This is a genomic window from Bacteroidia bacterium (assembly GCA_033391075.1).
Classification (GTDB): domain Bacteria; phylum Bacteroidota; class Bacteroidia; order J057; family J057; genus JAWPMV01.
Genome location: JAWPMV010000001.1, coordinates 4,900,319 through 5,131,004 on the forward strand (window position 1 = coordinate 4,900,319; position 230,686 = coordinate 5,131,004).

Below are 230,686 nucleotides of genomic sequence, written 5' to 3' on the forward strand. Positions count from 1 at the left end.
ATCCCCGGCCCAGAGTGTCATAATTCCATTATCATTTTTTCTGGCAAGCCCCCCCAGAGAATATACATCTGTAGTGGGTAAGGTAAAATCGATAGAAGTGGCGGTGGATAGATTGACAGGGCTGGCTGTCATTACACCGAGATGGTTGTAGTGTTTGATACTGATATAATAGGACTCTGCATTCAGGTTATTGAAACTGATTTGCAGCTTACCGGTTTCGTCTATCATGTCTCCATCCCTTTGTACCAAAACCGCTTTTTCACTTATGATAATTGTTGGATCGTCCTTATCTCTCAATTCGACTTTCATCCAATCTACCACAGCATCTTCATTGGTAGGCACTAAAACATCAGCATCTACTTCTGTCCCGAGTCCATAGGGATCAAGATTCCCCAGGAGTCCATCAGTTCGATAGAAATCATCCATCGAACCTGCCCCTGCATCATAAGGCCCTTCAAGGATAGATTTGAGGCTGAACTGAATCTGTCTTTGATTGAAGATGCTATCACTATAGGCGAATGCATCTTCTCCGACTTCTATACCCATAAATCTTCCCGGGATATCATCAAGAGAGGGATGAATTCCTCCCCAAATACGACTCAGGCTACATTCGTCTGAAGCATCTCTATAAGTCGCCCATTGAAGTCGGATATCCATACTAGGTCCGTCCTCGAAAACGAGAAATTCATTTTGCTCACAAAGAAATTCGCCCATTCCTCCCGGAAAATATTCATCTCCGGTCATGAAGGTCATCACTTCTGCTGCTGCCCGAGAATAGGTACTATGACCTGAAACATATCCTGCAAAAGGGGGCGTAACGAAGGTAGGTCTTTGATAGGGCATCCAGTTTTCGGCCAGTATCCAATCGACTCCTGCCACATCTGAATCCGGATTAAGGATTACGTCTGGTCCTCTCCATCCATATATTTTTACTTTACCGACATGCTCATTGGCAGGTCCGGCTAAAGGATCGCCGATTTCCACCATTTCAATCAAGCCCGGATAAAGGGGAATGCCGCCCGGATCATAATTTGGTCCAGATGGATTGCTGCTTTGACCTCTTCTGGCCATATAGCGTAAAGCAGAAACCGGTCGTATATAATCGTACCAGCCCTTCACACTCCATGCAGTTATGGCAGCATCATGCATGGTCCCTCCCAGGGTGAAGTAGGTTTTGATGTCCCATTCCAAATCGGAAAGCACTTCGCCTTGTCCCCTCCACTTTTTTACCAAATCCGGATGATCACTTACATAATTGAGTATTGTAAACCAATGTCCGGGAGGAGTTTCACTATCAGGTCCATCTGCCCAGAATTCGGCCAGTACCCGTGCATAATCTCCTCGGGGAACCATTTGGCTCACATATGGAGCTCCGGTTCTAGGATTTATTGTTCTTCCATTTCCAATAACTCCCCCATCGTTAAAATCATAGAAGCCACTATGCCCGGCGAAATCTGTCGGCATGTCAGCTACCGCAATGTTGCCGATAGCAGCGGGTGAAATGTCCCACATGACTCCATCTGTTGGGTCCAGGTGAGAACTCCAGGCAGCCACCATACTAAAAGCCTCCTTATAGATATCTGAGTCAGGCGTAATACTTAGCGTATCCAATTGAGGTGGCGTACCGGGATCATGGAATACCTTATAGGCATTTCCATCCCGGGAATAATCTGTACGATCTTTTCCTTCCAAAGCGAAAGCAGAAACATCTCCCCATTCGGGACTCAAAAAGTCTGGGATCTTCCCCGAAGTAACATTGCCCGACTGGTCGATAAAGACATCAAAGGCGATCGGTTGCCATCGGTTAGGATGGCTTAAATTTGGATTACCGGGCTCCTCTATTTCTATAAATTGATTGACGGGCTGGTAATGGGTATTTGCATAATCATTTACTTCATTTGAAGCATCCTGTAAGCCAAAAGCAATCACGCGATCGGCTATGTAGTTACCGAGTTCGGCAGGTCCTCCTGCAACATAATCCGTGGAAGTATTTGAGGGATCATATCCCAAATCTCTCATCACCAGATCCGCCAGATAGAGGGAATGGTTTTTTCCGGGCGAATTTTGAAAGCGATGATTGATGATTCTAAAGGCGGCATAACTCATGGCCTCTTCCTGCGCTGCTACTGTATCTGCTACCGCAGACATTCCACTGAAAGCAATACTGAATCCGTCTACGGTATTCCCCAGAAAGTATTGCAGAGATGAGGTATCTAAAACTGCCCAGGCATCATACATAGCAGCAGTGATGTGGTGTAGGTTTCGGGCGTGAACAGTAGGTCTGGCAAAGTCCTTACGGATGCTTTCCAGTAAAACTTCATTCCATTTTCTAGCTACTGTATTTCCCGGGACACAAATCTCTTCCCCTATTCTTGCTGCTCCCTTTTCCTCTAAATTTCCATCAATCAAATCATCCAGGCCATCCTGATCTCCATCTGTCCCTCCGTCCGTATCAAGAGGATCAATTTTCCCATCTCCATTCGTATCAAAATACCCGAAAGTTGTCGAGGACAAATCAAAGGGACCAGTGCCATCGTTTGCCGCATTGCTACTTTCCAAATCTGCATAATCCGGAAGATTATCTGAATCTGAATTAGTAGGATTTATTAAGCTTGCCTGATCATTCAAATCATCTATAAAAGCATCTCCATCAGCGTCCGTACCTCCAGCTTCTGTTACATCCCATACTCCATCATTATCGGTATCCAGGTCCAGGTGGTTTTGAATTCCATCTCCATCGACGTCCAGGATTGGATCAATTTCAAGGCTCAAGGCATACATAGCTCCTAAACAATCCGCAAGATCATCCACAGCATTACTGCTCGTACCCTGGATTTTGATGCCTGGAACTCCTGACCCAATATCAATGATTGTAATTTCTTCTGATACTTCGGGGGAAACAGCAATCATAGAAAGGAAACATTGCTGCCCCGTAGTCAGGGAGGGACTTGTATATTCGCTATTATTAAAATTGAGGATAAAATTCTCATTTGCGCCATTCAGGTCTCCATCTGCGATTACATCTTTTACCTTGATCTTCTGACCAATCGACAAACCATAAGTAGACAGATCTACCAATTGGGTGGAGGTTCCTCCATCATCCGGAATTTGAAAGGCAGCCAAATCCAACTTAAAAGCTCCCACTTTCAATTCTACTGAATCCGGGATTCCATCATTATCATCATCATAATCCAGGTTGGGAAATTCATCCACATTTTCCGCTATACGAACTACAATAGAATCCGTATGTGCATCTGAATTATTGTCTGTTACCGTCAAAATTACCGTATAGGTTCCGGTAGTGGTATAGGTATGCGAAGGAGTCGCTCCGCTTCCGGAATTTCCATCCCCGTAGGTCCAGCTATAGCCAAGTCCTGTTCCCAAGGGGTCCCTCGAAGTACTTCCATCAAAGTTTATCGTAGCGGGTGCAGGATAAGCTTCTGTACGATCTGCGAGGGGAATGGCTTTCAATACATTTTCTTCCAGGATCTTATGAAACTGGTCAATTGCCAGATTCTCTAATTTATCGACAATCCCACTTGGCCACCGAACAATCACGGAATCCAGATCCGTACTACTTCCGATCCCAAAATGCTGACTAAAAGTATTCATTACCCCATAGCCTTCTCCGGAACGTACTTCTCGTATCTGCTTTCCCCAGGGGCCATATATTTCTATCCTCGCACCGATCCCATTGATATTGCTCTGCCTTCCCTCCAGGTCGATAACTATGAAATGATTGCTGTTTCCATTATTTAAAAACATATCATCATCCACCGAACCCAGGGAATTGAATCCAGACCCATGACTGGCATAGATATCCAGAAAACCATCATGGTTAAGGTCTCCCACTGCGAAAGAGTGAATATCATTTGCTCCAAAAGGATTTAGGGCAAGTGAAAAGGTTCCATCTCCATCATTATAAAACAGATAATGCTCTTCTCCCGAATACAAAAGATCCACATAGCCATCATTATTGAAGTCTCTGAAGAAGGCCTGAATTCCTGTGAGAGAAGCTGCTGCATTGAGGGTGGGTAGAATCCCACTGCCAGCCGTATTGTCGGTGAAGGATCCATCGCCATTGTTAAGAAAGATCTGGCAATCAGCTCCGTGATTATTGACAAAAGCATCCATATCGCCATCATTGTCAATATCTGCAAAATCGGTGGTCCAGGTTTGGGCACCTATTTGTAAACCGGCGGATAAAGCGACATCCGTAAAAACATTATTGCCATCGTTTTGCAGGAGTTTATTTATTCTCCTCAAATCCGAGGAACTTGACACTCCCTGGCGGCATTTGGAAAGGTACATATCCAGGTCTCCATCATTATCATAGTCGGTCCAAATGGAAGCATAATTACCGCTATTATCACTGGGAGGAGAAGTAGTTTCAATCAGGGAATTGTTCATGCTAAATGATCCGTTCCCATTATTCTCATACTTTCGGCTATCTGCCTCATCATGACAGGCAAAAATATCCACCCAGCCATCATTGTTGATATCGACAAAATTGCTACCCTGTACAAAGATGTTTGAATTGGAAAGTATGGAGGTTGTAAACTGACCCAGATTATTCCCCTTGACCAGTTTGATATTATTGTAGGCTCCTCCAGCTATCAGGTCATTGATCCCATTGTGATCGACGTCTGCTACGCAAAGTGCCCATTCTGTACCATTGTTTAGTTGCCCATAATTCTGGGTGGTAAAACTTTGACCGGCGGCATTCTGAAAAGAGATTTTTAAGCTGAGGCGATCATCCAGGTGAATGATATCGTCCTTGCCATCTCCATTCATATCTGCGATTCCCATAGGAGCTCCGCTAAAGATTCCACTGGGAATCAGATTGCTACTATTGCTAAATGAAACCGGCGTATTCTGCGCATTTATGCTTTCATTCGGAAATAAAAAAAGGATAGAAAGGAATACTAGAGAAAAAAGAGAATGGGTAGAATTAGTGAACATGTACGTCAGTGTTGAAGAACGACCGAATGAAAAAGATTAAACCCATTGGGGATAGGTAGCTTCAAATTTGCACCTATACCACCAAGCCCATAAACTATCCCATACAATTCCCGATATTTTTGTCGAAAACTTCGGTTCCAAGCATACAAAACTAATTTCAACTTTTCGTAATTATGGAGTTCTCTGCCTGAACTGTGATCATTAATCACTCAAAGGTTGAAAGCTTGAAATAATGGCATAAATGAATTTCATTTTTCAGAAATATTCTACTCAAAACAGCATGCTTCCTAAGGCTGTAAGAATTTTGGGCTTTTGGCTAAAATTCCCGAATCTCTGTTCATGAATCCCTTTTATTTATTCGACCTAAAATGAAAAGGCCACCTTTACAGGCGGCCTTCTACGTTTGGCGTGTGTCAGTGATTGATTATCGAATCAGTAGTTTTTCGATTTTGCTGAATCCGGCACTCTGTACCTTGACAGAATATAAGCCAGCACTCAATTTGGCCATATCCAGTTCAATACTTCCCTGGACTTCATCTTTATCAAATGACTGGGCAAGTACCTTACGGCCCATTTTATCAAAGATGGATATATCTACTTTGCTTTTGAGCTCTACTCCCAGAATATCTATCAGAAGGGTCTCCTGATCGAGGGGATTAGGGTAAAGAACTAAAGCTGGATTTGCATAGGGATCGAGTTCTGCTGTAACCTTATCAGAATAGCTGAACTGTCCATCGTAATCTATCTGCTTGAGTCGATAGGTATAGGTGATTCCGGCTTTCACATCTTTATCTACAAAGCGATAGATATGCCCTTGATCCGTATCTCCTAATCCATCTGTCCAGCCGATTTTTTCGAAGCTTTGAGATTGCTCTGAAAATCTTTCTACTTCGAAGCCCTGATTGTTTTGTTCTAATGCGGTCTCCCAATTCAGTTGGATATCCTGATTGAAACTTTTTGCATTAAAGCTGAGCATTTCTACAGGGAAAATACCTGGAGGCAAATCAAAGGCTTCCGTTCCATCAGAGCGACTGGCACTACTTCCTTGAGAGGCACTAAATCCGAGCCCTCTTCTTGCAAAAGTTTGCCAAATGAGGGCTTCATTGGCTCCACCATAATTGGCTTGATCTGCGGCAAGAATTGCATCTCTCATATCAACAAATCCCGGTGAACAAGGCTGAAGCTTCAAACCGTCGATCACCAATTGGATGGCTATATTATTTCCACCAGTACCTGAGTAAAGGTCCGTATCATACCCATGTTGATCGATAAGATTCCAATAGAGATCATAAAGCATAACTGCGAATACAGATCCTACTCCATGCGGAACTGAAAGACCGGGATCGGCAATATCTCCATAGGTATGAGGATTAACAGCCATATCCGTAGAATAGGGATAGGTTCTGATACCGTCTCCCGTTACAGGTTCTTCCAGGGCATAGGTACCAATTCCTCTTGCAGTTGCATTTGTATGGGAAGGAAGATGTGTCAAAACAATTCCAAACCAATCGGACCATCCTTCTCCTGCCTGCTCATCATTTTGTAAACAAGAACTATTTCCTGCACCACCGGTCAGTCGGATAGAAATACCATGTCCGTATTCATGGGCAATGATTCCATTATCAAAATCTCCATCAATAAAGTCGCCGGCCGGTTTCATTGTAGCATTTACCGTATTTCCATTATTGATCTCTGTTTTCATCAAGTCTCCATCTGCCTCACTTACCATTACAGCAGGTATGCTTACGAAGAATAATCCCAAAATTCCGGTATTTGGAGAACTAGGAGCCCCTGCGCCATCTTTGATAATAATGACTCCAGCTGCACCTTCATCCTGAGCGTTTATGACCTGGGTATAAAAAGAACAGCTCCCACTTTCGTCGATCAATACAATCTTTCCATTCATGGCTCCCCCATTCACAGCTGTCCCACAAAGCTCTGTAGGATTTGCACTTCCGTCATCGGCAAGTATTACCTCTTCGGTAATATTATAAAGGCCAGGAGCATTTACATCTGGTACACTGGCATAGGTAGCTGCAATTCCAACAGGACTATTAACTATAACTTCTCCGGCATCAGAATCTCCCCATAGAAACATTTGCATTCTTCCACTTCCTCCATCAGTCGGGGTCGCAAAGTTTGCATTATTCAGACCGCCCCCGTCCTGGGCATCTGCCAATACCTGGTCGCCATCAGCTCCTCCATTTCCATAGTTGTTTTCCTGAAAATTTCCACTCGCCTCATCAAATCCATATTGGTAGAAAACATCATGTATGATATTATTCCAGTAAAAGAGGTTAGTGATAACGGCACTTTCATTCGGAACCGGGCTATTTGCAGTTATGTCCTGGTTAAAGTCGAGGTTAAAATCAAAATCAAGGCTGGCACCTCCATCAGGTCTGTCGCCACCAGAGTTGTTCGCATCTCTATCCTCCTGGGCATATACATTGTTCCCTTGAGTAGTAGTATATTCTGCTCCATCAGCTCCATCCGTATCATGCCAGCCAAAAGGAGAAGCTGTGGCATCTGCAGGATTTACTTCCAGGCTTCTGCTTCCGTGATTCGGGCTTTCAATTCCCAGTGGATACACCCGATAAGAATCAGGAGCGTTTATTTTTTCGACTTTTACAGGAGCGGCATGCATGAGAGACTGTGCCCCCAGATCAAGGCTATGCTTGATATTTGATTGGACTTCAGCGTCAAAGCTACAGTGCAATACCTGATCCCGACTTCCTAAAATTGTTCCATTCTCAGCATCTACCTGAATGGCCCACCATTTACTGGCATCTTTCAAATAGATTTGAACATTCCATGCAAGTCTTGTAGCCCCATTACTATTTACATACATCTGTTTCGCGCTGATCGGCTCAAGGGCTATTTCCCCTTGATCAAACAAACTCTCCAGGCCGGGAGCTGTAGAGGCAGAAATGAGTTGAGGATCACCCAGAGGAATTTCAAATTGAATAGCAGCATTGCTTACAGCTTGAGAAGCGCCTATCTGGTCATTGCCACTAAGCACGTCCTTGAGATTCGGAACAAAGCTGCTCCCCATACTCAGGACGTTTCCATGTTCATAAATATTGATATTGAGAATAGCGGCTTCGACATCTATTCCCTGGTAGGTTTGTTTCCAGTAGATGTGATGCAGGCCCGAACGTTCAGAATATAAATGATTTTGGAGTTGCCAGTCATCAAGATCGGAAGCTTGCAAACCTAGTTTATCAAGGTTCTCTCGAATATAGGCTTCTGCTTGTTCTTCTATGTTTTGAGCTGAAAGTTGGTTAAGAGTAGAAAGAGTAAGGAATAAAAGTAGAGTAGGAAAAAGCGTTAAATATTTTCTCATAAAGGGAGTATAATGTCCTCAGTCAAAGAAGCAGGTAAAAAAGTATGAGAAAGGAAGGTGTATTTGGGGTTGGCTTGTCAAATATAAGAAAGAATTATCTCCAAATAAAGGAAAATACACAAATCGGAATAAATATCAGCCTGAATGGTTTTAAGGAGACCTTTTCTTTTTCGGCTTCCACAAATAAATGATGAGCCCTAATCTCATTTGAAACTGGCTCCGCTTTTGGGTAAGGGTGCTACTAATTTCGGGATTTACTCCTTCTGTTGGCAGGGAACGAAATTGGGATAGTCGTAGGAGATCAAGCTGAAGATTCAGGCTTATTCTTCCGTCTTTGCTCTTAAATTTTGCGAGTAGGTCTTTATGGAAATTTTTCTCTTCGGTCGAACTGGGTGTATGCACACTATCTATATCCGTGCTCGTTTTCACCCATCCATTGAATTTCAATTTCTGAGCGTGTAATGCATGAGGTATACATAAAATCCCTCCTAACAGGAAAGCAAGGATGATAAATGATTTCATAGTTTTCGTTTAGGCCTAAGCCCTATCCATCCAGGGACCCTGGATTGCAAGCGTTAATCCGACATGCTGAATATTCACAAAGAGAGTCGAGCCATCTGGAGAAAAGGTTGCACCTGCAAATTCGGAGGGATAGCCCACATTTTCTGCAATCACATAGAAATGCCCATCTGGGGTAATGCCAATCACACGTGGATTTTCTTTATCCTCACAGACTACAAGATCTCCTTTTGGAGACATAGTCAGGTTGTCGCAATTTTCTACCAGGCGGGTATTGTTAGGTTCTACAAATAGCTCGAGCACTCCCGGCTCTGCCAATTCGCGGGAATCCCCTTCATATCTACTCGGGATATACCTCCAGATTTGGCCGGTTTTGTCTTTCCCACCAGATGTACAGGCAAAAAAGCATTCACCTTCTCCAAACCAAACACCTTCTCCCCTGGCAAAACGGGCAGCACCTGCTTCATAGGCCCGGTATCGAAGATCATCATAAGGAGAATCAATTCCGTCTACATCTATCCACTCTACTGCATACTTTACTCCCGGATCAATTTTAGGAGCATCCATTCCTTCCCAGTTTCGCGTATCGCAACTTTCATATTCTCTGAGCTTCATGGCTTGCAGCTTGCCTCCATTATGAAGCTTTCCTTCCTGAGCGGGAAGAAAACGATAAAAGACCCCATCATTACGGTCTTCGGTTTGGTACACGATACTTGTACGGGGATCTACCCCTACTGCTTCATGCTGAAAACGTCCCATATCCTTGAGGGGGATAGGATCAGCTAAAGCAATATCCGCAGTTGCAGGAACCTCAAAGGGATATCCATGATCTTTCTCCAGTCTCATTCCTGCTCTGTCTACCGTTTCTTCACAAGAAATCCAGGTATTCCAGGGCGTAGGTCCTCCGGCACAATTACGGGTAGTTCCTGCCAGAGATAGAAACTGCTTTTCTATTTTATTCTCTTTGGTATTGTAAACGAAAGTGGTTGTTCCTCCCAAACAGGGAAGTTCCCTTCGGCCCATATCATACATCTCGTTTTTTGCCAATTTAGAGAGGAGTTTATATCCTTCTCCAAATGGTCCCAACTCCCTCATTTCCGGGCTAACTTCATGATTCCGTACGACAATAGTGCTCCCTTTAGGACCCATAAAAGTAGCCATGCCATCCGGCTTACCCGGTAGCAAGAAACCATCATCCATGACCATGCCTTGTTCACTGATGATTTTATAGCTAAACCTTTTGGGGAGATTCATGATCCCATCCCTGTCATTGTGCAGGGGACCATAGCCTCTTTTTCTAAAAGGTTCGGGAGTAGAAATTGCCATATTGGTATTACAGGCAAAACTTTGTAAACCGGAAAAACCCAGACTTACGAGTCCTGCATACCTTAGAAATTGCCTCCGGGATAACTGATCTTTTTTCATTGTCTCTTAAGGGTATATACGAAAAAACTGCTAAAGAGATGAGTTGCGGGCAATCTCTTCCACTTTCCTCCAAACTCTGAATACGTTTTTATAACAAATCTTCTTTATATCTTCTTCAGAATAGCCTCTATTCAGGAGCTCTGCAATCAGATTGGGGTAATCTGAAACATCCTTTAATCCTAAAGGCAAACTATCACCTACGCCATCAAAATCAGATCCGAATCCTACATGATCCACTCCTACGAGTTTGATAACATGCTCGACATGATCTGCGGCGACTTTTACATCTGAATATATAGAACCATTTTCCTCGAAATACTGTTTACCAAAATCTTCCTGCTCCTCTTCGGTCATATCTCTTCCCAGGCTTTCCTGATGTGCTGATAAAGCGGCTCTCATGTCAGTAGATCTTTTACGAGAAACACTGTCAAGGAAGGTAGATCCAAAATTGATCTGAATAACTCCCCCATTCTTAGCCAAAGCCTTGATCATATCATCACTCATGTTACGCTCAAAGCCGGGCGTATAATATCTGCAGGAAGAATGAGAAGCGATAGCGGGAGCTTTGGTCAACTTCATTACGTCATAAAAAGCGCTATCAGATACATGGGAAATATCTACCATGATGCCAACGCGATTCATTTCTTTTACAACCTCTTCTCCAAAAGGACTCAATCCATTCCAGGTGCGGGTAGTATCATAAGAAGAATCACTGATTCTATTTACCAATGAATGGGTAAGGGTAATATAGCGGATGCCTCTTTCATAGAAATATTCGACATTCTCGATATCATCTTCAATGGGTGATCCATTTTCCATTCCCATTGGAAGAGAAATTTTTCCTGCTTTGAAATTGGCTTCAACTTCATCAGCAGTTTTTGCCAAGGCATATTGATCCGGATATCGTTCGACAATCTCTTCGACCATATCGATTAGGCTATCGGCTTCGGCTTTGCTTCTACCCGATTCCTCCTGATAACGGGAAGGAACATATATAGACATAAAAGGAGCATCTAAGCCCCCTTCTTTCGAACGTACATAATCGAAATCTCCTCCCTCTGTTCTTTTTGAAACATCCAGAAATTCTTTTTCCAATCTAAAATTCCTCACACGCATCCGATAAGGAAGGTCCACATGTCCATCTGTAAGGATAGTAGACTGAGCCAGCTTGAGGGCTCGCTCTTCCAGATTGGGAGTTTCTGTTGAAGGATTTTCGCAGGAAATAATAAGCAGGCTTAAAAAGCCAAGGAGAATGAAGCGTAGATTAGACATGTTTTAGCTGTATTGTAATCAGGCTTAAAATTACAGTTTATGCAGGAGAATTCCAGATGCTCGGACTATCTTAGGATGAAACCATCGCCCAATGGGTCTCTGGGATCGATCAAGAACTCATGTTTTCCTGTGATAAATGCCCGGCCTTCCACTTGAGGAATGATTGCAGTAAAGCCCCCAAAGCTGGTCTCTTCAATAACCGATCCCCAGAATTGAGTACCCAGGATACTTTCTATCAACATTTGATCACCGAGTCCTGCTTCTCCTCTTGCATGATGAATGGCCATTCTCCCACTCACGCCTGTACCTGTAGGACTGCGGTCAACTTCCCCCTCTGCAAAAACGCAGACATTTCGGCTATCGGCCATACTATCCTCATTCGGCTCACCTATGAAGATGGTACCATATAAAAAACTCAGATCCTCTTCAAAAGGATGCTTGATCAAATCAGAGCTTTCCATTACTGCTCGTTTGATTTGCATGCCTTTATCAATCAAATCTCTGAAATCTTTTCCACTCAGACCTACTCCGGCATCTTCTGCTTTTACATAGGCATAGAAAGCACCCCCAAAAGCGAGGTCATAGCGAATCTTTCCCATACCTGCTACTTCTACTTCCTGATCAAGTGCTACAACAAAGGAGGGCACATTTTGAAAATAAGCACTTTGGATTTCCCCAAACTTTACCCGGACAAAGGCTTTTACCAAACCTGCTGGCGTATCAATCGTTACGGGATTGTCTCCTTCTTCTTTTTTGATCAGGCCTGTTTCTGCGGCCAGGGTAGCCAGTGCAATAATCGCATGACCACACATTGTACTATAGCCTTCATTGTGGAGGAAAAAGGTCCCAAAGTCAGCCTCGGGGCTCACAGGAGGCGTAAGAATCGCTCCATACATATCTGCATGACCGCGGGGTTCCCACATAAGGGCCTTACGCAGCATATCCCAATTATCTCTGACAAAAGCACGGTATTCCAGGATATTCCCTCCTTTTAGTTCAGGAAAGCCAGACATAATAACACGGAGGGGTTCTCCCTCGGTATGCATATCCAGTGTAGTGATCTTTCTCCAGGATTCAGGGGCATTAAAGAGAGGGAATTGCATAAAAACTTAGATGAATTGGGATTGAATTTTCGGCAATTTAAGCTAAAAATTATATCAGAACCCACTTAGTCTCTGGCATTTATTAAAAGCCAGCTTTCCTTTTTTAAAATAAATGGCCAACTTCGCGCCCTGACATTACAGGTGACAGAATGTCATTTGGTCATGTCAAATCCCGCGAATGCGTCAATTCTGTCAGAATATCTATGATTGGCACATTTTTCGAAAAACGTTCTCAACGTAAGAATTGATAAAAAGTTTCAAACCCTAAATTGTTACAAAATAATGGCATTAAACATTAAACCCCTGGCTGACAGAGTGTTGGTAGAACCAGCACAAGCAGAAGAAAAAACGGCTTCGGGTATTTACATTCCCGATACAGCCAAAGAAAAACCACAAAAAGGTACTGTTGTAGCTGTAGGTCCTGGCAAGAAAGACGAGCCTACTACTGTTTCAGTTGGTGATACTGTGCTCTATGGAAAGTACTCTGGTACTGAGATCAATGTAGAAGGAACAGATTACCTCATGATGCGTGAATCTGACATTCTCGCTATTATCTAGCATTCTTTATACTTAACACAAAGAAAAATCATTTAGACAATGGCTAAAAAGATCGATTTTAATGTAGAAGCCAGAGATAGGCTAAAAAGAGGGGTTGATGCGCTTGCGAACGCTGTGAAAGTAACCCTCGGACCAAAAGGTCGCAATGTAGTAATAGACAAAAAATTCGGAGCACCTAATATCACCAAAGATGGTGTTACAGTTGCCAAAGAAATAGAACTGGCTGATCCCGTAGAAAATATGGGAGCACAGATGGTAAAAGAAGTTGCTTCTAAGACTGCTGATATTGCAGGTGATGGAACAACCACTGCTACCGTTTTGGCCCAAGCTATGGTACGTGAAGGATTGAAAAACGTAACTGCTGGCCACAATCCTATGGAATTGAAGAAAGGAATTGCTGAAGCTACTAAAGTAGTAGTGAAAGAATTGAAGGAGATGTCCAAAGTTATTAGCGGTTCCAGTGAGATTGCTCAGGTTGCGACCATTTCTTCTAACAACGATATCGAGATTGGTAAATTCATTGCTGATGCAATGGAAAAAGTAGGAAAAGACGGAGTTATCACTGTTGAAGAAGCTCGTGGTCTAGAAACTTACCTCGAGGTAGTGGAAGGGATGCAGTTCGACAGAGGATACCTTTCTCCTTATTTCGTAACCGATCCTGACAACATGGAAGTTGTTTTGGAAGCTCCATACATTTTGCTTTTCGACAAGAAGATCTCTCAAATGAAAGACCTTCTTCCCGTACTTGAGCAAACCGTACAAACAGGACGTCCTTTATTGATCGTTGCTGAAGATGTAGACGGTGAAGCTCTAGCTACCCTCGTTGTAAACAAAATCCGTGGTTCCCTCAAAGTGGCTGCTGTTAAAGCTCCCGGATTTGGCGACAGAAGAAAAGCCATGTTGGAAGACATCGCTATTCTGACAGGAGGAACCGTTATCTCTGAAGAGCGCGGATTCAAACTGGAAAACACTACCCTTGATATGCTGGGTTCTGCCAAGAAAGTAGCCATCGACAAAGACAATACTACGATTGTTGACGGAGAAGGTGATCCTGCAAACATCAGTGCAAGAGTAGGTCAGATCAAATCTCAGATCGAAACCAGTACTTCTGACTACGATAAAGAAAAAATGCAAGAGCGTCTGGCAAAACTGTCTGGCGGTGTTGCAGTAATCTACGTAGGTGCTGCTACCGAAGTAGAAATGAAGGAAAAGAAAGACCGTGTGGATGACGCCCTTCACGCAACGAAAGCTGCTGTTGAAGAAGGTATCGTTCCTGGTGGTGGTGTTGCACTGGTACGTGCGATCGATTCTTTGGAAAAAGGTCGTGGAGGTATCAATGACAATCTCCTCAAAGGTGGAATTGGTGTTGGAGTAAGCATCGTAAAGCGTGCGCTCGAAGAGCCGCTTCGTCAGATTGTAGGAAATGCAGGTCTGGAAGCTGGTGTAATCCTTAACGAAGTTAGAGGTGGAGAAGGAGATTACGGATTCAACGCCCGTAATGAGACTTACGAGAACTTCTTCAAAACAGGGATTATCGATCCTACCAAAGTAACAAGAAGTGCACTTGAAAATGCATCATCTATCGCTGGATTGTTGCTGACAACTGAGGCCGTTATCACTGACGAGCCTGAGCCTGAAGCAGACCATGGGCATTCACATGCCCACGGTGGTGGCATGCCTGGCATGATGTAATCATAAAACAGAAAGGCTGCCAATTAGGCAGCCTTTTTTGTTTAAGGATGTGGGATTGTGTATCTTATAAAAAGAGCTTAAGGCATTAAGGCCTAAGCTATTACTCGCTAACCAACATCCTTATATTATGAATGCGCTGGGAATCATTTTGACTCTGGCTGTCGTAGCTGGGGGATTCTATTTCGCCTACTGGGCCATTAAGCGAACACTGGCAGACGATGCCGGAAAAAATCGTCGCCAAAGAAGATCCAGTAAAAGGTGATATGAGGAGGGCTTATCTGGTGAAGAGGAACGCCTTTTGCTTTTTTTTTAGTATCTTGACGGGCTTTGAAAAATTAATGTTTTTATGCCAGATCTCCCTCCTATTAAACAACAGGAACGTATCCAGGAGGTAAAACAGATCTTTTCGGATTATCTCGATAGAAAAGGACAGAGAAAGACTCCAGAAAGGTTTGCCATCCTGGAAGAGATTTATAGTCGCTCGGATCATTTCGACGTGGAGTCTCTGTACATCCACATGAAGAATAAAAACTACCGAGTGAGCAGGGCTACTGTTTACAATACCCTGGATCTTCTTGTAGAATGTGATCTGGTCAAAAGACACCAGTTTGGCACCAGCCAAAGCCTTTTCGAAAAGTCATACGGATACAAGCAACACGATCATCTCATCTGCACATCCTGTGGTAAGGTGATGGAATTCTGTGACCCACGTATCGGGGAAATTGAAAACACAATCGGCAACATCCTCAATTTTAAGGTGAGCCATCATTCATTTACCATCCACGGCATATGTAGTACATGCTCGGAGGATAAAACACAGTAACAGAAAATAAGAATAGAACAATGGAGTTTACGTTCAAAGAAGACAATAAAATAGGAGTATACGAATTGCAGGGAAATCTTATCGGAGAAAAAGATGGAATCACCATCACCGAGTCTTTCACAGAGCAACTTGACAATGGGTTGAAAAACTTTGTTATCGATTTGCAGAACCTGCAACATATCAATAGTAGCGGTTTGGGGGTACTCATTACCCTCCTGACAAAAGCCAGAAAATCCGGAGGCGAAGTGACCTTGTCCAATCCTTCTGATTATATCAAAAACCTTTTGCTGATCACAAAACTCAATACCATCTTTCAAATCCACTCTACTAAGGAAGAAGCGATGGAAGTTTTCAGCAAATAAGCTATGAAAAGAAAGGAATTTAGTTTTCCTTTGCGCTTTCGTTCGGGTCAAGCTTTTGGCCTTATTCACTTTTTCACATAAAACACCATGCCAGTAGACGTTTTGCTAGGCTTACAATGGGGAGATGAAGGGAAAGGAAAAGTAGTAGATGTTTTTACTCCTCAGTATGACATAGTTGCTCGTTTTCAGGGAGGTCCGAATGCAGGACACACCATTGTTTTCAATGGTAAGAAGTATGTACTTCACCTCATCCCTTCCGGAATTTTTCACGAAAATACCACCTGTTTGATCGGTAATGGAGTAGTCATAGACCCCATTACTTTGCGCCGCGAGATTGAAAATCTCGAAAAGACTGGCGAACCCGTTAGAGAAAAACTATTGATCTCTCAAAGGGCTCACCTCATCCTTCCCTCTCATAAGTTATTGGATGCTGCCTCCGAAAAGGCAAAAGGAGATAAGAAGATCGGTTCGACCCTCAAAGGTATCGGTCCCACTTACATGGATAAGACGGGTAGAAACGGATTGAGAGTAGGAGATGTACTGTCGAAAGATTTTGAGGCAAAATATGCAACTCTGCTTGCCAAGCATAAAAATATGCTGGATAGCCTCTATGATTTTGAATACGATCTTTCTGAAACCGAAGCCCAGTTCAGAGAATCCATTGAGTTTCTCAAAAGCCTGCAACTGATCAATACAGAATACTATCTTCAGGATGCTTTGGCAGAAGGGAAGACGATTCTGGCTGAAGGTGCACAGGGTATGCTGCTCGATATCGAGTTTGGAAACTATCCCTTTGTAACCAGTTCAAATACCACTACTTCTGGTGCTTGTTTGGGTCTGGGTGTTCCTCCTCAGGAGATCAAACGAGTATTTGGGATATTCAAGGCTTACTGCACACGTGTAGGTAGTGGCCCTTTCCCTACCGAGCTTGATGATGAAGTAGGCGAAAAAATCCGCAAGGAAGGTCATGAATTTGGAGCTACCACTGGCAGACCTCGTCGCACAGGATGGCTAGACCTGCCTATCCTGAAATATGCGGTAAAACTCAATGGAACTACTGACATGATCATGACCAAGGCCGATGTGCTTTCCATCATGGATGAATTGATGGTATGTACCAAATACCGCCTCGAAGACGGAACGGAAACAGATCAGGTTCCTTATAATATCGAAAGCGGGATTACGCCTGTGTATGAGTCACATCCTGGATGGAGAGATGATATTACCGGAGCTCGCCATAAGGATGAGTTGCCCTCAGTCCTTAAGGACTATATAAAGATGATCGAAGAGTATATTGGCGTACCGATTAGTTATGTATCTGTCGGCCCGGATCGGGAGCAGATCATGCAAATGGAAGCCATGACCGTATAAATAAAAGCCCCGCATTAGCGGGGTTTTTTGTTTAGGTGTTCTTAGCATCGCTGTCACCTTTAGCCACTGGTCTCACCCTGACCGAAGCGGAAGGGCCTACATCTTTACCCTCCTCTTTTCTTAGTCTTCTTTTGGGTTGGGGAAAGGAAATGAAGGAAGACTTAGGTCCCTCGACAGCGCTCGGGATTACACGGATTTGTGTGCTTACCTAAACTGTCATCCCGGCCTAAACATGAGTGCCGGGATCTCTAGCATATGGGTTTAGCTAGAGGTCCCGGACATCTTGTAGATTCCAGGATGACATGATATATGATTGAAAAGGATACAAAATCAAAACTCTTATCACCCAAAGCGAAGTGGAATTACTTACCAAAGCATCACTTCTCCAATCTTAATTCCTTGTTCCTTGTTCTTCATTAAATTCAGCTCCCTCCACGGAGCTCGGGATGACAAGGATTTGTGTGTATCAATTACTAAAACCCTCCGGTCTCAACTTTCGCCATTCACTTCTTTTTCTGCGAGCCTTCTTACCTACTTCTGGCAGCACTTTCCAGCTATAGCCTTCTTCTCGAATCTCAAGAAAGCGACTCAACAACTGCTGTTGAAGGCTATCTGAAAGTTTGCGATTTACCCCAAATACATCATGCGTCTGTGAAAGATCTTCCGCCAGATTATATAACTCAAAATCCAGTAATTCGAGATTTTTTATATGTTCCATATCTGGCTTACTAAAGGGATGCGTATGCAAACTGCTATCCGGACTAGCTCCCATGATGCTAAATTCACCGATTCGCATAGCCATTTCAGGAAAGGTTCTATAGAAAAACCAGCTCAGGGGTTTCTCTCTATTCAACTCCCCTACCATCAGCAAGGGTTTTAGACTTTTTCCTGCCAACTTATCTGCTTCAGGATGTTCTACTTCTACCAGTTCACAAATCGTTGGCATAAGATCAAGTAGACCCGCTACTTCAGATATTTCTTGCCCGGGATCAACAACTTTATCCCAACTGATAATCCCCGGAACCCTGATTCCTCCTTCATATACAAAACTCTTTCCTCCTAAGAGTTCTCCATTTGATCCTTTACGGTAAGAGCCATTATCCGAAGCGAAAAGGATAAAAGTATTCTTATCCAGTCCCATATCCTTTAAACCGTTAAAAAGATGACCTATGGCTTGATCCATGTTCTCTATATTGGCAAGATATTCTGCGTTTTGTTGATCGTGATGATCCAGATATTTTTCCACCAGCTCGGGAGGTGATGCTACTTTTTTATGGGGTTCATGGAAAGGCAGATAAAGAAAATAAGGCCTATTGGACTCCTTTTCCCCCAACCAACTCAAGGCCTCTCTGACCAGTATATCACAGGAATAGCCATGCTGTTCACCTACATTTTTCCCATTTCTAACAAAATTCACCGGATTCAAATGAGAAGGTTGCGCATTATTTTTTGTAGCAAAAAAATGATCAAATCCCTGATCATAAGGGGTAGGCTGTTTTTCCTCTTCATTGGGAATGAGATCACTTAAGTGCCATTTGCCGAAGAGTCCGGTTTGATACCCTTTTCTCTTAACAATCTCAGCAATTGAAACTATTTCTGATCTCAGGTGCATAGGGTGCACACCAGGCAGGTAATTGTAAATTCCAATCATAGAAGGGGATCGTCCACTCAGCAAGCCTGCCCGGGAAGGAGAGCAATTGGGTGCTGCCGCATAGAAGTCCGTAAAACGAATCCCGGAAGCAGCAAGGCTATCCAGATTGGGGGTCAAAGCCTTTCCTCCATACACGCCCAGATCCCCATACCCAAGGTCATCCGCCAATAGAATAATAAAATTGGGACTAGTTGAGGGAGGAGTATGCTCAGGCGCTACTTTACAGGAAATAAACAGGAGTAGGCAAAACAGGAATGGGACGAATAAAGACTTCATAGCGGCAATAAAAAAATCCGAATATTCTTCAATATCCGGATTTTAAGGTTCATCCCCAATGGATCCCTGTTTCCATGTTAGGGATGAGAAACGGCGATAGAGGCTTCATCGAGCGTCAGTTCGATGCTTTGCCCATCTTCAGCCCAAAGGGTCGCGACCGCTTCTAAGCGTAATTTTCTTGTGTTTTCTCCTCTTTCGTTTTTGTCATAAGCTTCTGATTCCAGGATTTCAAAACGGCTCAGGCTTCGCTGGTCATTTTTATCTGATCGGTACACCTTTCCATCTTTATCCGTCCATTGAATCATAACTCGGCTGTACTGTGGGGAAGTAGGGCCTGACACCTGATTGATTTCATAGCTAAAGTTGCTATTACAACTGCCAGGATCGGTCCCTATATTTTTGCAAAGGGTTCTTTTACATCCACTTGCATCTGTTACTGTCAGACAAACTGTATAGTCTCCACTTCTGCCAAAGAAATAAGCAGGATTTCCCAAACTAGCTCCAAAACCGTCTCCAAAATCCCATCTATGTCTTAAGGGGTATTGCCCCTCAGATTGGTCGAAGAAATTGACAAACCCAGTATTGGGGTCCCATTCATATTCAAAATCCACCTTACAGGATGCGCTGTCGAGAAAGATCTGATTGCAAATGATACTTACACAGCCATTGGAATCTACTGTCCGTAGACAAACCTCTGGAGTGAAACTGACGGGATCTACATACTCATGTCGAGGATCTTCACTCATGCTGATTGAACCATCTCCAAAATCCCATTGACTGCTATCTACAGAGCTGGCAGGATTACTTTCAGACTCAAAGTCAACAATGAAAATATCACTGACATCCTGGGCATTGCTGTACTCATAAGTTCCCATTTTCAGGGCTTCTTCGATATCCGGATTTTCTCCCTCAGTCAAAGCCTCATTATTGTTGATCTCGATGCGCAGGACTTCTCCACAATCAAAGCAGGAAGGCCGCTGAAATTCTGCCCGATATACCAGGACATCTCGGTTACTGAGGGCGTGAGAGCTGGACATGTAATAGTCCTTTATACCGGCCTCTATATCCAGTTCTCCGGCTGAGGTATTTCCTCTAGCGAAAAAAACTACTTCCCCCATCATCTCCTCCGGTAGAGGGGTTTCTTCACAAGCGGCCAGCACCATAAAGCAGGCGAGTGAAAGAAGTATATGATATATATGATTCTTCATGCTCAAGCTTAATTGAGGAAGTGGTAGCGTAAAATGATCCGTGCGTTCAGATTGCGGTCAAAACTATTGATTCGATAGAATGCATTGTCCCTGACATCTTTCAATCCGTATTGAGTTTCCAAACCGATTTGCAAACCCTCACTCAAATGATAGAAGTAGCCCAATTGTAATCCATAATCTAAGTCCGAGAATCCTTGTTTGTACCCCCAGGCACGATTTACAGGTCCGGGAGTGCTTTCGAAAGGATTGGATTCGAAGCGGGATACTTCTGATTGTACATTGATGAGGTAGCGGAAATAAGCTCCTCCTACTATTTTACTTCTTGGTCCCGTATACCAGGCCAGCTGCAGAGGTATTTCGGCTTGATGTAAAGACAAGGCTTTAATATTGATTCCCTCTACCTGTGCACCAAAACTGAAGTCTGTACTAAGGAAGGTCGAATCTCCAGTCAATGCTGGCATTTGGGTATACCGCAATCCTGAAATGAATTCAAGTTGTGCGTTGAAACGCCTGCGATAACTGATTCCTATGACAGGGCTCATCCCCAGGCTTTGGCCGGAGGAAGTCGGATCTTTGATTCCTTTATTGAGGGCAAAACCCAAATCCAAGCCCCATTGATGTTTGGAACGGGCTGCCCTGCTTAGATAGCGGAAAGAAGGATTTGATTGGTCTTGCTCTTCCAGCTCAAAGGCTCTTTCGTTCAATACCCGGGCTTTATATTCACTCTTTTGTTCCTTCTTCTTAAGGTCCAGTCCTACTCCTCGATCTTCCCTTGCCGCTAGCAGTTCTGATTGTTCTAACTCCAGCAAATCCAGCACCCGATTTGTAGGGTTCGGATTTGTTTCTTCTGTTTCGATAAAACTTTTCTCGCTTCCTGAGTTAGCTGGCTGGGTTTTGCTTAATAGGGAGTTAGCCTTAGAAGTTTCTACGCGATTTATGGGAAAAGAAGCCGCAGGAAGTGCAGGCTCCCTTTCGATTTTTTCCACTTCTACTTCCACTGGCTCATTCCCTCTACCCTTATCGAGCAAGGCATTTTCAGGCGACTCCTTCTCATTCGCATCAACTTCAAAAGTAGAAGCAATTTCTGTATTAGGCTTTAACTTCTTAGCTGTATCCCTTGAGAAATAATACCCAAGGGTCGAGCCGGTGATGAGCAAGCCAATTAAGAGAAAGAGCCAGAGAAAACGTCTTCTCTTTCTTCCGCCCTGTGCTTCAATCAGATCAGCTGCTGCCGACCAGTATTCCTCCTTCATAGGATACTGCCGATCGGCCAAGCTCTCTTTAAAGAAGCTATCTATGGGATGCTTTTCTTTCATAGCATGTCTGCCTTTTGATTAATTAGTCCTTCCCGTATGAGTTTTTGTTTTAGCTCTTTCCGGGCAAAGGACACGTGCCATTTGGAGGTCCCAACTGAGATCCCCAACAAATCGCCTATCTCCTGATGGCTATAACCATCTATCGCAAACAGATTGAAAACCTGCTTGCTCATAGGCGGGAGTTCCTGAATCATTTTTTCTATTGCTTCAGCTTCCAGCTGGAGTTCTGCCTGATTGATCTCAAAGGCTGCTTCTTTCTGATCATCCATTCCATACTCCCAACCGGCTTGTATATGCGTTTTATAGCTTTTTTCTTTTCGAAATCGGTCAATGGCTGTATTGATAGCGATCCGGCGGATCCAAGCCAGGAATGGGGTGGAAGCATTTCGCTTGTGGTAATTGTTCAAAATCTTGAGAAAGGCCTCATTGAGAGCGGCAACCGCCTCTGATTCATTCCGAAAATATCGCATGCAAATCCCCATCAAAGCAGGAAAGCACATGCGATATAATTGCTCTTGTGCTCTCCTGTCTCCGCGCTTGCAGGCTTTTAATAATTTCGGATCAGGATTCATTAATATGTCAAAACTTCCTTTTAAGCTAGACTTTTTTCGAAAGCTTTTCCCCTATTTAATAAACAGAAAAGCTAAAAATTAAAAAAAGGATTAGACGGGATTACTCCCGCCTAACCTCAAGGCTACAAATATGATTTGTTAATCATTCTACTTACTTTACTTTTTATCTCTTGATGATGAGTCTGTTCATACTTTCGCCATCTGCCTCTATCCTCAATAAATAGGTGCCATCGAGTAATCCATTCAGGTCAAGTTCGATTCTTCTTTCTCCAATCACCTGCTCGATGTCTCGCTCGACCAATCTCTGTCCAACTAAAGTCGTAATCGATATTTTGATATCCTTCTGACTTTCCATTTTCAGTTCAAGATTGAGATTCCCTTCCGTCGGGTTCGGATAGACATTGAGTAATTCGCCAAAGCTGAATTGAGGAATACTAGTTGCACCTACTGCCAGCACTTCTGCTTCAAGCACCTGGAAGTCGGCTTCTTCAAATCTGGCATTTTGTGAAGTCAGATCTACCACCCATTTCTCTGAAAGCTTACCCGCGATTTCGACATAAATGTGATAGGTACCCAGAGCCAGATTCTTAAATTCGTAGTTTCCATCAGTACCGCTTACTGCATGAATCACAGCATCTTCCTGTGCAGTCATTAAGAGGATAGAAACTCCTGGCATGCCTTCAAGATTCTTATTGGCTCCCTGACTAATCAATCCTCCGATAAATCCTGGTCCTCCTGGATTATTACCCGGGATCAATGAGACAGGAGGTAGAAAGAGGTTTTGATTGGTTACCACTACACTGCTTGCATTGTTCCATTGCATCACATCTCCCAGGTAAGTTGGCATATAGTTTTGGTAGAAAGGAGATGCTGGTAATAAGGCTGATTTCACCAGATAAGTTCCCGGTTGTACATTGAAAAAGGTGAAGAAACTCTGGCTGAGATAGGTGGAATCCACGGCTGTTAAGGTTCCGCCAGTTGTAGTAGTATCATGTCTGATCAGGTAGACGACTCCATTGTTGATCAGTTGACTGTCGGCAAAGACAGCTCCACTCACATGGAATCCGGAGTTTGGATTAGTAGTACCAATCACATGGCAAGTAGTAGCGGCACACTGACTACTGCTATCTATTACAGTCAGGCAGACCAGATATGGGCCCGGGCCTGAAAAGCTATGTTGAGGATTTGGCTGGTTGGTAGTAGTACTGTCTCCGAAATCCCAGAAGAAATTCAAACCGGCATTGCCTCCCGGAATACCGGATGCACTCGTCAATTCAATAAAATCGAAGCTTCCGTTTCCGAGGTCCTGGTAGGTGAAGTCAGACACAATTGCACACTGTCCGGGACCATTGCCTGTATTGCCTACATATACGCTGTCGCAGAAAGTAGCATTGCAATTGATCAAGCTATCTGTAACACTCAGACATACATAATAAACACCAGGATTTGCATAGGTATGCACGGGTGCAGCATTATTATCGGTATTGCCATCTCCGAAGTCCCAGCTATAGGTCAGGTTGGGAGAAGGACAGAGGCTGTTGAAAGCGACTACTCCGGAACCGGTATTATGGGCGGAGAATGCAGCATCGCAGCCAAAGATTGTTGAATCCGGGATGGGGAAAACCATCTTGCAAATGGTATCCGCACAATTTGCAGAATTGATGCTCAGGCAAACCCAAAAACTATCGGGAGGCGTTTGATAGCTATGAACGGGATTCAAAGCATTGGAAGTAGTTCCATCACCTAAGTCCCAGAAGCTGCTGAAGTTTTGTCCCGTCGCAGTGCCGTCATAAGAAAGGTTAAGGAACTGAATGTTGCCATTGGGAAGAGGCAGGAAGTCGAAGTCCGCAAAACAATTGTTGTTTCCTGTTCCTCCTCCTACAGAAATTTGAGAACAAAATACGTCCTGACAACCGTTGTTGTCACTTACGTATAGACATACATCATACAAACCGGGACCCGGGAATGTGTATTGAGGATTCGGTCCGGTAGCACTATCTCCTGTACCGAAAGTCCAGAAGAAGTTGGTGCCTCCTGTACTATCTGAATAGAATTGGTATTGGTTGTTTCCAAGGTCCTGCTCAAAGAATAAGGCGTAGCAGCTCCTGCCACCGACAGTAATGACCTGACAGATTGTATCGACGCAATTGCTGGCAGAATCTTCAACGCTAAGGCAAATGGTGTAAGTACCTACCTGATAGGAGTTGTTGGCATTAGGTCCGGTAGCAATAGTCCCATCTCCCAGATCCCAGGTATAGATAGCTGTGTTTGATTGATGGAAAGCAGAGAATGCGAATCCTCCGGCTGGTGTTGGAAAAATATTGAAGCCCGCAGTACATGTATTATTGTTCCCCAAAGTCAATGTGCTGCAGTAAGTATCGGTGCAAGCCCCTGTCGAAGTTGAATCTATAATGGTTAGACAAACCTGGTAGACACCTGCTGTCAAAGTAACTACCGGATTTTGTTGGTTGGAAGTCATTCCATTTCCAAAGTCCCAGCTATACAAAGCATTGGGTCCTGCAAATGAGCTATCTAAAAACTGATAAGTATCTCCCTGAAGGTTGAAATAGGCATACCCGGCAGCACAATTCCCTGAATTGTTTCCGATCCTTACAACATCACAAAAGAAATCTGAACAACCCGCTGTACTATCGATGACAGCCAAACAAACCGTATAAACTCCTGGAGAGTTGTAGGTATGCGAGGGATTGGGATCAGAGGATGTCCCTCCATCGCCAAAGTCCCAGGAGTAATTCAGATTACCTTGTCCGAAAGAATTGAAATTTATGCTTGTCGTTCCGGGTGTTGATTGGTAGGCGAAGGCGGCTACACAATTCCCCAGTCCCGTGCTGCAATCGATGTCTACTGTATAAGTGAGCTGATTAGGATTTACGGCTATCGTATCCGAGGAACAAGGACTCGAGACGATGATCAACTGGGCATTGTAAAGAAGAACGGTGTCCTCATAAAAGCCCAATGAATCTGTATAGGTAGTTATAGAGTAATTCGGATTACCAATGGCTTCCAGGTTGATTGGAATTCCCGGCAAGGGGAAGCCATTTTGGCTCGCGTTTCCTGATATAATAGCAGCTTGTTGGGCGAATAGCCCTCCCGGCCACATCAGGGCATATATAAAAAGAGTTAACAGGTACTTTTTCATTAGATAGGAGTCTTAATAAAGGTTTATTTCCGCGCGTTACTCCTATCACGTAACTGCTAGCTCTAAAGGTTGGGTCAATTTGAAAAAAATATAAAAAAAGCTTTCGCTCAGATTCTCAATATTTCAACAAAAAGGCAGGCTTTTTATGAATTTGCAGGTCAAATGGATAGAATTTAAGCGAAGTGTTCAAAAACAACGAGCAACTGATCTATTTTGACAAAAAAATGATTCGATTTTCGAATCATTTTTTTCTTGTATACCCATTCATTTTATAAAAAAAAAATCCTAGATTATAATTCTATTACTATTAATCACTCATTATAACACTATCATTTCTAATCAATTATTTTTATGAAAAGACACACTATCCTACATCTTATACTAGGGATGCTGGCTCTCTCATTCCTGGTCTATAGTTGTTCCGATGAGATCCTATCTCCTACCCCTTCCAACAATGATGAATTAGCCGAACTTATTACTTATACTGACGGAGATGTTATTCCTGGACAGTATATTGTAGTTTATAAAGATGAAGTTAATGCTATTCCCAAAAGAGCAGTTAATGCTGAAAATTTCATAAAACTCAAGCAGGACATGAAAGTTCATGCAATGTCCGTTTTGAGTGAAAACAAAATTGGGAAAAAAGAGATTTCTCAAACCTATGTAAAAACGATACAGGGTTTTTCTCTTCAACTTACAGGTGAAGAAGTAGAAAACCTTCGTCAAGACAACAGAATTTCCTATATCGAGCAAGATAGAATGGTACACGTTGCCATGGGAGGCCCTCCCGGAGGTGGTGGTGGCGGAAGCAGCCCACAGGTTACTCCCTGGGGGATCACCAGAGTAAATGGAGGTGTTGATGGTACGGGTAAAATTGCCTATATCATTGATTCCGGTATCGACGCTTCTCATCCAGATCTTAATGTTGACGTAAGTAAAGGATTCAATGCCTTTAGTAAAGGGAAAGATGGTGATCTGACTTTTGATGGTAGCGGACATGGAACACATGTTGCCGGTACAGTTGGTGCTATTGATAATGAAATTGGAGTGATTGGTGTTGCTGCAGGCGCTACTGTAGTTCCCGTAAAAGTACTGAACTCAAGAGGTTCCGGTTCTTATTCTGGTGTTATCGCTGGAGTGGACTATGTAGCTACTCGTAGTGATTGTGATGCTGCAAACATGAGTTTGGGAGGCGGTTTCTCTCAAGCTGTTAATGATGCAGTTGTAGCGGCTTCTTCTCAGTGCCCATTTGCATTGGCTGCTGGTAATGAGTCTACCAATGCTTCCTCCAAATCTCCAGCTAGTGCTAATGGAAACAATATTTATACTGTTTCTTCAATGGCACAGGGTGATAATTGGTCCAGCTTCTCAAACTACGGCAATCCTCCTGTAGACGTATGTGCTCCTGGTTCAAGTGTATATTCTACCTACAACGGAGATGGTTACGCGACCCTGAGTGGAACTTCTATGGCCTCGCCGCATGTTTGTGGTATTTTGCTACTTGGAAACGTAAGTACTAATGGAACTGTAAACGGTGATCCTGATGGTAATGCTGATCCAATAGCTGTTCACTAGCAATAAAAAATCATAAATATAAAAAGGCGGTCCTTTGCGTCCGCCTTTTCTCTTTATTCTCTATATTTATTTATGAAACTCAATTCGAAGCACTATCTATTATTTCTTTCTTTTCTTGAAGGAGGTTCAGTTATGGCCTGTGAGCTAATAGGAGCCAAACTTCTGGCACCTTACTTCGGCACCTCTCTTTATATATGGGCAGCTGCCCTCGCTTTAACCCTGGGTGGCCTGACAAGTGGGTATTATCTGGGTGGGATTCTCTCCAAAAAATATTCTGGAAGTAATACGTTGCTGTATAAAGTACTCATTGCAGCTGGAGTTTTACTTTGTCTTATGCCTTTTACCAGTGAATTTATCATGGAAAAGTGTATAGGAATGTCACTGGAGATGGGTTCGATTATCTCCTTGCTGATTTTTATGTTTCCACCATTGGTTTTTATGGGAATGACTTCACCCATTATTATTAATCTTCTAACTGAAGAAGTGGATTCAGCAGGGAATAGCGCAGGAAATGTATATGCTATTTCAACTCTTGGAGGCATTAGCCTGACTTTTCTTATGGGTTTCTATGTAATCCCCGAATTTGGGCTTCAAATGCCAGCGATCATTGTTGGCCTCATTCTGGCCCTTTTCCCAATGGTTTCTCTTCTAAGTACATCCCGAAAGAAAGAGGTAGGAATAGCGGGCTTACTTTTACTCATGGCTGTCTCTTTGAGTTCATGGACAGGTAAAAATTATACAGATGAATACAAAGTTCTCTATCAATCCGAAGGTATTTTGGGTCAGGTAAAAGTTGTTGATCACCCTTCTTATGAAATCACAGAGGATGCTCGAACCGGAAGGGCACTTATTGTCAATAATACCCTTCAAACCTATGTGGGTCTGGAAGATGATATGAAATACAGTATCTGGAGCTGGTCCCATTATTTCCCTACAGCTGCCTCTATCTTTCCCAAAGGAAGCAAAGTACTCCTATTGGGTTTGGGTGGTGGAACGCTAGTCAAACAACTGGAACGCCTGGGATTTGATACGGATGTTGTTGAAATTGATCGGAGGGTACACGAAGTCTCGGTTCAATACTTTAACATGAATCCGGATATTCCCGTGATTATAGATGATGCTCGCCATTATATTAAAACCACCCCAAAAAAATATGATATAATCATTTTCGATACTTTTCTGAGTGAATCTGTTCCTGAACACTTATTAACAATAGAAGGCTTCGAGGATACGAAGAGGATATTAAAGCCCTCTGGTATGATTATGTGCAATTTTTATGGTTTTATAAAAGGAAACAGAGGCCGGGCGGCCAGATCTGTATACAAAACATTTACGGAATCAGGGTTTACCACTGAAATTCTGGCGACTCCTGGTACTGAGTACAATCGCAACCTCATTTTCCTTGCAAGTTTTGAAAAAAAGGATTTTGATCTGAGTAATTATGAAGAACCTAATTATCCTAAAATTGAGGACTTGTATAGTTATTTCATCGAACCCAAAACCCTGGATTTAAGTGAAGCAAAATTGCTCTCTGATGCAAAACCCCAGCTTTCCAAATTATATTCAAATGCATCCAGAGAATGGAAAAGAAGTTATAATGCCTATTATAGAAAACATTTTTACAAATAGACTTGGGTGGAGTTATACAGCTCCATTTTCTACAGTATAGGAAATCGATTTTGCCTTCTGTTGAGATTCCTTCTTTTTCAACAGATCCTCCAAACAGCTTTCCATATCCTCATACAAAAATCGGTAATCCATCCTCAACAACTTTTCCGGATATACCTTCCGGCTTTTGAGAATCAATTCTGTCTCAGTACCCATAAAAATCGCTCCAAATTCCAGCAGCCATTTGGGTTGAGGTATAATAAAAGGAGGCTTAAGCTTTTCTCTGAGGAGGTGAAAGAAGTCCCTATTGCGGAGATAATTTGGAGCACAAAGGTTAAAGATTCCTTCCTTTTCCTCTTCCATCAAATGATCTATGGCCCGGCAAAAGTCATCTACATGAATCCAACTGATCCATTGCCTTCCATTGCCTTGAGGCGAACACAAGCCTTTTTTAGCTAGATCCCGCATCACAGGATAGGCACCTCCTTCATTTCCAAAAACAATGGCTGTTCTCAGGATCAGCTTCTTCGTTTCAGGGAGTTGGTAGCTTTCAAAAGCTGCTTCCCAGTCCTTGGCAACAAGGACCGAGAAGTCATCTGCAATCCTTCCCAGATGTTCCGTATTGTGAGGAGCATCACCTTCTGTGTGTTCGTATATGGTAGCTGTAGAGGAATTGATCCAGTATTTTGGGGCAGGTGAAAAGACCTGTAGCGCCTTGCCCAGAATATGTGTGCTATTGAGTCGACTGCTTCTTATGAGGGCTTTATTCTTTTCGGTATACCGGCAGTTTACACTTTTACCCGCCAGATTGATCAAGGCATAGGTGCCTTCCAGGAGGTAGCACCATTCCCCAAAACTCTCTCCATCCCAGTAGACTTCATTCGGGCCGAGGGGATTGCGGGTGAGGAGGTAAACTTCAAATCCTATTTCTGTAAAATAGGATTGTAATGCTCTCCCGAGAAAACCTGTTCCACCTGCTATGACGATTCGTTTTTTCATGTGTAGCTTGTTTATATCTGCTAAACGAAACAAATATAATAAAGTTTCAGAAAATACTGAAAGTTATGAATTATATTTTCAAGCATTAGAATACGGGATTTCCCGGCGCACTTCCCAACCCAAGACCAAGGCTCGAAATGACAAAAGAAAAGCCCTCACCTATCGGTGAGGGCTTTTCTTTTATCCAAATGCAGCAGAATTCACTTAGGCATGCTGCCGCTTACTTTTTTCCAAATAAGCATTGGGATTGTGGTATAAGGCTCCTTCCGGTAGCCATTCCCATAGGCCTTTTAAATCCTTTTTCACCATATCAACATAGAATTGAGGCAAAACCTGACTTTCTCCTTCAAAGAAATCCCTAAACTTTGAGTCTTCAATCAGGTTATTCCGAACTTTCTTGAAATATTTGATTCTACCGTATCCTTCATTTGAAATCGCCCGAATCACATTGAGGTATTTTGCAGTCCATACTTTGGAATGCGTAAAGCGGCGATAAACCGCTCTATTTGAAAAAGTGTATTCGGTCAAATCAATCACTTTATCATAAAAATCAACCCATTCATAATTCCTGGGTTTAAGATTCATGGCATGGTGATTATTCAAAAAGTGGAAGGGGAAAGGCAAAACCCGATTTTCCTGCTGGTATTCCAGGTTTAAAGGAGCGGCTTCTCCAAAGGAAGTCAGGAGTGAATATCCAGGAAAAGCTGCGGGAGACATATCCACAAAGCGCTTGGTCAGTTCGAAAGGTTCATCTCCCTCATCGCTATCCAATCCCAACACAAAATTGGTTTGCACATAGGGGATATAATCAAAAATCATGTTTACATGTTCAGAAACCCTATTCAATTTCTCTTCTCCTTCCCGACGTGCGGTACGAGATTTATTTCCCATATCGTACCAGGATTCTATCCCGGGTAGCATCCCTACAAACCCATTTTGCTTCAGCACCTTTAGGTGATCTTCTGTTAAAATCGAAAGACTACTTTCAGCTATATGTCTAATCTTTCCATTGGGAGCAACAGAAGCGATTGCCTCCATATAGTCATCGAAACGAACCCCAAAATTGGGATCATGCCATCCCACGATAGGGTCTTTAAATTTCCCCAACAAAAACTTGAGATCAGATTTCATAATCTCAAAGTCCAGGGGCTGGTATTTGACTACAGAATCAATACAAAAGGAACAGGTATAGGGACAACCCATACTTCCAATCATATTTACAAATTTGAGTAAAGGCGCTTTTTTGAGGGTTTGCTCGACAAATTTCCAGCGATCTCTCAAACTCGGCAGACTACGAGGTTGGTTCTTTGCGGCCAAATAGGTTCCTTCTTTTCCCTGAGATACACAATTATCCAGGATCTCATCCAGCACTTCTTCATTCGTAAATCCTACTACATAATCAAAGTATTTCAGTGCATCTTCCGGATAACATCTTGCATGAGGCCCTCCTAACACCGTGACAACACCTTTTGATTGCAGAAGATTACTAAGTGAATAAGCCAAAAAGGCAGCTTGAGTAAATCCACAAATAAATACCAGGTCCACATCTTGTGGAATTTCTTTTTCCAGATCTTCGAGTCCTGTAAAACAGATAAGTTCTACATCATGTCCTCTTTGGTCGCACCAGGTGGCGATAACCTGTGGCATGATACTCGCAAAATTTGCATGCATAACTCTTGCCCATAGGGATTTATTAGGCCCCTTGCTAATAAGGTCAATGACCCCAACTTTTAATTTTGACATAGATATAGGTTGTAGGGTTTTGGTACTGGGTAGTAAAGAAGCAGTCTGGATTTCAGCTAGGAGATTATAGAAATCCGTCTTGTGTAAACTGAAAAATAGGAGAGGAGAATCTGTAAAGAGCTAAACTTATTCCGTAAAGCCAAAAATCAGCTACTTTTTGAATCGATTTTGACATAATAATTCCTTAGAATATCTAAAAAGACGCTATTTCTATCTAATAGGATGCATTTGGCGGGAAATAGAGCCAGGATATTGCGCTTGGGGAAGAAATTCTTCCTGCATATTGCTTCATCTGACATTTTTAGGAGAGAAATGGGAAAAGCTGCTGGCGATGGGGAAAAGGCCCTTAAGGCGGTCTGACTTAGAGCGGCTGGACCTGGGACCTGGCAGCATAAAAAACAAAAGCAGTCATAGCTGAACAAAGCGGAGAACTTCAATTCAGCAGTCAATTCTTTTCCTTATTTATTCTGAGGGGTAAAAAGGAGGAAAGTTTCCCTCCTTTTCTTGAATTCTATGGAATAGATTAAAATCTAATTCCTCTAATTCCTTCCGGCTTCAAAATCTCTATTTCGCTTTGACGTGTATTGAGCAAGCCTTCTGATTTGAATTCAGATAGCACGCGGATGACACACTCTTTTGAGGTGCCAACTATGCTGGCCAAATTATCCCGGGAGAGAGAGATTTTAAATTCCTCCTTGTCTTGTTCCTGGTATTTATCGTAAAGACGCATGAGGGCATCTGCTACACGTTTACGGACGGTATCATAGGCCAGATGAAGAAGTTGTTCCTCCTTTTCGGCCAAATCCCTAGATAGCAATCGAATAAATTTGTGAGAGACATCTCGATTGTTGTACATCAGGGCAAGGAAATCTTCTTTAGGGATGAGGATAACTTCACTTTCTTCCAAAGCCATTGCAGAGTCCACATAGGGTGAATCTTTCAGTAAAGAATTGTAGCCAATAAAATCTCCGGCTTTGTATAAGCCTTCTACATATTCTTTGGCATCTTCATTGGTTTTGTAAGTCTTAATCCGACCGGAATTGATAAAATAGAGATAGTAAGAATTGTGCCCTTCTTCAAAGATCAGGTCCTTGGGTTTATACATTCTTTTCTCCCGATCCTCCGCCAACATATCCAATGCTCCTTTCGCCCGAACCTCGTCTACAAACTGCGTCAGCTCCTCTTCATTTCCTACATTCAGGGAACTGATACTCTCAACCTTTTTCTTCCGCATCTCTATGGCATCCAACAACTCTACATCTTCAAAAGGTTTGGTCAGATAATCATCTGCTCCAAGGTTCATCCCCTTCCGAAAATCAGCTTTTTCGGCTTTAGCAGTTAGAAAAATAAAGGGAATTCCAGCTGTTTTGGGATTTCTACTCAACATATGCAATACTCCATACCCATCTAACTCTGGCATCATGATATCACAAATGATGAGCTCAGGGTCCACCTCACCGGCAAGCTGGACACCTCTTTTTCCATGTTCGGCAGTCATGACTTCGTAGCCTGCCAGTTCCAGGATTTCCGCAGTATTCTCGCGCATATCCGGATTGTCTTCTATCAGGAGGATTTTATTCATTAGCTTTTACCTTACGAGGAAACCTGATGGAGAATTCAGTTCCCTCATTTAATTTACTTTTTGCCTCTATCTCTCCATTCATTAATTCTACATGCCTTTTTACTATGCTTAGTCCTAGACCAGTTCCCTGGATATTGCCGGCATTTTTTGCCCTGAAAAATCGCTCAAACAGATGTTGCATCTCCTCTTCCGGAATTCCCATCCCTCTATCAATCACTTTGAGGAAGAGGCTGTCTTTGGTCAATTTGCTTAGCAATTGTATCTGAGTGTTTTCGGCTGAGTATTTAACTGCATTAGACAGCAAGTTGATCAAAATATTTTGGGTCAGTTTAGGATCAAGTTGGACTTCTTCCTCCAAGCCTTCATGCTGGTATTCTATGATCTGCCCATCCTTCGCCTGGGTTTCGATATCTTCGCAAACTTCCTGCGCAAGGCTCCGGATATCAAATTCCTCGGTTTCCAATTCTACTCTTCCTTCTTCCAATTTACTTAAAGAAAGGAAATCGTTCAGGATGGCTGTCAGGTTCTTTACATTGGATTTTATCCGATTGATATGTTTATCCCTCCGATTAGCATATTCCGTATTCTGATATTTCTCAAGAAGGTTCATGGAGGAAAGGATGGTAGCCAATGGGGTCCTGAACTCATGAGAAGCCATAGAAACAAAGCGCGACTTAAGTTCATTCAACTCTCTTTCTTTTTTCAATGCCTCCTGGGTTTCTGCTTCGCTCAATCTCAGGGCTTCTTCTATAGTCTTTCGTTCCTGTATTTCTTTTTTCAGGCCATTGATTGCCTGAGCCAAAGCACTAGTCCTGGCTTCAACTCGCTGTTCCAATTCTTCTGAATACTTTTTCAGTTCGTTTTCAAATGTCTTCTGTTCAGAAAGGTCATGGACAATACCTGCATAAAAATGCCCGGCATGTGTTTCTACCTTGCTCACCGACAGATAAAAGGGGAATAAACTTCCGTCTTTTCTTTTCCCTTCCACTTCTCGACCTATACCCACAATTTTAGCTCTGCCTGTCTTATGGTAATTGTCCAAATATCCATCGTGGGCAGAATGATGAGGCTCAGGCATCAACATTTTTATATTGCGCCCTATCACTTCTTCCTTATCATAGCCAAACAGAAGGGCTGCTGCAGGATTCATAGATCCTACGATTCCTCTGGGACTGATGGTAATCACTCCGTCAACCGCATTTTCAATCAGGGCAGAAAGGAGGTTTTCATTATCGTCAAGTGAATTTTGGATTTCGCCTTTTTCTGTCTGGTCAACAATATGGGCGATCACATAGGAACCTGCATCAATTTTTATCGGATTCAAGCTAATGTCCAGGGGCATTTCTTTACCCGTGCGGGTCAATCCTTTTAACCGTTTTACCGAATTTTTCTTGCGAGGTCCGGGGGATTGCCAGAAGGAATCTACCTGGGCGCGGTGGCCTCTACGGTACTGTCCGGGTATCAGCTCATCCAGCTTCATGCCCAACATTTCCTGGGGATCATACTCAAATAATTCCCCTGTTCGAGCATTGGCCATAACGATCCGCGAATCCTGATCAGACACCAGTATCCCTTCCAGAGAATGGTCAAAGAGGGCCTTGAGAACAAGGTCAATATCGACACTAATCGCGTTTAAAGGATCTCTTGGATGCTCTGACATATGCTTATCTTTCTTTAGCAATTAAGATAAGGAAGAAGGAATACTATTCCGCCTTTAGTTTTGCTTTTTTTGATCGATTTTTAAGTTTCCGACTATCTGCCTGAAAAACCCATACAGGTACTTTACTCTGAAAGGCCATATCCCAGGTTCTGCTCCCTCCAATAATTCGGTTAAAAATACTCCTATGATGAGTCAGCATGACAATCAGATCGATCTCTTTCAGCTCAACATAAGCATTTAGGCCGGCTACAATATCATCATTGGTAACAATGTCAATACTAATAGGGCTATTTATGAGATCATGTTGATAGGCTTCTTCCAGGATGCTTTTTTTATACACATCCAATTGCTCTCCTTCCCGTTGGATATGTACACAATGCACCTGGGCATCCAGGCTATTTGCCAGGTTTATCACCTTGTCCAATGCGAGGATATCTTCCTCTTCAAGATTGGAAGCATATGCGATTCTTTTAACCGGCGTATAAGCAGCACTCTCTGGAACTACAACTACAGGACTATGGGTATTTTGGATAACTCTTGTAGCAGTTGTACCCAGAATCTTCCTGAGGGCTTTATTCTTTCCCCTCATCCCCATCACGATCAGGTCAGCATCCATAGCATCACTTTCTTCAAGAATTGCATCTACAGGCATCCCTGGTACGGTCTTAGCTGAAATATCCAGAAAATCTCCGTGCTCCAACTGGATGCGCTCTAATAACTTATTGATATGTGTCTCTGCAATTTCTCTAAAAGAATCTCCTAGTTGAGACAATAATTCAACAGGCATTTCGGGATCAGGAATAGGAAGGGAGTATACATGAAAAATCATCAATTTATCCACTTCTTTATTCATCATTTCCAGGGCATATTCTAATGCCTTATGTGAAGCAAGGGAGAAATCGACGGCGACGAGAATTCTTGACATGATATTTATTATTGCTGTTGTTTAAGTAAAACTAGCAGCCAATTGAGCAAAAGGAGATGACCTCTCCAGATTCCAGAAGTGACTTTTGTCATTCTGAAAAAAATGGAGCCAGCCGGGCGGCTGACTCCTTCACATGGCTTCCAAAAAACTGTATCGATCACTTTTTCTCGACTTCCCGCTCATCAGCGGGTAAGGATAAGACGGGACATTCAAGATGATTGATAAGTTTTCCAGATACGCTACCTCTGAATATCTTTTCAAATGGACCTTTCTGGTGATGGACAACACAAAGAAGATCGGCTCTTGAGTTGGTCATATAGTGTTGGACTCCCAATTCTACAGATTGATCGGCTTTGCCGTGAATCTGACAGGGAAGTGCCCAGCATAGTTTTTCAAATTGTCTCATTTTCTCGAGGGTCTCTTCCTGCACTACAAATTCCTTGACGGAGGCAATGTAAAGCAGGTGCAAAGTTGAGCCAAAGTTCTGGAGCAAGCGGATCAGATCCGTAAAAGGTTGCTTTGCATCTTCATTGAAGTCAGAGGCAAAGACCACATCTTTCAGGTAGAAATCTCCGATCGGATGTTTAATGATAAGCACAGGAACATCGACAACATTGCTTACTTTCTGTGCATTGGATCCCAGAAACATCTCCTTTAATCCATCAGCCCCTTCAGAACCCATTACAACCAAATCGATATCAAACTTATCTACCAATTGTTCAGCTCTATCCATCAAATCTCCAGATGAGTATATAGAGTTGATGCGGATACCGGAATGCATATTTCGCTCGATTACCTTATTAAATTGTTCCATCATTGCCTCTTCTTTTTTAAGAAGATTGGGATGACAATCTTTTTCTTCATCGGTAAAAATGTTCCAGTCCGGATGGAGGTGAATACGATGGTACAAATAGATTTGGCCGCTGATTTTTCTTGCAAACTTTATGGCTGCTTGTAAAGCATATTCTGAATGATCACTAAAGTCTGTGGGTACGAGGATATTTTTTATAAGCTTAGACATAATCGAGTGTTTTAAATTTTTTGATACTAAAAGATGGAAGTTTTTCTACCTCATCATGACGAGGTCTAAGGATCATAAGGGGAATATCAAGATTCAGTTCCAGGACTTTTTCACTGACACTTCCCAGGATTAAGTTGCCAAAGAAAGAGTGTCCAAAGGCTCCCATTACCAGGAGATCGGCCTTCAATTCTTTTGCAGCATCATATACATAGTGGCCGGGATTTACGTGCATATTTTCGACCAATTTCAATTCTATACCTTTCTCCCCATAGCCCAGCACATCCAGATAATGAAGAAAGAATTCTTCATGTGTTTCTCGAATTCGTTTCAGGATCAAATCTGGACGACCACCCAGTTGAGCCCTTACCCCTGAAGGCACATCGTATACATGAATCAGGCTCAATTTGACTTTAGCAGGTAGTTTTTCTGTCCAGTCCAGTACCTTTCTTAAGGCATAGGTAGAAGTAGGAGAAAAATCTGTTGCCAGAGCGATGTGGGAAATTCTTTGCTTCTTTTTATGTGGGATAAAGAGAACAGAACCGGGACTCTTTCTCAGATATCTCCTGGCTGAAATTCCGGATCCCTGGCTAGGTATCTTTCGCCCCAGTATGGCCAGATCTATCCCTTTTACTTCAGCCCAGTGCAACAATTGTTCTCCCGTCTTTCCTTCCAGTACATTACAGTCCACTTCAAACTCCCCGGGTTTCAGTTTCAGCTTTACTTCCTCTTCCAGACTTTTTTTCAGCCTTTCATCCAGGGGAGTAGCCTTCATTTCTCCTAATTCATCCATTACAAAACTGGGAAGGTCCAATTCTTTTACCACATGGGTACAATACACTTTTTCCGGTTTTTGGATTCCCGCAAAGACCTTCAAATAATCCAATAAGTATAAATCTGTATTGGAGAGGTCCATACCGAGAAGGATTCTTTTAAATGCATTCATAATATAGAGCTTGTGTTGAAGGTTGATTCATTGATTCTGATAAGTCTCCGATTGAGGTGGTTTTCCATTTCAGCCTCGCAGGATTCATAGTAAAGAACCGTTTGCCCCTCTTCTATTTCATAGCTTATTTCCGCATAGTCGAGGTAGAGAAGGCAAAAACTTTCATCCTTATCCATGGCTCCTACATAAATGAGTTTGTCCTCTATCAATTCGAAAACCAGATATTCCGCAAAACCGGGCTTACAATATTCGCTGATCTTTAGGCGAACCTGGTTCCTATAAATCCATTCTCTTTTTACTTCTATCCACAACATATCCGGCTCACCCAAATCCGTATCTCGATGCTCATTTACCCAAATCCCTTCTATTTTTTCTACATATTCCTCCAGAGCACCTGCAGGTTTTTCTTCAAATCTGAAAGCTGTAAATAACAGTCCACCAAGAAGTAATGCTAAGCCGATATGTAAGGAGGTCTTTTTCATTTTGATCTCTTTTCTCAAACATATAGGAGAGACACTAATTCAAGAATGAGAGAGCGCAGAGGCAGGAGTGACTTTTGTCAACCTCAGAAGAAAGTCCTAACTGTAAATGTGGAGTTGATTACGTTTTAAGCTAAAAAAAGCACTAATACATAGCCTATGATTTGTGCAAGGCTAAGAAGAATGACATTTTTTTTTAACTTATTCATAGCTATGCACTTACACCATTCTTTACTCCTGATCTTCATTTTCTTTGGCAGCTTTAGTTCGATTAAGGCTCAGCCAGAGATTGTAGATAGCCTGAAAAAGGTCCTTGCTGCTGAGCCTGAAGAATCGGTTCGTATGGAAAGTCTGATTCAGCTTGCAGAACAGCTTCAATTTATTGAGCCGGCCAAAGGCATTGAACTTGCGCGAGAGGCAAGAGATATTGCCACAAATAGAAAAGACACTTTTGCACTGGCTGGAGCCTTGTCTCGGATGGGCACCTGTTATGAAATCCTGGGGAACCTGGAGGAGTCAGAAAAAATCAGAAGGCAAGCTCTATCTCTTTATTTGTATTTAGGCAAATCAGTAGATATCGGGAAACAATACACCAATCTGGCTACAATCTTCGACGCCCGAGGAGATCTTGATTCAGCCATATACTTTAATGAAAAAAGTCTGCAATTGTATAGTGATGGGGGTACGGCTATGGATTCAGCAATCGTATTCAATAATCTGGGTATTGTGTATGAACGTCTGGCAAATTATGCCCAGGCCGCGGATATTTATCTATGGGCCTTACGCAGTTTTGAAAAAGCTGGGCATGAATACTACACTTCATTTGCACATGCTAATCTGGGCAATATTTATTTGCTCATGGAAAATGAAAAAAAGGCAAAGTATCATTTTCAGCGATCACTTGTGATTAAGAAAAAGCATGAGGACCGTATAGGCCAGGCCATTGTTTACAACAACATGGCCAAGCTGTACAAATCTGAAACAGAAGTTGACTCTGCAATATTTTTCAACCAAAAATCTTTGGCAATCCGGGAAGAGTTGGGAGATACCCTAGGGATGATTGATGTTTATATAAATCTGGGAGCGATTTATCGCGATAAGGGGCTCCTGGCGAAAGGTATTCCTTATCTGCAGAAAGCCTATGACTTCGCCAGGTTGAAAGAAGTAAAGACCCAGGAGGCCAAAGCTGCTGTCCAATTGGGAAGAGCATACATTGATAGCGGGCAAAGAAAGAAAGCACTTATGCTGCTGGAAAAAGGACTTCTCAATTCCCTTCAGGGAGGAGAGCCAGAAACTCGTTTGTTGGCATATAAATCTTTGGCAAGTCTGTACCAAAAAGAAAGGAACCCGAAAGGATTTGAATTCTATGAAAAGGCTATTGAACTGGATGATAGTTTAAGAAACAATGAGGAAACTCGGAAAATCACCCGTCTGGAAATGCAGTATGAATTTGACAAGGAAAAGGAATTTCTTGAATTAGAGCAACAAAAACAGGAAATCGCCTTCAATGCTGAACTGGACCGCCAAAGATTTCAGAGAAACATAAGTTTGGGAGGAATCATTTCCGGCCTGATAATCCTCCTTTTGCTCTGGAGAAGCTACCGCATCCAAAAGAGAAACAGAAGTTTACTCCAAACCCAGAATATACAGCTCGAAGAGGCTTTGCGAGACAGAGAGAATCTTTTGAAAGAAATCCATCATCGGGTCAAAAACAATCTTCAGGTTGTATCCTCTCTTTTGAGTTTGCAATCGCGTTCGATAGAAGATCCTGTTGCCCTGGGTGCCATAGAAGAAGGGAGGAACCGGGTAAAGGCTATGGGCCTCATTCACCAAAATCTATATCAGGAAGAATATCTGGTAGGGGTGAATTTGCCACAGTACATCGAAAAACTCACGGACAATTTGCTGGATTCTTATAAGCTTCATGAAAGCAAGATTCATATCAGCAGGAAAGTCGAAGAATTATCTATCGATGTAGACACCCTCATTCCTCTGGGGCTTATCCTCAATGAATTGATTTCCAATTCCCTTAAATATGCTTTTGAAGGTCGGAATGAAGGCAACATCCATTTACACATCGGAAAAAGTAAGGAAGGACTTCTGGTAGAAGTTGCCGATGATGGTGTTGGACTACCCAGAGACTTTAATCATGAGGAAAGCAAATCTATGGGCTATAAGTTGATCCGGGCTTTTGTGCAGAAAATGAAAGCGACTTTTGAAGTTATGTCTGATCGGGGTACACAGGTGAAAATTTTTCTTCCAGAAAACAATGCTCAATATCAAGTATCTTAATTTATCCTACCCACACATCTTATGAACCGCATTAAAATACTAGTCGTAGAAGACGATGTTTTTATTGCTCAGGATATCAGCGAACATTTGACAAGTCTTGATTATTGGGTTACTGGGGTAGCTTACCGGGCAGAAGAGGCCTATGAGGAGCTAAAAAAAGAACTTCCAGATTTAGTCCTGCTCGATATTAATTTGGGGAAAGGAGAGGATGGGATATGTATTGCCCGGCACATCCAAAAAGAATATCAAATTCCCTTTATTTTTCTCAGTTCTTATTCAAGTAGTTCAGTATTGGAAAGAGCAAAACCCACCCATCCGCTGGGATATATTGTTAAGCCCTTCAATGAACAGGACCTATATACCAGTATCGAAATCGGTCTGTATAATTATGCCCAACGTTGGCAACCTTCTAATTGGAATCCAGAGACCATCAACCGCAAACTTGTCACCGAATTTACCCCTAAGGAAGTTGAAGTATTGCAGGATATTTTTGAAGGGAAGACCAATCGCCAACTTTCTCAAAAGCACCATATCAGCCTAAATACAGTCAAGACCCATGTAAAACGGATCTATGAAAAGCTGGAAGTTCATGCCCGTTCGGAAGCCATGGCCAAGCTGAGAAACAAATTAGCCCGCTAAGCAGGAAGCTCGCGGGCCATAGAAATTTACCTAAATACTATTCTTTTATCCATTTTCGGTAAAAAGGAAGAAAGCCTTCTTTTTGCAACCGAAATACATAGAAACCAGCGGGTAAAACAGATACATCTTTTTCCCAATTATCAAGCCATTCGGCAGATTCCTCCCAGATGAGTTTTCCATCAAGTCCTATGATCTGCATCAGGTATTTCCTCTTTTCCAAGGATTGATTTCCAATCGATATCAAATGGGAATTTCTGTCATAAGAAAATTCAATTTGATCCAGTTGCAGCTCATTCTCCCTCGCTAAAGGCCAGGCCCTTTCAAAGGTATATATAGCTCCCATTGCTGGCTTTGTCTCTCCATTTACAGTGTCTGCTCCCCAGGCTCCAACCATCACGAAATCTTGACTTATGCTTACTGCTGCACCAAAGAGATCTGAATCAGAACGTTCGGTTCCAGCCAGTTTTGCCTTTTCTGACCATTGTCCATTTCCATCCAACTCAAATACATGGGCAGCACCTGCAGCACTTATAAGGTTGCTTTGATTTCTATCGCAAGCAGCTGTGCCCGCTCCAATAATTGCTGCGCTACCCTCCATATCTATGGAGGAACCAAATGAACCGCTGAAATCCGGATTAGAAGGAAAGACCTTCTGTTTTTCAACCCAGCTATCATTTTCCCATTTAAAAAAGTAGGCAGCTCCATTCGCTCTGCCCAAAGTGGTAGCTAGGTCTGATTCTGCACGCGCAGCTCCTATCACAGCCCATTCACCATCCAAAGCAAGGCCAGAACCAAAAGAATCAAAAAAATCAGAATCAGAAGCTTCAATCCTTTGCAAATCAGCAAGGGTCATTTGTTCAAATTCACTTTCTGTTTCAAAATAAGTTCCGTACGCGATGCCGGTTGCCAAGGAAAGTTGATCGGCATCTTTGGGAGGAGCACCTATCATCAAGGCATAATTATCCAGAGCAACTACCGATCCGAATTCATCTCCATTTGCTCGATCTTCAGCCACCAATTTTACCAGCTGAGTCCAGCTTTGATTTGCAGCTCGTTTAAAAATATAAGCTGCTCCAGCTTCGGGCATGGGGTTGGCTCCATTTTCATCGGTATCATTGCCGGGAGATCCTAAAAGAGCATAGTCGCCGGATAAGGAAAGAGATTTTCCCAGAAAGTCTCCATTGAGTGGATTTAGGCTTTTAAGGGTATCTTCAAGTACCCAAATATCATTGCTTTCTCTCCGATACACATAGGCTTTCCCAGCAGCTCCTGAACTACCCAAAGATTCATTGAAAGCACCAACCAGAGCTAAATCGCCTTCAATATCTACCGAAAAGCCATAATAGCCCAGTCTTTGTCTTTCGGGAGAAACCAGTTTTTGGATTTCCTGCCAATCCCCATTTGCCTGCAGTTTGTAGATATAAGCGGAACCAGCTTCTGAAATGCGAGCACCTCCATTTTCATCATAGTCTGCCCACCAGGCCCCTGTGATCATAAAGGAATCGGATATTGCTACTGAAATCCCCAGATTATCCCCGCCCCATTGATCAGCAGTTCCCAGTTTTTGTCCAAGGGTCCAAAGCTGGGCTGAGAGTTGAAGACTTGTAAGCAGAAATAAAAAAAGTGATAGAATAATTGTTCTCATGTTAGTGAAATGAAAATTTGGAAAATCAGTTAAGAATGAGGATGTGTTTGCTGAGCAGATTTCCCTGGCTCAATCGAATGAGATATGAAGCTGCAGGAAGAGATTCTGGTAATTGGAATTGATGAATAAAGCCTGCGGATAATTGCACACGTTCCTCCTGAATAAGCAGATGCCCTTGCAGGTTATAGACTTCTATCTGTAAAGCTTGATTGGGTGCCAGGGCTTCCCAGCGAATATTGACTTGGTGGTCTGAATTTGGGTTAGGGTAAATGAGAGCTTCGCTTCCCAGGTCAATCCATATCTCTTCGATATGAGAATATTGGAGTGAACCATCCAGATCCACAGATTTCAATCGGTAATAAGAATGTCCGACTAAAGGGCTTCGATCATAGTATTCGTAGGCTCGTTTATCCTGGCTATTACCCTGAGAGCCTATTTCCCCTATCACTTCGAAACTAGTCGCATCCGAGCTTCTTTCTATGAGATAGGCCGCATGATTCAATTCGAAGCCACTCACCCACTCCAGAAGGACCGCATCCTTTTTCAATCGTGCATCAAAGGAGAGAATTTCAACCGGAAAAGCTACGGATTGCAAGGTACTTAGGCTCCAATCTTGTGCATATCCATCATTTAGTCCTCCTCTAAACATTACCGTCAAATCCTGTCCACTAAGGTTTAGTAATACTCTATCATCTGCATAGCCATCTCCAAAGCCTCCTCCAAAAGGGGCACTTGCCTTTAAGCCATTCAGGCTACTTTTGATTGCTTCCTGGCCGAAACCATCTTCTATTCCTGCCTGATAAAGTGTGGAAGTTGAAATCCCTTCAAGCGTTCCCAAAAATCGTCCATCTGTATAACCTGTTCCCTCTCCGCCTTTATAGATCTGTCCACTGAGATCAGCAATGCATATCAGGCACAGAATAAAGGGCAGAGCGAATCGCCTGTATATCAATTGTAAAAATTTCATGGCTATGCTATTGAGGAACAGTTCTTACTCCACGGAAACCAACATCATTGAAATACCCTACATTCCCAATGGTTGCCGAACGACGATCATTGATCTGTAGACTTTCGGGTTCAGAAAACCAGGAACCTCCAAAGAGTCCTCCTCCTTCTCCTGTAATAGGCGGCCAGGTGATCGCATCAGCCTCCCCGGCAGCATCCAGATTGCCATCGCCATGTACTCCTTTATAATTTCTTCCTTGGGGCGTTCCTATCGTCACAGCCATTTCAGCGAGATTGCCACTCATTTCCATGATCCCATAAAAGGTAGCTCCTACATCTTCCCGATTAGGGAATTGAGCACTGGCAGCAAATATGCCACTTCGGTAGGGGCCATCTTCGAAGATTGCAGAATGTATCCAATTGGCATTCCCAACTCCACTCACATGATTTACCAGAAGTTCATTTTCACTTCCTTTATTCAACAAATCATAGGTAAAACCGGTCTCTATTATATCCACGCTTCCCCAGGCATATCCATTTGGAATGACAGCTCCTGGTCCTCTACAAGCCTTGACAAACTCCAATTCCGACATAGGGCGTAAACCCGACCAATCCAAATAAGCCAATGTCTCTCCCCATAGGGGAAAACTCATGGGCACATAAGGATTGGAAGTATACGCTCCTCCGGTTCCTTCCCATTCAATATTATTTCTATCTATCGGATTAGGCCCACGATGATCAAGATCTGTAATATCATTATTGGTTTGCTGAGCAGGTGTAAGGCTATTGAAGAATTGAATCCACTGTATTTGCGTAACCTCATACTTCATACAGTAAAATCCCTGGAAACCTTTCGGGAATTGAGCAGGAATAGGACCCTGTTGGTCACCAGCATCATGATCTACCGGAGAATTATAATAAAGATTCCCATTAGTTATACCTACTTGTATGGCAGCTTCAGAAGTTATCAGATAGGGATTTGAGAAATTTAAAGGACCACTTCGTTCAAAGATCTTTCCGACTTCCATTCCATTTCCCCCGCCCAATCTAAAATTACCTTGCGGTACATACACCATTTCAATCCCCATGACCTGCACCTCAACGATGTCATTATCATTTACACCATCCACCCCATAGTTCCACCTAAGCAGGAGATTGTTCCAATCATTGTTTCCACTTCCATCCACATCCCGATACAGAAATGCACCAACTCCATCATCTGTATGTTTGATAATAGAACCCGGAACAGGCTTATGCCCATCCTGGACTGCATCCCCTGTCAGGTAATTCAAAGTTGCATGTTGCCAATCCCCACTTCCTATACGGAACTTGACAAAGATCCAGGCCGCATCCCAGTTTGCAGGTCCTACATTGACTCGCCAGGAATTGTCCCAGCTGAGGTCAAATTTGATCAGGGTATAATCCTGGCCAGGGTTTTGGCCAGTTAGTTCAATGTTCTCGATCTGGAGATTATTGCCAAGAAGCATTCCCGGCAGAAAGAGTAAAAAGAAAATAAGGAAGCTATTTCCCGTTTTGGTATCCGTTTTCATAAGCTAAGGGTTTAATATTTGTGTTTGTTCGGTACAAATAGCAATCCTCTGTTTTTTGAAACGTCACCCTATCGGGGGATTTTGGAGGGCAGGGATGAAGAATTGCCCAAGAATGTTCGACTGCTCCCTGCAAATACCTTTCGTTTCCCTGCATTTATTTGTCATAAGCCTGATAAAAGCGGATCATCCCTCTTGAACTGCGTTAAGAGAGAGTATTCATATACATCAAAATCTAATTACTATGAAACTTCTTAAACTCGGATTTTCTCTATTCCTCCTCCTATCCCTTTCAGCCGGTTTTAGTCCGACATTTGGGCAGGGAAGTGTGACTTTACCTCCGGGAGCCAGCCAACAAAGTTCTGTTACGCAACATTTGGGACTTGTGTCTGTAACGATTGACTATAGCAGCCCGGGAGTAAATGGGAGAGAAGACAAAATCTGGGGACAATTGGTTCCTTATGGATTGAATAATCTGGGATTTGGACCTTCAACCGCAGCTCCCTGGAGAGCAGGAGCCAATCAAAATACTGTTATTACCTTTAGCCATGATGTAAAAATTGGTGGAAAAGACCTGGCTGCCGGGACCTATGGATTGCATGTAATTGCAGAAGAATCTGGCGACTGGACCTGGATTTTTTCAAATAATTCTGAATCCTGGGGGAGTTTCTATTATGAAGAAGGAGAAGATGCACTTAGGGTAAAGGCAAGTCCTAAAGAAAATGATTTTACTGAATGGCTCACCTATGAATTTACAGATAGAGGTACTGCTAGTACGACTGTAGAACTCCAATGGGAAAAGAAAAGCTTGCCAATGAAGATAGAGGTTCCCAATATGACCGATCTTTACTTGGCCAATATGCGCAATGAGTTACGCTCAACCGCCGGTTTCTCCTGGCAAGGATTTAACTCAGCTGCCAATTACTGCCTGAACAATAATACCAATCTGGAAGAAGCACTTGCATGGATCGAACAAGGAATCTCAGCTCCTTTCATTGGCCAGGCAAATTTCCAGACCCTACAGACAAAGTCTCTTTTGCTTTATGCACTCCACAAAGACGAAGAAGCCAAGAAAACTATGTTGGCAGCTCTGGACCATGATGCCCAGCCTTTCACAAAATATCAGTTTGGCTCCGCACTGATCCAACAAAATAAGAATCAGGAAGCTTATGAGTTCTTCAAGAAGGTTTATGATCAAGACCCTGATGCCTGGATCTCCCATGCGGGAATGGGTGCTGGTTTGAGAGTAACTGGACAAAAGGAAAAAGCCATGAAACACTATAAAAAAGCCCTTGAGGGTGCTCCGGCACAGTGGAAGGCTGCTTTGGAAGCAAGAATCAAGGCCATGAATGAAGAAGAAGGCTCTAAATAACGTACTAACAAGATATCTCCTTCTTTTTATATAAGACGTGGTGCGAATCCCATTCGCATCACGCTTATTTTCATATAAAAGTTCTATCTTTCTATATCATCTATGCCGAAAACCAGTCTTTTCATAGGTAAACAAAAGCTCTTCTGGATCAATCTGGCTGTCTGGGTAATACTGACCTTGCTGGCCTTATTGAAACAGGTCTACTATATGATGCGGGCTGGCAATGAATTTATGTGGGGGGATGAAATTTTGTGGACAAGCATGGATTATTTGAGCATGTGGATCCTTTCCTTTGCCATCTATGCCCTCTTCCTCCGTACTCACCGGATGGAGTTGAAACCCTTTTTAAGCATCCATCTGCCCCTCAGTATCCTCTTTGGTCTGGTAAATCTCGCACTTTCCCTTTTACTTACCATGGGGATCTCGCGTTTGATACGTGAGCCCAAAATGGCCTTCGGAGAAGCATTCATCCATAATATGCAGCAGTTCCTGAGTTTTTCCCTCAATGGACTGATTGTTTACTGGCTGGTTATGATTGGATTATTTGCCCTGAATTTTTATGCTCGCTATAAAAATCAGACCATCCTTTCTTTAGAATTGGAATCCCGCCTCAACCAATCGCAGTTGCAAACCCTCAAAATGCAGCTCCAACCCCATTTCCTTTTTAATGCCCTTAATACCATATCGATGATGGTTCGCAGTGAAAAAGGGCCCAAAGCTGTTCAGATGATTTCAGGTCTGAGTGATTTGCTGAGGGAAAGTCTGGCCCGAGAAGGAGAGCAATTTGTTGCCTTTGAAGAAGAGGTCAAACTTTTGAAGAAATATCTGGAGATAGAAGAAGTTCGATTTCAGGATCGACTCAGTGTCCATTTTGAAATTGATCCGGCAAGTAAAGAACTTGCTTTTCCCTCTCTCCTGCTACAACCCATCCTGGAAAATGCTTTTAAACATGGGATCGCACAAAGCCTGGAGGATGCAGTGCTTCGAGTAAAAAGCGAGGTCATGAAACAGGAACTGCATGTTTGGATTGACAATAGCGGCCCAACTCTTCCTGAAGACTGGGAGATGAATGAGCAAAAAGGAATAGGCCTGAGCAATACCTGTACGCGCTTGAAACAACTCTATGGGGAAGACTTTTCCTTCTCGGTCTTTAATTTGTCTTTGAGTGGTGTATCTACCCACCTGGTCATCCCTGCTCGTCCGATCTCTTCACCCTCAAGTAAAAGCCTATGAGTTCCATTCGAACCCTCATAGTAGATGATGAATCAGAGGCTCGGGAAGGTCTGGAACTCCTTTTGAGTAGAGATGAAGAAGTGGATTTGATCGCCAAGTGTAAAAATGGTCTGGAGGCCATTCAACAAATCAATCAACTCCGTCCTGATCTGGTTTTTCTAGATATACAGATGCCTCAGATCAATGGCTTTGAGGTATTGAGTAGTTTGCCCAAAGATCGAATGCCGAAAGTGGTTTTTGTAACTGCCTATGATCAATATGCAGTTCAGGCCTTTCAGATTCATGCCATAGATTATCTGCTGAAGCCCTTTACGGACGAACGCTTTTACGATTGCCTGAAACATGCCAAGGAAAGGCTTCACCAGGAGAGTACTTCTACGATTGATGAAAACTATCACGCCTTACTTGATGGATATAGAGAAAAACAGTCGGGTGAAAAAGATCAGATGATCCTAAGCTCTTTGGGCTCCGCCGATAAAAGAATGCTTATCAAGTCTGGAGGAAAAATTCATTTCATCGACTTCGCAGAAATTAGATGGATAGAGGCCTTTGACTATTATGTAAAAGTGCATACGGCAGATCGATTCTTTCTGGTAAGGGAAAGTATGAAGAAAATGGAAGTCAAACTTTCGCCCCACAACTTTATCCGCATCCATAAGTCCAGCATCATCAATCTCGAATTCATCAAGGAATTGGAACCCTATTTCAATGGCGAATACTATGTAAAGCTAAAAGAAGGGGAAAAACTGAAGCTCAGCAGGACTTATAAGAAGAATCTTTTGGGGAGATTGGGGATGTGAATTAGCAGTTCCAAAACAAAATCTGTTTCATCTCGAGGATTGAATGGCGAGAAGGCTCATGCGTGCCGAGTAAGCTTGCCTTCCGATATACTCACATACTACATGATCTCTCAGCACTCAATCCCTCGCGCCTCCAAGCTTCGAGATGACAGATGTATATTATTGCTAGAGGTCCCGGCTCTATCATTTAGGCCGGGATGACAAAGGTTTTGTAAAAACAAAGGGGCAGATAATCATCTGCCCCTATATATTTTATATACAATTGATGCTTATTTTTTCTCTCCGCTCCAGCGTCCTTGCATAGCTCTCATGTCCATAAAGGAATATCCTTCCAGGCTCATTTTCACATCCGCTTTTTCATCTACATTCGTTACTACCATATCCACTTCCGTTCCGTTTTCATCTACCGACTTCACCTGCATGACAAATCCATTCATTGCCATTTGGTAGTCTTTGGTCTGAGTTGCCCCTCTTTGCTGACTGAGTGTTTTGAAGTAATTGAACATATTGAAGCTCTCATACTTGATTTCATCCGTAACCCAGTATTCTCCAGAGCCATCCTCTGCCTCATATACATATTTCACGCAGGGATAACCCGCGATATTCTTGGTCTCACTGGTTTTGGTGATTTTAAAATTTGGAGCATCTCCTTCCTGTTCATTGGCCTGCTTATCCATTTCCTTGATCACCTGATCCTCAATATGCTGGAAATTGAACAACATGGCCGATTTTTCTTCAGGGATCATCATGAGGTAATAACTCTTTTCCACATCCAGTACAGAATTGAATTCCTGCATTTCGTCTTTTTTCTTGCCTTCTGCCTGCTTCATGATCATACCGATATGATTATTCTCAGTTGAATACAACTGTGTCATATCCATAGGCTCTTTGGAATCAGTAGAATTTACTTTCCAGTCCACTTGAAAATTGAAGGAATAGGACTCATCCAAATCTTCAGGTTTTTCTGTACTCATCCCCCCAATATCACCCATGTCAAAAATAGATCTTCTCTTCTTCTTGGATTTATCTTTTCCATTTTTGGCTTCGTCCTCTGCAATACGCTCATCTATCTTTTCTTCGATTTTATCAGCCGCTTTTTTAGCCAGCCTATCTTCCAGTTTGCGTTTGAGCCTGTTGATTTGCGCCGAAGCATCAAACTGAACAAAAAGGAAGATTCCCAGGAGTAATAATACTTTTTTCATCTTTTTTATGTGTTGATAAGGTGTTGTAATAATGGTTTTAAGTATACGCTCATTTCCTTGCTAGTTTAAAAACTAACAGGTATTCGATCGAAAGAAAAACACAAGGATTCCAGCCCAAATAAGCTGGTTTAATAGGAAGGCGCAATAAATTCTAAACGCAAAATACGAGCAAAAATTTCATAATCCAAAAGTCCGGACCCTGGTTATTGCTCTGAGAAATGCCAGATAATGCTTTCGATCAATCATGTAAAATAAGGACTGCGAAAGCAGGATAAGGGTTGAAATAAATCCTAAAAAAATCAAAACCCACAAGCAAAAAAGTCGTAAAAATTAATACATCGGTTTTTGATGCATCAGAATTTTATATATATTTGATCAAAAGGCATAAATATGTATTCCAAAGAATTGGTAAAAGGAACGATCAAACCCATTATCCTGAAGATGCTTTCAGAGAAAGGAAGGATGTATGGCTATGAGATTGTTCAGGCAGTAAAGGCCCTTTCCCAGGGCAAAATCCATATCAAGGAGGGTTCACTCTATCCCATCCTGCATGCACTCAAGAAAGAGGGGGTTCTCGTAACAGAATCTCGGGAAGTAGGCGGAAGAACACGGAAATATTATTCCATTTCCCAGAAGGGGACTCCACAGGTAGAAGCCAGTCTGAATGAATTATCAGATTTCGTCCAAACCCTCCAACTCATCCTCAATCCTAAAGTTGCCTGATATGCATAATCTAAAAGACTACGAAATAGCCCACATGCGAGACTACCTGATCCAGCATGGACTGTCTTATGAAGAAGTTCAGGACGATATACTGGATCATTTATGTTGCGAGGTAGAGGATTTATTGAAAGAAGGCAAGGCCTTTGAAGAAGCTTTTGAAGAAGCCAAGGAGGACTTTAGCCCCCAGGAAATCGCAACTATACAATCGGATACCCTTTATTATCTCACCATAAAAAGAACCCGTATTATGATTAAAGGTATTTTTATTTCGGCTTATCTGGCCCTGGCCTTATTTGCCTTCAGTTTCGGCTTTGACTTCTTGTTTGGAGTCGCCCTTAATGATCCCCCTTTGGGAAATTTACTCTCTGGTCTCTTTAAATTTATGGGTGTATCAATTTTCAGCTTCGCTTTCTTGCCGCTCTTTGTCCTCTATGGATACAAGCGTTTTATGAAGCAAGTGGCTGTCTGATCCCCTCACTTTAATTTCAAGTTACTCGGCAATTGCCAAAAGCCGGAAAGCCTATGCTTTCCCGGCTTTTTTCTTTTCGCTAATTTGAGATATGCGTGAATTATCGGACAAGGAGATTATCAAATCCTGGGAGCTAAATGCCCGTCCCTGGAATCAAGCAATTGAAAATAAAAGTATTGAGAGCCGAACTCTCCTTACCAATCAGGCAATTATAGATGCCATTTTAGATCAGGAACCGAAGAATTTCTGGGACTTGGGCTGTGGGGAAGGGTGGCTGAGCCGGGAAATCGCAAAAAAAGGAATCGCAACCTTGGGCACGGATGTAGTCCCGGATTTATTGGAGATTGCCCGAAAAAAAGATCATAGAGGAAGCTATACACTTCTGGCCTATGAAGAATTGGAGCATTTCAGCACTCCAGATGTTTTTGACCTCATCTGCTGTAATTTTTCTTTGATAGGTAAAGAATCGGTCGAGCATCTATTTGTTCATATAGCAAGCTTTCTCGCTCCCCGAGGGAAATTTATTATACAGACCCTGCATCCCAAAACTTCCTGTGGAGAAGAGGAATATGAGGATGGCTGGCGAAAGGGTTCCTGGGCCGGATTTTCAGAGGATTTTTGCAGAGCTGCTCCCTGGTATTTCCGGACGATCGATTCATGGAAGCAGCTTTACCTAGAAAATGGGTTTAGCTTAATTGATATTCGAGAACCTATCCATCCCAAGACGAACTTGCCAGCTTCCATTATTTTTATTGGGGAAAAAAGCTAATCGCAAACAAGTCCTGTCAAACATCAATCCTGTCATTCCGAGCCCCATCGAGGAACCTCATTCCTCTGCCACCTCCTTTTCTGGATCATTAATGGGTTGGGGAATGCCGTAGGCCCTTCGCAAGCTTAGGCTGACACGCGATGTGAGGCTTTATTATTCAATATATCCTGTCATCCCGGAAGCTATTAGCTATCCGGGACCTCTAGCAAACATGATATAGCCAGAGATCCCGCCTCTTGAAGTAAGGCCGGGATGACAGCCTACTGCCAGCCCTCCTAGCAAGTCCTCCTACTTTTTTTTAAATTCCCGAATAATCCAAATAGATCAGCATGAAAAAAGTTGTTGTCATAGACGGATGCCGTACGCCTTTTCTGCGTTCGGGGACCGATTATATGGACCTATTGAGTTACCAACTCGGGGGCTTCGCTATCAAAGGACTACTCACAAAGACAGGAATTGAACCTGATAAAGTAGATAAGGTCATCATGGGAAATGTCATTTCCAATGTCAAGACTCCCAATGTGGCCCGAGAAGCTGCACTCACTGCAGGCATTCCCAATACCACTCCCTGCCGAACCGTATCACAAGCCTGTATTTCTGCGAATCGGGCCATCTCTGATGGTGTGATGGAAATCATGACAGGTCAGGCAGATATCGTCATTGCAGGTGGGATCGACCATACTTCGGATACACCGATCCAGTTCCCCCGAAAAATGCGTAAAAAGCTATTCAAGGCCCAACGCATCAAAACCCTGGGCGACAACCTGAAATTTCTCACTTCTCTTAGGTTTTCAGATTTTGTACCCGAAAGGCCTCAGGTGGCAGAGTACACCACCAATCGAGTCATGGGACAGGATTGTGATATCATGGCAGCCCGATTTAAGGTGAGTCGAGAAGAACAGGACGAATTTGCCGTTCGCTCTCATCAATTGGCTGCCAAAGCCCATGAGGACGGACACCTGCCTGAAGAAATGGTTGAAGTACAACTGCCCCCGAAATTCAAAGCCATTGATCGCGACAATGGGATCAGGGGAAATAGTACAATTGAAAAAGTAGCCAGACTCCGACCTGCTTTCGATAAGAAGTTTGGTACCCTGACTGCTGCAAATTCCTCTTTCCTAACCGATGGAGCTGCGGCCTGCTTATTGATGTCTGAGGAAAAGGCCAAAGAACTGGGATTTACTCCCAAAGCCGAAGTAGTAGATTTCGTATTTACCGGTCAGAGCCTGGATGACGAACTTTTGCTTGGCCCTACCTATGCAGTCTCCGAATTGTTGAAGCGAAACAAAATGAAGTTCGAGGATTTTGATGTCATCGAATTTCATGAAGCTTTTGCCGGCCAGATTCTTTCCAATATAAGAGCCTTGGCGGATGACGAATTTGCCAAAGAGCATCTGGATAGGGAAGAAGCTGTGGGAGAAGTTCCTATGGAGAAATTTAATCTCTGGGGTGGCTCTCTCTCGATCGGCCATCCTTTCGGAGCAACCGGTGCACGCCTTGTTACTACTACTTCTAATAGATTGCAAAAAGAAGGAGGAACCTATGGGCTCTTAGCGGCATGTGCTGCGGGTGCTCACGGCCACGCCATGATCCTCAAACGCATCTAGTCCTTGCTTTAATCAGAACCACATGAAATTTGAAGATTTTATCAGCATAGAGATTCAAGATGAAGTTGCCATCATATGGCTGGATCATCAATTGGAAAGTATGAACATCGTCTCTCCCGAGGTCATACAGATATTTGGACAACTACAAGGAAAACTCGAAGCTCTGGATGGAGTTAAAGCTCACGTTTTGATCAGTCGCAAGTCGGATTTTGTTGCCGGAGCCGACATCAAATCTTTCTCTATTGAGAAAGAAGGAGACTTCCGTCCCTTCCAGGCAGAAGGACATAAATCGCTGGACTGGATCGAGAACTATCATAAGCCTACTATAGCAGCTATCAATGGTGCCTGCCTGGGATTGGGTCTGGAAATGGCACTCGCTAGTCATGCCCGTATAGCCAGTCGTTCTTCTCGCACCAAATTGGGCGTACCTGAGGTTCAGTTAGGGATATTGCCTGGAGGAGGAGGAACCCAAAGATTGCCTAGATTAATTGGGATTCAGAAAGGGCTGGATATGGCGCTTACGGGGAAAAATATTGATCCCTATCGCGCCAGGAAGTGGGGATTGGTAGATGAACTAACAGATGAGGGTAAGCTCCTGCAAGCGGCTATAAAGATGGCGAAGCGTTACGCAAAAAAGCCCATCGAACGCAAGTCCAGACTTTCATTCACCGAAAAAATCCTCGAAAGCTCACTAGGGAGAGGCATTCTTTTTAGTCAGGCTAAAAAGATGGCACTCAAACAATCTCAGGGGAATTATCCTGCTATACCCGCTATTATCGATTGTGTAGAAACCGGCTATAAAAAAGGCCTCAAAGCCGGCTATGAAAAAGAGTTGGAACACTTTGAGCGCTTAATGCTGACTCCGGAAAGTGCAGCCTTACGCTCGCTATTTTTCCTCACTACCGACAACAAAAAGAATCCTTATCAGGGAGCACGGGAAGTCGATACCCTGGCCATGATAGGAGCGGGATTTATGGGAGCAGGTATCGCAGAAATTACCGTTAAAAACGGAATCAATGTTCTCCTCAAAGACATCAAGCAGGAAATGATCAATGATGCCTTTAAGCAAATCTGGAAAGGCATCAAAAAACGAGTCAAATTCAAATCTATCAGCAAGAATGAGGGAGAAATTCAAATGAATCGCCTGAGCGGTCAGTTGACCTATGAGAATTTCGAACATGCAGATATTGTGATAGAAGCTGTATTGGAAAAGATGTCTCTGAAGAAAATTATCATCGATGATATTCAGAAGCATGGCAAAGAAGAAGTCATCATTGCTACCAATACCTCTTCTCTTTCTGTAGTAGAAATGGCTTCACATGCCAAAAAGCCGGAAAACGTCATCGGCATGCATTATTTCTCTCCGGTTCCCAAAATGCCTTTGCTGGAGATTGTGAAGACAGATAAAACGGCGGAAGATGTACTGGCCACTTGTTATGCGATAGGTTTGAAGCAAGGAAAAACCTGTATAGTCGTCAATGACGGTCCTTTATTCTATGTCAATCGGATTCTGGCTCCCTATACCAATGAATGTTTGTTGATGCTGGAAGAAGGAATAGCCATAGAAGATGTGGATAGAGCACTCAAAAAGAAAGGATTCCCGGTAGGACCTATTACAGTTTTAGATCAGGTAGGATTGGATATTGCAGCTCATGTCACGGAAAGCTCCAGAGCATTCATCCAAGATCGACCCGGCTTCGAAATATCTGAATCTGTTATCAAAATGGTGGCAGATGGCAGATTGGGTCGCAAGAATAAACAGGGCTTTTTCAAATACAATGAAAAGGGCAAGAAGCAGGGAGTTGATCCGGCAGCATATGCCTACTTCAAAGGCAATGGAAAACAAAGCCTGGATCGAAAAGAGGTTCAGGATAGAGCTTTGATGCTTATGCTCAATGAAGCTGTGCTTTGTTTGGAAGAAGGCATTATATCCGAACCAAAAGATGGAGATTTAGGAGCCGTTTTCGGTATTGGTTTCCCTCCTTTCACCGGAGGGCCGTTTAGAGCGATGGATCATTGGGGAATAAAAGAAGTGGTAGATACTATGAAATCACTTGAAGCCAAATACGGAGCACGTTTTAGTCCTGCGAAAACTTTGGTGGAGATGGCCGAGAAGGGAAGCTCGTTTCATGGGTAGGGCTTAATCAAATGAGTTGTCATCCCGAGCGAAGTCGAGGGACCTTGTATTTGGAGAGCTATAAATAATACACGATCTCTCAGCGCGCGCCCCAACGCACATCCAAACTTCGAGATGAGCGCGCGAATTTTTAATTAAAAAATCGCAGAGAAAGCAATGCTTCCCCTGCGATAGCGCATATTTACTCTCAATTTAGTTTAACTATCACCTGGCGAGCATGAATTTGCTTGTGTAGAGACTGTTATCAACTTGAATAATTAGCTGATATGCGCCAGAGGCCCAATTCTGTGTTTGCAGGCTCATACTTGCCTGATTTTCGTCTAAGCTTGACTGATAAATGAGTTGCCCTTTCAGGTCGAATACCTGAAGTTCCCCCCTTGTAAAGGACCGCAGCAATTCGATAGTTAGCCGATCTGAAGCGGGATTAGGGTAAAGGCTTATTCCTTGAGCGAAAGGAGTAACATTGACTTCCAGGACTTTTGAATATTCATAGTTGCCATCGAAATCTATTTGCTTTAATCGATAGTAATTGCTTCCTGGCTGAGGCTCGAGATGTCTGAACTCATAAGTATTTACTTCATCTGAAGTCCCAACACCTGAGACAAAGCCAATCTTTCCCCAAAGACTTCCTTCACTACTATGTTCAATCTCAAATCCATCATTGTTGAGCTCGAATGCAGTGGCCCAATTCAAAAGAGTTGATTGTCCTAATACCTCAGCCTTAAACTCTAAGAACTCAACAGGAAAGATCGTTGGATCAAAGAGAAGAGATACCTCTCCGGGAATAGAATAATCGAGCCCCCATCCAGCTGGAAGAAGCGGATCGATTGTATTAAAGGTGCCCGTGATTGTTGTTGCTGTGAGAAAGGTAATACGGTCTCCCGTAGTGGGCACATAATTAATGACGGGCTTTAGGGTTCCTCCTGTACCTGAACCCAGGTTTGCAATTCCCCCTACATCCAGCCAATCATAATCTACTCCCTGCCTTGTCCCATCTATCTCAATCTCGAGGGTGGCATTTATAATATTCAGATCGCCGTCTGTTGTAACTATGCCAGGAGAGGATCCGGGGGAGAGAAGTCCTGTTATGGAAGTAACATTTGCAATCTCCCCTTCTATTTGCAGTATACTTCCCGGATTGGTATTAAATCTATTATTACCTCTTATGGCAGATGAGCCTGTATTTGATACCTTAATTATTCCATTTGTAAAGTTGAAAATCGAATTATTACTGACTCCGACTCCCGGAATCGTATTTCCGCTTCCTCCAACTTCCAAATAAGAGTTAAAATCATAGAAAAAGGTCCCTGAATTATGCTGCAATCCATTTAGGGCATTATCTATATACACCTCTGTCCCCCTGATTTCCGTATAGGCGCCATTAGACAAGAGTATCGCAGATCCATTAATCGAGTTTGTTCCCAGGGCTCCAATACGAACAATAATCTGAACAGTCGATGAGGTTATGCCTTTGAACTGTAATTGTCCGAAATTTGAACTGATCCCATGAGAATTGGTGTTATCTATGAGTAATGTAGGGTCCAGATCTGTTGTTCCTGAACCATTATCATTTATGGTAAAATTCCCCTGCCCTTCAAGTCTTATTCCAGCATCTCCTATCGGCCCACTTTGACCGATGAGTACATCGCCTCTACTGAGAAAATCTGCAGACCTTGAAGCCAGGATAATACCATAGCTGCCAGTATTGTCTACAGAGAAGGTTCCATTGTTGGTCAATCTTCCATCAATATCTGCCCCTATTCCACTCGCACCATCCAAGGCTAGAGATCCTCCAAAATCGATGGTTAATCGGGTATCCGTTTCCATGACCAAAGACTTTCCCTCAGCTACAATTCCATTCGCAATGACAGGATAGCTGGTTGAAGTTGGTATGATAATATCATCTGATGTTGTGGGTACTCTTACTGGCAACCAATTACAAGGGTTTTCCCAGGCAGTAGTACTTTCGCCCGTCCAGGTAAGCTTTCCTCGATTCGGGATAACTGGGCTATAAGAATAGGGGTTATATTCAATATCGATCAGATGCGTACATCCATTTCCTGATATCTTGAAATAGATATTTTCTTGATTTGTGGGAAAGTTGGTCAGGTCAAAGTTGAAGCTGTTGGTGGCTGCATCATAGGTCCCGACGGCTGTACTCAGACTTTCCTCCAAATACCAAGTGGTTCCATTGCTTAGGGGATCGAAGTCATTGGCAGCTCCTTCTTCAAATACAGGACTCAGCGCACAAACTCCGCTAGCTAGGACATGGATCAACAGGTCATTGTTGGTTAGGCCCGGAATGGGGTTTACTAACCCATATTGCAAAATGCCATTGTTTACAAGGCCCCCAGATACCGTATGCGGATTGCTGGTCTTAAGCATCAGGTATCCTTCATTGAGAAAGCTCCCGCCTGACTTATTGATGCGATCATATAATTTCATGCTCGCACAAGCTTCATTATTTACGGTACTACTACTAGCATCAATCGAGGCCCCACCTACATTATCAACTCTGACTTTTCCGTCTCCTTTATTGGTAAAAGCAGCTCCGGCAACAATGCTTATTCCTGCATTGGTAATATTTCCGCCATTCTGCCCAATTATTAATTCTCCTGAACCCTGATTGTCAACATCTCCAGTCATGAACAATCCGTTATCTCCACAATTATCAATTTTTATGGTCCCCTCATTCGTTATTCCACCTGTAAACGCAACCATACTGATTCCATTTCCACCGACATTACCTATCCCTTGTCCAATCAATATTTCTCCATTCGCCCGATTGTTGACCTTCGGACCTCCCAATTCCATTGCAATAGCTGCAGAGCCTACCTTGTCTATTTTTATTTGTCCATCCGTATTATTGAAGACGGTATTGTTGTTTCGCACAAAAATCCCTGTTCCGGGAATGCTTCCTACCCCTTGCCCTATCTCAATGATGCCTCCTCCCAGATTATTAAATGAGCCCAGATCTTCGACTCTAATAGCTATCTTATCCAAAGCCGAACTCCCCGCTTGTGCACCCACAAAATTTATCCTGATTCTTCCTCCATCATTGACAAAGGCAGAACCATTATCATCATTTATTATGCCTGACAATCCAATCTGAATTTCGCCTATCGTGATGGTACCCGTATTGGTGAAATCGGCGGTTTGCATGTTGCGGATTCCATTGTCAAGTACGTTCTTGATATTTACAGTCCCATTATTAATGAAATCAACATCATCATTTGTTCCGCTCAGTCTTTCGTTTCGGATTCCGTCAAGATCAACGGGCTTGGAACTGGCTCCCAGGTTGATGGTTCCATTGTTGGTGAAATCATCATAATTATAAATCCCGTGTCCATCTGCATTGACAATCGTAATGATAGCACTGCCTCCTACGGTAGTCGTTACACGATTATACAAAGCATGGCTAGTTGTGTTTTCTATATTGAGCTTTCCACTGACGATGAGGTCATCTTCATTTAGCAAGCCCATACCAGGGAGCTTATTACTGCTTCCCCCAATGTTTAAGGTTCCTCTACTTTGGATTCGGAATAAAGGAGATGCGGTTAAAATAAAGCGGTGAACAACTCCTGGATTTGTGCCGCCCGCATCTAGTACATTTACCGTTCCATCTTCAAGTTCAAAACTCGCTGCATTCAGGATGCCTGCTGTATCAATAGAAGTAGAACTGGCTGTCCCGATATTTACGGTCGTACGTGAGGTGAACAAACCTGAATTTACTTCATCAAATTTTAAACTACCCCCAAAATTATAGATTCCATTATTCGCTGTATTGTCTATGTTAAGTAAGGTAAGCCCTCTAAAATCTCCGTCATTGATATCTTCGACATTCAGGCTACCTTTTTGTATATAGATTCCATGTGCACCGATGTTTCCACTATTTCCTATATAGGTCTTTGATCTGAGCAGTACATTAGCTGCATTGTCGTTAATGTGGATACCATCCCCACCCACATTGTTGATATAGAGGTCTCCTTTATTGGTAAAGTTTCCTAATATATACATCCCATCTCCACCTGCTCCACTGATATTTAAGGTGCCTCCAATGACGATTTCCAAACTGGCTCCACTCTGGATGGTAACAGATTTAGCGCTGCGTGTATCCCCGATTTCAGGATAGCGGCCTGAGCCTACAGTAGGGATAACGACATCATCAGTGGCTCCGGGAACTGCATTACCCGACCAGTTTGAAGCTCTTTCCCATAGTTCGTCTGTGGTTCCGAGCCAGGTTCTTGTTGCAGCTTCAAGACCTGTCGGGAAGAAGAGCAAAAGACTCAGGCAAAAAGTAGAAAATAAACGTAGCGTGATTACAGATGTACAATGTTTCATTCTTGTATTGCTTTAATGGAAAACTCAATTTTTAATGATAGATAATTGTGGTTTCGAGATTGGCTCGCCTGCATAGCATTGAGCTTGAGGACTTTCTTCTTCTTTAAAAATTTGAGTTTGGATTGTAGTGGAAGCTGCAGGGTGGGATTGGCAGCAGAAGGTAAAATAAGGTCTGGGCCATTGGGGCAGGCCGGATGAAGGTTTAATGCAGTGGTTTTGAAAACAGAAAGGTAGGCTTGATGGATGATCCTATAATAGTCCTGGCTAAAAATGAAGCCTAAAAACTCCCGCCAGGAGGGAGAAATTCCTTCTTTTATGTATTCATTTTTAGGGTCTTTACGCATCTGGTTTTGAGTAAGGTTCTTCTTGTTAAAGAAGCTTTACACAAATTTGATAAGGGAAAGCCCATAGCTCTTTACCTATTGATCTTATTTCTGTACCTATTGTTCCCAATTCCTGAGAAATCCTTTACCTATTGTTCGGCCTCACATATTTAATTGCTGATAATCAATGATTTACATGTTCATTAATATTTTCATGTTAGGCAAGCAAATAAAAGAGGAAAGGTTTGTGGATTTAAATATCCGAATCAAAGAATCGCAAGGAGTAAAACAAAAAACCGCAGAGAAAGCTAAGCTTCCCCCGCGATTACGCACATAAAAATCTCAATTCACATAAATTTGCTTACTGAGAAATCAAGAATTTCCTTGAATATAATTTGTTGTCGAGTTGTAGCAGCAACTGGTAAGCACCAGCACCCCAAGTCTGAGTTTCCAAAGAAGTACTGGATTGATTCTTGTCCAATACGGTTTGGAATACGAGCTGCCCCTTAAGATCAAAGACTTGCAATTTCCCTCTGGAAAATGAATCCAAAAGCTTAATATTTACTCGTTCAGAAGCCGGATTAGGATAGAGGATCAATCCCACTCCAATTGGAGAGAAGTTTAGTTCGATTGAGGGAGAGTATTCAAAATTACCATCAAGATCAATTTGCTTCAGGCGGTAGTAATTCATGCCTTTTTGAGGGTCTGCGTGCTGGTACTCGTAGCTACTGATTTGGTCGGTAGTACCCAGACCTTTTACAAATCCGATCTTTCCCCAGTCGCTGCTTTCGGTCCTGTGTTCAACTTCAAATCCATCATTGTTCAGTTCCTTAGCTGTTGCCCAATTCAGCTGCGAGCTTTGTCCTACAATTTTGGCCTCAAATTCCAGAAATTCTACGGGGAAGATGGCAGGATTGTAGAGCAGGGATACTTCTCCCGGAATTGAGTAATCCAATCCCCAACCAGCAGGAAGCGCAGGATTGGTTGAACTAAATGTACCGCTAATGGTTGTAGCTGTAAGGAATACGATGCGATCCCCAGTAGTTGGGACAAAGTTGATCACGGGTTTTAAGGTCCCTCCAAGAGTAGCGGTTCCGGTAACATCAAGCCAGTCATAATCTACTCCCTGTGTTGTTCCGTCAATTTCGATCTCCAGGGTAGCAGAAGAAATGTTGAGATTATTGGGTGATTCCAATTTACCAGGAGAATTGCCAGGGGCGATGGTTCCGTCAAGACTTGTAATTCCAAAGAGTCTTCCGTTTATCCGCATAGTCCCTCCTGAATTACTTATTGTATTAGAACTTCTGTACAGGGCAGGAAAATTGGTATTGGAAATAATGATTTCTCCAGATGTATTGTTAAGGCTCCCAGCTGTGAAGATACCGTTTTGAGAAATGGTATTTCCCGAGCCTCCGATTTCTAATTTACCTCCATTGGTGTTGGAAAAACTGGTGGTAATGGTATTCAGGCGTAAGCCGGTAGCCACATGATCGATGTAGATTTCGCCTCCATCATTGTTAAGGTTTGATATACTGCTTAAATGGATACCGTTTCCACTAATGGAATTGACTCCCAATGCACCTATCCGGATTACAATTTCAGCTGCAGAGGATACATCATTGATATTCAGATTTCCTCCATCCACTGTAATTCCACGCTGGCTGCAATTGTCAATCAATAAAGTAGGCGTATCATCTGTCCCATCATCTGTAAACCTAAGCTCGGAGAAACCTCCAAGCGCAATTCCATGATTTCCAATGTTTAATGCACTCCCATTTTGCCCGATCAGGACATCTCCATTGGAAATAAGTTTGGCCGTAGAACCTGAAAGGAAGATTCCAGGACCCGTGGTGTTATCGATGGACAAGGTTCCACTATTATTCAAGACCCCTTCAATTCTGGCACCAACTCCTAATGCTCCATCTATATTCAATACTCCACCATAATTGATGCTCAACTGTGCATTGGGATCAATGTCGAGGGACTCAATCGTAGAAGAAACTCCATTCGAGATCAGGGGATAAGTAGTAGAAACGGGAATGATGACTTTGTCTCCAGATGCAGGTACTTTTATCGGCAACCAGTTGCAAGCCTCGTTCCATGCTGCAGAGCTTTCACCCGTCCAGGTCAGGCTACCGGAATTGGGAACAGCCAGCTCATACTCCAACTGAATCAGGAAGGTGCAGCTATTTCCACTGACTTCGAAAAAGAGGTAAGAACCTTCCGGGTAATTGGATAAGCTAAAGTTATTGTTGGTAGGATTGTAGGTTCCTGCAGCTACGCTAAGCGCTTCGTCTGCATACCAGGTATTTCCGTTCCTACTGAAATTATTGGCAGCGCCCGTTTGAAAAACATTGGTGAGGGTACAAGCACCTGAATTATTCAGAAAAATCAGCATATCGTTGTTGACCAGGCCGGGAATGGGATTGGTCTGGCTGTATTGCAATACCCCATTATTGGTGATGGTCCCGGAATTTGTATGGGCATTGGCGGTGTTTATGGCCAAATATCCTGCATTAGTAAAGCTTCCCGTATTCTTGATGAAGTCGTAGATTCTCAATTCCGCACAGCCAATATTTTGAAAAGTACTGTTATTGGATTCAATAGCTGCATGGGTCGCTCCTCCGATGGGTCCGTTTTTCCCGATGATGGTTTTTGCATTGCCCTGATTGATAAAGGAAGGATTAAATCGGTTTAAGTAAATCCCATCATTTCCTACATTATCGATTAAGAGCTCTGAATTTCCCTGGTTAGTAAAAGAAACACCGTCCTGAACGAATAGCCCATATTCACTGATATTGCCTGTATTCTGACCAATCCATACTTTCCCTGTTCCTTTATTCAGAAAGGGGCCGTCTGCAAAAATTCCATTGTCCGAGCATTCATCGATTTTTATCATCCCTTCATTTTCAAGAAGGCAGGATGAACCTGATATACTAATGCCATCTCTCCCTACACTTCCTGCAGCTTGACCGATGATAAGCTCCCCATTTGCTGCATTGCTAAACCGAGCATTTCCAACCTCAACAGCGATGGCAGAGAAACCCACCTGGTCCACTTTAATCTGTCCATTTGAATTGTTGAAGACAGCATTGGTGCCCAATACAAATACACCTAGCCCTAATATATTACCGTCGCCCTGTCCCAGCTCAAGAACACCTCCCCCCTGATTGGTAAAACTGGAGGCATTTTCTACAATAATAGCTGTTCTTTCCAGGTTGTTAAAAACTGCCCCCTGACTACCACAATTATCAACCCGAATGGTACCCCCATTATTTACAAAAGCCGATCCGTTGTCTTGATTCAGAATCCCCCTGAGGCCGATTTCAATTTCCCCTATATTCAGATTACCGGTATTGGTAAAGTCTGCTGTATTCGAGTTCTGGATTCCATTATCCAGGGCGTACTTCATATTGAGGGTCCCGTTATTGGTAAAAGAAACGAGGGTATTTGTTCCGCTCAGTCTTTCATTTCTGATGCCATTTAACTCAATAGGTTTAGAGGTTGCTCCCAGATTAATCGTTCCGTTGTTGATGATCTCTTCATAATTCAAAATCCCATCATCATCAATGTCCGAGATAGTGATTCTCCCACTCCCTCCTACGGTTATTTTATCGTAATTATTCAATCCGTAGGAAGCAGTATTTTCTATGTTCAAGTTCCCATTAACGATTAATTCGTCTTGATTAAGCATCCCCATCTGAGGGAGCTGATTGCCACTGCTTCCAATGTTTAAGGTCGCTCCTGACAAGACTCTGAATCTGGGAGAAGAAGTATTAATAAAACGGTTGACAACTCCCGCATTCCCACTAGCAGCATCTCTTACATTTAAGGTTCCATCACTTAAATCAAAGTTTGCAGCATTCAAGACTCCTATCTCTCCGATCGAGCTTGAACCTGCTCCTCCAATTGTAACAGTAGTCCGCGAGCTAAAAAGGCCTGCACTTACTTCGTCTATATCTACACTCCCCCCAAAGTTATAGATACCCAAATCAGCGGTTCTATCTATGGTAAGGATGGTGGTGCCAACATATAAAGCGTCATTATAATCACGAATGGTTAAACTCCCTCGATTTATAAATATTCCGTGATTACCAATGTTACCCGTATTTCCGATGTAGGTTTTCCCCCTTAAGGTCACATTGGTTCCATTGGTATTTAAATCAATGCCCGATCCTCCAACATTGTTGATGTAAAGCAAGCCTGCATTTGTAAAGCTTCCACTCACATCCAATCCATTCCCACTTGCTCCATTAATGTTTAGCCTGCCCGCATTCAGGATAACCAAATCAGCGCCGCTTCTAATAACAACCGATTTCGCGTTGCGGGTATCACTAATCTCAGGATAATTTCCATTCCCTACGGAGGGAATGACAACATCATCTCCAGATCCCGGAACGGATCCGCCCGACCAATTGGAGCCTCTTTCCCAGAGCTCATCAGTAGCCCCGGTCCAGGTTATGGTGGCTGCCAGCAAGCCTTGCGGCATCATACTTAAACAGGCCAGAAAAAGAAGTAAATGGAGGGTGAAAAATTTAACAGATGTCCGATATTTCATGTTCGTTGAAGAATTAATGATGTTTTTAGGTATAAATAATATTAGGATGACTGGGCCACCGACTGATAGATAGCCGGCAAGCCAATCATCGTATTACATTTCTGTTCAAAGTTTTGAAGCTCACATACGAGGGCATGAAGTTCTGCGGGTATGCTCAGCTTTTGATTAAGGATGCTTTGTCCTATCGATTCCAGGCATACCGAGACCAGCTGTTTGTGGTGAGGTGCGAGAAAAATCGGGGGTATTACTTCAGCCTTTAAGACGGTAAAGCCAAGCTCTTCCAGTAAAGTATTCATCCGGCTGCCGATTGCCGGATCAAGGCCCTGAAGTTTCATACTGCTTTGGTATAGCTCCTGGAACTGCCCGAACGCAAAGGAAGTAGGATAGCAGTGAAATTGAGAAAAGTTCATTTCCTGCATGATCAGGCAGCCTCCTTTTTTGAGGTATTCTTTGCACTTTCTTAAGAGGGCTTGTGATTCAGAATGAGTGGAGAGAAGAAATTGCCCAAAGACAATATCAAATTGGAAAAGCTCAGCGGAAGATAACTTATGCATAGAATGGAAAGTCAGGTTATCTCCTTCTTTTCCCTTTACATGCTGCCTGGCAATTTCCAAATTATTGAGGTTGCTATCGATCCCAACCACTTCCAGCTTGCCCCTAAATTTATCGGCAATTTTTAAGCTTAGTTCTCCTAGCCCGCAGTTCCAGTGGAGTAGTCGGAGTGAGTCTTTTTTTCTACTAGTTATCTCCTCCTTTACTAGATGGAAAGTCGGCTCAAGCAGAAGCTCTTCCAATATTTGCAAACGCTTGCGATTTGCAGCATTCCCAATCAGTCCGTAGTTCTGCCTATGCCATTTCTGGGATAAACCCAATGCATGTATTCCTTTATTGAGACCTTCTTTCATTTATTTTTCGCATTTGCAGCTATTCTTTTAGAATCGCTGTTATGCAAAAGTGCCGAGAAGGATGTTTAAGCCTTTTTCTTATTGTTCTAAATGCTGTACCTATTGTTCAGGGAAGGAAAAAAATGCTGTACTTATTGTTCAACAATTAAGTTAACGCGCTCAAAAACAAATACTTACATGTCAAATGAATGTTGTGTAAGATTTCAATAAGAATGTAATAAAAGAGGTGTTTAATTTTGGGTTCGTAGCTGGGATGGACTGGATTTAAACTCTTCATTGAAGAGGCGAGAGAAATAGGTATGGTTTTTAAAGCCTACCTGGAAAGCAATTTCGGAGATATTCAGCTGAGTAGTTTCCAGCAAATGGCGAGCCTTATGCAAACGAATTTTTCGGATGATATGAGAAGTCGGCTGTCCCGTCAGGGCTTTGATCTTATTGTGGACCTGTGCCCGACTCATGCCCAATTTATGCGCAAGGCTAGCTGTCCCAAATTCTTCATCTTCCATAAACTCCAAAATGACTTCATTCACCCTTGACATAAACTCATTCTCAAGCTGTAAGGAATCATCATCCAACTGGAATTCATGTGGATTTAATTTGAGAAAACGGATTTGCAACTTTTGCCTGAGTTCGAAGAGTTTTTGCAGACGGATCAGAAGCTCTCTCCTTTCAAAAGGTTTGGCCAGGTAGGCATCCGCCCCTTTGCGCAAGCCTTCGATTTTGGATTCTGTATCCGCTTTGGCTGTCAAGAGGATTATCGGAATATGACTTGTCCGCTCATCCTGTTTCAAGCTATTGCACAGTTGGTAACCGTCCTTCTCAGGCATCATCACATCACTGACTATCAAATCCGGCACCTGCTCAATCGCTTTATCGATTCCTTCCTGCCCATTTTCGGCTAAGAGCAAACGATAGTCTTCCTGCAGGCAGGCTACCAGGTATTGCCGTACTTCCGGATTATCCTCAACTATTAATAACAAAGGCAAAGATTCGTCCTGGCTTGCCGCCATTATGAGTCCATTTTTTTTCTCTTCCTTTTCCTGAGGAGTTTCTTCAAAACTCATTTTGCCGGGAGAAGCTTTAATTTCTGCTGTACGCTGTTGGCTTGTTTCTGTAATCGGCAAAAGAATCCTGAAGTTGGCTCCTTTCCCAAACTCACTCTCAACTTCAATTTCTCCCTTCAACAACCTGACCAACTCACGCGTAAGAGAGAGCCCAATACCTGTTCCTTCTCCTTTGCGGGTAATGGAACTATCCACCTGGTAAAATCGATCAAAAATGTAGGGGAGCTTTTCCTGAAGGATGCCATCGCCCGTATCCTTTACACTAATCTTTAAGCAGGGTTTCCCTTCTGCTTCCACTGTAGTGATTTGCAGGTATACATGTCTATCCTCGTGGTCAGCATTCGCGGTGAATTTGATGGCATTTGATAAAAGATTGGAAACAATCCTCAACATCTTTTCAGGATCATAATCCATGTTTATGCGATCCTGAGCAGGAAGGAAATGAAGTTTGATGCCCTGGCTTCGTGCCAAAGATTCGAAGGACTCGGAAATGTATTTGAGGTAGGAGATAATGTCTCCCTGGATGTACTGAGGTTTTAGTTCCTCGGATTCCAGTTTTCGAAGTTCCAAAATCTGATTTACCAAATTGAGCAGATTCTGGCTGTTCTGCTTGATCATTTCAGCCCCTTTTTCCAACCAAAGCTCAGGCTGCCTTTTTACCTGTTCAATCATACCCGAAATGATCGTCAGCGGGGTTCTAAACTCATGAGAAATATTGGTAAAGAATCGAGATTTCAATTCGTCCAGCTCACTCAATTTTGCATTCTGGGCTTCCACTACTTCCTTTTGCCTGCTAAGCTCCTGATTCAGCGCATTCAGCTTTTTATTTGCTTGCTGCTTGGAACGAAAGTAGCCCAGACCCACAATCAGCAAGAGTAAGAAGAATAGGGAGGTGCCTATCAACAAAGTACGAATATTCGATTGCTTTTGGGCTTCCTGTTCTTGTTCAAATAAAAGGGCCTGCCTTTCCTGTTCAAAAGCAAAACGAGATTCCAAGCGGCCGATTTCCAATACCTTTTCCTGATTAAATATAGAATCCTTCAAAAGGACGCTATTTTCAAGATACTGCAAGGCCAAGCTCGGATTAGTAGTTTTTAAGCCACTGTATAATTCCTCTGAAAGAATCAGCTGCTGATGGATAACTCCCGTTTTCTCCGCGAGCCCATAGGCTTTGGTAAATTCAGCGATTCCTGCTTGTCGATTCCCTTTTAGCATATAAGCCTTCCCCATTCCATGATGAGCCACCATTTTTTCAACAGAACTAAAAGTGTTCACGGAAGCTTCCAGGCTTTTCTGAAAATGGTAAAAGGAAGAGTCTGCTTCTTCTTCTTTCAAGAAAGATTCACCTAAATATCTATGCGTTGCATATACCGAAAACCCCGGCCTATTCGATAGAATTTTCAAGCTATTTCTCAATAATTCAATGCTCCGGGAATATTCTCCTTTATGGTAGGCGATTTTTCCCTTCAAAAGGGGAAGCATAGGATTATCGTCTTCTCCAAAAATCTCAACAAAAGATTCTTCCTGTAGCTGAAGGTATTTCAAATTATTTTCCTCGTCCTGGATCGTCTCATAAATGGAGGACAACATATCCAGCACTATGGGTTTTTGTTGTCTGGGGTCCTGTTTCTTCAGGATTTCATAGCTGCTGAGCAACTTATCAAGCCCACTGGGATAATCTCCTAAGAACATATGAGTCCCTCCAAGTTGCATGTAGGAATTCGCCAGATCGACCGAATCTTTCAGTTCGAGGTTGATCTCTAGGACTTTATTGTAATATTCAAGTGCGGAAGAAAACTGTCGAGACCGCCCGGCATTTGCTCCCAGACGATTGTAGATATTTCGTAAGAGGATTTCCTGGTCGAGTTTTTTGGCTATCTCTAAAGCCTCTTGCATATACAATTCAGCAGAATCTGCTTTCCCAAGAAATGAGTAACTATTTCCCAGAGAGAAAATGGCATTTGCAAGCACTTCCTGATCCTCGAGGCTTCCGCTTAGTTTGTAAATCCACAAACGTAAATCTTTTGCTTTATCAGGCCTCCGTTGAGAATCGTAGCTATCAGCGAGTTTGTCCCAGATTTCTACCTGGCTCTTATCATCTCTGCTTTGTATTGAACTTCTTTCGTTCTGGACAAATGCGTCAAGCAAATTGAGTGCGCTGTCTCTATTTGTCTGAACAAGAGCCTTCGAGAGCCCAACCGTCAAGTCCACGCGATTCTCCAAATCCTGCTCATTTACCAAAAGGCGAGCAAGAGAATCTGCCGTCGAAAACTGGGCATCAACTTTAGATATCGGCAGCAAGCAGGCTATGAGCAGAAGGAAAAATGCTTTCAGAAGTATTCTATTGAACATTCTTTTTGATTCAGGAAGCGTCTTTATTCGAAAGTAAAGGCTTCAAGTATTATTCCAAGAACAATTTTTAAAAAATCGTTACTGAGATTTTTTTGCATAAATAATAAGTAATATCTCTCAATAATTGTTCAATTTATTTTAAAATCCATCAAAACGTACGTTTGTGAATAAATATTCAAGGAATTAGGTTCTCTGGGAAAAATTAAACATTCTTGTTTAAACAATTTTGTTTAATGCCGGGACTGAATCAAAAAACCAAAGCAAAAATCCTTTCAGCCGCTGAGACAGTCTTTTACGAAAATGGCTTCAACGGAGCTCGGACTACTAAGATCGCGGAAAGGGCAAATGAATGGAAAAGCTAGCGTATGGTGGATGAAAGAGAAAGAAAAATTAGCAGTCAGGATTCTGGCCCTCATTCAGCAAAAAAATGTTGAATCCTTATTAGGTAGTTCTTCACTTGCTGCCTTAGTGGAAAGCATATATCCAATAAATAAAGTACCCCTTCTGTTAATTCGCCCGGACGGACAAATCGCCTGGCGTGCAGAAAGCATGGATATAGATATCCCTTCTGGATTTTCTCAATTAATTCCTTCCTTATGAAAGCTTGGAAAATGATTTTTGTCGTCTTATGTTTCCTGGCAGGCCTATTGGCTTATTACCTCCTTCGGCCTTTGTCAGAGATTCCTCAAGCTGCCAATTTTAGCTGCCTTGAAATGAGCGAAGGCAGCTTCATCTCACGAGATAGCCTTCCACAAACTCAGAAAATCTATGGTATGGGCCTGACTTACAGTCAGCACTTGATTGAAACAGCCTCCGAGTATGATCCCCATGCTATCCCACCCATTTTTCGCAAGAAATTAATCAGCCTTGCTAGTGATGGCGATCAGGTAAAACTTCCTTCGCATGAGGAGCTTCTGGCTGGAATTGGAGAATTGGAAGTAGAGGTAGCGCAGGTAGCGTCCGCCGATTTCGAATCCATTGATCCCATGCTTGATTATGAAGTCGAATTGGGATTTGTTTTGCTGGAAGGGATTGATACGAAACAATTGAAAGACGATGACTTTGTTCCGAAACTGGGCTACTTCATTTCCAATGATCTTTCCGCCCGTAGTCTGGCACTGCTGGGAGAAGGAAGTCCCTTACGCTACGAATACTGGGGCATCTCCAAAAGTTATCCGGCATTTCTACCTCTTAGCGATGAAGTTTGGATCCCTAATTCGCCGAGCTCCAATTCCATACCCTGCATTCGTATAGAAACCTATGTCAATGGCGAGCAAAGGCAATCTCAAAGCACTGACAACATGATTTTTACTCCTTTGCAGATGCTTCGTTTTATTCATAAAAAGTACCCGGATGCCGCTTTGAAAGCGGGTGATATGGTGTTGACAGGAACGCCGGGCGGAGTCGCCATCGCCACTCCTCGCGCATTGGTACGATTGGGAAATTTATTGGGCTTTGATCGCTACAGAAAATTGTCCCTAAAAATGGGAGGCGACTTATCTGCTTTCCTGAAAGTAGGCGACAAAGTGGAAATCAGAGGCGAAGGTTTTGCACCTATCCTAAATGAGATTATTGAAGAATAGAAACAGATTCTTCGTGGAAATCAGGGAAGTGAGCTTTCAAGCTGAATGTCCCTGCTTTCCACTTCCTTTCCGTCCTTTACCCAAACTTCCTCTCCTACCTTAACTGTGGCATCGGTAAAGAAATTCCAGCGTACGTAACCTCCTCCTACTTTGCCTCCCAGCTCTGTATTGTCTCCGAGGGAAAGACGGACGATTCCGGATCCATATCCATAATAAGGGATCCATGCATTGCCGGATTGGGGGATTGCAAGGAGGGGATTAAAGCCCAGCGCAAATTCACGAAAAGAGCGCCCCGCTTCACCCGCAGCTGCCAATTCCTCCTCAACTGCCTCTTCTCCTTCACTGGCCTCATAATCGACAAGTTTGCCCGCTTCGAAATTCATCACCAGTCCTTTAACCTCTTTGTCGTTCCAGCGAGCATCAGGAAAAGCTATGCTTCCGTTAACGCTCTCCTCTATCGGAGCAACTCGTATGGCACCCGCGGGCAATTCGATTTCGCGATCGATAAGGTTGAGGGCTTTTTCGCTTCTAGCTGCAGAAGCATCTCCATCCTGTTTGGTGACAGGCCGGTCGCCTATCGTAAAACTGATATCCGTTCCTGCAGGTGTTGTAACTCGTATTTGCTTTCCGCGCATGGAGTTTTCAAATCCCAATTGACTTGCTGCCAGGGCCTCGTAATCGGTTTCCAGCAATACATTTTGGTAAAAAAGGTCTTTTTCTGCATCCATATCCAAGAGCTGTCCATTGAGGTCGTAAGCTCCTGCCCAGTGAAAATGGATGGTGCGCCCGCTTCCAGCGTCCAATTGTTCCTGCAAAACTTTGTAGGGGAGATGGGCAGGAGTCGCTCCGGGCAGCATAATTCCCAGGTCTACACTTTTGAATATTTCGGCCAGTTCAGCTTTATCTTTATCCTTGCAAGAGTTTGTAAATTCGCTTGCCCAATTTCGAGGCGTTTCCCCATCCGCATGCAAAGCTCCCAAATAGCTTCCGCCTGCCTCTGCGATTTTATTTGCCAATTGATCAATTAAAGGGTCGAATGCGCCCGGTATTCCCACTAGCAAAACCTTTTCGCCGGCTTGTACATCCATTCTTTCCATCAGAAGATTTCCGATCTTATTCATGTCAAGACTGCTACCTTGTTCGGCCTCCGATGGACTTGAGGTCTTTTGTTCACAACTGGAAAAAGGGAGTAGCATTAAAATAATGCAGATATACCATAAAATACGCATAGCAATAGTTATAGATGATGAATTCAAAAGTTAGGGGCTTAATCCCTAAGAATAAAGTCATTGTGGGAATTCTTTAGGGGAATCCAGGCCTTGTGGATCAAGGACTTATTTACTGGCTTTTTCCAATTTAGGGGAAAAAGGGATGTTTTTCTCCGCAAAGGATTCCATTTCAACCAGTATTTGATTGAGCAGGCGTATAGCGTCGAGTATATAAGGCCCTTTGTTGAGCATGACGCAATCTGCCCGCTGAGCCATAACGGCATCTGTAATTTCGGCCCGGGAAGGTATACCCTTTTTAGCCAGGCCTTCAAGCACCTGAGTAGCCCAGATATCGCTAATGTGAGCCGCCTGGCAGAAGGAAAGAATTTCTTCCTGTATCCTGCCGATGTTGTACCAACCCGTTTCTATCGCAAGGTCTCCCCGAGCGATCATTACTCCTACCGGATTGACTTGCATGGCAGACAGCAGGATTTCTGTTAGTTGATTAAAAGCTTGTTGGGTTTCTATTTTCAGGATAATGCCCATGCGATTTATGGCATCAAGAGCGGTCAAGGCATCTATGAGTTCCTGTACATCTTCCGGGCTATTGACAAAGGAAAAATTCACAATATCCGCATGGCGGGCCACAAAGTGCAGGTCAATCCGATCTTTATCCGTCAGACCTTTGATTCGAAGTTCACTTTCAGGCAGGTTAATCCCTTTATCTTCTCTGAGCTTGCCTCCTCCTTCTGCCGCATAGGTGATCCTTATCCATAAATGATCGGCATGTATCTCTTCAATCAATCCTTCAATTTTACCATCATCAAAGAGGATTTTTTCACCTACTTTTACTTGCTCGAAAATAGCCGGTGCTGTACAGGAAATATGTGCCGCTTTGACAAGGGTACCTTTCTTATTTAGTTGAACAGGTGCTCCGGGCAGGCTTTCTTTATCTAAACGGAGGTGATCCCCTTTATTTAGCATAATGATCCCTTCTTTGTAAGGCAATTCCCCAACAGCTATACTTTCCCCCTGTCTTTTTGCTTGCTTGAACAGGTGGGAACCGGTTTCGAGGAAAACGGTTTTCTCCAGAAGAACCTTCAATCCCTCCTCTGTCCAACTATCTATTCGAAACTTTCTTTTTTTAGCACGGGCATCCAAGAAAGTAATCTCATCGGCATCTTTGAAAAAAGCTACATCTTCTTGCGCAATAGGCACATGGGGCATGTCTTTCCGGGCTTCAGGCCCAATCCAAATCTCCATGGACTGGTCAATTCTGCCATGGACATCTTTTGCCGGTCGATACTTGCGCACTTTTGGTCCGCTTTTTAACTGCCCGGTTCGGATCTTAGGACCAGCCAGATCCATGGCGATCTTGCATACTTTTCCCTGACTATCGGCAGCTTTTCGCACATTCCCGATGATTTTTTCCCAAACCTCCGCATGATCATGAGCACAATTTATACGCGCACAATCCATTCCTTCCTGCACCATTTGCTCGACAAGCTCATAATTTTCAGCCGCCACGGTAGGCATGGTCACCATAATGCGGGTACTTCTGCTAGCTATTGCTTTCCCCAACAATCTTTTCGCATTGGATCGAAGGAGTTTGCTGCCTTTTTTAAAACTCAGTTCCAGTTTATTCTCCTGTATGGGACTTCCTTCGCGTAGAGCATTGAGGATGGTTCTTGTATTTTTTAAACCGGCCAGAATATGGGCCTGGGCTTTTGCCAGACGAGACAAGCCTAAGCTACCCAGAGACTCCTGGAGCTTCCGTAGGTCATACTGGCGAAATTCCCGGTAATAAATCAGGTTCCTGGCACTGTCCTGGTAGCGCGGGTGTATACCTGAGAGAGCATCTTCGGCCCTACTTTCTGCCTTTTTGCATGCCTTTATCAGACGATCGATTTTGGCGATCATTTTATCGAGTTTCCCTGGCTTTTGCTCCTCTGCTTCTGATCCCTTAGCTGCTAGCTGATGAATCTCCTTCAGGCTCTGGTCGAAGAAATTCTCAAGACCTGTATCCGTTCCCCTGATTTCGTTTACCACTTTTGATGCGGTCTCTACATATGCTTGCTTCTGTTCCGTAGACCAGTTGAGGGGATAGCTGAATATGTCCTTGAGGTTTGAAGCCTTATCGGTAATCCGAATCTTTTTAGCCGCCAAGGACAAAGATTTTGATCCTTCTATTTGAAGTTGTTTCCGTCTTTCATAGTCCAGGTTCATATCATCTGTCAATTCCGAGACGATAGCAGCGACTTCTTCTCCGAATTTTTCCGCAAGTTCCTCTCTACTGAGTTCGGTATCCTCCAAAATGTCATGGAGCAAAGCCGCCAACAATGTATCCCGGTCTTTTTCATCAGCCTCTTGCATCAGGCTTTGGGTGACCTTGATCAGGTGATTTATGTAGGGCAAAGCATCGTATCCTGCCCTTCGCTGGTATTTGTGTTTTTCTGCTGCGAGGCTTAGCGCCTGTACGAATTCTTCTATTTTTATTTGGGGCATATGGCTAGGCTAAAGTATTGACGTTCCTAAATTTACGGGAAAATAAAATAGAATTTTCTCTTTATAATCTGAGTTTTATTAATGGGTTTAAGGGAGGATTATTTAAGGGATATTTCCATCTTTTTCTAAAAAAGATGGAATCAGAAATCGCAGCGCCCAGAACCTGCCCCCTCATGCCGCCCCTTTTCCCGATGGGCTCTGCAGGGCCAACGCGCCTGGGGAGGTGGTGGGGTTAGTATAAGTATTCCAACGACACACACACTAACACCCAAAAACACTAACACTTATTTCATAGGTGGGCTTGAGGCTGTGGGTCAAAAAAAAACCAGCATAATCCTCAAAAAGGATCATACCGGCTTCCGAAAGCTCAAAACTTATCGCTCCATTTGGGCATAGACTTTCCTCCATTCGGTAGTATCGTAGATCATGTGTGAGGCGACAATCTTGCCGTCCTTTATCCAAAACCACTCTGTAGCAAAATTGGATTCCATACCAGGAAGGGAAGAGGTAAATTCGTAGAGAACCACGACTTCATCCTGATCGTTTTCAGCTATGTGTTTTAGCTTGACTCCGGTTACCACCTTGCCTATTTCTCCCACCAAAGCAATGAACTCTGGTTTAGATTTGAGTTCGACCAGGGGGTTTTTAAAGGCATAGTCATCCGTCAGTAAATCCAGAGATGCCTGAATTTTGGAGGGATCGTTCATCCCTTCAAAGAATCTTTCAACGATTTGGATATTGGAGAGCTTTTTTATGCCTTGTCCAAAGGCAATGTTTCCTAAAAAGAGGGGCAGAATCAGAAATGCGAATCTTGTCAATTTCATGTTTTGATTGTTTGTTTATCAATAATGTTCTTGACAAAAGTCCGGCTTCTCAAGCAGATGATTCTTGGTCCATACCAAGAAAACTTCTGGCACTTAGGACTTCAACTCCATATGCAAGATGGGATAGGGTTTACCAGAGGAGTCTAAGTCTGAACGGGAAATCACTTCAAATCCATAATGCAAGTAAAAACCCAAAGCCTGTTCATTCTGCTCATTAACATCTACTTTGGTAATTCCCAGCTTTTTTACTGCATGTTCCAAAAGGGCTTTCCCTATCCCTTTCCCTCTCTGATCCGGATGAATAAAGAGCATTTCCAAATTTCCCTCGGCAACTCCCTGAAAGCCCAGGATTCTGCCAGAATCATTACGAATACAGCTCAAATCAACTGCATCCAGGTAATGATTGAGGATCAAAGGTTTGAAATAGCGGATATCCTCCTCTTTGAGAAAGTGATGGGTAGCTCGTACAGATGCCTCCCAGAGTTCGACGACTTCGGGATATTCCTTTTTATCAATGCAGTCGATGGGGTATTTCATTAGTAATGTCAGAAAATTTCTTTGGCTTATTTCTCAAGGATTAGATCCAGTTCTTTGGCCAATTCTGCCAGGCGCACCGGGACGTGTTCTTCCATGCCCTGTAGAATCTCTCTGAAATTTGCTACATCCGCTCCTTGGGCAGAAATAAGTTGAGTTAAACGAGTCCCCTTTTCCGCATCCTCCATTTTCCAGCAAAAACTCAGGCTAAAATCCTGCCCCTCTGTTTGGCCCACTATTGTAAACTGTTTTCCCTCAATCACATCCTCAAGAACCCACTCCTGGGTATACTCTTTCATGATGGTACGCCCATGCGTTCCACTTTCGAAAGGACCATCCAGTTCTATGGATTCTACCGCGGATTCCATCCTGACCTGATTGCTCATATCGGACATAAAATTCCAAACTTTTTTTCTATCGGTTTGGGTGTTAATGCTATTTGTAAGTGTCCAGTTTGACATTATAAATGAGGTTAAGTTTGGCAAAAACGAGTCCTTCCTAGATAAAATCACTTTTCTTCTGAGCGGATACCAATTCCTGATACAACTCATACGCACTCCTTTCCACCCAGCATTCGGCGAGTTTTTGATCCCGAATGCTCCAAATGGCGATTCCGCTAAAGGAAATAAAACGATCATCCGCCTCCAGACCAAATAGTCCATTATTCCTACCCGAACATATCCAACGGGAAACTACCTTATCTCCTTTTTCATTAGAAAAAACATCGACGCTCTCTGTTTTTGCGTCCAGGAGCTGTTCTTGAAATTTTCCTACCCAGGTTTTAAATGCCTCTCGCCCTTCTACTCTTTGCCCTGCTGTAGTTATCACATAATCCTGGGTCATCAATTCGTCGATGGCATCTCGTTCGTGAGGAGCATGCCAGACCCTATCGAAAAAATCCAGAACGAGTTGTTCCGCTAAGGGGAGAGTAGAATTATCCATTTTATGTGTCATATTCTATTTTCTTTGATCAACTACAAGGTATGTTCCAGAACGATATCCCTGCCTTCAATCAGACTTTCCACACTCGGCATGATCGCCATATTTCATCAAAATTTCCCCTCCCTTATTCAAGTTTTCTCCAGCCAGACATATCCGTTGCTGATTTTTTGGGTATTAAAGGCCGTAGGCTTTTTTTGCACTTGCAATTTGTTCCTCTTCTGTTGTTTCTGGATAAAGGATGTATTTCGGGGCAATGATCGGCTTCACCTCATCCATGTTAATTTTGATAATACTTGAGAAAGGAAATTTCCCAGCAGTCATTTTGAGCAGAACTTTTTCCATCTCTGAGAATTCTGGCTGCGTCTTTTTTACAATTTCTGCTGCGCCCTTGATTTGAAATCCCTTTTGGACGAGTATATCAATAAAACTCACACAAACATTGGGATTCTCTCGAATGTTGCGGATGCTTTGAGGAGAAGCGATGTTTGCGATAATGATGCTGTCGTTTTCGTAGAAAGCAAAGATTTCTTTCGGAGAAACATTGGGCATATTTTTCACAGATGAAGTTGCTAACCAGCATAAAATACTTCGGTCAATACATTCCTTTATTTCTTCCATTTGCTTTGTTCAATTGATCCATAGTCTTCCTTTTAAGGAGAGCATGAATCTCGTTTTATAAAAAGTATCCCTCTACCCATTCTATTTTCTTTTATTCTCTCATATTCAATGGTATGGCTAGTCTTTTCAGGAAAAAGCCATTTCTCGATTATACTTCTTTCGATATTCCAGGGGAGACAAACCGGTATATTTCCTGAATATCTTCCTGAAGGCCTTTTCATCATTATAGCCTACGCTGTACATCACCTGGTTTACATGTAGGGCAGATGACTCAAAGCTCTTTTTGGCAACTTCGATCTTTACCCTTTGCATATATTCAAGGGGGGTGTTGAGAGTAGCCTTTTAAAACCTTCGGATAAAAGTCCTGCTGCTGATGGCAAATTTCTCGGCAAGGGCTTCTATACTTAAGCGGTCCTCATAATTTTCTTCGATATACTCCTGTACCTTTTTAATTACCTCATCTCCATGCTCTTTTTGCCCACTGAATATGACGAATTGATTTTGATTTATACGGTCGAAATCAATCTCACCCATTTTTGAACACCAAATGGCCGTTTCTCTTCCATAGTACTTTTCGATGAGGTACAGGATCATATTTAAAAAAGAATAGGCTCCACCGCTTGAATAAATGCCTTTATCTTCGCTGATTATCTTTTCGGGTAGCAGATCAATTTTCGGATACTTCTTTTCGAATTCATGATGTACAGCCCAATGTGTTGCACATGATTTCCCATTGAGCAAGCCAGTTTCGGCCAAAATAAAGGCACTCCTGCACAAACTCACTACCTCCGCATCATTCTTCACCCTTCTATCTCTTATCCAGTCGATAAGACTTTTATTCTTTTCCAGTGCCCCTTCTATATCAGCCGTAATTGAGGTGATAATTATCAAATCTGTTTGATCGACTTCATTTAGGCTAGCTGTAGGTTGTACTTGAAAATACCCGTGGCAGGAAATGGGCTCCAAGGTTTCTGCGACCAGGTCAATGCTAAAATAGTCTTCTTCGTATTTCCCAACCCGTTTTGCATAGCTATTGGCCATCCGGAAGAGATTCAGACTACCAACAATTGTGTCCAGGATCAAAGTTCCTTTGGGTATAAGTATACTTAAATGCCTCATTTCGATTTTCTTGTAAATTAAATCCAATACTTGGCAAAATCAACCCCTCAAGTTGGCATAAATGACACCCCTTCCATATACATTCAGGCCATATCTTTGTGTCATACCGAAATTATAAAATCAGTCATAATGAAAAATCAATCAATCACCGTAGTTTACACATGGACCGCAAATCCCGGAAAATCAGAGGAATTGAAATCTATTTATCAGTCTGTAGCCAAACAAATGCAGGAGACAGAACCAAATGCCCTTCAGGTAGATTGCTTTTTCGATGATAGCTCCCGGACTCTGGTCGTTTATGATCTTTTCAAGGACGGCGCAGCTCTTGGACAACATTTAGGTACAACTGCTGCCGGGCACTTTCCTCAATTGCTAAAAATTGCCAATCCAGGATCTTTTCTTTTCTGTGGCGAAGTTCCTGAAGAATTGAAGCAAGCAGCCTTGGGCATGGGACTGGATGCCACTTTTGCTCCCCGCGCTTTTGGATTTAATAGGGCAGTTTTCGAATAAAGCTGAGTAAGCCTTAGCAAGACTAAAATGAGTCATCCTATACTTGCCTAAGAGCTAGGGAAGAAAAGAATTCTTAGTTTGTGGTATTTGAATAAGCAGCAAAAGGAGAGGGGATAAATCCGTTAAGTGTCATTGGTTTAAAAAACCGTCCGGGATGTTGGTTTCCCTCTCCCTCTGATCCAAAACTAGAACAGTACAGTAGGCTAAGAGCCAGAATGTAGGATTGATAAGTTCGAATCAGAGCTGCTCAACTATAGGATTATGGATAATAACGTATATGGAATCGACATTGCCAAAAAAAGCTTTGAAGTAGTCTGTCTTAATGATAGTGGGAAAAGCTGGGTAAAAAGCTATTCCAATACTGCTTCGGGCCATTGTAAATTTATCGAAGTCCTCTCTCAAGGAGATCTCTGTGTCATGGAAGCAAGTGGTCCCTATTATTTATCCCTGGCCTTTAGTTTACATCAGCATGGGATTAAACTAAGTGTAGTTAATCCCCTGGTCATTCGCCGCTACAGTCAGATGCAATTAAGGCGAACCAAGACCGATCAGCAAGACGCGCGCTTAATTGCTCAATATGGACGGGATCACCGAAGCTTTATTAAGCTCTGGCAGCCTCCAGCGGCTATTTTTCTCCGCTTACAGCAGTTTTTGACTAGCATTAACCTATTTCAAAAACAGCTCCAGATGCTTCGTAATCAGCTCGAGGCTATGGATCAAGTTCCTATTGTGGATCCTTTGGTGAGAAGTCAGCAGCTTTATCTGATCGAACAGCTACAAGCTTCGATCAAGCGGCTGGAGCAACAGATGCTCAGCCTTAGTAAAGAGCATTGTTCACAAAGCTATCAGTCGCTTATGAGCATCCCAGGTATAGGACCTAAGACCGCTTGTTTGTTGATCTGTATTACCCATGACTTTAGCCGATTTGAGTCTGCCAAACAATTGGTCGCTTATTTGGGATTATGTCCTCGTATTTTCACATCGGGTAGCTCAGTAAAGGGAAAGGAGAGGATCGTAAAAATGGGGCAGGCCTTGGCAAGAAAGTATCTCTATATGGGAGCCTTTTCCGCGATGAAAGTAAATCCTCTTTGTCAATCTATGGTAGAAAACATGAAGCAAAAGGGTAAACATCATAAAGTCATTAGAGTTGCGGTTGCTCATAAACTCTTAAGACAGGCTTTTGCTGTAGCTAAAAATAGAACTCAATTTAATCCCAATTTTATTTGACTTTTACTACAGTACATCCCGGGTTCTCAGGATGACTCATCTTAGTTTTTATGACTGCTTCTAATAAATGCTTAAAGCTTCTGTCCCAGGCTTTGTTTATACTAATTCTTAAACCAGCCGGCTATACTTATTCGCTCTCTTGTAAATGAGGGCTGCACTTCATGTTCCATTTCATCACTTCTAAAGAAAACCATTCTTCCCCCAAAGGGAGAAATATCTTTTTGATTGGCTCCTTTCGGATAAAGGCTCAACATTCCTCCATCCTTTTTTTGCCAATCTTTATTTAAGTAAATAATGATGGAAAACTTTCGACTCTTGTCCTCTTTAAATTGATCAATATGCTTCTTATAATAAGTTTTTTGTTCATAGCTCGCATAATGTGATTCGAAGGTATTGATAGATGTAAAACAAGTTTCATTTAAGTACTTGATGAAATTCCCCATCTTTTTCAAATAGATCTGTTCGTATTTGTTTTCGCTATCTCCTTCAATCCATTTTATATTATCTCCTCTGACCAATTTGTTTTTTTGATAATCCATTTTCTTCCCCAATCCAGCGGCCTTCATGTCTTTTGAGTCTTTCAAGTCCTGAATATTTCCTCTTAGGCCGGATAGCAGATGTGAATTAATAAAGTCGTCACAGCAAGCATACTCATGATCTATAAGCCCCTGAATTAAGCCTTCGAACTGGATTTGCTCCAGATGGTCATCATCCATAGTGTTTTATTTTACCGATGGAATGAATTTCCCAAAGGAGGTTTCCTCAATATCGTTATTCTTTAAGCAATAGGTGTATAAAAAAGAAACTGGCCTGTCAACGAATCAACAGGCCAGAGTTAAATATGACGCTTAAATGCTAGTCCCGTACCAAAGATACATTCACTGCATTCAATCCTTTTTTTCCTTGTTCAGTTTCGTAAGAGACTTTGTCTCCTTCGGTAATCGAAATTCCACCTAGTCCGTTCTTATGAACAAAAACATCTCTTCCACCATCATCAGGTGTAATGAATCCGAATCCTTTTTCTTCGTTAAAAAACTTAACTGTACCGTTATTCATTATAAAAATTTAAGATAAAAAAGAAGATATAAGAACATATACCTTCATCATGTCGGCAATATACGACATTCTCAACGTATATGGCTTAATCTTTTGCGCTTTCTTAAGCTAAAGGGGAATCTTTGCGCTTATTAGGCTAGAAGTTTAGCCATTTCGCGCCTGATTAGGCTCATTATTTGCAAAAATCAATAAAAAGACTGGCCTTGTAAAAGGCTTTTCTGATCTCAATAGAATGAAATATCGTCCATTTGGCACATGAGATGTATCAAGGGACTCGAATTTGATTTGCAGAAAAACGCTCAGATGAAATTTTCAGAAATTATTATCTGATCGTATTCTGGAACGATTGCCTTTGGTTTCTCCTTCAATTCTCTTTCACAGGAAATAAGCTAGCGTCAATATTCGGTATCACCTGTATGGCATTTTCATAATACAATTTCCGTAATACCGAATCGGGCAAATCAAGTCCGTACATTTTCCAATGGGCATGTCGCTTTCGATAATAGTCGAAATATTCATCTGCCGTCTCCAGGACTCGAAAATAGGTATAGTACTCTGAAACCCGATAGGTATCCTTGCCAAACATGACCCGATCCTGATACTTGATCATCCAGTCTCGAGCAAATCGAGGTTGACGACCGAGTTCAGCCAGGACAGCCCCAATCTCGGTGTACATATTGGGAAATTCATCCATCAATTCGCCCAATCTTCCCAAATCATTTCCGTACCAACCTAAATGGGCATTGATGAACTTTGTATTGGGGTGTTTGCGAAAGATATTGTGTTGCTCAGTGATGATTTGTTCAAAGGGAGGATAGTCCTCAGCCGATCGATAGCGACTGGGTACCTGTTTAAGTTCCAGCCAACGTTCGTTGTATTTGTCTTTGTCCTTCCAGAAGGATGCAGGCTCTGCTGAGTGGATCAGAATAGGAATACCCAAGTCCCCACATTTCGCCCATATCGGATCCAGGCGGGGATCATCTACCGCTATGCGATTCCCATCATTGTCTTTATCTGTCAGGCCGAATCCTTTGTAAATCTTCAAGCCATTTACCCCTTGCTTCACGGCTTCTTCCAGGGTAGCCAAAGCATTGTCTGGCCAGCCTTCATCATCCAGCTCTTCAAAATTCAGGTTGAGGAAGAGGATAAAACGATTGGCATGCTTTTCATTTACATTATCCAAAGACCATTCTAAAAACTTCCCCCTGAAACCACTGAGATTGACCATCACTCCCATATTGAGGGAATCCATTTCCGTTACCAATTTATCCAGGTCCTGAATGGGCATGGTCCATTGATGGTTGTGAACATCAATAAAAGGATATTTAGCTTTGGTGAGTTTGGTTTCAGGAACTACCAGGGTTGAGATAGGTTCATACTCCTCGACATCCATGACATTCAATTTGTACTGAATCCTGTCGATGGCATAATAGGTCAGTCCCAGAAAGACCAAAATGAGCAGCATAAATGCTGCCCATTTTCTTTTTTTAAATCGTTCTTTCGCCATTTATTGTACTCCTATAGGAATGGATATTTTGATATTGTCCCAGCTCATATTCATATTGATCCCTGTCGTATCGCTGCTAAAATCAAAAGTCAGTTGCTCCACAATCGGGTCAATAGTCTCAGGACTAACTTTCACCTTCAGGATGTCTTTATCATAATCGGGCTCCAGGAAAGCCAACCACACACCAGCTTCGCTATTGAGAACTACTTCCCATTCGCTTGCTCCAGGTATGGCATACATACGATAAGTTCCGGCATCTATCGGATTGCCTGCGAAGGTGAAATTTTTATTTACACTAAGTTCGGTTGCATTATTTGCACCCATTCTCCAGTATTGTCCATATGGTTGCAAAGGCTTTTCACTTTCAACTTCAGTGTCCTCTCCAAAGATCAGGCGATCCTTTTTATAGGGACGACTGTAATCTACACTCATTTCCAATTCTCCTTCTGAGAAATTGACTTTATCAGGGGGTGAAGCAGGGGGTGTAGTTCTGATTTTGTAAACCTGGTATCCGATAAACAGCACGACAAGTGCGAGTATTCCGAGGATGATTTTACGTCTCATAATGATATGTAGTAGAGTTTTATGTGTTGACAAAGATAACCAGAAATTAAGAAGGATTTCTTTTTGCCGTTTTTAGGTGTTCTTTCGGCTTTTTATGGGAGGTTTCCTTTTAGTTTTTACTTAGGGGTTCTTTCCATCTTTTTTAGAAAAAGATGGAGTCAAAAATCGCAGCGCCAAGAACCAGCCGCACTTAGCCGCCCCTTTTCCCGATTGGCGCTGCCGAACCTCCGCGCTTGGGTAGTAGGTGGAGTAGATTCAGATTATTTCCAACTCCAACACTTTAACACACTAACACACTAACACGTCAACACTTCCCTCCCCCATTGCAACCTTTCTCCTAAGCTTGTATTATAGAAAGAAACAATGTCCGAAGAACAACTCATACAAGCGATCCAGCAAGAGCCCGATCAATTCGAGCAACTGTATGAGGCTTATTATTCGGCCATCTTCAATTACGTATTCAAACGGATCGGCGAATTTGAATTATCCAGAGATATCGTTTCTGAAGTATTTCTCAAAGCTTATGCGGGAATCAGTCGCTTTCGCTGGAAAGGCATTAGCATAAAGTCCTGGCTCTATCGAATCGCCTCTAATGAAATCAAGCTCTATTTCCGCTCAAAGAAATATCGGCCCCAATTATTTGCTCAAACCTATAAGGAAATGATCTTCAGCGAAGGAAAAACGCCTTTAGAACTAGAAAAAGATCAGCTGGAAATCAGCCAAGAAAAATTTGCCCAGTTCCAACGGATACAGGCTGCCTTGCGAGAACTTCCTCTCAAATACCAGGAAGTAATCGCCTTGAAATATTTCGAACAAATGGATATAGAGGAAATCATGCAAATCAGCGGCAAAAAGAAAGGAACGGTCAAATCCCTTTTATCCCGAGGCATGAAACACTTAAAAGAGAAACTGAATTAGTCATGGAAGAAAAAGACTTACATAACATATTAGAAGAAATGGAACAGCCAAAATTGGATGTGAATGCACATCAAAACGAATTCAGACTGCCCCTGCTCAATACCAAAAGGTCCAGTCTGGCAGGAATTATTCTCCTGATATTACCTTTCATTTTTTTGAGTGGGGTAATTTTCAATCACTATCTTGAAATCCATATACCGATCATCGGGCATATCTATGAGTGGATCACAGATGTGGACAGGCAGTTTGGGGATAACTCAGCCCTGAATTGGAGCATCCGTCTATTATTACTCTTTGGGCCTTTGATTGCAGGCGCTATAAATCTCATGGCCATTACTCACATCCGATGGGAGAAGTTGGAAAAGGAATTGATCATTTCCTTTAAAATGCGCTGGCAAAATGTACTGATCATTGGGATTTGCTTCTTCATTTTCAGCATATTTTTCACCTATCTGACCTTTTCAAACCTGGCTCATACCTCATGATTTTGACAAATCTGAATCTAATTGCAATACTTTTGTGATAATTGGAAAAGCCTGGGGATGAAGTCTAGCTCATCGGCAAGAAGGAATCATATATAAAAATCTGATAGTCAGTCATATAAATTATTCCGAGGGGATATTTCCTCTCGGATTTTTTTTGTTAAAATTTTCTAAAGACAGATTTCATATGGAATAAAAAGATGATATCCATGTGAATCCTTTGTGATACTTGAAGGCTAATCTTGTAATGTGAATGAATCAATTGACCCGCAATACTTCAATAGCATGTTCATTAGACCACAAATCTTGATGCAAGTAAGACAAAGGACCTTAGAAAATCTGTCAGGTAAGAAACAGAAAAGCGAATTAGCTGCCAAACGTTTCCCTGGATCTCCCATCGGTTTCCTCTTACGAGAGATGATGTGTCAACGAGCTAAAAGATTGCAATTCCACACCTACAAACAAAGCAGGAAAATTCACACCACTCATATATGCCAGGCTTAGATTTTTATGCCGCCTTAAACCATTAAATCAAAACAAAATGAACTCTCAACATCAAATATGGTATTCAGACAAGTTGAACCTACAAGAGTGTTTCTGTGCCTATTTAAACTCGGAAGCCGGACAGAAACTCAGCAGCAGAAAAAGCTATGGAAAGCGCGATTTCATTTATTTCAACAATGACAATGCAGACAAACTCTATTTTATCCATAAAGGAGCTGTAAAGATCATAGGATATACAGATGATGGGCAGGAAGTGATAAAAGCCCTTTTGCATAAAGGGGAAATCTTTGGAGAATCAGCTGTATATGGTCCCGGTAAAAGAATGGATTATGCACAGGCCGCTGAAGATTGTGAGATTTGCGTAATCTCAACCGAGCAGGTGATGGAAATGATGAGAGATAGTGAAGGATTCGGAAAATACATTCATCAGCTATTGGGATGGAGAGTGATGTACAGCCAGAAAAGAATGGAGTCTCTTTTGTTTAAAGATGCTCGTGCGCGCATCGCAGAGTTTGTCATAGAGCAAGCTAAGAAAAGCGGCAGAACAACCCTGGATGGAGCAGTGGTTCTCAAAAACTACCTGACTCACCAGGAGATCGCCAGCTTTACAGGAACCTCTCGTCAGACAGTAACGACTGTTTTGAATAAATTTCGAGAAGCCAGAATCCTCGACTTCAACCGCCGCAGAACTACGATTCGCAATATCAATGATCTGCATTCTGAAGTATATTCCGGTGGGACTAAGGCCGTGAGACGGAGGAATATGGCATAATGAGGTGTTCTGGTATTCTGGTGTTCTGTTGAAATTAACCCGAGCACATGAGCACAAGAACACATATCAAAAAGGACTTTTAGCAAAGCTTAATCTACGGTTTATGGGTAAAACGTGGCTTTGCTAAGGTCCTTTTTCTTATTCTATTATACTTTGAGACCATTGATCCTTCTTCAAGCGCGTGGGTCCTACAGAGTCTATAGGGACTAGGGGCAGTATGTCTGGCAGGCTTTAGGCTCTGCGATTTTTGGACCGACCTATATGAAGAAAAGTAGAAGAGATCCTTCAAAAACATATCAAAAATCCTTTTCCGGAAAAAGCTACACTAGAATTTCAAGCCCCATTCCCTATATTGCTGAAAAGCAATTCAGCATGAATCTCAGCAGTCAAAAAACCATAGCCTGGGCCAGTACAGCAAGCGTCATTTTCTGTGTAGCCTATTTGATGATCGGTTATCTCCTGAAAATAGAGCATACGCTCTACGGGGTTTTCGCCAATCTCCTCGGAGGCTTATTTCTTTTGCTGGCTCCTGCTGCTTTGATTCTTTCATTTCTCTTATTCCGGGCCGAAAAGTATAAGCTTCCTTCTACTGGATTCCTGCTTATGGCATTGAATGTTCTACTTTTAAGCCTCCTATTCATTGATCCTTTGTCTCTGGCCTCATGAAAATTATCCTATTATTTAGCCTTTGGCTGCTACCTTTGTTTTCTTTTTCGCAGGATGTTGAAGAGAAAAAAATACTAGGTGTTGTAGATCAGTTTTTCTCAAGTATGGAAGAAAGGGATGTCGAATTGGCGAAAAGTCTTTTGCATAAAGATGGTCATTCTTTTCGCCTGATTAGCCCTTCCCAAAAAGAGGAAACGGAAGCCCGGACTTTCGCCAGCTATCTATCGAGTCTTGCAAGCGGAGAAGGTTCCTGGAAAGAAGAAGCCATAGATCCAAAAGTCCTTATCGACCACAATCTCGCTATGGTCTGGACGCGCTATAAATTCTATATCAATGGAAAATTCAGCCACTGCGGAACAGATGCTTTCACCCTCGCAAAAAGTGAACAAGGCTGGAAGATCCTCGACCTGGCCTATACGGTGCAAAAAGAAGGCTGCGAATAAGGCCTATTTCTTCCCCAGGTTTTTATAGTGTGAAGCAATCATCGCCTCAAAAGCCTCAAACTTCTCATCCAGCAGTTTCAGGCTTCGCTCCTTATCTTCTGTACTCATAAAAGAATAGCGGATGCTATTGTACACAAAACCCTTGATGTCCCGGTAGCTGAAATCGTAGCGGCTCCCAAGCTTTGTGTATTCGCTGCTAAGGTTATTTCTTGAAACCCCGGCATCATCAGTCGAGATCACAATGGGCACGCCGAATTCATGATATAATTTGAGGGGATGCTCAGGCCCACTTATTCCTAAAATAAATTCATTGCTGGTTAAATTCACCTCTACCGGAATTTGATTTTCAGCCATATAGGTCAGGGATTTTACGGCATGCACTTCGAAAGGCATATCAATCCCATGACCAATTCTATGAGCTCCTGCGATAAAAAGAGCATCATGAATATGGAAGCTCAGGTCTTCTGGCTTGACCATTCCCAAAGCGAGCTCTCCAGCATGCAAACTCATTTTCACTTGAGGAAATTTGTGAGAGATATAGTTGAACATCTGCATGTGCAGCCAATAATCACGCATAGAAACCCGACCATGCTCAGGAGCCACAATATTGATCCCTACGATCAGCTCGTCTTTACTCGCGGCTAAAAAGGAGGCATACAGGCTGGTGAAAATATCAGAAGGATTCCGAAATCGGGTAATATAGGCTTGATAGCGCAAGCTGAAATCCTTTTGATCAAGACCTTTATGATATCCTTGTAGCGTACTTATGTATTCCTCTACTGTGGCATTCAATTCCTTGCCCTGCATCTTCTGCTCTATTTCTCCCAGCAATTGAAAAAGCGCTGCAGTATCTCTGGCTTTCTGGCTTTCCCATAGGCTGTCATCATATTCGGAATAGCTAAAGGGCATCCGTATGATGAGGGCCTGGGTTTCGATGTATTGAACATTCTCTTTGAGGGCTCGCTGCTTGATATTTATCAAGCCTTCTCTATAATCTCGGTACTCCCTTTCCCCGAAATAACTAAAGGAATTGAAGAAATGCTGATCAGGAGGAAGTTGATAGGCGAACGTATGCTCATAATCCTGTGCAGACCACCTTTCGATTACCCTTTCAAAAAGATTAGAGTTTCTAATTACCTCACTAATGGAAACACAAGGCGCACAATTTTCCTTTGAGGCTTTCAGGCTTTCTGTATTGAGGTAATAGCCCTTTTCCTCCAGCCACTCTAAATAAGACTCTGCATACAATGATCCACCAAAATGGTGATGCAGATCCCCTCCTTTGGGCATTTGGCTAAAGAAAAATTGAAGTTTGGCCAGATCTCCTTCTCTTTTGATCTTGCCATAATATTCGCTGGTATAGGCTGCATCTTGTGCAAGCAAACCATTTCCAAAAAGGAAAAGCAGGGCCAGGATATGGAATTTCATGTATTGATTTTGATGGAAATTTACGACCTCATTCGTTTAAAAAACAAAGTGTAATCCATCCTCGTTTCATTATTCCCCTAATTTCGATAAGAATTGATTAATTTACACTTATGCGTGCGATCAGGATTATAGGCCTATTTCTTTTATTCTTTCCCATTTCTCTCCTATCTATAGCTCAGACTACTGAGATAGAGAGCCTTCGTCAAAACATAGCCAGCACTACTACCCCAAATGATAGTTTGGATCATAGCTTGACACTGGCTCAGAAACTGCGGCCCTTTTCGACAGACTCTGTCCGAAAATATGCAGAAATTGCCCTGAAACTGGCGGAACAAACAGAGGACAAAGTCGGACAGGCAAAGGCTTATCGTCATCTTTCCTGGTCCCGAGGCCTTATGGTGCAGAATATTGCCCAATTGATTCAGGATGCGACCCAGGCCCTGGAACTGGCTAAATCAGCCGCTGATTCTCTAGAAATTCATATGGCAGGTTTAGCCTTATCCCGAGGATTTCTCGCCATACAGAAAATGCCAGAAGCAGAAAGCTTTGTGAAAGGAGCTTTGGATTATGGACAAAGAAACAATCTAGGCAAGCTGGTCAATCAGTCCTATAATTCTTTCGCCTATTTATCCATCCTTTCAGACCTCAACAAAAGTCTGGAATACCGAGATCTCGCGATACAACAAAGCCTGAAAAATGGAGATCAACATGATCTTGCATTCAACTATACCCAAAAAGCTTATATCCTCAAGTTCCAGAAATCCGATTCTGTCGCTCACTATCTACAGTTGGCTCGGGAGATCTATAAACAAAGTCCTGCACCTGTCTATGAAGGTATACTGCTCTACAATTTGGCAGAATACTATGGAGACCTCGGATATGGAGACTCTCTTATTTATTATGGATTAAAGGCCAATGATTTATCCAGGCAAACCAATTATGTGCAAGTTGCACGGGTTTCGAAGGCCCTTTTATTTGCCTACTACTTCAACAGGCAAGAGTACGAATCGGCGGAACCATTTGCACGAGGTGCCCTGGAAATCGAAAAATCACGACCATCAATCAATTATGTATCTGCCTTTGTAGATATGGCTCGGATACAGGCCAGTCTGGGAAGAACAGATTCGGCGCGATACTATTTCAAAGCTTCTGAAGAAGCCCTCAAAGTGATCCCTTCTCCTCGTTTCGAGGTCTTGGTCCGATCATATTATGGAGAGTTTTTGAATAACCAAAAGGAGTATCAGGCCGCTCTAGGAGAACTAACCAAAGCCAATGAAATATCTCAAGGCATGCAGGAATCTGCTGTTCAGGATTTTCTCCTTTTAAAATTGGCGGATTCGCACAGAAATTTAAGGCAGTATCAGCAAGCAAAAAACTATTATCGGGAAGCCATTGAATTGGGTAATACCTCCAATGAGGCTGATTTATTGAGAGATGGATATGAAGGATTGAAAGCCTGCGATTCTGCTTTGGGCAATTGGGCATCTGCTTTCCAGAATCAACAGAATTACAAAATCTGGGCGGATTCTTTTCAGCGGAGAAGTTACAATATACAGACGGCTGAAATGCAGACCCGTTTTGAGACCGTTCAGAAAGAAGCTCAAATCACTCAGTTGGAACAAGAACAGGAAATTCAAAATCTGGAACTTCAACAAACAGAAACAGAAAGGAATTCACTGATAGGCATAGTTGCACTTCTATTGATTGCCGGGGGCATCGTTTTCGCCCTACTTATGCAATTGAGAACGCGCAATACCGAAATAAAAGCTCAACGGGAAAAGTTGAGTGTATTGAATGAAAGTAAAGATCGTCTATTTGCTATGATTGCTCATGATTTGCGCGGTCCGATTACCGGCTTCCAGAGTGTAGGGAAAATATTTGATCATTATGTACAAAAGGAAGACTTCTCTAAGCTGGGAGCAATCAGTCAGCGCATCAATCAACAATCCAATCAGCTCAAACAACTGCTGGACAATCTCCTGAACTGGTCTTTGCAGCAGTTGGGGGTGTATGAAGCCCAGGCTAGTGATATCAAATTGCAGGGATTGGGGAAAGAGATTCTGGACAGATATGAAGCGCATGCCCAGGCCAAGGGAAATGAATTGATCCTCAGCATTCCTGAAGAGCTAAAATGGAAGGGAGATAAAAATGGGCTAAGTGTAGTCCTGAATAATCTCGTAGGAAATGCCATCAAGTTTACAGAGCAAGGCCAGATCGAATTGAGTGCCAGGCAGAACGATGGCATTGTAGAAATAAGTTTATCTGATACTGGCAAAGGAATGAGCCCTGGACAAGTTCAGCAATTGATAAAAGAATCTAAATTGAGTTCAGAAAGAGGTACAGCAGGTGAAAAAGGAACTGGATTGGGTTTTCAGATCATTCATCAACTCCTGGATCATTGGAAGGGAGAATTAAAAATTGAAAGTGAAGAGGGCAAGGGATCTCGTTTCAGCATTCATTTGCCGATTGCCCCTGATTTTGCGAAATTGTCAACATGAGTAGGGAATCTGTGCGCGTTTTTGCCCTGGAGGACGATTTTTTCCACCAGGAAAACCTGAGGATAACCCTAGAAGATCTGGGATATGATCTGGTGGGTTTAGAGGATAAAGCCGAGGGAATGCTTCCTGTCGTCAAGGAAAAGAAGCCTGACATAGTCTTGCTGGATATTCATTTATCCGGAGAAGAATCCGGCATTGATCTTGGGCACAAAATCAATCAACAGCTTCCCACCCCCATTATTTACATCACTTCCTTTTCCGATTCGCAAACCTTCAAAAAGGCGAGCCTCACGCATCCATATGCTTACTTAACAAAACCGGTAGAAAAACTGGCTTTGCAAAGTAGCATAGAACTCGCTTTGCAGAGTACAGATGATGAGGCTAAGGAAAGTCAGGAATGGGAGTCAGATATCCTCTTCCGAAATTTCTTCTTTGTAAAAATAGGCCCCAAACTGGTCAAGATCCATCCCGAAGAAGTCCTCTATATAGAAGTGGATGGCAACCGATATTGCAAAATCGTGACCCTGGATCGCCAGGCTCATATTCGTGGCACTTTACCCGAAATCCAAAGAAAGCTAAATCCTTCCCCTTACATTCGGGTCCACAAATCCTTTCTCATCAATCCCCTCCACCTGGAGTCCATTCACCAACTTAATCAGACCCTGAAAATCGGGCCGCATGAGATTCCGCTTGGAAAGACCTATAAAGAATCATTTTACGATCGGCTGAATAGACTGTAAATGGAGCTTAGGATGTGTTTTAGTGTTGTTGTGTTATAGTTGTAATTTTTCCTTAAAATGAACTACCGCACTAAAACACTGCCGTACTCACCTCTTCCTTCCCTGACACCATTATCATCTTTCCCTGACAAAATCCTTCCCTTTCCTGACAAAGCTCGGTTTAAAGCGATTATAGAGGACATCTTTATCATGTCAAACAATCTATAATCCTTTAATCGACATGAAATACAACAGCAAACTATTAGTAATTCTATCCCTCCTCAGCATGATTTTCTTTTCATGTGAGGAAGGCCCTATTAATCCCAATGCAGAAGGTTGTGAAGAGATACATGGAAATTGGGTAAGAGTAAGAAGTAATAATCCAGCCAATGACGGCATGGAGCTTATCGCAACCGGAACAGAAGGTACCATCCTTGTGGGTCGCGGGAATTTCAACGTAGGCGATATAAAATGGAAAGACATCAGCGGAGGAGGTGGCAATTTTACGCACCAGGAACTGGGGAGTGATGGTAATTATTATTCAGCAAGCATGGAATTGATTGCTGATACCATCTATGTTACCGTAAGTTCAAGTGGTGCAGGAAATGAGCAAAAATGGGTACGAAAAGAATCCTATACCGATCCAGGACCTTCTGGTGAAACGCAGATACTTGATTGCAGTATCTCAGAAAATACGACCCTGGTCAATGGACCAGCAGCCGTAGACTACCGCATCGATTGTGTGCTTGACCTAACAGCAAGCCTCACTATAGAACCCGGTACAGTTATCGAGTTTTCGCAAAACGCAGGAATAGGCGTTTATGATAATGGAGAGCTTAAAGCTCTGGGAACTTCAGGAGAACCTATCATATTCAAAGGTACAACAGCTAACAAAGGCTGGTGGCGAGGTATCCACATTGAAACTCCCTTATCCAACCAGTTGGATTATGTAGAAATTCAGGACGCTGCCGGGAATTATGTGTACTGCTGTAATGATAAAGCCAGTTTATTCCTGAAAGATGGGTCTATTGAAATCCGCAATACCCGCATCTCCAATGGGGAAGAACACGGAATCATTATAAGAAATGCTGTCGAAATTGGAATCTTTGAAAACAATACCATTACAAGTCATGATAAAGAGCCCTTGGTTCTGCCTATTCAGCAGGCGCAAAAACTTGATGGTTTAGGATCTGACTTTAGTGGAAATGGCCAGAATTTCGTCCTACTAACAGATGATGATGTAACGGAAGAAAGCAGGCTAAAAAAGCTCAATATTCCATATGAACTAGAAGGGGCAGTTTACGATATAAAAGAAAAACTAACCATCGATGCAGGTGTAGAACTTCAAATGAATGAAAATGCGGGTATAGGCGTATTCGACCAGGGAGCCTTAAAGGTAGAAGGGACTGATTTAGAGCCTGTCATTATGAAAGGCAGAGAAAGTCTACGTGGCTACTGGAGAGGAATTCACATCGAAACCAATAGCTTGAGCAATATTCTAGATCATCTTCAAGTATCCAATGCAGGTAGTAATTATGTCTACTGCTGCAACGTAGTAGCCAGTGTTTTCCTCAAAGACGGAAGGACTACCATCAGAAACTCCAGCATCACAGAAGGACAAGGCTATGGTATAGCGACTACAGATGACTTTACCTTCTCAGGATTTGAAAATAATGTGATAAGCACGCATGACGCAGAACCGCTTTACATCAGCATAGAGCAAGCCGCTGAACTGGATGGTATGAATTCTGATTATTCAGGAAATGATGAAGATTACCTGCACGTTTACAACAGCAGTGTTGGCAATCAAATTGAGATTGATAAAACCAATGTTCCTTTCCTCCTGCACTCTGTAATCGATGTAACAAAGCCTTTGACCCTTGAGCCCGGAGTTGAATTTGCATTCGCCTTAAACGCAGGACTGGGAGTTTATGATGACGGTATCTTAAATGCTATTGGTACAAGTACGGATAAAATCATCTTCAGAGGAAAAACGGCTCAACCGGGATACTGGAGAGGTATTCATACCGAGACCATCAGCTTTGACAACGAATTGACGCATGTAGAAATCAGAGACGCAGGAAGTAACTATGTCTACTGTTGTAACAGCGTTGCTGCTCTTTTCCTGAGGTCTGGCAGAATGAAAGTTACCAACTCTTATATCCACGATAATGCCGGATGTGGAATCTTCGTGAGATCAGGCTCTACCCTTGAAGAAAATGGCAATACTTACGCAGGAAACGCAGACGGACACATTTGTAACTAATCATTAACAAACACACATAAACAATTCTAAGTCATGAAAAATCAACTGATTATAGTCCTTACAGCACTGTTCTTAACAGTCATGGTAACGCCCCAGAGCACACAGGCCCAGAGTTTTGAAAAAGGCTTGTTGAGCATTAGCCCAGGCCTTAACCTCGGAAACATAGGCTTCTATGGATCCGGAACAGGTTTGCCCCTGATAGCTTCAGCTGAGTTTGGTATCCTTGAGTATGTGGGAGTAGGCCCTTATGCAGGCTTCGTAAACTACAGCTTTGGAAGCGGAGCCAACAAATATAGATACACCTTCATTTCGGTAGGTGTGAGAGGTGACTTTCATTACAACGCCCTTCTGGAAGAAATTCTGGAAATGGACCTCAACTCAGACAAGGTCGATCTCTACATAGGCATCCTGCTGGGGTATCAAACTACCTCCTATTCAGGACCTGATGGAGATATCTACAGAGGGCTTTACAACAATCGGGGAACTTCAGGGGTAACCGTTGGCGGGAGATATTACTTCAACCAAAACCTGGCAGTTTTCGCAGAGGCAGGCCGCTCTCTATATGGGGCACTCAATGTGGGCCTTACCCTGAGACTGAAATAGCAAGAAGAACACAAGATTTTTTTAATAGCGAGGCGCTAAATATGCAAAGCCCAAGGGTTATCCCAAGGGCTTTGCTTTTTTTAATTACCCCACTGCAACTTCATATTGCGCAGGTCAATCTTTACGCTCATGGGACCATAGCCCATATCGATCTGGGTTTCTCCTTTTAGTCGTGTATTGAATTGCTCTCCCTGCAATAATTGAAAGACACCATTCGAGGCCTCATTCATGTTCCAGTTGAGACGGAGCTTTACCCACAATTCTTTTTCCTCACCGGCTTCTATTCTACGATTCCTCCCCTGAACGCCCATTTCAAAACTGATAGGAGTAAATGAATTGAAATCTGCATCCGCAAAAAAGAGGGGAGCTTCTATGGGAAATTCATTGGTATTCTTAAATATAAAGGGAATGCTCACTTCCATTCCTGTCACCCTCGGTCCGGGAAATTCGATTCTATTCGGCATGGCATCCAGATCACCCCAGCTTTCTACAAAGTTTTCCCAATGAGTCTGTATGGGAGAGTTTGGATCGACATAAGTCAAAACCAAATGGTTGAGCATGGGTACATTTTCATCTGGTTCCAGTTTCCCCACAAATTCATTCCATTTCTGATTCGCCTCTACCCCATAGAAAGGGGTAAGTATCGTCGTCATTAAGTAGGAGGCAACATTCACCTTCCCTATTCCAAAGACATCTATGCTATCCTTCATCATGGAAACAAAGGGATCGCTAAGCGCATTGCTGTTATTCGTTTCGATCAGGGTATTGACCATGGGACTCAATCCATCCTTGAGTAATTTGAGATCGAGGGTTTCCATTTGGCCGATAAATTCCACCTTCATTGGATTGCTGGAAGCTTTGATTTGAGGTAAAGCTGGCAGGCGAAAGTTCATACCATGTGAAAGTTCAAGGGTTCGACTGCCCAGTTTCTTATCCAGATAAGTCTTTGCCAACTCACTCCCCTTGCTATCCTCAGGCAAAGGAATATCAAATGAAGTGGCAAGAGATCCTGCATATTCAACCAAATTTACCGTAAAGGAAGAAGCAAACTCCAGGCGATTATCTTTTCCCAATACCCTATATCGACTCAGCTTTCCCCTCGGATTTAAATCAAAAGTAGCTACGTAGGTAATGTGGATACTATCTTCTGCAGGTAAAATAAAGCCTTCCTTAGACAGAGGCATACCGGGCAAATCCTTCCCATTTAGCTTGAAACTAAAGCTATGCTGTGGGATGGGAAGACTCTTTTTATAAGGATTTTTATAGGCGAAGGTAAGCCCCAGCTTTAGATCCGTTTCCTCCAAACTCAATTCAGGAGGAAATTGCTGCACTTTTACGCCTTGAAAACTGGCTGTAGGCACTACATCCTGAATATTCAATACCGAACGGCAGGAAGTATTCATAAGAGAAAGGATGCAGGCAAGGATCAGGAGTATATTTCGGTAAGCCAAAATCGAGCGGGTTAGTGAAAATTGTGTGTTTTTCTCAATTAAGTGCTTTTTCAGGCACAAAAGGTTACCGATGATTACATAGAATGCAGGCTGTATGCTTCTTGCCTTTAACTTGCAAGAGACATGAACACATTTCGGATCATAGCTATCAGCTTGTTCTTAAGCGCCTTGTTTCCTGCTTGTCAGGAAGATATACAAAGGCCCGAAAATATCTCGAAAGAACTCCTCCAACATCGTCTGGATATGCTGGTTCAGCGAAGCCTGGAAACCTATGAGCAATATCCTCCCATACGCGAAAAAATATATCGTTCACGTAGCGGATTCTGGACCTTGAGATTTGCAGAGGAATCAGACTGGTGCAGCGGATTTTATCCAGGTATCCTCTGGCAGCTTTATGGATATTCGAGCAAGGAGCCACTGATGATAGCTGCCAAAGCCTATACTTCCTTTCTCCAAAAAGAAGCCCTCAAATCTGACAGCCATGATATCGGCTTCAAAATAAACTCCAGTTATGGACAGGCATGGAAAATCAGAAAGGAACAGGAATTCAAATTGACCTTGATACAGGCAGCAAGAAGTCTGAGCAAGAGATATGATGCGCGCATGCAAGCCATCAAAAGCTGGGACTATAATCCCGGACATTATCAGTATCCCGTCATCATTGACAACCTCATGAATCTCGAATTGCTCTTTGAAGCTTCCCGTCTAAGCAATGAGCCGAGTTTTTATCGACTGGCCAGGAGTCATGTTGAAACCAGCCTTAAACATCATTTTCGGGAAGACTTTAGCAGCTATCATCTTGTCAACCTGGATAGTATGAGTGGAGAGCTTTTGGGGAAAGAAACCAATCAGGGCGTCTCTGATGAATCTGCCTGGGCAAGAGGACAAGCATGGGGTCTTTATGGGATGACTCTGGCTTATAGATATACACGGGATAGCAGCTACCTCAGACAAGCGGAAGGTATTGCGGACTTCTTCTTCAATCATCCTAATCTGCCCGAAGATTTCATCCCTTATTGGGATTTTGATGCTCCTGATATTCCAGAGGCTCCGCGAGATGTATCGGCAGGCGTAATCACTGCTTCGGCTTTATTCGAATTGGCTACTTATAGCAATAATCGAGAAGAATATCTGAATTGGGGAGACCAGGTATTGCTAAGCTTGGAAAGCAGTCAATATCAGGCTTCCCGACTGCCTTTCTTTTTGGACAAAAGTACGGGCAATATGCCGATAGAAGAAGAAATTGAAGTGCCTATCGTCTATGCGGATTACTATTATGTGGAAGCCTTGATCCGAAGGCTAAAATTTTTTCCGTAATCATCTAAAGAAATTGCATAATAAGGATCGCTAAAATTGGCCCGCGGGGAAAGAAAATATAAATAAAGAAGTTAATTCCTTAAGCCAATATGTCGTGTATCACATGTCCATGTACATCCGTAAGTCGTATGTCCCTTCCACTGAAGCGATAGGTCTGTCTAACATGATCGATGCCCAATAAGTGAAGCATCGTGGCGTGCATGTCATGGATAGAAGTAGGGTTTTCAATTACCCGATATCCATATTCATCTGTTTTGCCATAGACCGTTCCTCCCTTTATTCCTGCACCTGCCATCCAAATGCTGAAAGCTGAAGGATTGTGGTCGCGGCCACCACCCGTACCCTGAGAAAAGGGAGTTCGCCCAAATTCTCCGGCAAAAACAATCAGGGTCTCTTCAAAAAGCCCACGAACTTTCAAATCCTTGATCAGTCCTGCTATGGGTTGATCGACAGCATGGGCATTCCGGGCATGTCCTTCTTTCAATTTGTTGTGTTGGTCCCAACGATCTGCATAGACATTGGGGCAGGTGAGTTCGATAAAACGAACGCCTCTTTCTACCAGTCTTCTTGCCAACAAACATTGGGTTCCATAACTCACCGTATTGGGATCATCTGACTCAAGGCCATACAGCTTTTTAGTGGCATCACTTTCGCCTGTAAGATCAGCCAGTTCCGGAATAGAAGATTGCATTTTGTAGGCCAATTCATAATTGGCGATGGTGGACTCGACCTGATCAGCATGCCCAAGTTTCCCGAGCAAACTTTGATCCATCTGGTCCATATATTTCAGCTTATTGAGTTGCAATTGGTCGTCGTATTCATGTGGGAGAATATTGGCTAAAGGCACTTTTGAAGCTTTGAGAACAGATGCCTGATAAGTGGCGGGCAAAAAGCCATTTTTAAAGTTATCCAGGCCTCCGGGAGGAGTAAGGCCTCCGTCCAGCACCACATAGCCCGGCAGATTCTCACTCTCGCTACCCAGCCCATAAGTAATCCATGCACCCATACTCGGTCGGCCTTGAATGCCGATCCCTGTATGCAGGAAATAATTGGCATTTGTATGCTCGGGGAATTCGGCAAACATACTATTGATCATGGCGATATCATCTACACAGGTCGAAATATGAGGAAAAAGATCGCTCATCCACATTCCCGATTCGCCTCTCTGTTTGAATTCCCATTGGGGGGGCATCAATTTGCCATAGTTGTTGAACTGAGTTGCATCCACTTTGAATTTGTCAAAGGGATTCTCGCCAGCTTCTTTGATGAGTCGGGATTTATAGTCGAATGCATCTACTTGTGAAACCCCTCCATCCATATAAAGGAAGATGATACTTTTGGCTTTTGGGGTAAAATGTGGAGCCTTATCTCCAGCTCCGGCCAGGGTAGCTGCTTTCGCCATCAAATTCCCCCCAAAAGGGACAGAGCCCATCAAGCCTAGTAAGGCAATAGAGCCAAAGCCATTGCTAAAGCGGCTGAGCATTTCCCGCCGACTCATCCGTTTTTTATAGTTGTGGGAATTTTTCATAGCAAGTGGATAAATTCTTTGAGGTTAAATATGGTATGGCAATAGTCGGCCCACAGTCGGGTATCATTTTTCATATCTTCCAAGCTGCATAGGTGATCTTTGGCCTGCATTTGGAGGAAAGCGATGCCATTTTTGATTTCTTCTTCCGAGGCTTGTCTGCTAAACGCCCTTGAGTAGATGAAAGCAATTCGATCTTCTATTTTTTCCGGGCCATTTGTAAGCAGGTTGAGGGCGAAATTGTAGGCCTGATCCTGAACAAAAGGATCATTGAGTAACGTCAGGGATTGAGCGGGGACATTGGTTGTAAGTCTTTTGCCGAAAGTGGAAAAGGGAATCGGAGCATCGAAGACCAGCATCATAGGAGAAAGGAAATTTCTTCGAATAGCTGTGTAGACACTTCTCCGGCCCATACCGTCCAGAGGTCCGGAAATACGCGGTTTTCCCCTACCCGTCATAAAAGGAGTCAAATGAAGAGGAATCGGCTCTCCATAAAGGGTCGAATCCATACAATCCGATACGGCCAGCATGCCATCTCGTATCGCCTCTCCTTCCAATCTTCGGATTGGGAAATGATGCAGATAAACATCCGTGGGATCTTTTTGCTGGCTTTCGGGCACTGCTACGGTAGAACGCTGGAATGCTTCTGTCAATAGCATATGTTTAAGCATTCGCTTTATTGACCAGCCTTCCTCCTTCATCTTGACTGCAAGGTAATCCAGGAGTTCCGGATGGCTCGGCAATTTTCCCTGTAAGCCAAAATTATCAACGGATTCTACGATTCCTCTGCCAAATACATGATGCCATAAGCGATTAACAATAACCCGGGCCGTGAGAGGATTTCCTTCATCCATTACTGCTTCTGCCCAGGCCAAACGACCACTACCCGTTTGAGGGAATTCCTTTGTCCTGGCTGGAACAGCACTGAGAAATTGACGAGGTACTTTTTCTTCCGATTGTTGATTGATGCTCCCTCGAATAAAGACAGAACTGAAAACAGCATCTCCTTCTGCCATACCGATGAAATGCGTGGAATCATATAAGGCAGTTTGTAAACTATCTCTAAGCTCAAGCAGCTGATTGAGTTTAGGGCCAGGTCCACTCCGGGCTGTTTTGTCAATGATCTTGTTTAGTTGCGCAAAGTCCTGTAGGCTCAGGTCATTTTCTATCCATTTGGCAAGGATTTTCTTTTCATCAGCGAGTTTAACATTCTCTTTGGCCTCCATCTCCGGCATCTCCATCTCTGGTTCTCCTCCGGTAAACTGGCTGGCATATTCTACTTCGACATATGTCTCCCTATCCTGATGATAGACATTACTTCCATGCACATTATAGTTTCCGGGAGTAAACTGGAAATAGGCTTTTTTCCCTTTCACCAAATCCAGGTCTATGTAATATGTTTTGAATGCTTCATCATCCAGGGTGATTTCCAAATTTCCATACAAGGGATTCCGGATGACCTGGAAATTATCTACAACTAATCGAATCTGTCCTCCTTTTCCTGCTGCTCTTATAGCTATGCTGTCGTGTTCGAGTATAAAATTGGGGGACCGAAGAATCCCATGTACACCTGTTCCATAAGCTCGGCTGGAAGCATATCCATTTTGCATAGCTTTCAAAGCTCCACTTTTCGAATCAAAAACGGGCTCTCCCATCAGGGGCCTTTCCCCGAAAGCAAAACCTGAACTATACCAACCGTCCCAACTTCCCTTTCGAAAGTCAGCAATCACCTGATAGCCATCAGCCGTTTTATCCCTTACAGGGCGTACTTCTTCTTTTTCTCCTTCTTCAAAAAATCTCGCCAATTGAAAGACAGATTCTTCAGACATTTCTTCCAGAGCTATCCCCCAATCTTTCGCCAATTCTGCCCGAATCAATTGCTTAACTTCCTTCAATTTGGAAAAAGTTCTGAGCTTCTCTTTTCCACTTCTTGCAGGGTGCGGTCCCAGCCTGGCACTTTCGATCATGCCATACATCGCGTAGTAGTCGGTAGTGGGAATGGGATCAAACTTATGGTCATGACAGCGAGCACAGGCTACTGTCAGGGCCTGGAAGGTTTTGGAGGTAACATCGATCATATTATCAATCTTGTCCGCCTCTTCCTGTTTGGTATCTACCGGACTGTGTTTGCCTTCCCCCAGGTAAAAGTATCCGGTTCCAAAAATAGATTCATTATAGCCTTCTGTTGGATGATATCTTGCCTCTTTCAGCATATCTCCTGCCAAATGCTCTTTCACGAAGAGGTCAAATGGGACATCCGCATTGAAAGCTCTTATCAGATAATCCCGATATTCCCATGCATGGCTGATTTCTATATCGAATTCATGCCCCATGGCTTCTCCATAGCGTACCAAATCCATCCAGTGTCTGGCCCATCTTTCTCCAAAATGAGGCGAAGCCAAATATTGATCGACTACTTTTTCGAAGGCCTGCTCTGAAGAATCTAACAAAAAAGCCTCTACATTATCTGGCGAAGGAGGTAATCCTGTGAGAATATAAGAAGCTCGTCGGATGATAGCGTTTTTACTTGCCTTCTCGCTCTTTTTCAAGCCTCTTCTCGCCAGTTCTTCGTCAAGTAGATAGTCGATCTGCCTGGATGGGGCTTCCTCTTTTATGTTTCGGGCAAGGTCAGGCATTTCGGGGGAAATAAATGCCCAGTGCGGCTTCCATTCCGCTCCCTGATCAATCCATTTTTCCAATAAAGCAATCTCCCGCTCACTCATAATCTTCTTGGCTTCCGGAGGAGGCATGCGCATTTCAGGATTTTCAGATCGCAATCGCTCTATGATACTACCTGCATCCGCATCTCCCGGCACAATGGCATAATTACCACTTTCCAGTAAGGCAGTCGCCCCTTCAAGATTGTCCAGGCGAAGTCCAGCCTCCCTGGAACTCGAATCCGGCCCATGACACACAAAACAGTTCTGCGAAAGCAAAGGACGAATATGATAATTGAAATCTACCGTTTTCGGCAGGTCTATATTTGGGGTACTGCTCGGCCAGAAACCAATCAGCAGGCAGAAGAGCAGGAGGGCAATTGCTCCTGTCAAATATTTCCGATTCGTTTTGCTGATCTTCATATTTTTAATCTACAATTTTATCCAAAGACTTAGACGACTTTGCTCTGATTAATCCCCCTTTAGCTTGCTCGATCAATTCAAATACTCCTAGCTAAAGTTTTCGGGATAAATACTTTGGAGGAAAAAGTATACAGCAAGAGCTGCGCTCCCTATTCCTACAAGCAAAAAGAGCAATTGCGAAGTCGTGATTTCTTTTCTTTTGTATTTATCGCTAACAATGGCCCCAATAATGACGAGGCCAAAAACGATCTTCTGTGTATTGGATTCTATCCCCAACTGGTTCATACCACTTTGGATGACAGCAATAATAAATGCTCCGATCAGGGTTCCCATGATCTTTCCCTGACCTCCCATGAGGCTCGTTCCCCCAACCACAACTGCCGCGATGGTATAGAGCTCATAATAATCCCCGTAGGTAGCTGCTCCACCGGCAAGATTTGAGGCGGTAATAACTCCTCCTAATCCGGCAAGCAAACCACAAATGGTATAGACCCAAAGCAGGACTTTATTTACGGGTACTCCGGAGAGTCGAGCTGCTTCCAGGTTCCCTCCTATGGCATAAATTCTTCTTCCGAAGGTTGTCCAGTGCATCAGGAACCAGGCCCCGGCATACAAAAGGCTCATGATAATTACGGATACCGGTACTCCTGCGAAACGACCTTTCCCCAAGACGGCAAAAGCTTCATTATTTACAGGGATAGTGGTTACATTTGAGAATTTATAGGCCAGCCCCCGCGCGATCATCATCATGGCAAGGGTTGCGATAAAAGGAGTGATCTTAAAGGTAGTACTGAGGGCTCCCGAGAAAAAGCCCATCAGGCCACAGAGTAGGATAGCCATCACACTTGCCATAAAAAGAGCTCCTCCTCCCGCAGCATCCGCTCCCATCTGTTGGATGAAGAGGGAAACACTTACTGCAGCCAGAGCGATCAAACTTCCTACGGAGAGGTCAATGCCCGCAGTAATGATGACCAGGGTCATCCCTATAGCCAAAATGGCAATGACTGATATTCTATCTGCTATATTTCGGAGATTATCTCTTTTCAGGAAGCGGGGGAATTTGCCGGAGGAAGGTTGAATAATGCTTGCCTCGGCAGCAACACTATATTTGGCAGAAGCTTTTTGAATCACCCCCCAATGCGCAATGTTTTTGGTAGTGGCAATAAAGTCTATTGCTTTTCCCTCTTCCTGGAGTTGTCGAAGTTGTCGTGCAACGGAGGGAGGATCAGCATTTACAATTGCCAGAACTTCATGTCCGGCCATACGCAGTTTTTCTGCCAAAGAAGCGGACATCTCCAAATCGTCCGGACCAATATTGCTAAGGATAAGTACAGATTGCTCCTGACCTTCCCCATTGATTTGGGTGAGGAGTTCTGTAGCAGCAGCCTTCCCTTTCGCCTCCTCCTCGCTGATAGTCATGATGCTAAAGAAGGCAATCAGGGCCAGCAAAACGAGTACCATGCCATAGTCTGCCAACAGGCGCTTCCAGATGTCTTGTAATTCTTCTTTATCCATATTTTTAGTGTACCGCTAACTCCATGATATCTTCCTGATTTGCGGAGGCTACCTCTTGTATTTCTCCAGCTATTTCTCCCTTTCTCATCACCAGGATTCTATCAGACATGCCCAGCACTTCCGGCAATTCAGAACTGACCAGAATGATGGCTTTACCTTCTGCTGCCAGGGCATTTATGAGTTGGTATATTTCGTATTTGGCTCCCACGTCTATACCGCGAGTAGGTTCGTCAAAAATGATGACTTCACAATCTTTTTGCAGCCACTTCATGAGCACCAGCTTTTGCTGATTTCCTCCACTTAGATTACCCGCCATTTGATCAAACGAGGATACTTTGAGCCTTACCTTTGACCGAAAGTCCTCAAAAGCAGATTTCTCTTTTCTCGGATTCATCAGGGACCTTTGTGAAAATTCTTTGAGATTGGGCAGGGCGAAATTGTTTTTTGCACTTTCTATCAGGACCAGTCCTTCTGCCTTCCGATCCTCCGTCAGCAGACAAATACCCGCGCTGATAGCATCACGTGGTTGCTGTATATTCAAGAGCTTCCCATGTTTATAAATTTCTCCTTCATCCTTTTCATCTGCTCCAAAAATCAGTCGCATTGCTTCTGTTCTTCCAGCCCCAATGAGTCCTGTAAATCCCAGTACTTCCCCTGCCCTGATTTCGAAGGATATGTTTCGAACAAATCCTCCACCTGACAAGCCTTTAACCTCCAGGATTTTATCTCCTATTTCCTGATACACTTTGGGAAACTCATCTTCTACTGTCCTACCAACCATCATCTCGATGAGGCTGCGGCGGTCCACTTCTTCGATCGATTTGGTAGCGATATATTCTCCATCTCGTAAAACCAGGATGCGATCGCAAATTTCAAATATTTCATCCAGTCTATGGCTGATATAGATAATGCTAATTCCCTCTTCTTTGAGTTCCCGGATGATGCGAAATAATCCCTGGACTTCCTGCGGGCTTAGGGTGGCGCTGGGTTCATCCATGACGAGGATGCGGGCATGTTGAGAGAGGGCTTTCGCAATCTCAACGATTTGTTGTTGGGCGATGCTCAGTCTCGAGCAAGGAATTTCAGGATTGATTGCTATGCCCAATTTATCGAATAATTCCTTTGCCTGTCGGCCTTCTTCTGATCGATGGATCATCCAGCCGCGGGTAATCTCATTTCCCAGAAAGATATTTTCACGTGCATTCAGATGAGGAACCAGGTTGAATTCCTGATAGATAATTCCTATTCCCAGCTTTTGGGCCATTTGGGGGCTAGATATTTCCACCCTTTCGCCAAACAACTCTATACTTCCGGCAGAAGGTTTATGGGCTCCTCCCAGCATTTTGATCAAGGTACTTTTACCGGCTCCATTTTCCCCCAACAAGGCCAAAACTTCTCCTTCCCGAAGGTCGAGATCCACGCCCTTTAAGGCATGTACACCCGGGAAATGCTTATGAATTTCCCGCATGGACAAAACCATACTATCCGAAGCTTGCGACATGTATTTCGAGTCTTAGTAGTAGTATTTATATTTTCAGCCTAGTTCAGGCTGGGGTCTTTTTCTGCATCTGCTTTTTTGTAGAGGTAAGTATCGATGAGTACATCTTTTTCCACTTCCTCTCCATCAAAATAGCGCATCATGGTTTGAACTGTCATCTGACCGATCCGATCTGGAAACTGTATCGGGTCCGCATAGATTTTCCCTTCTTTTATGGCTCGTTTTCCCTCCGGCATTCCGTCAAATCCTATGATATCTATATCTTCCTCTTTCCCAACCTTTTCAAGGGCCGCATATGCCCCCAAAGCAGCAGGGTCATTGATCGCAAAGATGGCTTTTAAATTGGGATGTGCTTGTAAAGCATCACTGGTAGATTGGTTGGCAATATCTCTCCTTCCTCCACTTTTCAATTCACTGACTATTCTGATTTCTGCATCTGGATTCGCTGCATTATACTCGATCATCACTTTCTTAAATCCAGCCACTCTTTTTAAACAAGACTCAGCCGACTTGAAATCCAGAACCAGGATGTCTCCTCCTTTTCCTCCCAGTAATTCTACCATAGCATTGCCCGCTTGTATACCTCCTTCATAGTTGGCAGTGGTAATGGTACTAACGGTTTTGGCCGTGCTATCTGTACAACCGGTATCAGCCATAAAAACAGGTATGCCTACCTTATTGGCAGATTTGATAGAAGCTCCAATTGCATGTGCATTACAAGGTGAAATGATAATTCCCGCTACTTCTTTCGCAATAAAATCCTTCATTTGGCGATCCTGCTTATCGGGATCATTATCCCCACTCAGAATTTCCGTTTCATATCCATGTTTGCGTGCCTCTTCAGCAGCTGCATTTGCGAGAACATTGAAAAAAGGATTTTCGGAACTCATCACAGTAATACCAATGATTCCTTTTGCTGATGTACTAGAAGATGATTGCTGACAGGAGGAAAGACTTATCAAAAGGATAAGCATTAGACCCAACAGAAAGGAATTGCCGCCAATCTTAATTCTCATGAATTCCGGTATTGCAGGAGACAGCATCCTGAAGAGCCGTCCGCCAGTAGTTTTAATCCTTATTTACAAGGTAAGCAGAATGCGTGATTTTTCCTCAAGCAGACCTTAGTCAATCTCCAGGATTTTTTTCAATTCATCAGAATAGGTGGGAATGGGTCCATGAGAAGAGGCTACAAAGGCTCCCAGCTGATTTGCAACAGAGGCAGCATAAACCGGATCTCCTTTTTTGAAATACATTGCCAGGAAGGCTGCACTAAAAGAATCACCTGCTCCCACCGTATCCACTACTTTTACTTTTTTCCCGGGGACTTTATGCAGTTTGTTTTCGTGGTAAATGAAACAACCGGCTCCCCCTGCAGTAACGATCACGATTTCCTGCCCTCTTTCAGCTGCAGCTCTTTTACAAAAATCCTCTATTCCCATTTTTTCGGAAAACGTAAATTCGGAAATGATGGGCACCTCATCATCATTGAGTTTCAGAATTGTACTGTATTTCAGGGAATCATTTACAATCTCCGCGGAATAACAATCTTTTCTCAAATTCACATCATAAAAGATATGCTCGAATCTAAGACTTTCAAGGATGCGATAAAGACAGCTTCGGGATGCTTCATTTCTTTGAGCCAGGGAACCAAAACCAAACATATCAAAGGATTCCTCCTTTAATCCTGACTGAATCAATTCCTCAAAATCAAGGTAGTCATATGCGACTTCGGGATTGATGGTATAGGAAGGTTGACCATTTTTGAGAAATACATCCACTGTGCCCGTGGGTTTTTCCTTATCCCATTGAATGAAGTTAGGATAGATGCCTAATTTTCTCGCTTCCTCAAAAGCTTTTTCGCCCCACTCATCTTTTCCCAATCTTGATACCATATAAGTCTCAGCCCCACAACGAGTGATATGAGAAGCGAAGTTGAAAGGGGCTCCTCCGATATAGTATTTTCCCTCTATAATATCCCAGAGAATTTCACCAAATGAAAGTACACGCATAATTGTAGAATGTTGGAGAGGAAAGTAGCCACGATAATCTAAAATTATTTGAAGAATTGAAAGAAAAGACAAAATAAATAACTGTGGGATTTACGGCTCAAGAGCAATCTAAATGCCTTGTTTGAGGGTTTTCTTGTCCCTTGCATGAATAATTTTTAGATAGCCGAAGTAGACCTTCCTCAAAACTTTTCGTTATTATGGACAGTTAAGCATGATCAACCTATGTTCAAACACTAAGAATTATACACACATTCACTAACCAAAAAACACAAGTGCAAACCATGATTTCTTAAGAATACCATGATCATATCCAAGTAGGATAGCACACGTTCTTTCTCACATGTTTTCAATTCTAATCTAACGTTATGAAACGACTATCAACGCTAGTGAGTCTGATGGTAATCTGCTGCTCCTTTTTATGGAGTCAAGCCATTACAGGCTCCGTAAGAGATGCTGATGGGCCGCTCAGTTTTGCCTCAGTTGTGGTAAAAGGAACGACCTTTGGTACCTCTACCGATAATGAAGGCAACTTCAAATTGACTGTGCCCGAAGGTGCTACTGCATTAGTAGTAACTTATGTAGGCTACAAGACCCAAGAGATCAAACTCGATGGCAACACGAACTACACAATCACACTGGTTGAAGACTATCTGGGAGTAGATGAAGTAGTAGTAACTGCGTATGGAACCAAAAGATCTGGTGACGTAACAGGAGCTATTTCTACTGTAAATTCTGAGGTTATTCAGGATGTTCCCGGTGTAGGCTTACAAACCGCACTCCGAGGCAGAGCTGCAGGAGTAATTGTAACTCAAGCTTCAGGTACGCCTGGTGCAAGTGTAGATGTTCGCGTAAGAGGTTCTACCTCTATTTCTGCTACTAATCAGCCTTTGTATGTAATTGATGGAGTTCCTCTGATCTCCGGAAACTTCTCACAAGTAGGAGTAGGTGGGCAGGACTTAAATGCCCTGGCTGACCTCAACCCTAATGACATTGAATCCATCAATGTATTGAAAGATGCTTCTACAGCGGCCATCTACGGTTCTCGTGGTGCCAATGGAGTAGTACTGATTACTACCAAGTCCGGAAAGGCAGGTAGAACTCAGATCAATTTCAATGCTTCTTATGGTGCACAAGATCCCATCAAACTGATTCCTGTACTGGACTCCGCAGATTATCGCGACTATTTAGGAGAAATCTATGGTGACAGAAACTTCTTCCTGGGAGGATTTCAGGGAGATACCTATTGGCAGGACCTGGTTTTCAACAATGGAACCATCGAAGATTACAGCCTTAGCTTTAGTGGTGGGGATGCAAAGACACGATTCTACGCGGGTCTGTCCTATCATGACAATGAAGGGATCATCGAAAGTTCTCGCTTCCAGCGCTACAGTGCACGTCTGAATCTGGACCACCAGGCCAATGACAAATTGACCATTGGTATGAATATGGGGTACAACAACTCTGTCAATGACCGGGTAAGAAATGACAACAACATTTTTGGGATTGTATCCATTGCCATACTTTGGCCTTCTACTGTTCCCGTAAGAAATGATGACGGATCTTTTGCTTCCGGTTTAGGTTGGGAAAATCCGGTTAACAACATAGAAAACTATGACAACAAGATCATTTCTCACAGATTGAACGGTAATGCTTTTGCCAAATATGAATTTGTGGATGGTCTGTCCCTCAAAGTCGGGATGGGTATTGATGCCTTGAATTTGAGAGAGTCGGTTTATGAACCTTCTATCCTTCAATCATCCAATACAGGTACCGGAACCAATAGTGAAGTATCTGACTTCCGCTGGGTAAACAACTATACCCTGAACTACAACACCAATTTTGGAGCCAGCACACTGGACATGAATATCGGTGCTGAGTTTCAGGAAGACAGAATCGATCGTCTTTTCGCAGAAGTAAATGACTTCCCAACTGATGATTTCACCGGTCTTTCTTCTGGAGCATCTCCTACGACCATTACAGGAAGTTTCTCCGGAGATAGATTGCAGTCTTATTTTGCAAATGTTGATTACTCTTATGCAGATCGCCTTTTTGTGACGGGTGTATTCCGTACGGATGGATCCTCTCGTTTTGTAAACAACAAATTTGGATACTTCCCCGGAGTTTCTGCCGGATGGAAACTGTCCAATGAAGACTGGATGACAGGTAGAGGATTTGACCTCTTGAAAGTTCGCGTGGGATGGGGACAAACCGGTAACAATGGTATCGGAAACTTCACAGCCCTACAGCTTTTCGGAGCAGGTGCTAACTACCTCGACCTTCCCGGTATCATTACCACTCAATTGGGTAATCCTGACCTAAGATGGGAAACTACAACTCAAACCAATATCGGTATCGACTTTGGAATTCTGGACTCACGAATTGGCGGTAGCCTGGAATATTATATCAAAGACACTGATGATTTACTACTTAACAAACCGATCCCAACTACCACTGGATTTGCCAGTGTAACAGAAAATATCGGTAAAGTAAGAAACACAGGATTTGATATCAGCTTGAATTTTGTTCCGGTATCTACCAAAGATTTCCAGTGGGATATTAGCCTGATCGCAGGTTATAATGAAAATGAGATTGTGGAGCTATTCGAAAGCCAGCCTATTGATGTAGGTTTTGCTACTCGTTTGGCGGAAGGACATCCTATCGGTGCTTTCTTTGGCTATGTAGTTGATGATATCTACCAAAATGATGAGCAAATTGCTGCTGATGCGGCTTTAGACGGCGATGATACGACTCCTTATCAGCCAGGTGCTGCTCCTGGAGATTTCCGTTTCCAGGATATTAGCGGAGGTGCCGGTGATGATGGTATTCTTGGAACAGCTGATGACCTTCCTCCAGATGGAAGAATTACAGATGCAGACAGAACCTTTATCGGACAGGGACTACCTTCCTGGACGGGTGGTGTAACCAATATATTCGCCTACAAAGGAATCGAGCTGAATACTTTCTGGCAATTCTCTCTTGGGAATGATATCTACAATAACAACCTTGAGTTTGCTGAAGGTATGCACTCTGTATTCTCTGTAACTCAACGTGCATGGGATGGTAGATGGCAAATGGAAGGAGATGATGCTGATTTCCCAAGAGCTGTACGAGGGGACCCCAATAACAACAGAAGAAATTCTACTCGATTTGTAGAAGATGGATCTTACCTGCGTTTGAAGGTTGCTACGCTTTCCTACACCTTCCCAAGAACAATTCTGAACAATATTGGATTGCAGAAACTGCGGGTGTATGTAACCGGTCAAAACCTGATTACTTTCACCAACTACTCCTGGTTTGATCCTGAAGTAAGTACGTTCGGAGAAACCAATACAGCTCCCGGAACTGACTTCCTTACTTATCCTCAAGCAAGAAGCATTGTAGGAGGAATTAACATTGGCTTCTAAGCACTAAACTATTACAACAATGAAGAATTTATTTATATATCTTCAGGTAATTGCGATCGCTCTCATAGCCACTGCCTGCGATGCAATAAACCTGGAGGACGTAAGACCTCAAAATTCGATCCCCGTTTCTGCCGGGATCAACGATAAAAAGACTGCCGATGCACTGCTAAATGGTGTGTATGATGGTCTGCAGGATGGAACTGTTTTATTTGATGGATTCCTGGCTTTGGCTCAGATTTATTCAGATGAAGCCATCTTTACCGGAACTTTCCCAACTCGCTTTGAATTCGCGACCCTCAATGTACAGACCTCAAATGGTACCAATGCAGGAGTATTTTCCGATTTCTATGACGTGATCAACCGCGCCAATAATGTAATCGAATTGATTCCTCTGGTTCAGGATGAAGCTTTCTCTGAGGAGGATAAAAGCAGCTCGGTAGCTCAGGCAAGATTCCTGCGTGCGCTTTGCTACTTCTACTTGACTAATTACTATGGAGATGTCCCACTTATCCTGAATCCTACCCGTTCGGTAGCACCAGATGTGATCAATGTCCCTAATGATGCTCAATCTGCTATCTACGATCAGGTGATTGCTGATTTACAGTTTGCTGAGCAGAATTTGGGAGATGGGGATGTATTAACGGTTACAAGTTCAGCTGCAACCGCTCTGCTTTCACGTGTATACCTCTACCTGGAAGATTGGAATAATGCCCTTTCCTCAGCAACTACCGTTCTGGGATCAGGCTTTGATCTGGGTGCCTTTGGCTACCTGCAAGACCAAATCTATGGTATTGGATTTACTGCAACAGATGGAAATGTTTTGAACTTCTGGTATAGTCCTGCCGAGTGTGGTGGTCGCCATGATGTTGAACCTTCTCCAAAATTCCTCGCTTCTTATGAGGCAGGTGATTTGCGTAAAGCGGCTTCTGTATTGGAAGTGGGTGAAGTGATGACCGCTTGTGGACTGGCAGATACCGCTCTTGTTCCATTTGTATTAAAATACGATGACTTTGCATCGGGTATTTCTGGTACAGGAACTGATCCACTGATCATCAGTCGTCATGCTGAATTGGTATTGATAGCTGCAGAAGCTCAAGCCAGACTGGGCAACTTCACTGATGCGAGTTCCTGGATCAACCAGGTAAGAGCCAGAGCCGGATTGGCTGATGTTACGCTGGACGCTTCAAACTTCCTGGATTTGATTCTTCAGGAGAGATTGATAGAGCTTTCTTTCGAAGGGGCTCATAGATACCTCGACTTGAGAAGAACAGGTAGAGCGCAAGCTGAAATCTCTGGATACCAGCCTTGTCATGACATTTGGCCTATTCCTCAAAGAGAAATAGACAGAAACCCAAATCTCTCTCAAAACGCATGCTGTAACTGCTAAGTTTTGATATTATCAGAAAAGGGCTGCCGGATGGCAGCCCTTTTTTTTTCCTCAGGTCCTCTAAGGATTCCTTGCCATTTCATCCAAATGCTTATCTATGGCTTTTCTGAAAAAAAGAGAAATCAACCAAAGCAAAGGCTGCGTAAAGATAGATTTCGGATGAAGCTCAAATGCCCTTTCTACCATGGTCCCACCTGCGACTTTCTCTAGCTGCCAATGCTCCATAAAGTGGCTGGCTATCCCTTTTAAAGGAGGAGAAAACCCATATAATTTCATCAGGATTTCAGCATCTGCCTTCCATAAAAGAATTTCTTCTATGTGTTTTGATCCATCCGTATTTTCTACCCAAATCTTTGAACCGGCCATATCGGGAGTTTTAGGATCGAAATAAGCATCCGCAATGCCGGGGAGAAAACCGTATCCCTTAAAGTCTTTCCATTTCTCTATATCTGCAATTTGGCTGGAGATTTTTTCAGGTAGGACTGAAATGAATTTGTGGCAACTAAATTTTATCGCGGGCATGGTTTATTCCGTTTCGTATTTTGCGTCTAATAGGAGTAAATATCTGTCCTTTCCCATAAATTTGTCATAAAATTCGAAGACTTATTGTATTTTTATATATAGAGTAACCCTAATATACTTGTTCTAAACATCGACTACCGCTAACCTAAAGAACCATTCCATGAAAAACTATTACCCGATTTCGGCGATTTGGATTCTTTCAATCTCACTTCTTTTGGGTCTCACCACTGAGCTAAATGGGCAGGTCCGATTAGACAGTACCTATACCTACTCCATTCTTTCCCCTACAGATTCGATCCCCATCCAAAAAAGAGTCTGTAGTTATTCCAATATCAAGGGTGATTCTGACTGTTTCAATTTCAGCTCTTGCATCGACTATAATTGGAATTTTTCATTCAATAAGTGGGAGCCTGTGAGAAAAGAAGATTTTCGGAGAGATGATGCAAAAAACACAAGAGCAGCCATTTCCTTTGAGTGGGACAATGCAGAAAGAGAATGGATACCCGCTTATAAAGAAGTTTACTTTTCGCCCAATAATAGCTATAGCAGCTACAGATATGCTTATGATAGGGAGGCTAAAGAGTGGGTCGCTGTTGATTATTTTAGCAATCGCTCCTCTGATAGAGGGTATTTTTTTGAGTTGAAGCGAACAGATTTCAATGATAGAACTACTTCCGGGAGGAGAGAAACAAGCACCAATAATGATATTGGTCAAAGAGTGGAAACCCTGGGAGATATTTGGGATGATATAAAAAAAGAATGGGTACAAAGCTCTCGCTTTGAATATACCTATACAAGCCAGGGAAGAAATTTTACAGAAACCTCTTATTACTGGAGAAATGATATTGAAGATTGGGAACTGGAGACGTTCAACCAAACCAATTATGATGCTATGGGTAACAGGACTGCTATCATTTTCCAAAACTTCAGAGATTTTGTTGATCAGTTGACCGAATACAAATACGATTCACTCGGAAACATCATATCTGTTATTACTTCTAGTAGGCCTAATGCCCTTGCACCTTTAAGCTTCGAGCGAAAAAGAGAGCGAAGATTCAATGCCAATGGTTGGCAGATAGGAGAAGAGGTTTATAGATGGGAAAATGAAATGTGGGTTTTGGATGTCTTTAGTTCTGCAGAGCTAAATTCCCAGGGGAAGGATTCTCTTTTTGAAGCTTTTCAATGGGTGGCCGATTCAAACGACTTTATATTGATGGTCAGGGAAGAGACAAGCTATGATGAGCAGGACAGAGTAAATGATAGAAGATCCCTCTATTTCAGCACCTTTGATAATCGCTACTATGGATTCAGGTATCAGACTGTCTTTGATTCTCAAGGGCGCAATATCAGCGATATATATTCTGATTATTCCCAAGAAAGCAGAGAGTTTATTCCGCAAAACAGATATGATCGGGGCTTCAATCCTAGCGGGCAAACCATCCTAAACGAGACCTATCGATGGGATACAGCTCTTGCTAGTTGGCAGGGACAAAGAAAAAGCACTTACAGCTATGTAGGCTCTGGAAATTATAAACGGGTAGGCACCTATACCTGGGATGTAAATCTGAACGAATTCAGCATTTCAGAGAGCAAAATTTATAGCTGGGGAGTATGTGAACAAGAAAATATAGTAGAACGAGACATTGATAGATTCAGAATTTTCCCGAATCCTGCTACGGATAATTACCTACAAGTCCTTGCTGATCTCCGGCCTTTCACATATGAATTGATAGGGATAGATGGAAGAAAGATTATGCAAGGGGAATCCGAGAGTAATCTCTTGCAACTGGATGTAGGAGAGCTGCAAAACGGTGTCTATATTCTCTCATTTAGATTCCTGGATACAGAAGTACAAAAGAAAGTGATCGTCAATCATCCCTGGTAGATATTTCCTTTAGATAAAAACCGTCATGAAAACTCTTCTAACTACAGGACAGTTAGCCTTTTTATTAGGCTATCTATTTTGTATACAATGCTTTCCCCTACAGGCACAGGAAGTCCGGACAGACTCTGTTCTCTTTTTCCAATTCCAGTCCCCCAATGATTCTCTGATCTCCGAGAAAGAGGTATGTACCTATAGCAATTATGCTTCCGGAAGTGTTTGCTACAATTTTGCGAGCTGCATAAGCTCGAGATGGGATCCTTTCAACAGAAGCTGGACCCCGATAGCAAAAAAAGAAGAAAAAATTGAAGAAAATGGACAAAGAAGATTTGTTACTTATTCTCAATGGAGCCAGGCTGAAAACCGATGGGTCAATAGCTGGAAAGATCTCTCTTATGAAAGCCCTGAAATCGAATGGAAAGAGCGATACGAATGGGACGCAATTAGCAAGATCTGGCTTAAACTGAATGAGGATTATATATACTTCAACAAATCCAGGCAAGTAATACTGAATGAAAGTAAGTATTATCAAAAGGACGGAAATACCTGGACGGGCGCTAGAGTAGCATTTAAATACGACACAAATGGCTATCAGGCAGAACGTATCGATGCTAATTGGTCAGAAGAGTTTGAAAAATGGATCTTCGATAGAAAGACCGAAAATGAGAGAGATCAGGACGGGAGAGTACTTTATGAAAGGATATTTGCATGGGAAGAGGATACAGAGTCATGGCGAAATTTCTGGATAAATGAAAGAAATTATACAACTGAAGGACGCATCCTCCGGAATGTAGGAACCCAAATCCCTAGCGGATTTCGATTTATTGAAGATTACAGCTACAATAATCAGGGAGAGGAGCTTTTGTACCAGAGCTTTTCTCAGGCACCCGGATCGAGCAATGTAATAGCAGAAGAAAGACGAGAAAGCTTATTCGATACGGATAATAATTTGATCCTCCGAGAATCCTTTTCCTGGAATCCGGATTCGTCTAGTTGGATGCTAGAGAATAAGGATGAATATACCTATGATCAAAACTCACGGGAAATCCGGAAGGTGGAATACAGAAGCAATTTCGGAAATAGCCCCCTTCGTCTGGAGAGAGTTTATGAGCGGGAATACACCCTTGAAGGGGAATTGGCCCAATTGCAGAATTTTACTTATGATGATCAGCAAAACATACGAGATGGCATGCGATTCTCCTATGAATATGATACAGAAGGTCGAAGAATTGCAAATATCGTCTGGCGCTGGGATAGAGAACTTGAGGAATTTCACCCAAGTCGTAAGAATGAAAATCCCTATAATGATGAGGGTTCAGTCGAGTATTATGCTGCCTTTGACTGGGACAGAGTAGAAGAAAAATGGGTGGGATTTTCCATGGTCGGATTTACCAATGATCCCCAAGCTCCAATAGGCCGCCTATTCCGGGGAATCTGGAATCCCATTTCCGAAAGCTGGTTTATCAACCAGATCACTTATACCTATAGAGGATCCTGCAGACAAGAAGAGGCTTTACGGGCCCCGACTTCTGAGTTGAGTTTTTATCCCAATCCCGTTCAGGATGGAAAACTATCCCTGGATATGCCTTTTGACAAAAGTTATGATTTTGAACTCATGGATCTTCAGGGAAGAATAATCAAGGAAGGAGCTGTTAAAGGTCCCTTTGCGATCATAGACTTGGACAAGGCTTCTACCGGGGTTTATCTGATTCGCTTCAGAAGCGGAGAAGAAGAAATTCTGGAAAGGATCATGATTCAAAATCCTTAGAAAATCTCATAGCTAAGCCAGGCTCCCAATCTTTTCTCTTATATTACCTGAATCATTCAGGAATGAGAGATCTATGACTACAACATCTACTAGCGGCTTAAGTCGCCGTCTGGGACTAGTGGGACTTGCCGCAACGGGCATTTGCTCCATGTTGGGAGCCTCCGTTTATGTGGTGCCCTTTATGATCCAGCGCAATGTGCCCGGAATAGGCCCCTATGTACTTTATGCCTTTTTATTCGCAGCACTTCCCGCCCTGCTGGCAGCCTTTGCCTATGCATTACTCTCCTCCTCCATGCCGCGTGCCGGAGGAAGCTATATCTTTGCCAGTCGAGGCCTACATCCTTATTTGGGCTTTGTTGCGAGTTTTTCTCAATGGTTTGGACTTTCCATCGCAATTGGTGTGATCTCCTATATCATAGTTCCCTTTCTGCGGGATACTGCAGCAGCTATGGAACTGAACGAAATAGCAGAAAGTCTGGAAATGCCTATCGTAAGACTTATCCTTGCATTAGTACTACTCTGGACTTTTGTAGGCATCAATATCCGAGGCTTGAAATCCTATGAAAGAACCCTCATCCCTTTGATGATCCTTATGTTTGTTTTGGGAGCAGTGGTGATCTTTGCTGCTCTGCATTTTTCTCACGAAGATTTCTCAAGAGAACTCCTCGAGCATGAAGGCAGAACAATTCCCGACCAGGTTGCCAGTTTCAATTTCTCTACCTTCCTGACTGCGGCGGCTCTCCTCTTCTCTTCTTTCATTGGTTTTGACAGTATCGCCCAGGCTGGAGGAGAAGCAAAGAATCCCTCCCGCAATCTCCCCCTTGCGATTGCGATTGCCATTCTCGGCGTGGGCACTTATTATTTTCTTTTTACAGCAGCCATTTATCAAGCTGTTCCCTGGTCTTTTGTAGCAGAAGAAGCCATGACAAAAGACATAAGTGCACCGGGCCTCCTGAGTTATTTGCTATCTCCGGGATGGTCAGTGCTCATCATTGGAGGAGCAGCCATAGCTCTGATCAATGATTTACCCGCTATGCTCCTTTCCGTCTCCCGTTTGATGTTCGCCTGGTCCGAAGATGGAATTTTCCCGAAATCTGTTTCCCGCATTCACCCCAAAAACCAGACACCTGTCAATGCCTTGATCCTAAGTGGAGTCATGGCTAGTATCGGAATCATGGGAAGTCATTGGGCAGGAGATTTCTTCCTGGGTATAGACATCATGGTTACGTCCATGCTCGTCAATTTTCTCCTGATGTGTGTTACAGTTATTAGCCTTCCCAAACGAAATCCTGACATAGCCAAAGGAATGGATAAACTGAGTCCGAGAAGGATTCAAGGCTTGATTGCCACCGGAGGTATTTTGCTACTGACTTTATTCCTTTTTGTCCATATAAGAAAAGATCTCACTGCCGAACTGGATGCCTGGTATTTTCACTCAACTTATGCCTGGCTGATCGTGATGGGACTGGCCTCTTTGATTTACGTTTATAAAATCAGGCAGATGAAAGCTGCCGGTGAAAATATTCAGGAGAAATTCCGCAATTTGCCTAAAGAATAATCAAGAACTCCCTATGTCCTTACCCAAAATAGAACTGGCTCCCGGCTTATCCATCTCTCCTATTGTCAATGGCCTTTGGCAGATTGCAGATATGGAAAGAGATGGAAAAGAGCTTGATCTGGCGAAAGCAGCCACAGCTATGCAAAAGTACCTGGATCAAGGCATGTGCAGTTTTGACATGGCAGATCATTATGGTTCTGCGGAACTAATTTCAGGTTTATTCAGAGAGGCTTTGGGGAATAAAAAAGCGGTTCAGCTTTTTACCAAATGGGTTCCGGAACCGGGCCCTTCTTCTAGAGAAAAGGTTCGTTCAGCCATTGAGCGCTCTTTAAAACGGATGAAAAGTGAAAGCCTGGACCTGCTGCAATATCATGCCTGGAATTATGCGGATCCTGCCTGGCTGGATGATCTTTATTATTTAGAAGAATTAAAGCGGGAAGGCCTGATCCAACATTTGGGCCTGACCAATTTTGATGCAGCCCACCTCAATATGGTGCTTAAAAGCGGAATTGAAGTAGTTTCCAATCAGGTATGTTTTTCTTTATTGGACCAAAGAGCAGCCGGAGCCATGAGTCAGGTTTGCGAAAAACATGGGGTGAAGTTATTGGCCTTCGGAACTTTGGCAGGTGGATTTTTTGCCGAAAAGTGGCTGGGGAAAACCGACCCGGGGATAGATAATCTGGAGACCTGGTCCCAAATGAAGTATCGGCGATTCATCGAAGAGTCCGGAGGATGGGACAACTTTCAAGCCCTCTTAAAAATTCTAAACGAAATTGCCCAGAATCATGGCTATAGTATTCCTCAGATTGCCAGTGCTTATATCCTACAGCAAAAAGCTGTAGCAGGAGTGATTGTTGGAGTACGATTAGGCAGGGATAAATATTTGGATGCAAATAAGAAAATCGCTGAACTAAGATTTACTGAAGAGGATATCCAGAAAATTGAAGCGCATCTTTCTCAGCAAAGGACCATTCCCGGAGATTGTGGAGATGAATACCGAAAACCTCCTTTCCTCACAGCATCCGGCGACCTGAGTCATCATCTCGAATCCTTTCCGGCTCCATATGAAGTCATCGAAGTCGATGGAGACAGAAGCAAAGTCCTAAGTGGAACCATCTGGGAAGACCTTGCTGGCTTCAGTCGCGCTACAAAAAAAGGAAATCGCATACTGATCTCCGGTACTACTGCCACCCATGGCAAAGAAGTCATAGGAGGAAATGATCCCCTTGCTCAAACGCAATTTGTTATCGATAAAATCGAAGGAGCTATTCAGTCCTTTGGCGGAAGGCTGGAAGATGTCGTTAGAACACGCGTTTACATTCAGAACATGAAGGATTGGGAAGTAATCTCTCGTGTCCATGGAGATCGCTTTCGCCATATCCAACCCGCCAATACCCTGATCCGGGCAGATATCATAGGAGGAGAATATTTAGTAGAGATTGAAGCAGAGGCTGTGCTTTCTTAAGCCATAAAAACGAACCCTATCTGGCCGCCAAATAAGAATAGCTGGCAATGCGCGCACTGCATCATTCCCTGCGAATAAGGGAGTGAAGTCTGAGGCGGTGGGTTCTCAAGGCTCCAGTTTCAAAGCTTACCTCTCTTCATACATCTTATCCAGAAAAAGATAGCGCTCGCGATTAATTTCTTTTTCAACCTTGGTATTCACATCCAATTGCAAGACATAAGGTATTTCTCCTTTATTTTTTGCAGGCCAAATGGGAAGTCCCAGTCCATTGGGATCACCTTGAGAAACAAAGTTGAAATAGTAGCTTTGAAAAATGGAAGAAAGTTGATAATCATCATCGGTCCATGCATAGACTTTATTGGTCGGCAAATTGCCCATGGCATATTCGATCTCTGCAGAGTGAACGGCTCCTTTAGGTGAATTTTCATCCAAAGTCGGACGAGGATGTTTGTAGAAATACTGAAAGACAGCCTGCCCACTTTTTGCATGCATTTCGCCCCACTTCCAGGTACTATATCCGGTAAAGTTATCTCCGGCCAAATCAGAAGCTACTTGCTTCACTTCTTCTTCATTACGTGCAAAATAAGCCTGAAAGGCTTCCTGCCCTTTCCCCGGATACATCTTCTCCAAAGCAGCCTTATAATTTTCAAGGCTAGGTTCTTTCCCCTGAAAAACAGAGGGATAGTATCCTTCTTGTGAGTTCCACCCCAACAAAAGCGGAATTTTCGCCTGTTCTCTGGCTTCAAATATTTTGTAGACAGAGGTTGGGAAGAAATATCCATCAATGGTCGGAGCAAAAGCAACGGGATTCATTTGAGCAGTAGCAGCCAATATGTCTTCAGCAGATAAAGCTCTTAAGTCCTCCAGAGAATTTACCCCTATTTTCTCCTGAAACTGCTTCCCGACTTTTTCCCCCTCCTTCATCTCAACAGCTCCCAGGGTACCCATAATCGAACCACTGGAACCAATCGCTCCAGCTAGTAGATCTTTGGAGACAGGAGAAGCCATAAGTGCACAAACCGAAACAGATCCCGCAGACTCTCCAGCTATGGTGATTTTTTCAGGATCGCCTCCAAATACTGCTATATTTTCATGGATCCATTCCAATGCTTTCCACTGATCCATAAAACCATAATTACCGGAACCGGCATAAGCAGTTTCTTCACTCAGCTGGGGATGAGAAAGGAAGCCAAACACATTGAGTCGATAGTTTACGGTAATGGAAATGATGCCCTTGCGAGCCATACTTTCCCCATCATATCTATACTCTGAGCCATCTCCTGTAAACAAGCCTCCCCCATAGAAATAGACCAAAACCGGAAGCTTTTCATCTCCTTTTTGGGCAGGCGTCCAAACATTCAAATACAAACAGTCTTCACTCATCCCATCTGAACGGAAATTCATATCATCGAAAAAGGCTCTTTGCATTGCTCTTGGCCCAAATTTATTGACCTCTTTTACCCCTTCCCAGGGCAGAGGCTCCTGAGGAGCTTTCCATCGAAGTTCACCTACAGGTGGCTGCGCAAAGGGAATTCCCTTGAAGCTATGGATACCGGAATCATAGCTGCCTTTGAGTTTGCCTTGTTTAACTTCCAGAATCAGGTCATAATCTCTATCCGGCTGGGCATACATAGCCAGGCTAATCAATAAAAAAGGGATGCAAAGTGTAGTTTTCATTTTCTTTTCGTCTGAGTAGAAATATAGGAAAAGCAGAATTAAATACGGATTTAAGCTTGAGTAAATAAGCTTTTCCTTATATTTAATATAAGCTCCGCCCCGCTTATCTGAATATTAAAACTATGCTACCTAAAGACTTCCACGTCAAAACCCTGGGCCCATGCAAGGTCAAATCTCCCATTACCTTGTCCAAAAAGCAGGGAGATAGAATCTTCAATTTCGTCGAAGAAAGTGAAAAAGTACTCTTTGATGTGGTTTGGGATGATAGAAACAGCAATTCAAATGGGAAGAGCAAGGAACCTCTGTTTATGGAGCGAGCTGGTCCCAGAGAAAAAATCTATTTCGATCCTTCTAAAACCACCGTTGCAATTGTTACCTGCGGAGGACTCTGTCCTGGCATCAACAATGTAATCCGGAGTTTGGTGATGGGACTTTATTATCGCTATGGGGTACGGAAAATCTATGGAGTCCAATACGGATACAAAGGTTTTATCCCCGAATTTGGATTTCCTTTTATGGAACTCAATCCAGATGCGGTTACGGATATTCATCAATTTGGAGGCACCCTGCTGGGCTCATCGAGGGGGAAACAGGATGTAAGCGTAATCGTTGACTGCCTGGAGCGTCATGGGATCAATATCCTTTTTACCATAGGAGGAGATGGTACGCTGACAGGAGCGATGAAGATTTGTGAAGAAATTGAAAGACGGGGATTGAAAATTTCTGTCGCGGGTGTACCCAAAACCATAGACAATGATATCAATCATATAGAAAAGACCTTTGGATTTGAAACATCCTTTACCATCGCCAGTCCGATAATCCGCGATGCTCATAATGAAGCGAAAGGAGCCTTCAATGGAGTAGCGATTATCAAACTTATGGGGAGAGATTCAGGCTTTATTGCGGCGAATGCAGCATTGGCCATGCCAGAGGTAAACTTTGTTCTGGTCCCGGAAATGGAGTTCGACCTACATGGAGAAAAGGGCCTACTGGAGATTGTGCGAAAGCGATTGGAGAGCAAACATCATTGTGTGATTGTGGTAGCGGAAGGTGCAGGACAATTTCTATTCGAAGATCAGGGGCGAGAAGTAGACAAATCCGGAAACATCCTACATAAAGATATCGGCATCTTCCTCAAGGAAGAGATCCTTGCCTATTTTAAGGAGCTTGAAATGGAGATCAATGTAAAGTACATAGATCCCAGTTACATCATTAGAAGTGCCCCTGCGACCCCTAGCGATAGTATATTTTGTAATAAGCTCGGTTTGAATGCCGTACATGGGGCTATGGCAGGCAAGACGGGATTTGTAGTGGGTAGGCGAAATAATAAGTTTGTGTACTTGCCCATTGACCTGGTTACCGCAGAACGGAAGAAGATCGATCTGGAAGGGGATCTTTGGCTAAATGTGCTGGAAACAACCGGTCAACCGATGAGCATGAAGAATGCTCTCTTAAAAAAGAAGGCCAAGGCCTGATTGAGCATCCAAATCAAGACAAGAGAAAATACGTTCTCGCTTGAGATCCCGGATATCTGATAGATACCGGGATGACAGCTAGATGTGATAAGATGCCTGATACTTAATTCAAGAGTCCGGATCTCAAGCTATCAGTTATAGCTACCCCAAAGGTTTATCTCACAATTCCTTGATCATAATATCTTTATAACTGGCCTCAGCAGGAGAGCCTCCATGTATCTGTACACAGATTTTTCCGCTACGCGCAATTCCTTCTTCCTCTTCCATATAATCAATCACTTGCTCTCCATTGAACCAAACCTTCAGACTCGGTCCCTGACAAAGGATACGGTATTCATTAAAATCATCTTTTTTCAGGAGGGCTAAAATCTGATCAGCGTCTGCTTCAGCAATAAATTTATTTCGGCGGGACTCATCATAAACCGAGGCCCAGACGGGGGTTTCTCCCGCATAACCCACATCCACCTGATAGCCAATCACCTCATGATCATTGGGGATACGTTCGCTGCGAATCTGAATTCCTCCATTATTTTTATAGGGTTGAAACTTCACCTTAAGGCTCAGGTCAAAGTCTTCGAACTCCTTTTCCGTACACATGAAAAGATTGCTGGGAATTTCTTTTTCCAGACTTCCGGCAATGATCGCTTCGGCTTCAATACGAAAAAACTCTTCGGGTCCTTCCCAACCCATTAGGCTCTTTCCATCGAAAAGCGCATAGGCTTCATTTGTTGATGTTTGCGAAGGGGCTTCTTTACTTGTTTCTTTTTTCGCAGGAGAACAGGAAAGTAAAAGAGATAGGGAGAAAAGCATTCCCCATTGGATGATTTTTTGTGAGTGAGTAGTAAACATGCTTATGGGTTTTATACCATAAGGTCATGAAAAACTCACAAAGTCCCATACAATGGAGAAAAATTCTAGCCTATATAAAGGCAATGGGTGAAATGACAGCTATAAAGAGCCCCGACATTTCCCAGTAGAAATTTGAAACAAAGAGGCCCACGAGACTCAGGATCTCTTCGGTTTCTAAGGAAACTGCTTTCCCTTTCATAGAATGACCACAAAAAGATACTTGAGTTCCTTTATCATCATAGATCTCCCACCGAGTTTCCCATATATTTTTAAACTTCCAGTAATAGGTTTTATCTCCTATCTCTATTCGGGCTTTTGGCATCCAGCAATCAAACTTTACCTTGCCAATGACCGAACCATCCTTCCCATCCAGAATTTCTGTTTGTTTTCGAAACACACCATAAGTATTGAACCCATAGCGATTGCCAAAAACTTCTCCTTCTGCTGATTGTCCAAATGATTTTCCTTTCAGGAAACCGACATTATTTCCTCCTTCCATGAGTTTAAAACTGCATGACAAGAGACCTTTCTTCCAATTCAATACTGTATTCATATCTGTAAAATTATTCGATTTGATCTTCCTGCATATCTTTTAAAGCCTTGCTTACACGAGAGACATTTTTCTTATAGAAATACATAATTCCATAGAGAAAAAAGGGTAACAGAATAAATCCTGCTAGTAAACTCTCCCCATAGTCCTGCCAGTTGTCCAGGATGTCTTTTTGAAACCAGAGTCGAGAGATAACAGGCAAAAGAAATATCGGCATAGTGAAGCTTACCCCTATGCTCATTTTTTTATAGAATCCCAGGCTTTTCTTAAAATCCTGAAAATATTCAAGGGTCTTGCTGTAAGTATTTTTCTGCACATTGATCCGAAGCATCTGACGAACCAGCCTAACCCCTAAATAAATGGAAATGATAAGAATCGCCAGGGTAACATAGCCTCCCAATAACTCCAACCAGCTTTGAAGGCTGTGAAAATTCAGAAGCAGGTAAACTGTCATGGCCAGGGTCATGAGTAAACCTGTCGATTCGAAAAAGATGATCCTGTTCAAACCGGAACTTGATCGTTCATGAGTGATCCTTCGAATCTGCTCCTCGCTAAGGAAAGGCTGAGCAGCTCTTTGCTCACTCATCTCTTCCCAGGTATGTTTCATTTGCTCCAAATCCATAACTATGTCTGTTTTAGCATTTGGTTTTTGAGTTTTTGTTTAATTCGGGAGATTCGAGTCCCCACATTACTTTTACTTAAACCGGTGATCTCTGCAATCTCTTCATAGTTCCGATCTTCCAGATAAAGCAGGATCAAACCTTTATCCAATTTCCCCAGACTCTCAATGTGGCGATACAAAAGATTCATCCGCTCCTCCAGGGCTGGATCAAAATTCTCTCCCTGATTCAACAATTGTGCATTCAGCTCGACCTGTTTCGCTCTCTTTTTCTGCTTCCGGATATAGGTAATGCCTGTATTCATGGCTACCCTATACATCCAGGTACTTACTTTCGCCTCACCTCTATATTTCTTCCATGCTTTCCACAACTGCAAAACGATCTCCTGGTACAGATCAAGGCGATCCTCTCGGGCCTGAGCGTAGATGCTCGAGACCTTGTAAATGATGCCCTCATTCTCTCGAATTATCTGTACAAATTTTTCTTCCTGATCCATCAAATGAGATCGTTTATTCTATTAGTCTATGAAGTTGAGGAAAAAATCACAAAGGGGGGAGAAAATGTGTTCTGGTGTTCCGGTGTTCCGGTGTTCTGGTGTTCTGGTGTTCTGGTAGACGAATTACAAAAACATGAACACGAGAACACTTGAACACTTGAACACGATTCCTTATCTTCGATAAAGTGCCCGGGGACACTCCTCATCGCGGAAAGGTCTGAGACCACCCTCTTTTATTTAGCGAATGGCCTGTAGGGCGAAGCAGGCATTATACTAGCATTATGGCTAATGAAAGACATATTCCGCATCACGCACATCCGGATCAGTTTAAGAAACAAGCAAAGGAACTGCTGAAACAGTTTCGTTCCGGTGATGCACGAGCTGTGGAGCTTTTTACGGCGTTTCATCCCAAGCTTCCTATCTCAAATCCCAAACTTGCAGATGCCCAAATGGTCATCGCCCGTCAATTTGGACAGCAAAACTGGAAGCATTTATTGGAATCGGTGGAAAGTGTAGATCGATTCAGGCAACTCATGGGATATTTTTCAACGGATGATAAGATAGCAGCTAAAGATTTACTCTATGCTTACCCTCAATTGCTTAAACGCAAGGATTTGTTGGGAAGGGCAGTCAGACATGGAAAGTCAGTTGCTATGCTGAAACTGATCCATGAGATAAGCGAAGGAGATGTTCAAGATGCTCTGGGCTATCTGGTGTATGAATTGAAAGAGGATATGGCCGAATACCTGTTAAAACAGGGCGCTCGTTTTGAGAAGATGGAGGTTTTGCCAGGAAGTGAAGTTTTGAATTCGGAAGTGATGGAATTTGCCCTCGGAAGGATGCAATTAAAAGACTTTCCGGATATGGCAAAAGCCAGCATTGCTATGCTCCTTTCCACCTACTGCCGAAATCCTAAAGAAAAACATCTCTGCCTGAAGCTAATAGAGGAAGAGGGATTTTTACTACAGGACACAGCAGTAATGGCCTTGCACAAAGGAGACCTAAAAAGCCTAAAAAAACAGCTTCAAGCCGATCCCGCCTTGTTTAGGACAGTTTTTCGTGAGCAAGATATTTATCCCCCTTATTACGGCATAAAGGCCGGAGATGGCCTGCATTTGGCTCCTCTGGAGGGAGCCGGGCTTATTCATATGGCCGTTGAATACGACGAAAGAGAGCTATTGAAGTGGATGTTGGAGGAAGGAGCAGATCCCAATTTCAGAGCGGCCATAGATGCTGATGGATTTGGCGGTCATACTCCGCTCTTTCATACAAGCGTTTCTTATACCTTCCCCGATAGTAGTAAGGCAAAAGCTTTGTTGCAGGCAGGAGCTGATCCCACTATTAAAACTACTCTCAGAAAACAATTGCGGTACATGGGACAGCGGCATTTGGAGAAAATGTATCAATTTGAAGCAGTGACCGCTGTCGAGTTTGCCCGACAATTTCAGGTGCAGGCATGGGTGAGTCATGCGAGTATAGCGGTGATTGAGGATCAGCAGAGGAAATAGTTTACTCCTCACATTCCCAACATTTCACAAAACAGATTGTCATTGCTAGCCTTTGATAAAGGCGAAGCAATCCCCTTAGCTCAAATAGTTATTCATAGTCAAGGGGATTGCCGCGCCGGAGTTTCCGGCTCGCAATGACAGGCTGTTTTTTCTCGATAATTTTTCAAAAGACTGCTTACAAATACTGCTTATAAGCTTCAATTTTAGCGGCAAGTCGACTTTCCAGGTACTCATTCTTCCCCTTAAGCCTGGCCAGGATTAGTATTGCCTCCTCTCGGTAGCTAGCAGCCTTTTCTTTGGTCCAGTGATAAGGAGGTCCTTGCAGATTGGTGATTCGATCAGCCAGTTTTACAATCCCTGCCTCTTTATCACAAGCATTTATACGCTTCAGGCTATCTTCCATTTGTTCTTGCTTCGTAGAAAGGTTTTTGTTTTTGCTTAAAGCCGAAACAGCTTTCGCGACCTTTCCCCCAAAATTTTCCGCTACCTCATCAAAGGTTGCTGCTGTGTCCTCTATGGTATCATGGAGAATGGCTGTCTGTACAGCCAGTTCCAAATCAAAATCCGGTGTTGCAGCATGGGACTGAAGCACTTCCATGGCCACATTGGATATATGCAAAAGGTAATTGGCGGAAGAACCGGGCACTTGTTGATTTGCATGTTTTTCCCCGGCAAATTTCAGGGCTTTCTGATAGATCTCCTGTATCATCGATATTTATATTTCCAGCATTTCCTTGCAGTTTCCCTGACAAGAGTCCGCCACATGTTTCAGCTTTGCTTCCATCTTCTGCAATTCTTTGATCTTTTCTTCAAGGGCTTTCATTTTTCTGTTCATAAGCTCAGACAAAGAAGTACATTGAAGGCCTTCTTGTTCGTCCAATAAGAAAAGCTCCTCGATTTCCTTCAGCGTAAACCCAAAGCTTTTGAGCTGACGGATTGCAAAAAGTCGCTCGATCATAGCCTGATCATAAATACGATAATTGCTTTCTCCTAAAGCCCTCTGCTTTCTCTCAATCAATCCTATCTTTTCATACCACCTCAGGGTATCGGCTGAAAAACCGGTCAGTTTCGAGACTTCTCCTATTCGCATAAAAAAAATGAATTTTTCCTTGACTCTGGAGTATACTCCATGCCTTAGCTTAGCCTAAAAATACAAAGACATGAAAAGAATCCTGAATTTTTCAATCGCTTTCCTTTGGCTCGGCCTTACCATAAGCTTTGCTCAAAGTACAGATTCCCCCAAAAAATCAAATACCATGGATAGTCAATTATTAGTTTGCAAATTAAATGGGCCGGAACTGATCCAAAGAAAACAAGCCCTTCAAAAAGAAGTATTCAGCCAGATGATTTCTTATGAGGAATTGGACAAAGGATTTCTTTTCCGATTCGATTTCGAAGAAAACTTCCTCCTCAAACTGACTGATTATATGCTAGCCGAAAAGAAATGCTGCCCCTTCTTTCAGTATGAGTTGAAGATCAGAGCTCATGCAGAGGGTTTGGAATTGAGAGTTTCGGGAGAGGGAAAGGCGAAGGAGATGTTGAGGAGTTTGATGGAGGACTAAGGTGTTGTAGTGTTGTAGTGTTGTAGTGTTGTAGTGCTTATCAATTTTTCCTTTCGCTGATTCTTGTTTTTCAGCTCTCTTCTCAATGATATCTGATATTCTGGAGAGATGGAAGCTAAATAGGTCAATCCCCAAAGACAGATTCGCGGGCTTGCAATCTCAGGTAGAATTCGAGAACTTATAGAAAAGGATTAATACTACTACAATGAGCTTCTTTAAAGCCTGGGCCATCGTTATGGCCCTGATTTTCTTCAATAGTACCGCCTTTCTTTTTGGCCAGAAAGTCAGTTATTCTCCGGAAGAAATAAGGACATTAAGTCCGGAATGGAAAGGAGAACGATTAGCAGATGGTAGGCCTAAAGTTTCCGATGAGCTTCTGGAACGGCTAAAACTTGTCACCCATGAAGAAGCATGGGCGGTGATGAAAAATGCCAATTATAAATTTCAGTACACCGAGGATTGGCTCGTGATCAATCCAGAAGGCGTTTTGGTAGGGAGGGCGCTGACCGCAGTATTTATGCCAGGCCGTCCTGACGTACACAGAGTCATTGACAGCATCGGGCATGCCGAAGGGAGAATTAAATCTCAGAATTCATGGCCGGTAGATCAATTGCAAGCGGGTGATGTTTATGTGGGCGATCAGTTTGGGCTTCATGTCAATGGTCCTACTATCGGAGATAATCTCGGGAATGCCATTTTCGCCAACTCAGGCAAGGGGATTGTTTACAATGGAGCGATCCGGGATATAGAAGGTCTGCGAGAAATCGAGGGGTTCACAGCCTTTGTCAGGAGTTACCATCCCTCACATCATTTGAATAATCCTGATGGACAACTCAATACTACACTGGTAGGGATCAATATTCCCACCCGGATTGGAGATGTAATGGTTATGCCGGGCGACATTGTTTTGGGAAAGGAAGGAGGTGTGAGTTTTATTCCCCCTCATTTAGTTGAGAAGGTGGTTAAAACCTCAGAGATTGTAAGACTTCGAGACATGTTTGGGCACCAACGCTTAAAAGAAAAAACCTATACGGCAGGTCAAATCGATAATCGATGGACTGCAGAGATCGAAAAGGATTTTTCAAAATGGCTTAACGAACACATTGATGAACTCCCTGTTCCAAAAGCTCAGATCCAAGAATTACTTAAAGAAAGAACCTGGTAATGAAAACGAATCATTCTCGCCGCGAATTTTTAAAGAAATCCAGTATGCTAACTGCCGGGCTCAGCCTGGGAGGATTTGAGGTTCTGGCTGATGCACTGGCAAAGACTTCCCTTTACTCAAGGCCCAGTGATCTAGAGATAACTGACATCAAATGTGGGTTTATTCGAGGAGGTCATGGATTATTTGTCAAAATTTATAGTAATCAGGATATCTGGGGATGCGGAGAGGGAGTAGATGCAACTCCAGGCACCTATCATCTGGTAAAAACATTTGCAGATCGCTTAAAAGGAAAAAGCCCCCTAAATGTTCATCGTCTTTTCGAGGATATTCGTAGGAGAGGCTTTTTCGAAGGAGCTCAATCCGGTATGTATGTAGCTGTTTTATCTGCCATTGAGGCTGCTCTCTGGGACCTCGCAGGTAAAGCCCTGGAATTACCCGTCTATCAGTTGCTAGGAGGGAAATTCAGAGACAAAGTGCGTCTATATATGGATACGGCTTTGTACCAAAGTCGATTACCCGGACCGGAACAGTTTGCCGAGGCTGCCAAAGAAGCAAAGGAAATGGGATTCACAGCCATCAAGTTCGACCTTGATCAGGCCAATGATCCCAATAAATACGACCGCTATAACTGGACAGCGAGTAATGCCGAATTGGAAAGGATGTACGATCAAATTGCAGCGGCAAGAGAAGCTGTGGGACCGGATATCGATATATGTGCGGATATGCATGGTAGATATGATGCCATCAGTGGGCATCAGGTGGCAAAAATGATGGAACCTCTCAAACTTATGTGGTTGGAGGAACCTATCCCCGCAGAAAATGTTGATGCATATAAAGCCATCAAAGCATCCACCTCTACTCCCATTTGTGCCGGAGAAAATCATTATCTGGCTCAGGGATTTCGTCCCCTGCTGGAGAAAGGAGCCGTAGATATCATTATGCCTGATCTACAAAAGGCAGGTGGTCTGGGAGAAGGACAAAGAATCGCCAACCTGGCAAATCTTTATTATGTGCCTTTTGCCCCACATATGGTCGCTTCCTATTTGGGCGCCATGGCCTCCGCCCATGTTTGTGCCTCAGTCCCTAATTTCATGATCCTCGAATGGCAAATTTACTTTCACAAAAATCCCATGTTTAAAGAGATTGTAGATTTTGAAGGGGAAATGGTTATTGATGGTTTTCTTCCCCTCTCTGAGAAGCCGGGAATAGGCGTAGAGATCAATGAAGAAGCTATGAGGAAATATGCGACGAAAGGCATGCCTTTTTTCGAATAGCTAGACTAATTTTTTTGACTCCATTCCACAAAAGCATCCATTATTTCCGGCCAATGTGCTTTCTCATAATTGGTCCTGCCATTCTCAACTTCGAAGAAATTGTGTTCCAAATAAGGATAGCGATGGAAACTCAGGTTTTCTTTCCCGGTCTGGATAAAAAATAAAGGAATGATATCGCATAGGTCCGAACTTCGATCCTCGGTCCCATAGGCCAGATAAATAGGAATTTCCAAGTCAAGCCAATCCTGATAAAAAGGGTAGGAGAAACTCCTCCAGGCCAGAAATTCCGGATGATTCTCTAAAGAATCCTCTGTATGGACCAATCGAAAGAAATCATAGGTTTCCTCCATAAGTTGATTGGCATCTTCCCAATCCTTCTTGCCCATCTGCACATCTAATCGGGCTTGTCGGATAAATTGGTCAATCCGGCCAAAGGGATTAGGGGAAAAAAGTCCTAAATGACTGACACGTTTATCTACTTTTGCCAATGTTGCAGCTACCTTTGATCCCTGAGAATGGCCTCCAAGGAGCAGACGATCTGTGGTAACCCATGATTGTTCCAGAAGAAAATCAAGAACTTTCTGAGCTCTCAATACATAATTTTCCAGATAATCTGATTCAAGAAATACCTTTGCGGGTGCTGCTGGATTTTCAGGATCCGGTCCATAGGCAAAATTAGGAGCCAAGTCTTCCTGATTGACGATCAAAGGTGTATGAGGCATGGAAATCACAATCACGTGATAGGTCTCCCGAATTTTTTCAAGATCAAAATTCGCAATTCCTCCTCCCTGCATAAATAAACCATGACCTTTAATCCGAATAAATAAAGGAATGGGCAATGATCCCTGGCAAAACAGAAAAATCGGCTTTTTCTCGGAAAGGCTGCTATCTGCCAGAATAAAATCGATGGGATTATCTGGCTCCCCCAATTGAAAATGCAAAGCCTTATTCTCAATCGGAATCGCTTCCTGAGCTGAAAGAAAAAAAGAGAGCGATAAGAGGAGTAGAGAAAGTGTAATTTTTTTCATTTCGTTTTCAAGGTATTTAAGTGAGTACACCCCAGGACGAAAAAAGTTCACACCTTCCAGAATCAAGCAGCCGATTTTCAGGGAATGGAAAGAGGAATAAAATTTCTGAAAAGAAAAAAAGCTCCGATTTTTATCGGAGCTTTTCATGCTTACATAAGCACACCATTTTTTGCCTCAATCGGAGGCGGCAATTCTGTTTCGCCCAACATTTCTCTAAGGTCAATTTCGATGACCCGACATAAAGAAAGCATGGGAATATCATTGCCCAGGCCTTCAAAAGGATTTTCAGAGTAATCTCCTACCAGTTCCATCATCAGGTAAATCCAACCAATCAAAACGGCAAATGGAATGGTCAGGAAGAATGCAAAGTCTCCATAGTCCTTAAAAAGATCCATCATACCGAAAGGTAGCAGGAAAATAAAAATGCCCACAAATATGAAGCTCATGCTACCGTATTGACGAGGTAGTGGGAATTTTTTGATACGCTCGGCTTTGCCTTGATGCACATAGAAATCGTAGAGAATTTTTTGCAATTCCATGTGGCGAAAGTCATCAATCATGTTCTGCCCTCGGAGAGTAGCCAGATCCTGAGCTTGCTGATCTATAATCTGGGTAGCAGTATTCTTATAATTGATCAAACGATTGTATTCTTTGCTATCCAGAAAAAATTTCAGGTTTTTCTCCGTCACATCATCATCCAGCAAACCCACCCCAAATCGCTTCATCCGCTTTGCAGTCAAACTACCTACATGTGAGCCCTGAGAAATGTGTTCCCAGGGAGTCGGAATAAGCAATTGACTCCGCAGACTGTACAGCCAACCAATATGGCGATACATCAGTTTTTTTCTCCAATTTTTCAATTCTTCTTCAGAAAGATTTGAAGCCGTAAACTGATTGCTGATATAGGCTTTTACTGCACTGCCCCAGGCACGACTGCTATTGACGATGGCACCCCATATTTTACGGGCTTCCCAAAGCCTGTCATAGGCCTGGTTGTTTTTAAAGCCAACATAGAAGGCTACTGCCGTCCCTATAACAGTGAGAGGCAGCCAGGGAACCATCATCCATTTCCAGCCCGTAAAATTATAGACCAGACAGACGAAGCTTACCCAGGCAGTCAGCCAAACAAGATGACCTCCAGAGAATCGCATGATTCCCCGGAAGTCAATATTCTTTTTTACGTACATAATAAATTAAACACCAAGGTCAAAGATACCATGAATATCTTTGGTTTTCTCTCCGAAATCAACATCCAGATCGATAAGACGACCCGTTGAAATATCGAATACCCAGGCATGAACCTGTGGCTTATGAGAGGCTTTTTGGAATGCAGCCATTTTCATGATATTGATGGCTTGTTCCTGCGCATTGAGTTCAACCAAACGGTCATAACGTGCATGCTCATCAGCAATTCCATCCAATTCGGCCTGGTGCAAACGATATACATCGCGAATATTTCTCAACCAGGGATTGAGTATTCCCAAATCAGCAGCTGTCATGGCAGCTTTTACTCCCCCACAGCTATAGTGTCCACATACTACAATGTGCTGCACTTTCAAGTGAGAAATAGCATACTCAATAACACTGGCAGCATTCAAATCGAGGGTGCTGATCACATTTGCCACATTTCTGTGTACAAATACTTCTCCAGGCTGCAATCCCATCATGTCCTCAGCAGTAACGCGGCTATCGCTGCAACCGATATACAGGTATTCAGGGCTTTGTCCTTCGTTTAGTTTGGCGAAGAAATCAGCATTTCCAGATGTTTGCTGTGCAATCCAGGCTTTGTTGTTTTCAAAAATTTGTTGGTAAGAAGGCATAAGTTAAAACGAATATCTAGGTTTTGATTAAATTTTAGCCAGCTTATTAAACTAGCGGATGCTAAAATATAAAAAGTTAAGGTTCAGAATATTAGTACCTGATTAGAATTTACATCCTTTCACATGAAACTTGGCATTTATGGAAAGAGATTTATCCCAAATATCCTGAACTATGAAGTCTGTATAGATTTTTTTCAAAATGTAGTCGGGCTCGAATTCCTCTCAGACACAAAGAAACTCATTTGTATTGTTGTTGAAGCTTCTTTAATGGTGGAACTCAAGGATAGTGGGATTGTTTCGGAAAGGGGAGGAAAATTCGGGCATCCTGATGACGATCCCTATAGCTTTTAGCACGTGCAGAAGTTTGAAGCCAAAAAATTGATCCTCCAAGCAAGTATTCCTATGACTGAAGATACCCTACGACCTGCAAAAGAAACGGATCTTCCTGCCATTGTGCAGCTATTAATCCGTATCTGGCAAGAACAATATTCTGATATACTTCCTGCTACTTTTCTTAAAAAGATGGATTTCGCCCGACAAATCAAACGTCATAGGGCTTATTTTGAAAAAGGCTGCAATTACCTGATCGCTGAGAATGAACAGAAGGATTTATTAGGCTTTGCCTCATTTGGGGAAAACAGGGATAGCTTTCCCGATACGAAATGGGAATTGTATACGCTTTATGTAGTGCCAGAACAACAAGGAAGGGGAATTGGGAAGAGGCTTGTGGACGAAATACTAAAGCAATTGGATAAAGGAGATGAAATGGCTGTTTGGGTAATGAAAGCCAATCCCTTTCGACATTTCTATGAGAAAAGAGAATTTAAGTTAGTAGGGGAAAGGGAAGTCGACTTCGGAGATTTTGAAGTAAGCCATTGGGTTATGACTCGCACTATTCAGGACGAATAATTGCTCAGCAAATGCATATACTCGAAAAGCGCAGGAAAGTATAAGCACAATGCCGAGTTTTATAGAAAAGAAATCAGATGAAGACCATTAGCCTCTATTTATTTATCGCACTAAGTCCTTTTTTCTCTTTCGCGCAGGTATTTCAATGCGGAGACGGCTGGAGTACGCATATGGAAGTAAATGCTACTAGTGGATTGAAACTAAGAGCTGAACCCAATCTGGATAGTAAAACCCTGGCAATCATTCCGCATGAGAGCGTAATCGCGATTTGTTATCCTGCTGAAATTAATGCAAACATTGATGGGATTCAGGGACATTGGGTACTAGCAGAATACAAAGAACAAAGAGGCTATGTTTTTGATGGCTATTTAGAAGGAGTAGCTACTGAGCCGCTTTTTGCGGCAGATTGTGTGGCGGAGTTTGTAAATAGTTGGGATGAAACCTATTTCAGCAAGAATGAGGAATACCTGGGGCTGTTTAAAAATGAAGGGAGAGACAATTTTGAGATCCGACCCGTGAAATTTGAAGAAGAGCATAAGGAGGAACTTTACAAAGGTTCAAAAAACCAGGAAATCCCTATTTGGCTTTTCTCTCATATTGCCCTTCCTATGGCCGGACAGCTAAAAGGCAAAATAATTGATAGGCAACTCAATTTTGGAGAGCAAATTCGGTTTGGAGATGCTACGGTTTATGCCTTTGGAAAATTGGCAAAACAAGAAAACCAGCTCAATTATTTTCTTCAATATGCCCCTTATGAATTGAGGCTTAGATCGAAAAAGGGTGAAAAAATTCTGGATCAGCTTCTCATCAAAACCAATCACTATCCTGATCTAGGCTATGTTATGATCAGGTTTATCGGTGATCTGGACAGAGATGGAATAGATGACATCATTTTTACTCATTCTATGGAAGGTAAAGGTTGGGATCATGTATTCGCATCCAGTCGATATGCAGCTCCGGATCAGTTATACAGGACATTTCATATCGGCGGAGGAAGCGATTAATTTTTCCGCCGATCTTCTATCAATTCTCAGCCTGGATATTAGGAAGTTCATTTTTAAGGGAGGGCTTTGAGGTTTCTCCATTTAGTTCATGCAGAATCACTTGCTCCGCTAATTTATCATCATCCTCATATTTGATCTTCGCAGCGCGCTCTGTAACTGTCTTTTTGGATTTGCAGCGAGCTTTATTGTTAGCGGTATAAGTTCTTTGTGCCGTTTTAGTTTTTCTAGCAACTACTGCACTTGCTGCTCCAATAATTATATCACGGCCTTTTTTCCAGGAAAGGTTGGTTTTTGCGAACAATTGTTTGATGAATTCCCATGCATTTTTTCTTTTAGCACTTGCTGGGCGGTATTTCTTGAGTTCATTATACTTTTCAATGGCAAGAACTGCGATATCGGGATCTATCTCTTCAGCTATCAGTCTTTTCAAGGCTAATACATTTTTATCACTTCCCTTTCCACTAAATAATCCTCGGGTATCTTTGCCATAAGTTCCTTCAATTTTCTTAAGAACTTTTCCACTCAATGGTTTGACTGAGTTTGCAGCATCAAGATTTACAGCTGTGAATAAGATGAAATAAGCACTAAATAAAATCGCAAGAAAAATTCTCCTTCCCAGCTGAAACTGGCCCGAAACAAGATGGTGTTTATGTTGGATTGACTTGCACATTGTTGGTGTTTTGTTTGTGTATTGCGTTTGCATTGTCATCACTTTTTCACAATAATCACAGATTGTTCACTTCAAACGGCAGTTTTAAAACCTGTCCGGTCAATTTTGTTGAATGAAGTTTTACGGGATTTGTCAATTTATTGGCTAAAAGGACTAAACACGAAACAGGGAAAGGAGAGCTAACATCAGATTTTCTTAAGAAATTCTATCCTAAGCCAGACCGGCAAGTCTGCCTCCTCTTCAACATCCTTAGGATACTTGCTTACTCAGCCTTGAAAGATGATCTCAGAAGGCTCTTCTCTTCCAAGTACCCAAGAGATATCCCATAGCTGAGTTTTGGGTTCTATAGATTCCTCAGCTTATTTGGCAGCTTAGGTTTTTTTGTATACAGGAGTATTATCGATTTTGCCTCAAGGGAATCCTGAAGAAAAATCCAGAGCCCTCCATCCCTCATTAATAAGAGGGTGCAAGACTATTACATAGGAAAAGGCAGCTTTACTTTCTTTTGTCTTTCTTCTCGCAATATTCTCCCTGTAGCATTCGCACTTCATTTCCATATTGACGGGTATATCCCCAGCTTATGGCTTCTTCCAGATCCTTGCAGGCATTCTTTTTCTTCCCCATAGCCAAATAGATTTTTGCTCTAATTTTATAGCCATAGGAATTGGCAATATCCATCTCAAGGGAATGGTCAATATCTTGCATCGCTCCCTCAAGGTCTCCTAACATCAACTTACAAAAGGAACGATTGCTAAAGGCATAGGCAAAACTGGAATCTCTTTCGATAGCCTTATCCAGATAATCCAGGGCTTCCTGGTAGTGCCCTTCTTCATGAAGTACATAGCCAATATTGATATATCCGGGTATGTAATCCGGATCAACTTCTATCACACGTATGAGTTGTTTCATGGCTTCTTCCTCATTTCCCATTTCTTTGAGACAGTGTGCCAGGTTATTGTAGGCGTTTAAATTGGTAGAATCCAGCAAAATCGCTCGTTCCAGGGCTTTTTTGGCTTCCTTGAAACTTCGTTTCCCATTTAACAAGCCCCCGATCATAATCAAATAATCTGCTTTTTTCTTCGGATCTCTTGCTCTAACATAGCCCTTTTGGTAAATATTCTGCGCATGATCAAAGAGGTTCATACTCGCATATATGCCGCCATGCATATCATAGATAATCAAAGAATCAGGAAACATATCCGTGGCCTCTTCCAGGGTTTCAAAGGCAATATCCACCTTTCCCATATTGCCCTGAATCAAGGCCTTTTGAGTATAATAAAAAGCACGATTGGGTTCTTCCTCAATCAGTTTTTCTATGGCATCAAGGGCCTTTTTATGCTTTCCTTCATTTTCGAGTCGCAATACCTCCTGGAATCCTCCTCCTTGCTGAGCAAAAGTGAAAGAATAAATGAAGGCAAGTACAATACAAATAATTCGTGTTTTCATGAGATTAGACTAACATTCACACTAAGCTATCAGAATTTTCTGTAGCAGAATTCCGGGAAGAGGAATATTACATATAATACTAGAAATTCCAAAACAAGGATTAACTCTATTCTGAAACAGCCTGGAAATATTTTGCAATCTTTCTATAAGGATACCCTCCCGCTCCTTTTTCTGCAAATTGTACAATAATTGTTTTGCTAGGGGGATGTACGTACAGGCGTTGTCCTCTTAATCCTTCTGCCGAATAATCGCCTTCACTTCCTACTCCAGGTATCCACCAGTAATTCTGATGACTAGCTTTTTGCCAGCCTTTGGTCGTGTTATTCAGATTATCAGGCCGGAGGCTGAGGCTATATGCGATCCAGGCGGGAGGCAGGATTTGCTCTTTTTTCCCTTTGCCCAATTCCAGATATAAACGCCCGATTTTTGCCAGATCGATCGCCGTGCATTGAAAACTGCTAGGCGTATTCTCCAGCCCTTCCTCATGATCCAGTCCCCAACTAGCTCCATATTCTGCACCTATGCCTTGCCAGATGGTTTGCTCAAAGTATTCAGAGAGTTTCTTTCCTACCGCATTTTCGATGGCCCAGCCAAGTATAAGGGGATCTAAATTGCTATACTTCCACCTAAGTCCTGCAAGGGTATCTGCTTCAACTTTTAGTAAGTCTCCTTTCAAATCATCGGTATAGTAAAAACGAGCTTCCTCTGAGAAAAGATCGTGAAGAGGGTTTCCATTGGTTCGTTCAAAGGCAAGGCCGGATTTCATTTGCAGAAGATGATCCAGGCTAGTATAGGCGAAAGCAGGATGTTCCTCAAATTCTGGAATCAGACTTTTGACTTCCTGATCCAGGCTCTTGATGTAGCCATCTGCCATCGACTTGCCTAAAAGTACCGACAACATACTCTTACCGATTGAAAAGGTATTGGAAAGGCTCATCCGTTGATGATCCATAGCGTATTTCTCATAAAGGATGCTGTCATTTCTAATCACAAGAAAGGCCTTCAGTTTGCCCTCTTCAAAATATTGTGAGAAAGGGACCAGCTTTCCTTCTCCATTTTTCACTTGAAGGGTATCAAGCCTTCCTCTTTCTCCCGAAGTCTCAGCAAAGGAAAAAGGATCATTGCTGGCCTTCATCTGCCTTTGAGGGAAATTGAGATAGGTATCGGTCTGAGGTTTTTGATGGCGTATGATCCGGAATATCTGCGGATTTGCCAGATACAGAAGGAGAATCAGACCAAAAAGTAAGGGAAGGAGGATTTTGAGAATTTTCATGCAAGGAGAAATGAGATCAAAGATAGAGAATAATCCCTATTCTCATGAATCACCTTTCGTTTAACTCCTTCTCTATCGCCTTCCTCGAACTAAAACCTGGAAGTAAAGAGGCTACCATCAAGACTAATATAGAAACCATGGGTAGCATATTGGGATCATTTTCAGCAGTGAGGAAGAAAACGATTGCAGCAATCAGCAACAAACCATATATGATTGCTAAACCTGTAAATACCGTTTTACTGTCTTTTAATTTTTTTTCTAATTCTTCACGGCTTAGTTCCGAGAGTTTCTTATTTGCCATAACCAATAGTGTTTTCAGTATGTCTAAGAAACAAAAATTCTATCATTTTTGCGTTGCCGTATCTCCAGGATCAATTGAGACTTCTTTTTTCCCAGAAAGAGTAACAAAACAATCTGGCAGAATAGACCACAGATAAGGATAGGCAAATGGGTATAGGTCTTCAGCAAGAACTGTGAGCCCATCAGAATCAGGATTAACACAAGTACGATTCGGAACGCCCAGATGAGCTGTGCCAATTCTTTTTCTTCCTGATACAATTGCTGATACGTCATTTTACGGATTTCTCTCTCTTTCATCGATAAGGCTATATAGGGGTACATTTTTATAGGACGCATCCAGGCACCTTATCTCATCAGTCTTCGTAAAAAGTCAGCAAATTGATGTATATTCATACTTTCATATATTCCTCCTAAATCGGAATTTATCTATCTATGATCAAAATAACTATCAATGGTCAGGTGAAGGAATTTGATGTAGATCCTTCTACCCCGCTGCTTTGGGTCATTCGTGAACAGGCAGCTTTGACTGGAACTAAATTTGGATGCGGAATGGCTCAGTGTGGAGCCTGTACCATCCATCTGGATGGCAAACCCATCCGTTCATGCGTAACGCCCCTACAAGCAGCCGCTGATAAGGAAATCACGACTATCGAAGGTATCATTCCTGAAGGAGAGGAATTACACCCCATTCAGGCAGCCTGGATTGAAGAGCAGGTTCCTCAATGTGGCTATTGCCAATCTGGACAAATCATGTCGGCAGTTGCTTTATTAAAAGAGAATCCGGCACCTACAGATGAAGATATAGACAAAGCCATGAGCGGAAACATTTGCCGCTGTGGAACCTACGGTCGCATTCGCAAAGGCATCAAACGAGCCGCTGGAATGATGGCAGATGCTTCAACTCCTAATTCTGAAAACAATGGGTAAGTGGACGAGAAGAGCTTTTATCACCGGCGGTGTTCTCGCTGGTGGTGCGTTGATCCTCGGCGTAGCAATAAGAAGAGGAGATAAGTCTGAGGTCGTAAAAGGCATGATTGCCAGCGATGATGAAACCGTATTTGATATTTGGTTGAAAATTTCTCCGGATAATAGCGTTACGGCTATCATTCCCCATGCAGAAATGGGACAGGGAGTACATACTTCCCTGGCAATGATGCTGGCAGACGAAATGGATGCTGACTGGGATAAGATAAAAGTCATGGAGGCTCCCGCCCATAAAGAATATGCAAATTATGCGCTGGGGAAAGGCTTCATGCTGCAAGGAACAAAAATCCCTTCTTTCCTCGTAGGTACGGTTGACGGAGCTTTCCTGAAAATCATGCAAAGCATGAATATGCAGATTACCGGAGGTAGTACTTCTGTTCGGACTACCGGAATGCACGGCATGCGCGTAGCAGGGGCTGCGGCAAAAGCTACCCTTCTTAAAGCTGCTGCGAAAGAATGGGGGGTAGATGAAAGTAGCTTGAGAGCTGAAAAAAGCATGATCTATGATGATGCAAATAACAGATCTGCCAGCTATGCAGAATTAGCTCCTAAAGCTGCAGGAATTTCCATGCCTGCTAATCCAGAGCTAAAGAAGCCGGAAGAATTCAAGATTATGGGTACTTCTCCCCAGCGTCTTGATATACCGTCAAAAGTAAATGGAACGGCCAGCTTCGGCATGGACGTCGCTTTGCCCAATATGAAATATGCCACCATCAAGGCAAGCCCTGTATTTGGCAATACGGTCAAAAGCATGGATGCCAGTGCAGCTGAGTCTATGAAAGGGGTACACAAAGTACTCAATATGGACAAAGCGGTAGCTGTAGTTGCTGATGGTTACTGGACCGCAAAACAAGCCTTGAACAAGGTGAAAGTTGACTTCGGGGAGACTAGCAATAATTCAGTCATACAAGCCGATATCTACAGTAATTTTGCCAAAGCGATGGATGATGCTGTAGCGAATGGAGAACAGGAAGAAGATTTCGAATCCGGTGATCCGGAAGGAGCTTTGGCTTCTGCCAGCAAGGTCATCGAAGCCGAATACAAAATTCCCTACCTGGCTCATGCGGCTATGGAGCCTATGAACTGTACTGCCTGGATCCATGATGGTATAGCAGAAATTTGGACCGGTACACAGAATCCGCTGGGAGTTGCTGCCTTTGCTGCAGAGTTTCTGGAAATGGATGAAGAAAATGTCAAAGTCCATAACCAGTTCCTGGGAGGAGCATTTGGGAGAAGGGCTCAAAATGATGTGGTCGAACAAGCCCTCAGCATTGCAAAAGAGCTCGATAGCCCGGTTAAGCTCATCTGGTCCCGGGAAGAAGACATGCAACAAGATTTCTACCGGGAAGCTGCCACTAGTCGTTTCAAAGGAGGCATCGATGAAAATGGGAAAGCCAGCGTATGGATCAACCAATACGTGTACAAAAAGGAGCCTGCTGAGGCAAGTCATATTCCTTATTCCATCGCCAACACCTATGCCCACTATACCGACTTTGAAACACATATTCCCTGGGGTCCCTGGCGAAGTGTGGCTCACTCCAAACATGCATTCTTTACGGAATCTTTCATAGATGAAATGGCCGCGGCTCAGGAGCAAGATGCATATGAGTATCGAAAAGAATTACTCGCAGATAACCCCAGATTCCTCAAAGTACTGGAAACAGCTGCAGAAAAAGCGAATTGGGGCAAAGAGCTTCCCAAAAACTGGGGAAGAGGAATTGCCATCCACGAATCCTTTGGCACCATCGTAGCAGAAGTGGCCGAGGTAGAGGTTAAAGAAGATGGGAAGGTGCGGGTGCATAAAGTGGTATGTGCCGCTGATCCGGGATTCGCTGTTCATGAGGATGGTTTCAAATCTCAGATCGAAAGCGGTGTGATCTACGGATTGACGGCTGCTATGTATGGAGAAATTAAGATAGATCAAGGAAAAGTAGCGCAAAGCAACTTCCACGATTATCAGATGATCCGTATGAATGAAGCACCGGAGATTGAGGTTCATATCATCAATAGCGGAGAGTTTCCGGGAGGAGCTGGAGAACCAGGCACACCTGCCATCGCTCCCGCAGTAACCAATGCGATCTTTGATGCAACAGGAACGAGAATACGAGAGTTGCCGATAAATCTCCAGAAAATTAAGCTGGAAGATCGACAACTATCTTCCAATGAATAAATAAAAAAGGGGCTGAAGATTTCAGCCCCTTTTTTTTGATTCCAAGAGATGACTTCCCCGCCAGGGAATCTTACTTTTCGAGACTGAGTCTTAGCACAGGATTTCTCAGCACTGCCAGGCCTGGAATCTGCCCTACAAACCCGTATAGAAAATGGTCGAAAGAGCATGGCAACTCCTTCGACCGAATTATAGGGCTACAATTTTTATGGCTATTGCAAAAGTTCAATGGCTTTTTCCAGGACCATATCCTTCCCTTCAAGAAGATCTGACTTCGTATTTTTGATTTCTATATCCGGAATCAAGCCAATGCCTTCATGGCTCACACCCTCTGCATCCCTCCAATCCCCTATACTCAGAGAATATCCCCAGCCATTGGGCATTTCTCGATTGATCTGATTAGAAAAAGCTCCAGCTGTCCGTTCACCTACAAAGATTACTCCCGGCAAAACCTTGAGAGCCAGACCAAAAGTTTCCCGAGCACTGATGGTATAATTGTGAGTTAGCACTACGACTGGCTTGAGGTATTGAAACTCCCCTTCAGGCTCAATCGACCAATCCTCAAAGTCTGTAAATTCCTCCGCTCCGGGACCTGATTTTACACGAGTCCGCATATAGGGTCGCCTTTGGTCTGTAAATCTGCCAGCGATATATTGACCAGCAAAATCCTCTCCCCCATAACCTCCCCGAATATCGATGATGATTCCTTTGGCATCTTTAAGCGCCTCTAAAACCTCATCCATAGGAGCTTCGAGATTAGCAGGCGAATCAGAAAAACCCTCAACATGGACATATCCTATATCTCCTTCCAGCATGCCATAGGTGAAGAAAGGATCCGCAAATTTGGCATCTGTGAGGTAGTTGTTTTTCAGCACCTCCAAATCAAAATCATCAATCTCATCAATTTGACCAACTATACCTGACTGAAAGAATGGGAACTCCTGATCAGTAGGTACAAGGGCCACATGACTATCATCCAGGCCAGCCAGCATATCTACCAGAACTGCATACAATTCCGCATCTGGACTCGTATTTTCCAACTGAGGCTCATAGACCTGATACACAGAATCCCAGTCTATGCCTTTTATTTGAAAGAGACCATATTTGGCCTGAAACTCGCCCCAAATAGATTCAAAATTACTTTTGGGAGTATTGGGTAGCTCTTCATCGAGGAGAACTTTATCACAAGAAATAAACAGAATACAGAGGGAAAAAAGTGATGTTAAATAGATCTTGTTCATGACTAGAATTGGTAAAAGAGGCTAATAGAATTTGAGTAGGCACGGAGGTTTCTTTCAGGAAATTGCTGGTCATTCATCCACATAAACTGGTAATTAACTCCTGTTTGCTTTCCCGATAGAAGGTCTATGCGGTAAGAAAGCAGGAGATTTACTTGTTGAAATTCATTTAGCGTCTTAAGGCTTGATCCGGTTTTCAGATAGGCTTTGAAATAGCTACTTTCCGGCAAACTGGGATCCAGGGTATAAGGTTGATTGAGTATAAAGGATAGCAGTGGGAAGGAAAGGCGGGCAATCAATTGACTCTGATCCAGATTTAAAAGATTCGCCTGAAAACTTGGACCGATACTAAGCTGATTGTAAAACCAGCTATCGGCTCCCATGCCAGCATAGCTGAATCGATCCTCGATTTTGATACCGGCATAAATGGGCTTTTGGCCCGAAATACTCCAAACTTGCTCAAATTGAAATCCGAGTTGGGCAAAAGATAGTAAAGGATTCACATCATAAACCGAAGAATCCCTATTGCCGGAAATATCATAAGGGTCATAGATGACAGCTTCCCTTCGCCCCAATCCTTTAGCTTGATTGCTACCCAAACCGATAGATAATTGCAGGTTTCGAAGGCTGCGATTTTTTTGTTTTTCCAGAGAAAAGCCCAACAAAAGATTATGAGAAACATAGATCAGTGGAGAAGTATTCTTCGCCAGTGTTCTGTAGTTCTGATATCCCAATTGTAAGCTTAATTGAGCAGGATATGTGGGCTCTGCTTCTTGGGCGAAAGTAAGGAAGGGGAATAGGAGGAAAGTGTAGAAGAAAAGTTTTCGTTTCACGCAATTGAGTTTCTCCAATAGACAGAGAAAGTCAAAAAGGGATGCAGCGAATAAATGCTTTTTATTAAATTCTATGAAGGCTGTCGAAATCCAGGCTATCCCTTACTTACAATGCTTTTCCTTCAATTCGATCACCTCATTCCCATAGGTTTTGACAAATCCCAGATCAAGACTGATCGAGAGTGCATCACAAGCCTCCGGAAATCTTTTCATAGCTATCAAAACCAAAGCCTTATTTCGATAGGCATAAGGATTATCAGGGAATAAGTTGATTCCAGCAATGATATCCTGATAAGCTGCTTCTACATCTCCGAGGATCATTTTGATATTGCCAAGATTGTTGTAAGCAATTCCCCGGGCTTCCCGAGTCTCTGCCAATTCAAGGGCTTTCTCAAAATCCAGGAGGGCCAAAGAATCTGCCGTTATCTCCAATCGGGCATATCCCCGATTTATATAGGTGCGGGAACTTGCATCTCCCAATTCGACAACCCTATCCAAATCCAGAATAGCGTCGCCATAGGAAAGTTTGCTGAGATGGATGAAAGCTCTTTCTTCAAAGGCACGAGGATTTTCACCTTCAAGTTCAATAGCGCGCCCAAAACTTACAAGGGCAGCATCCAGTTTCCCGGCTCTTTTATAGATCAATCCTTCTGCAATCAGAAAGTCAGCATTGCTCGGCTGCATATCCTGTGCCTTTCTGATATCAGCCAGAGCGCCCCTGAAATTTCCTTCAGAAGAAAGGTAAGAAGCTCTTGCACTAAAGGCTTCTGCATATTCCGGATCCAGTTGTAGTGCTTTTTCGATAAAGGGCAGGCTTTCCTCCGCTTTCCCCAAATAATAGAGGTTTTGCCCCATAAGAAGGGTATAAGAAGCGTTTTTAGGCTCTTTTTTCAGGATTTTCTTGAGATGTCCTATGCTTTCATCATATCGATCTTCTGCATAGGCTGCCTGAGCCTCCTCTTTCAACAGTAAATAATCAGGCTTACTACAGGATATAAGAATGGCAGTGCTAAGAATTAGTAAAGTAATCCTCATAGGCGAAAATGATTTACTTTTTCTAATTAAGCGCTTGATTCCGAAAGTCTTAACTCAATTGTTTCGGATATCCTTCATGGATGTACAAGATAGCATTTCATCAAGTAAATCCCATCACAGCAACAAAAGATGCGCAAATTTCTCTACCTCAACACATCCGAAATCTTACTATCCTTGTCAAATACACTTTTTGCATAGGGACAAAGCGGTAGAATTTTCTTCTCATTTTCACGAGCCATATGGACAATTTTGTTGAGCAATTTTCGCCCCAATCCCTGTCCTCTGTAATCGTTACTGACCTCTGTATGATCTATTATGATCAGATGAGTACCAGCCAGTGAATAGGTCATTTCTGCAGCTGTAGTGGCGGCTGCTTCGATATAGGCTCTCCCTTTAGAGCCTGCTTCTTCGAGTTTTACTTCTATTGTGTCCATTGAATGATTTCTTTAACAGAGAAAGCTCAATTCGCTGAGTTTGTTTCAGAAAAAAGTAAAGAAAATATGCTACTTATTGATCGATATCAGGCTTTTGGCTAGTGCCATTTCTTTATCAGCCTCTTTGAGTAAATCTTCCAAAGAATAATCGACAGCAAAATCAGGAATAAGTCCCCTTTCCTTTGCTGCCTGTCCTCCCGGGCCCGCATATTCTGTACGGTAGCGAGGAATCCCGATGCGAAAATTAGAATTCGGGAGGTAGATAATTTGCTGAGAACCTGCTGAGAATCCATCATAACGACTTCCGGCTTCTTCTCCAATGAGGGTTGCTCCTCCAAATTCCTTGAGGTAACGCGCCAGAGATGCCGCTGCGCTGAAGGTCCGACCATTGATCAGCACATAGATTTTACCTTTGAAAGCAAATCTGCTTTTTGAAGGGGTTTTATAGGATTTGCTTCTGCCTTTCCAGGAATAAGATTTCTTGAAATATTTGCTACTTGCTTTTTGCTGGATATAGGGCAGCATTTCGTAGGCCATTTCTGTCCTCCCTCCATAATTGCTGCGAAGATCAATAACCAAAAAGTTTTTACCTGTTCGGCTCAATTCCTTAAATAAGTCTTTGTATAAATCCTTGGCTTTAATCTTATATTTTTCGAGCAGGCTTCGCCTAAAGGTTTTTAGCCTAAGGAGGGCATATTCCTCCTCTTGTTTCCACTCATATACTTCCGAGATATCTTTCGGTACAAAAGCCTGTACTCCCTGTCCGGCCCGACGCGCCCGTAAATTGATACTCATTTCGCCACGAGTTAAGGCGGGAATTTCAAATCTCCCTGAGCGTCCCCGAATATCATCTTTTACCTGAATCAAAAATTTCTCTGCTCGCTCAATGTAGAGGTAATACATCCAGTTGAATCCGGTATTCAGGGTTAGGTTTTGATAGCTGCGAATATTGCCGTCGGAGGGAAGGTGTTGCCGCAGTTTATCCAGAATATCTTTTGCTCCTACTGAATTGATAGAAATAATTTCATGACCTCTTTCCAACTCATCTTTTTCTGTAAAAAGGTCCCAAATAAAAATCCTGTCTCCAACTATTTTCACTGCAATTGGGAGATAGCGAAATTCATCGTCAAGGAAACCTTTATGTACTTTATCTTCCCAATTTCCCAAGCCATAGTGCCCCTCATTTGCGACAGCTACTATGCGTGAGATGAGGGAAAATTGTGCAATGGGATCATAGCTTTCTTCTTTTAAGTCAAGAAAAGCGTCCCATTTTGCTTTTATATCTGGATTGTAGTGATCAATATTGGGATGAAATTCCTCCATTTTGTCCATGAGGAAAGTGAGGTCTTCTTTCATTTGCTCCGCTCCCAGCTCTTGTGCGTGCAAAAATGAGGAGCAGGAAACGGCCAGCAAGAGAAAGAAAATTTTTGTCATTCGAAATGCGTGCATAGCCGGGTCTTAGATTCTAATTACTCCATATTACTAAAAAGCCCTTGTTTTTGCATGATAAAGATCAGCCTATCAGTTGATAAACTTTCTGATAGGCTGATCTTTTAGGGAGTTTATGAGCTTGATTTATTCCTTTTTTGTCTGCCAAAGGGCTTTTGCCTGAGCTTCCCAGTCTTCTTCCAGTATATCCCAATCGCAGAAAGCAGGAAGATTTTTCACATCGGTTTTCGCAGGATCACCTTCAAAAGGACCGCTAAGTCCCAGGTACTCATATTTCGTTCCATCCGAAGAAGAATAAACGATCGCAAAGGCGTACATACTTTTATCCCCATCTGTAATCTTACCCAGCTTCCTGAGTTCTTCCGGGCAGGACTCATCCTCGCACAATACGTAGCGCAAGTTGATATAAGCCATTTGCTCAGCATTTCTATATTTCTTGGGGACCTCTTTAAGCTTTCCAGCCTCTGAATAAGCTTCCAGGATTACATATTGATAATCTTCCGACTCAAGGAATCTCCTGATCCATTCCTTATCTGTAGCTTGTCGGAGGCTAATGCGACTTCTAACAGCCTCAGATTGGTAGTATTCCGGCACTAAAGGATTCAGCAAACGGTTGCTAAAGACATCCCCTTGCTTATCTGAAGGCATGCTTCTCATAATTTGCAGGTAATACAGAATTTCTGCCATGTAGGAATTGCTGGTGGTATCCTGAAGTTTATCCCAATAGCGCTCTAGGTCGGCTTCCCGATACTTGATCAGGTAACTATAATTCTCCCGAACTTGCTTTTCCAGATCCTCATCTCCACTATTCAACATACCTTTTGAAAGATACAGCATGGAACTTTTCATATCTGAAATCTCCATCATAGGCAGAAGTTTATCATAATACTCAAAGGCCAGGCCCAGGGAATCATAAAAGGGTTCAAGGTATTTCCAGGCATTATCCACTTCTTTGGGTGGATTATTCAGAAAGAGAGACAGAAAATCCTGCAAGCTCTCCGGATGCTCATGATCCAGCAGGCTAGAGAGTATTTTATTTTTCAAAACATAGGGAAGGTTCTCCTGCTGATATAATTCTTTGAGCTTGGCAATCGCATCATCGCTTTCCAGGTAAAAAACTTCTTCTATCAATTGGCCCCTTGCACCCGTCTCCAGGCTATCATCAGGATAGGAAAGCTTAAGGCTTTCCTCAATCAGGGGAATATCTTCATCCAGAAATTCATAGTACTCAAAGGCTCCAAGTGCTCTATTATATTCTGCCGTATCTGAAGAACTCAAAGCCTCAATGATATCCTTTGATTTGGAAGCCAGGTAATCAAAGGGTACAGGTTCTTTAATATAGGAAATAGAGGAAAGGAATTTTTCAGCAACCTCAGCTTGTATTTCCTCCAATTCACCATACACACTGGCGCAATAGAGATTCCTGTTTTCCAACCAAAACCTCAACCTGAAATTCTCATGACTCAAGGTGTCCTGGATAAGTAGTTCTTTGCCTCTGTAGGGGCCAATATTCACATCCGTTTCACTCAACAAGGTATCCCCATAATCCATTATATCTCCTTTGTAGAAATCATAGTAGGCGGAGAGACTATCTACCCGGAAATATGGATCGAGTTCATAATACTCAAATAAATAGGCTCCTCCTGTGAAAGGATTTCGATCCTGAAATGCCACATAATTTCGATAGGTAGAGCTATAATCTGTACTGCTATCAAGCTCCGTAATATGCCCGCCAAAGAGGGAGAATTTCACCGGTAGATCTTCATATTCAATCACGGTTTTCAGTTGTCCCTTTTCAAAAGGTTCAATCCTAAAGGAATCAAAATAACGATCGTCAAAGTCAGGTACTTCATTGCGGCTAAAGCTCTGCTTGAATATCCGATATATTCGATTTCCCCGTGCATACAGTCTTCCGATTATATAAGTGTTTTCTCCAAGTTTCAATTTGAGTTCGCGGCCTTCATAGCCATCTTTCCAAATCGTGTCGGCTGGCGAAACCAGTTCGCCATTGCTTTGAATTTCCTCAACCAATGCATTCAATCCTTCTCCCCGATTTTCTAAATAGTAGCCTCTGGGAAAATCATTGTATCCAAAGATGTAATTGGTTTGATTGCTTTTATCATTTGATAAATACAGTTTCACTTTGAATTGTTCCCCATCAGGATCAGCGGGGTTTTCAAAAACATTGTAACGAACTTCTGCTTTAGCAGGAATTGAAATGGAGAAAGCAGCAGTATCATCCTTATGGGTGAGCCATGTTTTTTCCCGGGGAGCTTCTGCTTCGAATAGCTGCAATGATTCAAAAAAGCGTTTAAGATATGGTTTCTCAATTTTGCTGGATTCTTTACCCGCAAGCATGCAGTAAAAAATCTTATCCTTGACCAGCATCTGAAACTTCAGTGCCATTTTTTTGTCTGTCTTGACCGTTCCTTCCAGTCCTTCGATATCCCCCCTTTTAAACTTCTTCGGACTCAACAATTCCTGGCCTTCTTTGCTTTTAAACTTTTTCACCAGATTATCGAGCAAATCCTCTTCGGAGATTTGCTGCTTAAGGGTCCGCATATCGATAATAAACATAGAGTAAAAGGCTCCCGTTGCCAGGTCCGGATACAGGAACATTTGCATAGGATCAAAGCGATCATCTGGAAAAGGAATGCCTGGCATTTCCACAGAAAATCCCAATGCATCATCCTGATACCTTGGCCATTTCATCTGCATCAAATCAATCTTGTAATTATCTGCAAGACCCGTGAAAGTTGCATTGACGGCTTCTACGGTATATCCTTTTTTACGCAAAAGGCTGATCACTCCTTGCTCGCCCGGTAAATGAGCAGCACCGACCGCAGCAAAGGTTGGCTCCTGACTCATAAACAGATCTATACGATCAGCCATGACTGCATTTCTTTCGACCATCACCGGATCAGCCAAAGCATGACCATTAAGGTTGCTCTGAAGATTCTCCAGATTCCCTCCCTCGTACATACCAACGAAATCATCCATATATGCATCAAACTCCTCCTGATTCATCTCTATCAAACTGAGAATCATCTCTCTTTGATCTTCTACACTTTTCCCTTCAATCAGATCCAATTGGGTACCGATTTCTTCCAGCCCTACCAGACGCTTACCCATGGTTTTGGCGATTCCATAGAGATAGGCGTCGACAAAGGTTTCTTTGTCATTTTCCTTACTCATTTTGGGTTGGAGCAATCGTTTGAGTACCGCCGTATTTTTATTGGCCAGTTCATCATAATTATACCCATTTATCTCCTTGAACCTTTCCTTCAACAAGTTCATTTGTTCCTCGCTAAGCAGATCCTCGATTTTACTTGAGGCCGGCTTTTCCCTTTTGCGGTCAAACATGGCCCGTATGAGGGAATCCGGATGTACTTCCAGTGCAAAAATTCCACACTTTTCAATAGAAGTCATCACTGAGTCACTGAAATTAAAGGCACGTGCATCCTTGACATGCATGGTGCCAAAGAGGTAAGAAGGTTTACTGAGGCCATTCCCTTCAATTTGCCATAGGAGTTCATAATCGGCACTTTCCTGAGCCAATGAGCAAACAATATGAAAACAAGTAAAAAGGAACAGGCAAGTTCTTTTTAGAGAATTCTGCATGTTATTTGGTGTTGGAGCCGATCAGCCATTATGCCAATCCGGCCAGGGTGTTACATGGTTTGTGCTTAAAGATAAATCTTATGTGTGTCTTAGGGTACAATTCATTGTCAAGATGCAGAAATTTCTACCTTAAATAAAAGGCATACTGCCTTAGTTGCTTTCAAGCTCTTCGAGAGTAAGTTTTTCAACTACCAAAAAAAGCGCCTCAGAAATCTGGTTCCAGCGAACATTATGGTCTGAAGGTTTCAGAGGTGAAAGCAGAAATTCCTCTTCCAACTTTTGTATTCGTTTTAGACATTCTTCAGTCGCTCTAAACAGATAAGACCCATTCTTACAGACTTCCCGTAATTTTTCAGCAGCTTCTCTGTTTCTTGCTTGTTTTAGAAGTTCTAAAATTTCTGATTTAAACGCTTCTATGTCCATACAAAATATACTAAGCGAAATTCGCTCAAATTATTCGGGCAAAGAAAAATCAGGGAAGACATTGTGTTATAGGTCGTGTTGAATTTTCTCTCCTGCAAATATATAAGAATCAGGGATGAATAGAAATATCGGGAGTGCAGGACTCAGAGACATAAAATTGTCCTTAGATTGAGAAGAACGCACTAAAGTTACTGTTCCCCATCGATCAACTGATTTTCCAATACCAATAGATCCAGATAGGAAAGCTTCCATTTATCTGATAGGACTTCCGGGACCGGGGTGAAGTTATAGGTAAAAGAACTAATCACGAGGTCTTCGTCTCCATCTCCATCCAGATCACCGGCATCCATGAGAAACCATCTTCCTTCCTGAGGTTCTACTAAGTTTTGGGGAGAAAAACTGAAGCTTTCAGCATGAAGGTTTTCCAGGTAAACGAAGGAATCTTCCGGATGATTTTCATAGTCGGGGAAAGAAGCCACAAGGGCAAAGTCCATGTCCTCATCCTGGTCAAAATCACTTGCGACAATACGTGTAGCTCCATGTAGGGGAAAGAAAAAGGCCTCGCTAAAATTCATCTGTCCATCATTGAGGTACAAACGCATGCCGTGGTAGGGTTTCTGCACATAGGTTTTATCCGCATTATCACCGTGAACCGTGGCAATGTCCAAATCACCGTCCCCTTCGTAGTCAAATACTTCAAACCAACTGGTTCCCAGTATCGGGCTAAATGAAATCAACTCTTTTTCGGTAAACTCCAAATCGCCACTTTGCATATACGCATAAATCCCTTCCCGGGCCTGAGCCTTCAAAACCACGAGGTCTTTCTTTTGATCCGCATTCAGGTCGATCGCAATCGTTCGGGTATTTCCCGGCTCGGTATTCAGGAGCCGCTTCCCTAATTTATCCTCTCCCTCAAATTCAAATAAGGCCAGATTTCCCGTAAAATGTCCAAATTCACTGACGATCAATTCAGCGGTTCCGTCTCCGTTTAAATCTTCTATCAAACTGTGCACAGGACGATGCAGTACCTGATTAAATTCTTTTCTCTCCCCATCTCGAATACGGATGATGCTACCAGAACTCCGTTCAGAGGGATTTAAGTAGCCGATAGAGGTAGCATAGGAGACAGAATCCATTCGGGTAAAATCAGAAATCGGCCTTCGAATTTGTGCTAAACTATTCACCTGCCTCTTTCTGTAGTCATATTCGAGGATATTCCCACGAATGTCAGCCAGATGCAGTCTCTGCCATTCCGGCTCGTAGCGCATGAAAATAAAATTGGCTCCTCGCAGCGAATCAAGGCTTATTGCATGGGCCTTAAAAGCGCTAATAGACTTCCTGGCTGTATAGGAAAGGCTTTGCTGCAGTTCTTCAGGGGCTTGTTTCAGGACATAATGTTTGATCCTCTGCCAATCCTGATCTGAAAGGACTCTTTTTTGAGAATAAATACCACTTTTGATCACGGCTCCCATTTCCTTAAAAGTATAGTCTTTCAGCGGATTATAGCCTTCTTCCTTAATGCCCATACGAGCGGCCATCTCGGGCAATACTTCTTTTTCCCACAGGCTTTTGGGAAGTGCCTGGATATCGGGTAATTGATGACAGGAGCTGCAGTGTTGTTCAAATAAAAGTCGTTCTTTTTCCGCTTCCGGGGTACAGGCAGTACCAAGGAAAGAAAAAATAATTAGCGTGTACAGACAGAAGCCAAAGGCTTTGAACATAGTAGGTTTTTAAGGCTTCATTATACAAATGATGGAACCTCTGGTAATTGAATAAATGTCTAAGTCCGGGGGTAAAGGAATTGTTTACAAATTAGCTGTTTTCGATATGGGAATTTTTCTAAGAACCATTCTTTACAGAGGATTCATATTGTTTTGCAGAAAAAAGGCTTGCGAAAATTTCGCAAGCCTTTTACCTAAGAGTTATTAGCTCTATTCTTCATTTTTGGAAGCATCGGTTTTAACTTCTTCTGCTTGTCCATTTTCTGCTACCGGCTCCACTTCGCCATTCAGTTTGGCTTTATTTTTATTTTGAACCAAAGCCTCCGGAAGGCTCATTCCACTTTGCTCCAGGAAGTCATTTAACTGAGGCATCATGCCATATAAGCCCTGCACAAAATTGCTCACTCCCTTACCGCTACCATTATCATAAACTACCACCTTTTCGATGTCCAGATCTTGAATGGCTTTTGTCTGAATCTCTGCCAATTCTGTCAACTTGTCAATCAATAGGTAACCAATGGCACTTTGGGGATCTCCATTTGCTGCTTCTACCAGCATTTGGAAACCTTCTGCCTGCTTTTTCAAGAGGGCTTCCTGACCTTTGGCCTGGGCCATATATCGAGCCAGGATAGCATCTGCTTCCCCTTTAGCAGTTTCTCTGCGACGCTCTGCTTCAGCTTGAGCGGCAATTACAGCTTTTTGCTTTTCAATATCTGCCTCAACTACTTCATCTGCCTGCTTCCTGGCCAATTCCATTTCTCCACGTGCTTTTTCCGTATCGCGCTCTGCGACATATGCTTCCTCAAGCGCTTTCGCTGCAGCTACTTTTCTTGCAGCAGTAGCTTTCCTTTCTGCTTCAGCAACTTCAATCTCTTTTGCAGCATTTGAATTTGCAATCTTAATGGAAGCTGTGTTTTTACCTTCTGTCGAGATAGCCTGTGCATCTGCTTCCCCAATTTCAGCTTTTGAGTTCGCTTCTGCTATGCTAATCCTTTGTCTTTGTTTTGATTCTGCTTCTCCAATCTCTGCTAAACTATTCGTTTCAGCTACTTTCACCCGTTGGAGCTGACTGGCCTCTGCCTCACCGATTTCTGCACGAGAATTGGCATCGGCAACTTTGGTACGCTGATCCTGCTGAGCTTCTGCCTGACCGATGGCACCGACTCTTTCCTCATTGGCCACCTTTACTTTTGCATCATTGATCGCTTTGGCTGCCGCTTCACGACCCAGTGCCTGGATATAGCCCGACTCATCCTGAATATCCGTTACGTTTACGTTGATCAATTCAAGACCGATTTTGTGAAGCTCATTCCCTACGTTTTTATATACAGACTCTACAAATTTATCCCGATCGGTATTCAATTCTTCAATGTCCATATTTGCGATTACGAGTCGCATCTGTCCCATGATGATATCATGTGCAAGCGAACGTACATTAGGTCTGTCAAGACCGAGTAGACGCTCTGCTGCTGCCAGCATCAGGTTAGGCTTATTACTTACCCCTACTGTAAACTGGGCAGGAACCGATACACGAATATTCTGTTTAGAAAGAGCATCCTGCAGGTTCACATCAATACTAATCGGGGTAAGGTCAAGGTATCGATAATCCTGAATCACGGGCCATACAAAGGCTGCACCACCTGCATAGCATTTTGCAGAGGTATCACCGCCTGTACGTCCATATACGACCAGAATTTTGTCCGAAGGGCATCTCTTATATCTGCTTACGAAGAAGAGGATAAGAAGCACAATGACTACGAGAAAGGCTCCGATGCCAAATAATACGAGTTCTGACATATTAGATTATAGTTTGGTGTTATACTGTTTCTTTTTTGACTTTGACAAATTCCCCATCAATCCCTACTACACGTACTTTGTCTCCGGTTTTAATCTCCTGTTTATCCATTGAAACTGCTTTCAATTCGCGATTAACTCCATTGACCAATACATTTACAATCCCTTCCCCTTTTGGAGGAATTCGTAAATAAACTTCTCCCAGTTGCTCTATGGCATCTTCCATAGCCCAGTTCACATTTTCTTCATTTCGGATGAGGAATCGAAAAATATAATTGAGTATCCATAGCGCGACAAATGCAACGGCCAGGCCGATAATAATTGCTATTCCAATATTTTCCTGGGAAAGCAAGACGATTTTCATTACCCAGGTAGTAACCGAAATCAGGGTTAGCCCCCCTTTTACAAATCCTATCCCTCCGGTATCAACTCCTGCATCTGTAGAAGTATCCACATCCAGATCAAGGTCCATTCCTCCCACAATCGAGAAGAGCAGCAAAAAGATCAATAGTCCTCCGCTAAAGACCGATACCCAGGTAAGAATTGGAATTAGATTTTCCATGATGTAATCGTTATTCAAATACAAATGGCTCCGGAATGCTTTATCCCGAAGTGAAAAACACAAAGAAAACTGTAATCGTGATTATTGGATAAGTATTTATACTGATCCGGACGTAAAGACGAGACCCATTTCAATGGTGCAATTGTGTTTTCACTCATTTTTAAAGCGTTCTTGTTTTCAATATAGTCAAGAATATGTTTAGTACATATCCTTTGTTTGCTTTTCGAGATTCTTTATTTCAAGGATAACAAAAGCAAGCCCAGGGTTGGAAAAATCCTGTATAAAATATTCTAACTTTAGGCGCTAGAGATATACTTTCTATTACTTGATTAAAGCTTTGCCGGAGGCCTCCACATTAAAAGGTATTGCTTCATCTTCCTCTAGTGCCAAATGCTCATTGATGGCTTTGAGGTGATGGTCCACACCTATTTCTGATCCGGGGATAAAGCCAGGTACAGTGATTACCTGAGCCAGAACCCCACCCAATCCACGATGTACCGTTCCACGCGGCAAGTAAATCAAATCGCCAACTTTTACTGCATCTGATTGTAAGAGAGATTGCGCCTCTTCGAGTTTTATACGTTGAGGCTGCTCAATTTTTTCAACTAATGAACTGGTAATAATGCGAGCTTCCGGCAGCGCCATTTGAACCAGGTAAAATTCGTCGAAGCCTCCTTCTTTGGGATGATAGTGGCTGAAAGAGTCCATAATGCGAACCCGATGGGCATTGAGGGCATGATATAGGTAGTGTCCGACTTCCTGTTTCCAGGTTAAAAGGATTCTTCGATAGGCATTGCGCTCCGTTGCACATCCTCCCGGCACATCGGTAATATTCATATCCCAGTCCGGGCGAATGAGTTTGGGAATCGAATCAGCAGGGGCATCCGGTACTTTAAATTCTAGCACGCTCATCATACTATCTGCCTCTAAACTCACTCCTTTATCCAGCATGATAATATCTCCTACCGTAGTCTTGGATGATTGACCTGAACTCAAAACTATATCGGGATCTCCTTCCTGTACAAAAAGAATTCGTTGATACGCCTGCCCTTCAATCTTTTCGATGGAAGATCGATACGCAAGGTCATAGCCGGGATTATTTTGGACGAAAGAGGCCCTTATGGACTCCAGGGCTTTTTCATCTCCATCAGCGAGATGTGCAATTTGCAATGGCTGATTGGCGGATTCTTTCATCTTAGTCGATCTTGATTCCTGACAGGAAAGTACACTCAGACAAATACAGAAGAGAAGAAAACAGAAACATTGAGTAGTAGTCATAGTAAATGAGCTTAGCTTGAGGTATTATAATTTACTAAGCTTTCTCAGGAAGCGAAAATCCTGAGAGATTTTCCTATTTTTAGGCTAAACTCTTCCATCACCATAGCATGAATCTTCGCCTTCTTATACTTTTCCTCTTATTTCCTCTATTGACTAAGGCTCAGACTACCTTAAATCAGGGTCTTCGGCACAATGGAATCAATCGGACCTATATCCTGTATATTCCTGCCTCTTATAGTGATCAGGAAGCCGTGCCTTTATTATTCAACTTTCACGGATACACCAGTAATGCTAATGCTCAGATGGTGTATGGAGACTTCAGATCAATCTCCGACACTGCCGGTTTTATTATTGTTCATCCTCAGGGAACGCTCGATGCAGAAGGAAAAACTCATTTCAATGTAGGTTGGGGAGGGAGCAATACCGATGATGTGGGATTTACTGATTTGTTGCTGGATAGTTTACTTGCAAATTATAATATTGATGAAAGCAGGGTGTATAGCACCGGCATGTCCAATGGAGGATATATGAGCTATTACCTGGCTTGTCAGTTGGGGGATCGAATAGCCGCAGTAGCTTCTGTTACCGGTTCGATGACCCCATTGCAGTATAATGGCTGTTCCCCAACACATCCTACTCCAGTCCTTCAGATTCACGGAACCCAGGACAATGTCGTTCCCATCAATGGTGCGAACTGGACTCGTTCGATAGATGATGTCATACAGTATTGGGTAACTCATAATAATTGTGATGAAACTCCTGAAATAAGTGCGCTCCCCAATACCAATGCAACTGATCAAAGCACGGTCGAACATATTGTGTATAAAAATGGAGATAATGGGGTGCAGACCGAGTACTTTAAAGTTACGGGAGGCAGACATACCTGGCCCGGTAGTGCAATTCCCAGTACGGGTACCAATTATGATATAGATGCATCTGAAGAAGTCTGGAAGTTCTTTTCGCGCTACGATATAAATGGGCTCCGATCTACGACCAGTAGTAAAGAACTCAATCCCTACCAGGTCAACATCTATCCCAATCCAGCCTCCACATTCCTGCTCATAACGACAGATCATGCAGGTACAAAATCTTATCAATTGCTGGATGTATTGGGCAAAGAAAAATTCAGCGGTTCATTTAGTACAAATTCTTTTCAAATCAATCTATCTGCACTCACAAAAGGACTGTATTTCCTCAAAATAGGGAAACAGTACTATAAAATACTCAAGGAAAACTAACAGCCAATTGGCTAAGCTATCTATATAAAAACAAAAACTATGGCCCCCAAGATCCTGATCAGTTATCCATTATCTCCCGCCCGAATCGAAGCCCTGAATTCTCCTTATGCTGTCAAATGTGTCAGTGGGAAAAAAAGCATGTACGAGGAGGTTTGCGAAAAGATTTCTGACTTTGATGCCCTGCTTTGTATGGGGCATCAGGCAGATAAAAAATTGATGGATTTGGGAAATAAACTGAAGGTCATTAGCAATTATGGCGTAGGCTATGACAATGTGGATGTTGCCTATGCAAAAGAGAAAGGAATCATGGTGAGTAACCTTCCGCGTTCTACCTCTGCCCCTACAGCAAACATGGCGATTGGACTTATGTTGAGTCTTATGCTAAAGATCAGTTTGCATGATAGACTATTGCGAGAGGAAAAGCTGCCCAAATGGGATTCACCCGCTTCCTATGGTAGTTCTCCGGGAGGGAAGCTCATGGGAATCATAGGCATGGGCAGGATAGGGAAAGAAATGGCTAAAAGAGCCCGTGCCCTGGATATGGAAATCTGTTATTACAAAAGGAATCGCATGAGTGCCGATGAAGAACAAAAACATGGAGCAATCTATCTCGAACTGGATGATTTGCTTCGCCAGTCAGATGTCGTTTCTCTCCATACTCCGCTAACTGAGAGTACTTTTCATTTGATTGGAAAGAGAGAAATTGATTTGATGAAAAGCACCGCCTTTCTCCTCAATACTGCAAGGGGAAGTGTAGTAGATAATGACGCTCTGATCAAAGCTTTGCAGGGAAATAAAATTGCAGGTGCAGGTCTGGACGTTTTCCCAAATGAACCGGAAGTCCCTAAAGCTTATTTAAGTATGGACCATGTGGTACTAACGCCCCATGCGGGAACGGCTACCCATGAATCCCGCATGGACATGTTTAATGAAGCCTTTCAGAATGCTGTCGATCTTTTGGATGATAAGGAAATCGACGCCAGAGTAGTCTAGCTATTTAGCTGTCCAGCCTCCATCAACGGTTACAACCGAGCCTACCATGTAGGAAGAGGCCTCACTGGATAAGAAAATAGCAGCGCCCTGAATTTCTTTCAGCTCTGCCCAACGCTCAACAGCCGTAGCTCCAATAACAAATTTCTTATACTCAAGCGTATCCTTAAAGGGAATATTCATTTCCGTCAAAAAGGGTCCGGGACAAATCGCATTTACATTGATACCAAATGGTGCCAACTCCAATCCTAAGGCTCGTGTCATTTGAATCACAGCTCCTTTGCTCGTCGCATAGGGGGTCCGATTGGCAAGTCCGACAAGACCGAGTGTACTTGAAATGTTGATGATTTTCCCACTTCCTGCATCTTTCATGCTGGGAGTAACAGCTCTCGATGCCAACCACATGCCATGAACATTGACATTCATTACCCGTTGAAATTCTTCTTCCTGCAATTCATCTATGGGCCCGCGAATATTGATCCCCGCATTATTTATGAGGACATCTATTCTCCCGAAATGATCCATAGCCTTTGCTGCCATAGCCTTCATATCCTCAGCTTTGCAGACATCTGCCGCAAATGCAATCGCTTCTGTCCCATAAGCTTCTTCGAGTGATTTAGCTGCGCGCTCACCTTCTTCCAGATTTCTATTCACCAACATAAGTTTGGCTCCTCCGGAAGCGAGACCAGCAGCCATCGCAAGTCCCAGACCTTTAGATCCACCTGTGATGATGGCTAGTTTGTCTGTAAGTGAAAATTGTTTGATACCAGGTAATTGGGCTACATTCATCTTTTATAATCCTAATGCTTCTAAAAATTGATAACTCTTTCTAATACTTTGAAGAGGATGGGGACTAAAATCCTGTTCCACATATGCATGGGAAATCCCAATCGTTCTGGCCATTTCCAGGCTTCTTTTTATATCTAACACTCCATTTCCTACTTCTAAAAATATCTCCGGCATATTCATAGCTGTTTCCAGGGTTTTAAAGTTAGGGGAAACACCAGCTTTGAGATCCTTGAGGTGCAGGAGTTTTATTCGATCTCCATGCTTCTTCATAAATTCGATTGGATCCTTTCCTGCCACGGCCAGCCAAAATATATCCAGTTCAAAGGAAACCAGTTCCGGATCGGTATGATTGAGAAAGACCTCCATAGGAGAATAGCCTTCTAATGGTTCGAATTCAAAATTATGATGATGATAGCAGAAGTAAACGCCTTGCTTTCTACAAGCCTCCCCACATCGATTGAAAAGTTCAGCCAGTTTTTTATAATGATCCAGATTCCCTCTTTCCTGTGGTAACAACATCGGCATAACCAAATGCTTTACACCATATTGACTGGCTATATTTAGCTGCGATTGAAAGGAATCATCCTCCGGTTTTGGAATCCCATAGGCTTCCCATTGCCCGGTCAAAAAGGGGGGCATCACATGGCTACTACTTACCGAAAGACCCAATTCCTTTAAGAGGCTAGCATATGCAGGAACAAGATGTATGCTGTGAAACTCGATTTCCTTATAGCCGATCTCTGCTACTTTCCTCAGACAGTTCCCCCCGTCCTCTTCAAAGGCATCTCGTAAAGTATAAAGTTGTAGGCCTATGTGTTCAAAATATGTCATGTGTCTTTTGCTACTTCAGCTTGATCTCCCAGTCATCTGTTCTAAAAGCCGAAGCGGGTAATCCCGCTCTGTTAAAGAGATTGGGTTCTGCCCTATTGCTAAATGCAAATCTCACCGCTTTTGGTGAACTTACCTTTGGAGAAGAAACCCATACCTTATCTCCTTTGATGCGAGCCTCCGCTTTATGGAAAACCTGGTCTTTACCTGCTATATAAAATTCTTTCAGCCTATCGCCTTTTTTCATCAATCCTCCCCCTACATGATCGAAAGAAAGTACAATAGACTTTTTCTTGATATCCATAGAAGTGTAAACCGGACCACTATAGGTAACATCCGTTCTGCCATAGGTTTTTGCCAGGGCCCATAATGCTAATCTTTGGCCCACATCCTGTTTATTCTGGGGATGAATGTTTTTCAGATTTCCAATATCATTGGTAACGGCCATTCCTGTTTTCGGGACATTCAGCATGGTATAGAGCTGAGCATCTCGAACAACCGCTGCATCGATATTGAGTTCAGAATTATAATTAAAAGGCGCGATTTGGGCGAAATAGAAAGGAAATTCTTTGCCCCACAGCTCTCTCCAACTCTTTATCATCAGTGGGAAGGATTTATAATAGGAAAAGGCATTGACTCGATTAGATTCTCCCTGATACCAAATAGCTCCAGCAATATCGAATTTTAGGAAAGGGTGTATCATCGCATTATAGCAAACCCCTGTTTCTTCCGGCCACCAGGGGACACGTTTTATTTTCTCTGCAGCGGAAACCAATTCAGCGTCTTTTTCCAATTGGTTTTTGGGAATCCAGGCTTCTACATTCGTTCCACCCCAATTGGTGTTGATCAAACCGATGGGGACTTCCAGGTCCTTATGCAATTTCTGCCCAAAGAAATAGGCCACGGAACTAAAGTTCTTCATCGTCTCCGGGGAACACTCTGCCCATTCTGCAGGGATATCGTCCTGGGGGTGCTCAGACTTACGCTTGGGTGCTGTAAAGAAGCGGATATTCGGAAAATTTGCTGCTGCTATTTCTTCTTCCGCATTATCCAGTCCCATCAAAGGAGTCCACTCCATATTTGACTGTCCGGAACAAATCCAGACTTCTCCTATCATGATATTTTTGAAACTCAGGTTTTCATGTCCGATGATGCTAATCTCATAAGGTCCACCTGCTTCAGGAGTTTCCAACTCAATCTCCCAATATCCCTGATCCGCTTTGATACTGGTCTCTTTTTCGTCCCAACTTGTAAAGACTTTTAGGTCTTCATTGGTATTAGTAGTCCATCCCCAGAGTTTGGCAGTAGAATTTCTCTGCAGAACCATATGGTCAGAAATGATGGAGGGGGTCCAGATCTTTGCCTGACACAGACTCCAGGAGAGTAATAATAGTAGTAGTGTTCGTTTCATGTGCAATTTTTGGAAATTTAAGCTTTCACAAGCGAAAAACAATAGCTGTCTTCTCAGGCAAATTAATGTGTATCTTTCTTTAGCTATGAAAAAGCTCTCTACCAACATTGCAAGTCTTCAAGGCATATTAGGAAATCGACTGAAACTTGAAGAAGAAATCCGAAGCCTTCATGCAGAAGATATTTCCTGGCATCCGGCTTTGCTGCCGGATGCGGTTTGCTATCCTCAAGACACGGAGGAAGTAGCGGAGATTGTGAAAATATGTGCAAAACATAAGACTCCTATTGTGCCCTTTGGTGCGGGCACTTCTCTGGAAGGGCATATCATTCCTCAAAGAGGAGGCATCAGTCTCGATATGAGCCGAATGAATCAGGTACTTTCCATTAATCCTATTGATAAAGATTGTGTAGTTGAGGCAGGGGTAAAGAAATTGGTGCTAAATGAACAGCTTAAAAAGGAAGGGCTCTTTTTTGCAGCAGGCCCCAATATTGATGCAAGTCTGGGCGGGATAGCTGCTACTGCTGCCAGTGGCGCGAATGCGGTACGTTATGGGACGGCCAGAGAAAATATTCGAGCATTGAGAATCGTGACTGCCAAAGGGGAAATCATGGATACAGGCAGGCGAGTAAAAAAACATGCAGCCGGTTATGATTTGACTCATTTAATGATCGGTTCGGAGGGAACCCTGGGCATAATCACGGAAGTAACTGCCATTCTTCATCCCATTCCACAACATGCAGCTGTGGCAGTTATATCATTTCCGAATATGGATGCAGCAATAGGGGCAGCATTGGCTTTGGGAAAAGAAGGCTTGCCATTGGCGATGCTTGAATTTATGGACGAGACTATACTGAAAATGGTCAACACCTATTGCCAAACGGATTATCCCTGCTTACCCAGCCTCTTTCTCGAATTACATGGAGAAGAAGAAATGGTTGAGAATTATCAGGAAAAGATAGGCAAACTTAGCTCACAATTTGGAGGAAGTGGATTTAAATGGGGGACAGAAAGTCAGGATAAAGAAGAGTTATGGAAGGCTCGTTATAATGCCGCTTATGCGGCCAAAGATAGCCGTCCGGGTGGAGCCCTGATCCCAACTGATGTTTGTGTCCCTATTTCGATGCTGGCACAATGCATCCGAGAAATCAAGGAAGAGATACAGGACATCCCATTGACGCTTCCCTTTCTTGGACATGTAGGAGATGGGAATTTTCATATTACACCCTGCATCATGGAGGATGATCCCGCAGAAGTAAAATGGATGCAGGAACTCAATCATCGCCTTATCTGCAAAGCACAGGCCCTCGGGGGAACCTGCACAGGCGAACATGGCATAGGAATCGGTAAGAAGGCATACCTGAAAGAGGAAGCTGGGCCGGTTGCTATTGCTATCATGAAAAGTATCAAAAAGGCCCTCGACCCGGATGACATTCTCAATCCCGGGAAGATTTTTGATTAAGATTGTATAGAGACAGTCATCTCGAAGTTTGGAAATGTGTTGGACTGCGTGCTGAGAGATCGTGTATTGAAAGTCGGTAGAATACAAGATCCTTCGGCGCGCTGGAGTCAGACGATAGCCAGCCTCAGGATGACAGGGATTTGTTTACTCCACCACCTTCAACCAACCACCATCGACATAATAAGTCGAGCCCACACAATAACTCGCTTTATCCGAGCACATAAAGACAAAGAAATTTGCGAGCTCTTCAGGGCTGGCAAATCGACCAATAGGCGTATTTTCTTTAGCAATATTGTCCAAATATTCTTTGGCCGTGATGCCTTGTTCTTCAGCTAGGGATTCTGCTGTATTCCACCAATCCGGTGTCAGGATCAATCCTGGATTGATGGTATTGACCCGAATGTTCATGGGGATGCACTCATTGGCCAGGCATTTAGAAAACATAGATAAGGCAGCCTTGGTGGTATTGTATATGGGTTCATAGCCCAAAGGTTGCTTGGCACAAATAGAAGAATTATTCAGGATTACCCCTCCTCCTCGGGCATTCATCAAAGGCATCATAGCTCTGGATAATCGAACCGCTGCCATTACATGCAAATCCCAGAAGTATTGCCACTTTTCATCTTCTGCATCTATGATCTTTTCGTTAGTGCCTTTGCCGGCATTATTAATCAAAATATCAGCACCTCCAAATTCTGCCTGAACCGCCTCAACAAAAGCTGTAATATCGTCCATTTTTGCGACGTCGCAGGCTTTCGCCAACACCTTTACGCCATAGGTCGTACGAATTCCCTCTGCCTCCTTTTCCAATCGTTCTTCATTTCTAGCACATAAGGCTAAATGCACGCCTTCCGCGGCCAGTCCTTTAGCTACCGCCAAACCTATACCTACGCTGCCTCCGGTGATGACAGCGACTTTATCTTTGAGTAGTAGATCCATGTATATTTTTTGCTTAAAATTAGATGAAGTCCCAATATAATTTTTTCCCTTAATCTACTGGCCAATTTCCATCCAGAATTGGCTTTGATTTCAATTCCCCTGGATCTAGTACTACATGCTTTACACGCTGTCTCTTCCAGGTATAGCTGATGTGCACTTTGCCATCTGCAGCCTGAATAACTGCAGGATAAGAATATTCCCCTTTCTCATTTTCCAGGACCGCTAAAGCTGACCAGGATTTTCCATCCTCGCTGATGGCTACATTCAAAGGGGAACGAGCTCCTCCCCATTTTCCCTTGGGGGTAGTCGTATGATTATAAACCAGTAAATGCCTTCCGTCTTTTAAGGTTAGTGCATCTGTTCCACTATTCGGATTGGGTAGTCCGCTGGGTTCTAAATCCGACCAAGTATTTCCAGCATCATCTGACCAACTACTCAGGAGGATACCTTCTTTACTTCTACATAATATCTGTAGCTTATTTCCCCCATGTTTGAGGATACTGGGTTGAATAGCATTGTAGGTTTTGCCATCATTTATAGGTTCAGATATTTCCCAACTTTCCCCAAAATCAGCAGTTCGTTCAAAGTGCACCCTCCATCCGTCATGCTCAGTACTTGAAGGACATAACAAGACATCACCGATCAATTCTGGTTTATTTTTAACCGGGCCAATTCCCCCTTCCAGTTTTTTTGCTTCCGACCAATTCTTTCCTCCATCTGAAGAACGTTTCATTTCGCCCCACCAGGTCGAAGGACTTGGGCCTACTTTATAAAACAGCAAAAGATCTCCATCAGGTACTTGAAACAAAACCGGATTCCAGCAAGGATGACGACTTCCATCTTCCTGCACTCCATCAGCAATAGCACGCATCTCCGTCCAGCTTTCATCAGCCTTTCTGCTCATCCATATTTCGACATCTTTGTTTTTCTCTTTTGTCCCTCCAAACCAAACGACCACCAGACCCTCTGGTGTTTCAGCAATACTGGAAGCATGGCATTCGGGAAAAGGAGCTGTTTCATATACAAATTCTGATTTAATCCCAGTTGTCAAAGGGACAGATATCTTATTTGAACATGAATAGCTGAGTAATAATAAGGCGAAGGCAGACAGTAGTAGTTTCATAAGTATTACAAGAGGTTTTCAACTTGCCGCAAGCATTTCTATATCTAATTTAGGAAAAAAGGGAAACATGATCTCCTCATACTCCAGCCAAGGCGATAATCTAGCTTTGAGATGGGCTTACCATCGAAGGCGAATTACCAGATTGGGCATGAATCGCAGCATGGTCTTTACCAATTCCTCTGACTCCGGATTGTCGGGCAGGTCTTCGGGAGAGTAGTATTCCGGGAAGTAGCGAATAGAAAGGATATTTTCCCGATCATAAACATTTAGAAGAGATAGTCCTATATTTCCTTTAACCGATCTCTCGAGGCTCGACGGAAATTGATACATGAGAGAAGCATCCAGTCTATGATAAGCCCTCAATCGATTGCCGTTACTTTCCCCTAAAATGGGCTGAACCACATAAAATTCTTCATCATCTTCCTGTTGAAATTCAATTTCATCTCCTATTCGAGGGGTAAAGGGTTTGCCGGATCGATAGGTCCATCCCAAAGAAAATTGCCAATTATTGAATTGGTACAATTGGATGAATTTGAAATTGTGGCGCTGATCATGAGGGGCAAAAAAGGGAGCTTCTCTAATGCCTTCAAAGTCATACAAGATTTGGCTGAGGGTATAACTGAGCCAAAAGCGATGGGCTCGCCATCGCCTTTTCAGGAGAAAATCAAGTCCATTGATCTTGGCCAGACCAGTTGCATACTCGGTTTCAGCAAAATTTTGAAAAGAAGTAGTCAGGGAAGTCAGATCAAATATCGCTTTATGGTAGAGTTCGAGATCGATCATCCATTCCTTTTTGTCATAGAGAATACCTGTATTTATCTGATAACTCTGAATAGCCGGAATAAAGTCATCACCAGAAAGCACCCACACCTGGTTGTGAAAGCCAAGGGGATCGAACTCCCATTCAATGAGTTGAGAAATGAATTGGCGATAGATGCCCGTATGAAGTCTAAGTTTCAAACCCGATTTGAATTGATAACTGACTTGCAATCGAGGAGCGGTATAGATTCGTTCAAACAGAGAATTCCCACTAAACCTCAAGCCTCCTTCTACATAAAACTGATGATTGGGAGAATAGACATAGCTGCCATAAAAAGTCTGGGTTTCCACATTCCAAAACCTTCCATCCTGAAACTCTCCATAGACTGCCTTAAAATCCAGTTCATAAGCGACATTTTTTGAGGACAACATCAAGCCTGCTTTCAAGCTATGTTTTCTCCCAAAGAACCACTGATGGTCACTGGTAAGGCGGTTGTCTTTTACATTATTTCGTTTGCCAAATTCTTCAAATACAAAGCTCTGATCGAAATCTTCTTTGGTAAAGGAATAACGGGAATTGTATTCAGAAAAACTCAGACGAGTATTAGCAACATAGCTTAAGCTATCCTTATAGGTCCAATTAACTGCGAAGCCGGAATTCAGGATCTCCAGGTCATCTGCCAGGAATTCATCTTTGGGTTCAATAGAAACATGGTAATTGAGTTGGTTTCTGCCATTAAAACTGGAAAAGGCAAGCTGATGCTTGTCTTTCAGATTATAGAGCCATTTGAAATTCCAGTCATTGAAGGCAAATCGTTCAAAGTCCACGCTGAAGTAATCCGTTTGATCCTCTAGTTCCCGCAACCAACCAATACGCGTTCCCTGAAACACCCGATCCTGCAATCGACTAAAGGTAAGCGTAGGAAAAAAGTCTGTGGTAGATCTTCTGGAAGAAAAAAGCAAAGCCATTTTCTTTTTGAGTAAGGGGGCTTGTAAATCAAAGCCCATATGAGTCAGGTTGAAAGCCAAACCAAGTCCCAATTTTTCGGGCACTTCATTTCCCTGGCTAAGGTCTATGGCCCCGGAAACTCTCCCGGCTTTGGAAACATCAAACCCACTTCTGGAAACCCGAGCTTCATCTATTGCATAGGGATTTACGGAGGAGATCATGTCGAAAAAATGCCCGGTTTGGTATAAAGGCATTCCTTCGATCATAACCAGGGTTTGGTCCGGAGTACCTCCCCGAATATGGAGACCTGCAGCAGTTTCATCCGGGCTATTGATTCCTGGCAGAACTTGCGCCATCTGGAAGATATCCGGCTCGGTCAATCCAGGCAAGCTTGAAACTTTTCCCGGACTGAGTTTGATAGAAATGGCGTCCTGGCTGATGCCATCGGTCAGGTATTCAGAAATCTCAAGACCTTTGAGGCTTAGGGTTTTTTGTTTGAGTAAAATAGGCGCGCAGGGACCTTTTCGTAACTCACCAAAAGATATTCGTTTCTTTTCATAGCCGATATAGCTGATGATGACTTCTGCTTCGTAAGGGATTTTACCCTTAATATAAAAGGATCCATCTTTCTGGCTAACTGCTCCTTTTCCTTCACTGGGTATGTTTAGATTGGCAAAGGAAATAGCTTCCTCCGAAAGAGAGTCCAGTACCCAGCCACATATATAGGGAATTTGATCTTCTTCGCTTTCTTTAGGTTTGATCAATACAAATCGTTCATCCAATATCTCAAAGTCCAAAATTGTCCCTTTCAGGATCAATTGCATGGCGACAGCAAGGGGAGATTCCGGAATATCAACCGTAATCTTTATCCCACTGATCTGCTTTTTCCGATAAGAGAAAAAAACCTGGTATTTCTTATGCAGGTCCTTAAAGACTTCCTCCAGCGCCACTTGATTATATCGCTCTTTGATGACAAGTTCTTCCTGCTCATGCCCCCAAAGAAAGCATGTCGTCAGCAAAAGTATGCATAGCAGGAAGAAGTGCTTCATCTAGGCAGTTTATTATTCTCGATAGATCCGTATTTTTTTAGGGGAAAGAATCTCATATTTCGCCTGAAAGCCTCCTGTCAGTTGTAGCAGGGCTTTCTCTTTATCATTCTTATAAAAATTGACACTCACGATCTCCTTGACATCCAGGTTTTGTATTTCAAATTCAACGCCATATATGCGTTCGAAAGCTGCCAGTGCTTCTTTTATGCTAATATCCTGTGCTGAATAAATGCCGTCCAGCCAATTGGGATAAATTTGCCCTAAATCCTCTTCCTCAAGGCTTCTGATTTCTCCCTTGTCAATTTGAAGGCTTTCCCCTGCAGTCAGTACCTGATTTTGACTGGCATCCTCATTATATACCTCTACCCTTCCGTCAAAACACACTACGTCCAATCGATCATTCCTCGTACTTACATTGAAGCGAGTCCCCAGGACTTTCACACTCCCCAATTCTGTCACAACCGTAAAGGCTGCTCCTTTTTCTACTTCGAAATAGGCTTCTCCTTCCAGGCCAACTTTTCTTTCCCTCGACCAGTTCTTTTCGTCATATACAATCTCGCTATTTTCATTTAGCCTAATCCATGAATTGTCTGGAAAAATCTTACTCTGCATTTCTCCAGCAAGCGTTGCTAAATGTTGCCCTTTATGTTCAGGGCTTGCTTTTTGGGGATAGAAAAAGAAAAGAAGAAGGGCAATCATGGCGGCGGCAGCTCCTATATAAAATAAAGGTCGTAAACTTCGAAGCGCTGTCTGGGGCTTTGTATCTTTTCTATTGCGATCCTGCTTGATTTGCTTCAATACATTTTCTCCCTCAAAGTTCGGACTTTGCAGCATTTCGGTGCCTTTAAGCAAACGACTCAGTTCATGATAATCCTCAGATTTCTCGAACTCCTTTTGCTCTTCATCTGTCAGCTCTCCATTTAGCCAGCGGGCCAAAAAGGTATCATCCGGATAATTACTCATATCTGTGGACTTAATTTTCTCAATGAAAGCAAAGCTCTGTGCATACGTTTCTCTACGGATTTCACACTTATGTCCAATATCTCTGCGATTTCCTGATAGGATTTCCCATTGATCCTGTTGAGGAGAAATACTACTCTCTGTTTTTCAGAAAGAGAAGAAATTGCCTCTTCCAACCTATTCAGAAACTCTTTCTCTTCCTGCAAATATTCCGGGCTCTCTATATTTTGTCTTTTCCCCTGTCTGCGGAGAAATTTCAAGACGACTTTTTGATGTTCCACTTTATGTAGAAATAGATTTTGCGCTACCTTATAGAGGAAACTTTTGGCTTTGCCGAATGGGACTTTTGCACAGTTTTTCCAAAGTCGGATATAAGCCTCCTGCACCAAATCTTCCGCCTCTAAGAGGTTTCCGCTTTTGTAATAGCAAAAGTTTCTAAGGGTTTCTGCATGTTCCTGGAAGATCTGATCAAAAATCACATCCTCACATACCGATCGGCTTTCTACGGATTCCATAGCTAACAGCTGGACTTGCATCTGATTTATAAAGGTAAAAAATTATTCAGCAGCCACGCTAACTACCACTTTATCCGTTCCAATCAACCGACCATTTTCGCCATAGACTTTCAGTACATAAATCCCATTTTGCTGACGAATAAAAGGAATGCCTATTTCCTGTATCCCCGTCCGTACTGCTCGTATATCCTGATACACCATTTGTCCCAACACATTCCATAGTTCTACATGTATTTCTTCCTCATATTTACTTTCATACCTCACAGCTGAAAAGAGGGTAGCAGGATTGGGATAAACCACCATCTGGGATTCCAGTTCTTCCAATGGACTCCCCAATTCAAAAGAGACTTCGCTGATACTTGAGCAGTCCGGGTGCCCCCAGTTGCTATTGACTGATAGGATTACGTATCGGGCAGAAATGAAGTCCAGTTCAGCAGCTTTTTCTCCAGAATAATAGGACTTTCCTGAAGCCTGATCCAAAAAAATCTTCCCCCACTCCGTCCAGCTTTCTCCATCTTCAGAATAATCAAGCGTCATTTCCTGAATCCCTTTGTCCAGGTCCTCAATTTTATTTGCGTTCCAAACGTGCAGGGATTTCAGGCTATACAAATCCCCAAAATCATACTGAATCCAATGGCCTGTACCTCTGTCCGGATTGGGATTGGGGCTGGTCTGACAAGAGAGCCAGGATTGATCCCAGACTTCGGCTTCTTTACATTGAGCTTGAGCATTTATATTAAAGCCAATTATCCAGGATAGGCAGGTAGTTATTATGACTAGATTTCTCATATTTTTACAGCTTAAAGCAAAAATCCGATAGGAGCAGTTTGCGAGTTAGGAGAATAAAAATTGGAAATATTGGGAAGGACCAGTGGCAAATCTGAAGGCGAAACTCCAAACCAGAGCGCCAGTTCTGCGAAATACTCATCACTGGAAACAGAAGGTAATAATACTCCTCCTCCAAGGTCCACATCTGACCGCAAGGCAAGGCTGGGATATTCGCCATACATTTTCCTTCCTTTCACCGCTCCACCCATCATCATCGAGATGCCTCCCCAGGCATGGTCTGTGCCGTTTCCATTGGAGGTAAGGGTGCGAGCAAAATCAGAGATTGTGAAGGTGGTGACCTTATCAGCAATATTCAACTCATTCATTGCCTGTTGTAGTTCTCCCATTGCCAGACTCAAGACACGAAGCAATCCCTGTTGATTGTTTAAGAGCTCATCATGATTATCAAAGCCTGGAAGTACCACAAAAAAGGTTTGACGACTCATGCCCAATGCCTGCCGGGCACCGATAGTCTTGGCAATCATCTGAAAACTTTGGGAAAGGAAATTAGGAGAGAAAATCGTATTGAGATTCACAGAAGATATCGAAGCCTTAAAAAGTTCATGGTTCTGCTGTGAGTCATGAATCACATCCGCATAGGTTTGCTTAAAGACATCCTGGTATTGCTGTTCAAGCAATCCTTTCACTGCCTGGGTCCGAATCTGGTTAATTACTTCCGGCTCATTATAGCCTTCGATTCCAGCACTGCCATCTCCATAGGGCGAAATGGTAAATTCAATAGATTGATTTCCCGCCTGAAAGACATTGTTTCCAGCCAAAGAGATATTCATCGAAATATCCTTGCTGCTACTGGAGGCCTGAAGGATATCGGCCATTCTTCCGGCCCAGCCAATATTGGATCTCTCATAAGGAATGGAAGTCTGCCATTGCTGCACCTGATCTGAATGACTAAAGAGCCCCAGTGGGAGTTTAGCAATTCCCGAATCCACATCCAGTTTATTTTGGATAGGCTCTATCAGGGTTCCCACATTTGCCAGAAAAGCCAAATTTCCCTGGTCAAAGATTTGTTTTAACTCCGGCATCGCTGGATGAAGTCCGTAGCTTTCACTCAATCCATCGGCCACTATGGGCAAGAGACTTTCCCTCGGAAGAGCCTGATTTGATCGGGTTGCTGTGTAATCGTTGTAGGGGCCGGCATCGGTGGGAACAAGCATATTATAGGAATCATTTCCTCCGGCGAGCAGAATGCAGATCAAAGCCTTATAATCTTCTTCCGGTTGGAAAGAGAGATGATAGGAAGGCGCAGCCAGTGCACTGCTCATTTGTAAATTGAGCAGACCATTGAGCAGGGTGGCGGAACCCAGAGCAGCGCAACTGGCAGTCCCCAAAAACTTACGGCGGCTATATGATTTATTTTTCTTCATGATCAGTTTAATATGGCGTAGTCAGGTGAAATAAAAATGAGGTAAAGGGCCATGGCTATTCTTTGCTCCTCTTCCTGCAGGCTACTAAGTGCATCCAGTATAATCTGCTGAGTAGATGCACTCAGCTGTCCATGTGCGATAAGAATATTGAGATGACTGAGTAGTTGTTGTGGATCCTGAGCCAGTTCGAACATATAATCGATTTCCATTTCGGCACTGCCTGTTTCGACTTCGTATGCTTCCCCAAACTCAATGGACTCACGTGGATCCTCTTCCACCATGATACTTTGGTAAAAGGTCCAGTAGTTAACCTCATTGATAAAGCGGATGGCTGTACTCGAATTATGGATTTGAAATTCAGGCCCAAACAATCCCAAATCAGAAATCACTCCAGTGGGCTGATAATCAGGCAGGAAAAAATTAAAAACGCTTGGAGAGGCTAAAGGGGATTGTCCGGATACATATTGAAAGCGATAAGCCGGATTGAAATACAAAGGTATCACATCAAAGGGTGCTACATTCAAGGCACGGCAAAAATGGGTGTAACGCAGAAGTGGTTCTCGCAATTGTGCCCGATTTAAATTCGCTACCCGGCCCTCACAGGCTCTAGCTGCATCATCCGTAAGGATGGCTTTTAATACAGCAGCCAAATCCCCCCGTACACCTTTCCCGTTGTCATTGAAAACGGAGGCTACCCGAAAGATGTAATCGGGACTGGGATTTGAGCTTACTAAACGCTGTATCAACAGACGGGCGATAAATGGCCCTACATTGGGGTGATAAAAGAGATTATCAATGGCATCCTCTATATCCTGCATACCACTTTGTCCCCCTGGAATGATAGTTCCTCTCAATAATTTCTTTTGTCCTCTTTCATGCTGGCCTTCGAACATTCTCATATGCCCCTTGGGATCAGCTCCAAAGAACTCCAGGCCAAAAAATGTTTCTTCCGGTATATCCTCAAATTCTTCAATCAGATATAATTGAGGGCGATAATTTGCTGCCCCCAAACCTGTAAACACCTTGGCAAATTCTTTAATGTCTTTGTTGTCATAGGTTGGAATAGGCTTGCCATCAACATCCAGTTTTCGGCTACCATCCAGATTCAATTCATACAAGCCGATGGAAAACAGCTGCATGATTTCGCGCGCGTAGTTCTCGTCCGGATGGATATTTCGCAGAGGATCTGCTTTGGGATTGTTGTAGTGAGAAAGGTAATGGCCCATGCAAGGATGAAGACTCACATCCAGGAGCAAGTCTCGGTAGTTGCCAAAGGAATGTTTTAGCAGCATGTCATAGTAATCCGCCAAACCGTATCCTGACAAGGAAAGCAGATCTGGTTGTTCAGACACGACAAAAATCTCGGAAAGAGCCAGGGCCATGCGCTGCCTTAATTGGTCCTCGGCAGTCATGATCGTCTGCCACCATCCGAGACGAAACATGATAGAAGGGATCAAAAAGTCTTCGTCTTCTTCCGGTTCTCCTTCAAACATAATGAAGAGATCGTATATCTTTTCGGCATTGGGCAAAGTCGGGCTAACAGGCAAGTTCATTTGCTCCTCCAACCAGGCTTCAAATCCCATATGGCTGGTACGCTGTATCTCTTCCCAGTTTGAGCCCAGGGTAGCTTGTGCAAGGAAACGGGAAGCATCAGACAGCATCCGCTCACTTTCCTCCGGAAATCCATTGATGGTTTGGATACCCTCTCGGGAAGCGTTGGATTCATCGCTGCTGCTTACTCGAATATTTTGGATATGTCCATTGCCCAGGTAGTCTTCGTAGACCTGTGCCCTGAGCGGCAAGTGTATCAGAGCTAGACAGATAAAAGTAAGTATAACACGCATCGCGGCTTTTTATGATGGATAAATGTGTCGATTTACCCAGCACAACCGGAAGATGGGAGGCTACCCTACGTTGAGGAGTGAAAAAATAATTTATTTTTTCGTGTTCTGGTGTTCTTTTGTTCTGGTGCTCTCGAAAAATCCACATGAACACGAGAACACCTGAACACCCGAACGCATCTCAATAAGACATTTCATCCAACTCCACCTTTCCTTTGAAAGTTCTGTATACAAATACTGTATAGGCCAGAACCAAAGGGCCTCCAATTGCGACAAAGCCCATCATGGTTTTCAAGGTTTTTGTTGATGAGGCCGCCTCATAGACAGTGATGTCATAGGCAGCATCAATAGACGAGATGAGGATTGACGGATAGAGCTCGATGGCTATGACGATCATGAATAGACAGATGGATAGACCCGAGAACAGGAAGGCTCGAAAGAACTTCTGCATACTTACCAGGCGAGGAATATTCGCAATTCCCAGAATCCCTAAAAGAGGGATGAGGAAGAGAGCAGGACTCTCTTGAAATTTATCTGACAAATGAGGAAGATAGATCAATACATAAACTGTAGAGATCGAAAATAAAACGACAAAGCCAATAATGGCCTGTTTAAGCAATCGATGAATCTTATCATAGAGTTTTCCTTCTGTTTTCATCACCAGGTACAAACCTCCATGCATCATAAAAAGAGCAAGGGTAGTAATACCGATCAGAATCGAGAAAGGATTTAATACCGAAATGAGTGGAACAGAAAGGTCATGATTTTCTTCCAAAGGAATGCCTTGCAAAACATTCCCCATCAATATCCCCAACAGTAAAGCCAGCATAATACTGCTCACAGAATAGGTGATGTCCCAGGTCTTTTTCCACCATTTCATCTCCTCTTTCCCCCGAAACTCAATAGAAATTGCCCGAAGGATAATGAAAAAGAGAAAAAGCATGAAAGGGATATACAAGGCCGAAAGTAAAGTCGCATAGACCAATGGAAAGCCTGCAAATAGAGCTCCGCCACCGATCACCAGCCAGACTTCATTTCCATCCCAAACGGGACCAACCGCATTCAAGGCTATTCTTCTACTCTTTTCTTTTTTGAAGAATAAATGCCAGGCTCCCGCCCCAAAGTCAAAGCCATCTAAAACAGCATAGCCTGAGAAAAGTCCTCCGACCACGATGAACCATAAGGTAGGATAATCTAGTCCTAATAATGTATCTGCTTCCATGGATTATTTGATTAGGGAATTGGCAATATCACTTTGACGATTTCTCTGTACCTCCAGGTGGTCCTCATAAGGCCCATGCTTGATTTTTTTGGTAAGCAAATAGAGGAAGAGAATCAGCAAGATGCTGTAGATGATGCTAAACATAATCAGGGAGAATAATACCTGATTGGCGGTTACGGCCTGAGAAAGGGCATCAGAAGTTCTCAGAAGGCCATAGACTACCCAGGGTTGCCGTCCCATCTCTGCAGCAAACCAGCCAAATTGATTGGCGAGTTGAGGCAAAATGACTGCCCAGACAAAGAGTTGTAACAACCACTTTTTCTCAAATATCCGTTCTTTCCTCAAAAAATAGAGGCCTAGTAAACTCAATGCAATCAAAGCCATACCGATGGCCACCATGAGATGATAGAACTGAAAAACTGCATTGACCTGACTGGGTCGATCTTCTTTGGGAAAGGCATTTAATCCAGTAACTTCTTTTTCAAAATCCTGATGCAGGAGGAAGGAAAGTCCATGAGGAATTTTTATCCCGCTTACTTTCTCATTTTCAGTATCCACCCAGCCCAAAATATACATATCTGCAGCGGCGCTTTCCTCAAAATGACCTTCCATAGCAGCCAGTTTTGCCGGTTGATTTTTGGCAACTCCTTCCGCAGAACTATGGCCGGTAAACAATTGACTGAGGGAGAAAAAGGCAGCAACGAAAAGAGCTATTTTAAAGGCCTTCTTTGATATTTCCACATGCCTTCCTTTCAATAAATAATAGGCATGCACACTGAGTACAAGAAAGGCTCCTGCCAGGAACGCACCAATCCAAACATGGGTCAAACGATCAACTGCTGAAGGATTGAAAGCCATAGCCCAGAAATCAACGATCTCAGCCCTTGCATCCATTCCTTCGCCAACAATGTGATAGCCTGCGGGCGTTTGTTGCCAGCTATTGGCAATCACGATCCAAACCGCCGAAAACATGGAGCCAAAGAAAACCCCTAAAGTTGAAATGAAGTGAACGATTGGTTTTACCCGATTCCAACCAAATAGCAGAACGCCTAAAAAGCCACTCTCCAAAGCGAAGGCAAAAATCCCCTCGGCTGCCAAGGCACTTCCAAAGACATCTCCTACATATTTGGAATAAGTAGCCCAATTGGTTCCGAACTCAAATTCCATAACGATTCCTGTGGCAACACCAATACCAAAGGTAAGGGCAAATATCCTTGTCCAAAATCGGGCAAGGGTTTCGTATTCCTTATTTTTTGTTCGGAGATATTGGCCTTCAAAAATGACCATGAGCAGGCCCAGGCCAATACTCAAAGGGGGATAGATATAATGGAAGGCAATGGTGAAAGCGAACTGAATGCGGGCTAATATTTCTACGTCCATGTGGTTTCTTTCATACAAAAAACAACAGGAATAAAACCCGAATCAGTGGGAATTACTCCCTCTTGTTTTCTACGTATCTCAGGCTAAAAGTTCGAGAAAAAGGCGAATTTTATCTCCCCTGAATGTGAAAGCAGATCCTAACAAAATTATCATCTGCTGAATAAGGGAAGCTGCATCAATCGCTCATTTTGAAAAAAACCAAAATCCCTCTTCAACAAAGGATTTCCTTTGTCTAATTCTGGAGATACTGGCAGATGAGAATTAGATAAATGACGAAAAAAACTACCTAACACTGGAATAAACAAAATCGAAACTTTTACCAGAGCTGTTCATTAGCACCTTGCCATCTTTTTTGGTATTTTTAAAAGTTAAGATCGTGCATATTGCTGACTAGATGAAACAAGGTTTCCCTCTCATTGAACAGTTTACCCTCGCTCAACTGGATGAACAGCTCCGTTTTCTTCTCCAGGTAAATGAGGAAGGATTGATGATACATAAAGATGGAATCATCCTCTTTGCCAATGATGCTTGTATAGGGTTATTCGGATATACACATGACGAGTTGATCGGAGAAGAATTGCTTAACCTTGCCAGCCCAGAGAGCAAGCCAGTCTTGATACGAACAATGGCGACTGGTGAGGAAGGTGATTTTCAGGGAAAAGCCATCAAAAAAGACGGGACAATTTTCCCTGTCCAAACCCGGGTAAAGACCATCCAACTTGGAGAATCATATGTACGCCTGGTAGGGATCAAAGACATGAGTGAAGAGGTTTTCACCAAAGAGCGATTGAGAGAAACTGAAGATCGCTTAAGCCTCGTAATATCCGCCACAAGTATAGGGACTTTCGATTCTATTGGTCCGGGGAAAGATGTTTTCTGGGATCAGGGCATGTACGACATTTTTGAACTCCCCCCAACAACAGATGTCGATCTACATGAATACTTTTTCAGGGTTATACATCCCGATGAGAAAGAAGAGTTCATCAGGATTTTTGATACAAGCGTCGAAAAATCAAAGAAAAGCGAACGCTATTTCAAATTCGGTTTCAGAATTATTCTTCCCAGTGGTAAAACGAAATTCCTGGAATCAGAAGGCCAGTTCTACCTTGATAATGAAAGTCAATTGACCCGAGTCCTGGGAATTTGTCATGATATCACAGAACAAAGATCTGCTCAAAGGGCCGTAAAAGACAGTGAGAAACGTCTAAAATCCATCGTAGAGAATAGCAAGATTGGTATTTCTTTGGTAAAGCAGGATGGCAGGAGTTTTCTGGCCAATGAATCCTATCTCAATATGCTCGGATATTCACGAGAGGAGTTTTTCAAAATGACCTTCTCCGATTTTACCCATCCGGCGGATTTAACGCTATGCTATCAGGGCTTCAATGACATTCTCGAAAAAAGAGCTGATTCTTTCTCAATAGAAAAGCGCTATATCCGGAAAGACGGGGAAATAGTTTGGACAGACACCTCAGCCATTGGAATTTGGAATCAGGATGGAGTTTTTCAATATGCTGTTGCGACTACAATAAACATAAGCAAACGAAAAAAAGCCCTTCAAGAGCTCAACGAAAGCGAGAAACGTTTTAAATCTATTTTTGAACATAGTCAGATCGGAATTGCTCTGGTGGATACCAGTGGAAGAACGTTCCTGGTAAACAAGGCCTTTGCAAGCCTATTGGGCTATGAAGAGGAAGAGATGACCCATTTGAGTTTCGAAGATTACATCTATGAGGAAGACCTGAAAATAGGACTCCAACGCTTCCAGGAGATGATCGAAGGGAAACTCGACACCTTCCTGATGGAGAAACGCTATATCCATAAAAACGGAGAGCTGATCTGGACCTATATGACGGGTACAGCTGTTCGTAATAGTGAGGGAGAAATCCAATTTGCCGTTGCGACAGTTACAGATTTGCGGGAAAGGAAAGAAACAGAAACCAAGCTGAAGGAAAGTGAAAAGAAATTCAAATCTATTTTTAATAATTCCGAGGTAGGAATTGCTTTGGTTGCAGAAAACGGAATTCCATTTTTTATCAATCCAGCGCTACAAAAAATACTGGGCTACTCAGAGGAAGACTTGTGTAAAATGTCTTTCATGGAGTTTACCCATCCAGAGGATGCAAAAAAGAATCTTGAAGAATACCAAAGACTGATAGCCGGAGAAATCGACACTTATTCGATGGAGAAACGGTATATCCATAAAAATGGAAGTATCGTTTGGGGCTATTTAACTGTTTCCGCCGTAAAGACAGATACAGGAAAGATGCAATACGCTATCAGTCTGGTAGCAGATATCAGCGAGTTAAAGAAAACTCAGTTTGAACTTTACACCCGCGAAAAACGCTTTAAAGACATATTCGAATACTCAAATGTTTCCCTTACCCTTGCCAATAATGAAGGGAAATTGTTCTTCGTAAACGATGCTTTCCTCAATTTTCTCGGCTATAGTCGGCAAGAGCTTTCCGAGATGACGGTTAGAGACCTTACGCATCCGGATGATGTTCATGTAGACGTATCCAATTTCAAGAAAATTTTACGAAATGAACTCAATACAACCAGTATTGAAAAACGCTACTTTCATAAAAATGGGGAAATAAGGTGGGGACACCTTACGGTTTCAGCTGTAAAAAATGAGTCAGGAGGGATCCAGTATACCATCGGGGTAATCATTGACATCACTCAGCAAAAAAGAACAGAGCTTGCCCTGGAAAAAAGTGAGAAAATGTTTCGCCAGGTGGTACAGGATCAGGCGGATCTTATTGTTCGCTGGAAACCGGGCGGAATCCTACAATTTGTAAATGATGCCTACTGCAAGACATATAGCAAAAGCAGAGACGAATTATTAGGCAGAAGTTTCTTCCCCATGATGTCGCTGGAGAATTACAATTATCTCCTGGAGGACTTGGAAACGCTATCTATAGAGAAACCCAGTTTCACCCGAATCTCCAAAGACTTACTTCCAGATGGTAAGGAAATGTGGCTGGAATGGTATAACAGAGCCTTTTTTGATAAAGAGGGAGAATTCATTGAGATACAAGCAATAGGACGAGATATCACTGCCCGAAAACATGCAGAAGAACAACTCATAAAAAATGAGGTAAAATATCGGTCTCTATTTGAACAGGCAACAGAGGCTATCTATCTAACGGATATGTCTGACTTGAGTCTCATTGAGTGCAATAATCAGGCAGTTGAGATGTTTGGATATACGAGCAAAGAGGAGTTTCTCAGCAAGAAACTTTTCCACCTATCTCCAGCTATGCAGAATGAGTATCAGTCTTCGGAGGAATTATCCATAGAGCTTCATAAAGTGCTGTCGAAAGACGGTTATCATCAATTGGAGTGGAATCATATCAGAAAAGATGGGAGTATTTTTGCTGGAGAAGTAGGGCTTACTGTTATTCAGCTTGGGGAAAAAGTATACCTGCAAGCAGTTCTTAGAGATATTACAGAACGGCAGGAAGCAGAGAGAAAGCTCAAAAGTGCTTATAAAGAAGTAGAGCAACTCAAGAAACAGCTGGAAAGGGAAAACAAATACCTCATCAATGAGATTCGTCTCAATAATAACTTTGAAAATATCGTTTTTCAAAGTCCTCAAATGACAGAGGTATTGAAAAAAGTAGAACAGGTTGCCCCTGTCGATGCTACTGTTTTAGTATTGGGCGAAACGGGTACTGGAAAAGAACTCATCGCTCGGGCAGTGCATAAACACAGCCGGAGAAAATCAAAAGCCCTGGTGAAGGTAAATTGTGCAGCCTTACCCAGAGACCTGATAGAAAGTGAACTTTTTGGCCATGAAAAAGGGGCTTTTACAGGGGCTCAAAAACAAAAAATCGGGCGCTTTGAGCTAGCACAAAATGGAACCATCTTTCTGGATGAAATTGGGGAGATTCCCTATCCATTACAGGCCAAGCTTCTCCGTGTGTTACAAGAAGGAGAGTTTGAAAGAATTGGAGGAACGGAAACCATAAAGCTGGATGTACGAATCATTGCTGCGACAAACCGAAATTTAAAGGAGGCCATAGAGAAAGGGGAATTCAGGGAGGATCTTTATTATCGATTGCATGTTTTTCCTATTGAAATTCCTTCTTTGAGAGAACGGCCTTCGGACATTGTCCCACTTGCTAATTACTTCCTTTCTTTATACGGCAAAAAGTTTAACAAAGTCGCTCATCCCCTCTCGGATACTTCTAAAAAACTATTGAAAAACTATGCCTGGCCAGGCAATGTAAGAGAGCTCGAAAATCTTATAGAGCGAGGCCTGATTCTGGCTCGCGATGGTCATCTTAATTTTGATCAATCTCTCGGCGCCCAGGTTCAGGAACCTGAGGAAAACCTTCCTGAATTAAGTTCTCTCAATTTGGTAGAAAAAAATCACATCCTTAAGGTACTCAAGAAAGTTAATTGGAGAATCAATGGTGCTGGCGGAGCTGCTGAGATTCTGGGCCTAACACCAACAACGGTTAGAGACCGGATGAAAAAACACGGAATACAACGCCCGGAAGCCTAGTCTCGATATTTCGAGACTCACTCTACACAGACCAAAATAAGTGTCGGTATTCCGTTATTACGATTTTCGAAACACTCCAACTTCTCTTATTTTTCTTTGTAAACAGCTAATTATCTGACCATTACGTTCCTCCGCAAGAAAAGAGGGAATTTTGGTACCCCTCTTGTATTTATTATGGCACGAGAATGTAAGAATACTGTGAATGCAACCATGAAGTATTAAAACCCAAGCAATTCGGTACTCTGGTACATCTGGAGAATTGGACAAGATAATTATCCAACCGACGAAGGAAAGGTTATTCCGACAGGGAAAAAAGGCAGAAGAGCAAATAATTGTTTTCCCTGGAATACCTGAACACGGTCCGAACGCCCTGCCTAGAGCCCGACCGGAAGCCTTTCCTCTTTTTACTCAAGGAAACGTATAAGACGTATGGGAAAAGCTAAATAATTTTCCGTGAGAACACAGGGGGCAAAGATCTATCTAAACATCCCCCCTTATTCCACCAATTCCCATGCAGGTTGAATTTATCTAAATAGAGAAATCTATGATAGAGTTAAATTCTAGTCAGTGTTGGAAGAGCGAAGAAGGTCATATCTGGGCTCGAATATTCAGCTCTGCTGATAATAATTTCAGCATGAATGATGCCCATGATCACATCGAAGCCACTTTCAAATTGTGCCATGAAAAAGCCCGGCCTTTTACAATGGACCTAAGGGATTTGCAAGCATCTGTGGACCCCACGATAATTTTCTTTCTGGCAACAGAAAAAAAATTGCAAGCCCTTAGGACCTCACTGGCTTTCATTTCAAATTCATTGAATGGCTGGTTTTTCGCCTCCCATTTTTCGAATTATGTGGACAATTTATATCCCTGCAAGGTATTTCCGCAGGAAGAAGACGCGATATTATGGTTGAAATCTTTGAGATAAGCCCAATCATGCTCGGTAATTCTGATTACATATTAATCATTGAAGACTCAAAAGCAGAAACGCATTTACTCCTTCAGACCTTGAAAATGCATAATTTTCCGGCCAGAGTCCGTGTCATACACTCAGGCCAGAATGCCTTGAAAGAATTAAAATCCCTGAGAGAGAATTTACCAGGAATGATTCTGTTGGATCTTCGCTTGCCGGACATAGACGGTATAGAGATTCTACATGAGCTAAAAGAGAATCCAAAGACCCAGGATATTCCTGTCATTATTCGGACAGGCTCTCACGATCCAAGAGATAAAAAACGATGCATGGAATTGGGAGTTATGGATTATATGTACAAATCCATGGAATTTGAAAGTGTTGAGCAGCAGGTATTGAGTCTGAATCAACATTGGGATTCCTTTGCAGAAAAAGATTAAAAATGCTCCTGTAGCAAAAGCCTATCAAAATGATTATATTCATTTTATTGAATATTTTCAGATGGTTTTACAGGGTTTAGATATTTATTGGGAAAAGCCATCTAAATGCCAACACCTTTTTTTACAAAAAAAGGTGTACTCAGCTATGCTAATACTTATTAATCGAATCCGTCGGATTCTGCTATGCAATAAGATAGATGGACAAACCAGATCGAAGCACACTAACAGAGACAATCCAAAGATCAGGCACAATAGATCTAATTCCCTGGCTAGAACAGGGACTCATCTCGCTTGTGCTTTCAAATAATAAAATCCTTGACATCAGTAGCAATGTTCAGAATAGCTTATTATACCAGGTTGAGGAATTGCAGGACAGAGAACTGAAAGAAATTTTTGCCTACCCACAAGGAGAATTACTTACTAAAAAACTGGAGCAAGAGGAAGAATTCTCAGCCATTTTAAGAAGGAAAGATCAGACTGAACTGGCAGTCAAAGTTAAAATTCTCCCCAAATTAGATTCAGAGACTCCTGTTAACCTCATCCACATCAGGAATCTGGACCGAGTCCGAAAAAGCAAAGAAGAAATGGAAAAAATCATCCTGGCCATGCAGGATGGATTTTCTGTGCTTAGTGAAAAAGCGATTCACCTCGAAGCCAACCCCGCTTTCTGCAAAATGCTGGGATTGACAAGAGAAGAACTCATAGGATGTGGCTATCCCTATCCCTATTGGCCTCCAGACAAGCTAAAAACCCTGGATAAGTTATTGGGCAGAGTTGCCAAGGGAGATTATAAGGACCAGTTGGTAGACTTTATCCATAAGGATGGCCATGCTTTCCCTGTAATAGTTAGTCCCTCTGCCGTTCTGGATGAAAACGGGGACCTCCTCTATTATTTTGCGACCTATAAGGACCTTAGCAAAAGGAGACAAATAGAACAGAGACTGGAGGACGAAGAAAGAAAGTTCAAACTCCTCTTTTCAGAAATGATCCAGGGCCTTGCGTATTTCCGTTTTATCTATGATGATTCGGGAAAGGCGGTAGATGCTGAATTGGAAGAAATCAATTATGCTTTTCTTGAAATTACAGGCCTGACCCAGGAAATGGTAAAAAAGATTCGCATTTCCCAGCTATACACGGACTCTTGCAGAAGATTTGATGACATTCTGGCGGGCACAAGCGATGCAACCGAGGAGTATATAGACTATTATATAGAAATAGATAAGTACCTGAAAATAAAAGCTGCAGCTGTTGATGAAAACCATATGCTGGTTACAATAGAAGATGTAAGCGAAAGCAAGAAAGCAGAAGAGGCATTAAAGAAAAGCGAAGAAGAAGCTCGGCTCTTATTCAATCAGTCCTCTGTCATCATGTGGGAAGAGGATTTTTCGGAGGCCAAGATTCGGTATAAAAAGTTGAAAGCAGATGAAAGCAAATATCTCAAAAACTCTCTCCAGAATTCTCCAGAAAAGCTGAATGAAATCATAAATGCAGTCATCACCCTTCAAATAAATCAGGCGTATAAAGATTATTTTAAGCTTAATAGCAAGGATGAAATTCCAGATATTCTCCCTAATTGGTTTACCCCTGAAACCTTAACTTTCTTCCAGAAGGGCGCTTTAGCCATCTGTGAAGGGGCTAATTCCTATGAGGGGGAAATGCCTATGCAGACTCCGGAGGGTGAAAGTAGATTTTTATACCTGCGTGCAAGTGTCCCGGAACCTTACCGACAAAACCTTAAAAAGGTATTGGTTTCCTTGATTGACATTACTCGCCAGAAACTCTACGAAAAATCCCTGGAAGAAAACCAAAAAGAACTTTCTCAATACAAAGATCAACTGGAAGCTCTGGTAAAAATGCGGACTGCAGAACTTGAAGAAACCAATAAAGAACTTCAGAGTTTCAGCTATTCCGTTTCTCATGATTTACGAGCTCCTTTGACACGTATGGATGGTTTTGCGCGTGCCATGCAAAAAACCTATGAACAAGTGCTTGATGAAAAAGGCATGCATTATTTGAGCAGAATTCGGGCATCCAGTCAACAAATGACTTCTTTGATCAACGACCTGCTTATGCTCTCCAAAATCAATAAACTGGATCTTAAAAAAGAAAAAGTAAATCTTGGCGAATTGGCCATCCAGATTTTTTGCGAACTTACTGAAAAGGAACCACAAAGAAAGATTAAGCTAAGCACAGAAGAGGAACTTCATGCAAATATGGAACCGGGACTTGCTAAATTGTTATTAGAGAATTTGATTGGAAATGCCTGGAAATTCTCCTCTAAAAAAGAAATGGCGCAAATTGATTTTGGTAAGGAAAGGAGAAACGGAATTGAGTGGTTTTATGTGAAGGACAATGGCATGGGGTTCAATATGAAGTATGGAGAGCTCCTGTATACTCCTTTTCAGAGATTACATTCCTCTCCCGAAATTGAGGGAAGTGGAATTGGACTATCAACGGTAAAAAGAATCATCAATAAACACGGCGGCCAGATTAAGGCTGAAGCTGAACCGGATAAAGGAGCTAGTTTTTATTTTAGAGTATAATTTTTTTATACATGGATCAGGGGGAAAAAATAAACTTGTTATTGGTTGAGGACTCTGCGGATGATGCAGAGCTTCTGGTCTTTGAATTAGAACAGGAGGGTTTTCTCATTGATTCGCAACGGGTATCTTCTGCCGATAATTTCCTCAAAGCTCTTCAAGACCGAGAATGGGATCTGGTGATCTCAGACTATTCCATGCAAGGCTTTACGGGCATGGATGTTTTGCATCTCCTGCGGAAGTTTGATCCCATCATTCCCTTTGTGCTTGTTTCGGGGGCAGTAGGAGAAAGAGTAGCGATTGAATTGATGAAAGAAGGAGGACAGGACTATGTATTAAAAAATAATCTTGTCAGGCTTCCCACCATTCTCCGCAGAGAATTACAGGAATCCCGCATTAAAAAGAATGCCAACCAGAACAAGGAAAAACTGGCTGAAAGTAATGAGCGCATGCGCCTCATTTATGACTCGACCAGTGATTGTATGAGCCTGATCAGGGTTACCAGCAATCATATGGAGATTGAATCCGTAAATACCTCTTTCATTCACTGCCATCAAAAAATAGGAGTAGATGCAGAACTGGAAGATTATATCGGCATGCTGCTACCTTATTTTTTCGGGGCAAAACTTGAGATGAAGGATGAAAAAGTATTCGAGATGCTCGATCGTATTGGTGAATGTATTCGTAGCCAACGCATCGTAGAATTTGTCGAAGAACTCATTTTCCGCGACCAGACTCTTTATATTGAGAATTGCATCACACCCATTATTAAAAATGGAACATGTACCCATGTACTCAGGGTAACCCATGATGTAACCCAACGAATACATTCTACCCAAAAACTCAAAGAAGCCTATCAGGAAGTTGAAACACTCAAAGTAAAACTCGAACAGGAAAATCGATATTTAAAAGAAGAACTCAATCTGGAGTATGATTTCAAGAGCATCATCTATCAAAGCGAAAAGTTCAAAAAAATTCTCAAAAATATAGAAGACGTAGCACCCCTGGATACTACCGTTCTGATCTCAGGAGAAACAGGTACCGGAAAGGAATTGCTGGCCCGAGCGGTACATGATCTCAGCCCAAGAAAGAAAAAACCCCTGGTCAAAGTCAATTGTGCAGCCTTGCCAAGAGAACTGATAGAAAGTGAATTGTTTGGCCATGAAGCGGGAGCTTTTACGGGAGCAACCCAAAAGAAGATGGGGAAATTTGAACTGGCCCAGGATGGGAGTATTTTCCTGGATGAGATTGGTGAACTTCCCATAGAACTACAACCCAAGCTTCTACGGGTTCTTCAGGAAGGGGAATGTGAGCGAATAGGCGGTACCCAGACCATCAAACTAAATGTCCGAATCATAACTGCTACCAATCGAGATCTCCAAAAGGCTATCAAAGAAGGAAAATTCCGAGAGGACCTCTACTATCGACTTCATGTATTTCCTATCCATGTCCCTCCTTTACGGGAAAGGACCGATGATATCCTCCCGCTTTTCTTCTTTTTCATCAAAAAGTACAGCAAGAAATTTAGCAAGAACATAGATTTCATTCCAGACTCTATTATCCAGGCTTTTGAAAGCTATAGCTGGCCGGGAAATGTGAGGGAAATGGAACACCTGGTCGAACGTGCCCTCATTCTTTCCAAGGATGGATACCTTCCCATCGACCAGTTTATCGGTATCTCCAAAGATCTCCCGGTCGAGCATAAAAAACCTGACTCAGAGGAACTATGGAAGATCGAAAGGGATCATATCCTCAAGATTCTCGATAAATACAAATGGAAAATCAATGGAGAAAAGGGAGCTGCCAAAGCTCTGGGATTGAAACCCAGCACCCTGAGAGATCGCATGAAGAAATATTTGATTCTCCGCCCCAAACCGAGACAGGAATCTTCTGACATCCTAAGGTCCTGAGCAATACCTCATCCAAAACCGAGTTTTATTTCTACAAGAGAAGTTAGACTATGACTACTTCTGTCTAAAAGAATATCCGGAATATAGATTTTTTTGTACCCATTGAAGGATTCAGAAATTGAAGCTAATTTCAAACGCAGAGTTTCAGGATTTTCAATTACTTATACAGCCCATCAATCAATATATGTTAGCAATTATTCCCGCCAGAGGAGGATCGAAGGGTTTACCCGGAAAGAACATCAAAGAATTAAGGGGAAAGCCCCTGCTTGCCTATACCGTAGAAGCAGCACTGGCAGCTGAGGGAGTAAGTCAGGTCATTATTTCTACTGATGATGACAAAATTGCTGAAATAGCCACAGAATATGGTGCAGAATGTCCCTTTATGAGACCTGCAGAACTGGCTTCTGATACCGCCAAGTCTATAGATACCTATCTATACACTGTTGGAAAAATGGAGGAAATAAAAGGCCAGAGCATCCCGAATTTTATGATTTTACAGCCTACCTCCCCGCTACGAAATCAGCAGCATATCGAGGAAGCAATCCAGCTCTTCCACTCCAAAAAAGCAGATTCAGTGGTATCTTATGTTGAGGAAGCACATCCGATCAATTGGCATAGATACCTGGATCAGGAGGGATGTTTTGAGAATGTTTTCACAGAACATTCCCTGCTCAACAGACAGGAATATCGAAAGACCTATTATCCCAATGGAGCTATTTACATCTTCAAGCATGAATTGGTGAAGAAGGGAAAATATTATTCAGAAAAATCTTTTGCCTATATCATGGACAAAAAATACTCTGTCGATATAGATACACAGGAGGATTTTGACTATGCCGAACACCTCTTGCAAAAACTTTATCCTACTCATTAATCGAAAACCCCAGACTCGATAGGTATGCTCATCATCAACCTTTCCAATCAGGTAAAAAATATCCAGCATCAGTTTAAGGCTTCAGATAAAATTCTGGACCTGAAAGGAAAAATCCTTCAAGAAAATTCATTAAATATTTCCTTCTTCGGTGATCCGGATCACATCTATCCGCATGGCCTCGATTTGTATAAATCTTATATACAGGAACTCCTTAATCCATCTCAGAAAAATAAGGACTATCTGGACCTTGAAATAGATGGGCTTCCTTTATTCTGGATCACTGAAACCGCCATCAAACATCCGATTACCTTCTGGGCAAAGGATTACTTTCTCTTGATGGCCATAGTTGATTTAGCGGTTGAAAAAATCAATACTTCTTTTGAAAAATTACTATTGATTTTGCCAGCTGAAGTTCTTCTTTTCCAAGCGGATTTGATCCCTATATTACAGGAAAAAGGAATAGAGCTGGAAATAGTCATTCAGAAACTCGACCCTCTGCTAAACATATCCCTCACTCAAGTACTAAAATCCTGCCTCAACAATTTTCTAAAGATGAGCCGCTTTTCTCCCAAAAAGCTGGAAGCTTCAAAAGAGCTGGGGAAATACCTCTTCATTATAAATAATCTGGCTAACAAACATACCCGAAACAAGATTTACCAACCCTTAAAAAATCTTTTCGAAGAAGAGGGAAAAAAACTGGAAATGATCCCGATTCTGGAATGGACCGATCCATCAGATGAAAGTGTCATAACTCCTGAATTCTACCGGGCAAAACCCGGCTTTGGGCAGTTGATGGCTATGGTAGGGAATATTTTGTCAGCTTTTCAGAAAATCAAAAAATTAAATATCGAGGATGTACAGTTGGGAGAAAGGACTTATTCCGCTGAATTTATCCGCCATGATCTTTTATTGAGTCTGTATCACAATATTTATCTCTTCTTTTCCTTCATCTGGTTGAAAAATTACTTCTCCATGCTTCCAAAAGGCGGAGTTGTTTTATTAGAAGATGAATTTTATCGGACGGGAAAGACGATTATTACGATAGCCAGATCATTCGGTCTCAAATCTATCGGCGTCCAGCATGCGCATTTCAATCAAGTCCATACCGTATATAAATTTAGTTCGGAAGAAAGAAATGCCTCTTTTTCCAATCCCCTGCCGGATATTTTTGCGGTTTGGGGAATGCATCATAAGCAGCTTTTTGAGCAAAGCGGGCAAGGCTCTCTACCAGAAGTTTTGCCTCTGGGAAATCCCAGCTATGTCATGGCAGAAAAAAAACCTATTCCCAAAGGGCAGGCAGCCCATGAACTTCTCTGGTGCCTAAGTAGCAAAGAGTGTTTTCTTCTCGAATGGGATATCCTGAAAAACAGCCAGCTCCTTAAGAAGTTTTCCCTTAAGATCCGTCTCCACCCGGTACCTCATGTCACAAAAGAAGATGTCCAGGAATTGCTGGGAGATTATCCCTATGAATTCAGCGGACATAAGGTCATAGAACAGGCCATAGAACATGCAGACCTCGTTATGGGCAGTGCGCACTCTACGACTTTTATCGATGCCCTGGTAAACAAACGGGCAAGCCTGCGATTGATCAGCAATCGTTGGGTACAGAGTTTTAGTTCCGAAAGTCAGGACCTCTACGACATCAAAAAGACGGAAGACCTTGATGAGGTACTTGAAAAGTTTTCCAAGCCTGGCCTGAGAGGAGATAAAGCCAAAGAGAGTGACTTTTTAATCCTACATAAAAGCCCCTGGAAAAACTTCATCAAAAGCCTCTAGAAATTCCTATTCAGACAGGTATTTCGAAAAGAATTCAACCAAATCCATTTGCTCTTCTTCGGGAGGTTCAACCCCGATTTTAGGTGCGTATACAAGGCTGGGGTGATCTATTTTTTCTAAGGCTTCCTTTAACGCTATTGCATGAAAGGGGTGGTGTTGTACATGTCCACGATCCAAAGGATCAATTTCCCCACCACGCATTCCATTATATACAAAGACCGGAGGATCATCTTCACTGATCAAACTCAGGAAATCCACATCTGCTCTGAGTTCCTTTCCTGCTTCACTTTCCATATCCTCTATTGTTTTAAATCCCAGAGCAAAAGCTCCTTGTTGTAAAAGGACCTGGGTTTCTTGCTCACTTGCTCCTTCCATTTTCAACAAAGCCTGCCATTTGGTAAAATCATAGGTCGCCTGAGTAGCCAAAGCTCCGACCACCTTCAATCGACTGGATTCCTGTAATACCGGATCTTCATTGTCAGGATCAGCCATTTCGTCATGCAAGCCCAACCATAAAGAGGTACCCGCTCCAGCAGAACCTCCATAGGCACCAATACGGTCTTTATCTATATTCCAATCTTCAGCCATTACCCGCAGAAACTGAAGGGCCCTACGGCTATCTTTCATACAACCGGGCAGGCGTTCCTCCTGTTGGAGCATGAATCTGTAATTGATAGAAGCGAAAGAAATGCCTGACTTGAGAAATTTGGCAATATCCTCAGATTCATAGATCCTGGATTTATCCCCATTCATGAAACCTCCTCCATGGATATACACGACCAAAGGAGTAGGCGTTTCACTTTCCGCTAGCCATATATCCAGCACATTGCGCTCATGATTTCCATAAGCCACATCCGTATGGGTGGCAGCTACTCCTTCCGTATTTACAGCCGGAAGAATTTTATTTCTTTGACCAAAAAGAGGAATACTCAAATAGAGGGAAAAGAGAAAAACAAAAACTCGCTTATTCATTGGTAGAACTATTTTTGATTAGTATGTCCAGTATTTCTTCGACCTTTTCACTCATTTTTTGATGGGTTTGAGGGCCTGAAACATTGGTGATGATAATAACAGCTATTTCTTCTTTAGGAAGGAGACTCACCCATGTGGCAGTACCAAAAGCTCCTCCATTTTGAAAAACCCGATCCGGATTATCTCCATCTTTATTCAATTGCCAGTAAAAGCCGGTCCCATAATCTCCATGCAGGCCTTCCCACAAATCCGTCTGACACAATTGAACCCATTCCTCATTTTCATCCATTTGAAAACGCGCATACTTCAACAGATCATCTATTCCGGATACAATTCCTCCTTCTGCGCTCATATCCTTATTAACCGAAAAAGGCATCTTAAGTTTATGGTGATTTTGTCCCTCTACCAGATGAGAACCCAAGCCATCCTTTACTCCAACAGCTGATCTTTCCATCCCTAAAGGAGTGAAAAGAAATGCATCCAGCAAGTCCGCATAATCTTTCTGATAAACTTCCTCCAGTATATATCCCATTAAATTAGCTCCTGCATTGGAATAGGAAAAATTTATCCCTGGAAGCGTATCCAGCTCTACTTTTGCCAACTCCTCAAAAAAGGCTTCTTTGCTGAAATCTTTTTGTAAAGCATTGATCTGATCGGGGAGTTTGTCGAAATCAGGATTATCAAAGAGTCCGGGCTGATCCGGTAACATGCGGGGAATGCCGCCCTGATGCGTCAGGAGATTTCTCACAGTGATAGGAGTACCTTCATACTCCAGATTGGGAAAATCTCCCTTCAGATACTTTCTGATGTCAGCATCCAGCGCTAATTTTTTATCTAAAACTGCACGAGCAGCCAGACTTCCGGTAAAGGTTTTGGTAATAGAAGCAATTTCATACAGACTCTCTTCATTGGGTGTTTTCCCATTCATCAATATTCCTTTGTAGAATTGGTATTCCTTTTCACCTGCAATTATTCCTACAGCCAAAGATTCAATTTCTTCATCTTGTAAAAGAGCATCTAGCTGAAGAGAGATTTTATCTTTAAGGGGATCCCCTTTCTCTCCTTCTGTTTGACAAGAGAAAAGAAAGAAGGAAATGATGATCAGTACAATCAGTTTTTGAGAAAGCATAGGTATTCCTGTTAATTTGTCCATAAAAAGCAATCCAACACACCTATACACAAACACGCTTACGTCATCTGCATAAAAAGTTCAATCAATGCGACCAGGGTTTTGGGGGCATCTTCCTGGCAGAAATGACCGGCATCCTCAATTTCGACGATGGGCTTCCCCGGATATAGTCGCCTGAAATCCTCCATCACCATAGCGGGAAGCATGGCCTGGTCCAACATCCCTTCTGCCAGCATAGCAGTTTTGGAACGCAACTTTTCCAGATTTCCCATCTTCAATCCCTCAATCACATACTCCTTGATTCTCCCCAAAGCAGCATCAAGCGGAAACTCGATGGCAGCGATGGTTTCTTCTTTTGTTTGGAAAGGCATGGAATAAGCCCTGATCCAGTCTGGCGTTACTACTGATGAGTCATGGAAATAGAGCTTCTTCATATTGGATACCACATGATCGCCCAAGTGTTGCATGATTTCTCGATAATTTCCTTCTTCATGCACTTTGAGTACCCATTGAAACCAGGGAGATTCCTGCAGAGAGGGAGGCTTAGGATCTGATGGGGGAATGTCGCGCACCGCTCCTCCATAGCCCAACATGGTATTCATCATGAAGATGCGTTTGACCTTATCCGGATACCTCAAGGTATAAGCTCCCGTGATCGGACCTCCCCAATCCTGGCAAACAATCGTAATATCTTCCAGTTCCAGATGGTCAATCAGGGCAGCGAGATTTTCAACATGAGTTTTGAAACTGTACTCAGCATCTGAAGGAGTCTCACTTTTCCCGTAGCCCATATGATCAGGTACAATGACGCGATAATTTTGGGAAAGTTTGGGAATAAAGTTTCGGTACAAATAGCCCCAGGTCGGCTGGCCATGGAGGCAAATAAGGGTTTCGCCTTCTCCTTCATCAACATAGTGCATCTTGAAGCCTCTACCTTCGTAGAAATTGGGCTTGAAAGGAAAAGTACCATTGATGGTTTCGTTAGCAGGAATCATGAGTAGAATTTCTTTTGGAAGAAATTAGGATTTTTTCCTGCCAGAAAAAAGGAGGGAAAGAAGGATCAAGTTCAAGTTCAAGTTCAAGTTCAAGTAGAACGAACTAATCCTCAGCAAAGCTTTCATTGCGAAGATCTAATCAGCACAGCTGTCATTGCGAGTTGGAATCTCCAGCGAAGCAATGACAAAGGTTTTGTTTTGGCCTAAGAAGATTCATTCCTTCTCCGTATCTGGCTTTTGCTCAGCCTCCAGTTTATCCAGGTAATCACCCAAAGCATTGAGGCGTTCGGACCAGAATTTCTCCAAATTTCGGATATAGGCTTCCACCTCTTTCAATGCATCCAATTGAGGATAACAAATGCGCTGACGGCCATCTATTTCATCTGAACGAATCTCTAAAAGCCCGTGGGTTTCCAGCACTTTTACATGCCTGGAAACCGCCGGACGGGACATCCGAAATTTCTCTGCGATCACATTGACATGGCTGGGATTTTGGGAAACCATAAGTAGAATTTCCCGCCTCGTCGGATCCGCCAATGCTTTGAATACATCTCTCATTTCGCCAGATATTCAGGTAATAATTTGGTAAGTATTTTCCGTTTCCAGCCTGCTGCAAGGATATTTCTTGCGATCAGGCGATTGAATAAGCCTTCAAATCCTTTATGTTGAAAATCCAGTCGGGTTTCATTCCCCACAGCCGTCAATTCAAATACGACAATAGTACTCATGCTTTTTCCAGCACTCCAACTAAAAGATAGCTTCTCTTCCTCCACAATTTCCAGGACCTCGCAATTCACAATACCGTCAAAATTCCCCTGAGGCTTGGTCTTGAACTGAAACTTATGTCCGACTACAGGCTCAAAGTCTGTGGGCATCAACCATTGGCTGAGTGCCGTTTTATCTGTCAGGGCTTTCCAAACCTTTTGCACAGGATGTGAATAGGTCGTCGTGAGATTTATCGTTCGAGTCATGCTTCTTAGGCAAAAGCCGCTTGAGGTTCAACAAGAGGGGTAAAAACATTTCTCAGTGTCCAAGATACGGCAGAAGCGGCCAAAAACCAGCCCAGCAACATATTTAGCAAACTCACCAATACATAAGGAGTTGAGAATCCCCACCAATTCCACATGGGGATGAGGTAAGATAAAGCCGCTATCATCGCGATAATCATGACAAAACCTACCCTTTGCCAATGTCCACCCAAATTTACTTTTAGCAGGAGGAAACTAAGAAGAAACCATAGACTTAGATTGATCAGTAGTTGGCCGCTCATAAATTTTCCCGGATTATAAAAGTCAGGGCTTTGTTTGGCCATAAAATACATGCTCTCTGTAGGTAAACCGGCTTCATTGCGCGTTTCGGGTCCATTGGGCCAAATGTACATGCCGCTCTCTTCCATATTTTCCATCAAAACCTTATTTACCGCCTCACTGGATTTGGGACTTTTATAGACTTTGCGGGGAAGGGGATTGATCCATTCAGTAGCCCCCCAGAAAAACAAAACCAGGGTTCCGATCAGTGTTCCTTTGATTAAATTCTTTGCATTCATGATTTTCTCATTTATCCATTTATGTAACAATTTTGTTACGCAAATATATGTGTAACGTTTTTGTTACGCAAATAATTTTCAAAAACTTCTACTTTTTACAGGAGAAAAAGTCCTCAATCTCCTTTTGAGGCCCATTCCCAGTACTTGCCTTCGTGAAGACATTTATAGACTTTATCCCGATAGAGGTTGCATTCCTCATCCGTCAGACTCCGATGAAGGGATCTTAGCACTACCCTGACCAGGGCATTTTTCTGTCCTTTTTCCAGACCCAGTTTATCCTGTACATGAGCTGGCAATTTATCATAAGGACTTTCATTCAAAATCTCCAGGCTCTCAATCAAATACGATTCATCCCCTAAGGTTTCCCGAACTTTATCTCCCAGTGTTTCTACATCTGTTTCTATATCCAGAACCAAAGAAAGATCTCTTCTTACAGCTGGCATATAAGAAACTTCCTGATAGGGATTCAGGTCATTCATTTGTTTGGAGATACGAGGATTTGAGGAGGAAATAAGGCGTACATCCTTCATTCCTTTTCTGAGCATAAGGATTCGGTCTAATCCCAGGCCCATAGCGAGCCCACTCAGCTTATCTCCATGGGGTAAGTTCTCTTTGTGAATTTCCGGATGTGTCAATCCGCATTCGCCTAGCTCGACCCACTCTCCCTCATATTTGACATCAATTTGCAGCCCCTCCAGGGTGTAGGGATGTACCCGTTCTTCCAGTCGGTATTCACAGCCTTCTAATACTGCGTCCAGGACCAATTGGATCATTTCTCGCATATCCTCAGACTTCATGGGTTTCTTTGTTATCCTCCAGAGGTCCATCTGATGAATTTCAGCCAAATGTAGACGGTCGATTTGGTCGCGACGGTATACCAGACCTGGACAAAGGATAAGATCTTCTCCCTTGAGATCAGAAGCCAGGCTACGCATAGCACGCGGTATCATCGCAGAAGTACTGGTACGTAAAAGTGCCTTATCGCAGACATAGCGTGTATATCTGGCTGCTCGGGCAGGACCATCAGCCGGATATCGGAGACGGTCATAATTATCTTCTACAGAGACAATAGGACTTTCCCGGTATATGTGGGTGTTGCAATTCCAGGCCTTTTCAAGGGCCAAACGGATTTTTTCGATGAGAATTTGTAGTGCGTGATCTCCCTCTTCAGGATTACTTAGATCACGGACCTTGAGAGCCTTGAGCAAGGCCTCCTTACTTAGTATGGAAATATTCATGATTTACTCGATGTTGAAGGTGAAAAAGAAAATGGGAATCTCTTCTGATTCCTGGTATCCCCCTGAACCGAGTAAAAATGATTTCAGAAAATATGCTAGTGGAATAAGTACACAGCAATACGCCCCCGAAATCCAGATCGGTTCAAGGGGTTGCTAAATCGTAGCATATGTATTGCGTACTTCATAGGTACAAATTTCAACAAATAAACGGAGAAAGTCCAAATCGGGTTTCCATTTAGCTGATTTTTCTATCGTAATGCTAGCAGGTAAAATTTAATTTCTTATTCTTAGTAACTTCTCAAGACCCAGGCACACTTGGACAAACTCATTGGTTTTCCTGTTGAATTGGGGTCTAAAATTTGAATTACGAGACATTTTCTTTTATTGATTAAGCAATTGATTGAATTATTATTCTAATTTTTGATGACCTTTTACTATTTCAAACATCCAAAGTATTATTGAACGCGCTTAAATCTATCCACACATGTTTAGCAAACACGAAACACGGAGGTTCCCCCAAACCTTGTTGATCCTGTGCCTAATCACATCATTGAGCATTTTCCCATCTTGTAAGGCGAGCAAAACTGCCAAAGGAGGAGCCATAGGTGCTACCGCCGGAGGAGTTTTGGGAGGTATTATAGGGAAAAAGAAAGGCAATACAGCCGCTGGAGTTCTTATTGGAGCTGCAATCGGTGGTACAGCCGGAGCCGTCATCGGTCGTTATATGGACAAGCAAGCCAAAGAGATCGAAGAAGAAATTGAAGGAGCTGAGGTAGAGAGAGTGGGAGAAGGTATATTAATCACCTTTGATTCCGGCCTTTTATTCGACTTTGGTTCATCAAGGCTTAGCAATGAAACCAAAAGAAACCTGGACGAATTTGCCGACATTCTCCAAAAGTATCCGGAGACAGATATCCTGATTGAAGGACATACAGATAATGTCGGATCAGACGAATTTAATCAGGAACTTTCGGTCAAACGTGCATCTTCGGTAAGAAATTACCTGAGTACCCATGGTGTACAGGGAAGTCGCTTTTCGATCAAAGGTTATGGTGAAGAGAAACCCGTAGATGACAATGAGACGGAAAGTGGTCGTACTGCCAATAGAAGGGTCGAAGTAGCCATCTATGCCAATGAAACCTTAAAAGAAGATGCCCAGGACGGCACAATTTCCAATTAATCTATCCAATCAATAAGTCATGAAAAAAGTATTCGGGCTGCTATTTACAGTCCTTCTATTTTCCCCTATTGTTTATGGTCAGGGAGCCTATCTTGGCCTGGAAGGTGGAGCCGCTTTTCCGCTTGGGAAGTTCTCCGCGAATTCAGATGCCGGAGCGGGTTATGCCAAAGCCGGTTTCAATGGTTCAGCTTCGGTAGGATATAAATTTTCGGACCGCTTTTCAGCAGGCTTGCGAGCCATATTTGCACAAAACAATCCCGAGGGTCCCAATAGTGTATTCCTCGAACTAAATCCCTGGAACAGCACTTCAATTCTGGCTGCGGCTAAAACCAGTCAAGCCATTACAAAGGATTTGTATGTAGAAATCGAAGGGAATGCAGGAATTATGTTTCTGGAATTTCCTGCTGCTGATATTGTCATTGGAGGATTTACCATCAATCGTGAAGCGGGATCAGGAAATGCATTTGCATTTGGACTGGGAAGCGGATTGAAGTATTATCTCGCAGATGATTTTGCGCTGAAATTTGGGCTTCATTATATAGGCGCTGAACCGTCTTATACTACTAGTCTAAGTGAATTCAGTCAACGTGTAGATATTCTCCTGCTGAATTGGGGAATATTGTTTGAATTATAAATTGAGATATTGTTAAGGAGCTCCTGGGATTTCGGTCTCAGGAGCTTTTGCATTTACCTATAGAAATACACCATCCTTTCTCTCAAAAGGAGATCTTTTGTCAAAAATGTTAATTCCCATTTGTTGGCAAGTTGTATAGAGTTTTTCCGTATCTGTCTCCCTCCAACCATAACTGGAAAGCATCATAAAGCTGGCCTGATTTTTCCCTTTTACCAAAGATACCGCTGTAGGTCGGGCATCGTAATCATAATCCCTGGGGTATTTATCCTCTACGAGTGAATCAAATATGGGAAATTGGATCATCAAGGTAATCGGAAAGGTGAGCAAGAAAAGAAAACTTAAAAATATGGGCCTTAAGACATGCCTATTTATTACAAAAAGTACTCCTTTGGTTTTTAGATTGTGTCGAATAATAGGAAAGCGAAAATTGAGGCGATCGAAACGCGTTTTGTGAACTACAGCGGTAATTTCCTCAAAAGCCAGGCTATGTTTCGTCCATTCAAACCATTTCCCAAAACTCCAGACTTCCACAATACGATTTTCAGGATAAATTTTGAGTTTGTACACATGGTTTTCCATTCTGAGAAGCCGTAATAAAACTCCTCTTATCAATCTGAATAGAATATACAGGTAGCTGGGGATAATCAAAATCATCCAGGGAGAAGCATATTCTTCATAGTTCAAGCCAACATAAACAGCAGCTGCCAGGCCCAACACAAAAAGTAACAGATATGCTACGGCTCTGAGGCGAAGGTTTTCCGGATTTTTAAAAATAAGGTGTTTCATGCGCTCTCCTTATTACTTTATCTAAAGACTCAATTTACAGCAAAAAGTTGGTAGATTAAATAAAGGCATCTTCCTGTTTTTCCCGATGCGGCCTTTTATCAAAGACCCTTACCGTATGGTCCTGACAAACTTCTACGATTTCCGCAAGCTTTTCCTGTTTCCAACCATAAGTAGGAAGTAAAATCAGGCTTTTTTCGTTTTTCCCTTTTACAAAAGATACGGCTGTGGGCCTGAGATCAAGGGCTGTTTCTGTGGGGCCATAGAGATATTGGGCCATGCTCTTACCTGCAGGCCCATCCTTCAGAAAAAGATCAACGATCCCCCCCAGGCTAATAGAGAATAAAAGAATCAGATACTTCATGATGATCATGCCTGATCCATCTGTTTTATAGGTATACCGCAAGCCAGCAAGCTGATAATATAGCCGAGGAACATCACTTTTGTGGATCACACAAGTAGTTTCATCTAAGTCAAAGCTAGCCTCCTGATGACGGAAGAGCCTCTTATGACAAAGAAAATGGACTTCATGGGAGGACTCGCGAAACTCCAACATCCAGACGTGATCCTCCAGTTTGAATACCCTCAATCGAATTCCCCTAATTAATCTCCACATCAATACGTAAAACAACACATTTCCCCAAAAGCCAAATTCATCGTGATACCAATTCCCTCTTTCCCCATAAAACCAAAAGCAAAGCCCTGTGATCAGGAACAGCCCATACACCATCGCCCATATTCTCATTTTTTGAGGAGATAGAGATGAGAAAAACTGAGTCGGTAAATCATCGACAAATTTTGCTCTTTCCATGCTACCAATAATAAGATTCAGGAACTTGCTTTCGCAGCTTTTTGATGACTTTCTTTTCAAATAAGAGAATGAGTTTGTCTTCCTGGCTTTGGTTCTTATGTGCGGGTGTGTATTTGGCCAATCGCTTTAAGGTAAGTTTTGAATGCTGGGAGTCTCCACTTATCTCAATCTCTCCATGTACCCCTCTGAAATATAATGGATGCTCATCATCTATTTGGCTTACATCTATTAAACGAGCAATAGTATCTCCATTAGCCATAATAAAACTGTTGGAAGGGGCGTCGAAGTTCAGAGACTCAGGATTATAGAGTTTGACAAGTTTGACGGCTTCTTTGTTGAGTCTTTTTGCCAATAAGGTTTTAGAATAAGGAAACTCATAACTCTTATTAATCTCTTTATACTCTATAGTTTTTCCTGGAGGAATAGAGGTTGCACAAAAACTCGTAAAGGCAATTCCCGCTATCAGATAGGCAGGAATCTTTTGTATTCCCTTTGCATGCTTTTCGTAATTCCAGGCAAAAGGGAGCATACAAAAAGCCCAGAGATCACTGTAATCGACTACTCTCGAAATACCGACACCTGTAAAATTGAGCCAATCAATCATTCCCCCACTAAAGGGACTTTTCCACCACACGAAAAAGATGGCTACAAAAGTAAAAACAACTTTCTTGTAAGAGGGAAAGAAGGCTAAGAGGAAAAGCGGAAAAATAAACAATCCGGCAAAATCTGAAATCTTGCCGGTCAAAAAATTACCATAGGCCATTTTTGCCCAATGGTCATTGAGCAGAAGGACGATAAGTCCACAAATAAATAATGGGGAAGTTAGCAGATGCAGACGAAGGCTGTGTTTCATGTATCGAAATTGAATGATGAGCATTCAATTTCGACAAAAATGAAGAAAGGATCAATCCGGGAATTCCTGCCTAGTTTTCAGGGGCGCCATCATCTATCCAGGCCTGAATCGATTCGAGCGTACAATCTGGTAATTTAGATGCATTTCTCGGCATGGGTTCCCAACCGGCATCATGATTTATAGCTCCCTGAAAGCTCCCGTTATCAACGATTGTTTTCAAGCCATTGTAGGTATCGAATACAATTCCGCCGGCATTTCCAGCAGCATCATGACAGCCCAGACAGCTACTTTGAAGAACAGGCAAAACATCATTGAGATAGGAAACCGTAGCAGGGGTATTGCAACCACCGGGAACAATATTATCCTCTCCACTACGATAGGCACAAGCTGTAAAAAGCTGGCTGCCGAGCAGCGCGCAAATGATCAAAGCTCTAAAACAGGTTTTCATATAATTCGTCTAAACAATGGTTCAACTTAACAGGCTTTCCATTGGAAATTTCATTTCATCCATTCGCACTCATTATAACCAAAAAGCCTGTCTTTTGATTATCTTTGCCTTAATTAGAGTCAAAAAAGATATTTTGGTTACAGGCTGATCTTTTTATTTGGCAGATATACAAAAAACAGGACAATGGCGTATAGATTATTGTGCTACAAGATCAGATCTGTAAGAGGAAAAACAGGATGAAGAAAATAAGCCTGACAAGCTGTACATTTTTTTGGTTGATCATATTCAACCTGGGATTATTTGCTCAAGAGCGAGGCTTTGTAACTTCAAGCTTCCCTTCAAATGGAGCTGACAATCTTCCCTGCAATACATTTATATCCTTTACTTTACACTTTCCATCAGAGAGTAAACAGCTTGATCCGGCCACATTGGACGAAAATAGCCTCAAAATGTTCGAGGTCGACTTCCCGGATCGGAAGATCAAGTATGACATCAATTATGATGTTCTCAATCAATATGTCCAGTTAATACCGAAGTCGCTCCTTAATTCCGAAACCACCTATGCAGTAGAGCTATCTGTCTCATTAGTAGATGATAGAGGCTTCAGCCTGAAGCCTTTTCGCATGGAATTTGTTACTGGTATATGTCACAGGGAAGATGCTGTACCGGAAATAGCAGAAAGAGGTAGTGAGGAAGAAGAAAAATCCGGTATAGATATCAATGATCTTGATGCTCCCTATATTGATCTTTCACATTTCAAGGCCTTCGTTGTTGCGGACTCAGTTGAGATTGCCTGGCAAACTCAATTGGAATTTATGTTTTCCGACTTTACTGTGGACCGCTCACAAAACAGGAAGGACTTCCAGATTCTGGACAGGGTACCTACCATCGGAGATGGACAGGAAGAGCGAAACTACTTTTGGGTGGACCATGAACCGGAATACGGATGGAACTATTACAGGCTTTCTTTGCTGGATATCCTGGGGGAAGTTCAACAATCTGATACGGTAGGGGTGTTTTACCGATTGGTTGAATTTGGCAAAACAAAATTGCAACAAGCCGATACCCTGGAGATGAATTTTGTACTGGCAGAGAAAACGACTATGGCATTTATGATGAAATCCTCGGAAGGGGAAATTGTCCGAAGAAAAGCCGGCTTTATTTATCCAGGTTCCCAAAAATTACAGATACCCATTGGAGACCTGAAGCCGGGAACATATTTTGCAGTACTCAGAACCCCGGATATAGTACGTGCTGAACGCGTCTATGTCTTACCTTAACACAAACATGCCTCGACTTCACCCCTTATTTAAACATAGCCCTGCTATCATTGCTATGATCCATGTACCCGCTTTGCCAGGTACTCCGGCTAATAAATATCCGCCGGGAAAGATCATTATGGATTGCTTAGCAGAAGCCGAGCTCTATCAGCGTATGGGGGTAGATGGAATCATGATTGAGAACATGCATGATCGCCCCTATCTCAACCGTGAGGTTGGGCATGAGATTAGTACCCTTATGGCCATTATCGGAAGGGAAGTAAAAAGCTTTTCCGAAATCCCCTGCGGGATACAAATCCTGGCCGGTGCAAACAAAGCAGCACTTGCAGCAGCCTTTGCAGCCGAAATGGATTTCATTCGGGCAGAAGGTTTTGTTTATGGGCATATGGCCGATGAAGGCATGATGCAATCGGATGCAGCCGAACTATTGCGCTATCGCAAAATGATAGGCGCTGAAAACATTCAGATATTCACCGATATCAAGAAAAAGCATAGTTCACATGAGATCACCAAAGATGTAGATCTTATAGAAACAGCCAAAGCTGCGACCTTCTTCCAGTCAGACGGTCTCATCATTACGGGCAATGCCACAGGAGAAGAAGCAAATATCATGGATGTAGCAACGCTTACGCAGGAATTGGACGTTCCTATCATAGTAGGCTCAGGTATCAGTATTAGCAATGTCGAGGCTTTTGCTCCTCATTGTGATGCCATGATTGTAGGTTCTTACTTTAAGCAGGAAGGGAATTGGCAGAATCCTCCAGATCTTTTGCGGATCAAAACCTTCATGAATAAAGTAGAAAGAATTCGATCTGCCTCGCCACAGATTCCTGTTCGATGATAAGATATACAGCAAGATTTATCCTGATTCTCTCTCTCCTCTTTTTCGCCTCCTGCGAAGAAGAAGTCAATTGTGGGGAGAGCGATAGTTTGAGTTGTTTCCTGGAAACACATGCTGATCGTTCACAAAGCAAAAATCTTATAGCCTGTGCAGCAGGGGGACAGGAAGGTTTTTTGGATGATCCGGCCTTACCCGTTTCTGTATTCTTCTATCCCATAGCCGGGGCAACTGAGTTTCGCTATTTCGAAACCGAGGATTTGAGTGCAAATCCCGATGATTTCAGTGCGTTTAAAGAAGTCCCTCTGGATGGTTTAGCAGTATTCAATGGATATCTCCATAGATTTACCCGAGCTGCCAGTACCGAAGATAGCTGGAGCCGTGTGGTATACTTTACGCCTGACAGTGTACATATCTCCAATGCAATTCGACTCAAGGATGCCAGCAAACCCTCTGAATTTGCCCCGGAATTGCTCAATATTGATCTGAGCAATCCTTTGGAACCCATTTTTAGCTGGACGGATGGCAGAACTCCCGAAAATGAAATTTATTTCCATGTTGTTTCGGATGAAAGTGGAAACCTCATTTCCGGCACCTATACCTTCGACAAAAATTTTCAGTTTTATAAGTTGGATAATGTGGTGCTAAATATTCGGGATGTCGATCCTGCTCCTACACTTACTCCCGGAGAGACCTACAATTTCACCCTCATGGGCGTAAGTCTGGATAATTGGGTGAATCTGATCGTGGATACGACATTTGTGGCTGAATGACCCGGACCCCTTTTCGCCGACCGTCCCCTTAAAAAGGGACATGGCGAATGACTCCTAAATAAAATATTGGCTTGCGGGTCGTTCCCTTTTTAAGGGGAACGGGGCTTGCAGCGGAGGGGTTACTCAGCATAATTTATCGGCAGATAACCAATCAATTGCTCACTGCGATCTGTGGGCGACCGGTAGTATACCATGATGGTATAAAAGTTTTCCGGAGCGGAGAGCCTACCTTCGACAGCCGTCTCCTTCCATCCCTGAGCAGAACCTACCAAATACTGATAGTCATATACGCCCTGCTTGAGTCGGATATCTGCTTCATATTGTCCCAGATCATCATTGTAGCTCATCCGAAACTGAGGCTTTAGCTGCCAATCACTTAGTTTTCCAAAGACATAGACTTCTTCACCTGCTGGGAAGGGTTCCATTCTTTTTAGACTAAAGAAGGTATAAACATAATCGGCCTGGTAATCATTTTCCGGCCACTCCTGGACTTCAATAAAGTAGCCGCCATTTCGATCTCTTCTATTGCCAAAATTATTTCGTAGGAAAGGATCTCCGGGAAAGAGAAAGACCCGATAGGTTGAATCCAGATCTTCTACATCCTCCATATCTCTAGAATAAAAACGAGTACTCCGGATATCAGCTTGCCGAAATTCATTTCCCCCGCCAAAAGCACGCAACAAATCTACATGGTATTCGTGTCGATTGTCTCTGGAAAAACGAGGCACTCCGGGTGTAAAAGGCTGATCTAATCTAAAATTTTGAACGATGCGAATGTCAAGGTCTTGTTGCGGACTAAAAATTTGCAAGCCTGAAGTATTGACTTCAAAATCTATCGATGCCAATTGCTGGCGTTCAAATTTCTCTGCAAGCATCCGTGTAGGTCTTATCCCTACCCTTTGCTCTGCCACTACAAAGCGACGTGTCAGGACTAAATCATTGGGATTGCCAGAACGATAAACTTTCAGGATATAATTTCCGCTTATTTTGAAGTATTCATTCTCCTGAGGAAAACTATAGGTATAATGAACATATGGCGTACGGGTAAACTCCGACCTTCGATAATCGTCTATTCGATCCTGAGAAAAGCCCTCATAGAAGGAGATGGGCAAGACAAAACTTTCTTTCCAATCCACATCACAGTGCACCAAATCAACCATAAAATCTGACTCCCGCTCTGTATCAGGAATAAATTCATCAAATTCCAGGGTCAGATTTCCTCCAGCATCCTTGTAGATCACGGGATAGGATTCTTCCCATTGTGTCCGGTAAAGCTGGACTGTATGAATCGCATCATCATAGATATGATCACGTGTGATGAGTTTCTTTTTGGGGGCGCGTGGGCTAGCCTGTGTGAGATCCGAAGGAGGACAAGCCGTCAAAACTAATTGCAGGGAGAATAAAAGAAGAATTAGACGCATGGTTTCATTACTCTTTGATGAGTTTTCGGATATACCATTGATCTTCAATTTCAATAGAAAGAAGGTATATCCCGGCTTTCAAGTTACTCAAATCAAGCTTCACTTCTCCGGGAAATATTTTCACATATAGTTCCTGCATTTGAATTTGCCTGCCGTCAAGACTTGTTAGCTGTAAATCCTCAATCAGACTTAAGGGAAAATCACTGCGAATCACAAGCATGTCTTCTACTGGATTGGGAAAAACCCTTAATGCCCGATTTATGCTTTCGTCTATTCCTACTCCATTCTCTACCTGTACACTCAAGGTATCAGACTCAAGGTAACAGCCGTCTGAGTTTCTCCCTTTCACCTGATAGATGCCACTCCCATATAAAGCTGCATCAAGGCTATCCTTCATTTCACTGGTCAAGAGGGTATCATTTCTAAACCATTCATAGCTGAGCAATCCGGAAATTGCATAGACCGTACTGCTATCAGCCGTCAGCACGAAATTATCAAGCTGGTAGGTACTTAGTTCTAATCGAATCAAGCTATCGCAAGCATTTGTATTCGGAATAGTATCTGTATACATGCCTGCGTCAAATATCCAGGTATTCCCAAGCAAGAAACTATCCCCCAAACAAATGCTTTCGGTTAAACTCGCATAGGTTCTGGGGCAATCAATTTCCATATTTTTCATCCAGACAATCCGGGCATTCCATCTGGACGATGCAATTACATCCTGATCTCCATCTTGATCCAAGTCCTCAATCTCCAATTGTGCAAGGAGAGGAATATCCTCAATAAGTATACTTTCCGTAAAGACTTCTGATCCATTATTTGAAAGGTAAAACACTTTACCCTGGCTATTACTTCCAACTACTATATCCTTCTTATTATCCCCATCAAAATCAGCAATCTGATAGATGCCGGGATCAATGATAGTTGTATTAATATCCAAATCTGTAAAAACCAGATTACTATCATTTCGGAGCCAGCTTATCTCATTGTCAAATTCATTGGCAAATATAAGATCGAGGTCGCCATCAGAATCGAGGTCTTCTGCTTTCATGAGGCTACTAAATATTCTACCTGAAGTTTCCGTCACATCCTGGATATAGACATTGCTGTAGATATTATTTGTGTTTTGGGCATACCATAGTTCAGCAACCCGGCTAGTCTGATTTCGAATCAGGTAGGCGATATCTTTATCCCCATCCAAATCCCAATCTCCAGCAGCAAATAAATTGCTACGAAACCCCATCGTACTTTGCATGAAATTGTTCCCGTTCCATTCAAAACGCTCGAGAGTACTGGCGCTCACCAGGATGTCAGGATTTCCGTCTTCATCCAGGTCCTCATTTCTGATCGTAAAATTTGGGCTCAATCCAGAAACCGCCAGGGTAGCACTAAAACTTCCTCCAGAATTATTTAACCAGTACAAATTATTTTTATGAGCCATCAATAAGTCGATATCCTGATCACCGTCTTTATCTATTTGAAATATTGCATCAGGAGCGGTACTTGCATCTGGATAGGTATCAGGTAAGCCTGAGGGGATATAGGGCTGTTGAAAGGAGAAATTTTCCTCATAACTTTGTCCCAGCGGATATAAAGTTGTTCCACTTACACTCAATACATCAGTTCTGTTATTTTGATCCTTATCAAAGAGCTGCAAACTTGAAGCTCCCATATCGAAACTGTTCCAGTACAATTCATAGGACCCATCTGTTTGCTGGTCATATACAGAATATTCTATCAGCAGATCTTTTCTTCCATCTCCTGTCACATCTTCCCATGCCTTAGCTGGATAAAAATTTGAGAAACCCATATCCAGGGTAGTAAATGTGCCTCCTCCGTCATTCTGAATCAGGGCATAGGCAGATCGTGTACCTTTCAGCAAAACATCTATATCTCCATCTCCATCATAATCATTGGGCAAATAGAAATTTCCTTTATCGGCCAAAGAAGGGCTGGCAAGAAGACTAAATGAAAAATTCCCATCATGTTGCCAAAGAAATGCCTGGGTGGTATTTGCCAAAGGACTGATGAGAATTTCTTTCTCATCTGAGCCTACAAAATTCGCCACTACGGCCGTTCCAGCTCTGAGGGTATCAAATACATGAGAGATAAATCCTTCAGTCAGATTTGTATCGGCTTCCATAACCGTAACAACATCATCATTAATGGAAAAATCTCTGTGCCTGGCAACGACATCCATCAGTCCATCCTCGTCAAAATCTGCCAGACCGTATAGGGTAGCTGGTTGGCCGGAAAAACTGACGAATGACCAGCTAAACTGGAAATTAGTTTCCTGCTTTAGATAATAGAAATAGTTCAAATTGGCCTTCATATCCACCACAAGATCCAAATCCCCATCATTGTCCATGTCTGCGATTTCGATATGATCTATGGGATCATTAAGCGGGAAGGAGATTTCATAGCTCTGATACTGGTAATTGCCGGTATTGAGATGAAGTACCAGGTGATATTTCAGGTTATTGTCTCGATGCTCTGCCAAAAAGTCATCAAAACCATCCTGATTAAGGTCAACTTTCTTGATATAGTAATAGCCTCTTACAGTATCCGCTTCTGTTTGCATCCGGAAGCCAACTCCCTGATTTGCCATATTCAGCAGATACTTAGTATTGGGGAAACCTCCTATGATGTCCAACTTACCATCACCATCGTAGTCCATAAAATCAGATGACAGTCCTCTTCCGGAACCCGAATCTCCGGTTCGAAGAAATTGCGTCTCAAAATTTTGAGCATCCAAATGATAAGAGAATAGGAAAAAGAAGAGCAATAAAGATGAAAGATATTGAGTTTTCACAGTGCTTGATTAGTAAAGTGAATTTACTCAGAACCTTTCCCTAATTCAACATCTTCCAGACCAAAGTTTTAACAAGTTCGCGGGCATTGAGGTGGGTGCTGACCATGCCTTTCATACTTAAATCAACCTCTTTCAGATAGGAAATATTTCTATAGGTCTGAGCGAGGTTGAAATTTCGGCTGGCCAATTGATAATCCTTAGCCTGGTAGTAATTGACTTTCAACTGATTTTTGATAGAGTCCGTAGTCCTCAGTTGAAAACGATGTACCAAAGCCAAGTTATGGAAAAAGCGAAATAGCCCATTGATGGTCAGGATAGGTGGGTTGATCTTTTCATTTTGGGTGAGCCGATCGACGATCATATGTGCTTTATAATTTTCCCTGCCTGCAATAGCATGTACCAGTTCAAAGACATTGAAGCGCTTATCTACCTGGATCATTTGGTAGACAAAATCCTGCTTGAGTTCTTTTTTATTATGAGCCTTCAGGAAGATGAACATTTTCTCTAGTTCATTTTCGATATGGGCAATGTCTGTCCCAAGATTGGTACTCAGGATAAAAGGAATCTGAGAATCTGCCTCAAAACCGGAATCTTTGATATGTCCGGCTATCCATTGTTGTACATCTTTTTCGTAGAGTTTCTTCGCATGAAAGTTGACCCCTCCTTTCTTTCCCAAAGCCGTAACGGAGGCTTTCGGAAGACCGGCATTCCTGTCTCGAAATGCGAGGACCAAAACAGTAGAAGGAACCGGATTTTCGAAATAGGATTTCATCTTCTCCCACTCCGCCTTATTTACACGCTGAGCTTCTTTTACCAAAACCAGGCGATACTGCGCCATAACAGGAAAACTCCTGCAAGACTGAACGATTTGAGCAGCCTGGGCTTCTGCTCCATACATTAAGGTTCGATTGAAAGAAGCTTCAGAAGCGGTCATGACAGCCCCATCTTCATCCAGGGCATCCATAATCCTGTCAATAAACCAGGCCTCCTCTCCATGTAGATAGTATACAGGAGCGAATTTCTTGTCCTTGATTTGAGAAAGGATTTGGTTTAAAGTCATAGAAGATAGAGTGGATACTTTCCTCCGCAAGTTAAGTTTCCCGACCGTAGGCTACAAGTCTATTGGACCAGCTTTTCCTTGAAAAAGATAAGGCTTTGTTCCAATGCAACATCCAGGGCGGGAGTACTCCCTTCGAAGGGATGTTTGGCCCCAAAGGTATGCCCGGTAGCAGGAATCAAGCGCATGGTGCTGAATTCCGGACTGGAGTAAATATTGAGGTGTTCGGCTTCGAAGTAGGGAACCGTTTCATCCGATTGCCCATGTAGAATCAAAATGGGTTTTTCCATGCGTTTTACAGCATTGAGGACATGTAGTTTCTTTTTGACGTGTTTCTCCACATCCTTTAACATCTCCTGGCCCATTCTCAACACCTGACCTGTACGGGAGTTTACGACTTCTTTATAGCCCTTGCTTTTCCATTCCTGGATTTCCTGCTTATTATATCTCTCAAAAGTGGAAACGGCAGCCCAGGTAGAAATCGCCTTAATTTCACGGGCTCTTTCGGCAGCAAGTACAGCTATCCCACCTCCTCGGCTGTGTCCCAGCAATCCAATGGGTTGATTGAGATATTTCCCAAAGAAATCCGTGTGGGCACAAAGGTGTATAATTTCCAGTGCTTCATCCAGTTCGAGGCTCAGGCTATTTTGGAGGAACTTATCCTTTTCGGTAAAGTTCTCCATATCGGCTCCTATTCCATTATGAGAAAAATTGAAAGCGATAAAGCTGATATTGTTTGCCGCAAAATATTCAGCGGCAAAAGGTACAAAACCCCAGTCTTTGAAGCCCTTGAATCCATGGATGTAAATTACGCAGGGATGAGAGCCGAAGGATTCGGCACCATATAATGTGATGGGAATTTCATTCCCGGCCTGACTTGAATAGGAGTATTGCTTTACCATAGATCCAAAACGAAACAAAATTGCGAAAAGCTAGCAATATAGCAGCTACCCTGCAAGTTACAATTTCATTTTGAGTTCCTCCATGGCATCGCCTACGATATTCTGGGTATTTTGAACTAAATGAGGAAGATCATTCATTCCCTCATGAGTTTTGGCTACATTTTCAATTTTCAACAAAATCTCCTTTACAGCTTCAATTCCCATAAAAGCGACTGAGCTTTTGAGCTTATGTGCGCTTTTTCCCAAAGCCTGTGCATCACTGGCATTGAGTTGATCACCCATTTGACTAAGTAATTCAGGGGTCGTGTCCAGAAATTTCTCGATCGCCTTGCGAATGATATTTTCATCATTGCCAGAAATTGACCTGAGGTAATCGAGATTCACGTAATTTGTCGGCATAGATTTTTCTTCATTAACCTCCTCCTCTTCTTCTACTTTCTCTACAAACGCATTTGCAGTCCCATTGTTATGTACGAGGGCTTCTTCCTGAGGCGCTTCCGCTTCTGCATGGTGGAATCCATTTTTTTGTTCCACTACAGGAGGCTCTGGAGTAGCTTCGGCTATGGGTTCTGTTGCTGTCTTCTGGCCGTTTACCGGGGCTTCTTCCTCAGCTTCTACCGGCCACTTTCTCACATACTGGACAATTTTAGAATATAAATTGGCAATTTCAATAGGCTTGGACACATAATCATCCATCCCAGCCTTTAGACATTCGTCATCACTCCCACTAAAAGCATTTGCTGTCAAAGCTATAATGGGGATTTCGCTAAAAGGAGTATCCATATTCTTCCGAATGTAGCGAGTCGCCTCATAGCCATCCATTTCCGGCATTTGTACATCCATCAGAATAAGATCATATCCTCTTTCTTTCAGACGGTCTATGGCCTCCCGACCATTGCTGGCTATTTCCAGTTCTATACCCCAATCTGAGAGAAGTTTTTGGGTAACGAGTTGATTAAGGGGATTATCTTCTACAAGCAGAAGCTCAAATCCGTTCAACTTATCCCTGAGAATTTCAATCTTCTCTTCTTTCTCCTTTACCTCTCCTTCTGATCCAAATTCTAATTCAAAGCTAAATACAGAGCCTTTTTCGGGCTCACTTTCAACCGCTATACTTCCTCCTTGCAATCTCACCAACTGCTTTACAATTGTGAGTCCCAATCCGGTTCCGCCCAATTGGCGATTGGTGTCACTATCGATCTGCTGGAAGCTTTCGAAGATCACTTTCAACATATCTTTGGGAATTCCTATGCCCGTATCAGAGACTTCAAAGCGAACGCCTAGCTGTCCTTCTTTTTCGTATTCTTTTTTAGCCAGCACCTTGACTTCCCCTTCATTGGTAAACTTGATAGCATTGCCAATCAGGTTTAGCATGATTTGCGTCAGTCTCACATCATCGCCAATCAAGCTTTTAGGGACTCCACTATCTATTTCAAGATGGAGTTTGAGGCCTTTTTTACGAGCATTGGGCTCCAGCATATCCCGGGCATAATCAAATACCTCATGTATACTAAAGCTATGTTTTACAAAATCAATCTTTCCGGCTTCAATCTTGGAGAGATCCAGGATATCATTTACTACTGCTAGCAGGGTATTTCCTGCTGCTTTGATGGTATCCAGGTCTTTCTTTTGTTCCGGACTCAGATCGCTTTTTAGCAATATGTCTGTTAATACCAGAATGGGATTGAGCGGAGTACGAATTTCATGACTGGTCTTGGCCAAAAATTCCTGTCTCAATTTGGCAGAACGAATCGCCAGCTCAGTTTCTTTTTTCAAAGCATCCATCTGGACCCTATGTGTCACATCCTGAGTCGTACCGATCAGTTCATAGGAATTCCCCTCAGCATCCTTTTTGGTCCGAGCCTTCATGATCACGGACTTGACCTCCTTATCAGGCAGGACAAAACGGTGATCCACTTCAAACTCTCTTCCGCTGTCAAATGATTCTTTAATATGTGTCGCAACCAATTGCTGATCTTCGGGATGTACCAGTTCCATGTACTCAGCAAAACTATGGCTGTTGTCATTGTTCTTATTGAACTGAAACAGATTATACATTTGCTGGGAAAGGCTCATTTCATTGCTCGTCATATCAACGGTCCAGCTTCCCATCATCGCAAGATTCTGGGCCTCCTGCAAATTGCTCTTCAGATTGTTTCGCTCAATTGCATAACCAATCGCCCTTCCAAGCAGGTATCCACTAAGGTCTCCTTTAGAAAGGAAGTCTTGTGCACCGGCTTTTACACAACGCATCCCGAGGGAGGATTCTATCCCTCCTGTCAGTACCACGATGGGCAAGTGGGGAAATTCGCCATGTATCTTCTCGAAAGTCGAAAAGCCAAAGGAATCTGGAAGTTGAAGGTCGAGCATAATGATATCCACCGGATGCTCGCGGGGAACTTTTCTTCCTTCGGCAAGGGTATACCTGTGATGTAGGGTGAAATTCTCTATTCCAGAGTCTTCCATATAAGCACGGAAGAGGACCACATCTTCATCAAGGTCTTCAATTAGGAGAATATGATAGCTTGGCAATGACACTATACTTTATTAAATGAGGGTAGTTTAACGATGTTAAACCAAAAGTTCTCTATACTCTTTATCACTTCAATAAATTCATTTATATCTACTGGTTTAGCTATATAGCAATTTGCATGCAAGTTATAAACCATTTCGATATCCTGGGTAGCCTGAGAAGTCGTCAACACCACCACAGGTATGGACCTGAGGATAGAAGAAGCCTTGATCTCAGCTAGTACTTCAGAACCGTGTTTTTTGGGTAAGTTAAGGTCGAGGAGAATGATGTCCGGTTGTACTGCATCTATATATTTTCCTTCCTTGTTAAGATACGCAATCGCTTCCACTCCGTCAGGCACTACATGCAAGCTCAGATCCTGACTAAAATTCCCTTCTTTCAGTGCTTCCTGCGTCAATCTTACATCTCCGGGATTGTCCTCCACTAACAGAATATTCATGGCAATTAACTATTTATGGTATTTGATTTACTAAGAAATAAATATAGGAAAATAGCGCTTAAGCTTCTTTATTTCCCACCCCATGAATAGCTCCCTATCAACCTTTCAAAGATTTTCTAATACGCCCTGCTGTCCATAATATTTACTGTTTGTAAAATTTGTCCTTTTGAGGGAAAGAAAAAATTCGCAGGAACTGTGATTCTTACATAGTTCTTCAGAAAAAGGGGATCACTACTAGCAGCACTCTTACATGATGAAATAGCCAAAATGCGGGCTAAATGGATGGAAGGCCAAGAAAACAGAAAAAATATGCACTTTTTTAATCAAAATGTTACCTAGCATGCAATAAAAAATACCTACCCAAAGCCAGAAATCATTCATCAAAAAGCGGGATGAAAGAAAAATGCCGAAAGTGTAAGCACTTTCGGCATTTCAAGAATGATCATATCATCCTGTATTATTACATCAGTCATCTCCTCCTCCAAAGAATCTGAGCAGGAAGAGGAAAAGGTTGATAAAGTCAAGATAAAGGTTCAGCGCTCCCATCAAAGCAATCTTATTGGTGGTTTCTGTACCGGGCTCAGCCGTTCTGGCTACATTCAAAAGCATTTGGTTATCATAGGCCGTCAAACCACAGAAGATAAGGACTCCTGCACATGAGATGATATAGTCGAGGGTACTTGAACCCATAAACATATTCACAACCATTGCTATGATAAGGCCGATGAGTGCCATATACATGATAGAGCCCATTTTACTTAGGTCCACTTTTGTGGTAAGTCCAATAAGCGCCATCGCTCCAAATGTGCCTGCTGTTATAAAGAATACTCTTGATATTGCTCCAAGCTCATATACCATAAATATGGTGGCGAAGCTTATTCCATTCACCAGGGAATAAATGGCAAAGGTGGTACTTGCAGCCTGAAAGCTCATTTTATTGATTCGAGCAGCCAGAAAGAATACCATTCCCAAAGGAGCCAGCATCACGATCCAGGTCAGGATACCTCCACTTAAAAACAAATTGATGAGTGCAGGTGACTGAGAAACGAACCATGCGGTAAGACCTGTAATGACCAGTCCCAAAGACATAGTTACATACACCTGTCGCATGAAAACATTCACTCGCTCATCGCTGAGTTGCTGTTCCCTTATGGTTTTCTGTTGTGTACTACTAAAAGGATTTTCCATTATAAACGATTTCTATTTTTTTCTTGGAAAGTAAATATACGAAATATGAATAAACTTGGATATTTAATCTCCATACTTTATGGTTACAAAAATCATACAAATCCCACAAATCTGTCAGCTTTTCAGCATGCTATGCCATTCGGACAGGTAAATTCCCCATCAAGTAAGATTTTCCCTTGATTTTACACGAAAATACCTAACTTCCCTCCATCCCGACAAAAGCACCTCTGTGCCATTCCGGCACAATGAAAAAACCCTTATTCCATGTAAACTCCCTGAAAAGACTCATATAGTCAGCCATGGCTTATGCCTACTTCAAGGAAATGATTAATGTGAATATAAACGTCGGATGAAACATCTATACTCAAGTACTACGCGAAAGATCTCAGGCTCTTATAGGAATTTATTTTTACTGGTTTTCCTGATAGGAACCACAGCATTCCTTCCCATGAAGATTATGAATTATGGGATAAGCAATCCTTCTCCTATATCAGCCTACCTAAATGGTAATTTTCCAGATGAAGCACCTTCCAGTACTTCCTCATGGACTGCAGAAGTTGCCTACCCCAATCTTACCTTTACCGATCCTATTCAACTACTCGAATTGCCGGGAACCAATAAGTTCATCATGGCAGGTAAAAAAGGAAGACTCTGGACCTTTGACAAAGATCCCAATACGAATTCAAAAACAACGGTATTAAATATTGAATCCAAGATTCTGACCTCCGGTGATGCCGGATTGATGGGATTAGCCTTACATCCGGAATTTGGACAAGCAGCTTCTCCCAATCGGGGATACCTTTACATCTGGTCCCGTCAAAAAGGACCTACCAGCAATGGCAACCTCGGCTATGTGATCCTTGCAAGATATAACTGGCCCGATGGAGCCAATACAATCGATGCCAATTCCGAATTTGTTATGATCAGGCAATATGACAGACATCAGTGGCACAATGGAGGCGGCATGTTTTTCGGACTCGATGGATTTTTATACATCTCAAGTGGAGATGAAGGAGGAGCCAATGATCAGTACAATACAGGACAAAAGATAAATGTAGGCTTACTTGCGGGCGCTTTGCGCATAGATGTTGATAAAGACGCAAGCAGAAGCCATCCCATACGGCGACAACCGTTAAATCCGGCAACTCCTCCCAGTGGTTGGCCCAATAGCCTCAGTCAGGGCTATTATGTACCTAATGATAATCCCTGGCAGGATGTCAATGGTACAATACTCGAAGAATTTTATGCAATTGGTTTCCGCAGCCCACACAGAATGACCCAGGATCCTCAAACCGGTGATATTTGGATGGGTGATGTCGGACAGGGTTCGCGCGAAGAAGTAAGTTTGGTACCGAAAGGCTCCAATCTGCAATGGCCCTATAAAGAAGGAAGCATCAATGGCCCCAAAGCCAAACCAGGAAATTTGATAGGATTCGATCAAGCTCCTGTCCATGACTATGCCAGAAGTGTAGGAACCTGTGTGATTGGAGGTTTTGTGTATAGGGGAAACAAATGGCCCAGCCTCAGAGGAAAATATATCTTTGGAGATCATACCACCCGTAGAGTTTGGTCCCTGGATCATAATCAGCAAAACGGCAATACTACCAAAGCAGATTTGGTAACCATTCCGGCTTTTGGTACGGGCAGCAAAGCAGGAATTTCTGCTTTTTCTACAGATGCTGATGGAGAAGTTTATATCCTGAAGCTCTATGGAACTAATCAGGACGGGGGAAGGATTTATAAACTCAATGCAAGTAACATCACGCCTGAGCCTCCCCAATTCCTTTCTCAAACCGGAGTATTCTCAGACTTAAGCGACCTTACTCCAGCAGCTGGAGTCATTCCCTATAAAGTAAATGCTCCTCTATGGTCTGACAATGCTACTAAAAAACGATGGGTAGCGATCCCTAATAATGGAAGCTATAATACTGCAGCTGAAGACGTAGTCTGGGCAGAAAATTCTGAATGGGAGTTCCCCGAAGGAACGGTTTTCATCAAGCATTTTGAAATGCCTTTAGATGAAGACGATCCCACAGTAATCAAAAGACTGGAAACTCGCTTTATCATACGGGATAAAAATGGGGGACTTTATGGCGTTACTTATAAGTGGAATGCCGCAGGCACAGATGCGGAACTTTTGCCGGGCGCGGATACAGAGCCTTACACCATTAGCAAAAGCGATGGAAGTACAGTCAACCGCGTATGGGACTTCCCAAGCAGAGCAGATTGCATGACCTGTCATAATGAAAATGCAGGTGGGATTCTCGGAGTAAACACCCATCAATTGAATGGAGAATTTGAGTATCCTTCCGGTATAAGTGACAATCAGCTTCGCACCTGGAATCATCTCGGCATATTTGATGTAAGCCTGAACGAGCCCGATATTCCTGGCTACATTCACACAGGAAACATCAATGACCCCAATTATAGCCTCGAAGAAAGAGTGAGGTCTTACCTGGATGGAAACTGTGCCCATTGCCACCAACCCAATGGAGTAAATGCCAATTTTGATGCACAATTTACAACTGCAATCGGATCGCAAAATCTAATCAATGGTAGCCTACAGGGTTCCTATGGCATCCCAGATGCCGCTGTTGTAAAAGCCGGAGAAACCTCCAAGTCCATCCTGTATATACGAGACAATAGTGTTGGGAATGATGCGATGCCTCCCTTGGCAAAAAGTGTAATTGATGATGAGTACATCGAAGTTCTCGCAGCATGGATTGGCGACCTTGATCCCAACAATTGCCAGGGTACGACAACTACTTATCTATCCGACCTAAACTGGGTAGGAAGTCCAAGCAATGGATGGGGGCCAGTAGAAAAAGACAGAAGTAATGGAGAGCAGGGAGCAACGGATGGAAATACCCTTACCATCAATGGCCAAACCTACAGCAAGGGACTAGGCGCACATGCAGATTCTGAAATCATATATAATCTTGCTGGCCAATACACACGCTTGCTTTCTGACATTGGCGTAGATGATGAAACATGCGCTTCCGGATCCGTAGGATTTGAGGTGTATACGGATGGCACGCTTGCATATAGCAGTCCGGTCATGACCCAGGCAGATAATGCGATTTCTATAAATATAGATGTTACAGGAGTAAATCAATTGAGGTTAGTAGTAAATGATGGAGGGAATGGTATTACCTGCGATCATGCAGACTGGGCGGATATTAGATTAGAAGCGGGATGTGCGGATAATCAAGCACCTGTAACAGTATTCTCTGCCTCGCCAATAAGTGGCAATGGCCCACTAACGGTAAATTTTGACGCAAGTGCGACAACCGATCCTGAAAATGACCCCATCACCACCTATAGTTGGGACTTTGGAGATGGCAATACGGGAACAGGATTAAGTCCTAATCATATTTACGGTACTCAAGGGACTTTCAGAGCTACCCTTACCGCTACCGATAATCAGGGCAACTCCAGCATCAACTTTGTAAATATCAATGTAGGTCCGGTAACAATCTTCCCGGTTGAGATGCTGAGTTTTACAGCCTCTGCTTTTGGAGAAGCGATTTCTCTGAGTTGGCAAACCGCTTTGGAACAAAACAATGAAGGATTCGAGATTCAACGCTTCAATGAAAGAAGCGAGCAATTTGAAAAAATTGGCTGGATTCAAGGAAAAGGGGATACCCGGGATGGACATAGCTATCTATTCTTCGATACGGAAGTACGAGCAGGCAAGCTCTACACCTATCGTCTGAGACAAATCGATCTGGATGGGCAATTTACCTTCTCCGCTCAGGTCAGCGCTCAATTGGATGGCACGGGATTAACTGAACTCAAAGTTTATCCTAATCCGCTTGATCAGGAAGTATTGCATCTCGAACTTCTTGGAGTAGAAATCGAAGAATCGGTCTTTATTTCTCTCTTTGATAATACGGGCAGATTGGTACACGAGAAAATTTTGAGCAAAGAAGCAGCTGAAAGCCGCGTGAGCCTTGAAGTAGGAAATCTACCGGGAGGTATTTATAGCCTGCAAGTGAGCAGTTCTAAATTCAGCAAAGTGCAGAAAATCATTGTGAGATAGATCTACAAATCTTCTGTAAACAAAAGCCTCTCTCATATAGATATACATGAGAGAGGCTTTTGATATTACGCTTTCTATATTCTTTGCTTCGTCCTATTTTTGTAGGAATTAAATTCCTATACTAGGCCGCAATCAATAAGGGTATAAATTCTCGATTGAACAGCTCTAAGCTATGAACAAATTTGCTTTGTCCACTATCTTTTCAGGCAAAAGGATTTCCCTCAATCTCAGCCTGGGATTGGTCTTTTTCCTTTCTCTCGCGGCTTTGCCTTTGTTTATGCCTCCTCCAGGTTTGACACAGGCAGAACCTATTGGGAAATTCCTCAACGGAAATCTGCCAGCCCTGACTCCGGGAGGAGGAGCAGATTTGGAGTGGGACAGTGAAATTGCCTATCCAAACCTGACGTTTGAGGAACCGATCTTTATGATCTCTCATCCTAGAGAAAGAAGATTGTATGTTGCTTCTCGTACAGGTTTGATTGAAAGCTTTGGAGATAGTGCCAATGTTTCGACCAAAGAACCCCTGATTGATCTCAGAAATCTTACGAGCGTGGTTCATGATGGTGGGATGCTGGGCATGGCTTTTCATCCTGATTTTGGAGACCCCACTTCCCCAAACAGAAATTATATCTATGTATATCATACCGTCAGAGGAGAAGATGGGAGGAGCGGACCTTTCGTTTGTGATGAACTTTGTTTCACCTGTTTCGACAATGCCGTATGGTATGGAAGTTATCTGAGACTTTCTCGCTTTACTGTTACGGATGGAACTTATACGGCTGATCCTAATTCCGAGCAGGTACTCCTAAATATCCGCCAGTTGAACGGATCACATAGAGGGGGTGGAATCCTCTTTGGGAATGATGGTTTTCTCTATCTGACAATTGGAGATCAGGCGAGATTTGATGGTGCCCAGAATATCGTTGACAACTTCGAAGGAGGAGCCATCCGTATCGATGTAGATATGCAAGGAGGACAGATCAGCCATCCTCCCAGAAGAATCCTGGGTGAACATGCAGGTTCTCTAGGCGAAATCAGTGGAATGGGATATTACATCCCAAATGACAATCCCTGGCTCGAAGCTGACAGCAGCATTTTCGAAGAATTTTACGCCATCGGTCTACGGAATCCTCATCGTATGTCCATTGATAAAAATACCGGAGAAATATGGATAGGTGATGTGGGACATGCAAGCAAAGAGGAAATTGATGTTCTGGCCGGAGGAGCCAATTACGGATGGCCTTTATATGAAGCAAATGTAGGACCGATCCCTCGTTGCAGCATCGATCAGATTGGTCGGGGGACCCTTACAGCCCCCATAGCCCAGGTAAATCGCTCTGAAGTAGAATGTGTGATTGGTGGCTATGTATATCGGGGAGAGAAACACCCCAGCCTTTATGGAAAATATATCTATGGAGACTGTACCAGTAAACGGATTTTTGCAAGAGATACTGAAGGAGATTGGGAATTACTGATGAATTTCCTGCCCGCAGGTTCACTCATGACATTTGGAGAAGATTCTGATGGGGAAATCCTGATTGGTCGTCAAAATGGAAACACTACCCTCTACCGACTGAGTTCTCGAAATGCCAATCCGCCAGCCCCCGCTTTATTATCACAAACGGGAGCTTTCAAAAATCTAAATACCCTCGAAGCGGAAATAGGTGTCATTCCCTATGACATGATCGAAGATTTCTGGTCGGATGGTTCGGATAAGTATCGTTGGTTGGCCATCCCGAATGATGGAAACCCCGATACACCAGAAGAAAAGATCGGCTTCTTCAAGAATAATAATTGGGAGTTCCCCCTTGGAACGGTCTTCATCAAACACTTCGAACTGGGAGGCAAACGACTGGAAACCCGCTTTGAAGTACATGCTGACGATGGAAAATTCTACTACCTCACCTATAAATGGAACGAGGATCAGACTGATGCCAACTTACTCTTAGGAAGTCTGGATGAAGAGATTATGGTAAATGGAGCACCTCAGACTTGGCATTATCCCAGCCGTAGTGAATGTCTGAGCTGCCATCAATCCAATGCCGGATTTGTTTTGGGTCCCAAGACCCGATACCTCAATTCTTCCATTACCTATCCCCAAACAGGCGAAACAGCCAATCAGCTATATACCCTGAGTCATATCGGATTACTGAGTGAAGATATTTCTGAATTGGAAGTTGAAGAACTTCCGCGTATCCCTCAATTTGATGACAACTCTGTTGATTTAGAGGAAAGAGCTCGGGCCTATATAGACCTGAACTGTTCCTACTGCCATCAACCCGGAGCCAGCAATCGCGCGCAATTTGATGCCCGAATCAATACCCCTTTATCCCGACAAAAACTCATCTTTGGTGGCGTAAATAGTCCTTTGGGAATAGATGGAGCAAGAGTTATTAATCCTGCTAATCTTAATAGCTCCATTCTTTATCATAGGGTAAACTCCTTGCAAGAAGGGATAGCCATGCCTCCTTTAGCCAAAAATGAAATAGATCAGGAAGGAGTTGATTTACTAAATGCCTGGATCTCAGGTATGGAAAATCGGAACAATCCGGGAGGAACCGGACTGTTTGCAACCTATTTCAGAGATAATAACTTAAGTATTCAGGCCTATACCCAAATCGATCCTGCTGTAGAGTTTAGTTGGAGTGAAGAGGGAACAGAATTCCCTCCTTCTCCAGATAATTTTTCCATTCGCTGGGAGGGGGAGCTTATTTCTATGCAATCTGGCAACTACACCTTCTTTGTACAATCTGATGAACAGCTACGTCTGTGGATCGGCAGAGAGTTACTCATCGACACCTGGGATCAGGGAAGTCAGGAAGAACAAAGTGTACAAGTCAATCTTGATCAGGAAGAAAAATATAAAATCCGACTGGAATACCGGCATATCGATGGCCCTTCCAATATCAGTTTATCCTGGTCGGGGCCTGGCTTTAATAAAGAAATCATCCCTCGTTATCACCTCTTTCCGACTTCGGGAGACAACCTGGATTTAGGAGGAAGAGGCCTATTGGCAACTTATTTTAACAATGAAGACCTGACGAATGAAACCCTGCAAAGAATCGATCCACAAATCGCATTCGATTGGGGAGGTGGATCTCCGGATCCCAGCATTCTGGCACATACTTTCTCTGCACGCTGGGAAGGAAGCATAGAAGTCAGCACCTCTGGAACTTACACCTTCTATACCCTCACAGATGATGGATGCAGGCTTTGGGTAAATGGAAAATTGATCGTTGATAAATGGGTAAACCAGGGAGAAACCGAATGGGAAGGACAAATCGATTTGAGTGCAGGAGTGAGTATTCCAATCAAAATGGAATACTTTGAAAATGGAGGGAATGCATCCGCTCAATTATTCTGGAAAGGCCCTCGTTTTGAAAAACAAATTGTTCCCAAAAGTCATCTCTTTCCTCCTGGTGAGCAATCCCCCAATCGTCCTATTCCCCTTTGTATACAGGAAAATGAAGGAGAATTCGTCATTGAAGCAGAAAACTACACTTCTATTTTCGGAGGAAAAGACAATGCTCAATGGAATTTCTGGTCAGAAGTCAATAATGGGGATGCCAGCGATGGGAAAGCCATGATGGCCTCGCCTAATTTGGGAATCAGAGCCAGAGGCCTGGGAGGACCGAGGTTGGACTATGCGCTTTACTTTGAAGAAGCGGGAACCTACCAACTCTTTGTACGAAGCTATAAAGATCCCAATAGTGATGGTTCTTTTTTCATCGGTCTGGATGGTACTCCCCTGATGAGTCCCAATGGCAATGGTATGGGATATTCAGGTATTTGGAACTGGGAATCCTATGCCGATGGCAAATCTTTAGAAATCACCATAAAGGAAGCAGGAAAACATTACCTCAATCTATGGATGAGGGAAGATGGTAGCCTTGTGGACAAATTCATCCTCAAAAAAGACTTTGAAAAACCAGAAGGCATCGGAAATCTTCAGGAAGAAAAATGGGATTGTGAAGACGAAACTGCCATTTTTAGTTTGCAGGAATATGGTCAAGATCTCTTGATTACCTGGAATTTGCATCCTCAGGGAGGTATTTACTACCAGATTGAGCGTTCTGTAAATGGAGCACCTCATACTTTATTGGAAGAAGGGGGGCTACCTGCAAATTTTGCCAGTTTGTGGGATTTGGAACTCAGCAGCTTTGAGGGGGCCAAACTTCACTATAGAGTTCGTGCCTTTGATGAATTTGACAATCAGATTTTGGTATTGGGACAAGACCTTGATTTGAGTCAGTCTGTCGGCAGCTTTAGTTTCCAAACCTTTCCCAATCCTGTCAGCTACAATCTCCTGATCAATTATGACAATCCTTCCAGGGCTTCTATGCAGTTGCGGATTTTGGATATTCAGGCCAGGGAATTAAAGTATGCGACTATTGGAGAAGGAGAAAGAAATGGTAGCTTTGAATTTCCAATAGGAAATTGGAATGACGGCATCTACTTTATCATGCTTTCGGATGGAGAAGAGGTGCAGACGAAAAGAATTTTAGTCAAAAAATAGTCTATGAAGATCCTGGGTGTGATTCCCGCCAGATATGCTTCCAGCAGATTTCCCGGCAAACCTTTGGTTGACATCAAAGGAAAAAGCATGATTCAGCGAGTCTATGCCCAATGTCAGGCCTCTGAACTTCTGGATGAAGTAATTGTGGCGACGGATGATGAGCGCATTTTCGATCATGTACATGCTTTTGGAGGGAAAGTACTCATGACTGCTGAGCATCACCGATCTGGTACAGAACGTTTGGTAGAGATTGCTGAGAAAGAAACTTCCTATACTCATTTTGTAAATATCCAGGGAGATGAGCCCTTTATCGATCCTGCACAAATCGATCTTTTGTGTAAGCTTTTGACTTCTGACAGCGAGGTTCAGATCGCTACTTTGGTACACAAGATCCATAGCTATGAAGAGCTCATCAATCCCAGCATGCCCAAAGTAGTTCTTGACGAGCAAGGGAATGCTTTGTACTTCAGTAGATCCCCTATCCCTTTTATCCGAAAAGAAGCGGAGCAAACAAATTGGTTAAATCATCATGATTTTTACCGTCATATAGGAATTTATGCCTTCGAAAGGGAAGTTTTGTTGAAAGTTCCCCTGATGAAAAAGAGTATTCTGGAAGAAAAAGAATCTCTTGAGCAACTCCGTTGGCTGGCAAATGGCTATAAGATTCGGACCGCCGAAACGAATAAAATTAGCTTTGCCATTGATTCCCCTGAAGATTTGGATCGCTTACTCGAATCTTTGGCCTAATATTTTGCTTATTTGAATAAAATGTTCAATTTTAGCTATCTATTAAAAACCCTACTATATAGTGGACGCAGCGATTCTACAAACCATACTCTTCTGGATTTTTTCCCTACTGGGATTAGCCGGTGCAGTCGGACTTTTGATCAATAAAAATCCAGTCTATGCTGCTCTCTCTCTGATTCTTAACTTTTTCAGCATTGCTGGACTATATCTGTCCCTTGGGGCCGAATTTCTGGCAGCTATTCAGATCCTCGTTTATGCGGGGGCCATCATGGTACTCTTTCTGTTTGTGATTATGCTCCTGAATCTTCAGGATGAGCAAGGCGTGTTGAAATACGACGCTCGTAGAGGAGCCGCATTCGTCATCGGCATTGCCTTTGTAGGAGAGATGATGTACATATTCAGAAGCTTCTTCGATGACTCAGTTTTGGGAGATTTCAAATACGGCTCCGTTGAGCCTATCGGTCGTCAGCTGATGACCAATTACCTTTTCCCCTTTGAGATCATCTCTGTCATCCTTCTGGCTGCCCTGATCGGTGCGATTGTAGTAGCCAGAAAACACACCTATACTGATTAGCATTAAACATGGAAAATCTGATCCCTACTACATACTCTTATTTGGCAGTTAGCGCGGTGATGTTTGCTTTGGGTATCATCGGAGTAATGACAAGAAAAAATGGAATTGTAGTATTCATGTGTATCGAATTGATGCTCAATTCGGTAAATCTGGCTTTGGTTACCTTTTCAAAAATGTGGGAAGTAAACAGTCCGGAAACTACAGTTGGTGCAACGGGTTCGATGCTGGTATTCTTTGTTATGTGCGTGGCAGCGGCAGAAGCGGTAGTTGGCTTATCAGTGATCATTGCGCTTTTTAGAAACAAACTGGACATCGATATTAACAATGTAAATATATTCAAGTGGTAATCATGCCACTTGTTGGACGTTAAACGCTCCCCGAATGGAAGCTCTGTACCCTTTAATCATAATCATGCCCATGGTCGGCTCCTTGCTGATCGGACTGGGTGGGTTCTTAAATCCCGGATTACGCAAACAGGAGAGCCTGATAGGTTGGTTAGCTACCGCCTGTGTGGCTTTACCATTTTTGTTGATCCTTCATGCATTCTTCAACTTTGACCCCGCTCAGGGAGCTGTTAAGGTTGAATTGTTCACATGGATGCAAACAACAAGTGGATTTCAGATCAATTTTGATTACCAAATAGATCAGCTTTCCCTGCTTATGGGAATGATCGTAACCGGTGTAGGATCACTGATTCATATCTACTCCATAGGCTATATGCATGGAGATTCTGGTTATTATAAGTTCTTCGCTTATCTCAATCTATTTATCTTCTCCATGAATAACCTGATCCTGGGTGATAACATGGTGGTGATGTTCCTGGGATGGGAAGGGGTAGGACTATGTTCATATCTTCTGATTGGATTCTGGTTTGAAGATATGAATAAGGCGAAAGCAGCACAGAAAGCTTTTGTCGCTAACCGTATTGGTGATTTTGCCCTGATCATCGCTATGCTGATGATCTTTAATCAGATAAACTCTCTTACGTTTGCAGATATCGTAGTAGCTGATTTCGGAGAAAATACCTTCTGGATTGGCTTACTCATTTTTATTGCTGCAACTGGTAAATCAGCTCAGATACCTCTTTTCGTCTGGCTACCAGATGCGATGGCGGGACCAACTCCTGTATCGGCCCTGATCCATGCAGCTACGATGGTAACCTCAGGTATCTACCTGATCACAAGGGTTCACCCTATCTTCCTCGCTGCTGAAGAAGTACTGATGATCATAGTGGTAGTTGCTGCACTTACAGCGATTGTAGCGGCCTTTATTGCCATCGCACAAAATGATATAAAAGCAGTTCTGGCATACTCCACTGTTTCCCAATTGGGCTTTATGTTCATGGCCCTGGGAGCAGGAGCATTCACCACAGCAATCTTCCACGTGATGACACATGCTTTCTTCAAAGCCTGTCTCTTCCTGGGTTCCGGTTCGGTGATTCATGCCATGGAACATATGCATACGGTCGATGATCCCCAGGATATACGAACGATGGGAGGCCTGAAGAAATACATGCCTTCTACTAGTCGAACCTTCTGGATCTCTACCCTGGCAATTTCAGGTATACCTCTATTCTCAGGTTTCTTTTCAAAAGATGAGATATTGAGTAGCCTCTTCTTTAGTGGATATGGAAATACCCTCTACTTTGTGGTTTGGGGAGTAGCCGTATTTACTGCTGCATTGACGGCTTTCTATATGACTCGGGTTACCTTCCTTACATTCAATGGCAAGGAGCGTTTCCCTCAGGAAAAACATCCACACGAAAGTCCTTCCATCATGACTATCCCCTTATGGATTCTTGCTGGATTGGCAACTGTCGGTGGCTTTCTGGGTATTACTCCTCTATTTGGACATATTCTTCATGTACCCCACGTCCTCAATGATAGCTGGCTTTCCAGTAATGCAGGGATGGGAGATGCAGGGGGTATGGTAACCAATAGGGCTTCTATGATTACAGATATGCACCATCATGAAGCACTTGAGTGGTTCCTGGTGCCTTTCTCCATAGTCGTTGCAGTAGGAATGGTTTTATTCGCTTTCAGGTTTTACACACGCCATGATGTGGCAGGAGATCAAAAAGTGCAAAACTTCTTCGGAGGATTCTATACCGCTATGCAGAATAAATTCTACTTCGACGAAGTTTACAATAAATTCATTATCAAGCCTTTTGTTTGGGCAGGAACCAACCTCGTCCTATGGTTTGATCAGAATATCGTAGATGGTATTGTAAATGGAACGGCTGACCTTATATCCTCTATAGGAGACGTTTTCAAGAAATTGCAATCAGGTCTTGTATCCAATTACCTCCTACTGTTATCTGTAGGTGTAATCGTAATTATGACCTATCTGATCTTCGGATAAGGGAAAAAAATATTCATAGGAGGCTGTCTTGGAGAGAAAAATCTGAGACAGCCTTTATTTTATCTGCAAGTTGAAGTTGGAAACTATTTTATTTTGTCCAAACTCTTTAGCTTTGCCTGCGTTGTAATAAGAGCTATAGATCTATTATGAATATTGGAGTAGTTTGTTATCCTACTTATGGGGGAAGCGGAGTTGTTGCGACGGAGCTTGGAAAATCCCTGGCACTTCGAGGGCATAAGATCCACTTTATCACGTATAGCCGACCTATACGACTGGACCTTTTCTCTGAAAATATATTTTATCACGAAGTTCGTACCCAGGATTATCCTCTTTTTGAGTTTATCCCATATGAGTCTGCTTTGGCAAGTACAATGGTTGATGTAGCTCGATACAATGATATCGACCTCTTCCATGTACATTATGCTATCCCACATGCCTCGGTGGCTTTTACCGCCAAGCAAATCCTCAAAGAATATGACCTCCATGTACCGGTTGTAACGACCTTGCATGGAACAGATATAACCCTGGTAGGGAAAAACAAAAGTTTTGCCCCTACTGTGAGTTTCTCCATCTCGAAAAGCGATGGAGTAACGGCCGTATCAGAATTCTTAAAAGATGCTACCCTGGACAACTTTCAGGTGGGGAATAAGGACATCCGGGTCATCCCAAATTTTGTTGATGTCAATCGGTTTCAACGACATGACAAGGATCACTTTCGCAAAATGATCAGCGGAAATGATGAAAAAATCCTTATCCATACCTCAAACTTTCGAAAAGTAAAACGGATCGAAGATGTCGTAAAAACTTTTGCGATTGTAAGAAAAGAAGTCCCTTCACGACTTATGATGGTAGGAGATGGGCCGGAGAGGAGCAAAGCAGAAGAATTGTGTCGTCAAATCGGAATGTGCGACGATATCGTTTTCCTGGGGAATCAAAACAAGGTAGAGGAGATTTATTCAATTGGAGATATCTTCCTCATGCCCTCTGCAAGTGAGAGTTTTGGTTTGGCCGCTCTGGAAGCCATGGCCTGTGAAGTTCCGGTAATTTCTTCGAATGCGGGAGGATTGCCAGAACTAGTGGTAGACGGTAAAACGGGTTTTACCAGCCCTATAGGAGATGTGGAGAAAATGGCCGCTGATGCTATTGGTCTCTTAAAAAATGAGGCCAAATGGAAAGAGTTTTCTCTGGCAGCCAAAAACCACGCACACAACTTTACGATCGAAAAGATCGTGCCCCATTATGAAAGATATTATGAAGAAGTTTCACGAGAATACTCTTCTGTTATCTAATCCCGGGCCCGCTTTTCGCCGTATAAGCATTAGACGCTTGATGAGATGCTGCAATGGAATGCGCGATTGAGCATTGGATTTGAGCCTTAATTTTTTCAACTTAAACCCATGAGCTTTTTACTCTGGACACTAGGAATAATCCTCGCTATAAACCTTACCATACGCTTATTTGGCAAGAGAATTCTCACTTTCGGGATGAAACGTGTGATGAGAAAACTTATGAAGGATGCCGAAAAGCAAGCCCAGGCTTATCAAAAAAATTATGACCAGGGCGACTTCCGTCAGAATGTATACGTCGACAATGAAGTCAAAGTAAGCGCTCCTAAATACGACGACAAAAAAGATATACGAGTAGAAGAAATAGCGGAGGAAATCGAATACGAAGAGATTTAACATGCCCAGCCTTTCACTCAGGCCCCATGCAAAGATCAATCTGGGGCTTATTATTCAGGGGAAAAGACCCGACGGCTATCATTTACTGGAAACCTTATTATATCCCATCTATCACTTTCAGGATGAGCTAAATCTTGTTCCTACGCAAAGCGAAGGATGTGATTTTCATATTGAAGGGATAGAACTGGAAGGAGACCCCAATGACAACCTTGTCGTCCGGGCCTACAATGCCCTTAAAGAGCAGATTCCAGAGCTTCCCGGAGTTCTCATTCATCTAAAAAAACAGATTCCTGCTGGCGCAGGTTTAGGAGGAGGTTCTTCCGATGCAGCTTTCACCCTCAAAGGTCTTCGGCAATTATTTGAATTGGATATTGAAGATGCTGTACTGGAAGGAATTGCAGCCGGCCTGGGAGCGGATGTTCCCTTTTTCCTATATGACAAACCTCTTTTTGCCGAAGGAATTGGTACCCAACTCTCCAATTTCCACTTAGAACTCCCCTACCATATAGAACTCATTACTCCCGGCATACATTCTTCCACTATCGCAGCCTACAAAGGCCTGGATATCCGCAAGCTCAAACCCGGAAGGCAGCTAAGGCCTGCATTGGCAGGGCCGGTTCATCTGTGGAAAGAATACCTGGACAATGATCTCGAATCTGTTGTATTCGACATGCATCCGGAGATTCGGGAAATTAAGGAAGATCTCTATCGACAAGGAGCCATATATGCTGCTATGTCTGGCAGTGGAAGCTCTGTTTTCGGTATATTTGAAAAATAGCAAGATCGCTTAGGGATTTTCAGAAATTACGATATTATTTAATAAAGATATTTAAGCAGCATATGAAGTACCTCTTCACAACTCTAATTGTATTGCTCAGCTTGATGGGCCTACAGGCTCAAAAAGGATATGATATCCAGGCCAAAGTAGAAGGTTTTCAGGCAGAAGAAGCTTATCTGGCTTATTATTTCGGAGAAAAACAGTATATCAAGGACACCGTTCAGGTGGTGGACGGGATTATTCGTTTTACAGGCGAAGAGCCTCTGGATGCTGGGATTTACCTTATCGTACTTCCTCCGGAAAATCAATATTTTGAGTTGATCGTTGACAAGGATCAGCATTTTGCTGTGGAAACAAAGCAGGAGGACTTTGTCATGAGCATGAAAGTAAATGGCTCAAAAGACAATGAATTGTTCTATAAAGACATGCGTTTCCTTGGATCAAATCGCATGCGTGCCAATGAGATCAATGAGCAGATGAAGGACATGGGAGAAGATGATCCTAAGCTGGTTGCTTTGAAAGAGGAATTGACAAGTATCGATCAGAAAGTGAAAGATGGGCGTAAGGGATTGATGGAAAAGAATCCTGATATGCTTTATACCAAGGTTCTGAAAGCCATGATCGATCCGGTCGTACCTGATGAGATCAAAGATGATCGCAATGCTGCTTTTTATTATTACCGTGACAATTATTTCAACAATCTCGACTTCTCGGATGATCGCCTACTCAGGACTCCCGTGATGTATAATCGGGTAAATACCTTTTTGGAAAACCTGACTGTCAAGCAGCCTGATTCCATTAATAAATCCATCGACATTGTCCTGAATAAAAGTGCAGCACATGATGATGTCTTTCAGTTTTTCACCGTCAATACCTTAAACAAATATGCCAAGTCCAAAGTCATGGGCATGGATGCTGTTTATGTTCATATCGTAGAAAGTGTGTATATGCAGGGGAGAGCCTGGTGGGCAGATGAGGAACAAATATCTCAGCTTACCGAGCGCGCATTGGCCATCAGTCCAACCATTCTAGGCAGAAAAGCCCCCAATTTCCGCCTCAAAGATGAACTGGACAACTGGACAGATCTCCAATCGACACCTGGTAAATACACCATTCTGTATTTTTGGTCCTATGACTGCGGACATTGTCAGAAAGAAACTCCCAAACTGGCAAAAATATTTGCCAAGTATAAGGATAAAGATGTTTCGCTCTTTACCGTCAGCATCAATGGAGATGTTGAAATCTGGAAGGAAAAAATCAAAGAATATAAACTGGAAGGTGCTATCAATACCCAGGATCACGTAAGGCGTTCAGGCTTTGATTCTATGTATGATATCCGTTCCACCCCAAGGGTATTTGTTCTCGATGGAGAGAAAAATATCATCGCCAAGCAAATCTCTGTGGAGCAGATCAGCGAAGTTCTCAATCATGAACTGGGGATAGAGGAGGTAGAGTAGCGCCAAGCGCTTTGAAGTGTTAGGGTGTAAAAGTATTAGTGTGTTAGGGTAGATGTATGACACATATACGCTAACACACTAACACGGTTCGGAATCAGGATAGATGTATGCATTACCCTAACACACAAAAACTTCTTAAACATCCAACTCTTCCAGCAATTCGTTCAGGCGATCCTGATCGACTTTGCGGAATTTAGCTTTCAGTTTTATATAAGGAAGTCTTTTGCTTTTCTTTCCTTTCTTCTTGAGGAGGTTTCCAACTTTGAAATCTCTTTTGATAAGATAAGGAGTCCCATCTTTATCATACTGAACCGCCACGAGAATCATATTGGTTTCCGTATCGACAAATTTCACTTTGGTAGCCTCATAATTTCTCAAGTCTTTTTTGCGAAGGGGAATGTAAGTTTTGACAACCTCACCGGTGATCATCGCAGTAGTTCCGCGATCAAATCTCTTTCCTTTAAACTTCACAAAAACATCGATTCCCTTATCCTTTCTTTCTGTATTCTGAGAATAGTACAAAGGACGGGCGATGGCATAACGACCAATAGAAGGGACCTTGAAGGAATATGACTTCTGAGTACCTTTATACAGTACCTCTTCATTTTCTATTTCCTGCCAGCTTTTCACCGCATTGAAACCGGGCGTACCACCTTCCGGCGCATTGCGAGAGCGACCTCTTCGGCGAGTTCCTCCTCTGGATCCTCCGCTACCGGCATAGAGTCCCATTTCCTTATCCCTACGAGTAGTAGGAAGAAGAACCTCAAAATTGGCATTGGGTTGAACCCTTACAGCTCTTCCACCAGCAGTAGCATTGATAGAGAAACTTCCTGCAGCTTCGAGTGGCCCATCTTTACTGATGGTAGGCATGTTGTTTTTCAACATGTCACTACGGTCATATAGCTCTTTCATTTGCCACATAACTTCATCATCCTCTGTTACAAAACTTCCCGGAGGAACAATTACAACCAGACCTCTGGGAGAAATGATGTAATTTCTACGGCCAACTTTGATAGGCACGGGATTGTAATCGGCATAAATGGTATCCGTGATTGAAGCAGGATCTACTTCTACAGGTGGTAATTCTTCCTGAGGGGCTTGTTCTACCACAGGAGGAGTATAGACTTCACTCGTAAATACCACTGCGATATCTGCTCTTCGATTCTTTCTCCTTCCGGAGAAGGAAAGATTTGAAGCTACAGGTTTAGTCGTACCCAATCCTTCATAGGTGATCCGATTGAGGTCCACTCCTTTTCCGGTAAGATAAAGAGAGACCGCACGGGCCCTTAACTCCGAGAGTTTGAGGTTATATCCATCAGAACCGATGCTATCGGTATGACCAAATATCTCAATGTAGTATGATGGATAAGTTCCAAACTGAGTAATCATCGAATCCAGCTCAGCAGCTGAACTCGGAGGCAGATCGTAACGGTCAAATTCAAAGTAAACCGTGTCGATCAGAAAATTGGCTGACTCCTGGGCTTGTACAGCAAGCAAGCTCATCATAATCAGGCCCAGTATATACAGTCTTTTCATTGCAAGGCTTATTAATTAAAGCGGGATATATTAAAGGCGAAATATAGAGAAATTTTACCCCTAGACAAAGCGTTGGAGATGGTTCCAGATTTGGTAGTAGTCATAAGCTCCAAATATTTTTTGTCTGGGATTGTCAACTTTGAAAGTATTTTTCAGATACTTTCTGAAACTTTGTCCCATCAAAGGGTTTGATGATGTAGCCATTCATGCCTGCGTGCATGAACTCTTCCAGTTTCTCAGGGATAGAGTGTGCGGTAAGGGCAATAATGGGAATTGCTTTGCCATTTTGCATTTCCCGGATGATAGGAGTTGCTTCTAATCCGCCCATGATAGGCATTTCTATATCCATTAGAATCAGGTCAAAAGACTCATCCTGAACATAATTGATGGCCTGCTCACCATTGATGGCAGATTTTA

180 protein-coding genes and 1 pseudogene (2 of these 181 cut by a window edge) are annotated in these 230,686 nt (G+C 42.8%); 73 read left to right on the forward strand and 108 right to left on the reverse strand.

The window, feature by feature from the left end; all coding sequences use genetic code 11:
* The 6 genes from R8P61_19500 to R8P61_19525 form a co-directional block, all read right to left on the reverse strand.
* Positions 1 to 4,962 carry the 5' portion of an FG-GAP-like repeat-containing protein gene (locus R8P61_19500; GenBank protein ID MDW3649263.1) on the reverse strand. The gene continues 183 nt to the left of window position 1, outside the view, so 4,962 of the gene's 5,145 nt are visible here — the first part of the coding sequence; its start codon is at positions 4,960 to 4,962; its stop codon lies beyond the left edge, outside the window.
* A 424-nt stretch (positions 4,963 to 5,386) separates the two neighbouring features.
* On the reverse strand, positions 5,387 to 8,305 hold the full coding sequence (locus tag R8P61_19505) for a T9SS-dependent M36 family metallopeptidase (GenBank protein ID MDW3649264.1): 2,919 nt from the start codon (positions 8,303 to 8,305) through the stop codon (positions 5,387 to 5,389).
* Positions 8,306 to 8,455: 150 nt separating this feature from the next.
* The gene (locus tag R8P61_19510) at positions 8,456 to 8,827 is read right to left on the reverse strand and encodes a hypothetical protein (protein ID MDW3649265.1); all 372 of its coding nucleotides are present in this window, start codon (positions 8,825 to 8,827) and stop codon (positions 8,456 to 8,458) included.
* 15 nt (positions 8,828 to 8,842) lie between these two features.
* The gene (locus tag R8P61_19515) at positions 8,843 to 10,249 is read right to left on the reverse strand and encodes a DUF839 domain-containing protein (GenBank protein MDW3649266.1); all 1,407 of its coding nucleotides are present in this window, start codon (positions 10,247 to 10,249) and stop codon (positions 8,843 to 8,845) included.
* A gap of 30 nt (positions 10,250 to 10,279) precedes the next feature.
* Positions 10,280 to 11,521 (reverse strand): dipeptidase, encoded by a 1,242-nt coding sequence (locus R8P61_19520; protein MDW3649267.1) that lies wholly within the window; start codon positions 11,519 to 11,521, stop codon positions 10,280 to 10,282.
* A 65-nt stretch (positions 11,522 to 11,586) separates the two neighbouring features.
* A complete protein-coding gene (locus tag R8P61_19525) occupies positions 11,587 to 12,624 on the reverse strand; it encodes a proline racemase family protein (GenBank protein ID MDW3649268.1) in 1,038 nt (345 codons plus the stop codon).
* Between the two features lie 279 nt (positions 12,625 to 12,903).
* Between R8P61_19525 and R8P61_19530 the strand changes: the two genes are divergently transcribed.
* The 6 genes from R8P61_19530 to R8P61_19555 all read left to right on the forward strand — a co-directional run bounded on the left by R8P61_19530 (position 12,904) and on the right by R8P61_19555 (position 17,430).
* Positions 12,904 to 13,182: a co-chaperone GroES gene (locus R8P61_19530; protein ID MDW3649269.1), complete on the forward strand. Its 279-nt coding sequence runs from the start codon at positions 12,904 to 12,906 to the stop codon at positions 13,180 to 13,182.
* A 39-nt stretch (positions 13,183 to 13,221) separates the two neighbouring features.
* Entirely contained in the window at positions 13,222 to 14,874 is a 1,653-nt protein-coding gene (gene groL, locus R8P61_19535) for a chaperonin GroEL (GenBank protein ID MDW3649270.1), read from the forward strand.
* Between the two features lie 127 nt (positions 14,875 to 15,001).
* Positions 15,002 to 15,136: a hypothetical protein gene (locus R8P61_19540; GenBank protein ID MDW3649271.1), complete on the forward strand. Its 135-nt coding sequence runs from the start codon at positions 15,002 to 15,004 to the stop codon at positions 15,134 to 15,136.
* 84 nt (positions 15,137 to 15,220) lie between these two features.
* Complete coding sequence (locus R8P61_19545) at positions 15,221 to 15,697, forward strand: transcriptional repressor (protein ID MDW3649272.1); 477 nt, start codon at positions 15,221 to 15,223, stop codon at positions 15,695 to 15,697.
* Between the two features lie 20 nt (positions 15,698 to 15,717).
* Positions 15,718 to 16,059: an STAS domain-containing protein gene (locus tag R8P61_19550; GenBank protein MDW3649273.1), complete on the forward strand. Its 342-nt coding sequence runs from the start codon at positions 15,718 to 15,720 to the stop codon at positions 16,057 to 16,059.
* Positions 16,060 to 16,146: 87 nt separating this feature from the next.
* Complete coding sequence (locus R8P61_19555; protein MDW3649274.1) at positions 16,147 to 17,430, forward strand: adenylosuccinate synthase; 1,284 nt, start codon at positions 16,147 to 16,149, stop codon at positions 17,428 to 17,430.
* 466 nt (positions 17,431 to 17,896) lie between these two features.
* Here the strand turns inward: R8P61_19555 and R8P61_19560 are convergent, their stop codons facing one another.
* The 5 genes from R8P61_19560 to R8P61_19580 form a co-directional block, all read right to left on the reverse strand.
* Positions 17,897 to 19,357, reverse strand: coding sequence for a sulfatase-like hydrolase/transferase (locus tag R8P61_19560; protein ID MDW3649275.1), 1,461 nt, complete (start codon positions 19,355 to 19,357; stop codon positions 17,897 to 17,899).
* A gap of 77 nt (positions 19,358 to 19,434) precedes the next feature.
* The gene (locus tag R8P61_19565) at positions 19,435 to 20,565 is read right to left on the reverse strand and encodes a PKD domain-containing protein (protein MDW3649276.1); all 1,131 of its coding nucleotides are present in this window, start codon (positions 20,563 to 20,565) and stop codon (positions 19,435 to 19,437) included.
* 8 nt (positions 20,566 to 20,573) lie between these two features.
* A complete protein-coding gene (locus R8P61_19570) occupies positions 20,574 to 21,881 on the reverse strand; it encodes an outer membrane beta-barrel protein (protein ID MDW3649277.1) in 1,308 nt (435 codons plus the stop codon).
* Positions 21,878 to 22,453 (reverse strand): RNA polymerase sigma factor, encoded by a 576-nt coding sequence (locus tag R8P61_19575; protein ID MDW3649278.1) that lies wholly within the window; start codon positions 22,451 to 22,453, stop codon positions 21,878 to 21,880. Before R8P61_19575 ends, R8P61_19570 begins: the two co-directional genes overlap by 4 nt.
* Positions 22,454 to 22,616: 163 nt before the next feature.
* Positions 22,617 to 25,613, reverse strand: coding sequence for a PKD domain-containing protein (locus R8P61_19580; protein ID MDW3649279.1), 2,997 nt, complete (start codon positions 25,611 to 25,613; stop codon positions 22,617 to 22,619).
* Positions 25,614 to 25,964: 351 nt separating this feature from the next.
* Here R8P61_19580 and R8P61_19585 point away from each other — a divergent pair, with 351 nt between their 5' ends.
* A complete protein-coding gene (locus R8P61_19585; GenBank protein ID MDW3649280.1) occupies positions 25,965 to 27,188 on the forward strand; it encodes a S8 family serine peptidase in 1,224 nt (407 codons plus the stop codon).
* A 72-nt stretch (positions 27,189 to 27,260) separates the two neighbouring features.
* The gene (locus R8P61_19590) at positions 27,261 to 28,817 is read left to right on the forward strand and encodes a fused MFS/spermidine synthase (protein ID MDW3649281.1); all 1,557 of its coding nucleotides are present in this window, start codon (positions 27,261 to 27,263) and stop codon (positions 28,815 to 28,817) included.
* Between the two features lie 12 nt (positions 28,818 to 28,829).
* On the opposite strand, the gene R8P61_19595 is transcribed toward R8P61_19590, so the two are convergent.
* From R8P61_19595 to R8P61_19630, 8 genes are all read right to left on the reverse strand, one after another.
* Positions 28,830 to 29,795, reverse strand: a complete 966-nt coding sequence (locus R8P61_19595) for a TIGR01777 family oxidoreductase (GenBank protein ID MDW3649282.1) — start codon at positions 29,793 to 29,795, stop codon at positions 28,830 to 28,832.
* Between the two features lie 204 nt (positions 29,796 to 29,999).
* A complete protein-coding gene (locus R8P61_19600) occupies positions 30,000 to 31,538 on the reverse strand; it encodes a radical SAM protein (protein ID MDW3649283.1) in 1,539 nt (512 codons plus the stop codon).
* Positions 31,539 to 32,061: 523 nt separating this feature from the next.
* Positions 32,062 to 33,120 (reverse strand): response regulator, encoded by a 1,059-nt coding sequence (locus tag R8P61_19605; GenBank protein ID MDW3649284.1) that lies wholly within the window; start codon positions 33,118 to 33,120, stop codon positions 32,062 to 32,064.
* Entirely contained in the window at positions 33,113 to 34,780 is a 1,668-nt protein-coding gene (locus R8P61_19610) for a PAS domain S-box protein (GenBank protein MDW3649285.1), read from the reverse strand. Before R8P61_19610 ends, R8P61_19605 begins: the two co-directional genes overlap by 8 nt.
* Positions 34,781 to 34,823: 43 nt before the next feature.
* A complete protein-coding gene (locus R8P61_19615; protein ID MDW3649286.1) occupies positions 34,824 to 35,705 on the reverse strand; it encodes a universal stress protein in 882 nt (293 codons plus the stop codon).
* 157 nt (positions 35,706 to 35,862) lie between these two features.
* On the reverse strand, positions 35,863 to 36,726 hold the full coding sequence (locus tag R8P61_19620; GenBank protein ID MDW3649287.1) for a universal stress protein: 864 nt from the start codon (positions 36,724 to 36,726) through the stop codon (positions 35,863 to 35,865).
* Positions 36,719 to 37,669, reverse strand: coding sequence for a universal stress protein (locus R8P61_19625; GenBank protein MDW3649288.1), 951 nt, complete (start codon positions 37,667 to 37,669; stop codon positions 36,719 to 36,721). The genes R8P61_19620 and R8P61_19625 overlap by 8 nt, the downstream gene beginning before the upstream one ends.
* A complete protein-coding gene (locus R8P61_19630; GenBank protein MDW3649289.1) occupies positions 37,666 to 38,151 on the reverse strand; it encodes a hypothetical protein in 486 nt (161 codons plus the stop codon). Before R8P61_19630 ends, R8P61_19625 begins: the two co-directional genes overlap by 4 nt.
* Before the next feature lie 210 nt (positions 38,152 to 38,361).
* Here R8P61_19630 and R8P61_19635 point away from each other — a divergent pair, with 210 nt between their 5' ends.
* The gene (locus tag R8P61_19635) at positions 38,362 to 40,440 is read left to right on the forward strand and encodes a tetratricopeptide repeat protein (GenBank protein ID MDW3649290.1); all 2,079 of its coding nucleotides are present in this window, start codon (positions 38,362 to 38,364) and stop codon (positions 40,438 to 40,440) included.
* Positions 40,441 to 40,461: 21 nt separating this feature from the next.
* Positions 40,462 to 41,079: a response regulator transcription factor gene (locus R8P61_19640; protein ID MDW3649291.1), complete on the forward strand. Its 618-nt coding sequence runs from the start codon at positions 40,462 to 40,464 to the stop codon at positions 41,077 to 41,079.
* A gap of 37 nt (positions 41,080 to 41,116) precedes the next feature.
* Here the strand turns inward: R8P61_19640 and R8P61_19645 are convergent, their stop codons facing one another.
* Genes R8P61_19645 through R8P61_19655 form a run of 3 tightly spaced genes read right to left on the reverse strand, consistent with a single transcriptional unit; the run spans position 41,117 to position 45,219 of the window.
* Positions 41,117 to 42,724 (reverse strand): hypothetical protein, encoded by a 1,608-nt coding sequence (locus R8P61_19645; GenBank protein ID MDW3649292.1) that lies wholly within the window; start codon positions 42,722 to 42,724, stop codon positions 41,117 to 41,119.
* A 25-nt stretch (positions 42,725 to 42,749) separates the two neighbouring features.
* Entirely contained in the window at positions 42,750 to 43,691 is a 942-nt protein-coding gene (locus tag R8P61_19650) for a T9SS type A sorting domain-containing protein (GenBank protein MDW3649293.1), read from the reverse strand.
* A 7-nt stretch (positions 43,692 to 43,698) separates the two neighbouring features.
* Complete coding sequence (locus tag R8P61_19655; GenBank protein MDW3649294.1) at positions 43,699 to 45,219, reverse strand: hypothetical protein; 1,521 nt, start codon at positions 45,217 to 45,219, stop codon at positions 43,699 to 43,701.
* Positions 45,220 to 45,460: 241 nt separating this feature from the next.
* On the opposite strand from R8P61_19655, the gene R8P61_19660 reads away from it, so the two are divergent.
* From R8P61_19660 to R8P61_19670, 3 genes are all read left to right on the forward strand, one after another.
* Complete coding sequence (locus tag R8P61_19660) at positions 45,461 to 46,588, forward strand: DUF2911 domain-containing protein (protein MDW3649295.1); 1,128 nt, start codon at positions 45,461 to 45,463, stop codon at positions 46,586 to 46,588.
* A 102-nt stretch (positions 46,589 to 46,690) separates the two neighbouring features.
* A complete protein-coding gene (locus R8P61_19665) occupies positions 46,691 to 47,821 on the forward strand; it encodes a histidine kinase (GenBank protein ID MDW3649296.1) in 1,131 nt (376 codons plus the stop codon).
* The gene (locus R8P61_19670) at positions 47,818 to 48,621 is read left to right on the forward strand and encodes a LytTR family DNA-binding domain-containing protein (protein ID MDW3649297.1); all 804 of its coding nucleotides are present in this window, start codon (positions 47,818 to 47,820) and stop codon (positions 48,619 to 48,621) included. The genes R8P61_19665 and R8P61_19670 overlap by 4 nt, the downstream gene beginning before the upstream one ends.
* Before the next feature lie 269 nt (positions 48,622 to 48,890).
* Here R8P61_19670 and R8P61_19675 read toward each other — a convergent pair whose 3' ends face one another.
* Positions 48,891 to 49,823 carry a DUF4412 domain-containing protein gene (locus R8P61_19675; protein ID MDW3649298.1) on the reverse strand — a complete coding sequence of 311 codons (933 nt, stop codon included), beginning with the start codon at positions 49,821 to 49,823 and terminating at the stop codon, positions 48,891 to 48,893.
* A gap of 390 nt (positions 49,824 to 50,213) precedes the next feature.
* Here R8P61_19675 and R8P61_19680 point away from each other — a divergent pair, with 390 nt between their 5' ends.
* From R8P61_19680 to R8P61_19700, 5 genes are all read left to right on the forward strand, one after another.
* The gene (locus R8P61_19680; protein MDW3649299.1) at positions 50,214 to 50,546 is read left to right on the forward strand and encodes a PadR family transcriptional regulator; all 333 of its coding nucleotides are present in this window, start codon (positions 50,214 to 50,216) and stop codon (positions 50,544 to 50,546) included.
* 1 nt (position 50,547) lies between these two features.
* On the forward strand, positions 50,548 to 51,015 hold the full coding sequence (locus R8P61_19685) for a hypothetical protein (protein MDW3649300.1): 468 nt from the start codon (positions 50,548 to 50,550) through the stop codon (positions 51,013 to 51,015).
* Positions 51,016 to 51,106: 91 nt separating this feature from the next.
* Positions 51,107 to 51,784 (forward strand): class I SAM-dependent methyltransferase, encoded by a 678-nt coding sequence (locus tag R8P61_19690; GenBank protein MDW3649301.1) that lies wholly within the window; start codon positions 51,107 to 51,109, stop codon positions 51,782 to 51,784.
* Between the two features lie 329 nt (positions 51,785 to 52,113).
* Entirely contained in the window at positions 52,114 to 53,391 is a 1,278-nt protein-coding gene (locus tag R8P61_19695; protein ID MDW3649302.1) for an acetyl-CoA C-acyltransferase, read from the forward strand.
* Between the two features lie 22 nt (positions 53,392 to 53,413).
* Entirely contained in the window at positions 53,414 to 55,528 is a 2,115-nt protein-coding gene (locus R8P61_19700) for a 3-hydroxyacyl-CoA dehydrogenase NAD-binding domain-containing protein (GenBank protein MDW3649303.1), read from the forward strand.
* Between the two features lie 204 nt (positions 55,529 to 55,732).
* Here R8P61_19700 and R8P61_19705 read toward each other — a convergent pair whose 3' ends face one another.
* The 5 genes from R8P61_19705 to R8P61_19725 form a co-directional block, all read right to left on the reverse strand.
* Positions 55,733 to 59,869: a T9SS type A sorting domain-containing protein gene (locus R8P61_19705; protein MDW3649304.1), complete on the reverse strand. Its 4,137-nt coding sequence runs from the start codon at positions 59,867 to 59,869 to the stop codon at positions 55,733 to 55,735.
* A complete protein-coding gene (locus R8P61_19710; protein MDW3649305.1) occupies positions 59,866 to 60,213 on the reverse strand; it encodes a hypothetical protein in 348 nt (115 codons plus the stop codon). Before R8P61_19710 ends, R8P61_19705 begins: the two co-directional genes overlap by 4 nt.
* 340 nt (positions 60,214 to 60,553) lie before the next feature.
* On the reverse strand, positions 60,554 to 64,750 hold the full coding sequence (locus R8P61_19715) for a T9SS type A sorting domain-containing protein (GenBank protein ID MDW3649306.1): 4,197 nt from the start codon (positions 64,748 to 64,750) through the stop codon (positions 60,554 to 60,556).
* A gap of 41 nt (positions 64,751 to 64,791) precedes the next feature.
* A complete protein-coding gene (locus R8P61_19720; GenBank protein MDW3649307.1) occupies positions 64,792 to 65,655 on the reverse strand; it encodes a class I SAM-dependent methyltransferase in 864 nt (287 codons plus the stop codon).
* 230 nt (positions 65,656 to 65,885) lie between these two features.
* Positions 65,886 to 69,071 (reverse strand): response regulator, encoded by a 3,186-nt coding sequence (locus tag R8P61_19725; protein MDW3649308.1) that lies wholly within the window; start codon positions 69,069 to 69,071, stop codon positions 65,886 to 65,888.
* A 345-nt stretch (positions 69,072 to 69,416) separates the two neighbouring features.
* Here R8P61_19725 and R8P61_19730 point away from each other — a divergent pair, with 345 nt between their 5' ends.
* Both R8P61_19730 and R8P61_19735 read left to right on the forward strand, forming a co-directional pair.
* The gene (locus R8P61_19730) at positions 69,417 to 69,671 is read left to right on the forward strand and encodes a hypothetical protein (protein ID MDW3649309.1); all 255 of its coding nucleotides are present in this window, start codon (positions 69,417 to 69,419) and stop codon (positions 69,669 to 69,671) included.
* Entirely contained in the window at positions 69,668 to 70,654 is a 987-nt protein-coding gene (locus R8P61_19735; protein ID MDW3649310.1) for a fumarylacetoacetate hydrolase family protein, read from the forward strand. The genes R8P61_19730 and R8P61_19735 overlap by 4 nt, the downstream gene beginning before the upstream one ends.
* A 20-nt stretch (positions 70,655 to 70,674) precedes the next feature.
* On the opposite strand, the gene R8P61_19740 is transcribed toward R8P61_19735, so the two are convergent.
* The 9 genes and pseudogenes from R8P61_19740 to R8P61_19780 form a co-directional block, all read right to left on the reverse strand.
* Positions 70,675 to 71,850 (reverse strand): aminopeptidase, encoded by a 1,176-nt coding sequence (locus R8P61_19740; protein ID MDW3649311.1) that lies wholly within the window; start codon positions 71,848 to 71,850, stop codon positions 70,675 to 70,677.
* 138 nt (positions 71,851 to 71,988) lie between these two features.
* Positions 71,989 to 74,367: a pyruvate kinase gene (locus R8P61_19745; GenBank protein ID MDW3649312.1), complete on the reverse strand. Its 2,379-nt coding sequence runs from the start codon at positions 74,365 to 74,367 to the stop codon at positions 71,989 to 71,991.
* A 374-nt stretch (positions 74,368 to 74,741) separates the two neighbouring features.
* Complete coding sequence (locus R8P61_19750; GenBank protein ID MDW3649313.1) at positions 74,742 to 75,191, reverse strand: nuclear transport factor 2 family protein; 450 nt, start codon at positions 75,189 to 75,191, stop codon at positions 74,742 to 74,744.
* 93 nt (positions 75,192 to 75,284) lie between these two features.
* Entirely contained in the window at positions 75,285 to 75,728 is a 444-nt protein-coding gene (locus tag R8P61_19755) for a GNAT family N-acetyltransferase (protein ID MDW3649314.1), read from the reverse strand.
* Between the two features lie 26 nt (positions 75,729 to 75,754).
* Positions 75,755 to 76,186 carry a hypothetical protein gene (locus tag R8P61_19760; GenBank protein ID MDW3649315.1) on the reverse strand — a complete coding sequence of 144 codons (432 nt, stop codon included), beginning with the start codon at positions 76,184 to 76,186 and terminating at the stop codon, positions 75,755 to 75,757.
* A gap of 37 nt (positions 76,187 to 76,223) precedes the next feature.
* Positions 76,224 to 76,667: an ester cyclase gene (locus R8P61_19765; GenBank protein ID MDW3649316.1), complete on the reverse strand. Its 444-nt coding sequence runs from the start codon at positions 76,665 to 76,667 to the stop codon at positions 76,224 to 76,226.
* A gap of 174 nt (positions 76,668 to 76,841) precedes the next feature.
* Positions 76,842 to 77,285 (reverse strand): pyridoxamine 5'-phosphate oxidase family protein, encoded by a 444-nt coding sequence (locus R8P61_19770; GenBank protein MDW3649317.1) that lies wholly within the window; start codon positions 77,283 to 77,285, stop codon positions 76,842 to 76,844.
* A 126-nt stretch (positions 77,286 to 77,411) separates the two neighbouring features.
* Positions 77,412 to 77,603, reverse strand: a pseudogene (locus R8P61_19775) (helix-turn-helix domain-containing protein).
* Positions 77,604 to 77,627: 24 nt separating this feature from the next.
* The gene (locus R8P61_19780) at positions 77,628 to 78,404 is read right to left on the reverse strand and encodes a DJ-1/PfpI family protein (GenBank protein MDW3649318.1); all 777 of its coding nucleotides are present in this window, start codon (positions 78,402 to 78,404) and stop codon (positions 77,628 to 77,630) included.
* A 129-nt stretch (positions 78,405 to 78,533) separates the two neighbouring features.
* On the opposite strand from R8P61_19780, the gene R8P61_19785 reads away from it, so the two are divergent.
* Together R8P61_19785 and R8P61_19790 are read left to right on the forward strand one after the other, a co-directional pair.
* Positions 78,534 to 78,914, forward strand: coding sequence for an antibiotic biosynthesis monooxygenase (locus R8P61_19785; GenBank protein ID MDW3649319.1), 381 nt, complete (start codon positions 78,534 to 78,536; stop codon positions 78,912 to 78,914).
* Between the two features lie 261 nt (positions 78,915 to 79,175).
* Positions 79,176 to 80,141, forward strand: coding sequence for a transposase (locus tag R8P61_19790; GenBank protein MDW3649320.1), 966 nt, complete (start codon positions 79,176 to 79,178; stop codon positions 80,139 to 80,141).
* 101 nt (positions 80,142 to 80,242) lie between these two features.
* On the opposite strand, the gene R8P61_19795 is transcribed toward R8P61_19790, so the two are convergent.
* From R8P61_19795 to R8P61_19810, 4 genes are all read right to left on the reverse strand, one after another.
* Positions 80,243 to 80,857, reverse strand: coding sequence for a 2OG-Fe(II) oxygenase (locus tag R8P61_19795; protein ID MDW3649321.1), 615 nt, complete (start codon positions 80,855 to 80,857; stop codon positions 80,243 to 80,245).
* 139 nt (positions 80,858 to 80,996) lie between these two features.
* Positions 80,997 to 81,197 (reverse strand): cold shock domain-containing protein, encoded by a 201-nt coding sequence (locus R8P61_19800; GenBank protein ID MDW3649322.1) that lies wholly within the window; start codon positions 81,195 to 81,197, stop codon positions 80,997 to 80,999.
* Between the two features lie 364 nt (positions 81,198 to 81,561).
* Complete coding sequence (locus R8P61_19805) at positions 81,562 to 82,704, reverse strand: amidohydrolase family protein (GenBank protein ID MDW3649323.1); 1,143 nt, start codon at positions 82,702 to 82,704, stop codon at positions 81,562 to 81,564.
* Positions 82,705 to 83,268, reverse strand: coding sequence for a DUF2911 domain-containing protein (locus R8P61_19810; protein ID MDW3649324.1), 564 nt, complete (start codon positions 83,266 to 83,268; stop codon positions 82,705 to 82,707).
* A gap of 363 nt (positions 83,269 to 83,631) precedes the next feature.
* On the opposite strand from R8P61_19810, the gene R8P61_19815 reads away from it, so the two are divergent.
* The 5 genes from R8P61_19815 to R8P61_19835 all read left to right on the forward strand — a co-directional run bounded on the left by R8P61_19815 (position 83,632) and on the right by R8P61_19835 (position 87,053).
* Entirely contained in the window at positions 83,632 to 84,186 is a 555-nt protein-coding gene (locus tag R8P61_19815; GenBank protein ID MDW3649325.1) for an RNA polymerase sigma factor, read from the forward strand.
* Positions 84,187 to 84,188: 2 nt separating this feature from the next.
* Complete coding sequence (locus R8P61_19820; GenBank protein MDW3649326.1) at positions 84,189 to 84,671, forward strand: hypothetical protein; 483 nt, start codon at positions 84,189 to 84,191, stop codon at positions 84,669 to 84,671.
* A 538-nt stretch (positions 84,672 to 85,209) separates the two neighbouring features.
* Positions 85,210 to 85,944 (forward strand): Crp/Fnr family transcriptional regulator, encoded by a 735-nt coding sequence (locus tag R8P61_19825; GenBank protein MDW3649327.1) that lies wholly within the window; start codon positions 85,210 to 85,212, stop codon positions 85,942 to 85,944.
* A 372-nt stretch (positions 85,945 to 86,316) separates the two neighbouring features.
* The gene (locus R8P61_19830; GenBank protein ID MDW3649328.1) at positions 86,317 to 86,610 is read left to right on the forward strand and encodes a hypothetical protein; all 294 of its coding nucleotides are present in this window, start codon (positions 86,317 to 86,319) and stop codon (positions 86,608 to 86,610) included.
* Positions 86,607 to 87,053 (forward strand): nuclear transport factor 2 family protein, encoded by a 447-nt coding sequence (locus R8P61_19835; protein ID MDW3649329.1) that lies wholly within the window; start codon positions 86,607 to 86,609, stop codon positions 87,051 to 87,053. Before R8P61_19830 ends, R8P61_19835 begins: the two co-directional genes overlap by 4 nt.
* A 3-nt stretch (positions 87,054 to 87,056) precedes the next feature.
* On the opposite strand, the gene R8P61_19840 is transcribed toward R8P61_19835, so the two are convergent.
* A complete protein-coding gene (locus R8P61_19840) occupies positions 87,057 to 88,481 on the reverse strand; it encodes an adenosine deaminase (GenBank protein MDW3649330.1) in 1,425 nt (474 codons plus the stop codon).
* A 110-nt stretch (positions 88,482 to 88,591) separates the two neighbouring features.
* Here R8P61_19840 and R8P61_19845 point away from each other — a divergent pair, with 110 nt between their 5' ends.
* The 4 genes from R8P61_19845 to R8P61_19860 all read left to right on the forward strand — a co-directional run bounded on the left by R8P61_19845 (position 88,592) and on the right by R8P61_19860 (position 94,567).
* Positions 88,592 to 90,979, forward strand: coding sequence for a HAMP domain-containing sensor histidine kinase (locus R8P61_19845; protein ID MDW3649331.1), 2,388 nt, complete (start codon positions 88,592 to 88,594; stop codon positions 90,977 to 90,979).
* The gene (locus R8P61_19850; GenBank protein MDW3649332.1) at positions 90,976 to 91,719 is read left to right on the forward strand and encodes a LytTR family transcriptional regulator DNA-binding domain-containing protein; all 744 of its coding nucleotides are present in this window, start codon (positions 90,976 to 90,978) and stop codon (positions 91,717 to 91,719) included. The genes R8P61_19845 and R8P61_19850 overlap by 4 nt, the downstream gene beginning before the upstream one ends.
* 220 nt (positions 91,720 to 91,939) lie before the next feature.
* Positions 91,940 to 93,964: a hypothetical protein gene (locus R8P61_19855; protein MDW3649333.1), complete on the forward strand. Its 2,025-nt coding sequence runs from the start codon at positions 91,940 to 91,942 to the stop codon at positions 93,962 to 93,964.
* Between the two features lie 33 nt (positions 93,965 to 93,997).
* Positions 93,998 to 94,567, forward strand: a complete 570-nt coding sequence (locus R8P61_19860; protein MDW3649334.1) for a hypothetical protein — start codon at positions 93,998 to 94,000, stop codon at positions 94,565 to 94,567.
* Between the two features lie 80 nt (positions 94,568 to 94,647).
* On the opposite strand, the gene R8P61_19865 is transcribed toward R8P61_19860, so the two are convergent.
* Positions 94,648 to 95,970, reverse strand: a complete 1,323-nt coding sequence (locus tag R8P61_19865; protein MDW3649335.1) for a hypothetical protein — start codon at positions 95,968 to 95,970, stop codon at positions 94,648 to 94,650.
* Between the two features lie 171 nt (positions 95,971 to 96,141).
* Here R8P61_19865 and R8P61_19870 point away from each other — a divergent pair, with 171 nt between their 5' ends.
* Positions 96,142 to 97,335: a glycoside hydrolase family 88 protein gene (locus tag R8P61_19870; GenBank protein MDW3649336.1), complete on the forward strand. Its 1,194-nt coding sequence runs from the start codon at positions 96,142 to 96,144 to the stop codon at positions 97,333 to 97,335.
* A 79-nt stretch (positions 97,336 to 97,414) separates the two neighbouring features.
* Here the strand turns inward: R8P61_19870 and R8P61_19875 are convergent, their stop codons facing one another.
* The 6 genes from R8P61_19875 to R8P61_19900 all read right to left on the reverse strand — a co-directional run bounded on the left by R8P61_19875 (position 97,415) and on the right by R8P61_19900 (position 106,962).
* Positions 97,415 to 98,863, reverse strand: a complete 1,449-nt coding sequence (locus tag R8P61_19875) for a DUF1501 domain-containing protein (protein MDW3649337.1) — start codon at positions 98,861 to 98,863, stop codon at positions 97,415 to 97,417.
* Positions 98,860 to 101,940, reverse strand: coding sequence for a PSD1 and planctomycete cytochrome C domain-containing protein (locus R8P61_19880; GenBank protein MDW3649338.1), 3,081 nt, complete (start codon positions 101,938 to 101,940; stop codon positions 98,860 to 98,862). Before R8P61_19880 ends, R8P61_19875 begins: the two co-directional genes overlap by 4 nt.
* Positions 101,941 to 102,027: 87 nt before the next feature.
* Positions 102,028 to 103,455, reverse strand: a complete 1,428-nt coding sequence (locus R8P61_19885; protein ID MDW3649339.1) for an ABC transporter permease — start codon at positions 103,453 to 103,455, stop codon at positions 102,028 to 102,030.
* Between the two features lie 4 nt (positions 103,456 to 103,459).
* Positions 103,460 to 104,956, reverse strand: a complete 1,497-nt coding sequence (locus tag R8P61_19890; GenBank protein ID MDW3649340.1) for a sugar ABC transporter ATP-binding protein — start codon at positions 104,954 to 104,956, stop codon at positions 103,460 to 103,462.
* Positions 104,957 to 104,994: 38 nt separating this feature from the next.
* On the reverse strand, positions 104,995 to 105,969 hold the full coding sequence (locus tag R8P61_19895; GenBank protein MDW3649341.1) for a substrate-binding domain-containing protein: 975 nt from the start codon (positions 105,967 to 105,969) through the stop codon (positions 104,995 to 104,997).
* A gap of 105 nt (positions 105,970 to 106,074) precedes the next feature.
* Positions 106,075 to 106,962: a PfkB family carbohydrate kinase gene (locus R8P61_19900; GenBank protein ID MDW3649342.1), complete on the reverse strand. Its 888-nt coding sequence runs from the start codon at positions 106,960 to 106,962 to the stop codon at positions 106,075 to 106,077.
* A gap of 365 nt (positions 106,963 to 107,327) precedes the next feature.
* Here R8P61_19900 and R8P61_19905 point away from each other — a divergent pair, with 365 nt between their 5' ends.
* The gene (locus R8P61_19905) at positions 107,328 to 110,366 is read left to right on the forward strand and encodes a TonB-dependent receptor (protein MDW3649343.1); all 3,039 of its coding nucleotides are present in this window, start codon (positions 107,328 to 107,330) and stop codon (positions 110,364 to 110,366) included.
* 19 nt (positions 110,367 to 110,385) lie between these two features.
* On the forward strand, positions 110,386 to 111,753 hold the full coding sequence (locus R8P61_19910; protein ID MDW3649344.1) for a RagB/SusD family nutrient uptake outer membrane protein: 1,368 nt from the start codon (positions 110,386 to 110,388) through the stop codon (positions 111,751 to 111,753).
* Between the two features lie 60 nt (positions 111,754 to 111,813).
* On the opposite strand, the gene R8P61_19915 is transcribed toward R8P61_19910, so the two are convergent.
* On the reverse strand, positions 111,814 to 112,275 hold the full coding sequence (locus R8P61_19915) for a hypothetical protein (GenBank protein MDW3649345.1): 462 nt from the start codon (positions 112,273 to 112,275) through the stop codon (positions 111,814 to 111,816).
* Between the two features lie 160 nt (positions 112,276 to 112,435).
* Here R8P61_19915 and R8P61_19920 point away from each other — a divergent pair, with 160 nt between their 5' ends.
* The 4 genes from R8P61_19920 (at position 112,436) to R8P61_19935 (ending at position 118,948) form a co-directional block, all read left to right on the forward strand.
* Complete coding sequence (locus R8P61_19920) at positions 112,436 to 114,160, forward strand: T9SS type A sorting domain-containing protein (protein ID MDW3649346.1); 1,725 nt, start codon at positions 112,436 to 112,438, stop codon at positions 114,158 to 114,160.
* A gap of 25 nt (positions 114,161 to 114,185) precedes the next feature.
* Positions 114,186 to 115,925, forward strand: coding sequence for a T9SS type A sorting domain-containing protein (locus R8P61_19925; protein MDW3649347.1), 1,740 nt, complete (start codon positions 114,186 to 114,188; stop codon positions 115,923 to 115,925).
* A gap of 73 nt (positions 115,926 to 115,998) precedes the next feature.
* Positions 115,999 to 117,483: an APC family permease gene (locus R8P61_19930; protein MDW3649348.1), complete on the forward strand. Its 1,485-nt coding sequence runs from the start codon at positions 115,999 to 116,001 to the stop codon at positions 117,481 to 117,483.
* 13 nt (positions 117,484 to 117,496) lie between these two features.
* Entirely contained in the window at positions 117,497 to 118,948 is a 1,452-nt protein-coding gene (locus R8P61_19935; GenBank protein ID MDW3649349.1) for an aldo/keto reductase, read from the forward strand.
* A 126-nt stretch (positions 118,949 to 119,074) separates the two neighbouring features.
* On the opposite strand, the gene R8P61_19940 is transcribed toward R8P61_19935, so the two are convergent.
* Complete coding sequence (locus tag R8P61_19940) at positions 119,075 to 120,625, reverse strand: carboxylesterase family protein (GenBank protein MDW3649350.1); 1,551 nt, start codon at positions 120,623 to 120,625, stop codon at positions 119,075 to 119,077.
* A 122-nt stretch (positions 120,626 to 120,747) separates the two neighbouring features.
* On the opposite strand from R8P61_19940, the gene R8P61_19945 reads away from it, so the two are divergent.
* Entirely contained in the window at positions 120,748 to 122,100 is a 1,353-nt protein-coding gene (locus R8P61_19945) for an ATP-dependent 6-phosphofructokinase (GenBank protein ID MDW3649351.1), read from the forward strand.
* Positions 122,101 to 122,259: 159 nt separating this feature from the next.
* Here R8P61_19945 and R8P61_19950 read toward each other — a convergent pair whose 3' ends face one another.
* The 4 genes from R8P61_19950 to R8P61_19965 form a co-directional block, all read right to left on the reverse strand.
* On the reverse strand, positions 122,260 to 122,949 hold the full coding sequence (locus tag R8P61_19950) for a DUF1080 domain-containing protein (protein ID MDW3649352.1): 690 nt from the start codon (positions 122,947 to 122,949) through the stop codon (positions 122,260 to 122,262).
* A gap of 70 nt (positions 122,950 to 123,019) precedes the next feature.
* Positions 123,020 to 123,502: a hypothetical protein gene (locus R8P61_19955; protein MDW3649353.1), complete on the reverse strand. Its 483-nt coding sequence runs from the start codon at positions 123,500 to 123,502 to the stop codon at positions 123,020 to 123,022.
* Between the two features lie 10 nt (positions 123,503 to 123,512).
* Entirely contained in the window at positions 123,513 to 124,121 is a 609-nt protein-coding gene (locus R8P61_19960; protein ID MDW3649354.1) for a hypothetical protein, read from the reverse strand.
* Positions 124,122 to 124,123: 2 nt separating this feature from the next.
* Positions 124,124 to 124,615 carry a sigma-70 family RNA polymerase sigma factor gene (locus R8P61_19965; protein MDW3649355.1) on the reverse strand — a complete coding sequence of 164 codons (492 nt, stop codon included), beginning with the start codon at positions 124,613 to 124,615 and terminating at the stop codon, positions 124,124 to 124,126.
* Positions 124,616 to 124,896: 281 nt separating this feature from the next.
* On the opposite strand from R8P61_19965, the gene R8P61_19970 reads away from it, so the two are divergent.
* Entirely contained in the window at positions 124,897 to 126,123 is a 1,227-nt protein-coding gene (locus tag R8P61_19970) for a hypothetical protein (protein ID MDW3649356.1), read from the forward strand.
* A gap of 175 nt (positions 126,124 to 126,298) precedes the next feature.
* Here R8P61_19970 and R8P61_19975 read toward each other — a convergent pair whose 3' ends face one another.
* Entirely contained in the window at positions 126,299 to 126,832 is a 534-nt protein-coding gene (locus tag R8P61_19975; GenBank protein ID MDW3649357.1) for an HD domain-containing protein, read from the reverse strand.
* 6 nt (positions 126,833 to 126,838) lie between these two features.
* Complete coding sequence (locus R8P61_19980; protein MDW3649358.1) at positions 126,839 to 127,213, reverse strand: MerR family transcriptional regulator; 375 nt, start codon at positions 127,211 to 127,213, stop codon at positions 126,839 to 126,841.
* Positions 127,214 to 127,283: 70 nt separating this feature from the next.
* Between R8P61_19980 and R8P61_19985 the strand changes: the two genes are divergently transcribed.
* From R8P61_19985 to R8P61_19995, 3 genes are all read left to right on the forward strand, one after another.
* Positions 127,284 to 127,685 carry a hypothetical protein gene (locus R8P61_19985; GenBank protein ID MDW3649359.1) on the forward strand — a complete coding sequence of 134 codons (402 nt, stop codon included), beginning with the start codon at positions 127,284 to 127,286 and terminating at the stop codon, positions 127,683 to 127,685.
* Positions 127,686 to 127,920: 235 nt separating this feature from the next.
* On the forward strand, positions 127,921 to 128,850 hold the full coding sequence (locus R8P61_19990; GenBank protein ID MDW3649360.1) for an RraA family protein: 930 nt from the start codon (positions 127,921 to 127,923) through the stop codon (positions 128,848 to 128,850).
* Positions 128,850 to 130,124 carry a mandelate racemase/muconate lactonizing enzyme family protein gene (locus tag R8P61_19995; GenBank protein ID MDW3649361.1) on the forward strand — a complete coding sequence of 425 codons (1,275 nt, stop codon included), beginning with the start codon at positions 128,850 to 128,852 and terminating at the stop codon, positions 130,122 to 130,124. Before R8P61_19990 ends, R8P61_19995 begins: the two co-directional genes overlap by 1 nt.
* 5 nt (positions 130,125 to 130,129) lie before the next feature.
* On the opposite strand, the gene R8P61_20000 is transcribed toward R8P61_19995, so the two are convergent.
* The 3 genes from R8P61_20000 to R8P61_20010 all read right to left on the reverse strand — a co-directional run bounded on the left by R8P61_20000 (position 130,130) and on the right by R8P61_20010 (position 132,972).
* Complete coding sequence (locus tag R8P61_20000) at positions 130,130 to 131,152, reverse strand: hypothetical protein (protein ID MDW3649362.1); 1,023 nt, start codon at positions 131,150 to 131,152, stop codon at positions 130,130 to 130,132.
* 149 nt (positions 131,153 to 131,301) lie between these two features.
* Positions 131,302 to 132,339: a bestrophin family ion channel gene (locus tag R8P61_20005; protein ID MDW3649363.1), complete on the reverse strand. Its 1,038-nt coding sequence runs from the start codon at positions 132,337 to 132,339 to the stop codon at positions 131,302 to 131,304.
* A gap of 6 nt (positions 132,340 to 132,345) precedes the next feature.
* Positions 132,346 to 132,972, reverse strand: a complete 627-nt coding sequence (locus R8P61_20010; protein ID MDW3649364.1) for a carbonic anhydrase — start codon at positions 132,970 to 132,972, stop codon at positions 132,346 to 132,348.
* A gap of 123 nt (positions 132,973 to 133,095) precedes the next feature.
* On the opposite strand from R8P61_20010, the gene R8P61_20015 reads away from it, so the two are divergent.
* The 3 genes from R8P61_20015 (at position 133,096) to R8P61_20025 (ending at position 134,885) form a co-directional block, all read left to right on the forward strand.
* The gene (locus R8P61_20015) at positions 133,096 to 133,323 is read left to right on the forward strand and encodes a hypothetical protein (GenBank protein MDW3649365.1); all 228 of its coding nucleotides are present in this window, start codon (positions 133,096 to 133,098) and stop codon (positions 133,321 to 133,323) included.
* Between the two features lie 51 nt (positions 133,324 to 133,374).
* Positions 133,375 to 133,881: a GNAT family N-acetyltransferase gene (locus tag R8P61_20020; protein ID MDW3649366.1), complete on the forward strand. Its 507-nt coding sequence runs from the start codon at positions 133,375 to 133,377 to the stop codon at positions 133,879 to 133,881.
* Positions 133,882 to 133,958: 77 nt separating this feature from the next.
* On the forward strand, positions 133,959 to 134,885 hold the full coding sequence (locus R8P61_20025) for an SH3 domain-containing protein (protein MDW3649367.1): 927 nt from the start codon (positions 133,959 to 133,961) through the stop codon (positions 134,883 to 134,885).
* Between the two features lie 19 nt (positions 134,886 to 134,904).
* On the opposite strand, the gene R8P61_20030 is transcribed toward R8P61_20025, so the two are convergent.
* The 5 genes from R8P61_20030 to R8P61_20050 form a co-directional block, all read right to left on the reverse strand.
* Positions 134,905 to 135,597 (reverse strand): hypothetical protein, encoded by a 693-nt coding sequence (locus tag R8P61_20030; GenBank protein MDW3649368.1) that lies wholly within the window; start codon positions 135,595 to 135,597, stop codon positions 134,905 to 134,907.
* Positions 135,598 to 136,050: 453 nt separating this feature from the next.
* A complete protein-coding gene (locus R8P61_20035) occupies positions 136,051 to 137,001 on the reverse strand; it encodes a tetratricopeptide repeat protein (GenBank protein MDW3649369.1) in 951 nt (316 codons plus the stop codon).
* Between the two features lie 106 nt (positions 137,002 to 137,107).
* Positions 137,108 to 138,274, reverse strand: coding sequence for a serine hydrolase (locus tag R8P61_20040; GenBank protein MDW3649370.1), 1,167 nt, complete (start codon positions 138,272 to 138,274; stop codon positions 137,108 to 137,110).
* A 49-nt stretch (positions 138,275 to 138,323) separates the two neighbouring features.
* Positions 138,324 to 138,575 carry a hypothetical protein gene (locus R8P61_20045; protein ID MDW3649371.1) on the reverse strand — a complete coding sequence of 84 codons (252 nt, stop codon included), beginning with the start codon at positions 138,573 to 138,575 and terminating at the stop codon, positions 138,324 to 138,326.
* 23 nt (positions 138,576 to 138,598) lie between these two features.
* Positions 138,599 to 138,871 carry a hypothetical protein gene (locus R8P61_20050; GenBank protein ID MDW3649372.1) on the reverse strand — a complete coding sequence of 91 codons (273 nt, stop codon included), beginning with the start codon at positions 138,869 to 138,871 and terminating at the stop codon, positions 138,599 to 138,601.
* Positions 138,872 to 139,006: 135 nt separating this feature from the next.
* On the opposite strand from R8P61_20050, the gene R8P61_20055 reads away from it, so the two are divergent.
* Positions 139,007 to 139,501, forward strand: a complete 495-nt coding sequence (locus R8P61_20055) for a (2Fe-2S)-binding protein (GenBank protein ID MDW3649373.1) — start codon at positions 139,007 to 139,009, stop codon at positions 139,499 to 139,501.
* Positions 139,494 to 141,728 carry a molybdopterin cofactor-binding domain-containing protein gene (locus R8P61_20060; protein MDW3649374.1) on the forward strand — a complete coding sequence of 745 codons (2,235 nt, stop codon included), beginning with the start codon at positions 139,494 to 139,496 and terminating at the stop codon, positions 141,726 to 141,728. Before R8P61_20055 ends, R8P61_20060 begins: the two co-directional genes overlap by 8 nt.
* Before the next feature lie 209 nt (positions 141,729 to 141,937).
* Here the strand turns inward: R8P61_20060 and R8P61_20065 are convergent, their stop codons facing one another.
* The 10 genes from R8P61_20065 to R8P61_20110 form a co-directional block, all read right to left on the reverse strand.
* A complete protein-coding gene (locus R8P61_20065) occupies positions 141,938 to 142,966 on the reverse strand; it encodes a S41 family peptidase (protein MDW3649375.1) in 1,029 nt (342 codons plus the stop codon).
* A 2-nt stretch (positions 142,967 to 142,968) separates the two neighbouring features.
* On the reverse strand, positions 142,969 to 143,796 hold the full coding sequence (locus tag R8P61_20070; protein ID MDW3649376.1) for a hypothetical protein: 828 nt from the start codon (positions 143,794 to 143,796) through the stop codon (positions 142,969 to 142,971).
* 102 nt (positions 143,797 to 143,898) lie between these two features.
* A complete protein-coding gene (locus tag R8P61_20075) occupies positions 143,899 to 144,831 on the reverse strand; it encodes a tetratricopeptide repeat protein (protein ID MDW3649377.1) in 933 nt (310 codons plus the stop codon).
* A gap of 143 nt (positions 144,832 to 144,974) precedes the next feature.
* Complete coding sequence (locus R8P61_20080; GenBank protein ID MDW3649378.1) at positions 144,975 to 145,265, reverse strand: GNAT family N-acetyltransferase; 291 nt, start codon at positions 145,263 to 145,265, stop codon at positions 144,975 to 144,977.
* Positions 145,266 to 145,334: 69 nt separating this feature from the next.
* Complete coding sequence (locus R8P61_20085; GenBank protein ID MDW3649379.1) at positions 145,335 to 146,714, reverse strand: S41 family peptidase; 1,380 nt, start codon at positions 146,712 to 146,714, stop codon at positions 145,335 to 145,337.
* Positions 146,715 to 146,840: 126 nt separating this feature from the next.
* Positions 146,841 to 150,335 (reverse strand): TraB/GumN family protein, encoded by a 3,495-nt coding sequence (locus R8P61_20090; protein MDW3649380.1) that lies wholly within the window; start codon positions 150,333 to 150,335, stop codon positions 146,841 to 146,843.
* A gap of 611 nt (positions 150,336 to 150,946) precedes the next feature.
* On the reverse strand, positions 150,947 to 152,479 hold the full coding sequence (locus R8P61_20095) for a VCBS repeat-containing protein (protein ID MDW3649381.1): 1,533 nt from the start codon (positions 152,477 to 152,479) through the stop codon (positions 150,947 to 150,949).
* A gap of 210 nt (positions 152,480 to 152,689) precedes the next feature.
* The gene (locus tag R8P61_20100; GenBank protein MDW3649382.1) at positions 152,690 to 154,276 is read right to left on the reverse strand and encodes an SPFH domain-containing protein; all 1,587 of its coding nucleotides are present in this window, start codon (positions 154,274 to 154,276) and stop codon (positions 152,690 to 152,692) included.
* Positions 154,277 to 154,295: 19 nt separating this feature from the next.
* On the reverse strand, positions 154,296 to 154,835 hold the full coding sequence (locus R8P61_20105; protein ID MDW3649383.1) for an NfeD family protein: 540 nt from the start codon (positions 154,833 to 154,835) through the stop codon (positions 154,296 to 154,298).
* 321 nt (positions 154,836 to 155,156) lie between these two features.
* Complete coding sequence (locus R8P61_20110; GenBank protein MDW3649384.1) at positions 155,157 to 156,029, reverse strand: hypothetical protein; 873 nt, start codon at positions 156,027 to 156,029, stop codon at positions 155,157 to 155,159.
* A gap of 191 nt (positions 156,030 to 156,220) precedes the next feature.
* Between R8P61_20110 and R8P61_20115 the strand changes: the two genes are divergently transcribed.
* Positions 156,221 to 157,351 carry a T9SS type A sorting domain-containing protein gene (locus tag R8P61_20115; GenBank protein ID MDW3649385.1) on the forward strand — a complete coding sequence of 377 codons (1,131 nt, stop codon included), beginning with the start codon at positions 156,221 to 156,223 and terminating at the stop codon, positions 157,349 to 157,351.
* 39 nt (positions 157,352 to 157,390) lie between these two features.
* Positions 157,391 to 158,344: an NAD(P)-dependent oxidoreductase gene (locus R8P61_20120; GenBank protein MDW3649386.1), complete on the forward strand. Its 954-nt coding sequence runs from the start codon at positions 157,391 to 157,393 to the stop codon at positions 158,342 to 158,344.
* Here the strand turns inward: R8P61_20120 and R8P61_20125 are convergent, their stop codons facing one another.
* From R8P61_20125 to R8P61_20135, 3 genes are read right to left on the reverse strand one after another with little or no spacing between them, the layout of a single operon-like run.
* A complete protein-coding gene (locus R8P61_20125; GenBank protein ID MDW3649387.1) occupies positions 158,345 to 159,130 on the reverse strand; it encodes a glucose 1-dehydrogenase in 786 nt (261 codons plus the stop codon).
* 3 nt (positions 159,131 to 159,133) lie between these two features.
* The gene (locus tag R8P61_20130) at positions 159,134 to 159,961 is read right to left on the reverse strand and encodes a sugar phosphate isomerase/epimerase (GenBank protein MDW3649388.1); all 828 of its coding nucleotides are present in this window, start codon (positions 159,959 to 159,961) and stop codon (positions 159,134 to 159,136) included.
* Between the two features lie 10 nt (positions 159,962 to 159,971).
* Positions 159,972 to 161,369 (reverse strand): sialate O-acetylesterase, encoded by a 1,398-nt coding sequence (locus R8P61_20135; GenBank protein MDW3649389.1) that lies wholly within the window; start codon positions 161,367 to 161,369, stop codon positions 159,972 to 159,974.
* A gap of 85 nt (positions 161,370 to 161,454) precedes the next feature.
* On the opposite strand from R8P61_20135, the gene R8P61_20140 reads away from it, so the two are divergent.
* Positions 161,455 to 162,828: an FAD-linked oxidase C-terminal domain-containing protein gene (locus R8P61_20140; GenBank protein ID MDW3649390.1), complete on the forward strand. Its 1,374-nt coding sequence runs from the start codon at positions 161,455 to 161,457 to the stop codon at positions 162,826 to 162,828.
* A gap of 144 nt (positions 162,829 to 162,972) precedes the next feature.
* On the opposite strand, the gene R8P61_20145 is transcribed toward R8P61_20140, so the two are convergent.
* From R8P61_20145 to R8P61_20190, 10 genes are all read right to left on the reverse strand, one after another.
* On the reverse strand, positions 162,973 to 163,767 hold the full coding sequence (locus R8P61_20145) for an SDR family oxidoreductase (GenBank protein MDW3649391.1): 795 nt from the start codon (positions 163,765 to 163,767) through the stop codon (positions 162,973 to 162,975).
* A 49-nt stretch (positions 163,768 to 163,816) separates the two neighbouring features.
* Entirely contained in the window at positions 163,817 to 164,890 is a 1,074-nt protein-coding gene (locus tag R8P61_20150; protein ID MDW3649392.1) for a sialidase family protein, read from the reverse strand.
* A 117-nt stretch (positions 164,891 to 165,007) separates the two neighbouring features.
* Positions 165,008 to 167,647, reverse strand: a complete 2,640-nt coding sequence (locus tag R8P61_20155; GenBank protein MDW3649393.1) for a TonB-dependent receptor — start codon at positions 167,645 to 167,647, stop codon at positions 165,008 to 165,010.
* A gap of 12 nt (positions 167,648 to 167,659) precedes the next feature.
* Positions 167,660 to 168,610 (reverse strand): FecR domain-containing protein, encoded by a 951-nt coding sequence (locus R8P61_20160; GenBank protein MDW3649394.1) that lies wholly within the window; start codon positions 168,608 to 168,610, stop codon positions 167,660 to 167,662.
* On the reverse strand, positions 168,607 to 169,143 hold the full coding sequence (locus tag R8P61_20165) for an RNA polymerase sigma factor (GenBank protein ID MDW3649395.1): 537 nt from the start codon (positions 169,141 to 169,143) through the stop codon (positions 168,607 to 168,609). The genes R8P61_20160 and R8P61_20165 overlap by 4 nt, the downstream gene beginning before the upstream one ends.
* 21 nt (positions 169,144 to 169,164) lie before the next feature.
* Positions 169,165 to 169,911, reverse strand: coding sequence for a T9SS type A sorting domain-containing protein (locus R8P61_20170; protein ID MDW3649396.1), 747 nt, complete (start codon positions 169,909 to 169,911; stop codon positions 169,165 to 169,167).
* A gap of 11 nt (positions 169,912 to 169,922) precedes the next feature.
* Positions 169,923 to 171,335, reverse strand: a complete 1,413-nt coding sequence (locus R8P61_20175) for a DUF1501 domain-containing protein (protein ID MDW3649397.1) — start codon at positions 171,333 to 171,335, stop codon at positions 169,923 to 169,925.
* A 2-nt stretch (positions 171,336 to 171,337) separates the two neighbouring features.
* Positions 171,338 to 173,179 carry a DUF1800 domain-containing protein gene (locus R8P61_20180; protein MDW3649398.1) on the reverse strand — a complete coding sequence of 614 codons (1,842 nt, stop codon included), beginning with the start codon at positions 173,177 to 173,179 and terminating at the stop codon, positions 171,338 to 171,340.
* Positions 173,180 to 173,357: 178 nt separating this feature from the next.
* Positions 173,358 to 174,398, reverse strand: coding sequence for a cytochrome d ubiquinol oxidase subunit II (gene cydB / locus R8P61_20185; GenBank protein ID MDW3649399.1), 1,041 nt, complete (start codon positions 174,396 to 174,398; stop codon positions 173,358 to 173,360).
* 3 nt (positions 174,399 to 174,401) lie between these two features.
* The gene (locus tag R8P61_20190; GenBank protein ID MDW3649400.1) at positions 174,402 to 175,778 is read right to left on the reverse strand and encodes a cytochrome ubiquinol oxidase subunit I; all 1,377 of its coding nucleotides are present in this window, start codon (positions 175,776 to 175,778) and stop codon (positions 174,402 to 174,404) included.
* 394 nt (positions 175,779 to 176,172) lie between these two features.
* Between R8P61_20190 and R8P61_20195 the strand changes: the two genes are divergently transcribed.
* The 7 genes from R8P61_20195 to R8P61_20225 all read left to right on the forward strand — a co-directional run bounded on the left by R8P61_20195 (position 176,173) and on the right by R8P61_20225 (position 188,744).
* Positions 176,173 to 180,291, forward strand: a complete 4,119-nt coding sequence (locus R8P61_20195) for a PAS domain S-box protein (protein MDW3649401.1) — start codon at positions 176,173 to 176,175, stop codon at positions 180,289 to 180,291.
* A 544-nt stretch (positions 180,292 to 180,835) separates the two neighbouring features.
* Entirely contained in the window at positions 180,836 to 181,219 is a 384-nt protein-coding gene (locus R8P61_20200) for a hypothetical protein (GenBank protein MDW3649402.1), read from the forward strand.
* On the forward strand, positions 181,198 to 181,644 hold the full coding sequence (locus tag R8P61_20205) for a response regulator (GenBank protein ID MDW3649403.1): 447 nt from the start codon (positions 181,198 to 181,200) through the stop codon (positions 181,642 to 181,644). Before R8P61_20200 ends, R8P61_20205 begins: the two co-directional genes overlap by 22 nt.
* A gap of 197 nt (positions 181,645 to 181,841) precedes the next feature.
* On the forward strand, positions 181,842 to 184,187 hold the full coding sequence (locus R8P61_20210; GenBank protein ID MDW3649404.1) for a PAS domain S-box protein: 2,346 nt from the start codon (positions 181,842 to 181,844) through the stop codon (positions 184,185 to 184,187).
* An 11-nt stretch (positions 184,188 to 184,198) separates the two neighbouring features.
* Entirely contained in the window at positions 184,199 to 186,094 is a 1,896-nt protein-coding gene (locus R8P61_20215; protein ID MDW3649405.1) for a sigma 54-interacting transcriptional regulator, read from the forward strand.
* 184 nt (positions 186,095 to 186,278) lie between these two features.
* The gene (locus tag R8P61_20220) at positions 186,279 to 186,968 is read left to right on the forward strand and encodes an acylneuraminate cytidylyltransferase family protein (GenBank protein ID MDW3649406.1); all 690 of its coding nucleotides are present in this window, start codon (positions 186,279 to 186,281) and stop codon (positions 186,966 to 186,968) included.
* A gap of 24 nt (positions 186,969 to 186,992) precedes the next feature.
* On the forward strand, positions 186,993 to 188,744 hold the full coding sequence (locus R8P61_20225) for a hypothetical protein (protein ID MDW3649407.1): 1,752 nt from the start codon (positions 186,993 to 186,995) through the stop codon (positions 188,742 to 188,744).
* Positions 188,745 to 188,750: 6 nt separating this feature from the next.
* On the opposite strand, the gene R8P61_20230 is transcribed toward R8P61_20225, so the two are convergent.
* From R8P61_20230 to R8P61_20260, 7 genes are all read right to left on the reverse strand, one after another.
* A complete protein-coding gene (locus R8P61_20230) occupies positions 188,751 to 189,716 on the reverse strand; it encodes an alpha/beta hydrolase (protein ID MDW3649408.1) in 966 nt (321 codons plus the stop codon).
* On the reverse strand, positions 189,709 to 190,869 hold the full coding sequence (locus R8P61_20235; protein MDW3649409.1) for a serine hydrolase domain-containing protein: 1,161 nt from the start codon (positions 190,867 to 190,869) through the stop codon (positions 189,709 to 189,711). The genes R8P61_20230 and R8P61_20235 overlap by 8 nt, the downstream gene beginning before the upstream one ends.
* 35 nt (positions 190,870 to 190,904) lie before the next feature.
* Positions 190,905 to 191,840 (reverse strand): alpha/beta fold hydrolase, encoded by a 936-nt coding sequence (locus R8P61_20240; protein MDW3649410.1) that lies wholly within the window; start codon positions 191,838 to 191,840, stop codon positions 190,905 to 190,907.
* 213 nt (positions 191,841 to 192,053) lie between these two features.
* Complete coding sequence (locus tag R8P61_20245; protein ID MDW3649411.1) at positions 192,054 to 192,398, reverse strand: metalloregulator ArsR/SmtB family transcription factor; 345 nt, start codon at positions 192,396 to 192,398, stop codon at positions 192,054 to 192,056.
* A complete protein-coding gene (locus tag R8P61_20250) occupies positions 192,395 to 192,811 on the reverse strand; it encodes an SRPBCC domain-containing protein (GenBank protein ID MDW3649412.1) in 417 nt (138 codons plus the stop codon). Before R8P61_20250 ends, R8P61_20245 begins: the two co-directional genes overlap by 4 nt.
* Before the next feature lie 5 nt (positions 192,812 to 192,816).
* Positions 192,817 to 193,386 carry a hypothetical protein gene (locus R8P61_20255; protein ID MDW3649413.1) on the reverse strand — a complete coding sequence of 190 codons (570 nt, stop codon included), beginning with the start codon at positions 193,384 to 193,386 and terminating at the stop codon, positions 192,817 to 192,819.
* Positions 193,387 to 193,499: 113 nt separating this feature from the next.
* Positions 193,500 to 194,624, reverse strand: a complete 1,125-nt coding sequence (locus R8P61_20260; protein ID MDW3649414.1) for a hypothetical protein — start codon at positions 194,622 to 194,624, stop codon at positions 193,500 to 193,502.
* 484 nt (positions 194,625 to 195,108) lie between these two features.
* Here R8P61_20260 and R8P61_20265 point away from each other — a divergent pair, with 484 nt between their 5' ends.
* Complete coding sequence (locus R8P61_20265; protein MDW3649415.1) at positions 195,109 to 195,804, forward strand: OmpA family protein; 696 nt, start codon at positions 195,109 to 195,111, stop codon at positions 195,802 to 195,804.
* Positions 195,805 to 195,823: 19 nt separating this feature from the next.
* Positions 195,824 to 196,438: an outer membrane beta-barrel protein gene (locus R8P61_20270; GenBank protein ID MDW3649416.1), complete on the forward strand. Its 615-nt coding sequence runs from the start codon at positions 195,824 to 195,826 to the stop codon at positions 196,436 to 196,438.
* Between the two features lie 57 nt (positions 196,439 to 196,495).
* Here the strand turns inward: R8P61_20270 and R8P61_20275 are convergent, their stop codons facing one another.
* The 4 genes from R8P61_20275 to R8P61_20290 all read right to left on the reverse strand — a co-directional run bounded on the left by R8P61_20275 (position 196,496) and on the right by R8P61_20290 (position 199,333).
* Positions 196,496 to 197,224 (reverse strand): hypothetical protein, encoded by a 729-nt coding sequence (locus R8P61_20275; GenBank protein MDW3649417.1) that lies wholly within the window; start codon positions 197,222 to 197,224, stop codon positions 196,496 to 196,498.
* 55 nt (positions 197,225 to 197,279) lie between these two features.
* Positions 197,280 to 198,032 carry a hypothetical protein gene (locus tag R8P61_20280; protein MDW3649418.1) on the reverse strand — a complete coding sequence of 251 codons (753 nt, stop codon included), beginning with the start codon at positions 198,030 to 198,032 and terminating at the stop codon, positions 197,280 to 197,282.
* 1 nt (position 198,033) lies between these two features.
* A complete protein-coding gene (locus tag R8P61_20285) occupies positions 198,034 to 198,885 on the reverse strand; it encodes a hypothetical protein (GenBank protein ID MDW3649419.1) in 852 nt (283 codons plus the stop codon).
* A 70-nt stretch (positions 198,886 to 198,955) separates the two neighbouring features.
* Positions 198,956 to 199,333 (reverse strand): hypothetical protein, encoded by a 378-nt coding sequence (locus tag R8P61_20290; protein MDW3649420.1) that lies wholly within the window; start codon positions 199,331 to 199,333, stop codon positions 198,956 to 198,958.
* 236 nt (positions 199,334 to 199,569) lie between these two features.
* Between R8P61_20290 and R8P61_20295 the strand changes: the two genes are divergently transcribed.
* Genes R8P61_20295 through R8P61_20305 form a run of 3 tightly spaced genes read left to right on the forward strand, consistent with a single transcriptional unit; the run spans position 199,570 to position 202,224 of the window.
* Positions 199,570 to 200,613: an Ig-like domain-containing protein gene (locus R8P61_20295; protein MDW3649421.1), complete on the forward strand. Its 1,044-nt coding sequence runs from the start codon at positions 199,570 to 199,572 to the stop codon at positions 200,611 to 200,613.
* A 7-nt stretch (positions 200,614 to 200,620) separates the two neighbouring features.
* Complete coding sequence (locus R8P61_20300; GenBank protein ID MDW3649422.1) at positions 200,621 to 201,454, forward strand: BtpA/SgcQ family protein; 834 nt, start codon at positions 200,621 to 200,623, stop codon at positions 201,452 to 201,454.
* On the forward strand, positions 201,451 to 202,224 hold the full coding sequence (locus tag R8P61_20305) for a hypothetical protein (GenBank protein MDW3649423.1): 774 nt from the start codon (positions 201,451 to 201,453) through the stop codon (positions 202,222 to 202,224). The genes R8P61_20300 and R8P61_20305 overlap by 4 nt, the downstream gene beginning before the upstream one ends.
* A 119-nt stretch (positions 202,225 to 202,343) precedes the next feature.
* Here R8P61_20305 and R8P61_20310 read toward each other — a convergent pair whose 3' ends face one another.
* From R8P61_20310 to R8P61_20340, 7 genes are all read right to left on the reverse strand, one after another.
* The gene (locus R8P61_20310; protein ID MDW3649424.1) at positions 202,344 to 203,645 is read right to left on the reverse strand and encodes a DUF5103 domain-containing protein; all 1,302 of its coding nucleotides are present in this window, start codon (positions 203,643 to 203,645) and stop codon (positions 202,344 to 202,346) included.
* A 7-nt stretch (positions 203,646 to 203,652) separates the two neighbouring features.
* Positions 203,653 to 206,457, reverse strand: coding sequence for a T9SS type A sorting domain-containing protein (locus tag R8P61_20315; GenBank protein ID MDW3649425.1), 2,805 nt, complete (start codon positions 206,455 to 206,457; stop codon positions 203,653 to 203,655).
* A gap of 40 nt (positions 206,458 to 206,497) precedes the next feature.
* A complete protein-coding gene (gene holA, locus R8P61_20320) occupies positions 206,498 to 207,517 on the reverse strand; it encodes a DNA polymerase III subunit delta (protein MDW3649426.1) in 1,020 nt (339 codons plus the stop codon).
* A 59-nt stretch (positions 207,518 to 207,576) separates the two neighbouring features.
* Positions 207,577 to 208,416, reverse strand: coding sequence for an alpha/beta hydrolase (locus R8P61_20325; GenBank protein ID MDW3649427.1), 840 nt, complete (start codon positions 208,414 to 208,416; stop codon positions 207,577 to 207,579).
* Positions 208,417 to 208,473: 57 nt separating this feature from the next.
* Complete coding sequence (locus tag R8P61_20330) at positions 208,474 to 210,948, reverse strand: response regulator (GenBank protein ID MDW3649428.1); 2,475 nt, start codon at positions 210,946 to 210,948, stop codon at positions 208,474 to 208,476.
* A 5-nt stretch (positions 210,949 to 210,953) separates the two neighbouring features.
* Positions 210,954 to 211,388 carry a response regulator gene (locus R8P61_20335; protein MDW3649429.1) on the reverse strand — a complete coding sequence of 145 codons (435 nt, stop codon included), beginning with the start codon at positions 211,386 to 211,388 and terminating at the stop codon, positions 210,954 to 210,956.
* A 465-nt stretch (positions 211,389 to 211,853) separates the two neighbouring features.
* Positions 211,854 to 212,576, reverse strand: coding sequence for a Bax inhibitor-1/YccA family protein (locus R8P61_20340; GenBank protein ID MDW3649430.1), 723 nt, complete (start codon positions 212,574 to 212,576; stop codon positions 211,854 to 211,856).
* Between the two features lie 349 nt (positions 212,577 to 212,925).
* On the opposite strand from R8P61_20340, the gene R8P61_20345 reads away from it, so the two are divergent.
* The 10 genes from R8P61_20345 (at position 212,926) to R8P61_20390 (ending at position 228,733) form a co-directional block, all read left to right on the forward strand.
* Positions 212,926 to 216,618 (forward strand): NPCBM/NEW2 domain-containing protein, encoded by a 3,693-nt coding sequence (locus tag R8P61_20345; protein MDW3649431.1) that lies wholly within the window; start codon positions 212,926 to 212,928, stop codon positions 216,616 to 216,618.
* 172 nt (positions 216,619 to 216,790) lie between these two features.
* On the forward strand, positions 216,791 to 221,134 hold the full coding sequence (locus R8P61_20350; protein MDW3649432.1) for a PA14 domain-containing protein: 4,344 nt from the start codon (positions 216,791 to 216,793) through the stop codon (positions 221,132 to 221,134).
* Positions 221,135 to 221,137: 3 nt separating this feature from the next.
* Positions 221,138 to 221,881, forward strand: a complete 744-nt coding sequence (gene kdsB, locus R8P61_20355; protein MDW3649433.1) for a 3-deoxy-manno-octulosonate cytidylyltransferase — start codon at positions 221,138 to 221,140, stop codon at positions 221,879 to 221,881.
* 61 nt (positions 221,882 to 221,942) lie between these two features.
* Positions 221,943 to 222,455, forward strand: coding sequence for an NADH-quinone oxidoreductase subunit J (locus tag R8P61_20360; GenBank protein ID MDW3649434.1), 513 nt, complete (start codon positions 221,943 to 221,945; stop codon positions 222,453 to 222,455).
* Positions 222,456 to 222,463: 8 nt separating this feature from the next.
* Positions 222,464 to 222,802, forward strand: coding sequence for an NADH-quinone oxidoreductase subunit NuoK (gene nuoK, locus R8P61_20365; GenBank protein ID MDW3649435.1), 339 nt, complete (start codon positions 222,464 to 222,466; stop codon positions 222,800 to 222,802).
* A gap of 34 nt (positions 222,803 to 222,836) precedes the next feature.
* Positions 222,837 to 224,816 (forward strand): NADH-quinone oxidoreductase subunit L, encoded by a 1,980-nt coding sequence (nuoL, locus tag R8P61_20370; protein ID MDW3649436.1) that lies wholly within the window; start codon positions 222,837 to 222,839, stop codon positions 224,814 to 224,816.
* Between the two features lie 146 nt (positions 224,817 to 224,962).
* The gene (gene bshA / locus R8P61_20375) at positions 224,963 to 226,105 is read left to right on the forward strand and encodes an N-acetyl-alpha-D-glucosaminyl L-malate synthase BshA (GenBank protein MDW3649437.1); all 1,143 of its coding nucleotides are present in this window, start codon (positions 224,963 to 224,965) and stop codon (positions 226,103 to 226,105) included.
* A gap of 108 nt (positions 226,106 to 226,213) precedes the next feature.
* Positions 226,214 to 226,498, forward strand: a complete 285-nt coding sequence (locus R8P61_20380; protein ID MDW3649438.1) for a hypothetical protein — start codon at positions 226,214 to 226,216, stop codon at positions 226,496 to 226,498.
* Position 226,499: 1 nt separating this feature from the next.
* On the forward strand, positions 226,500 to 227,276 hold the full coding sequence (gene ispE / locus R8P61_20385; GenBank protein ID MDW3649439.1) for a 4-(cytidine 5'-diphospho)-2-C-methyl-D-erythritol kinase: 777 nt from the start codon (positions 226,500 to 226,502) through the stop codon (positions 227,274 to 227,276).
* 62 nt (positions 227,277 to 227,338) lie between these two features.
* Positions 227,339 to 228,733, forward strand: coding sequence for a DUF5106 domain-containing protein (locus tag R8P61_20390; GenBank protein MDW3649440.1), 1,395 nt, complete (start codon positions 227,339 to 227,341; stop codon positions 228,731 to 228,733).
* A 135-nt stretch (positions 228,734 to 228,868) separates the two neighbouring features.
* Here the strand turns inward: R8P61_20390 and R8P61_20395 are convergent, their stop codons facing one another.
* Both R8P61_20395 and R8P61_20400 read right to left on the reverse strand, forming a co-directional pair.
* Positions 228,869 to 230,269 carry an OmpA family protein gene (locus R8P61_20395; protein ID MDW3649441.1) on the reverse strand — a complete coding sequence of 467 codons (1,401 nt, stop codon included), beginning with the start codon at positions 230,267 to 230,269 and terminating at the stop codon, positions 228,869 to 228,871.
* A gap of 133 nt (positions 230,270 to 230,402) precedes the next feature.
* A protein-coding gene (locus R8P61_20400) for a response regulator (GenBank protein MDW3649442.1) crosses the window boundary here: on the reverse strand, positions 230,403 to 230,686 show its 3' portion. 97 nt of this gene lie beyond the right edge of the window; the window shows 284 of its 381 coding nt (coding positions 98-381); its start codon lies off the right edge, out of view — the gene reads right to left on this strand; its stop codon occupies positions 230,403 to 230,405.

Coding starts and splice junctions, on each gene's coding strand:
- R8P61_19505 (MDW3649264.1), bottom strand. CDS start 8,305: ATGAGAAAATATTTAACGCTTTTTCCTACTCTACTTTTATTCCTTACT.
- R8P61_19510 (MDW3649265.1), bottom strand. CDS start 8,827: ATGAAATCATTTATCATCCTTGCTTTCCTGTTAGGAGGGATTTTATGT.
- R8P61_19515 (MDW3649266.1), bottom strand. CDS start 10,249: ATGAAAAAAGATCAGTTATCCCGGAGGCAATTTCTAAGGTATGCAGGA.
- R8P61_19520 (MDW3649267.1), bottom strand. CDS start 11,521: ATGTCTAATCTACGCTTCATTCTCCTTGGCTTTTTAAGCCTGCTTATT.
- R8P61_19525 (MDW3649268.1), bottom strand. CDS start 12,624: ATGCAATTCCCTCTCTTTAATGCCCCTGAATCCTGGAGAAAGATCACT.
- groL (MDW3649270.1), top strand. CDS start 13,222: ATGGCTAAAAAGATCGATTTTAATGTAGAAGCCAGAGATAGGCTAAAA.
- R8P61_19540 (MDW3649271.1), top strand. CDS start 15,002: ATGAATGCGCTGGGAATCATTTTGACTCTGGCTGTCGTAGCTGGGGGA.
- R8P61_19545 (MDW3649272.1), top strand. CDS start 15,221: ATGCCAGATCTCCCTCCTATTAAACAACAGGAACGTATCCAGGAGGTA.
- R8P61_19550 (MDW3649273.1), top strand. CDS start 15,718: ATGGAGTTTACGTTCAAAGAAGACAATAAAATAGGAGTATACGAATTG.
- R8P61_19555 (MDW3649274.1), top strand. CDS start 16,147: ATGCCAGTAGACGTTTTGCTAGGCTTACAATGGGGAGATGAAGGGAAA.
- R8P61_19560 (MDW3649275.1), bottom strand. CDS start 19,357: ATGAAGTCTTTATTCGTCCCATTCCTGTTTTGCCTACTCCTGTTTATT.
- R8P61_19565 (MDW3649276.1), bottom strand. CDS start 20,565: ATGAAGAATCATATATATCATATACTTCTTTCACTCGCCTGCTTTATG.
- R8P61_19570 (MDW3649277.1), bottom strand. CDS start 21,881: ATGAAAGAAAAGCATCCCATAGATAGCTTCTTTAAAGAGAGCTTGGCC.
- R8P61_19575 (MDW3649278.1), bottom strand. CDS start 22,453: ATGAATCCTGATCCGAAATTATTAAAAGCCTGCAAGCGCGGAGACAGG.
- R8P61_19580 (MDW3649279.1), bottom strand. CDS start 25,613: ATGAAAAAGTACCTGTTAACTCTTTTTATATATGCCCTGATGTGGCCG.
- R8P61_19585 (MDW3649280.1), top strand. CDS start 25,965: ATGAAAAGACACACTATCCTACATCTTATACTAGGGATGCTGGCTCTC.
- R8P61_19590 (MDW3649281.1), top strand. CDS start 27,261: ATGAAACTCAATTCGAAGCACTATCTATTATTTCTTTCTTTTCTTGAA.
- R8P61_19595 (MDW3649282.1), bottom strand. CDS start 29,795: ATGAAAAAACGAATCGTCATAGCAGGTGGAACAGGTTTTCTCGGGAGA.
- R8P61_19600 (MDW3649283.1), bottom strand. CDS start 31,538: ATGTCAAAATTAAAAGTTGGGGTCATTGACCTTATTAGCAAGGGGCCT.
- R8P61_19605 (MDW3649284.1), bottom strand. CDS start 33,120: ATGAATAAAATCCTCCTGATAGAAGACAATCCGGATATGCGCGAGAAT.
- R8P61_19610 (MDW3649285.1), bottom strand. CDS start 34,780: ATGTCAGAGCATCCAAGAGATCCTTTAAACGCGATTAGTGTCGATATT.
- R8P61_19615 (MDW3649286.1), bottom strand. CDS start 35,705: ATGTCAAGAATTCTCGTCGCCGTCGATTTCTCCCTTGCTTCACATAAG.
- R8P61_19620 (MDW3649287.1), bottom strand. CDS start 36,726: ATGTCTAAGCTTATAAAAAATATCCTCGTACCCACAGACTTTAGTGAT.
- R8P61_19625 (MDW3649288.1), bottom strand. CDS start 37,669: ATGAATGCATTTAAAAGAATCCTTCTCGGTATGGACCTCTCCAATACA.
- R8P61_19630 (MDW3649289.1), bottom strand. CDS start 38,151: ATGAAAAAGACCTCCTTACATATCGGCTTAGCATTACTTCTTGGTGGA.
- R8P61_19635 (MDW3649290.1), top strand. CDS start 38,362: ATGCACTTACACCATTCTTTACTCCTGATCTTCATTTTCTTTGGCAGC.
- R8P61_19640 (MDW3649291.1), top strand. CDS start 40,462: ATGAACCGCATTAAAATACTAGTCGTAGAAGACGATGTTTTTATTGCT.
- R8P61_19645 (MDW3649292.1), bottom strand. CDS start 42,724: ATGAGAACAATTATTCTATCACTTTTTTTATTTCTGCTTACAAGTCTT.
- R8P61_19650 (MDW3649293.1), bottom strand. CDS start 43,691: ATGAAATTTTTACAATTGATATACAGGCGATTCGCTCTGCCCTTTATT.
- R8P61_19655 (MDW3649294.1), bottom strand. CDS start 45,219: ATGAAAACGGATACCAAAACGGGAAATAGCTTCCTTATTTTCTTTTTA.
- R8P61_19660 (MDW3649295.1), top strand. CDS start 45,461: ATGAAACTTCTTAAACTCGGATTTTCTCTATTCCTCCTCCTATCCCTT.
- R8P61_19665 (MDW3649296.1), top strand. CDS start 46,691: ATGCCGAAAACCAGTCTTTTCATAGGTAAACAAAAGCTCTTCTGGATC.
- R8P61_19670 (MDW3649297.1), top strand. CDS start 47,818: ATGAGTTCCATTCGAACCCTCATAGTAGATGATGAATCAGAGGCTCGG.
- R8P61_19675 (MDW3649298.1), bottom strand. CDS start 49,823: ATGAAAAAAGTATTATTACTCCTGGGAATCTTCCTTTTTGTTCAGTTT.
- R8P61_19680 (MDW3649299.1), top strand. CDS start 50,214: ATGTATTCCAAAGAATTGGTAAAAGGAACGATCAAACCCATTATCCTG.
- R8P61_19685 (MDW3649300.1), top strand. CDS start 50,548: ATGCATAATCTAAAAGACTACGAAATAGCCCACATGCGAGACTACCTG.
- R8P61_19690 (MDW3649301.1), top strand. CDS start 51,107: ATGCGTGAATTATCGGACAAGGAGATTATCAAATCCTGGGAGCTAAAT.
- R8P61_19695 (MDW3649302.1), top strand. CDS start 52,114: ATGAAAAAAGTTGTTGTCATAGACGGATGCCGTACGCCTTTTCTGCGT.
- R8P61_19700 (MDW3649303.1), top strand. CDS start 53,414: ATGAAATTTGAAGATTTTATCAGCATAGAGATTCAAGATGAAGTTGCC.
- R8P61_19705 (MDW3649304.1), bottom strand. CDS start 59,869: ATGAAACATTGTACATCTGTAATCACGCTACGTTTATTTTCTACTTTT.
- R8P61_19710 (MDW3649305.1), bottom strand. CDS start 60,213: ATGCGTAAAGACCCTAAAAATGAATACATAAAAGAAGGAATTTCTCCC.
- R8P61_19715 (MDW3649306.1), bottom strand. CDS start 64,750: ATGAAATATCGGACATCTGTTAAATTTTTCACCCTCCATTTACTTCTT.
- R8P61_19720 (MDW3649307.1), bottom strand. CDS start 65,655: ATGAAAGAAGGTCTCAATAAAGGAATACATGCATTGGGTTTATCCCAG.
- R8P61_19725 (MDW3649308.1), bottom strand. CDS start 69,071: ATGTTCAATAGAATACTTCTGAAAGCATTTTTCCTTCTGCTCATAGCC.
- R8P61_19730 (MDW3649309.1), top strand. CDS start 69,417: ATGAATGGAAAAGCTAGCGTATGGTGGATGAAAGAGAAAGAAAAATTA.
- R8P61_19735 (MDW3649310.1), top strand. CDS start 69,668: ATGAAAGCTTGGAAAATGATTTTTGTCGTCTTATGTTTCCTGGCAGGC.
- R8P61_19740 (MDW3649311.1), bottom strand. CDS start 71,850: ATGCTACTCCCTTTTTCCAGTTGTGAACAAAAGACCTCAAGTCCATCG.
- R8P61_19745 (MDW3649312.1), bottom strand. CDS start 74,367: ATGCCCCAAATAAAAATAGAAGAATTCGTACAGGCGCTAAGCCTCGCA.
- R8P61_19750 (MDW3649313.1), bottom strand. CDS start 75,191: ATGAAATTGACAAGATTCGCATTTCTGATTCTGCCCCTCTTTTTAGGA.
- R8P61_19755 (MDW3649314.1), bottom strand. CDS start 75,728: ATGAAATACCCCATCGACTGCATTGATAAAAAGGAATATCCCGAAGTC.
- R8P61_19760 (MDW3649315.1), bottom strand. CDS start 76,186: ATGTCAAACTGGACACTTACAAATAGCATTAACACCCAAACCGATAGA.
- R8P61_19765 (MDW3649316.1), bottom strand. CDS start 76,667: ATGGATAATTCTACTCTCCCCTTAGCGGAACAACTCGTTCTGGATTTT.
- R8P61_19770 (MDW3649317.1), bottom strand. CDS start 77,285: ATGGAAGAAATAAAGGAATGTATTGACCGAAGTATTTTATGCTGGTTA.
- R8P61_19780 (MDW3649318.1), bottom strand. CDS start 78,404: ATGAGGCATTTAAGTATACTTATACCCAAAGGAACTTTGATCCTGGAC.
- R8P61_19785 (MDW3649319.1), top strand. CDS start 78,534: ATGAAAAATCAATCAATCACCGTAGTTTACACATGGACCGCAAATCCC.
- R8P61_19790 (MDW3649320.1), top strand. CDS start 79,176: ATGGATAATAACGTATATGGAATCGACATTGCCAAAAAAAGCTTTGAA.
- R8P61_19795 (MDW3649321.1), bottom strand. CDS start 80,857: ATGGATGATGACCATCTGGAGCAAATCCAGTTCGAAGGCTTAATTCAG.
- R8P61_19800 (MDW3649322.1), bottom strand. CDS start 81,197: ATGAATAACGGTACAGTTAAGTTTTTTAACGAAGAAAAAGGATTCGGA.
- R8P61_19805 (MDW3649323.1), bottom strand. CDS start 82,704: ATGGCGAAAGAACGATTTAAAAAAAGAAAATGGGCAGCATTTATGCTG.
- R8P61_19810 (MDW3649324.1), bottom strand. CDS start 83,268: ATGAGACGTAAAATCATCCTCGGAATACTCGCACTTGTCGTGCTGTTT.
- R8P61_19815 (MDW3649325.1), top strand. CDS start 83,632: ATGTCCGAAGAACAACTCATACAAGCGATCCAGCAAGAGCCCGATCAA.
- R8P61_19820 (MDW3649326.1), top strand. CDS start 84,189: ATGGAAGAAAAAGACTTACATAACATATTAGAAGAAATGGAACAGCCA.
- R8P61_19825 (MDW3649327.1), top strand. CDS start 85,210: ATGAACTCTCAACATCAAATATGGTATTCAGACAAGTTGAACCTACAA.
- R8P61_19830 (MDW3649328.1), top strand. CDS start 86,317: ATGAATCTCAGCAGTCAAAAAACCATAGCCTGGGCCAGTACAGCAAGC.
- R8P61_19835 (MDW3649329.1), top strand. CDS start 86,607: ATGAAAATTATCCTATTATTTAGCCTTTGGCTGCTACCTTTGTTTTCT.
- R8P61_19840 (MDW3649330.1), bottom strand. CDS start 88,481: ATGAAATTCCATATCCTGGCCCTGCTTTTCCTTTTTGGAAATGGTTTG.
- R8P61_19845 (MDW3649331.1), top strand. CDS start 88,592: ATGCGTGCGATCAGGATTATAGGCCTATTTCTTTTATTCTTTCCCATT.
- R8P61_19850 (MDW3649332.1), top strand. CDS start 90,976: ATGAGTAGGGAATCTGTGCGCGTTTTTGCCCTGGAGGACGATTTTTTC.
- R8P61_19855 (MDW3649333.1), top strand. CDS start 91,940: ATGAAATACAACAGCAAACTATTAGTAATTCTATCCCTCCTCAGCATG.
- R8P61_19860 (MDW3649334.1), top strand. CDS start 93,998: ATGAAAAATCAACTGATTATAGTCCTTACAGCACTGTTCTTAACAGTC.
- R8P61_19865 (MDW3649335.1), bottom strand. CDS start 95,970: ATGAATACTTCCTGCCGTTCGGTATTGAATATTCAGGATGTAGTGCCT.
- R8P61_19870 (MDW3649336.1), top strand. CDS start 96,142: ATGAACACATTTCGGATCATAGCTATCAGCTTGTTCTTAAGCGCCTTG.
- R8P61_19875 (MDW3649337.1), bottom strand. CDS start 98,863: ATGAAAAATTCCCACAACTATAAAAAACGGATGAGTCGGCGGGAAATG.
- R8P61_19880 (MDW3649338.1), bottom strand. CDS start 101,940: ATGAAGATCAGCAAAACGAATCGGAAATATTTGACAGGAGCAATTGCC.
- R8P61_19885 (MDW3649339.1), bottom strand. CDS start 103,455: ATGGATAAAGAAGAATTACAAGACATCTGGAAGCGCCTGTTGGCAGAC.
- R8P61_19890 (MDW3649340.1), bottom strand. CDS start 104,956: ATGTCGCAAGCTTCGGATAGTATGGTTTTGTCCATGCGGGAAATTCAT.
- R8P61_19895 (MDW3649341.1), bottom strand. CDS start 105,969: ATGAGAATTAAGATTGGCGGCAATTCCTTTCTGTTGGGTCTAATGCTT.
- R8P61_19900 (MDW3649342.1), bottom strand. CDS start 106,962: ATGCGTGTACTTTCATTTGGTGAAATTCTCTGGGATATTATAGAGGGA.
- R8P61_19905 (MDW3649343.1), top strand. CDS start 107,328: ATGAAACGACTATCAACGCTAGTGAGTCTGATGGTAATCTGCTGCTCC.
- R8P61_19910 (MDW3649344.1), top strand. CDS start 110,386: ATGAAGAATTTATTTATATATCTTCAGGTAATTGCGATCGCTCTCATA.
- R8P61_19915 (MDW3649345.1), bottom strand. CDS start 112,275: ATGCCCGCGATAAAATTTAGTTGCCACAAATTCATTTCAGTCCTACCT.
- R8P61_19920 (MDW3649346.1), top strand. CDS start 112,436: ATGAAAAACTATTACCCGATTTCGGCGATTTGGATTCTTTCAATCTCA.
- R8P61_19925 (MDW3649347.1), top strand. CDS start 114,186: ATGAAAACTCTTCTAACTACAGGACAGTTAGCCTTTTTATTAGGCTAT.
- R8P61_19930 (MDW3649348.1), top strand. CDS start 115,999: ATGACTACAACATCTACTAGCGGCTTAAGTCGCCGTCTGGGACTAGTG.
- R8P61_19935 (MDW3649349.1), top strand. CDS start 117,497: ATGTCCTTACCCAAAATAGAACTGGCTCCCGGCTTATCCATCTCTCCT.
- R8P61_19940 (MDW3649350.1), bottom strand. CDS start 120,625: ATGAAAACTACACTTTGCATCCCTTTTTTATTGATTAGCCTGGCTATG.
- R8P61_19945 (MDW3649351.1), top strand. CDS start 120,748: ATGCTACCTAAAGACTTCCACGTCAAAACCCTGGGCCCATGCAAGGTC.
- R8P61_19950 (MDW3649352.1), bottom strand. CDS start 122,949: ATGTTTACTACTCACTCACAAAAAATCATCCAATGGGGAATGCTTTTC.
- R8P61_19955 (MDW3649353.1), bottom strand. CDS start 123,502: ATGAATACAGTATTGAATTGGAAGAAAGGTCTCTTGTCATGCAGTTTT.
- R8P61_19960 (MDW3649354.1), bottom strand. CDS start 124,121: ATGGATTTGGAGCAAATGAAACATACCTGGGAAGAGATGAGTGAGCAA.
- R8P61_19965 (MDW3649355.1), bottom strand. CDS start 124,615: ATGGATCAGGAAGAAAAATTTGTACAGATAATTCGAGAGAATGAGGGC.
- R8P61_19970 (MDW3649356.1), top strand. CDS start 124,897: ATGGCTAATGAAAGACATATTCCGCATCACGCACATCCGGATCAGTTT.
- R8P61_19975 (MDW3649357.1), bottom strand. CDS start 126,832: ATGATACAGGAGATCTATCAGAAAGCCCTGAAATTTGCCGGGGAAAAA.
- R8P61_19980 (MDW3649358.1), bottom strand. CDS start 127,213: ATGCGAATAGGAGAAGTCTCGAAACTGACCGGTTTTTCAGCCGATACC.
- R8P61_19985 (MDW3649359.1), top strand. CDS start 127,284: ATGAAAAGAATCCTGAATTTTTCAATCGCTTTCCTTTGGCTCGGCCTT.
- R8P61_19990 (MDW3649360.1), top strand. CDS start 127,921: ATGGCCCTGATTTTCTTCAATAGTACCGCCTTTCTTTTTGGCCAGAAA.
- R8P61_19995 (MDW3649361.1), top strand. CDS start 128,850: ATGAAAACGAATCATTCTCGCCGCGAATTTTTAAAGAAATCCAGTATG.
- R8P61_20000 (MDW3649362.1), bottom strand. CDS start 131,152: ATGAAAAAAATTACACTTTCTCTACTCCTCTTATCGCTCTCTTTTTTT.
- R8P61_20005 (MDW3649363.1), bottom strand. CDS start 132,339: ATGTACGTAAAAAAGAATATTGACTTCCGGGGAATCATGCGATTCTCT.
- R8P61_20010 (MDW3649364.1), bottom strand. CDS start 132,972: ATGCCTTCTTACCAACAAATTTTTGAAAACAACAAAGCCTGGATTGCA.
- R8P61_20015 (MDW3649365.1), top strand. CDS start 133,096: ATGAAACTTGGCATTTATGGAAAGAGATTTATCCCAAATATCCTGAAC.
- R8P61_20020 (MDW3649366.1), top strand. CDS start 133,375: ATGACTGAAGATACCCTACGACCTGCAAAAGAAACGGATCTTCCTGCC.
- R8P61_20025 (MDW3649367.1), top strand. CDS start 133,959: ATGAAGACCATTAGCCTCTATTTATTTATCGCACTAAGTCCTTTTTTC.
- R8P61_20035 (MDW3649369.1), bottom strand. CDS start 137,001: ATGAAAACACGAATTATTTGTATTGTACTTGCCTTCATTTATTCTTTC.
- R8P61_20040 (MDW3649370.1), bottom strand. CDS start 138,274: ATGAAAATTCTCAAAATCCTCCTTCCCTTACTTTTTGGTCTGATTCTC.
- R8P61_20045 (MDW3649371.1), bottom strand. CDS start 138,575: ATGGCAAATAAGAAACTCTCGGAACTAAGCCGTGAAGAATTAGAAAAA.
- R8P61_20050 (MDW3649372.1), bottom strand. CDS start 138,871: ATGAAAGAGAGAGAAATCCGTAAAATGACGTATCAGCAATTGTATCAG.
- R8P61_20055 (MDW3649373.1), top strand. CDS start 139,007: ATGATCAAAATAACTATCAATGGTCAGGTGAAGGAATTTGATGTAGAT.
- R8P61_20060 (MDW3649374.1), top strand. CDS start 139,494: ATGGGTAAGTGGACGAGAAGAGCTTTTATCACCGGCGGTGTTCTCGCT.
- R8P61_20065 (MDW3649375.1), bottom strand. CDS start 142,966: ATGAACAAGATCTATTTAACATCACTTTTTTCCCTCTGTATTCTGTTT.
- R8P61_20075 (MDW3649377.1), bottom strand. CDS start 144,831: ATGAGGATTACTTTACTAATTCTTAGCACTGCCATTCTTATATCCTGT.
- R8P61_20080 (MDW3649378.1), bottom strand. CDS start 145,265: ATGGACACAATAGAAGTAAAACTCGAAGAAGCAGGCTCTAAAGGGAGA.
- R8P61_20085 (MDW3649379.1), bottom strand. CDS start 146,714: ATGCACGCATTTCGAATGACAAAAATTTTCTTTCTCTTGCTGGCCGTT.
- R8P61_20090 (MDW3649380.1), bottom strand. CDS start 150,335: ATGCAGAATTCTCTAAAAAGAACTTGCCTGTTCCTTTTTACTTGTTTT.
- R8P61_20095 (MDW3649381.1), bottom strand. CDS start 152,479: ATGTTCAAAGCCTTTGGCTTCTGTCTGTACACGCTAATTATTTTTTCT.
- R8P61_20100 (MDW3649382.1), bottom strand. CDS start 154,276: ATGTCAGAACTCGTATTATTTGGCATCGGAGCCTTTCTCGTAGTCATT.
- R8P61_20105 (MDW3649383.1), bottom strand. CDS start 154,835: ATGGAAAATCTAATTCCAATTCTTACCTGGGTATCGGTCTTTAGCGGA.
- R8P61_20110 (MDW3649384.1), bottom strand. CDS start 156,029: ATGAAAGAATCCGCCAATCAGCCATTGCAAATTGCACATCTCGCTGAT.
- R8P61_20115 (MDW3649385.1), top strand. CDS start 156,221: ATGAATCTTCGCCTTCTTATACTTTTCCTCTTATTTCCTCTATTGACT.
- R8P61_20120 (MDW3649386.1), top strand. CDS start 157,391: ATGGCCCCCAAGATCCTGATCAGTTATCCATTATCTCCCGCCCGAATC.
- R8P61_20125 (MDW3649387.1), bottom strand. CDS start 159,130: ATGAATGTAGCCCAATTACCTGGTATCAAACAATTTTCACTTACAGAC.
- R8P61_20130 (MDW3649388.1), bottom strand. CDS start 159,961: ATGACATATTTTGAACACATAGGCCTACAACTTTATACTTTACGAGAT.
- R8P61_20135 (MDW3649389.1), bottom strand. CDS start 161,369: ATGAAACGAACACTACTACTATTATTACTCTCCTGGAGTCTGTGTCAG.
- R8P61_20140 (MDW3649390.1), top strand. CDS start 161,455: ATGAAAAAGCTCTCTACCAACATTGCAAGTCTTCAAGGCATATTAGGA.
- R8P61_20145 (MDW3649391.1), bottom strand. CDS start 163,767: ATGGATCTACTACTCAAAGATAAAGTCGCTGTCATCACCGGAGGCAGC.
- R8P61_20150 (MDW3649392.1), bottom strand. CDS start 164,890: ATGAAACTACTACTGTCTGCCTTCGCCTTATTATTACTCAGCTATTCA.
- R8P61_20155 (MDW3649393.1), bottom strand. CDS start 167,647: ATGAAGCACTTCTTCCTGCTATGCATACTTTTGCTGACGACATGCTTT.
- R8P61_20160 (MDW3649394.1), bottom strand. CDS start 168,610: ATGAGTAATTATCCGGATGATACCTTTTTGGCCCGCTGGCTAAATGGA.
- R8P61_20165 (MDW3649395.1), bottom strand. CDS start 169,143: ATGCAAGTCCAGCTGTTAGCTATGGAATCCGTAGAAAGCCGATCGGTA.
- R8P61_20170 (MDW3649396.1), bottom strand. CDS start 169,911: ATGAGAAATCTAGTCATAATAACTACCTGCCTATCCTGGATAATTGGC.
- R8P61_20175 (MDW3649397.1), bottom strand. CDS start 171,335: ATGAAGAAAAATAAATCATATAGCCGCCGTAAGTTTTTGGGGACTGCC.
- R8P61_20180 (MDW3649398.1), bottom strand. CDS start 173,179: ATGCGTGTTATACTTACTTTTATCTGTCTAGCTCTGATACACTTGCCG.
- cydB (MDW3649399.1), bottom strand. CDS start 174,398: ATGGAAGCAGATACATTATTAGGACTAGATTATCCTACCTTATGGTTC.
- R8P61_20190 (MDW3649400.1), bottom strand. CDS start 175,778: ATGGACGTAGAAATATTAGCCCGCATTCAGTTCGCTTTCACCATTGCC.
- R8P61_20195 (MDW3649401.1), top strand. CDS start 176,173: ATGAAACAAGGTTTCCCTCTCATTGAACAGTTTACCCTCGCTCAACTG.
- R8P61_20200 (MDW3649402.1), top strand. CDS start 180,836: ATGATAGAGTTAAATTCTAGTCAGTGTTGGAAGAGCGAAGAAGGTCAT.
- R8P61_20205 (MDW3649403.1), top strand. CDS start 181,198: ATGGTTGAAATCTTTGAGATAAGCCCAATCATGCTCGGTAATTCTGAT.
- R8P61_20210 (MDW3649404.1), top strand. CDS start 181,842: ATGGACAAACCAGATCGAAGCACACTAACAGAGACAATCCAAAGATCA.
- R8P61_20215 (MDW3649405.1), top strand. CDS start 184,199: ATGGATCAGGGGGAAAAAATAAACTTGTTATTGGTTGAGGACTCTGCG.
- R8P61_20220 (MDW3649406.1), top strand. CDS start 186,279: ATGTTAGCAATTATTCCCGCCAGAGGAGGATCGAAGGGTTTACCCGGA.
- R8P61_20225 (MDW3649407.1), top strand. CDS start 186,993: ATGCTCATCATCAACCTTTCCAATCAGGTAAAAAATATCCAGCATCAG.
- R8P61_20230 (MDW3649408.1), bottom strand. CDS start 189,716: ATGAATAAGCGAGTTTTTGTTTTTCTCTTTTCCCTCTATTTGAGTATT.
- R8P61_20235 (MDW3649409.1), bottom strand. CDS start 190,869: ATGGACAAATTAACAGGAATACCTATGCTTTCTCAAAAACTGATTGTA.
- R8P61_20240 (MDW3649410.1), bottom strand. CDS start 191,840: ATGATTCCTGCTAACGAAACCATCAATGGTACTTTTCCTTTCAAGCCC.
- R8P61_20245 (MDW3649411.1), bottom strand. CDS start 192,398: ATGAGAGATGTATTCAAAGCATTGGCGGATCCGACGAGGCGGGAAATT.
- R8P61_20250 (MDW3649412.1), bottom strand. CDS start 192,811: ATGACTCGAACGATAAATCTCACGACGACCTATTCACATCCTGTGCAA.
- R8P61_20255 (MDW3649413.1), bottom strand. CDS start 193,386: ATGAATGCAAAGAATTTAATCAAAGGAACACTGATCGGAACCCTGGTT.
- R8P61_20260 (MDW3649414.1), bottom strand. CDS start 194,624: ATGAATATTTCCATACTAAGTAAGGAGGCCTTGCTCAAGGCTCTCAAG.
- R8P61_20265 (MDW3649415.1), top strand. CDS start 195,109: ATGTTTAGCAAACACGAAACACGGAGGTTCCCCCAAACCTTGTTGATC.
- R8P61_20270 (MDW3649416.1), top strand. CDS start 195,824: ATGAAAAAAGTATTCGGGCTGCTATTTACAGTCCTTCTATTTTCCCCT.
- R8P61_20275 (MDW3649417.1), bottom strand. CDS start 197,224: ATGAAACACCTTATTTTTAAAAATCCGGAAAACCTTCGCCTCAGAGCC.
- R8P61_20280 (MDW3649418.1), bottom strand. CDS start 198,032: ATGGAAAGAGCAAAATTTGTCGATGATTTACCGACTCAGTTTTTCTCA.
- R8P61_20285 (MDW3649419.1), bottom strand. CDS start 198,885: ATGAAACACAGCCTTCGTCTGCATCTGCTAACTTCCCCATTATTTATT.
- R8P61_20290 (MDW3649420.1), bottom strand. CDS start 199,333: ATGAAAACCTGTTTTAGAGCTTTGATCATTTGCGCGCTGCTCGGCAGC.
- R8P61_20295 (MDW3649421.1), top strand. CDS start 199,570: ATGAAGAAAATAAGCCTGACAAGCTGTACATTTTTTTGGTTGATCATA.
- R8P61_20300 (MDW3649422.1), top strand. CDS start 200,621: ATGCCTCGACTTCACCCCTTATTTAAACATAGCCCTGCTATCATTGCT.
- R8P61_20305 (MDW3649423.1), top strand. CDS start 201,451: ATGATAAGATATACAGCAAGATTTATCCTGATTCTCTCTCTCCTCTTT.
- R8P61_20310 (MDW3649424.1), bottom strand. CDS start 203,645: ATGCGTCTAATTCTTCTTTTATTCTCCCTGCAATTAGTTTTGACGGCT.
- holA (MDW3649426.1), bottom strand. CDS start 207,517: ATGACTTTAAACCAAATCCTTTCTCAAATCAAGGACAAGAAATTCGCT.
- R8P61_20325 (MDW3649427.1), bottom strand. CDS start 208,416: ATGGTAAAGCAATACTCCTATTCAAGTCAGGCCGGGAATGAAATTCCC.
- R8P61_20335 (MDW3649429.1), bottom strand. CDS start 211,388: ATGAATATTCTGTTAGTGGAGGACAATCCCGGAGATGTAAGATTGACG.
- R8P61_20340 (MDW3649430.1), bottom strand. CDS start 212,576: ATGGAAAATCCTTTTAGTAGTACACAACAGAAAACCATAAGGGAACAG.
- R8P61_20345 (MDW3649431.1), top strand. CDS start 212,926: ATGAAACATCTATACTCAAGTACTACGCGAAAGATCTCAGGCTCTTAT.
- R8P61_20350 (MDW3649432.1), top strand. CDS start 216,791: ATGAACAAATTTGCTTTGTCCACTATCTTTTCAGGCAAAAGGATTTCC.
- kdsB (MDW3649433.1), top strand. CDS start 221,138: ATGAAGATCCTGGGTGTGATTCCCGCCAGATATGCTTCCAGCAGATTT.
- nuoK (MDW3649435.1), top strand. CDS start 222,464: ATGGAAAATCTGATCCCTACTACATACTCTTATTTGGCAGTTAGCGCG.
- nuoL (MDW3649436.1), top strand. CDS start 222,837: ATGGAAGCTCTGTACCCTTTAATCATAATCATGCCCATGGTCGGCTCC.
- bshA (MDW3649437.1), top strand. CDS start 224,963: ATGAATATTGGAGTAGTTTGTTATCCTACTTATGGGGGAAGCGGAGTT.
- R8P61_20380 (MDW3649438.1), top strand. CDS start 226,214: ATGAGCTTTTTACTCTGGACACTAGGAATAATCCTCGCTATAAACCTT.
- ispE (MDW3649439.1), top strand. CDS start 226,500: ATGCCCAGCCTTTCACTCAGGCCCCATGCAAAGATCAATCTGGGGCTT.
- R8P61_20390 (MDW3649440.1), top strand. CDS start 227,339: ATGAAGTACCTCTTCACAACTCTAATTGTATTGCTCAGCTTGATGGGC.
- R8P61_20395 (MDW3649441.1), bottom strand. CDS start 230,269: ATGAAAAGACTGTATATACTGGGCCTGATTATGATGAGCTTGCTTGCT.